Source organism: Devosia sp. MDV22-iso42 (assembly GCF_058629155.1).
Genome location: NZ_JBZVWR010000011.1, coordinates 113,186 through 312,332 on the forward strand (window position 1 = coordinate 113,186; position 199,147 = coordinate 312,332).

Below are 199,147 nucleotides of genomic sequence, written 5' to 3' on the forward strand. Positions count from 1 at the left end.
AAAGCGCGACTGGGCCAGGCGGACCTTGAAATCGGCGTAGGAATCGCAACCCAGACGCCGGCAGAAGCGGGTGACCGTGGGCGGCGACACGTCAGCCTGGGCGGCCAGATCAACAATGGAGAGCTTGAGCGCCGCGTCGACATCGGCCAGCACGATTTCGGTCAGCGCGCGCTCGGAGCGGGTAAACGCGTTCTTTTCAGCCTGCAGCAGCCCAACGATATCCAGCATGTTCCCCGCTTCCCGTGGACGCCCGGACCGCTCAGTAGACGGCCAGGCCGGCAGAATCAAACAGGTGAACCTGATCAAGGGCGAAGCCGACTTCGCTGACCTCGCCTTCGGCGATCGCTGGGGCGCCCTCGAACAGGGCGATGAAGTTTTCCCCGCCCGGCAGGGTCGAATAGGCCACGGTGTGGATGCCCAGATGCTCGACAATATTGGGCGTGATCTTGAGGCTGAAATCGCCTGTGCCGAGCTGGAGATGCTCGGGGCGCACCCCCAGGGTAATGGCCTGCCCTGCGACTGCCGCCGACTCGCGCGGCAGGGCAATGCTGCCCAGGCTGCCCAGATCGACGGTCATGGTGGTGCCATCGGCCTTGGTGACGGTGCCATTGACGAAGTTCATCCGCGGGCTGCCGATAAAGCCGGCCACGAAGAGATTGTCCGGCTTGTGATAGAGTTCGAGCGGCGAGCCGACCTGGGAGATTTCGCCGGCGTCGAGCACGACGATCTTGTCGGCCATGGTCATGGCTTCGACCTGATCATGGGTCACATAGATCATGGTCGAGCCCAGGCGCTTATGCAGCTCCATCAACTCAATGCGCATTTCCGAACGCAGGGCGGCGTCGAGGTTGGACAGCGGCTCATCGAACAGGAAAATCTTGGGCTGGCGCACGATGGCGCGGCCGATAGCGACGCGCTGGCGCTGGCCGCCGGAAAGCTGGCCTGGACGATGCTGCAGCCGCGATTCCAGCTGCAATACCTTGGCGGCGGCGCCGACGCGGGCGTCGACCTCGGCCTGTGGCAGCCGTTCGACGCGCAGCGGGAAGGCGATGTTCTCATAGACCGTCATGTGCGGATAGAGCGCGTAGCTCTGGAACACCATGGCGATGCCGCGCTGGACGGGGGGCAGGTCATTGACGATCTTGCCACTGATGGAGATATCGCCCTGGGTAACGTCTTCCAGGCCGGCGATCATGCGCAGCAGGGTCGACTTGCCGCAGCCGGATGGGCCGACGAACACCACGAACTCGCCCTCGGACACTTCCAGGTCGATGCCCTTGATGATGCGGGCTTCGTTGAAGGACTTTTCGAGGTGCTTGAGGCTCAGCTGCGACATTGGTCGTCTCCGGTCGGCGGGACTTGATACCCGCGGGCAGGCATGGGGGAGCGAAGGGAGCCGCCGCCCCGCAAGGGGCGGCGACCAGGTCAGAAGAGCCTACTTGTACTGCTCGAGTTCGCCGGCAGCCTTGGTGAGGGCAGCAGCCGGTTCGGCGGCGCCGGTCACGACGGACTGGACCATTTCGATCATCACGTTCTGCAGACCGACATAGTCGGTGAACAGGGGCTCTGGGCCACCGAATTCGATGCCATCCAGGAAGGGCTTCCAGTATGGCTTCTCGGCGATCAGCGCGGCCGTCTGAGGCTCGAGCGGACGCAGCGGGGTCAGGCCCTGGGCCATTTCGGCAGCCCACTGGCGTTCGCCATCGGTGATGAACTTGGCGAGACTCACAGCCTGATCTTCCACACCGGTGCCCTTGAAGACAGCCAGCGCATCGGTGATCAGCAGGGTGCCGGGACCCTGGGCATCAGGCCCGAGCGGCAGATCGGCAACGCCCCAGTTCATGCCGGCTTCTTCGGCACGGAGGGCGGCACCGGGGGAGGCTTCGATCATGGCAACGCCGCCGTCCAGCCAGATGGCACGGACTTCGTTCTGCTCATAGGCGGTCGGGCCCTCTTCGGAATAGGGCACGATGTCCTTGAGCGCGGTAAGGGCGGCCAGGACCTGCGGCGAGTCGAGGGTGATGTTGCCCTCGGCGTCGATCACCGAACCATTGTTGGTGTAAACCCAGTGCAGGAACTGGTGCAGGGTGTTGTCGAAGGTCTTGGCGACCAGGCCATAGCCGGCTGCGTCGGTGTTTTCAGTGATCTGCTTGGCGAAAGCGATCTTTTCTTCCCAAGTCTTGGGTGGCACTTCCGGATCGAGACCGGCGGCCTCGAACAGGTCCTTGTTCCAGAACAGGGCCTTGGTCGAGAAGGCGACCGGGACGCCCCACTGGGTGCCGTCGAAGGTGACGGTATCGGGCACGTAGTTGTAATAGGCGGCCTTTTCGTCATCCGTCATCGGCACGGGGATGATCAGGTCGTTGAGCGCGAACTGCTTGAGCGTGCGCGAGCCGACATAGGCCAGGGAAACCGGCGTGCCGGCGGCAGCCAGTGTCGTCACCTTGTCCTGGCACTGACCCCAGCCGACGATCTCGGGGGCGACCTTGAAGCCCGGATTGGCAGCTTCCCATTCGGCGAAATATTCAGCATAGCCAGCGGTCAGTTCGTCACCACAGTTGATGAAGGTGATTTCCTTGACGTCCTGGGCAAAGGTCGCCGGCGCCGCTGCGGCCATGGCCAGCATCGAGACAGCGAGAAGTCCGATCGTTTTTTGCACGTGTAGTCTCCCTTGATTTGCGCCCCGAGAGGCGACTTCCCTCGACCGGTTTCTTGCGATCCCGGTTTCGAATGCCTTGGTAGTCTTACTGCTTCACGGCACCGGCGGTGAGGCCGGCGACGAGGTAGCGCTGCAGGAACACGATGACGATCATGACCGGCAGGATTCCGACGAAACTGGCTGCCATCAACTCGTTCCAGATCACTTCCTGCTTGCCGAAGAAGGCGAAAAGCCCCACCGGCAACGGCATGAATTCGGTCTTGGAATTGAAGGTCAGCGCGAAGATGAACTGCTGCGCATAGGCACCGATGAAGGTCATGATGGCGACCACGACGATGCCCGGCATGGCCAGCGGCAGGATGACCCGGCGCAGGGTATAGAGGCGGGAGGCGCCATCAACCCAGGCTGCCTCGTCGAGCTCCTTGGGGATGCGCATCATGTAGGTGCGCAGCAGCCAGATGGAGGACGGAATGAGAAAGGCAGCCCCGGGCACGATCATGGCCCAATAGGTGTTGAGCAGGCCCAACTGGCGCATCAGGCGGAAGAGCGGGATCAGCAATACCGCGCCCGAGAACATATTGACCGCCAGGAACCCGCCCAGCATCAGGCTGGAGCCGGGGAACTGGAAGCGGGCAAAGGCATAGGCTGCCGGCACGACGATGATCACCACGATCAGGGTCACGACCGAGGAGATGAAGAACGAGTTGAAGATGTGCATGCCCAAAGCCGGCACCGACTGCCACATGCTGAAATAGGCGTCGAACGAACCGTTCTTGGGCCAGAAACTGTAAGGCGTGGAGAACAGCAGGGCGAGCGGCTTGAGCGAGACCAGGAAGCCTTCGATGAAGGGCGCCAGGATGAAGAACAAGAAGACCGCCATGGCCACATACATCAGGGCCACTTCGTACCACTTGTAGCGATCGATCATGGGCTTGGTGGAACGGGCGCGCAGGAGCCTGGCGGGCTTGACCAGCGCCTTGCTGTCGGCGGCGGCAACTTCGGTGGTGCGGGCGACGTCACTCATTTGGCTTCTCCCTGCGACAGTTTCCGCACGGCGCGGAAGTAGACGATGCAGAACAGCGAGACGAAGATGCAGATGACCACCGCGCGGGCGGCGCCCTCGCCATATTTGCGGCTGCCCATGGCGGTCTTGTAGGTGTCGATGATCATGGTGGTGGTGGAGCCCGATGGGCCACCCTGGGTGAGGATCCAGATGATGTCGAAGGAATTGAAGGTGGCGATCAGGCTGAGCAGGCTCATGGTCAGCAGCGCCGGCACCAGCAACGGCAGGGTGATGCGGCGGAAGCGGTAGCCGCGGCCGGCACCATCGGTCCAGGCAGCCTCATAGAGATCCTTGGGGATCGATTGCATGGCAGCGAGCAGATAGATGGTAACCATGGGCACGCCGATCCAGACGTCGGTGACGATGGTGGCCCAGAAGGCGCTGTCGCCATAGGCCAGGATGGGCCAGGGCTTGTCGATGACGCCGAAGTTCTGCAACAAGCCAGAGATCATGCCGAACTGGCCATTGTACATCCAGCCCCACATGAAGATGCCGATGGCCATGGGGACGATCCAGGGCGGCATGATCAGGATGCGGAACATGGCCTGGCCGGGAATGGCGGCATTGAGCAGGGTGGCGCCAAGCGTGCCGATGATCATCTTGGTGGCGACCGAGAAGAAGGTCCAGATGAAGGTGCGGATGATGACTTCGGTGAAATTGCCGGCGCCGAAAATGCGCTCGTAATTGGCCCAGCCGACGAAACCGGAGGTCGGCCGCAGCGATGCGTTGGTGAAGGAAAGCACCACAGTATCGAACAGCGGATAGGCCACGATGATCAGGATGTAGATCAGGGCCGGCGCCAGCAGGGCCAGGGCGAAGAGGGAAGCGCTGCGGTTGCCGGTCATCGTTGCTCTCCTCAGCCCGCTCGCCCGAGGGCGGTGTCGAACTCTTGCCAGACCGTGGTCATGTCGATGACCGATTTTGTGCGCATGGCCCGGTCCATGGTCAGGGCCAGCAGACCAGCCTCGAGCGCGTCGGTGATGGATACCGGAAGCGGATCGCCATCGAGTACATGCTTGAGGATGTCCTCGGCCATCTGCTCGTCGGCGCCATAATGCTGGCTGAGTTCACTCAGCTTGTAGGCGGTGTCGACAAGGCGCTCGGACGTACGGCTGTCGGTGACGCGCAGGAAATTGCGGATGAAGTCGCCTTCGGCCATGCCCTGCGCGCCCATCACGGCAAAGCGGCGGAAATCGTCGGGGACATTGAGATTGGTGTGAAAGGTCAGCGCCGCGCCATTTTCGTACTGCACCATGGCGGTCTGGAAATCGATGATATCCCCGTCGCTGTCGAACACCTTGTCGCTGCCCTGCCAGCCGCTCGGCTTGCGGTGATAGACTTCCATGTCGTTGATGCCGACATTGGCGGGCGCATTGGCCGGAATGAACGTGCGGCGGCCGCCGAAGCTCGACACATATCGCGGCCGGCAGCCCATGACACCGTTGTAGAGGTCGAGGTCATGGCAGCACTTTTCCAGCATGAAGCTGCCCGAATAGCGCTCGTAGCGGCGCCAGTCGCGCATGAAAAAGGCGCCGTGATAGGGGGGGATGTGTTCGGAGGCCTCGATGGAGATGATGTCACCCAACTTACCCTCGGCTTGTGCCCGGCGCAGATCGACATAAAGCGGGGCATAGCGCAGCACGAGACCGACCATCAGGTTGTCTGAGCCGTACTGGGCGATCAGGCGGGCAATCTCCATTGTGTCTTCCACCGAGGTCACTACCGGCTTTTCGGTAAAGATCTTGAGACCGCGCTCCAGGCCAATGCGGATATGCTCAAGATGTAGATGATTGGGCGAGCCCACCATCAACAGGTCGAGCGGCTCGCTGTCGAGCATGGCTTCGAGACTGTCGAACTGGGTGCCCAGCGCCACGCCGTGCTCGGTGGCATAGGGCAGGCCGGCGGGCGCCGGATCAACAAAGCCGGCGATGGAGAAGTCATCCCGGGCGGCGGAAAAGACCCGCGCCAGATAGCCCAAACGATAGCCGAGGCCGATGATGCCTACCCGCATTGTGTTGCCCGTTATCCCTGTTTTTCCCGCCAATCTCTGCTGGATCGGTCGAGCATTCTGTAAACTATTTTCAAGATTAGGATCGTTCTGAAATCAATGTCAACACGAATCCGTCACAATGACAATACCAATATAAGCCACCCTGGCGGTTTGCTTAAACGGGCAGCATTTTGGCGCATTTCTGGGCGTTTAAGGAGTATATTGACTGATAAGCGGTGTGGACAAACCGGTAGAAAATCAGCAGATTGTCCAAATTGGTATTCATCTGGCTTCAGCGCGCTGTTCCGGACCGGAGCAGTTCTTTGAAAATTTAGAACACGGGGTCCGGGGCGTTGTCGCCATTCGGTCACCAGTATGAACGCATGATGTCTGCAGCCTGAACGCCCGCCCCTACACGCCATAACCAAGAGACCGATGATGAGCCGACACAACCCCTTTATCGACGATGCCGACCGCAGCGCCATCTGGACCATGCTGGTGGAGCGCGACATTGCCGCCTTTGTCGCCGCCGACTGGGCGCAGGTGGATGGCGACTTCGTCAAGGAGGGCTTTCTGGGCATCAATGGCGGCAAGTCGGGCAATCCCGACGACTGGCGCATCAGCTTTCCCACGCTCGAAGCCTATCGCGACGACTGGATCCGCCAGGCCCAGGCCAGCCAGAAGCTGGACTATGCCGAGGACGTGCTGGAGGGCATTCATCGCGCCACGCGCCTCACCGAAATCGAGATCAATGGCGACATCGCCATCGCGCACAAGAAGTTCGACGGGACGATCGCGCTCAGTGATGGCGGCCAGGATGTGCTCAACTGGCAGACGCTCTACTTCTGCCGCAAGGTCGATGGGGTGTGGAAGCTGACCGGGTTTGCCGGCTACCTGCCCTATCCGATGGGCTTGGCGGCGTCCCACTAGGGCAAATCGCTCCTGGGAACGATTTGAGCCGACAAGGCCATGAGAGCTGCGCTCGAATGGCGGGCAGCCCCCCTCATCCGCCCTTCGGGGACCTTCTCCCTCAAGGGGGGAAGGGTGACGACTGAAACGTTGAGGACATGATGCTTACCCCCCAGCGCCTGACCATGCTGATCTTCCTGCTGCAGCCGATTGCCTTTGGCTCCTGGCTGCCGCGGATACCGGATGTGCAGCAGGCCCTTGGCCTGGGGCCGCAGGGGCTGGCGATCGCCCTGCTCGGCCTGCCCTGCGGCACGCTGCTGACGCTGCCCTTTGCCGGGCCACTGGTGGGCCGGATCGGGCCGCGCCGGGCAATCGTCATCGGCATGGTGCTCTATTCCGTCGCCACCTGCCTGCCGGCGCTGGCGCTGACCCCGACCCTGCTGTTCGTTGCGCTGATGCTGGCCGGTTCGTCGCTGTCCTTTGTCGAGCTGGGACTGAACGTGCAAGCGGACCTGGTGGAAAAATCCACCGGCGCGGTGATCATGACCACCTCGCATGGCTTCTGGTCGGTCGGCATCATGCTGGGGAGCCTGCTCGGTTCGGGCCTCGCCGCGCTCGGCCTGACGGCAGGCCACGCCATCGCGCTGGTGGCCGTTGTGGTGCTGCCACTGGCGCTGGTGGTGGCAATTGCCCTGCCGGTGATGACCGCTGAACCGCCGAAAAACGGCAGCCAGCGCTCCGTCTGGGCGTTTCCGAGCTGGGCGCTGCTGGGCATCTGCTGCTTTGTCTTCGGCATCACCATGACCGAGGGGGCCATGGCCGACTGGTCGGCGATCTTCCTGCGCGATGCGCTGGGCGCCAATGCCGGCACGGTGGGGCTTGGCTATGCGGTATTTGCCATGATGGTGGCGGCAGGCCGCTTTGGCGGCGACACGCTGAAGCGCCGCTTCGGCGCGGTGAACACGGCGCGCCTCTGCGGCAGCCTGGCGCTTTTTGGCGCAGCGATCCTGTTTGTCGCGCCCAGCACACTGATCGCCCTGCTCGGCTTTGGCATTATCGGGCTGGGCGTCTCGGTGGGGTTCCCGCTGGCGGTGACCGCGGCGGCGAGCCTGACCGATCGCACGGCCTCGGCCAATGTCGCCATTCTGAGCTTTGTCGCCCTGCTGGGTTTCCTCGCGGGGCCGCCGGTGATCGGCTTTGTCGCCGAACATGCCGATATGCGGCTGGCCATTGCCTGCCTCGTGCCGGTGCTGCTGGTCAGCCTGCTGCTGACCGGGCGGCTGGCCACGTCGCCACCTATATCCCCCACCATTCGGGCATAGCCCGCATGGCCTTCTGACGATTTGTCCTACGGAGTGGTTCGACGATGCGTATTGCTGTTGCTGGCCTGCATACCGAATGCAGCACCTATAATCCCGTCCTCGCCCGCGAAGCCGATTTTCGCGTGCTGCGCGGGCCCACCATGCTCAAGGATGCCTATTTCGATTTCCTGACGCATTTCCCGGCCGAGTTCATCACCGTGCTGCATGCCAGGGCGATTGCCGGCGGGCCGGTGGAGGGCGCGCTCTATGCGCACTGGAAGGCGGAGATTCTCGACGGCATCAAGGCCGCGCTGCCGCTGGACGGGGTATACCTGGCCATGCATGGCGCCATGTTCGTCGAGGGGCTGCACGATGCCGAGGGCGACTTCATCTCCTCCGTCCGCGCCCTTGTCGGGCCGGATGTGCTGATCGCGGCCAGCTATGACCTGCATGGCAATGTCAGCCAGAAGATCATCGACAGCCTCGACATCTTTTCCACCTATCGCACGGCGCCGCACATCGACGTGCAGGACACGATGCGCCGGGCCGTGACCATGCTGGTGCGGGCCCTGCGCTCGGGCCAGCGCCCCGTGGTGGCCTGGGCGCCGGTGCCGGTGCTGTTGCCGGGCGAGCGGACCTCGACCCAGGATGAGCCGGCGTGCAGCTTTTACACCCAGTTGCAGGCGGTCGAGGACCCTACCGGGATCTGGGATGCCTCGTTCCAGGTGGGCTATGTCTGGGCCGACGAACCACGCGCCACGGCCTGCGCGGTGGTGACCGGCACCGACCGGCTGGCCATGACAGCGGCAGCCCGCACGCTGGCGCAGGACTATTGGGACATTCGCGAACAATTCGTGTTCGGCACGACCACGGGCAGTATCGAGGACTGCGTCGACTGGGCGCTGGAAGCGACCACCGGACCGGTGGTGCTGGCCGAGTCGGGCGACAATCCGACCGGCGGCGGCGTGGGCGACCGGGCCGAGGTGCTGGCTGAACTGATGGCCAATGACGCGCAGGGCGTGGTGTTTGCCGGCATTGCCGACAAGGCGGCGACCGACGCGGCCTATGCGGCGGGCGTTGGCGCGAACATCAGCGTGACGATCGGGGGGAGCCTCGACCCGTCCAGCGTGGTCGTGCAGACCGAGGCCGAGGTGAGGTTCCTGGTCGAGACCGGTGAGCCGCACCTGCGCGAGGCGGTGCTGCGGATCGGCGGCATCGATCTCGTGGTCACGGCCCGCCGCCGGCCGTTCCACAATATCGCCGACTTCACCCGGCTCGGGCTCGACCCGCGCGCGGCCAGGATCGTCGTGGTCAAGTCGGGCTATCTGTCGCCCGAGTTGGGGCCGATCGCCAATCCGAGCCTGATGGCGCTGTCGCCCGGCGTGGTGGACCAGTTCGTCGAGCGGCTGGAGCGCCAGCACAAGAGCGTGCCGCAATATCCGTTCGACAAGGACTTTGCCTGGGCGCCCACCGTGCTGTGGTCCAGGCTGGCCGAGACGCGCTGAGCGGCGCCACGGCGCAACCCATCGTGGCTGCGGCTCAGCCGCGGTCACGATGGCCTGAACTCAACTGCAATAGATGCCGTAGAGCGTGGTCAGGATCATGCGCACGTCATCGGAGGCGATGGCGTAGAACACCTGCTGCCCCTCGCGCCTTGTGGTGACGAAATTCCAGGCGCGCAGCTTGGACAGGTGCTGGCTGAGCGGGGACTGCGCCAGCCCGACGCGCGCCTCCAGATCGCTGACATTCATCTCGCCATCGAGCAGACAGCAGAGAATTCTCAGGCGCTTGGCATTGGCCATGGCGGTCAGCAGACGCGATGCCTGCTCGGCATTGGCCTCAAGTTTTGCGATTTCCATCTTGACCATATTAGAATGTTCTAATAAACATATATTCACGTTGATTAGCACTCAAACCCCTCACTCGGCAAGGAGCAGTTCATGAAAGCCAATATCGGCAGCGTCGACCGGATCATTCGGGCCCTGCTCGGACTTGTCCTGGTGCTGGCGCCCTTCGTCAGCGGCCTCGCCCTGTTCGCCGAACCGGTCTGGCTATGGGGCAGCGTGGTGGTGGGCGTGGTGCTGATCGCCACAGCCAGCATCAACTTCTGCCCGCTCTATGCGCCATTCGGCCTGTCGACGCGCAAGCCGGACGGCCGCTGAAACGATGCCCTGCCAGACAAACAGATACAGGAAATGACCATGACGTCCCTTCCCTTCACGCCTGAACTTGACGTGCATCCCGAGGTCACCGCCTTCTTTGACGAACCGACCAATACCATCAGCTATGTGGTCAAGGATCCGGCCTCGAACGCCTGTGCCGTCATCGACTCGGTGATGGACATCGACTACGCGGCCGGCCGCATCACCTATGACGGCGCCGACGCGATCATCGCCCATATCGAAAAGCACCAGCTCAAGCTGGAATGGCTGATCGAGACGCATGTGCATGCCGATCACCTGTCGGCGGCGCCCTATATTCAGGGCAAGCTCGGCGGCAAGCTGGGCATCGGCGAAAATATCCGCATCGTGCAGGAAACCTTCGGCAAGGTCTTCAATGAAGGCACCGAATTCCAGCGCGATGGCAGCCAGTTCGACCGGCTGTTCACCGATGGCGACAGCTACCAGATCGGCGGCCTGACCGTGCATGTGATGCATACGCCGGGTCATACCCCGGCCTGCATGACGCATGTAGCGGGTGACGCGGCCTTTGTCGGCGATACGCTGTTCATGCCCGATGGCGGCTCCGCCCGTGCCGATTTCCCCGGTGGCGATGCGCGCACGCTCTATCGGTCAATCCAGCGCGTGCTGGCCCTGCCCGGCCAGACAAGGCTGTTCATGTGCCACGATTATGGCCCCAACGGCCGCGACATCGCGTGGGAAACCACGGTGGCCGACGAGATCGAGCACAATATCCATGTCGGCAAGGGCACCGACGAGGACACCTTCGTCAAGATGCGAGAAGCCCGCGACGCAACGCTGGCCATGCCCAAGCTGATCATCCCGTCGCTGCAGGTCAACATGCGCGCCGGACAATTGCCGCCCAAGGACAAGGACGGCAAGACCTATCTCAAAGTGCCCGTGAACGGATTGTAGCCATGTGGCCCTTCACCTCTTCCAAGCCGAAAGACCGAAAAATGAACCTCAAGAAGATTGCGCCTGACTTTTCGACCACCGGCCAGATCACGCCCGAGCAGATCAGGGACGTGGCGGCAGCCGGTTTCAAATCGATCGTCTGCGCCCGCCCCGACCAGGAAGATGCCAACCAGCCGGCTTTTGCCGAAGTCGCCAAGGCGGCCAAGGCGGCGGGCCTGGAAATCGTGCACATCCCGGTGTCGGGCATGCTCGGCGAAGGCCAGATCATCCGCTTCCACGACGCCTGGCAGTCCATGCCCAAGCCGATGCTGGGCTATTGCCGCTCCGGGATGCGGGCGGGCAGCCTTTACGCCACGCTCTGACCAATGCGGCCGGCCCGATACGGGCCGGCACGCTGCCGCCGCGCCCTGCGGCCGAAAGTAGGCCCATATTTCTCGACCCCTTCCAATATCTGCTGGGCACGCTTTCGGGTGGCCTGGTCGGCTTCACGCTGGGCCTGTTCGGCGGGGGTGGCTCGATCCTCGCCGTGCCGCTGATGGTCTATGTGGTGGGCGTGCCGGTGGCCCATATGGCGATCGGCACCAGCGCTATTGCCGTGGCTGCCAATGCGGCGGCCAATCTGGTGGCCCATGCCCGGCGCGGCAATGTGCTGTGGCGCTGTGCCATCATCTATACGGTGGCCGGCGTGGCCGGCGCCTTTTTCGGTTCGCTGCTGGGCAAGGCCATGGATGGCGAGAAATTGCTGTTCCTGTTCGCCCTGCTGATGCTGGTGGTCGGGGCACTGATGTTCCGCGGCCGCGGCAATCCGGGCACGCCGGGCGTGACCTGCACCCGCGAAAAGGCGCCCAAGGTTGTCGGCTATGGCGGACTGACCGGGCTGCTGTCGGGCTTTTTCGGCATTGGCGGGGGCTTTCTCATCGTGCCGGGCCTCGTCGCCTCGACCGGCATGCCGATGCTCAACGCCATCGGCTCGTCGCTGCTGGCCGTGACCGCGTTCGGGCTGACCACGGCGATCAGCTATGCCTTTTCCGGTTTTGTCGACTGGCCGCTGGCGGCAGTGTTTGTCGGTGGCGGCGTGCTGGGCGGGCTGCTGGGCACCCGCGTGGCGGGACGGCTATCGAGCAGGAAGGGCGCGCTCAACATCGCCTTTGCCGGGCTGATCGTGGTGGTGGCGCTCTATATGGCAGCGCGCACGATCACCGCGTTTTTCTGAGCCGCCTGGCGGCGGCCCGATCAGCCCTGCTGCGCCAGAATCCGCGTCAAGGAAGCGGAGGCCTGCAGGATATGCTGGCGGGTCAGGTCGGCGGCGCGCTCGGCGTCGCGGGCACGGCAGGCGTCGACAATCTGCTGGTGTTCGAGAATGGCGCGCTCGCGGCCATGGGCCAGCGCCAGCTGGGCGCGGATATAGCGCTCGACCCGATCATTGGCCTTTTCGGCGGCGGCGAAGAAATAGGGCAGGCCGGCATCGACATAGAGGGCGGAATGGAACAGGCGATTGAGGTCGCCCCAGCGCCCGGCATCGTCCTCCCGGGCAAAGGCATCGCACAGGCTCTGGGCATGATCGAGCGCCTGGGCGCTCATGCGCGGCACAGAGTGGGCGATCAGCTTGGGCTCGATGGTGGCGCGGAAATCAAAGATCTCCTCGATCTCGGCGCTCGACATGCGGCTGACCACGACGCCCTTGTAGCGCACCGAATTGACCAGGCCGATGGCCTCAAGGCGCTTGAGCGCCTCGCGCACCGGGATGCGGCTGACATTGAACATGCGGGCAATGGCGTCCTGGCGCAGGGTCTGGCCCTCGGCCAGTTCGCCACGGATGATCGCCACGCGCAGGGCATCATGGATGACATCTGACGAGGAGGCGCCCGCCCCCAGATCGGAAGCATGCGCACTGAGCTTTTCGATCAAACCACTTCCTCCACGGGCTGGAATGACCCGGCTTTTACCGGTGCCGGAGACCCGCCACAATCGCCGTGTGCTGCTATCAACATAGCATGTTGTATATTGGATACAATCGTGCAAATCTTTGCGTCTGAGAGCCTGGCGCAGGGGAACAATGCCGGGCTCGACCACAGGGAGACTATCGATGAAAACTGTCGCACTTCTCGCCACCACCGCCATTGCCCTGGCCTTCGCCGCGCCAGCCTATGCGGATATGACCATCGGCATTCTGGTGCCCACCACGGGTTCGGAAGCCACCTATGGCCAGGATATGGCCAATGCCGTGAACCTGGCGATCACCGAAATCAATGCCGCCGGCGGCATCATGGGCGAACAGCTGATCTCGGTGATCGGCGATGACGGCTGCGATCCGCAGGCGGCGGTGAACGCGGCCAGCAAGCTGGCCTCGTCGGACGTGGTGGGTGTGGTGGGCGGCTATTGCTCGGGCGCGACCGTGCCGACGCTCAAGATCTTCGGCGATGCCGGCATTCCCTTCGTCATCGCGGCCGCCAATTCGACCAAGCTGATCCCGGCCAATCCGGGCAATGCCTTCATGATCAACTCCACCGGCAATGACCAGGTGACCAAGGCTGTGGAATATTTCACCGCCCAGGGCGTCAAATCGCTGGCCATCGTCAACCAGGGCGACGCCTATTCGCAGGACCTGGCCGACCTGACCAAGACGGCCTGGGAAGGCGCCGGCAACACCGTTCCCGCCTTCGAGGTCGCCAACAAGGGCGAGCAGGACTATTCGGCCATTGTCACGGCGATCCGCTCGGCCAATCCGGATGCCGTGTTCTGGACCGCCTATTACGCCGATGGCGGCCTGCTGATCCGCCAGCTGCGCCAGGCCGGCTACCAGGGCAAGATCGCCGTGGGTGACGGCTCCAATTCGCCGGAGCTGTTCGCCATTGCCGGCTCGGCCGCCGAAGGCGTGGTGGGCTTTTCCAACCCGACCGCCGAATTCCTGCCCGAGGCCAAGGACTTCATCACCGACTATATCGCCGCCTATGGCTCGGCCCCCGGCCCCTATGCGCCGCTGGCCTATGACGGCATGAACCTGCTGGCCGAGGCGATCAAGGCCGCCGGCAGTGCCGATGCGGCGGCGATCACCGAAGCGCTCAAGGCCAGCGATTATACCGGCATTGCCGGGCAGATCACCTTCACCCCGGAAAACACCCTGGCCCGCTCCAACTTCGTGGTGCTGCAGGGCGCCGGCGGCAAGTGGGCGCTGGCTGACTAGACAGGCTGAACCCCGACCCCGCCGCCCGTTGTGGCGGCGGGGTCGACCACAATGACTGAGGCGCCCGGGGCGGCCGGTGGGGAGCTTGTGAATGTCGGTCTTTGATATCTTTGCGCAGCAGCTGGTGAACGGGCTGGTGCTCGGCTCGTTCTATGCGCTGGTGGCGCTGGGCTACACCATGATCTTCGGCGTGGTGAAACTGCTCAATTTCGCGCATGGCGACATCTATATGGTGGGCGGCTTTATCGGCTTCCTCGTGCTGTCGGTGGTGGCGCCGATCGTCGGGCCGGGCTGGAGCGGGGTGGCCGTCTCCATGGTGGTGGCGATGATCGCGGTGGGTTTTCTCGGCGTCGTCATCCAGCGCATTGCCTATCAGCCGATGCTCAATGCGCCGCGGCTGTCGATCCTGATCACGGCGCTGGCGGTGTCGCTGGTGCTGCAGAACGGGGTGCTGACGCTGACGCATGGGCAGTACCAGCCGATGGGCGCCGATCTCGGTTTTGGCGGGGTCAATCTGGGCCTGCTGTTCATCAGCAATAATCAGATGATCCTGGTCGGCACGGCGGCGGCGCTGATGATCGGGCTCGAGCTCTTCGTCTCGCGCACCCAATATGGACGGGCCATGCGGGCCATTTCCATCGACAAGGACATGTGCCGGCTGATGGGCATCAATGTGACGGCAGTGATCGCCGTGACCTTCTTCATCGGCTCGGCGCTGGCGGCGGCGGCCGGCACCATGGCTGGGGCCTATTATGGCTCGGTCTGGTACTTCATGGGCTTTCTGATCGGCATCAAGGCGTTTACCGCCGCGGTGATCGGCGGCATCGGCTCGATCCCCGGCGCCATGCTGGGCGGGCTGATCCTGGGGCTGCTGGAATCCTTTGGCACGCAGATCCCCGGCATTGGCAGCGAGTGGAAGGACGTGTTCTCGTTCTCGGTGCTGATCCTGGTGCTGGTGCTCAAACCGACGGGCCTGTTGGGCAAGTCCGAGCAGGAGCGCATGTAACATGGCTCAGACCCGCTCGAACCTCTTCAACAATCTGATCGCGCAATTCGATACGCCCTGGAAACGCTATACCGTCTTCGCCGTCATCCTGGCGCTGCTGCTGGTCGCGCCCATATCGCTGGGGCCCTATGCCACGGTGATCCTGACCAATGCGCTGCTCTACGTCGTGCTGGCGCTGGGGCTCAATGTGGTGGTCGGCTATGCCGGCCTGCTCGACCTGGGCTATGCGGCCTTCTTTGCCGTCGGCGCCTATACGGTCGGCATCCTGACCCACACCTTCGGCTTCAATTTCTGGCTGACGCTGCCGGTGGCCGTCGGCGCGGCGGTGGTAGCCGGCGTGGTCATCGGCACGCCAACCCTGCGGCTGCGCTCGGATTACCTCGCCATCGTGACGCTGGGCTTTGGCGAGATCGTGCGCTTTACCGCGCGCAATCTCGACATTACTGGGGGGGCCAGCGGCATTTCGGGCATCCAGCAGCCCTGGCTGTTCGGCTGGCACATCAATACGCCGTTCGAATTCTACTATGTGTTCGTGGTGCTCGCGGTCATCGCGGTGATTGTCAGCGTGCGGCTGCAGCATTCGCGGCTGGGCCGGGCCTGGCTCTATGTGCGGCATGACGAGGACGCGGCCGAGGCGATGGGCATCGACACGGTGCGTGTCAAGCTGGCGGCCTATGTGATCGGCGCCATTTTCGGCTCGATTGCCGGGGCGTTTTTTGCCGTCAATCTGGGCGCCATCTCGCCGGAGAGCTTCTCCTTCCAGCAATCGGTGCTGATCCTGATGGCGGTGATCCTGGGTGGCATGGGCAAGATCCCCGGCGTCATCCTGGGGGCCTTCATCGTGGTGCTGGCGCCCGAACTGCTGCGCGACATGGGCGAATTCCGCCTGCTGCTGTTTGCGGTCGGGCTGCTGCTGGTCATGCTGTTCCGGCCCAGCGGCATCTGGCCGGTGCGGGGGAAATGAGCATGAGCAATCCCCTTCTGGCTTTGCGCGGCGTCAATCTCAGCTTTGCCGGCAATACGGTACTGGACAATGTCGACTTTTCCGTCGGGCGCGGCGTCATTGCCAGCCTGATCGGCCCCAATGGCGCCGGCAAGACCTCGCTGTTCAACTGCATTACCGGCTTTTACAAGCCGCAGTCCGGGTCCATCAAGGTGGATGACCAGGAACTGCTTGGCCTCAAGCCGCATCGGGTAACCCAGGCCGGCATTGCCCGCACCTTCCAGAATGTGCGGCTGTTCCAACAGATGACGGTGCTGGAAAATGTCATGAGCGGCAGCCATTGCCGCTCCAAAGCCGGGGCGATTGCCGCCATTCTGGGCCTGCCCAGCCAAAGGCGGGAGGAGGCCGAGATCCGTGCCCATGCCATCGCGTGCCTGGCTTTTGTCGGCATTGCCGAGGAGATGGATCGCGACGCGACAAACCTGGCCTATGGGCACCAGCGGCGGGTGGAGATCGCCCGGGCACTGGCGACGCGGCCCAAACTGCTGCTGCTGGACGAGCCGGCGGCCGGGCTCAATGCCGGCGAGAAGGCGGACCTGCTTACGCTGATTGGCCGAATCCGTGACGAGCTCGATATTTCGGTGCTGCTGATCGAGCATGACACGGGCATGGTCATGAAGATTTCCGAGACCATCACCGTGCTCGACCATGGCGTGGTGATCGCCGAGGGCAAGCCCAAGGACATCCAGGCCAATCCCAAGGTGATCGAGGCCTATCTGGGCCAGGAAGACGGGGAGGACCTGCTGTGAGCACGGCACCGCAAACCATCCTCGAACTGGAAAATGTTACCGCCGGCTATGGCAAGATCGTGGCGCTGAACGGCATCAGCCTCAAGGTGACGACCGGCTCCATGGTGACCCTGCTGGGCGCCAATGGCGCGGGCAAGACGACGACGCTGAAAACCATTTCCGGGCTGGTGCGCGCCTCGGGGGGCCGCGTGCTGTTCGAGGGTGACGACATTACCCGGGTGCCGGCGCATGAGATCGCCCGGCGCGGCCTCGTCCATGTGCCCGAGGGCCGCCACGTGCTGCGCGGCCTCAGCGTGCGCGAGAACCTCGAGCTGGGCGCCTTTACCGTCAAGGATGCGGCCACCCGCCGCCAGCGGATGGACGAGGTATTTGGCCTCTTCCCCGTGCTGGCCAAGCGCCAGCATGGCGACGGCTCGCTGCTGTCGGGGGGCGAGCAGCAGATGCTGGCGATCGGAAGGGCGCTGATGCATGGGCCGCGGCTCTTGCTGCTGGACGAACCCTCGATGGGGCTGGCCCCCAAGCTGGTGATCGAGACCATGCAGATCATCAAGCGGCTGAGCGAGGCGGGCACGACGATCCTGCTGGTCGAACAGAATGCAAGGCTGGCGCTCAAGCTGGCCCATTACGGCTATGTGCTCGAAAGCGGGCATATCCGCATGCAGGGCGAGGCAGCGGTGCTGCGCGCCGATACCTCCATCGTCCAGGCCTATCTGGGCGACTGACCTTTTTCAAACCTGAGACTGAGAGACTGACATGACTGACAATTGGCAAGGCGTTATCCCGGCTTTGATGACCGAAATGAAGCAGGGCGGCGCGCTGGACATGCCGGCGACGGCCCGCCACGTGGAATCGAGCCTGAAGGCCGGCTGCGAAGGCTTCATCATGCTGGGCACGCTGGGCGAGAACTCCTCGCTGAGCCTGGATGAAAAGGAACTGGTGGTCCGCACCGCCGTGGAAGCCGCCAATGGCCGCGCGCCGGTGATTGCCGGCGTTGCCGAATATACCACCGAGCTGGCCATTACCGCCGCCAAGCGGATGAAGGCTGCGGGCGCCGACGGGCTGATGGCGCTGCCGACCATGGTCTATCAGCAGGATGCGCGCGAAGGCGTCGAGCACTTCAAGACGCTGGCCAAGGCCGTCGACCTGCCGATCATGATCTACAACAACCACGTGGCCTACAAGCTCGACCTGATGCCCGAGGATTTCGCGGCGCTGAGCGACCAGAAGAACATCGTGGCGGTCAAGGAATCCAGCCATGACAGCCGCCGCATCACCGACATGATCAATGTGCTGGGCGACCGCTACGACCTGTTCTGCGGCGTCGACGACCTGATGCTGGAAAACGTGCTGTTTGGCGCAGTGGGCTGGGTGTCGGGCATGACCAACAGCTTCCCCAAGGAAGCGGTGACCATGTTCAAGCTGGCCAAGGCCGGTCGCGTCGCCGAAGCGCTGGCGATCTATCGCTGGTTCATGCCGGTGCTGCATCTCGATACCAAGGTCAAGCTGGTGCAGTATATCAAGCTGGCCAATCAGATGGCCGGCGAAGGCGCCGAATGGGTGCGGGCTCCGCGCCTGACGCTGATCGGCGAGGAACGCAAAATGATCGAAAAGATCGTGCAGACCGCCATCGATACGCGGCCACAGCTGCCCGTCCTGTAGCCCGATCGGCAGACCGCCAAATGGGCAAGGCCGCAACGGCTGATATCGTCATTGTCGGGGCCGGGATCATCGGGCTGTCGGCAGCGTTCCGCCTGCAACAGGCGGGACGCCAGGTGACCCTGATCGACCGCGCCGGCATGGCGCAGGGCGCCAGTTTCGGCAATGCCGCGGCCTTTGCCTTTACCGATGTGCTGCCGATGGCGGCCAAGGGGATGCTCGGCAAGGTGCCCGGCTGGCTGATGGACCCCCTGGGGCCACTGAGCATTCCGCCGGCCTATCTGCCGCAGATCACGCCCTGGCTGGTGCGCTTCTGGCGCGCCGGCTGGCGGGACAAGCGCGATGCCAGCATCGCCGCGCAGGTGGCGCTGATGGACCTGGCGCGCAGCGAGATGGCTGACCTGACCAAAGCGGCCGGCACCGCGCATATGGTGCGCTCGGACGGCTCGCTTGAGCTCTATGAGAGCGAGGCGGAATTCACCGCCAGCCTGCCCGGCTGGGCGGTGCGGCAGGAGCATAACATCGGCTTTGAGCATGTGCGCGGGGCGCGGCTGGAAGAGTTGCAGGCGGGCCTGTCGCCGCGCTTTGTCGCCGGGACCTTCGTGCCGCAATGGCAGACGGTGAGCGAGCCCTATGAGTTTGCCTGTGCGCTGGGCGAGGCGGTGCTGGCGCAGGGGGGCAGCCTGCTGACCAAGGCCGTGCGCAGCGTCGTGCCGGGCAGCGGCGGGGTGGTGGTGACGCTGGAGAGCGGCGCGCAGATCGCCGCCAGGCAGGTGGTGATTGCCTGCGGCGCCTGGTCGAAACCGCTGGCGGCGGCGCTGGGCGACAGGGTGCCGCTCGACACCGAGCGAGGCTATAATACCACCCTGCCCGCCGGTGCCTTCGCGCTGCAGCGGCAGCTGATCTTTGGCGGGCATGGCTTTGTCGTGACGCCGCTAGCCAATGGCATTCGCGTCGGCGGCGCGGTGGAACTAGGCGGGCTCGACCTGAAGCCCAATTATGCCCGCGCCGATGCCATGCTGAAAAAGGCGGCCGGCTTCATGCCCGGTCTCAAGACCGAGGGGGGCAAGCAGTGGATGGGTTTCCGCCCGTCCCTGCCGGACAGCCTGCCGGTGATCAGCTATGCCAGCGCCTCGCCCGACGTGGTCTATGCCTTTGGGCACGGCCATCTGGGGCTGACGCAATCGGCAGCGACGGGGCGGTTGGTGGCCGAGCTCATCTCCCGCACCAAGCCTTCAATCGACATCACGCCCTTTGCGGCGACACGTTTCTAATCCGGACATCAGACCATGGCACGACACAGCTTTTTTTGCGTAGACGGACATACCTGCGGCAACCCGGTGCGGCTGGTGGCCGGCGGCGGACCGCTGCTCAAGGGCGGCAGCATGCTGGAGCGGCGCGCCGATTTCCTCGCCAACCATGACTGGATCCGCACCGCGCTGATGTTCGAGCCGCGCGGCCATGACGTGATGTCGGGCTCGATCCTTTATCCGCCCAATGACCCCGCCAATGACATGGCCATCCTCTTCATCGAGACCTCCGGGTGCCTGGCCATGTGCGGCCACGGCACGATCGGCACGGTGACCATGGCGATCGAGCAGGGGCTGATCGTGCCCAAGGTCGAGGGCGTGGTGCGGCTGGAAGTCCCGGCCGGGCTGGTGATCGCCGAATATACCAAGGTAGGCGACTATGTGGAGGAGGTCAAAATCACCAATGTGCCCTCCTTCCTCTACAAGACCGATCTCGAGGTCGAGTGCCCGGACCTCGGGCTGCTCACGGTCGACGTGGCCTATGGCGGCAATTTCTATGCGATCGTAGATCCGCAGCAGAACTTTTCCGACATGGACCAGTTCTCGGCGGCCGATCTTATCCGCTGGAGCCCGGTGCTGCGGCAGCGGCTGAACGCGGCGCACAGTTTCGTGCATCCCGAAAAGCCCGGCATCAACGGGCTGAGCCATATCATGTGGACCGGCGCGCCCAAGACGCCGGGCGGCACGGCGCGCAATGCGGTGTTCTATGGCGACAAGGCGATCGACCGCTCGCCCTGCGGCACCGGCACCTCGGCGCGCATGGCGCAGTGGTATGGCAAGGGCAAGCTCAAGGCTGGCGACGCCTTCATCCACGAGAGCATTATCGGCTCGATCTTCAAGGGCCGAGTGGAAGAAACGCTGACGGTCGGCGGCCTGCCGGCCATCGTGCCCTCGATTGCCGGCTGGGCGCGGATGACCGGGCTCAACACGATTTTTATCGATGACCGCGACCCGTTCAAGCACGGGTTCCTCGTCAGCTAACCCAAGGACACAGTGCCATGAAGATTACCGCCATCACCGCCTGGCAGGTCGACCTGCCGCTCAAGGAGGGGCGCTACAGCTGGTCGAACGGCAATTTCGTCGAGGTATTCGACACCACGGTGGTGGCAGTGGAAACCGATGCGGGGATTACCGGCTATGCCGAATGCTGCCCGCTGGGCTCGGCGTACTTGCCGGCCTATGCGCTGGGCGTGCGCAGCGGGCTGCAGGAGATCGGCCCCAAACTGCTGGGCATGGACCCCACCAACCTGGGCGCAATCAACCGGCATATGGACGCTGTGCTGCGCGGGCACAATTACGTCAAGGCGCCGATCGACATTGCCTGCTGGGACATATTGGGCAAGCTGACGGGCCTGCCGGTTTATGCGCTGCTGGGCGGGGCGGCGCAGGACAAGGTCGCGCTCTACCGCGCCATATCGCAGCAATCGCCCGAGGAGATGGCGGCCAAGATCGCCGGCTATCGCGCCGAGGGCTATACTAAGTTCCAGCTCAAGGTGGGCGGCAATGCCGACGAGGATATTGCGCGCATCCGCGCCTGCCGGGCGATCCTGAAACCCGGCGATATCCTGGTGGCCGATGCCAATACCGGTTGGACCCGCGCCGAGGCGGCCCGCGTGGTGGCAGCAGTGGCCGATGTCGACGTCTATATCGAGCAACCCTGCATGACCTATGAGGAGTGCCTGTCCATTCGCCGCCGCACCGGCAGGCCGTTCATCCTCGACGAGGTGATCGACAATGTCGGCTCGCTGGTCAAGGGCCTGGCCGAGGACGCCATGGACGTGATCAACCTCAAGATTTCCAAGGTCGGCGGGCTGACCAAGGCGAAACTGATGCGCGACCTCGCGGTGGCCAGCGGCATTCCGATGACCATCGAGGACACCTGGGGCGGCGACATCACCACCGCCGCCATCGCCCATCTGGCGCGCTCGACGCCGGAGGAGTTCTGCTTTTCCGCCACCGACTTCAACAGCTATGGCACGGTGTCGATTGCCGAGGGCGCGCCGGAGCGGGTCATGGGCTTCATGACCGCGTCGGATGCGCCCGGGCTGGGCGTGACGCCGCGGATGGACGTGCTCGGCACGCCGGCGCTGCATATTGCCTGACCGACTTTTCCAAGGACCTGACATGCGCTCCACCCGCTCGATCAACATCGTTTCCTGCCATGCCGAGGGCGAGGTGGGCGATGTCATCGTCGGCGGGGTGGCGCCGCCGCCGGGCGAGACGATCTGGGAGCAGTCGCGCTGGATCGCGCGGGACCAGAGCCTGCGCAATTTCGTGCTGAACGAGCCGCGCGGCGGGGTGTTCCGCCATATCAACCTGCTGGTCCCGGCCAAGGACAAAAGGGCGGTGATGGGCTGGATCATCATGGAGCCCGAGGACACCCCGCCCATGTCGGGATCGAACTCGATCTGCGTGGCGACGGTACTGCTCGATACCGGTATCGTGCCGATGACCGAGCCGGAAACCCGCATGGTGCTGGAGGCGCCGGGCGGGCTGGTCGAGATCGTGGCGCAGTGCCGCGATGGCAAGGCGCAGTCGATTACGGTGCGCAATGTTCCCAGCTTTGTCGACAGGCTCGACGCCACCATCGAGGTCGAGGGGATCGGCACGCTGACCGTCGACACGGCCTATGGCGGGGACAGTTTCGTGATTGCCGATGCGCGGGCTTTGGGCTTTGCCATTGTGGCAGACGAGGCGCGCGAGCTGGCCGAGACCGGCATCCGCATTACCAGGGCGGCCAATGAGCAGCTGGGCTTTACCCACCCGACCAATCCTGACTGGGCGCATATCTCGTTCTGCCAGCTGGCCGGGCCGCTCGAGACGGTGGACGGCATGCTGAGCGGGGCCAATGCGGTGGCGATCCAGCCGGGCAAGATCGACCGTTCGCCCACCGGTACGGGCTGTTCGGCGCGCATGGCGGTGCTGCAGGCGCGCGGGCTGATGGGGGTGGGCGACCAGTATCTGGCCCGCTCGATCATCGGCTCGACCTTTCACTGCCGGCTGGAGGCTCTGACCGACCTCGCGGGCACGCCGGCGATCATTCCCACGATCACCGGCCGCGCCTGGATCACCGGGACGCGGCAGGAAATGCTCGACCCGGCCGACCCCTGGCCGGCCGGCTATCGGCTGTCGGATACCTGGCCGAAGATCAATTAATTAGGCGTGATCGGCGGCGGTGAGGGCGACGGCGGCGGCGAGATCTTCGAGCGCCGTGCCGACCGACTTGAAGGCGGTGATGGCGCTATCGCTTTGCCGCCCCGGATGCTCCCCGCGGCACAGCATGGCCAGATCGGCGAGGAGACCCTCTGGGGTCAGCGTGCCGGCGGCGATCGGGATGGTGATGTCGCCGGTTTCCTTGCTGGCGCCCTCGAACGTATCGACGAAAATGCCCCCTGCCCGCGCCAATACCGCATCATCGGCCTCGCGCATGTCGGTGCGGAAGCTGCCGACGAGATCGACATGGGTGCCGGGGCGCAGCAGCGCGCCGAGCACGATGGGCGTCTTGCTCAGTGTGGCGGTGCTGACGATGTCGGCGTCGCTGACCGCGCTGGCGAAATCGGTTGAGGTGACCACGCTGGGCGCGATGGGGCCGAGTTCATCGGCCAGGGCCTGGGCCTTGTCCAATGAGCGGCTGCACAGGGTCAGCTTGTCGATGGCGAAGATGGCGCAATAGGCCTGGGCCAGGTTCTTCGAGACGCGGCCGGTGCCCATGATCACCAGGTTGCGGCTATTGGTGCGCGCAAGAAAGGTCGCGGCCAGCACCGAGGCGGCGGCGGTGCGGCGGGCGGTGAGTTCGCCGCCATCGATCTGGGCGCGGATGGCGCCAGTCTGGCCGTCGAACAGGGTATAGACGCTGGCCACGGCGGGCAGGCCGCGCTGGTCATTTTCCGGGAATACGGTGACCAGCTTGACGCCGATATGCTTGCCCGGCTGCCAGGCCGGCATGAGCAGCAGGTTGCCATTGATGGCGTCGCCGCCGACATGCAGGTGCTGGCGCAAAGGTGCCTCGACACCCTCGGCAAAGGCGGTCTTGAGGGCGGCAAGCAGGACGGGCCAGTCAAGGCCCTGGCGAACGTCAGTAGCGGAATAGGTTTTCATGGCCGGCACTATAGGGTCGGCGCGCGTCAATGCAACGCGCGCCGACCGGATATGCCAGGCGATCTGCTAGGTGCGCAGCACCCGGTAGATGGCCGGGATCACCAGCACGGTAAGCAGGGTGGACGAGGCCAGGCCGAACAGCAGGGAGATCGCCAGGCCCTGAAAGATCGGATCGGTCAGAATGACTGCGGCGCCGATCATCGCGGCCAGCGCGGTGAGCAGGATAGGCTTGAAGCGGATGGCACCCGCTTCGATCAGCACCTCGGTCAGCGGTCTGTCCGGGCTGGCGGTATTGCGGACAAAATCGACCAACAGGATGGAATTGCGGACGATGATGCCGGCCAGCGCGATGAAGCCGATCATCGAGGTGGCGGTGAAGGGCGCCTGGAACAGCCAGTGGCCGACCAGGATGCCGATGAAGGTCAGCGGGATCGGGGTCAGGATGACCAGCGGCACCTTGAACGAGCCGAACTGGGCCACGACCAGGATATAGATGCCGATGATGGCAACGCCGAAGGCCGCTCCCATGTCGCGGAAGGTGACCCAGGTCACTTCCCACTCGCCATCCCAGAGGAGGGTCGTCTTGGTCTCGTCGGTCGGCTGGCCGTTGAGCGCGATCTCGGGCTTGGTCAGACCCGTCCAGTCCTGGTCATCGAGCGCCGCCTGCACGGCCAGCATGCCATAGAGCGGGGCCTCATAATCACCGGCCAGCTCGGCCGTCACCATTTCGGCGGCGCGGCCATTGTGGCGGAAGACCGGGAAAGACGCGGTTTCGACCTGGGTCTGGATGACATCGCCCAGCTCGACGACGCCGCGATCACCCGGCAGGACATTGGCCGGCAGCGGCGTCGACAAAAAGCGCTCGTCGAGCACCCTGTCGCTCTTGCTCCGTTCGAGGACGATGGGGATCGGGCTGCGCCCGTCGCCGCGATGGGAATAACCCACCGTGCTGCCGCCATTGAGGATGGCCAGCGTATCGAGCACGTCGCCCTCCTCGACATGGAAGAATTCCAGATCGTCGGTCGAGATGGTAGCGCGGATGCGCCTTGTGGGGGTGCCGAAGGAATTGTCGACATCGACCACGAAGGGCACCGAGCGGAAGGCTGCTTCCACCCTGGCCGCCGTGTCGCGGCGGGTCTGGGCATCCGGGCCATAGATCTCGGCCAGCAGGGTGGCCATGACGGGCGGTCCCGGTGGGGGCTCGACCACCTTGATGGAAGTGCCTTGCGGCATGGGCAGCGTGGCCAGCTGCGTGCGCAGATCGAGCGCGATCTGGTGGCTGGAGCGTTGCCGATCATGCTTGGGGGCCAGGTTGAGCTGCACATCGCCCAGTTGCGGCTCGGCGCGCAGATAGGCGTGACGCACCAGGCCATTGAAGTTGAACGGCGCAGCGGTGCCGGCATGGGTCTGGGTTGATAGCACTTCGGGCATGGTCAGGGCCACGGCGGCAATGGTTTGGGCCATGGCGTCGGTCGCCTCCACCGACGCCCCCTCGGGCAGGTCGATCATCACGGCCAGTTCGGACTTGTTGTCGAATGGCAGCAGCTTGACGGTGACGTCGCGGGTGTAGAACAGCGCCAGCGAGCCCAGCGTCAGGATGCCGACGACGATGAGGAAGGACCAGCTGGCGGCTTTTGACGACAGGATGGGCCGCGCCACGGCCGTATAGGCCCGGCCCAGAATGCCGCCCGGCTCATGATGGCTGGCATGGGCATGGACGGGCGCCTTGCCGGCCACCTTGAGCATCAGCCAGGGGGTAACGATGACGGCGACGAAGAAGGAGAAGATCATCGCGGCCGAGGCATTGGCCGGGATCGGGCTCATATAGGGGCCCATCATGCCCGAGACGAACAGCATGGGCAGCAGGGCCACCACCACGGTTAGCGTGGCCACGATGGTGGGATTGCCCACTTCGGCGACCGCCTCGATGGCGGCCTGCTGGCGATCACGGCCATCGCCCATGCCCCAATGGCGGGCGATGTTCTCGATCACCACGATGGCATCATCGACGAGGATGCCGATGGAAAAGATCAGGGCAAAGAGCGAGACGCGGTTGAGCGTATAGCCCATGACCTTGGCGGCAAACAGGGTGAGCAGGATGGTCACCGGGATGACCACCGCCACGACCAGGGCCTCGCGGCGACCGATGGCGACCCAGACCAGGACGATGATGGAGAGTGTGGCCAGGCCGAGATGGAACAGCAGCTCATTGGCTTTTTCATTGGCGGTTTCGCCATAGTCGCGCGTCACCTCCACGGCGATGTCGTGGGGGATCAGCGTGTGCTCGGCCGCTTCGACGCGGTGCAGGATGGCCTCGGCCACGGTGACGGCATTGGCGCCGGCGCGCTTGGCCACCGCCAGGGTGACCGAGGGCACTCGCAGCGTGGTGCCATCGGCAGCGCGCGTCACGGTGGAGACGTAGAGGTCGGCGGTATCGGTGACGAAGGCGACATCGGCGACGTCGCCGACATAGACGGGGCGGCCATCGCGGCTGGTCAGCAGCAGATTGCCGATCTGGGCGGGGGTCTGCAGGGTCTGACCGGCAATCAGTTCAATCTGTTCGCCGCCATCGCGCACCAGACCGGTGGAGAGCGAGCGATTGGCACCGGTGACCTTGGCGGACAATTGCTGCAGGGTAATGCCATAGAGCGCCAGTTTTTCCGGATCGGGCGCGATGCGGATGGCCTCGCCGGTTTCCCCGACCAGGTAGCTGAGCCCGACATTTTCGACCTTGGCGATCTCGGTACGCAGTTCGCGGGCAATGCGCGTCAGGTCATTGGGTGAGATGCGGGTGGCGGCCTCCGGCTTGGGCGACAGGGTCAGTGCGACGATGGCGACATCATCGATACCGCGGCCGACGATCATGGGCTCGGGAATGCCGACGGGAATGCGATCGGCATTGGCGCGCACCTTGTCGTGCAAGCGCAGCACGGCGGCATCGGACGAGGTGCCGACGACAAAGCGTGCGGTCACCATGACGCCCTCGTCCCGGGTCTGGGAATAGACGTGCTCGACGCCGTCAATGCCCTTGACGATGGTCTCGAGCGGCTCGGTCACCAGCTTGACGGCGTCATCGGCCTTGAGGCCGGGCACCTGGACCAGAATGTCCACCATGGGCACGGAAATCTGCGGCTCCTCCTCGCGCGGCAGCGTCATCAGGGCGACGAGGCCGACAGCGAGGGCGGCGAGCAGGAACAGGGGCGTAAGCGCCGAGCGGATAAAGGTCTTGGTCAGGCTGCCGGCAATACCCAGTTTCATGGCGTGATGACCTCGTCGCCGGCGGCAAGCCCGGTCAGGATTTCGACGGTGTCGCCGTTGCGCTCACCGATAACGACCGCGCGTTCGCTGGTGCCGTCGCCGGCCTTGACCGTGACGAAATCGAGGCCCGCCCGGCTGACCAGCGCGACCATGGGCACCATCAGCGCCTGGCGTTTGCCAACCGGCACCCGCACCAGCAGGCGCGCATTGACGAAGGCAGTCGGCAGAGTGTCGACCTCCACATCGGCCACCACACGGCCGTTTTCGATCTGCGGATACAGCTTGACCAACTGCCCGGCCGCGCTGCTGTCGCCGGTTTCGACGTGCAAGGTCGCGCCCTGTTCGAGCAGGCCGGCATAGCGTTCGGGGATGGCCAGGCGCAGGAAGAAGCCGCCGCCACCAATAGTGGCGATCGGCTCGCCCGGCATGATCACGGCGCCCGCCGTCACCGGCACGGTGAGCACCTTGCCATCGGCCGGCGCCAGCACGGCGCCTTCAGACGTCTGCTGCAGCACAACCTGGCGCTGGGCCTCGGTGGCGGCAAGCTGGTTGCGGACTACGTCGACCTGGGTGCGCAGGAGGTCGAGCTGCTGGGCCGTGGCGACGCCGCGATCGAGCAGGGTCTGGCTGCGTGCCAGTTCGGACTGGGCATTGTCGAGCTGGGCGGTCAGGGCGCGCAGCTGGGCATCCAGCGCGGTCACCTGAAAGCCGAGCTTGTCGTCGCGCAAGGTACCAATCACCTGCCCGGCCGTGACCATGTCGCCCTCGGTGACGTCCAGCGAGACCAGTGTGCCGCCGATACGGGCCCGGGCCGGCATGGTGGTGCGCGCCTCAACCTGGCCGTAGACAGCCTTCCAGACCGGCAGGGATTGGGGGGCGAGGGTGAGCGAATCAGCCAAAGCCGGGCTGGCAAGGGTCAACAGCAGGCCGCTGACGGCGAGGAACTTGGTGCGCGCCATCTCAGCGTCCTCCTTCCGGCTTGAGGCCGATGGTGCGGAACAACAGGGCCGCCGGGCAGAAGCCGGTAAAGGCCGATTGCAGCAGGTTGGCGCCGACAAAGACGGTGAGCCAGACAAAATGCGGCGACACGAGAGCGGTCAGCAGGACGGACAGCAGAACCATCGCTCCGGCAAAGGCGGTAACGGCACGGGTAATCGACATCACAACTCCACACATTAGTATATTAGAATGTGTGTATGGATTGGATTCGCGCATAGCGCAAGCCACGAATGACGCGGCGGCGCGACCTGGGGTTGAGCGGGGGGATAGCGGGCGATTGCCCGGCGCGGCCCGGAAGCGGCTGCCGGGGGAACGGCCGGACCGGGACGCGCGCCCGGGCCGGCCTGTCGGCGATGCTAGCGGTTGCGGCGCCGGAGCTGGTCGAAGAAGACGATGACGATGATCAGCACGCCGGTAATGATGCGCTGCCAGAACGAGTTGACGTTGAGCAGGTTGGCGCCATTGGCGATGGTGGCGAGGATGAAGGCGCCGATCAGCGGGCCATGCACCGAGCCGACGGCGCCGAACAGGGAGGTGCCGCCGATCACCGTCGAGGCAATGGCCTGCAGCTCCCAGCCATCACCCTGGGTGGCATTGCCGACGCCGAGGCGCGCCGCCAGCATGACGCCGACAAAGGCGGCAAACATCGAGGAGAGGCCATAGGCGATGAAGATCATCTTGGGCACCGAGACGCCGGACAGGCGCGCCGCCTCGGCATTGGAGCCGACGGCGTAGAGATAGCGGCCCCATTTGGAGAGGTGGAGGAAGATGAAAGACGGGATGGCGACGATGACCACCATCCAGAACAGGTTGGGCACGCCGATGAAGCTCTCGCGGGAGAACTGGGTGAAGGCCTCATTGGTGATGTTGATGGTCGAGCCATTGGTCATCAGCAGGCCAATGCCGCGCAGCGAGGTGAGCGTAGCCAGGGTCATGATGAAGGGCGGCAGGCCCATCTTGACGATGCCGAAGGCATGAAAGCAGCCGATCAGCAGGCCGACGACCAGGGTGATGATGATGGCCGCGGGAATGGGCATGCCCGACTGGATCAGACCGGCCACCACGACGGTGGAAAAGCCCACCACCGCGCCCACGGACAGGTCGATGCCGCCGGTGATGATGACGAAGGTCTGCCCGATGGCCAGGATCGCGATCATCGAGCCCTGGCGCAGCAGGTTCGAAATATTGTTGCCGGTGGCAAAGCTGGGCGTGGCGATCGACAGCGCCACGCAGAGCAGAACCAGCAGGCCCAGCAGCGTCAGCGCGAAGAGAAAACTGTAATTGCGTTTGGTCGCGACGGTCGGGGTCACTTCGGTGGTCATTGTCGTCTTCTCCAGTCTGGGGCGTCAGACGCCGATGGCCTCGGCCAGAATTTCTTCATGCGTGCGCTGGCGATAGGCCTGGCTGCCGACCAGGTGGCCATCGCGGAACACGTGCAGCGTATCGGCCAGCTCATAGACCTCGGGCAGGTAGGACGAGATCAGGATGATGCCGGCGCCATTCTTGAGCAGGCGGGCAAAGAGGCGATAGATTTCCGCCTTGGTGCCGACATCGACGCCAACGGTAGGCTCGTCGAAGATGAACAGCTCGGCGCCGTGGTTGAGCCACTTGCCGATGACGATCTTCTGCTGGTTGCCGCCCGACATGGACGAGGCCAGCGTATGGCGCGACGGCGTCTTGATGCCCAGATCCTTGATCTGCTGGTTGGCCCGCTTTTTCTCCTCGGCGACATTGACGACAATGCCGGAATTGATCCGGTCATAGACCGGCAGGTTGATATTGAGCCCGATGGACAGGTTGAGATTGAGCCCCTGGTCGCGGCGGCTCTCGGGCGCCAAAGCAATGCCCAGATCGATGGCGGTGCGCTCGTTGCGCATATCGACCACCTGGCCCTGCCAGACGATGTCGCCGGCGGTCTTGGGATTGCGGCCAAAGACGCTGAGCGCGAATTCGCTGCGGCCGGCGCCGATCAGCCCATAAAGGCCGACGATCTCGCCGGCGCGCACGCTGATCGAGACATCGTTGAAGCCCTTGCCGGAAAGGTTGCGGGTTTCGAGCAGCAGCTTGCCGAAGGGAATCTGTTCCTTGTGGTAGATTTGGTCCAGCGTGCGATTGATCATCAGCGCGACCAGCTCGGTATCGTTGGTCTCGGCAATGTCGCGCGTGCCCACCATAGTGCCGTCGCGCAGCACCGAGACGCGGTCGGCGAGCTCGAAGACCTCCTCCATGCGGTGGCTGATATAGACGATGGTGACACCTTCATCCTTGAGGCGGCGGATCAGCGCGAAAAGCTGGGCGGCTTCGGAGCGGGTGAGATAGGCCGTGGGCTCGTCAAAAATGATGAATTTGGTGCCGCGCAGCGAGGCGCGGGCAGTGGCGACCAGCTGCTGCTGGCCGATGGTGAGCGAGCCCAGAATGGCATCAGCCGGCAGGTTGAAGCCGATATCGTCGAGGATCTTCTGGGCGGCGCGGGTCATCTCGCGCTTCTGCAGGATGCCGAAGCGGACGGTTTCATCGCCGAGGAAAATATTGGCGGCCACCGACAGATGCCGGCACAGCACCACTTCCTGGTGCACGGCATTGATGCCGTGGGCAATGGCCTCGTTGGGGGTCGAGAGCTCGACCTCCTGGCCGTTCCACAGGATCTTGCCGCCGGTGCGGCGGATGACGCCGGTCAGCAGCTTGATCAGGGTCGACTTGCCGGCGCCGTTCTCGCCGACAATGGCGTGGATTTCGCCGCGCCGGAAGGCCAGGTTGGCGGGTTTGAGCGCCTGGATGAAGCCGTAGCGCTTTTCGAGCGCGCGCAGCTCCAGGATCAGGTCGGCGTCAGCATGGGGCAGCGCGCCGGGACCGACCCCAGGCGTTGATGCTCCCGGTGAGAGCTCTGTCACGATAATTCTCCCGCCACTCCTCTGGTGCGCGACCCTTGTGCCGGGCCGTCATCACCACGCGATTGGAGCCGGGGGAAGCGGCGGAGTCAATCCGCCACATCCCCCGGCCAGCATGGTCAGTCGACCTTGGGATTGAGCAGCGCCTGGCTGCGCTCGTCGTTCATGTTGGCGGTGGTGATCAGGTTGGCGCCGGTATCGACGAAGGCCTCGACCTTTTCGCCCTTGGAGGCAGCCAGGGCGGTCTTGATGCCGTCGTAACCCATGCGGTAGGGGTCCTGCACGACCAGGGCGTCGATGGTGCCGTCGGTCAGGAAACCGACCAGCTTGTCGTCGCTGTCAAAGCCGATCAGCGATACCTTTTCGGCAGCGCCGTTTTCAGCCAAAGCCTGGCCGGCGCCCTGCGCCATGATCAGGTTGGAGGCAAAGATGCCGACCAGGTTGGGATTGGCGGTCAGCAGATCGGTGGTGATGTTGAGGCCGGTAGCGGCCTGACCATCGGCATATTTGTCGGCGACCAGCTTGAGGCCGGGATACTTGGCCAGCTGTTCGATGAAACCCTGCTTGCGCTCTTCGAGAGAGCCGGCATTGGGCACCGAGGTGATCAGCGCGACTTCGCCCTCTTCCTTGCCGGTCGCGGCCTTGATGGCAGCAGCCAGGCCATCGGCAGCAATGCGGCCGCCCTGGACGTTGTCGGTGGTGAGGAAGGAGGTGAAGGCGGTCGAGTCAGCCGAGGAGTCGATGCCAACGATCGGCACGGAATTGGCGGCTTCGGTGATCGGCGCGCCCAGAGCCGACTTTTCAGTCGGCGCGATCACCACGGCGGCCGGGCTGCCGGCAACGGCGTTTTCCAGAATGGAGATCTGGCCGTTGATGTCGGTTTCAGCCTGGGCGCCCAGTTCGGGTACGTTGACGCCGAGATCCTTGCCGGCGGCGCGGGCGCCAGCCAGCACGATCTGCCAGTAGAAGGACGTGGTGTCCTTGACGATGATCGGAATGGTCACGTCCTGCGCGATGGTCGGGGTTGCGCCCAGCATGCCGGCGGCCAGTGCGACAGCGGAGATGGACAGAACCGCGCGGCGGTTCAGCTTGCTCAAGATCATAATTCTACTCTCCCATGATGTGCTCGACACGGACATTCGAGGCCCGGCGGCGCCCGCCTATCTATGCACGTCTGCAGGGGGCTGCAAAATGTTTTTTATGGAGAGTAAACTAAAAAAGAACATACGTTCCGCTTGCGCCTGTGTAAGTTCATTTATTCTAAACCGCACAGGAGCCCCACGCACCCGCCGCCGAGGACAGTTCAGTCGTCCGAAAACGCGGCCATCATGGTGTTCTTGGCCGAGGCCAGGTGCAGGCTGCAGGCGGCGCGGGCCCGCTGCGGATCCTGGCTGTACAGCGCGTCGATATAGGCCAGGTGCTCGCGGATCGCCACTTCGTTGCGCTGGCGCTCGTCGCGCTTGTTCCACTGGTAGTGATAGTGGAAGATCACGGTGATGATGTCGTAGAAGTCGTCGATGAAGCGGTTGGGCGCGGCGGTATTGACCAGCCGGTGAAAGCGGTTGTCGAGGTCGGAGAAATCGTGGAAGCGGCCATCGATATCGCCGAGCAAAGCGTGGTGCTCGCGCTCGAGCTGGCGCAGCGCGGCCCAGACCGGCGCGGTGGGCGGCAAGGCGGCGAGGGCCTGAGCGGAGCGCAGCTCGAACATCTCGCGGATTTCGAACAGTTCCATGGCGAAATCCTGGGTAAAGCCCTTGAACAGCCAGCCGGCATTGGGGCGCTTCTCGATGAGACCGAAGCGACGAAAGCGGTTGAGAAATTCGCGGATGCCGGTGGTGCCAACACCAAAGGCGCGCGCCATTTCGAGCTCGTTGATCTGGGCGCCCGGCTTGGTGTCGCCGCGCAGCATCCATTCCATGAAACTCTTTTCCACCTGCTGGGCGGTTGGTACCGTCTCGACCTGTGGAAAATGCGCATCGCCGGGCACGGTTCCCTGCACCAGGCGGTTGCGGCCGTTGTCGCTGACATAGCCCCGCGCACTGAGCTGGGCGAGCACCTTGCGCACCGTCGTCCGGCTCACCCCCAGGCGGGCGCTGAGGTCATTTTCCGAGGGCAGAACGGCGCCGATCTCTTCCTGGCCGACGATGGTGAGCATGTCATTGAATGCCCGTTTGAAAACTGTGTCGCTCTTCACTGAAGCGGAACCTCGTTTTTTCTATTATCCATAAAAAACACATTGACGCTGCCTTGGACAGCAGATTTTGTCGCCTTGCGGCGACGCGGCGATGCACATGAGGAGTGTAACGCCCGATCCGCCCGCTGCCCTAAACGCTTGTCAGGAAACGATGATGGAAGTCATGGACGCGCTGCTCTGTTCAACCCCCGGCACGCTGGAAGTGGTGCAGCGTCCCCGAACGGCGCGCGCGGCGGGCGAGGTGCTGGTGCGGCCGCGCCGTGTCGGCATTTGCGGCACCGACTATCACATCTACGAGGGCAAGCATCCCTTCCTGGCGTATCCAAGGGTGATGGGGCACGAGCTGGCCGTGGAAGTGGTGGATGGCGGCGAGAGCGATTTCGCGGCCGGCGAGATCGTCGTGGTCAATCCCTATCTGTCATGCGGCACCTGCATTGCCTGCCGCAAGGGCAAGCCCAATTGCTGCACCAGGATCGCCGTGCTGGGTGTGCATCGCGATGGCGGCATGACGGAATGGCTGTCGCTGCCGCCGCAGAATCTGGTGCGCGCCGCGGGCCTTTCGGCCGATGCCTGCGCTACCGTGGAATTTCTCGCCATCGGCGCCCATGCGGTGCGGCAGGCGGCGCTGGAGACAGACGAGCGGGTGCTGGTGATCGGGGCCGGGCCGATCGGCTTTGGCGCGGTGCTGTTCGCGACGCTGTCGGGCGCCAAGGTGACGGTGCTGGATCGCGATGCCGAGCGGCTGGCGGTGGCGGCGGACCTGTTCGACATTGCCGGCACGATCCTGGCCGATGAGGATGTCGATGCCCAGGTCAGCGGCGTCACCGATGGCGAGGGCTTCGACGTGGTGTTCGACGCCACCGGCAACCAGGGCTCGATCGAAAAGGGTTTCGACTTCGTCGCCCATGGCGGGCGCTATGTGCTGGTCAGCGTGGTCAAGGGCGACATTACCTTTGCCGACAGCGACTTTCACCGCAAGGAAATGACCATAATTGGCAGCCGCAACGCCACCGCGGTGGATTTCGAGCGCGTCATCGCCGCCATCAGCGCCGGCCAGGTGCCGGTCGACCGGCTGATCACCCATCGCACTACGCTGGCGGGCGCGGTGACCGACCTGCCCCGCTGGGCCAGCCAAAAAACGGGCCTGATCAAGGCCGTTATCGAGATCGACTAGCGCCCGGCCAGATGCCGTTGCCTCGGTCGCCCTCTAGTTCTCGCTGACGCGCCGGCCGCTGGCCCCGTCAAAGACATAGACCTGCTCGGGCTGGGTGAAGAGGGTCAGGCTGGCGCCGAGATTGACCGTGTCGTCGCCGCTGATGGTGACGACGGTCGGCTGGCCGGCAAGCTGCACGGTGACGAAGGTCTGCCCGCCGGTGGGCTCGACAATGCTGATGGGGCCGGCCATGCCTGGCCCAGCGCCGGCGCGCTGAAAATGTTCCGGGCGGACGCCAATGGTAACGGCCTGACCCTCCTGCAGCTTTTCGCGGGGACGGAAGGGAAAGGCTTCACCCGAGGCTGTCTGCGGCACGCCGGCGACGATGGTGGCGGCAAAGAAGTTCATGGCGGGCGAGCCGATGAAGCCGGCAACGAAGGTATTGGCCGGCTGGCGATAGAGCTCCATGGGAGAGCCGGCCTGCTGGATGATGCCCTTGTCGAGCACCACGACCCGATCGGCCAGGGTCATGGCCTCCACCTGGTCATGGGTGACATAGACCGAGGTGACGCCGACCTTCTTGTGCAGCAGCTTGATCTCGGCGCGCATCTGGACGCGCAGCTTGGCATCGAGGTTGGACAGCGGCTCATCGAAGAGGAAGACTGACGGGTTGCGCACCACGGCCCGGCCCATGGCGACGCGCTGGCGCTGGCCACCCGAGAGCTGGCTGGGCTTGCGCTCGAGCAGCGGCTCGAGCTCGAGCATCTTGGCGGCGACGCGGACGCGCTGGTCGATTTCCGCCTTGGGCCTGCCGGCCAGTTCGAGATTGAAGGCCATGTTGCGATAGACGCTCATATGCGGATAGAGCGCATAGGACTGGAACACCATGGCGATGTTGCGCTCCTTGGGCGTCAGCTCGTTGACCACCTCGCCGCCGATATAGATGTCGCCCTCGGTAATGTCCTCGAGGCCGGCGATCATGCGCAGGATGGTGGACTTGCCGCAGCCGGAGGGGCCCACCAGGGCGACAAACTCGCCGTCGGCGACGTCGAGATTGATGCCCTGGATGACCGGGACGATGCCATAGCTCTTGGCGAGGTTGCGCAGCTCAAGACCGGCCATGCTGTTCTCCGATTATTTGACGGCGCCGGCGGTCAGACCGGCAATGATATGTTTCTGCGCAGCAAAAAAGACGATGATCGTCGGGGCAATTGTCAGGGTGATGAAGGCCAGGATCAGCTGCCAGTCGGTGCTGAACTCGCCGCGATAGACCATGATGCCGAGCGGCCAGGGATATTTGGATTCCGAGTTCAGCATGATCAGCGGCAGGATGTAGCTGTTCCAGCTGCCCACGAAGGTGATGATGCCCACCGTGGCGATGATGGGCCGGCTGAGCGGCAGGGTGATGTGCCAGAAGAATCGGAAATAGCCGGCGCCATCGACAAAGGCGGCGTCGAAAAGTTCGGACGGCATGCCGCGGAAATAGTTGCGGAACAGCAGGATGCTCATGCCCAGGCCAAAGGCAACCTGGGGCAGGACGACGCCCCAATAGGTATCGAGCAGGCCCAGGTCACGAATACGGATGAAGAGCGGCAGGATGGCAGTGGCCGCCGGAAACATCAGGCCGATCAGGAAGTAGTTGAGCAGGTGGTCCGAGCCGAAGAAGCGGACATGGGCGAAGACGAAGGCGGCCATGGCGGCCAGGGTCAGCACGAGAAAGACGGTGAGCCCGGCGATCAGCAGCGAATTGCCCATCTGCAGCCAGTAGCGCTGGCTGAACAGGATATCGGCATAGTTGGAGATCATCCACGTCTGCGGCAGGCCGAAGGCATTGCCGCGCAGGTCGCCCAGCGTCTTGAAGCCGCCCAGGGCGGTGGTGATGAGCGGCACCAGCACGACGGCGGCGACGATGAGCAGCGCGGCATAGAGATAGGTCTTGGTCTTGATGCCGAGGCTGCGACCGCTGCTGGGCGCGATGGCGGCGTCGATGGGAGGGGCGCTGTCAGTCATTTTTCATGAATACCCGCTTGTAGCTGAAGGCCAGCGTGACGCAGATGACGAACAGCACGACACCCACGGCCGAGCCGAAGCCCACCTGCATGCGCATGACGCCGAAGCTGTAGAGGAAGGTCACCAGGGTCTGGGTGGAATTGGACGGGCCCCCGCCGGTCAGCGGCATGATCATGTCGAAGAGCTGCAGCGAACCGACCACGGCAAAGAAGACCGACAGGCGGACCGTGGAGCCCAGCAGCGGCAGGGTGACACGGGTGAATTTCTGCCAGCCGGTGGCGCCGTCGATATCGGCAGCCTCGAGCACGCTCTTGTCGATGGCCTGCAGCCCGGCAATGAACAGCATCATGTGAAAGCCGAAATACTTCCAGACGATCACCGCCAGCACGGCATAGAAGGCCACGTCCTTGTCGGCCAGCCAGAAGGGCGGGTTCTGGCCGAAGAAGCGCGCGACATTGGCGACAAGGCCGAATTCGCCGTCATAGACGAAGCGCCAGATCATGCCCGCGGCCACGTCGGCCAGCACATAGGGCAGAAAGAAGACCAGCCGGAAGACCAGCGCACCCTTGATGTGCTTGGTAACCATGGTGGCCAGCCAGAGGGCCAATGGAATCTGGATGCAGATCGAGACCAGGATGATAAGGCCGTTGTTGATCAGCGCATTGCGGAAGGCGCTCTGCTTGAAGATCAGCTCGTAATTCTTCCAGCCGACCCACTGGTCGGGCAGGCCATAGCCATTCCAGTTGAAGAAGGAATACCAGGCCGCCTCGCCCATGGGGAGGATGACGAAGAGGGTGAACAGCAGCAGAGCGGGCGGCAGGAACAGCACGATGATGGGCCATTTGCCCCGATCACCGACACCGCGGCGGCGCGTGCGCGCTTTGGCGGGCCGGACGTTCAAGGCTGACGAGGCAAGCTGACTCATGGACGGTCCTTCACGCCGGAGGGGGCAGCGGGCGGTTCAGGTGCGAACCGCCCGCCACGCTTACATTTCCATGGAGAAGGCGTCCTGGATCTGCTGCAGCGCCTCTTCAGGCGTTACGCCACCCGAGACCAGCTCGACCGACATGTCATTGACGACGCGGCCGACATTGGGACCAAGATCCTGATCGAGATAGTTCTGGTGCCAGGTGGCCTTGGCCATCTGGGCCGCACTGTCGGCCAGGCTGGGATCCTTGACGCTGGCGTCGGACCCCAGGGCGGTGGGCAGGATATTGTTGCGTTCGGCCAGCAGGCCGGCATTTTCGATGGTCAGGAAGTGGATGAAGTCCTCGGTTTCCGGCGGGGCATTGGTGGTGACGACCCAGCCATTGAGGCCGCCGAAATCGTCGGTGATGACGCCGGCGCCACCCTCGACCACGGGGAAGGCGAAGCGGCCGATATTGTCCGAGGCCAGACCCTTGCCGTCGGTGGCGGCATTGGCCTGGTTGGATGGCGTCGCGGTATTTTCAAAGGCCAGCATCATGGCCGCGCGGCCATCGGCAAAGACGGCCTGGGTGTCAGGCCAGCTGGCGCCGAGATAGCCATCCTGGAAGGGCTCGAGCGCGCCCAGATCGGCCAGCTTCTGGCTGGCGCGCAGGAAGCCCTCGCCCTGGAAGCCCTCGCCACCCTTGGCGGCGGCAAAGCCATCCTGGCCCAGCTCGCGCATGGCCAGATAGCTCCAGAAGAAGTGGATCGGCCACTTGTCGCCACCGCCACCGGCGATCGGGGTAATGCCGGCTTCCTTGAGCGCACTCACGGCAGCCAGGTACTCATCCCAGGTGGTGATGGCTGTAGCGTCAACGCCGGCCTGTTCGAACAGGGCCTTGTTGTAGAAGAACGAGACCAGGCCGGACTGGACCGGCGCAGCCCAGACCTTGCCATCGATGGACAGGCCATCGACCGCGGCCGGGCTGATGGCATTACGCCAGGCGCCGCCATCGGCATCCATGGCGGCAGTGAGGTCGCGAATGGCGCCGGTTTCCGACTGCGCCTTCAGCACGCCGCCACCCCAGGTGTAAAACATGGAGGGCGCTTCGCTGGACTGCAGCAGGGTGGGCAGCTTGGCCTTGAAGGCCTCGTTCTCGAGGAACTGGAATTCGATGGTGACGTCCGGATGGGCCTCTTCATAGGCCGCAGCAATATCCTCCCAGGTCGCCAGGCGATCGGGATTGGCTTCAAGATGCAGCCATTTGATGGTAGTTTGGGCGCTTGCCGGCACGATTGCTGCCAGCATGGCCACTGTCGTGAGGGCAAAAAGCCGCCGCTGCCGCGCAAGGCGGCCAAGAATAACAGACATGTGCATTCTCCTCCCAGGGTCGTTGCCCCGTAGACCAAACGTGCGTCCATGCATGGTTGATGTCAAGTTTAAATCAGATGTAGAGACACAGACTTTTGGCAGCATGGCGAGGCGCTCAGATCAATGCTATCGCAGGGCCAGACGGATCGCTGGATCGCAGGTAGAGGCAGGCTGGGCACGGATCGATGCTGATTGTTGAAAAGCGGATGCTGCAGGCGCCCGTGATGTTTGGCGACGCGCTGCCCAAAGGGGCGGCCAAGCTGGCGGTAGACCTGCTGGGGCGCCGGATTGCCAATGGCAGCTATCTGCCGGGGGAGATCATGCCGACGGAAACCGCCCTGGCGGAGTCGCTGCAGGTCAGCCGCGCCACCATTCGTGATGCCATCAAGGTACTGTCAGGCAAGGGGCTGGTGCGGACGGCGCGGCGCTATGGCACCAGAGTGCGCCCGGTCGAGGAATGGAACCTGCTCGATTCGGACGTCGTGTCCTGGCATGAACCTGGCCATCCGCGCCTGGTGACCATGTTTGCCGAAACCACCGAGCTGCGCATCATCCTGGAGCCGGCAGCCGCTGAACTGGCGGCGCAGCGCGCCACGCCGGCCCAGATCGCAACCATTGTCGAGGCGGCGCAGGCGCTGCATCCCGAACAGGACGATGTGCAGGAAACCTTCGCCGCCGACTGCCGCTTTCACGCCACCATCCTTGACGCCACCGGCAATGGCATGCTGCGCCAGATGCGGCCGCTGATCGTCTCCATGCTGCGGGTATCGTATGAATTTGCGGTGCTGCAATATGCCGTGGTGCCCTCGCGCGACGGCCATATAAGGGTGGCGGAGGCCATTGCGGCGCGCGATGGCGACAGGGCGCGGGCGGAAATGGCGCGCATGCTGGAGCTCAACCGGCGCGACGCCATCAGCATCGGCGCGCGCGGCTAGGCCGGGCGGCGCCGGTTCAGTCGAATACCGTGCCCAGGCGCCAATAGCCCATGAGGTTGAGGGCACGCCGATCGAGGCCGCGCTCCTTGACCAGAAAGGTGCGCAGCGCCATCACCGCTGCGGATTCGGCGGCAATCCAGGCGTAGAAATCGCCATCCAGCGACTGGGCCTGGTCCCAGGGGACGACGCGGTCGATGTCGATATCTTCGAGTTCGAGACCGGCAGTGACGACGCCCTGCGGGAGCGAGGCGGCATGCACGGCGGCGAGCAGCAGATCGCCGGGGCGCACGGCGGTCGACGCCCTGTCGCGCGGCAGCCAGTGCAGCTGCAGACCGGGCCATCGCGGCAGGTCGATCTGGCCCTGGGCGGTGGGAACTTCGATATAGGCCTGTACGTCGGGCTTGTCGGCGCGGTTGGCCAATTGCTCGAGGATGCCGGAGAGAGCGGGCAATGCCGTTTCGTCGGCAGCCAGCAGGATGTGGCGGGCCGAGGCGGGCGGCTTCCACTCGTAGCCGCCGATCTCGCCCTGGGCATGGCGGTTGGGCGCCGACATCTGAACGCGATCGCCGGGGCGGGCATGGAGGGCCCAGCGCGAGGCCGGACCGGTTTCGCCATGCAGCACGAAATCGACATCGATCTCGCCAGCCGGGGCGCGCAGATGGCGGATGGTATAGCTGCGCATCGGCACGCGCTGGTCGGGCGGCAGGGCCTTGTAGTCCTTGTACCAGTCGCCGGTCGAGGACAGCGCGGGGGCCTGGCCGTCGGCGCCGGGGAAGAAGATCTTGATGCGCTGATCGGGCGCCAGCGTCGTCATCTCGGCGATCTCCGGGCCGGAAAAGGTCAGGCGCCGCATATGGACGGAGAGGTCCTCCCTCCGCGCCAGGGCGACGTTGAAGATGCGATAGGGCCGGTTGCTGGTCATGGCTGATCCCCGGTGGTGCCGGCATGGTGACGACCAATGGGCACGATCAGCGGCGTGCCGGATACGGGGTCGGGCACGATGCGGGCAGCGAGGTTGAAGACCTCGGCGACGAGGGCTTCGGTAACCACGGCGGATGGCGCGCCTTCGGCCACCAGGCGCCCGTCTTTCATCGCCACGATATGGTCGGCATAGCGGCAGGCCAGGTTGAGATCGTGCAGCACGACGACCACGGTGCGGCCGGCCTGGCGCACCAGATCGGTCAGCAGGTCGAGCACTTCGACCTGGTGGTGAATGTCGAGAAAGGTCGTGGGTTCATCGAGCAGCAGCAGGTCGGTGCCCTGGGCCAGGGCCATGGCGATCCAGACGCGCTGGCGCTGGCCGCCCGACAGGGCATCGACGGGCTGATCGGCAAAGGCGGCCATATCGGTGGCGGCCAGGGCCGCGGCCACTGCCAGGTCATCGTCATGGCTGGGGCGGCGGAACCAGCCCTGATGCGGATAGCGGCCGCGGGCGACCAGATCGGCGACGACGATGCCTTCGGGCGCGGTGGGCGACTGGGGCAGGACCGCCATAATGGTGGCGACCTGCCGGGTCGAGAGCGCCTGGATGGACTGGCCATCGAGCAGCACCGTGCCGGCGCGGGGCGCCAGCAGGCGCGCCAGCCCACGCAGCAGGGTGGACTTGCCCGAGGCATTGGCGCCGATGATGACCGTCAGCTTACCCGGCGGCACGGCGATATCGAACCCGGTGACGATGTCGCGGTCGTCATAGCCGAGGCGCAGGTCCCGGGCGGCAAGAGTGTGGGCGGTAGTCACGATGGGTCATCCATGGCTAGAGGCGTCCGGCACGGTTGGCGGTGATCAGCAGCCAGATCAGGAACAGGGCGCCCAGCAGGCCGGTGACGACGCCGACCGGCAATTGGGTGGCCGGCAAGGCATGCTGGGCCAGCAGGTCGGCGCCCAGCATGGTGATGGCGCCCACCAGCATGGCGGGCAGCAGGACGGGGCGGCCGGCACCAAGCAACTGGCGCGCGATCGGGCCGGCGACGAAGGCGACGAATGCAACGGGACCCACGGCAGCGGTAGCAAAGGCGGCAAGAGCGACGGCTGCAAGCATGAGCGCCAGCCGGGTCAGCTCGACGCGACTGCCCAAGGCGCGGGCGGCATCGTCACCCAGCTGCAGGGCGGAAAGCCCACGCGACAGCAGGAGGGCGACGGGGACCAATAGGGCAAGCGCCAGGGCCAGGGGGACCAGCTGGCTGGTGCCGGCGGCGTTGAGGCTGCCGACCAGCCAGGTCAGCGCCTGCTGCACCTGGGTCAGGCGGGCGCGGGTGAAGAGCCAGGAAATGCAGGCCGACAGGATTGCCGCCATAGCGATGCCGATAAGCACGATGCGATAGGGGCCGACGCCGTCGCGCCAGGCGAGGGCATAGATGGCCAAGGCTGTCAGCAAGGCACCGGCCAGGGCGCCGAGGGCCAGCGGCGTGCCGCTCCAGCCGAGCACGATGATGCAAAATACCGCCGCGGCGCTGGCGCCCTGGGAAATGCCGATAATGTCCGGACTGGCCAGCGGATTGCGCAGCAGGGTCTGGAAGATACTGCCCGAGAGGCCAAAGGCGGCGCCGGACAGCACGGCAAGCACGGCGCGCGGCAGCCGGACATGGAGGACGATGAAGTCGATGCCGGGATTTCGGGCGCCGGTGAGCGGGGAGAGCAGCGCGCCCAAAAGATCAGGCAGCGGCACGGGATAGTCACCCAGCACCATGGCCAGGGCAAAGGCGATAAGCAGGATGGCGCCAAGGGCCAGGGCGACCCGCAGCCTACGACGCGACAAGCGGTGGCGGAGCTGCCTGATGGCGCCGGCATCGATGAGGGCGGTGACGGCCATCACAGTTCGGCCAGCTTGCGGCGGCGGATGAGGGCGATGAAGAAGGGCGCCCCCAGCAGCGCGGTGACGATGCCGACCTGCACCTCGCCGGGCGGCGCGACGAGGCGGCCGACAATATCGGCGCCGAGCAGCAGAAGCGGGCCCAGCAGCATGGAAAAGGGCAGGATCCAGCGATAGGACGGGCCGGTCAGGCCGCGCGCCAGATGCGGCACGGTGAGGCCGACAAAGGCGATGGGACCGACGCCGGCGGTGGCGGCACCGGCCAGGATAATGGCGGCCAGGCCCGCCACGGCGCGACCAAGGGCGGTGCGCTGGCCGAGACCACGCGCGACCGACTCATCCATGGAGAGCCCGTCCAGGGTGCGGCCTAGCGCCAAGGCCAGAACCACGCCGACGAGCAGGAACGGCGCGACCTGGGTGAGCACCGCCATATCGCGGCCGGCCAGCGCGCCGACCTGCCAGAAGCGGAACTGGTCCAGCGTTGTCGGCCGGGTGAGCAGGATGGCCGAGACCACCGAGGTCAGCGCGGCGGTCACGGCGGCGCCGGCCAGCGCCAGCTTGAGCGGCGTCGGGCCGTCGCGCCCGATCGCGGCCACGGCATAGACGCCGATGGTGGCCAAAGCGGCGCCGGCAAAGGCCAGCCAGATATAGTGCCGCAGGTCGGTGAGGCCGAACAGGGTAATGCCGAGGACGACGCAGAGGCTGGCGCCGGCATGAATACCCAGGATGGACGGATCGGCCAGGGGATTGCGCGTGGCGCCCTGCAGCACGGCGCCGGCCAGCCCCAGGGCGGCCCCCACTCCAAGCCCGAGCAGGGTGCGCGGCAAGCGCAGGTCGATGATGACGGCATGATCGGTGATGCCCGGATCAAAGGCGTTGAGCGCCGTCCAGACAGTCGACAGGGGTACGGGGCGAGCGCCCAGGGTCAGCGAGAGCAGCAGCACCGCCATGAGGGCGAGCACCAACGCGGCGAGCAGCGAAACGCGCCTGTCCAATCCCCTGCCCTGTCGCCGGTAAATCAAGGCGTAGCAGCGTTGCGGGCGGCAGTGGCCAGCACGTCGACATAGGCTGGCAGGCCCCAATGCAGCGACAGCACGCTGGGTGGGGAGACCGCGGCGACCTGCTCGGTGCCGACCAGGGCAGCGATGGCATCGGCCTGATATTGCGGCAGGTTCTGGATGAAGGGTTTGCCCAGGAAGGCGTCGGCACCGGCCTGGTCCTCGGCGTAAGTGACGATGATGTCGCTGGTGATGGAGTCGGCCAGCTCATAGCTGACGGGAAAGTAAAAGGCGCCATCACTGGGCGACATTGTTGTGACGCTGGGCGCCAGGACGAGGCCGAGATCGACCAGGAATTTGACGCGGGAATCGGCCGCCGCATAGACGGCGAGCGCGCCGTCATAGTCGTTGACGCCGGCAAAGCTGGTGCCGGCCAGCTCGGGACGGGCAGCGGCCGTTTCGGCGATGAAGGCGGTGGTGTCGGCGACGAGCTGTTCGGCCTCGGCCGCCTTGCCGATGGCCCGGCCGATGGTACGGGTGATATCCTGCCAGGGCGTGGTCCAGGCGTCGCCACTATAGGCCACGGTGGGGGCAATGGAACTGAGCAGGGCATATTGCTCGGCCGTGATGCCGGAATAGACGGCCAGGATGAGGTCGGGCTGCAGGGCGGCTATCTGCTCGATGGGCGGCTCGCCGGCCATGTCGAGCAGGATAGGTCGAGTCCCGCCCAGAGCGGTCAGCGCCGCATCGACCCAGGGCTGCACGCCATCCTCGCCGCCGCCATAGGCCTGGAACGGCATGGCGACCGGGATGACGCCCAAAGCGATCAAGGCGTCCTCATTGCCCCAGCCCCAGGTGACGATGCGCAGCGGCGCCTTTTCGATCACGGTCTGGCCATGGGCATGGGTCAGCGTTACCGGAAAGGCCGGCTGGGCCAGCGCCGGCAGCGGCAGCATGAGGCCAACAAGGGCGAGCCAGAAAAGGCTGCGGCGGCGGAAGGGCATCGAAGTCTCCTTGATCGGCGGCACGCTAATAAATCGGACACTCATTGTCATGTAATTTCTGGGCACAAGTACTAGCGCAGTGTGAAGCGGATGGAGGCGGTCAGGGTGAGGCTGGCCTGCCCCAAGGTGGCCGGCGGAGCGGGGACCGGGGAAGCGCGGCGGACGGTGTCCAGCGCCGCCTGATCAAGCGCGGCAATGCCCGAGGAGCCGGCCAGGCTGACCGAGAGCACGCGGCCGGCGCCATCGATGGCAAAGGTAATGCGGGCCACGCCTTCCTGGCCGGCGCGCTGCGCCTCGCGCGGATAGAGCTTGCGGCGATCGAGATAGGCCAGCACCTGCTGCTGCCACTGTTCAGGGGACGGCCCGGGCGCGGCAACGGCCGGTGGCGGGACCGCGGCAGGCGTTGCGACGGGCTGGGCGGTCGGCTTTGGCCGTGCGGGCTGACGCTGCGGGCGCGGCGTGGCGGGGGTGTCGAGGCGGCGCTGGCGCAGATCGGCGGACATGGTGGCCGGCACGGGCAAAGCCACGGCGGGCGCCTCGGCTTCGGGCACGGGTTCGGGCACGGGTTCGGGCAGCGCTTCGGGCTCAGGCTCTGGCAAGGGTTCCGGCTCCGGTTCCGGTGGCTGTTCGACAACAGGTTCCGGCAGCGGCAGGGGTGCGGGTTCTTGCACCAGAGGCTCGGGCGGCGGCGGTTCCATCTCTGGCGCCGGCTCGGGCGGGACCGGCTCCATCGCCAGTTCGGGCGCGGGCATGGGGGCGAGTTCGAGCATGATGGCGGGCGGCGCTGCAAGGCTGGCGTCACCGGCCGGTGGCGTCCCCTGGCGCGCCAGCAGCACGAGGCCCAGGCCGCCGGCCCCCACGAGGGTCAGGGCAAAGGCCCAGCGCGCGGCGTCGCCCAGGGTCAGGCCGGCAAAGTGCGCGGTGCCGATGGTTTCGCCGGACTGCATCAGGGGGTAGCGACCGGCGCTGGCGCGGCGGGGGGCACCAGTTCGAGCCCGACCAGCGCGACGCTGAGATAGCCGGCAGCGCGCAGCTGGTTGAGCAGGTCCATCAGATCGCCATAGGGCACGGTCTGATCGGCGCGCAGGAAAATGCGCTGCTGTTTATCGCCAGCGGTGACCGCATCAAGGGCGGTGGCGAGGCCGTCGCGGGTGACGGCATCATTGCCGATATCGAGATTGAGATCGCTGCGCAGGGTGACATAGACCGGCTCGTCGGGACGCGGCTGGGCCGTGGCGGTCGAGCCCGGCAGATCGACATTGATGTCGACCGTGGCCAGGGGCGCGGCGACCATGAAGATGATCAGCAGCACCAGCATGACGTCGATGAAGGGCGTGACATTGATCTCGTGCTGCTCGTCGAGCCCGTCCTCGTCGCCGCCGGTTTCGCGAATGCGGCCGGCCATCAGCGCGGCTCGCTGCGCAGCGCGACGCCGCGATAATCGAGGTCGCGCGAGACCAGGCGCTCGATGGCGGCGCCGGCATCGCCCAGGGTCTGGCGATAGCCGGCAATGGAGCGGGCGAAGACGTTGTAGATGATGACGGCCGGAATGGCGGCGACGAGGCCCATGGCGGTGGCCAGCAGCGCCTCGGCAATGCCGGGGGCGACCACGGCCAGGTTGGTGGTCTGGGATTCGGAAATGCCGATAAAGGCATTCATGATGCCCCAGACGGTGCCGAACAGGCCGACAAAGGGCGCGGTAGAGCCGATGCTGGCGAGAATGCCTGTGCCGCGCGACAGGCGACGGCTGGCGGCGGCCTGGAGGCGCTGCAGGCGCGAGGCGATGCGGTCCTTGAGCCCGTCGCCGCCGGCGCTGTCGAGTGCATCCTGGGAGAGACGCACCTCCTCGTCGGCGGCCAGCAGCAGGGTGACGCCGGCGCCGCGCCGGCTTTGCAGCGCCGCGAGAGCCTCGTCGAGCGTGCGGGAGGCCGTCAGCGCGCGCAGCGTGGCGCGGGCACGGGCCTTGGCGCCGGCGATCTCAAGCAGCTTGGCGACCAGGATGACCCAGGTGAGGAGAGCCGCGAAGGCGAGGCCAACCATGACCGCCTTGACCACCAGATCGGCGGCCATGAACATCGCCCAGGGCGACAGATCATGCGGCAGATCGCCCAGCATGGCCGCTGGCAGATCGGCGCCGGGCACGGTTGACTGGGCCAAGGCCGAGCCGGCGGCAAGCAGCACGGCGATAAAAGTCGCGAGGCCGAGGCGGTGGCGGAGAGAAGGGGTCATGCGGGGTCCGTTCCATCGATTTCATGCAAGCGAGGACGGCCGCCGAAGCGACCGTCCCCTGTTCAGTTCGGCACCCATGCCTGGTCGGGCTGGACTTACCAGCTCTTGTGCAGGCTCAGGCTGGCGGTACGGCCGGCGCCGTAACCGCAGGAGGTCAGGCTCTGGCAACTGGCGACATAGGTGGTGTCGAGGATGTTCGAGACGTTGAGGGAGACACCCCAATCGTCCTTGTCGTAGCGCAGGCTGGCATCGAACAAAGTGGTGGTCGGCAGCTTGGTGGTGTTGGCATTGTCGGCCCAAGATTCGCCCAGTACGCGGACACCGGCGCCCAGGACCAGGCCCTCAAATGCTTCGTTGAAGGCATATTCGACGCCCAGCGAGGCGGTCAGTTTCGGTACCTGCACCGGGGTCTTGCCGATCAGGGCCGAGGAAACGTCGTTGACGACTTCAGCATCCAGATAGGTCAACGCGCCAAGCACGGCGATCTGGTCGAAATTGAGCTGACCCTCGACCTCGAAGCCCCGCATGTTCACTTCGCCAAGAGCGACCGATCCGGTCAGGGGCCAGGCCAGAGACTGCGCAAAATTCTGGCGGCTGATGTTGAATACCGAGGCGGTGATGATGCCATCGACAAAGTCCGGCTGATACTTCATGCCGGCTTCCCACTGGCTGCCCTTTTCGGTCGGCAGCAGTGTGCCGCTGGCGCTGGTAGCAATGGTCGGGTTGAACGAGGTGGCGTAGCTGACATAAGGCGTCAGGCCATTGTCGAACTCGTAGCCGAGGCCAACTCGGCCCGTGAAGGCGCCTTCGTTCGTCGACGTCTGGACGCGCGACACGTTTGTCAGGTCGATCCCCACCGCATCATAACGACCATTGAAGGTGGCGATCACGCCGCCGTAACGCACCTGATCCTGTGCGTAAAGGCCGAGCTGGCGCAGCTTAATGTCGTCATCCAGATAGGGCGTGCCGATGACGGGATTGGCAATGCCATATCGCGGGTTCAGGACATTGATCGCTGGCACGCGGCCAGACGGGTCATAGTCGGACCATTGCGTCCCGTTGTAATTGACTTGCTTGTAATCGATACCGGCCAGCAGATTGTGTTCGAATTCGCCGGTATTGATCGTGCCGGCAATCTGGTTGTCGACTGTCAGCGTGAGGATATCGGTGCTGTGCTGGAAAGCGACACGATTGAGCTCGTTGGTGGCGGTCAAGTCGCCAAAAGTGTAGAGATACTGCTCATCCAGAGCGACGCCAGCCAGGCGGGCATTCTGCCGGATGGTCCAGGTATCGTCCAGATCGTGCTCAAGCTCATAGCCGACCATGGCCTGCCGACGATCATATGAATCGAAGTTGGGATCGCCGTAGTTGAGGTTGCGCGGAATGCGCACGCCGCCGGGGGCATCCATGGCGGTGCCGACGTAAGGCAGGAAGCCGGTAGAGGTGTGATCCAGGGTACCATTCTGGTACTGGCCATAGACGGTCAGTTCGGTCGCGGCATCCGGGGTCCAGGTGACGCTACCCAGCAATGAGCCCTTGAGATCCCACGCATTCTTGGTTTCCCAGCCACCGCCGGAAACCTTGCCGGTCAGGCGGTAGGCGAGGTCGCCGTCCGCATTGGCATCGCCGACATCAAACCCCGCATAGGCGTTGCCCAGGCTGTTGATGCCCGTTTCGGTATAGCGCAGGCGCTCGCCCGTGGGGCGCTTGCTGACATAATTGATAACGCCACCGACATTGGCACCACCATAAAGGGCCGAGGACGGGCCTTTGAGCACGTCGATGCGCTCAAGCAGGAAGGGCTCCACGAGGAAGGAGCCAAAGCCGAACTGATAGAGCGGCAGACTATCCTGGAAGATACCCGTTTGGTCGGCCTGGAAACCGCGGACCCGGATCCAGTCGAAATCGGCATCGGTGCCATAGGTCGAGGGGTTCACACCGGCAGTGTAGCGCAGCGTCTCATCGGCCTTGGCGCCCGGCAGCTTGTCGAGTTGCTTGCGGCTGATCACCGAAACCGATTGCGGTACGCGGGTGACGGCCACGGCCAGCTTGGAGCCGGCGGTGGTGGAAATGGCCGTGCTGGCCGCGCCATCGGCCTCGACGACGATTTCACCCAGGGCGATCGGCTGGGTCTGGGCGAAGGCGGTGCTGCCGCCCAGAGCCAGCAGGCTCGTGGTGGCCAGCAGCAGGGTGGAGATGGCGCGATGGCGCATCATGGTCATGTCGTGGAGCCCCCAAATGGCACCCGCGCCCCGCTATGGACACGGCAATGAATGGTGAATGAATAGGTGAGTGTTTAACTCAGCTATCGGCTGCTGGTTTGTCGGTCCTTTGGGCGGATTGAACGTTTTTGCGGTCTGTTCACAGGTCCGGCGACTGCTGGCGCAGCCAGGCGGCGGGCGTGGCGCCGACAAACTGCTTGAACACCCGCGTCATGTGCGCCTGATCGGCAAAACCGGTGGCATGGGCGACCTGCACCAGGCTGGCGTCCGGCTGCAGCAGCCGATGCTTGACGCGCTCGATGCGGGCCTTCATCTGCCACTGATGCGGGGCAAGGCCGGTGGAGGCCTTGAAGGCGGAACTGAAATAGGATTGCGACAGGCCCACTAGGTCTGCGAGTTCGGCCAGCTTGATGGCGCGCAGGCAATTGTCCTCGATATGGTCGAGCGCCTGACGCAGGCGGCGTGCCGCCAGCTGGCCCGAGCGGCGCTCGCTGTCGCGGCGCACTTGGAACAGTTCGATGAACAAGGCCAGCGCCAGGCTGTCGCCATAGAGATCGTGCAGACCGGGATTGAGGCATTCGGCGGCGAGCAGCCGCGCCAAAGCCAGGATGCGCTCGTCCTCGAACATCAGTCGCGGCACGCCGAGCCGCCCGGCATCGAGTTCGCCGGCAAAGCGCGCCACCAGCGTGGGAATGTCGAAATGCAGGTCGAGATGGCGCAGGCTGGTATCGGCGACAACATGGGAGCGGGTGCGCAGGCCGGCTGGAATGAAGCTGAGCCGCGCCGGCGGGGCCGGCGCCGTGGCCGGCACGCTATCGATGGTGATGGAGCCGGCATGGGCTTCGTCGAGCACGACAAACAGACGCGGATAGAGCGAGAGATATTCGCCGGCCGCGCCGGGTCGCGCCTCGACCTGCCAGATATCGGCCAGCACGCCCTGCCAGGAGCGGCATTTGGGCACGCCGATCACGGCGAATCCCTCGGTAATTGCATCCATGTTCGGATGAAACATCCCGACACCCCGGCAGCGCAGATTTAAGCTGACTATAATAGTCCTATTTAAGAGTCAAATGACTGGCGATCACGATATGCGCCATCCCCGCCAGGTCCGATTGATGCCGCTGACGGCCGAGCAGTCGGTATGGAAAGGGCGACCGATGGTAATGCAAAAATTTTCTCTTTCCCGCGCCTGCAGCGCAAGTTGGGACCTTTCTAATCACGACTGGATTGATAGGGTTTATGGATCAACCACCCTGGGAGGTTCCGATGAAGCGGACAGCCACGATTGTCGCCTACACTGCCCTCGCTGCCGCACTGGCGCTGGGCTTTTCCGTCACGACACAGGCGCAGGACAAGACGCTGGTCAATGTATCCTATGATCCGACGCGCGAACTCTACCGTGAATTCAACGAGGCCTTCATCACCCATTGGCAGGAGACCAAGGGCGAAAGCGTGGCCATTCAGGTGACGCATGGCGGCTCGGGCTCGCAGGCGCGCACCGTCATCGACGGGCTGGAAGCCGATGTCGTCACCCTGGCCCTGGAGAGCGATATCAACGCCATTGCCGACGCCAACCCGGCCCTGATCCCGGCCGACTGGCGCGGCAGGCTGGACAACAACAGTGCCCCCTATACGTCCACCATCGTGTTCCTGGTGCGCAAGGGCAATCCCAAGAACATCGCCGATTGGGGCGACCTGGTCGACGAAGGCGTCGAGGTCATCACCCCCAATCCCAAGACCTCCGGCGGCGCCCGCTGGAATTTCCTGGCCGCCTGGGGCTGGGCCCTGGCGCAGGACGGGGGTACCGACGAAACCGCCCAGGCCTTTGTGACCGCGCTGTTCCGCCACGTCCCCGTGCTCGACAGCGGGGCGCGCGGCTCCACCACCACTTTCGTGCAGCGCGGCATTGGCGATGTGCTGCTGGCCTGGGAGAACGAGGCCTATCTGGCGCTTGAAGAACTTGGCCCCGATGCCTTCGACATCGTCACACCGACGCTGTCGATCCTAGCCGAGCCACCGGTGGCACTGGTGCCCGGCAATGCCGAGCGCAAGGGCAATCTCGAGGTCGCGCAGGGCTATCTCGACTACCTCTATTCCGATGTCGGCCAAGCCATTGCCGCCAAGAACTACTATCGCCCGTTCCGGCCAGAGGCGGCCGCTGCTGAAGACATTGCGCGCTTCGGCGAATTGAACCTGGTGACCATTGCCGATTTCGGCGGCTGGCGCGAAGCGCAGCCGCGCTTCTTCGGCGATGGCGGCGTATTCGACCAGATCTATTCCAGTTCAACCCAGTAGCCCTCACGCGGCCGGCCTGCGGGCCGGCCGCATTCGTCCGCCAAGACAGCCCCTCTGGAGGAGGCGATGGTCCACTTCTTTGGCATATTCGATCTGGGCAGGCTGGCGCGCCACCGATCCCAGGAGGCGCCGGCCAAAGCCAATTTCTTCGGCGGCATGCCCGACGTAGCCTGGGGTGGCGTGCCGCTGAGCCGGGCCGAACAGGAGGCCTGCTATCTCAATGGCAAGGCGCCCGAGCCAGATATCGAGGTCTTGCCTGGTGACCGCCTCGTTCCGCCCCGATGAGTCGCCTCGCGCTGATCGTGCCGGGCCCCCACTATCGGCCAGCGTAGCGGTCGGCGACAACAGCATCCCAAAGACGCTCGGCCAGATTGGCCTTGCTCATCACGGGCAGATCCTGGGCGGCCCCATCGCGACGCAGCAGCGTTCCGCCATTGGTCGACACCGAAAACCCGGTGCTCGACACCTCGCCCTGCCGGGCCACCGCATTGGCGAAGAGGTAGTCCAGCCGCTTGCCCTCCAGCTTCTTCTGACCGTTGGCCAGAATGTCGTCTGTCTCGGCCGCAAAGCCGAAAAACCACTGGCTGCCGGCAGCCTCGCGCAGCGTGCCGAGCACATCGATCGACGGCACCATGTCGAGCGTCACGGCCGCGCTGGCCCGCTTGAGCTTGCCCTGCTGCGGCTTGGCAACCCGGTAATCCATGACCGCGGCCGTCGCCACCACGCCCTGCACCTGCGGCAGCAGATCAAGCGCGGCGGCGGCCATTTCCTCGGCCGTGTGCACCTCGACCACCGAGAGGCGGGCGGCAGTCCCGGCCGGCGCGACCGGCCGTACGACGCCCTTGTCGATGCCCAGCACGACACTGACTTTGGCGCCATGGCGCAAGGCGGCCTCGGCCATGGCCGCGCCCATGCGGCCGGTCGAATGGTTGGTGATGTAGCGGACCGCATCGATCGGCGTCGTGGTCGGTCCCGCCGTGATGAGGACATGGACGCCGGCGAGCCGGTCGGAATTCTGCTCGGCGAGCTGCGCATTGATCGCGGCGACGATGCTGTCGACGCTGGCCAGCTTGCCGACACCGATTTCCCCGCAGGCCAGGACCCCTGCGGCGGGATCGACAAAGCGCGCGCCGCCGTCCGCCAGGCGGCGCAGGTGGCCCTGCACTACCGGCTTGTTCCACATCACCGTATTCATGGCCGGGGCGATCAGCGCGGGAGCTTCGGTTGCCAGGGCCACCGTCGTCAGCAGGTCATCGGCAAGCCCCAAAGCCAGTTTGGCCAGCGTATTGGCGCTGGCCGGCGCCAGCACGAAGAGATCGGCCCAGCGCGCCAGATCGATATGCTCGGTGCCCGAAATGTCGGCGCCGAAGATGGCGGAACGGACCCGATTGCCGCTGAGCGTCTCGAGCACCAGCGGCGTCACGAACTGGGTGGCGTGCTCGGTCAGGATGCATTTGACCTCATGGCCCTGCTTGGTGAGCTGGGAGACCACGTCGGCCATCTTGTAGGCCGCGATGCTGCCGCTGATGCCGATCAGGATATGGCTAGCCATTGAGTTGTCCATAGCGAAATAGTCCCAGAAGTGTCAGGTCAGGCTGAACATCGAAACGTGGCGACAGGGTGATGAGCCGCATGCAGCCGCCGGTGGCAATCAGCCTGGCGTCGTCCAGCCCGGCATCACGCAACAGCCGGTCGGCCAGGCCTTCGATCAATGCCTCATAGCCTTGCAGTACGCCGCTTTGCAGCTGCGTTTCGGTCGTCTTGCCCACGGCGCTGTCGGGGCGGACCAGCTCGACCGAAAACAGCTTGGCCGCACGGCTCTGCAGCGCCCGCCAGCTGGTATCGAGCCCCGGCACGATGGCGCCGCCGATATAGGCGGGGCGGGCATCGATCAGGCAGAAGGTCGTGGCCGTGCCGGCATCGACAACCAGGAAGGGTGGCTCGACCAGGGTCAGGGCCCCGGCCACATTGGCCAGCCGGTCGGCGCCAAGCTGCTCGGGCAAGGGCAGATCGAGCTCGAAATCCCGCGTTAAGCGCGATGATACCGACAGCACGTCGATGCGCCGTCGCGCCCCGATACAGGCGCCGCGGATGACCTTTTCCAGGGCCGGCACCACGGTGGAGATGATGGCCCGGTCGGCAATGTCCCAGATGCTGGCCGACAGGTCCTCGGCAAAAAGCTGGCGCAGTTGGACCCGATATTCGTCGGCAGTGGTCTGCGGATCGGTGCGGAACCGCCGTTCGGCCACGACGCCGCCTTCGCTGCGGAACAGGCCCGCCACGGTATGGGTATTGCCGACATCCAGCAGCAGCCAGTGTTGCGTCATGAAAATGTACCCCTCAGGTCTGGTCGCGCCACCGGCGTGACCAGGTTGGAACCGGATCGGCCGGCGCAGACTCGGCGAGATAGATCGCGCGTGCCATGGCCCGGCTGAGGCAGACCGCGGCGGCATGCCCGATCCGAAGGATGTCCAGAACCGGATCCCCGACCGGCTTGTCGCGCGTCGAGACGGCAAAGACAAGGTCGCCATCGACCTGGCTGTGCGAGGGGCTGGCCCCGCGCGCAATGCCGTCCTGCGCCGCCACGGCCAGGCGCTTGGCCTGCGCCTTGGTGAGAATGGCGTCGGTCGCCACGATGGCGATGGTGGTATTGGCCATCGGGCCGGCGGGATCGCGCTTGGAACGGGCGGTTTGCTCAAAACTCAGCGGGTCCGGCCGCGGGCCCAGGCCGCCGAATTCGCCATTCGCCTCGAATGGCGCAGCCCAGAAATTGGGCGCATCGCCCATGGTGACGCTGCCGGTGGGATTGGCCACCACCAGGGCGCCGACCATATGGCCACTGGGCAGCAGCAGCGATGCCGAGCCCAGGCCACCCTTGAGATTGGCGGTGAGGGCGCCCGTGCCGGCGCCCGCCGTGCCCAGACAAAAGGCTGCGCCTGCTGAAGCCAGGGCGCGCGCGCCGAGGTCAGGATAGGGATTTGGCCCCCAGTCCTTGCTGCCGCCATTGAGCAGATCAAAGATGATCGCCGCCGGCACGATGGGGATGGTCGCCGTGCCGACGCGAAAGCCCCGCCCGGCCGTGCGCAGGCCGTCCACCACGCCCATGGCAGCATCCAGCCCGAAGGCCGAGCCCCCCGACAGCACCAGGGCATCGATATCCTCGACCAGCCTGTCGGGCGCCAGCAGGTCGGTTTCCCGGGTGCCGGGCGAACCACCCATGATGTCCACCGAAACGAGAAAGGGCCGGTCTGCGGTCAGTACCGTCACCCCGGTCTTGATGCGGTGATCCTGCGCATTGCCCACCTTGAGGCCGGCAATGTCGGTGATCAGGTTGCGTGGTCCAGCAATCAAGAAATCCATCCCCTGCCCTGTGCGGCCCCGATATGGCGCAGCATGCGATTGACGAAGGCCCGTCCGGGTCCGAAGTCGACGCATGGCGGGATCGACGCATCTGGCCGCCAGCCCGCAACAGTATTGCCGGCTGGCGCCCATGGCACAAGGCGCCGCCGCGGTGTCCGGGCATTGGCCAGATGGAGTAGTGAAAGTGTGTGGCGCGCCCTAAGAGATTCGAACTCCTGACCCCCAGATTCGTAGTCTGGTGCTCTATCCAGCTGAGCTAAGGGCGCGCACGGCCGTCTCTTTTCGAAACGGCAATTTCAGGAAGCGGCGAGTTCGCCTGTCTGCCTGAAGCGGCGCAACCCATACAGGGGCGTTTCTGGCTTGGCAAGCGCCGATGACGGTTTTTCTACATGCCCTGGTTTTTCACCAGCAAGGCGTTTGGCAGGAGCAGGTCGAAGCGGGTGCCGACCGGCTGATCGACGAGGCTGAGCTGGCCGCCATGGGCGTCGACGATCTCGCGGGCAATGGCCAGGCCCAGGCCGGTGCCCCCGGCCCGGGCCGAGCCCTCGAAGGCGACAAACAGGTTGTCGCGGGCGCGCGGGGGCAGGCCGGGGCCGTTGTCGGCGACCGACACAATGACGCCCTGGGGACCGGCAAGCATCGAGACTGTGACCATCGGCGCCTCGACCTTGCCCCCAGCCGCCTCGAGCGCCTCGCGGGCGTTCTTGAGCAGGTTGAGCAGGACGCGGCCGAGCTGGCCGGCATCGACCCGCAGCACGAGGCTGTCGGGGATGGCATTGGAAAAGCTGATGGCCGGATGACCGGACAGTCGCGCATCGAAGGCCGCCTCCTCGACCAGCGGCTTGATGGCGGTGGGCGCCAGCACCGGCGGCGCCGAGGTCTCGCGGCCATAATCGAGCACGGACTGGGCAAAGCCGATGGCGCGGTCCAGCGTGGTGACGAGGCGCGGCGCCAGGCGCTGCACCTTGGGATCGTCGAGCGTGGCCACCTGGTCGGACAGCAATTGCGCCGAGGTCAGGGTATTGCGCAGGTCGTGGTTGATCTTGGCAACGGCCAGGCCCAGATCGGCGAGATGGCGGCGCTGGCGCAGCAGGGTGAAAATATCGGTTTCCATGGCCGCCAGCTCGCGCTCGGCGATGCCGATCTCGTCGCGCCGGGCCGAGGGGGTGATGATCAGGCTGCCGTTTTCGGGGGCCTGGCGGAAGGCCAGCATGTTTTCGGTCAGGCGGCGGACCGGGTGGATGAACAGGTAGCTGGCCAGCAGATAGAGCGCCAGGGCGGTCAGCATGGCCAGGGCCAGCGAGATGGCGACGACCTGCTTGGAATAGTCGAGCAGTTCCTGGCGCAGCGGCCGTTCGGGCAGCAGGATTTCCACCATGGTCTGGTCGAGATCGCCGGGGCCGATAATGCGCAGGGTGCGGCCGGGGCCGGCCAAAAGGGTATCGAGCGCGCCCATGATCAGGGTGGGCAGGTCGCGCTGGCGCATGTCGGCGGTGACCACGACCTCGGGCGTCACCGGATCGGCCAGCTCGATGAGCTGGCTCTGGCCTTCGCGGCGATAGACGATGGCATAGGCGCCCGCCGAGGTCAGCAGCCGGTCGGTCAGGCTGCGCGGCAGGGCCATGACATCGGGCACGGCGTCGAGCACGCGGGCCCCCACGACGCCGACGCGCAGGCGGTCATCGAGCCAGTTGGCGCGGAAATTGGCCAGCGAGGGCAGATAGACGACGATTTCGACCAGAAGTATCACCGCGCTGATGGTGGCGATGAGCTTGATCGAGAGGCCGGCAAAGCGGCTGGGCAAGGCGCTGCGGAGAGGTGTCATTGCCCAGTACTATAAGCCAACACGGGTACGGCGTAAGCCCCTGCGACACGCATCTCAGGGCAGCAGGCGGCGCAGGGCGGCCCACCGTCGGGCCCAGGCCGAGGGGGGATGGAGGGCCTGGTATTGCCGGCCGAGATCGACCAGCAGCGCCGCCAGGCTGGCCGGGGGCAGCAGCAGATCGGCCAGGTCGGCAGCAGCGATGCCGCGATCGAGCGCCAAAGCCAGCATGGCGGCCAGTTCGGCGGCGCCGTCGCCCAGAATGGTGCCGCCCAGCAGGCGGCCATCGGCGGCCACCAGCAGGCTGGCGCCGCCCATCAGCGTGCCCGTGGCGCGGGCGGCTTGGGTTTCGCTGGCGCTGGCGCGCAGCAGCAGCTGGCCGGGCCGGATCGGCAGCAGCGCCCCTGCCCCGCCCAGCTGGGCCAAAGCGGGGCTGGTATTGACCAGGCGTGGCAGGCGCTGCGGATCGATGCGCCTGGGCGCTCCGCCGCTGGCACGGGCCAGCACATGGGCGGCCTGGCGCAGCGCATGGGGCGCGTCGAACGCGCCGGCGGCGCCGCCAATGGCGGTGAGGCGGGCAGAAGAGGTCTGACCCTCGGGGGTCACCAGCAGATGGTCGGGGCGCTTGGGGTGGCGCTTGAGCCGAAGGGCGGCCAGCAAAGCGTTATCGAGATCGGGCACGCGGCCGGCCGCCACCAGGATATGGGAGACGTCGAGGGTGGCCAGGCGGCCATCGGCATGGGCCAAGGCGATGCCGGTGCCCTGGCTGCGCGGCAGCACGGCGGTGACGCGCGCGCCCTCAAGGAGGTCGATGCCTTCCTCGCGCAGTGCCCGTACCAGCACGGCCACGGGCTCGGGATCAAAGCCTGGCAAGATCGGCCCCTGCGGCACCAGGGTCACCATCACGCCCAGCCGGGCATGGGCCTGGGCCAGTTCAAGCGCTGCCGCATCGCCGCCGATCACCAGCAAATGGCTGAGCTTGCGTAGATTGGCGAGGATGGTGTCGGCAGTAAAGAACGGCACCTGGTCGAGCCCGGGCAGGTCGGGCAGCAGCGGCAGGCTGCCGGTGGCCAGCACGAAGTGATCGGCGCGCAGGCGGGTATCGCCCACAACGAGCGTGCGCGAATCGGCAAAGCTGGCCGATCCGGTCAGCAGGGTGATACCCTGGGCGAGCAGATGGGCCGGCGCAGCGGCCGGGGCGACAGCTGCGGCCAGCGCGGCAGCCCGCTCGCCGATGGCGCGGAAGCCGGGCTTGGGATCGACCTTGGCCAGGCCCAGCGTCGCGGCGGTGGCCATGGCATGGGCGCGGTTGGCACTGGCGAGAAAGGCGGCGCGCTGCACGGCTGCATTGCTCGTCTCACCCGCAGGCCCGGCGGGCCGCTGGATCAGGATGGGGCTGAGGCCGCGGGCCCGCGCGTTGAGGGCCAGCGTCCGACCGAGCGCGCCGGCACCGATAATGCACAGATCGGCTTTGAGGATTTCGGCCATGTCCGCCAAGGCATAAAGTGCTAGTGGCTGGACTTATGCGGCGCGCCGCACGAGAAAACAACGGGGCATAGAGCGTCAGGAAGTCTCGTCTGGCGCGTTGACTTGGGGTTGAGTTTTCCCTATAGACGCCACCAACCCGCACCGTTGGCGCCCCGCGCTTGATGTGTGTCCGATATTCTTGCTCAAGAGCAGCAATCCAGAGGAACCGCGTCCGCGCGGTTTGATGTCATGAAGCGTACTTATCAGCCGTCGCAGCTCGTGCGTGCCCGCCGTCACGGTTTCCGTGCCCGCATGGCCACCAAGGACGGCCGTGCCATCATCAACAAGCGCCGTCGCGACGGTCGCAAGAAGCTCACGGCCTAAGGCCAACTGGCCGGATGACGGCCATGGCGCCCAAGCCCGATGCCCTGCGTCGGCTGACGAAGCGCTCCCAGTTTCAACGGGCTGCCCGGGGCAATCGCGCCGGGCGCTCTGCGTTTGGGCTGCAGGCGATTGCCGCGCCCGAGCCGGAAGCAGGCATTGGCTTTACCGTCACCAAGAAGACGGGAAATTCCCCCGAACGCAACCGAATTAAACGTCGCCTGCGCGCCGCTGTGACAGCATGTGCGCGTGACTTTGTGCCCGCCCACGATTATGTGCTGGTGGGACGGCGCGAAGCGCTGAGCGAACCCTTTGCCAAGCTGGTTGCCGATCTGGGCGCCTTGATCGTGCGTGTGCACGCACCCAGATCGAATGAACAGCGCAACTCTTCCGGCCGCGGCCCACGGAAACCAAAACAATGACCGATAATCGCAATGTGATCCTGGCCATCGTGCTCAGCATGATCGTGCTGTTCGGCTGGCAGTTCTTCATTGCCGGTCCGCAGCTCGAGCGGGCCCAGCAGCAGGCCCAGATTGCCGCCGAGCAGGCCCAGAGCGAGGCCGCGCTGGCGACGCCAGCCGCCACGGCCATTGCCGCCGGCACGCCGGGCACCGTCGCCGCCGACGGCACCGTATTCTATGCCGACCGCGCCGAGGCAATTTCCGCCAGCGACCGCGTCGAGATCGACACCCCCGACCTGCATGGCTCGATCAACCTGACCGGCGCCCGTCTCGACGACCTCGAGCTCAAGCAGTATCGCGAGACGGTTGATCCGGAATCGCCGATCATCACGCTACTGACCCCTGCCGGCGTCCCCAATGCCTATTTCGCCGAGCAGGGCTTCGTGCCGGCCGCCGGCACCACCGTGGCCGTGCCGGACAGCAAGAGCGTCTGGACGGTCGAGGGCGGCGCCAGCACGCTGACCGCCACGACCCCGGTGACGCTGCGCTGGGACAATGGCGCCGGCCTCGTTTTCCGTCGCACCTTTGCCGTTGACGAATTCTACCTGTTCACCGTCACCCAGTCGGTGATCAACAATGGCAGCGGCGATGTCGCGCTGTTCCCCTATGCCCGCGTCGCCCGCCACGGCACGCCCAAGGTCGCCAACTTCTTCATCCAGCATGAAGGCCCGCATGGCGTGCTGGGCTCGAACAACATGGTGTCCAAGAAATACACCGACATGCAGAATGACCAGCAGGTCCGCTTCGACAATACCAGCGGCTGGCTGGGCTTTTCGGACAAGTACTGGGCCACGGCCGTGCTGCCCAAGCCGGCCACGGCGATCAATGCGCTGTTCTCCTGGAAGAATACCGGCAGCTATGACGACTACCAGACCAGCTTTGTGGAAACCACGCCGCTGGTGGTGGCCGCTGGCGCAACGGCGACGCATGAGAGCTACCTGTTTGCCGGCGCCAAGGAAGAATCGGTCATCAACAGCTACCAGCAGACCTATGGCTTTGACCGGATCGACCTGCTGATCGACTGGGGCTGGTTCGGCTTCCTGACCAAGCCGATGTACTATCTGCTGACCTTCCTCAACGGCATTATCGGCAATTTCGGCGTCGCCGTGCTGGCGGTGACCGTCATCGTCAAGGCCATCTTCTTCCCGCTGGCCAGCCGCTCCTATGCCTCAATGGCCGCCATGCGCCGCGTACAGCCGGAAATGAAGGCCATCCAGGAACGCTTCAAGGATGATCGCCCGGCCCAGCAGCAGGCGATGATGGAGCTGTACAAGACCGAAAAGATCAATCCGCTCAGCGGCTGCTGGCCGGTGCTGATCCAGATCCCGGTCTTCTTTGCGCTCTATACCGTCATCTTCATCAGCCTGGACATGCGCCATGCGCCGTTCTTCGGCTGGATCCAGGATCTGGCGGCGCCAGATCCCACCAATATCTTCACCCTGTTCGGCCTGATCCCCTGGGAACCCACGGCCTTGCCGCTGATCGGCAGCTTCCTGCACCTGGGCATCTGGCCGGTGATCATGGGCATCACCATGTGGGTGCAGATGAAGCTCAACCCGCCGCCACCGGATCCGACCCAGGCGATGATCTTCAACTGGATGCCGGTGATCTTCACCTTCATGCTGGGCACCTTCCCGGCGGGTCTGGTGATCTACTGGGCCTGGAACAATACGCTGTCGGTGACGCAGCAGTGGTTCATCATGAAGCGCCATGGCGTGGAAGTGAACCTGATCGGCAATATCCTGGACGCCTTCCGGCGCAAGCCCAAGGCGGACGAAGCGACCAAGTCCTGATCGCCACGTCCTGATCGCCATCACCGATCAACCATGCTACATGCCCGCCGGGACCCTCCGGCGGGTACCTTGTTTTTGAAGGCCAAGCACGATGACCACTATCGATTACGCCCCTGACATGATCGAACGCGGTCGCCTGCTGTTTGCGCGCCCTTTCCTGTTCGTCAAAGGCTGCGTCAGCATTGCCGACCTGCCCGAGATGGATCGGGTGGAAATCTCCTTTGCCGGGCGCTCCAATGTGGGCAAATCCAGCCTGATCAATGCGCTGGTCGGCATGTCGGGGCTGGCCCGGACGTCCAATACGCCGGGCCGGACGCAGGAGCTCAACATCTTCGAGAGCCAGAGCGAAAACCTGCGCATCGTCGACATGCCCGGCTATGGTTATGCCCGCGCGCCCGAGGACAAGGTGCGGCAGTGGACCAAGCTGATCCACCGCTATCTGGTGGGCCGCGCCACGCTGCGCCGCGTCTATGTGCTGGTTGACGGGCGGCACGGCCCCAAGGACACCGACCTGACGGTGATGAACGAGCTCGACCATGCCGCCGTCAGCTACCAGGTGGTGCTGACCAAGGCCGACAAGCCCAGCAAGGAAGAGCTCGACAAGGTCATCATCGCCACCAAGGCGGCGATCGCCAAGCGGCCGGCGGCCCATCCCCATGTCATCCTGACCTCATCGGTCAAGGGCGACGGCCTGCGCGAGCTGCGCACCGAAATCGCGATGCTGCTCGAGAGCTAGGCGGCTCGAGAGCTGCCTGGCCGGGCGGTGGCGTCGGCGAGGGTGAAGACGTCGACAATGCGGTCGAGTTCGGCGGCCTGAGCCTCGGTCTGCTCGATGGCGGCATTTGTCTCTTCCACCAACGCCGCATTGTGCTGGGTGATCTCATCCATCTGCCGCACCGCGACGGCCACTTCCTCGATGGCCAGGGCCTGGCTCTGGCTGGCGTCGGCAATCTCCCCGATCAGCGTGGCGCTCTGGGTCACCGAGCCATTGAGCGCGACGATGCGCTGGGCAATGTCCATGACCAGTTGCGTGCCGCCGGCCACCTCGCCGGCCGAGACATCGATGAGCTGCTTGATCTCGGCAGAGGCACTGGCAGCGGACTGGGCCAGGCGGCGGACTTCCACCGCCACCACGGCAAAGCCCTTGCCGGCATCGCCCGCCCGGGCGGCTTCCACCGACGCGTTCAGCGCGAGAAGATTGGTCTGGAAGGCGATATCGTCAATCAGGCCGATAATGCTGGAAATCCTCGCCGAGGAGGTGGTGATGGCCGACATGGCGGCAGTGGCCGATTCCATGGCCTTGCCGCTTTCCACCGCGATGGCCGAGGCCGCCGAGACGGCCTGGTTGGCCTCGCGGGCGCGGCTGGCATTGGCGCCGACAGTGCGCGACAGCTGCTCGATGGTGGCCGAGGTTTCTTCCACGGTCGCCGCCTGGCGGGTGGTGCGGTCGGACAGGTCGTTGGCGCCGGCCAGGATTTCCCCGGTGGCGGTCTTGAGGGCGCGCGAGGTGACGCGCAGGTCAGTCACCACGCTGGACAGCTTTTCGGCCACGGCATTGGTATTGTCGCGCAGCTCGGCAAAGGCACCGGTAAAGGCGCCATTGACGCGCGCCGTCAGGTCCGCCCGGGCCAAGGCGGACAGCACCAGGCCGGTGCTGGTCAGGCCCTTGTCGACGGCCTCGAGCAGCGCATTGACCTCGGTGGCCAGCTGGCGGAGCTCGGCCTGCTCATAGGCGACATCGACGCGCCGGCCAAGATCACCTTCCATCACGGCGCGCAGCGTCCCCTGCAGGTCATCGGTCAGCCGGTCGGCCGCCCGCCGGCGCAGGCCGGCTTCGGTCTCGCGCTGGCGTTCGCTCTGCTGCAGGGCCGCCTGTTCCACCAGCGCGGCGCGGAAGGCGCCCAGCGCGTCAAACATGACGGTGAGTTCGTCGCTGACCTTCTGGGGCGGAATGGCCAGATCGGTGCGGCCCGCGGCCAGTTCGCCCGTCAGGGCCACCAGGGTACGGAGCCGGCTTGAGACCACGCGCTGGAACAGGACGAATACCGCCAGGCACCCCGAGGCCGCCGCGGCCCCAGCCAAGACCAGAGGTATAAGGACCGCCATATTGTTCTGCGCCAGCAAGGGGGTGATGGCCATGCCACCAAAGACGACAACCAGAGCCCCGAAACCGAGAAAGGCGGCGACCAGCTTTTGGGTGATGGAGAGCTTATCGAGATTGAACACGCGAGATTCCTGGCGCTATGGGCAGACGAATTCAGAATTGCATCGAATGGGTGGGCCGCCGTTGACCTAGATCAAGGCGGAGCGCCAAGTTTGCGGCATGGCCACCGGCCGGGCCAGGCTCAGCGTTCCTTGAAGAAGCGTCCGATATAGCCGGCAACGTCGGCGCTATGCGATGGCGTGGCCACCGAGGAAATGGCCGAATCAACCAGTTCGTCGGGCGCCTTGCCGCGGCGCAGCTCGGCCAGGGCAATGGTGTAGTCATCGGCAAATTCGGGATGGGGCTGGAAGCTCAGCGCGGCGCCATTGCGATAGGCCAAGCCGGCATGGGGCGTGAAACCGGAGGCCAGGATGACCTCGGCATCGCGCGGCGGGACGAGCACCTGATCCTGATGCGAACAGGCGATAGCCAGCGCGGACGGCGCCTGCGGCATGAAGCCGGGCCGGGCCGTGACTTCATAGGTATGGCGCCCCAGGCCCCAGCCCTTGGGCGACTTGCGCACGTCCCCGCCCAGGGCGTCGGCCATGATCTGGTGGCCAAAGCAGATGCCCAGCAGCGGCGTGCGCTGCTGATAGCCCTGGCGGATGAAATCGCGCAGCGGCTCAAGCCAGGGCAGATCGTCATAGACGCCGGCGGCCGAGCCGGTGATCACCACGCCTTCCAGGCGCGCCGGCTCGGGAAGGGGCTCGCCCTCGGCGACGTTGATCGTCTCGTAGCTGAAGCCCTGCCCGGTCTGGTCGAACATGGCTTCGAACATCTTGCGATAGGGCACGAAGCGGCTGCGCAGCGGCAGCGGCACTTCGCCGGTCTGGAGAATGGTGAGTTTCATGCTGCCCGATATACGCGCGGCGACCGGCGCGCGGAAGCCGGGCGCGCCGATTTTTCTCGCCTTGCCCCTCCCTTGGCGAGGGGAGGGCGCCACCGTGTCAGGCGGCGATGAAGTTCAGCGATACGCCATTGATGCAGTAGCGCAGGCCGGTGGGCTCGGGACCATCATCAAACACATGGCCCTGGTGGCCGCCGCAATTGGAGCAGTGCACTTCGGTGCGGGTCATGAACAGCGACGTGTCCTCGGTGGTGCCCAGGGCGCCATCGATGAAAGTATAAAAGCTCGGCCAGCCGGTGCCGCTGTCGAACTTGGTGTCAGAGGCGAACAGGGGCTGGGCGCAGCCGGCGCAGACAAAGGTGCCGGCGCGGTGCTCGTCATTGAGCGGGGAGCTATAGGGCCGCTCGGTGCCCTCGTGGCGCAGCACGTCATAGGCGGCGGGCTCGAGCCTGGCCTGCCATTCGGCGTCGGTCAGCTTGAAGGGGAAATCGCCCTCGGCCGCCTGGGTGGTGCCCATGGGGCGCAGGCCGACAAAGGCGGCGACAGCGGCGAGGGCCGAGCCACCCAGCAGCAGATTGCGACGATCGATAGCCATGGTCCTTCTCCTTGAGCAGATTGCCCCGCGCCCGGGACCGCAGGAGGGAATGCGGGCGGCGGCGCGGGGCTTGGTTGACGGCCAGTATAGGGTCCCGGGCAGGGGCATGGCACGTCAAGTTGTGGTGAGAGGCGGCAAACAAGTCGCCTCTCTTAGGTGGCCATTCGCAATGGCCGCCCTTGTGGTTACATGGCCGACTTTGGCGTCAGCACGGCGTCGATCACGTGGATCACGCCATTGGACTGGATCACGTCGGCAATGGTGACATTGGCAACGGTGCCGTTCTCGTCGGTCACGGTGACCTTGCCATCGGCAGCCTTGAGGGTCAGCTTGCAGCCGCCCACGGTGTCGACAACATGCTCGCCGCCATCGGCTTCAACCATGCCGACGATGTCGGTGGAGAGGGCCTTGGCCGGGATGACGTGGCAGGCCAGGATGGTGGCCAGCGTGTCCTTGTTTTCTGGCAGCAGCAGCGTGTCGACGGTGCCGGCTGGCAGGGCGTCAAAAGCGGCATTGACGGGGGCCAGAACGGTGAACGGACCTTCGCCCGACAGCGTCTCGACCAGGCCGGCAGCCTGAACGGCGGCAACCAGGGTGGTGTGGTCGGCCGAGTTCACGGCGTTTTCGACAATGTTCTTGTCAGCGAACATGGCGGCGCCGCCAACCATTGGATTGTCCTGGGCCATCGCGCCGCCGATCGAGGCGGCGGAGATCATGGCAGCGACGGTGAGTGCACGGAGAGAGAAGTTCATGGGGTCGTTCCTTCCTGTATCTTGTTCCCGTTGTTCGGCTGGGACATGTGAAGGAACGGGGGCGTTTCAGCTTAAGTTTCAGATTGTTTCGCCGTCGCGAAAAATAGTGCGAAGATTTTTGCGGGGCGTGAAATTGGTTGTTTCACAACGACTTACGAAAACTGTCGCCACCCGTTTCAGGGTGGCGACAGTGTTTTGGCCAGGCTTTTTATATTTGCGATTGCGGTGATCCGGAACGGCTAGATCTTCGTAACGGCACCCTTGGCGACGATCGGGCCATGCGGATTGCCATCGGGCGAGCCGCCCTTTTGCTCAAGGGTAATGGCGAGCACCGAACCTTCGCCCCAGCCTTCCATGACCTCGGGGGCAATGGACACGGCGCTGCGTTCATTGACCGGGATGACGCCCATGGAGATCGGGTTATTGCCGCCCTGGATGGCCCAGAGTTCGAAATCCTTGTCCGGTACGGCTTCACCCGACAGGGCGGTGAGCCGGACATTGCCGCTGCCATCATAGAGGGCGACGAACTTGACCGGACTGCCCTCTTCCTCGAGCGCGGCCACCAGCTGGGTGGTGAGGCTGGAGACATCGGCGGCGGGCTGCAGCAGGTTGAAACCGACCGCCGCCACGGCGACTGCCAGGGCCCCGGCGGCAATGCCGCGCCAGACCATCAGGCTGTCCCAGAAGCTTGCCATCGGCCGTGACCGCACGACATCGCCAAAGGCGCGGGCCTCGATGGCGGCATAGATATGGCCGGGCACGGGGGTTTCTTCATATTCCTGGTTGAGCGCGGCAAAGCGCGAGACCCAGAAGTCCCGTTCCGCCCGCAGGTTCTGGTCATCCTCAATCAGGCGGCCGATACGCTCATGGTCGCTGGCCGAGAGCAGACCCAGGACATACTCGGCCACCAAGGCGTTGCGGCCCTCAAAGTCTTCGCCGAAATCATCACTGGTGCTCATGCGCTCAGGCAATCTTTCAGTTTGATGAGACTCCGGCGCAGCCAGGTCCGCATCGTGTTCAAAGGCACGGTATAGCGCGTCGCCAGCTCCTCGTAGCTATAGCCATCGAGATAGGCACCGCGCACCGCGTCGGCACGTTCGGGATCGAGCGTGCCCAGGCAGGTCTCGATCTGGCGTCGCTCCTGACTCTCCTGGGTCGCCCGCTCCGGAGAGGGGCCGGCGTCAGGAATTTCAAGCGCCACATCGATATCGTCGGACGGTGGACGACGGGCTCTCAGAATGTCGAGTGAATGATTGCGTGCGACGGCAACCAGCCAGCTTATCGGGCTGGTCGTACCGGCGACGTAACGGTCGGCACGCTGCCAAACCTTCACGAAAACTTCCTGGAGAGCCTCCTCGGCCTCCGAACGGTCTTTCAAGATACGCAGGGTAACGCCAAAGAGTTTCGCGCTGGTGCGTTCGTAGAGAACACGGAAAGCGGCGCGATCCCGCAGGGCGCAGCGGGCAATCAGGTCGGCGATGTCCTGGGACGGTGTGTCAATCATGGGCATAGGTTTAGCCTGCCTCCCCGGTTATGCCTATCCCGCCCGGGCCGGGTTACAGGATTAGCGGTACGATAACGCGCTGAGGGCACAAACGGATCAGTGCCAAAAGCGCAGAAGCGGCTTTTCCTTTGCGCCCCGATGCTCTATTCCCGGTGCGGACATTTTCACGCCGTTTGACCAATTGATTGGGTCTGCCTATGTCCGATAAAGCCGCCGAGACCGACCGGTTCAGCCACGATGCCGGTATTCTCGCCCAGGCCCTGCCCTATATGCAGCGCTATGAGGGCAAGACCGTCGTCGTCAAGTACGGCGGCCATGCCATGGGCGACGCCAAGCTCGGCCAGGCCTTTGCCCGCGACATCGCCCTGCTCAAGCAATCCAAGGTCAATCCGATCGTGGTGCATGGTGGCGGGCCGCAGATCGCGCTGATGCTGAAGAATCTGGGCATCGAATCCAAGTTCGAGGGCGGGTTGCGGGTCACCGACAAGCGGACCATGGAAGTGGTCGAGATGGTGCTGGCCGGCTCGATAAACAAGGAAATCGTGGCGCTGATCAATGCCGAAGGCGAATGGGCCATTGGCCTGTGCGGCAAGGACGGCAACATGGTCTTTGCCAAGCGGGCGGAAAAGACCGTCAAGGATCCCGGCTCCAATATCGAGCGGGTGCTGGACCTGGGCTTTGTCGGCGAGCCGGTGGAAGTCGACCGTACGCTGCTTGACCTGCTGGCCCGCTCCGAGCTGATTCCGGTGATTGCGCCGGTGGCGCCGGGCCGCGACGGCAATACCTACAATATCAATGCCGATACCTTTGCCGGTGCCATTGCCGGCTCGCTGGGCGCCAAGCGCCTGCTGTTCCTGACCGACGTGCCCGGCGTACTCGACAAGTCCGGCACGCTGATCCCAGAGCTCAGCGTGCGCGAGGCCAAGGAGCTGATTGCCGACGGCACGATTTCGGGTGGCATGATCCCCAAGGTGGAAACCTGCTTTGCCGCGCTCGAAGACGGCGTCGAGGGCGTGGTTATCCTCAATGGCAAGCAGCCGCATGTGGTGCTGGTGGAACTGTTCACCGAATTCGGTGCCGGCACGCTGATCGTCCGCTAGGCTTGATCCCACCGCAAACGAAAAGGCCGCCATTGCTGGCGGCCTTTTGCTTTGGCGAAACGGCGCGGCTAGTGCTCGAGCACGACAGCCGGGGCAGCCGGGCGCTGGCCGTGGCCGGGATTGCGCCGGAAGAACGGCGACAGCAGCAGCACCACGGCAAAGCTGCCCATGACATAGTAGAGCGCCGTGGCGGCGGCGTCGGCAAAGGCGGCGTGCGGCAGGACGCCGGTGCCCAGGTTGGCGCCCAGCCTGCCGAAGAACAGCTCGCCGATAATGGCGACGCCGAGGGCGCCGCCGACCTGCTGGAAGGCCTGCAGCGAGCCCGAGCCGGCGCCGGCATCGCGCGGCGGCACATTGGCCAGCACCAGCTGGAACAGCGAGGAAAAACCCAGGCCCAGGCCGATACCGGCCATCAGCAGCGGGGCCAGGAAGGCCCAGGGATCGATGCTGTCGGCAACGCCGGCAATATAGAAGTGCAGCGCGCCGATACCCAGGGCCAGCAGGGCACCCGAGGTGGCCAGGCGAGCCCGCAGGAAGTGGCTGCCAACGCGGCCGGCAATGGCGGAGGCCAGCAGCACGCCCACCGAGAAGGGCGTATTGGCCAGGCCCGATTCGAGCGGGGTGAAGGCAAAGCCGCCCTGCAGCAGCAGCGAGATCACCATGAACATGCCCGGAATGCCCGAGGAAAAGACGGTGGTGACGAAGGCGCCGAACATGAACTGGCGGTTGGTAATCAGGTCGAAATTGAGCAGTTGCGACCGGCCGGCGGCGGCGCGGCCGCGGGTCCAGAACACAAAGGCCACCAGCAGGCCGAAGCCGGCAATGATCATGGCAAAGGCCCAGAGCGGCCAGCCATAGGCGCGGCCCTCGATGATGGGAAAGACCACGGCGAGGATGCCCAGGCCAAACAGGACTATGCCGACATAGTCGTTGCGCAGGCTGGCATGGCCGGGCAGACGCGGAATGAGGAACCAGCCGGCAATGATGGTGGCGATGCCGATGGGGATATTGACCAGGAAGATGGGCTGCCAGTCCATGCCGAACAGATTGGCCGAGACCAGCACGCCGCCCAGGATGGGGCCGCAGACGGCGGCGAGACCCGCCGAGAGACCGAACAGCGAAAAGGCCTGGCCGCGCTCATGCGGCGGGAAGGTCACGGTGGCAATGGCCAGCACCTGCGGCGTCATCATGGCGCCGGCCAGGCCCTGGATGATGCGGGCGACGATGAGGAACTCGATATTGGGCGCCAGACCACAGAGGGCCGAGGCGGCGGTGAAGCCGGCCACGCCCCAGAGGAACAGGGTGGTGCGGCCCAGGATGTCGCCCAGCCGGCCAAAGGGCAAAAGGCCGAGGGCAAAGGCCAGGATATAGGCGGCGACGACCCACTCGATCTGGTTGTCGGTGGCATTGAGGCCATCACGCATCGAGGGCAGCGCGACATTGACGATGGTGACGTCGATCAGGTTCATGAAATTGGCGATGAGCAGCACGAAGAGCGCCAGCCAGCGGCGCGGATCGGGCGCGGCCGGGGCGCCGGCAGGGGAAGTTGGGTGGGCGGACATCAGAGGCTTCCTGAGTATGAAGAGGGATAGGGGGCAAAGGCGCGTTCCAGCTCGGCAAGCATCTGTTCGAGCCGGGGCGTGCCGGTATTGGGACGGCGCCAGCAATCGGAGAGGGCGCCGGTAATGATCAGGGCAGCCGCTTCGGCATCGGTATCGGCCCGAAAAGAGCCGTCGGCGATGCCGAGACGGAAAATGTCGACAAACTGATTGCGCCAGAACTCGTAGATCGGGGTCATGATTCCGGCGATGACGGGATCACGCCGCGAGCGCGCGACAAGTTCTGTCAGCACGATCACCAGATCGGGCATGTCGCGCATGGTTTCGCGAAAATCGTCGAATTCGAGATGCAGCTGCTCGAGCGCCGTCTTGCCCTCGCGCGAATGGCGCTGCGCCTGAGCCCGAAAATCGAAGCGGATACTCTCGGCCACCAAGGCCACCAGCGCCTCCTTGGAGGGGACGTGATAGTGCAGCGTGGCAATGTTGATGCCGACACGATCGGCAATGTCGCGGGTGCGCAGGCCTTCGAGACCCTTTTCCACGATGATGGCGCGCGCCGCAGCGGCAATCGCCAGCCGGCGGTCGTCACCACTTTCGCGTTTATGGGGGGCAGGACAGTCCATTATCACCTCGTAACGGCAGGGCTTATATACTGGCGAAATTGCCTATCAATCATTTGATTGAGATGACCAGCCATGCAGTTTTGTCTGGCGGGGCGCTACTGGATCTTGCCGGCCAGCGCCCGCTATTGCCTGTGACCACCTGCTCGCAGCTGTTGGCGTGGCCGGCGTGACGCATTGGGCAGGAGCAATGGTCGAGGCGACCTATACCGCTAATCCCCCCTCCCAAAATCTGTGGCACGCTCTTCCCATCACCCATGCGGCGGCCTGCAGGCGAACAGTGGTGGGGTGAGCCGGGTGGGGGTTTTGCCTCTCCCACAGGTTCCACGCTTCGGTTGCGACAGGGCGAGCGACCCCTAGGACCGAACAGTTCCAAAAACCGGCGCCCTTCGAACCGTGCCGAAGGTAAAATCGCTCCGGTGGAGCGATTTTAGGCGAGAAGGCCATAAGAGCTACGCTCGAATGGCCCATGGGGCGGTTTCCGTCTCACTACTTTAACTTACCAGAGGCGAAACCCGTCTCGGGGTCCGCTCTCCCGTGACAACCGCATTCAGGCGGCGCCTTGGCATGGACGGGTGTTGACAAATCTGTCGGCGCGGCGTGTCTCGCGGTCACCACTGGAGTGCCCGCCATGCAGGACTATGTCCGCCGCATTCTGACCTCGTCGGTCTATGAAGTCGCCGAGGAAACCCCGCTCGACAGCATGCCAATGCTGTCGGCCCGGCTGGGCGTCGATGTGCTGCTCAAGCGCGAGGACATGCAGCCGGTATTCTCCTTCAAGATCCGCGGCGCGCATAACCGCATTGCCCAGCTCAGCCCCGAAGAGCGTGCCCGTGGCGTGATCTGCGCCTCGGCCGGCAACCATGCCCAGGGCGTGGCGCTATCGGCCAATCGACTGGGCATCCGCGCCATTGTGGTGATGCCGACCACGACCCCGGCGATCAAGATCAATGCGGTGCGCAAGCGCGGCGGCGAGGTGGTGCTGTTCGGCGACGGGTTCGACGCCGCCCGTGGCCATGCTGCCAGTCTGGCGGAAAAGCACGGCTATGTGGTGGTGCATCCGTTCGACGATCCGGACGTGATCGCCGGACAGGGCACGATCGGCATGGAACTGCTGCGCCAGCATCCGGGGCCGATCGGGGCGATCTATGTGCCGATCGGCGGGGGAGGCCTGGCCGCCGGGATTGCCGCCTTCGTCAAGTTCCTGCGCCCCGAGATCCGCATCATCGGCGTCGAGCCCGAAGAGGCCGCCAGCATGCAGGCGGCCATTGCCGCGGGTCATCCGGTGGCGCTCGACCAGGTGGGCCTGTTTGCCGACGGCGTCGCCGTGCGCCAGGTGGGCGAGGAAACCTTCCGCATCTGCCGCGAGCTGCTCGACGACATCGTCACGGTCACGGCCGACGAGATCTGCGCGGCGATCAAGGACATTTTCGATGACCACCGCGCCATTGCCGAACCGGCCGGGGCCCTGGCTCTCGCCGGATTGCGCCGGCAGGTCGAGCAGGGCGTGGCGCCGGAAGGGGCGCTGATCGCCATCAATTCGGGCGCCAATGTCAATTTCGACCGGCTGCGCTATGTGGCCGAACGGGCCGAGATCGGCGAGCGCGCCGAGGCGCTGCTGGCGGTGGAAATCCCCGAGCGTCCGGGTAGCTACCGCGCCTTCATGCGCCTGCTGGGGCCCCGCTCGATCACCGAGTTCAACTACCGCTTCGCCCATGGCGCCAGCGCCACCATCTTTGTCGGCATCAAGCTGACCGGCGGCGAGGCGGAAAAGCATGCCGTCATCGCGCTGCTGGCCGGTAACGGCCTCAAGGTCACCGACATGACCGACAATGAAGTGGCCAAGCTGCATGTCCGCTACATGGTGGGCGGCAGGGTCAACGACCTGCATGATGAGGTGGTCTACCGCTTCCAGTTTCCCGAACGGCCGGGCGCGCTGCTGAAATTTCTTGAAGGGCTCAATGACGCGTGGAATATTTCGCTCTTCCACTACCGCAACCATGGGGCCGACTATGGTCGCGTGCTGGTGGGGGTGCAGGTGCCGGAACCTACCCGCGCCGACTTCATTGCCCATATCGATGCGGTCGGCTTTCCCTATTGGGAGGAGACCGACAATCCGGCCTATCGGCAGTTCCTGTGACGGCCCGACGCTGTCTTCGGGATGAAATACAGCGACACTAGTTTGCTGCTCCCGGTGCGCGCCGTCCCATTTGCGACCAGTTTCTATTGCAATTGCAAGGACGAGACGCCACCTGCCTGAGACTGCCAAGCGCCTGCCCATCTCGCCTGCCCGACACAATCAAACCAAAAAACAGCCGGAGACGACCATGAGGACCACCAAGACAATCACCCTGATGCTGCTGAGCGGCGTCGCCAGCGTCGCGCTGATCGGACAAGCCAGTGCGCTTGAAGCCCAGGCCTTCGTCGATCGCTTTGCCACCGTCTATGGCAGCCTCGGCTATGACATCGAATTCGGCGCCGCGACGCTGGATGGCGATACTATTACCGTCGAGGGCGCCACCGTGAGTCTGACGGGCCCGGATGGTCCGACCGAGCCGATGACGTTCGATACCGAGCTGACCTTTTCGGGCGTCAGCGAACTGCCCGATGGCGGCTATCGCGCCGACAGCCTGACCATTCCCGACATCGATACCGAATTTGCCGCCGAGCCGATCGGCAATCTCAGCCTGGCCGATATCGAGATCAGCGACCTCTATCTGCCCGGCGGCGACACCGTGCCAGCGATCGCCAGCCTGCAGCTGATCGGCGCGATCAGCACCGGCCCGCTGTCGGTGCTGCGCGATGGCGCCGAAGTCATCTCCTATGCGAGCTTCGAGGCTGCCTCCACCTTCAATCCCGCACAGGGCCCCGATCTGGTGGATCTGTCGTCGACCCTGGCCATCAATGGCATCGTGGCCGACCTGTCCAGCGTGGGCGAAGAAGATCCCGAAGCGGGCGCGGTCATCGAGGCCCTGGGCCTCACCAATATTGCGGGCGATATCAGCCAGGACATGACCTGGTCGATGGCCGATGGCCATCTCAACATCACCGAATTCCTGTTCGACTTTGCCGAGCAGGGCGCGCTCAACGTCACCGCCGACGTGACGGGCGTGACCCCCGAAGTGCTCGAGCAGTTCAACACCATGCAGGCCAATATGGCGGCCGGTGGCGAGATGACCGAGGAAATGGCGCAGGCCCAGATGATGCAGGGCATGGCCATCATGCAGGGCGTGTCGATCGTGGGCGCTTCGGTGCGCTATGACGATGCGGGCCTCGTCGGCAAGCTGCTGGACTATTACGCCGCGGAGTCGGGTGCTGACCGCGCCAGCTTTGTGGAAGGCCTCAAGTCGGCGCTGCCGGCCATGGTCGCCCAGTCCGGCATTCCGGCCCTGACCGATGTCGTGGTACCACCGGTCAGCGCCTTCCTCGACAATCCGGAAAGCCTCGAAATCAAGGTGGCGCCGCCCTCGCCGACCTCGGCGCTGGTGCTGATGGCGGCTGCCGCCAACCCGGCCGGGCTGATCACGGCGCTGGGCCTGGTCATCGAAGCCAATATGCCGGCTGAATAGGCCAGTGGGGAGCGGCGTTCGCGCCGCTCCCGCAATCGTTTGACGCAAAATTCAACAATCTCTGGCATAGTCGCCGCATGAACTCCCTGACCCCGACCATTCGCAGCCTCGATCACGTCACCGACTGGGTGTTCGATCTCGACAACACGCTCTATCCGCGCAGCTGCAACCTGTTCGCGCAGATCGACATCAAGATCACCCATTATGTGATGGCGCTGACGCAGCTCGAATTCGACGCGGCGCGGGCGCTGCAGAAGGGCTATTACCGCGATTTCGGCACCACGCTGAACGGGCTGATGCACCAGCACAAGGTCGATCCCGACCATTTCCTCGATACCGTGCATGCCATCGATTATGCGCCGGTCGACGCGCATCCGGACCTGGTGGCAGCGATCGAGGCCCTGCCCGGCCGCAAGTTTATCCTGACCAATGGCGATACCGGCCATGCCCGCGCCGTGCTGGCCAGGCTGGGCGCCGCCCACCTGTTCGAGCATGTGCACGATATCCGCGCCATGGATTACCAGCCCAAGCCGCTCAAGCAGGCCTATGACGGTTTCTTTGCCCTGCATGACATCGACCCCACCAAGGCGGTGATGTTCGACGACCTGGAAAAGAACCTGATGGTGCCCCATGACGTCGGCATGGCCACGGTGCAGGTCGTTGCCGGACCCGACTTCATCCATGAGCAGGTGGAAGCCTGGGAACTCGGCCGCGCCGTCGGCCCGCATGTGCATCACATCACCGACGACCTGGCGAGCTTCCTGCGCGAGCGGCCCTGACTACATATTGTTCAGATGCAGCAGGTTGCCGTCCGGGTCCTTGAACCAGGCGGCCTTGAAGGCGCCGGCGATGTGGATATCCCCGTCCCGCTCCATCATGTCATAATGCTCGAACAATACGCCCTTTGCCTGCAGATCGGCGATGATGGGGTCGAACTGGTGGCCGACGCCCCAGACCACGGCATTGGCCTGGTTGGTGCCGGCATATTCTGAGACGTAGATCATCAGCCGTGTCGTGCCGGTGCGATAGACCAGCACATTGCCGTCGTCCGAGTGCAGGTCGAGGCCAAGGATATTGCCGTAGAAGTGCCGGGCCCGATCGAGCGTGGTGACGGCAAGGATGGCGGCGGAATCGATATCCTTGAGCATGGCAGCGCTCCGGCGGGACAGGACGATGTCGTAGTCTAGACCTCTGGAACCAGAGCGTCCATCCGCGGCTTTACAGGCTGGTGGCCCGGGCGTATGACCGGGAAATCCATCGGCAATTACCGATGGAGGGAGGGCGGCCCGGCGCCGCGCAACAGCAGGACATTCTCATGGAATATCGTCGTCTCGGCAAATCGGGCCTCAAGGTCAGCGAACTCTCGCTGGGGAGCTGGGTCACCTTCTCCAAGCAGGTCGACCATAGCGAAGCCATGGCGCTGATGAGCCTGGCCTATGATGAGGGCGTCAATTTTTTCGACAATGCCGAAGGCTACGAAGCCGGCGAGTCGGAAACCCTGATGGGCGCCGCGCTCAAGGATCTCGGCTGGAGCCGCGACAGCTTTGCCGTTTCCTCGAAGGTGTTCTGGGGCGGCAGCAAGCCGACGCAGAAGGGCCTCAGCCGCAAGCATGTCACCGAGGCCTGCCATGCGGCGCTGAAGCGCCTGCAGGTGGATTATCTCGACCTCTATTTCTGCCACCGCCCCGATATCGAGACGCCCATCGAAGAGACCGTCTGGGCGATGCACAATCTGGTTACCCAGGGCAAGATTCTCTATTGGGGCACATCGGAGTGGAACGCCCAGCAGCTGACCGAGGCTTGGGCCGTGGCGCGCGATTTCAAGATCACCGCACCGGTGATGGAGCAGCCGCAATATAACCTGTTCACCCGTGAAAAGGTCGAGCACGACTATCTGCCGCTCTATGAGCGGATGGGCCTGGGCACGACGATCTGGTCGCCGCTCGCCTCGGGCGCGCTGACCGGCAAATACAATGACGGCATACCCGAGGACAGCCGCTTCAACCTGCCCGGCTATGAATGGCTCAAGAAGGCGTGGACCAGCCCCGAGGGTCAGGCCAAGCTCGAAAAGGTCAAACAGCTGGCCGGCCTGGCCAAGGATATCGGCCTGCCGATCCACCACCTGGCACTGCTGTGGTGCCTGCATAATCCGCATGTGTCGACGGTGATCCTGGGTGCCTCCAAGAAGAGCCAGCTGGCCGACAACCTGTCGGCGCTAGGCTCCAAGGCCAAGCTGACGCCGGACGTGATCGAGAAGATCGAAGCCATCATGGGCAACAAGCCCAAGCCCTTCGAAACCTACTAAGCTCCTGCCTTCCCCTCGCCCGGTTCGGGTGAGGGGAAGGCCCGCAAATTACGTGCCTGTCTATTCCCCGCCCCGACGGACCCGGCTATCATCACAACATGACCGACCTTCCCGGGCGCCGTCCGCCGCCCATTTCCGAAACCACTCCCAGTTTCCGCGAGCGCATCGACAATCTGCGCCATCTCGGGCGCCTGGTTGCGCAGATCTGGCGCACCAGCAAGGTTCTCACCGCCGCCAGCATCGGGTTGCGGCTGGTGGCCTCGCTGCAGCCGATCGCCATGCTTTATGTCGGCAAGCTGCTGATCGACGCGGTGGTGGCGCTGACCACAGTGCCGGCGCCGGGCCCGGCTTTTGTCGACTGGTGGGCCAGCGGGCTGCTGACACCGGTGGCCGTGCTGCTGGCGGTTGAGCTCGGGCTGGTGCTGGTCTCGGACCTGCTGAGCCGAATTACCGGACTGGTCGACGCGGTGCTCTCCGAGCTGCACTCCAACACCGTCAGCGTCGAGCTGATGGCGCATGCCGCGCGGCTGGACCTGGTGCATTTTGAATCGGCGGAATACCAGGACAAGCTGGAGCGCGCGCGCCGGCAGGCGGCGGGGCGCAATGCCCTGCTCAGCCAGATGTTCGGCCAGGCGCAGGACATCATCACCGTGGCGACGTTGGCGGCGGGGCTGTTCGTCTATGCGCCCTGGCTGATCCTGCTGCTGCCGATCAGCTTTGCGCCGGCGGTCTGGGGCGAGGCACGGTTCAATACGCTGGCCTATATGCTCAGCCGCTGGCGCACGCCGGAGCGGCGCGAGCTTGAATATATCCGCCATGTCGGGGCCAGCGCCGAAACGGCCAAGGAGATCAAGCTGTTCGGGCTGGGCGGCTTCCTGATCGAGCGGTTCAAGACGCTGGCGCAGGGCATTTTCCTCGACAACCGCCGCATCGCCATGCAGCGCGCCTTTTGGGGCGCGCTGTTCTCGGCGATCTCGACGCTGACCTATTACGGCGCCTACGGCTTTATCGTCTGGCGCACCATCATTGGCGATTTTTCGATCGGCGACCTGGCCTTTCTCTCGGGCTCGTTCCTGCGGCTCAACGGGCTGTTCCAGAAGCTGCTGCTGGGCTTTACCCAGATTGCCGGGCAGTCGATGTATCTGGACGATCTGTTCTCGTTCTTCGAGATAGAACCGAGCATCGTGTCGCCGGCGGCGCCCCAGCCGTTTCCGGAGCCGATCCGCAGCGGCATTGTCTTCGAGGATGTCGGCTTCCGCTATCCCGATACCGAGACCTGGGCGCTGCGCCATCTGAGCTTCACCTTGAGGGCCGGGGAGACGCTGGCGCTGGTGGGCGAGAATGGCGCCGGCAAGACCACGATCGTCAAGCTGCTGACCCGGCTCTATGACCCCGACGAGGGCCGGATCACCGTGGATGGCATTGATCTCAAGGACTTTACCGTGAGCGACATCCACGCCCATATCGGGGTGATCTTCCAGGATTTCATTCGCTACAGCTTTTCGGCGCGCGACAATATCGGGGTGGGCCGCATCGAAGCACAGCAGGACATGGCGCGCATTGAGGATGCCGCCGAGCGGAGCCTGGCCGATGCGGTGATTGCCAAGCTGCCGCTGGGCTATGACCAGCAGCTCGGGCGCCTGTTCAAGAAGGGGCGCGACCTCAGCGGCGGGGAATGGCAGAAAGTGGCCATTGCCCGGGCCTATATGCGCGATGCCGGGCTGATCATTCTCGACGAACCCACCGCAGCGCTCGACGCCAAGGCGGAAGCGGAAGTATTCTCCCGCTTCAAGAGCCTGGCCGCCGGCAAGACCGCCGTGATCATTTCGCATCGCTTTTCCACGGTGCGCATGGCCGACCGCATCCTGGTGATGGAAAACGGCGCGATCCTCGAAGCCGGCACCCATGAAGAACTGCTGGCGCTGGCCGGCCGCTATGCCGAGCTGTTCGACCTGCAGGCGGCAGGCTATCGCTAGGGCGGAGACCCTAACGCGGGCGCACGATCACCCTGCCCCTGATCTCGCCGGCCAGGATCTGTTTGGCCGCTTGCGGCAGGTCATCGAGCCCAATCTCACGCACCATGGCGCCATAGGCGGTCCGGTCGAGGGTCTGGGCGAGGCGCTGCCAGGCGGCAACACGGGCCGGGTAAGGCTGCAGCACGCTGTCGATGCCGAGCAGGCTCACGCCGCGCAGGATGAAGGGCAGCACATTGGTCTGCAGGTCGATGCCGCCGGCATTGCCGATGCTGGCGACGGCGCCGCCATAGCGGATCTGCCTGAGCAGCTTGCCCAGCACCGGACCGCCCACATTGTCGATGGCGGCGGCCCAGCGCGCAGATTCCAGCGGTTTGTCCGGCTCGGCAAGGAAGGCATGGCGATCAACAATGCTGGTGGCCCCCAGCGCGGTCAGGGCCTCGGCATGCTGCGGCCGCCCCGATAGCGCGGCAACCTCATAGCCAAGACTGGCCAGCAGGGCCGTGGCGATCGAGCCGACACCGCCGGCCGCACCGGTGACCAATACCGGGCCGGCATCGGGCGCCAGGCCCGCCGCCTCGAGCCGGCTGATCGCCAGCATGGCGGTGAGACCTGCCGTGCCCACCACCATGGCGTCCCGCGTCGTCAGGCCATGGGTCAGCGGCACCAGCCAGTCGGCGCTGACGCGGGCGCGCTCGGCAAAGCCGCCCCATTGCGTCTCGCCGACACGCCAGCCAGTCAAGACCACGGCGTCGCCAGCCGCGTAACGGTCATCGGCACTGTCGCGCACGGTGCCGGCAAAATCCACGCCGGCGACGTGGGGATAGGTCCGCACCAGCCCGCCGCCGCCGGTCAGGCAGAGGCCATCCTTGAAGTTGAGCCCAGCCCAGTCGATGTCGACCGTCACATTGCCCGCGGGCAGGCGGCTGTCGTCGATTTCGGTCACGGCCGAGCTGACCTTGCCGTCGGCGTCCCGGTCGGTGAGCAATGCGCGAAACGTCATGGCGGCCTCCATCCCTGTAGCGGCGGGCAGTCTGCCCTGTCGGGGTGGATTTTCCAATCCGCCGCGGCCAGATGCCCCCCGACAAGGCCGTCCGTTAACGCCGCCAACGGGTCCAACTTGCATAATTGCGCATTCTCGCCTATATAAGCGTCATACGTTTTTGCGCATCAAAGCTGCCGACTACCGGCTTTCCTGATTTTTGCGAGCGTGTTGTACCGATCGGCATGGTGCCGGGCGGTCGCGACGTATTGGCAGCATGACAAGCGCCAGCGTCGCGTTCTTCGAGCATGGCCAGCCTGATGGGCGGCCCCACAATAAGACTGGTCACGGCGAATGCCGGACCGAATGAGAGACAATGATACAGTTTGATTTCCAGGCGCCTGCCGCGCTTTTTCTTGGCAGCGACTGGCACGTAGCGGAGGCCCAGGGGTCCCGCAGATTTCGTACCGCAGCCCAGGCCCTCCGCTTCGCCATAGAAGAGGCGGCCCCGGTCAGTCTCAAAGGCGCAAGCCTTGAACTGGACGGCCAGCGCCACAGCAACGACCAGATGATCTGGCTCTACCGGAGCCCCGATTATCCGCTGCCGCGCAAGAAGCTGCACAAGCCAAGCCGGGCCCGTTCGCGGGCTGTCGCCATCAAGGAGCCGACATGACGTTCAACTACAATGCCGCTGCCGAGCTGTTCCCGAGCCGTCGTGTTGCCAAGTCGCAGCAGACCCAGTATCGCCGGTTCGCCAAGGCTGCCGAAGCCATCCGCTTCTGCATGGAAGAACTGCCCGAAGCAGGCCTGGGTGGCACCATCCTCGAAGTCCGCGGCGGACGTTTTGACGGCATGGCCATCAAGGCGCTTTACGAAGCCGAAGACTATCCGCTGCCGCGCCAGGAAGTTGCGGCTTAAGCCCAACCTGCCGCTACGCGCGGACTGAACCCGAGAATTCAAGAGGCGGGCGCCCCCAAGGGCGCCCGCCTCTTGCTGTCTGGCGCGTTAAGCCGCCTTGACGATTTCGACCAGCTCGACGTCGAATACCAGATCCTTGCCGGCCAGCGGATGGTTGGCATCGACCTTGATGGTGGCGTCGTCAACCGCAACCACACGGATGGGCAGCAGGCTGCCATCGGTGGTCCGAGCCTGCAGCTGGGTGCCGACCTCGACGTCGAGACCGGCAGGGACCTTGTCGCGATCAACGGTCTGGATGGCCTCGGCGCGATGGGGGCCATAGGCCTGGTCGCAGGGAATGGTGACAGTGGACTTGGCGCCCGGTGCCATGCCGATCAGATGGGCCTCGAGGCCCGGAATCACCTGGCCCTCGCCGAGCTTGACCTCGAGGGGTTGGCGCCCGGCCGAGCTGTCAAAGCTGGTGCCATCGGTGAGCCGTCCGTCGTAGTTGATGCGGACAATGTCGCCGGTCTTTGCTTCGATATTGGCTTCGGTCATGGCTGCTCTCCTAAAAAAGATGCGGGCCCAACAGGGCCCTTACTGGATCAGCCGCGCGCCCGATTACGCACGACGCATGTCCCAATATAGGGCAAAGGCGGTCGATTTAAACCTTTTGGTGCCCGAAACTGCGGTTCAGGGGATCACAAGATGGCGGCGTCGAGCTGTGACAGGGGGTGGCCGCGCGCTGTATGGGCGGCAAATAACGGTGGCTAAACCACCGCCCCAAGCCAGCAGCACAATTATTAGGCTTGCACTGGCCTCGCTGCAAAAATAGGCTAGGGGTCTTGGGAAAATTATTGATCATATTGTCGCCGGCCAGAGCTGGGGGCGACGCTTGAAGGATGCCGGAATGAACAAATTCTTCGCCGTAACCGCCGCGGTCTCCGCCGTGGCGTTGCTTTCCGTGGCCCCCACCATGGCCCAGGGCAAGACGCTGACAATCTCGTGGTGGGGCTTTAACGGGGAAAAGCTCGAGTCGATCATCCTGGCGCCGTTCCGCGCGCAATGCGGCTGCGAGATCGTGTTTGAAACCGGCAATAATGGCGAGCGCCTGAACAAGATCCAGATCCGCAATGGCGGCGGCGTGGACGTTGCCTATTTCTCCGACAGCTATAGCCAGCTGGGTATCGAAGCAGGCCTGTTCCAGAAGATCGACCCGGCCAAGCTGCCCAACCTGGCCGGCTCCTATGACCTGGCGAAGGATCCGCAGGGCGGCTACGGCCCGGCCTATTCGATCGGTCGTGTCGGCATTGTCTATGATTCGAGCAAGGTCACCACGCCGATCACCTCGTGGAACGATCTGTGGCGCGAAGACCTGGCCGGTTCGCTGACCCTGCCGGGCATTACCACGACGGCCGGCCCGATGGTGGTGCTCAAGGCCGGCGACCATGCCGAGGTCGATGCCTTCGAGGACGCCGATACGGCGTTTGCCAGCGTCGAAGCGCTCAAGCCCAATGTAGTCAAGAACTACAATACCGGCTCGGAGATGATCAACCTGTTCTCGACCGGGGAAGTCAGCGCCGCCGTGGCGCAGGACTTCACCCTGGCGCAGATCCAGGCCGCCGTCCCGACCGCCGTGTGGGCCGAACTCGAAGAAGGCGCCATTGCCACGCTGAACACGGTCAATATCCCGACCGGCGCGGCCGAGCCGGAGCTCGCCTATGAGTTCATCAACTTCATCCTCAGCCCCGAGATCCAGCAGCAGCTGGCCGAACAGGGTGTCGATGCGCCGGTGAACACTTCGGTGACGCTGACGCCGGAACAGGCAGCGCTGTGGACCTATGGCGCCGACGTGATTGCCGGCCTGCAGCGGGTCGATTACGTCAAGCTCAACGCAGCCAAGACCGGTTGGATCGAGCGCTGGAATGAAGTGTTCGGCATGTAGTATTTGTGGGTGCGGCCCTGGCCGCGCCCGTTCGCTCTGAACGATAGACACAAGCGGTGTCATCCCGGCGCAGGCCGGGATCCATCCTGAAATGCAGGCAACTGCACGATCTCAGGATGGGCCCCGGCCTGCGCCGGGGTGACATCGTGGTTGTGGCGCCAGCAAGCGTCACGAAAGGCCAAATCAATGAAACGCTATGCAGGCTGGACACTGGCCCTTCCCGCGACCTTGCTGGTCGTGGTGTTCCTGGTGGTCCCGGTGCTGGCAACCATCTGGACCACCTTCACCACGCCGGCTGGTCCCTTTGCCACCTATACCGCGTTTTTCGGCAGCGGCTTCCGCCGCACCGTGCTGATGCGCACCATCCAGATTTCGCTGGCGACCACGGCCATTGCGGTGGTGATCGGTTTCCTCACCGCCTATGTCGTGTCGCGGTCGCCGGGGTGGCTCAAATCCATCCTGATCGTCGCGGCGGTGTTTCCGCTGCTGACCGGGGTGGTGGTGCGCTCCTTTGCCTGGCTGATCATCCTGGGCAAGAACGGGATCCTGAACTCCACCCTGCTCAATCTGGGGCTGATCGGCGAGCCAATGGCCATGCTCTACACGCCCGGCGCGGTGATCGTCGCCATGGTCTATCTCTTCGTGCCGCTGATGATCCTGACCCTGGTGGGCGTGCTGGAATCGATCCCCGACGACCTGATCCAGGCTTCCGCCTCGCTGGGCGCCAAGCCGGTGGCGACCTTCATCCAGGTCACCCTGCCGCTAGCCGTGCCGGGCCTTATCGTCGGCGCGGTGCTGGTCTTTACCGGCAGCTTTACCTCCTATGCCACGCCGCAATTGCTGGGCGGCGAACAGGTCATGATGATGGGCACGCTGATGTATCAGCAGGCCATGGTCACCTTTGACTGGGTCGCGGCCTCCACCATTGCGGCGATCATGGTGGTGATCACCATTGCCATCGTCCTGGTGATGACCCGGCTGGCGCGCCGCCTCAACCCGATGGCTGTCTGATGACCCGATCCATTCATCCCCTGCTGATTGCCGGCACCGTGCTGGTCTTCATTTTCCTCGTCGGACCGCTGATCATCGTGGTCGGCTCGGCGCTGAGCGATACCAGCTACCTCACCTTCCCGCCGCAGGGCCTGTCGCTGCGCTGGTTCGAGAACATCTTTGCCATCGATGCCTTCCGGCGCACGATTGTCACCAGCCTGCAGACAGCGGTGCTGGCGACGGTGATCGCGCTGATCCTGGGCATCCCCGCCGCCTATGCGCTCAACCGCCACCGCATTGCCCTCCCGGGCTGGCTGTCGACGCTGTTCGTGCTGCCGGTGCTGGTGCCCGAACTGGTGCTGGGCTTTTCGCTGCTCAAGAACCTAGCCGTCCAGCTCGAGGCGCCGATCTATCTGGCGCTGCTGTTCGGCCATGCTTTGCTGGTGCTGCCCTATGTGGTGCGGGTGGTCAGCGCCTCACTGGCCTCGTTCGATTTCTCCATCGAGGAAGCCGCGATCAGCCTGGGCTCACCACCACTCAAGACCTTCTTCACCATCCTGCTGCCCAATGTGCGCTCGGGCGTCATCGCCGCCTTCATCCTGGCCTTCATCACCTCGATCAATGACGTCTCGATCTCGATCTTTCTGACCGGGCCGGGCCTGTCGACCCTGCCCATCCAGCTGCTGGCCCATATGGAGCAGTTCTTCGATCCCACGGTTGCCTCGGTCTCGGTGCTGCTGATGGGGCTGACCGTTGCCGTGATGGCCATCGTCGAGCGCACGCTCGGCCTCACCTTCCTAGCCAAGTAGACATCATGACCCAGGCCCTTTCCCTCCAGTCGATCTCCGCCCATTACGGCACTACCCAGGTGCTGGAGAACCTCTCGCTCGACGTCGCCGAGGGCGAGCTGGTCTCGCTGCTGGGTGCCAGCGGCTGCGGCAAGACCACGACGCTGCGGCTGATCGCCGGCTTTCTGCAGCCGACATCGGGCCGCATCACCCTGGGCGGGCGCGACCTGACCGAATTGCCGCCGCATCAGCGCGACATCGGCCTGGTATTCCAGAACTATGCCTTGTTCCCGCACCTGTCGGTGGCCGACAATGTCGGCTTCGGGCTCAAGCAGCGCGGCATTGCCGGGGCGGCGCGGGCCAAGCGGGTCGACGCCATGCTGGAGCGCGTCGGCATGGCGCATCTGGCGGCGCGGCTGCCGGGCGCCCTGTCGGGCGGGCAGAAGCAGCGCGTGGCGCTGGCGCGCGCGCTCGTGATCGAGCCACCGCTGCTGATGTTTGATGAGCCGCTGAGCAATCTCGACGCCAAGCTGCGCGTCGACATGCGGGTGGAGATCCGCAAGCTGCAGCGCGCCAATGGCACGACCTCGGTCTATGTCACGCATGACCAGGAAGAGGCCTTCTCGATCTCCGACCGCGTCGCCATCATGCATGCCGGGCGCATCATGCAGCTCGATACGCCCGAGCGTCTCTATCAGCGCCCGGCCAATGCCTTTGTCGCGCGCTTTGTCGGCTTCGAGAACCTGATCGCGATGCGCGTGACAGCGCGCGACGGCGCCAAGATCACCGCCGAGGCCGGTGGCGGCGTGCGGCTGACGCTGTCACTGGAGCAATTCGGCCAGATTCCCGACAGTTTCGTGCTGGCCTGCCGGGCCGACGGCCTGATGGTGACCGATGACCGCGCGATGGAAGGCATTCCGGCCACTTTGGGCCTGCGCACCTATCTGGGACGCGCCTATCAGTATCAGTGCGACACCGCCGCCGGCCCCCTGCTCGCCAATGGCGCGCTGACAAGGCCGCTGGAACCGGGTGCCACGGCCAGGCTGGTGCCGGTGCCCGAGCAATGCACCATCCTGGCGCCGGAATAGAAGGCCGCCAGGCATGACCATCATCCTGACCAATGCCTGGGTGCTGACGCTCGACGCGGGTTTCACCGAGCATAATCCGGGCTGGGTGCAGATCGATGGCACGACCATCACGGCGCTGGGCGCCGGCGCGCCGCCGGTGATCGCGGACGCTGACATCGTGGACTGTGGCGGCGGCATCGTCATGCCGGGCATGGTCAATACCCACTGCCATATGGGCATGTCGGTGTTTCGCGGTCTGGCCGAAGATGTCGATGACCGGCTCTATCGCTATATCCTGCCGCTGGAGCGCAAATTCGTCACGCCGGACATGGTGCGGATCGGCTCGGCGCTATCGGCGCTCGAAATGATCGAGGGCGGCGTCACCAGTGTCGCCGACATGTATTATTTCGAAACCGAGGTCGGCGCCGTCGTCGCCGAGGCCGGACTGCGGGCGATAGTCGGACAGACCCTGGCCGACTTCAACGCGCCGGACCACCATGATTTCGACCAGGGCTTTGCGCTGGTGGAAGAGCTGGTCGATCGCTTTGCCGGCCACGCCCTCATCACCCCCTCGATTGCGCCGCATGCGCCCTATTCGACGGGCCCTGCCGTCATGGAACGCATTGCGCACTGGGCGGATGCCCATGAGCATGTGCCGGTGCAGATCCATCTGGCGGAAAGCCAGCTCGAGGTCGATTGGGCGCTGAAAGAACACCAGAGCTCCAGCGTCGCGGTGGTGCAGCAGTCCGGCCTGCTGCGACCCGGCCTGATCGCCGCCCATTGCCTGCATCTGAGCGATGCCGATATCGCGCTGATGGTGGCGGCGCGCGTGGGCGTGGTCACCAATCCGCGCTCCAATGGCAAGGCGGGGCGCGGCATTGCCCGGGTCGAGGCCATGCGCGCGGTCGGCCTGCCGGTGGGCCTGGGCAGCGACGGGCCGATGAGCGGCAATACGCTCGATCTCTTTGCCCAGTTCGCGCCTGTCTCGATGTTTGCCAAGCTGCTGGCCGGCTCGCGCAAGCCGCTGCCCGCCCGCGACGTCATCGCCATGGCGACCATCGAGGGTGCGCGCGTGCTGGGCCTTGATAGCCAGACTGGCTCGCTCGAAACGGGCAAGCAGGCGGACTTGATCCGCATCAACATCGACGCCCCGCGCTTGCAACCGATCTACGATCCCTATTCAATGCTGGTCTTTGCAGCCGGCCCGAGTGACGTGAGCGATGTCATGGTAGCGGGACGCTGGTTGAAGCGGGCTGGCGCCGTCACGACGCTGGAGCCCAGGAAGATCCTGCGGGACGCGATGCAAATCGCCAGCGCCTTCAAGGCGGAGATGATCCGCATCGACGGAGAGCAGACGTGAACGCAGCGGACACACGACAGGCCCCGACAGGCGCATGACGAGAAGGGTCATCATCGACACCGATCCGGGCCTCGATGACGCCGTGGCTATTCTGTTTGCGCTGAGCAGCGGGCAGTTCGAGGTGATTGGCCTCACCACTGTGGCCGGCAATATCGGGTTGGAGCGGACGACCACCAATGCGGGTGGCCTGCTGGCGGCCATGGGCCGCAGCGATATCCCGGTATTCTCAGGCGCCGCGAGCGCCATGGCGCGCGACAGTATCGATGCCATCGTCATTCACGGCGATGACGGCATGCGCGGCGTGACGCTGCCGGCGCCTATAGTGCCAGCCCAGGCGGGGGCGGTGGAGTGGCTGGCCAAGACGCTGCTGGCGGCGCCGAGCGGCTCGATCGACGTCCTTGCGCTGGGGCCGCTGACCAATATCGCCCAGCTGATCAACCACCATCCGGCCGCTGCCGGGCGGATCGGGCAACTGGTGGCGATGGGCGGCACGATTGCCGAGCCGGGCAATGCCGGGCCGGGTTCGGAGTTCAACTTCGCCTCCGACCCCGAAGCCGTGGCGGTGGTGCTGCATTCGGACATCCGCACCACGATCGTGCCGCTCGACGTCACCCGGCGCCTGCGGGCAGACCAGGCCTATATCCAGGCGCTGCGCAGCAGCCCGGCCGGCGCCCTGGCCGCCGACATGCTGGCCGCCTATCTGCAGGATGAGCGGCAAAGCCGGCCGCTGCATGACCCTTGCGTGATGCTGCTGGCGCTGCAGCCGGCCCTGTTCGCGCTTGAAGTGCACCGCCTCACCGTCAATCTGGGCGACGATGCCGATGCCGGCGCGCTGACCGAGAGCCCCAATGGCTCGCCCGTCGTGGTGGCCATGGCCGTCGACGTGCCCGGCGCGCTGGCGCTGCTGGCCAGCGGCTTCGACTAGAGCAGTTCCTGCTCGACCAGAGTGGTCCAGTAGCGCGCGCCGGTGAGGATGGCGTCGTCGTTGAAATCATAGCGCGAATTGTGATGCAGGGCGCCGTCCACCGCCGGGCCATTGCCCAGCCAGACATAGCAGCCGGGAACGCGTGCGCCGAACTCGGCAAAATCGTCGCCGGCGGTGGAGGGCGGAAAATCGGTCACCACCGGGCGGCCGGTGACCCGCTGCGCTGCCGACAATGCCGTGGCGGTGACTGTCGCATCATTGATCACCGGGGCGATGCGGCGGGTGAAGCTGTAGCTGGCGGTGATGCCAAAGCTGGTGGCCACGCCCTGGGCCAGCTGGCCGATTTCCGCCTCGAGCTGGTCGCGCACGCCGGCCGCATAGGCGCGCGCCGTGCCGCCGATGCGCACATCGTCGGGAATGACATTGAGGGCGCGGAAATCGCCGCCCGTGATGGCGCAGGCGCTGACCACGGCGGGCTGCAGCGGGTCGACGCGGCGGGCAACGATGGTATGCAGGGCGGTGAGGAAATGGGCGCCCGCGGTCATGGCGTCGCGCCCCAGATGCGGCTTGGCCCCATGGGTGCCGACGCCGTGGAAGGTTACCTCCCAGCTGTCCGAGGAGGCCAGCTGCGGACCTGCAACTACCGCCATCTCGTCGGTAGCGAGGCCCGGCATATTGTGCAGCCCATAGACGGCCTGGATCGGGAAGCGCTCGAGAAATCCGTCATTCAGCATGGCGCGGGCGCCGCCCCTGCCCTCTTCGGCGGGCTGGAAGATGAAATACACCGTGCCGGAGAAATTGCGGCTGCGGGCCAAATGCCGGGCGGCGGCCAGCAGCATGACAGTGTGGCCGTCATGGCCGCAGGCATGCATGGTATTGGACGTGGTCGAGCCATAGGGCAGATCGCCCAGTTCGGGCATGGCCAGCGCATCCATATCGGCGCGCAGCGCGATGGCGCGGCTGCCGTTGCCGACCTGCAGCGTGCCGACGACACCGGTCTTGCCCAGGCCGCGATGCACGGCGATACCGGCTTCCTCCAGCCACTGGGCGACGATGGCGCTGGTGCGGACTTCCTCAAAGCCCAGTTCGGGATGGCGATGCAGGTCCTGGCGCAGGGCAATCATCGCTTCGAGTTCGAACGGATCATTGTCGCCGAGGGTCATGACTTGCTAAACTCTTGAAAATCAACACGGTCGCAGCATCCACCATTTGGTGCGCGCCAGCAAGGAAACCCCTATTGTCGCTCGCTCCGCACCAGTTCTGGCAGACCCTCGACGCGCCCGGCACCCATAAGGATGACGCGCAGGCCGGCTGGCTGGACAGCTTTCCCGCCGCGCTGCCCGATGGGCGCCAGTTGCTGCTGCCCATTCGCGTGCTTCCCGGCGATGGCAGCGCGGCCGTGGCCTCGCTGATCATCAACCAGGCCAGTTTCGCGGTCGAGGATGCACTGTCAGCGGCCATGGCCGAGATGCTGGACGCGGTGGGGGTCGATGTCGTGGTCGGGGTGCCGACGCTGGGCCTGCCCTTGGCCAATAACGTCGCCCGGCGCCTCGGCCACACCCGCATGGTCGCTTTGGGGACCTCGCGCAAATTCTGGTACCGCGACGACTATTCGGCGCCGATGTCCTCGATCACCAGTCCGAACCAGCAGAAGACCATTTTCCTCGATCCGCGTAGCCTGCCGCTGCTGGCGGGCAAGCGCGTTGGCGTGGTGGACGATGTGATCAGTTCGGGCACGTCGATGGCTGCGGTGCTGACGCTGCTGGAGCGGGCCGGCGTCGCACCAGTCGCCGTGGCGGCGGCCATGCTGCAGGGCACGCGCTGGCAGGCGCCGCTGGCGGCCTGGCGCAACCGCATCATGGCGCCGCTGGCTTCGCCGCGGCTGGCGCTCTCGGCAGCCGGCCGCTGGCTGCCGAGCGATTAGACGCGATCAGCCTGCCGGCGGCACGAAGGCGATGGAGGCGGCGTAAAGCGCGATCAGCCGATCGAGCCTGGCGTCCTCGATCAGCGTGACCATGGGCGTGCCCAGGCGCCCCGAGGGATCGATGATGGTCATGCCGCGGGCGAGGCCCGGCGCCAGTGCGATATCGACGGAGGCGCGGATCGAGCGGGTGATGATGCCCGGCTCGATCACGGCCGCGGCGGCCAGGGGATCGACGAAGCGGAAATTGTCGCCGCCGCCATAGCCGGCAATGGTCTGGCGTGCATGCCGGGCCAGCGCCATCGAAAACGCCTTTTCCGGGCCGTCGGGCACGGCGTCAAACAGCGCGTCGACCTCGGCGCCGGTCATGTTGTGGGTAACACAGGGCTCCCAAGGCGCCACGAGGATGTCGATATCGGCGCCGAAGACAATCGCAGCCGCTTCGGGATCGGCATAGATGTTGAACTCGGCGGCGGGCGTCGTATTGCCGCGACCATAGATGGTGCCGCCCATGATGGTGAGCTGGCCGATGCCATTGATGATGGTCGGGTCGAGCCGCAAGGCCAGCGCCAGATTGGTCAGCGGGCCGATCATCAGCAGGTCGATCTTGTGGCCGCTAGCGCCGGCGGCGCGGAAGCTGTCGATCAGAAAGCCCACAGCATTGCTGCCGGCCAGCGCTGCGGTCTGCAACGGTCGTGGCGCGCCGCCAAGACCATCCTCGCCATGGATATAGCGGGCATCGATCACCGCCTGAGTCAGCGGACGACCCGAACCGGCATGCACCGGCACATCGGCTTTGGCGACAGCCAGGGTGGCCAGGATATTCCGGGTGGCGGCGTCGAGGCCGACATTGCCGAACACAGTGGTGATGGCGCTGGGCGGGCGGCCATTGGCGATCAGCATCAGCAGCGCCTGGGCGTCGTCAACGCCGCCATCGGTGTCCAGGATCAGCGCATTGGGCTTATGGGGCAATTGAGGACCACTTTCTGCTGCGGGCGGCGTGCGGCGTGCGGCCGAAAGAGCCCGTGCGGTTGCCGAGGCCTTGTCAAACCATGTCGCGGCGTTCATGCCTAGCGCCAAAGCGGCTGTCAACGCCGCACCAGCAGGGCCGACGCAACAGCCCGGCCGAACGCTGCGCTCCAAGGACTTCTGACTGATGCCCCTGCCCGATGACCTGCTGATCCATGCCGCCGACGAAATCGCCATCCGGCAGAACCTGGCGCTGGTGGCGCTGGGCAAGCGCCCGGCCGACAGGTCGGTGCGGGTGGGGCGGCTGCTCGATGTCTATGGCCGCAACTGGCATGAGGATCAGGAAATCGTCATGGCCGGCCGCCGCATTGCCTGGATCGGCCCTGCCGGCGCCTATCCCGGCACCGTGGCCGAGCGGGTCGATGCGCGCCATCTCAGCGCCGTGCCCGGCTTTGGCGAGGTGCACAAGCATATCGAATCGAGCCACCTGACCCCCGAATACGAGGCCGCTTTGGTGCTGCCGCATGGCAATACCTGGACCTGTGAGGCGAGCCACGAATTCTCCAATGTCGATGGACCGCACAATCTCGAATTCTGGCTGACGGCGCGGCTGGCCGGCTCGCCGATGAAAATCTTCCCGCTGCCCGGCTCGGCCGTGCCGCCCACGGCTTATGAATGGGGCGGCGGGCATTTCGGCTATGACGAGCAGCAGAGCTTTCTCAAGCAACAGCTGATGGTGGCCGGGCTCGACGAGGTGATGGACTGGCCGGCGGTGTGGAACCCGGACAACCCGTCCTATGAGCGGCTCTGGGGCATGATCCGGGCGACCTTCGAGCAGCGTGGCGTGGTCGAGGGCCATGCCGCGGGCATGCGCGGGATCAATGATATCAACGCCTTTGCCGCGGCGGGCATGGCCTCGGACCATGAGGCCTGGACCACCGAGGAGGTGCAGGACAAGCTGCGGCGCGGCCTCTTCATCGAGCTGCGCCCGCATTCGCTGCCCGAGATGATCAAGGGCCTCCTGGCGGCGGGCCAGACCGACTGGTCCAACTTTGCCCTCTGCACCGATGACCGCTCCTGCTCGGATACGCTCAAGATCGGCGCCACCGACCACAATGTGCGGCTGGCCATCGCGGCGGGCCTTTCGCCCGAAATCGCCATTCAGCTGGTGACGATCAATCCGGCCCGCCACATGCGGCTGACGCCCTGGGTCGGCGCCATCGCCCCCGGGCGCTTTGCCGATCTGGTGCTGCTCGACGACGTCGCGAGTCTGTCGATTGCCCAGGTCTGGGCCGATGGCGAACAGGTCTCGGCCGGCAAGGATTTCTTGAAACCCATCCCGGCAATTGCCTGGCCGGAATGGGCCACCAAGACCGTCAAGATCGACCGCGAGATGGTGGCGGCAGATTTCGTCATCGCCGCCGAACCGGGGCGCGAGAGCATGCAGGCGGCAGTGCTGCGTCCCTTCCACTGGGACGACACATTCATCACGATGGAGCTGCCCGTGGCCGATGGCGCGGTGCAGCGCGACAGCAGCCGTAATGTCACCAAGTTCGCCATCGTTGACCGCTTTTCCGGCGAGGGCAGGACGTCGAAAATGTTCTGGCTGGGCACCGGCCCCAGCACGCCCGACGTGGCGCTGGCCTGCTCGATGGGCCACGACAAGCACAATATCTGGGTGGTCGGCTCGTCTGACGCGGCCATGGCAATGGCAGTCAACGCGCTGCGGCAGAGTCAGGGCGGCTGGGCGCTGGTGCGCGACAACAAGGTGGTCGCCACGGTGCGCTACGAGGTCGGCGGGCTGATGACGCAGCGGCCACCGGAAGAACTCGACGCCGAGATGCAGGAGCTCTACCGGCAGGGCGAAACGATCGACTGGATGTATGAGCCGACCTTTTCGCCGCGCTGGTGGCCCGGCTTTCCCGAGCGTCTGGCCTTTGCGACGCTGACCTGCGCGCCCTGGCGCTGGGTGCTGTTGGCGCCCTCGCCGCTGGCGCCCGAGGGCTTCGTCAATGTCGCTACGGGCGAGACTCACCCCATCGTCTGGTGAGCCGGCGCCTGCCGCCGCCGCACTGTACCCACCAGGGCATCGAGCGAGAGGCGGCCGCCGCCAAAGGCCATCAGGCCCAGCGCCATGGCGGCCCAGGGCAGGTGGAAATTGATCAGTCCATCGGGGATGGTCAGTTGGATGATCAGCGTCATTGCCAGGATGCCCAAAGCGGCCAGCCGCGTCCCCAGCCCCAGTACCAGTAGTACGGGCAATAGCAGTTCCCCGATGCCCGCGAGGAAGGCGGCGGTCAGCGGGAAAGGATAGGCCAAAGCCTGCCCGAAAATGTGCAGCTTGAACTCTTGCTCGAACAGGTAGCGCGCGCCGCTGGAAAGGCTGAACCAGCCATCCCATTTGGTGAGCCCGGAGCGCCAGAACGGGATGGCCAGCGCCAGCCGCAGCGCCAAGAGACCGAGGGAGGGCGGGATGGCGGCGATCAGGCGATCAAGGTGTTGATAGAGCTGAACCAGTCTGTGCAGCATGCGTGCTTCCTATGGCTTGAGAAGGGGTTGGGCAAAGGCGCCCAGATTGCACAGCCCCACCAGAGCGCGACCGACATCGAACGCCTCCGGCAGATCGCTGGCGGCCGCCGCGGCCAGGCCGAGCGCGGCACCCTCGAACAGGTGGTACAGGAACAGGGCATCGGCTTGCGGGATGACGGTCACCATCACCTCCAGCGCCGGCCGGCTGACCAGCACCGCCTCGGCGCCCGGATGCACCACCACGCCGTCAGCCTGATGCGCCGACCAGATCGAGCCTACCGGGTGGGCCGAAGCGATGAGGCTTGCCGCCGGGTGGGCCGCGAGGCGCAGCTCTGGCAGCCTGGCCTGGTCAATCGATGCCAGGGCAGTGATGGACATTGGCACCATGTCGGCGGCGTTGTAGGCAATTGACCAGGCCTCTTCCATCCGCGCCATGTCGGCCAGATAAGGCACGGCGCGAGCCGGGTCAAAACGCTCGATGAAGGCGGCAAAGTCGGCGCCATAAAGCTGCATGATCGGCGAGGCGGGCTTATGGTCGGCCACGTAGAGCCGCGCCATGGCGGTGAAGAAGTCAGTGCCGACGAGGCGCGCACAGACCGGGTACTTGGCCGTCAGCACGCCGACCAGGCCTACATGGACATTGTTGCGATAGACGGCAAAGCGTTTGGCGTCGCTGTCGCCACGATGGGACACAATGCCGGGCGGCACCGGCAGCGCCGGATCGACCAGCGCCGCGGCGAATGCCGCTTGCGCCTCCAGGGGGACGCTCACGCGACGCGCTCGCGGCGATGCTGCTGCAGCGCGCTCATCGCCAGCGCCGCATCGACAATGCCCGCCTCCTCGGCCAGCACGGCAAAGGCGGGCACGTCATTGTCCCATTCGACCAGGGTCGGCAGCGGGCCGGTACGGGCCAAAGTATGGGTAAAGAGCGCAAAGACATCGGGGCTGACGCGCGAGGCATGCGCGTCAATCAGCAGCCTTTCGCCGGCGGCATCGGTGGTTTCGTCATAGCCGGCCAGATGGATTTCGCCGACCTGGTGCAGCGGGAAGCGGTCCACATAGGCGACGGGATCGAGCCGATGGTTGACGGCCGAGACCATGACATTGTTGACGTCGAGCAGCAGGCCGCAGCCGGTGCGCTCGGCAATGGCGGCGAGGAAATCGACCTCATGGATGCTGCTTTCGGCAAACAGCACATAGGTGGAGGGGTTTTCCAGCAGCATGCGGCAGCCCAGCGCCTGCTGTACCTGGTCGACATGGGAGACCACATTGTCCAGCGTCGCCGGCGTATAGGGCAGCGGCAGCAGATCATTGAGGCTTGCCTGCTCGTGGCTCGACCAGGCCAGGTGCTCGGAAAACGATTGCGGCCGGTAGCGTTCGGTCAGCGCGCGCAGGCGGCGCAAATGGTCGCGATCAAGCGGGCCGGCGCCGCCGATGGAAAGACCCACGCCGTGCAGCGACAGCGGATAGTGCGCGACGATGTCGGCGAGGTAGCGATGCGGCGGACCGCCATCGCCCATATAGTTTTCGGCATGCACTTCGAAAAAGCCGATTTCGGGCCGGGTGGCCAGGATTTCGGCATAGTGCTGGGGCTTGAGCCCGAGGCCGGCGCGCGCCGGCAGCTTGGCTGACTGCATGATGATCACCCTTAAGCAAAGGCCGGAGATCCGGGCAGCCGGACCTCCGGGGCAATGGCGGCCGAATCAGGCCTTGGGCAGGTCGCGATCGAGCTCTTCGAGCGACCCCATGCGGTCGCCTTCGAAGGACATGGTCAGGCAGGTGCCGGCCGGCACGGCCTTCCAGGCATTGCCCTGGTAGTCGATCACCGAGGTGCCGGCGCAGGTGGTGCCGGGGCCGGCGGCGCAGTCATTCTGACCGGCCAGGGCGACGCCATAGCATTTTTCGGTGGCATCCTGAGCGGTGGCGGCGGGCACTGACACGGCCGAAATGGCGGCAAGCAGAGAGGCGGCGAGCAAGAGTGAATTGCTGGACTTCATGGTGTGGTTCCTTCCTTGCGGCGAAGCCCTGACTGGCTTCGTGCAGGTTAGTTCGCGCCACGGCGCCGGCCGTTACCGGCCTTCAGATCACGAATTCGTGTTCGAACTTGAAGCGAGGGGAAATCGCCCCCCCCGGGCTAGAGGGCCGCCATGGTCGAATAGGTGCCCACCGGGCAGGCGGCATTGGGATCAAGCGGGGCGGTGCGCGGGTCGTTCTGGTTGAAGACGTAGCGCTGCTCGCAGACGTCCCAGGTCGGCGGCTGGCCGGCCAGGTCGAAAGCATCGGTGCCGAGCTTGAGATTGCGCCAGAAGGCGGTGTGCGGGCTGGCGACGTGACGCGCCAGGTTCTCCTCGGTCATGGGGAAGGGCAGCAGCTGCAGCTGGAAGGCGCTATTGCCGCCGCGGAAGGTCTCGCGGGCAAGGGCATAGATCTCCTTGATGCCGTCATCGGTCATGGCGTAGCAGCCGACCGACAGGCAGTCGCCATGGATCATCAGATAGGTACCGGTGCGGTCCAGCGCCTGATCGAACTTGTTGGGGAAGCCGGTATTGAAGGACAGGTGATAGGAGGACTTGGGGTTGAGCAGCGCCGGGGTGACGTCGTAGAAACCCTCGGGCGACTGGTAGTCGCCCTGCTTGACCTTGGGGCCGAGCGTACCCGACCATTTGCAGATCGGGTAGGTCTTGAGCAGGGCATAGCGGCCCGACCTGGTGCGCTTCCAGACTTCGAGCTCGGAGCTTTCCTTGTAGACCCGGATCATCATCGGCTCGGCCGGCGAGGAGCCGATGGCCGCCAGGCGCTCGACCAGCGGCTTGGGCAGCGGCACATTGCCGCGATTGTCCCCGGCGAACTGGCACCCGGCCAGGACCGTAACGGCCAGCAGCAGGACAAAAGTGCGAAGAACGTTGGTGAGCATGGGCCATCCCGTCAGGTTTTGCCGCAAGATGGGACCGAGCGGTTACCGGAAGATGAACTTTACGAATCTGTGACCGGACGGGTCCGGCCTTGCGGCAGGGCGCTGCGGGCCACATATTGGGGCATGGTGCAAAAAGACCCGGTGAAGCGACAAACCTCTGGATTGCCCGACAAGGGCAAGGTCAGCGGCAATATTGCGGCTTTCGTGCAGAAAGTCGGCACCATGGCCCGGCCGAACGCGGCCCAGGACGGGCGGCTGCTGTTCGCGCTGGACGCGACGATGAGCCGCCAGCCGACCTGGGACTTGGCCTGTTCGCTGCAGGCGGAGATGTTTGCCGCCATTCCCAAGCCAAGCGCGCTGCAGGTACAGCTGCTGTATTTCCGCGGCTTCGGCGAATGCCGGGCCAGCAAATGGGTGCTCGACGGCGACGCTCTGGCCAGGCTGATGAGCGGCATCGACTGTCGCGGCGGCCATACCCAGATTGCCAAGGTTTTTGCCCACGCCCGTGCCGAGCACAAGCGGCGGCGGATCAATGCGGTGATCTATGTCGGCGACGCGATGGAAGAAAATGTCGACGACCTGGCCGAAAAGGCCGGGCAGCTGGGCCTGCTGGGTCTGCCGCTGTTCATCTTCCAGGAGGGTCGCGACGCCCAGGTGGAAGCCGCCTTCCGCGACTTTTCCCGGCTGAGCAAGGGCGCTTACGCTCGCTTCGACGCCAATGCGCCGCAGGAGCTGGCCGCCCTGCTCAAGGCGGTGGCCGCCTATGCCAGCGGCGGGCGCGACCTGCTGAAGCTGCAGGCCAGCGGCCAGGCAAAGGCGCTGCTGGCGCAATTGCCATCATGACCTATTTCTTTGTCGGCGGGCTGGCGCTGCTGGCGGTTCTTGCTGCCGTCAATTATGCGCGCGGGCTGGACCAACGCGTGCTGTGGCGGGTTCTGCGCTATCTGGTCGGCGGGCTGGGCGGGTTAGCCGCCATCGGCCTGCTGCTGGCGCGGCGGATCGATATCGCGCTGTTTGTCGGCGCGGCTGCCATAGCCGTGCTGCGGACCGGGCGGCTGGGGCCGATCTCGTTTGACGGGCCGGCCATGGATGCAGGCAATATCTCCAAGGTGCAGAGCTACAGCTTTGCCATGGAGCTCGACCACGATACCGGCGCGGTCTCGGGCCGAGTGCTCAATGGCCAGTTCGCCGGGATGGACCTGCTCGATCTGGGCGAGAACGAGACCCGGGCGCTGCTGGCCGAAGTCGGCAGCGATGCCGACAGCCTCAGCCTGCTGGAAAGCTGGCTCGATGCCAATCGCGCCGGCTGGCGCGAATATTTTGCCGAACAGGATGCCGGTGGCGGCGCTACCGCCCCGAGCGGCGGCGATCCGATTACCGAGGCCTATGAGGTATTGGGCCTCAAACCCGATGCCAGCGAGGATGACATCCGCACCGCCCATCGCGAGCTGATGAAGGCCGTGCATCCCGATCACGGCGGTTCGAGCTATCTCGCGGTCAAGATCAACCAGGCGCGCGATCTGCTGCTCAAGCAGCGGCAATAGAGCGCGTCGGCCGGCCCGTCATCAAGGAGCTTGTCTTGCCTCAGATCGATCCGTCCGTGCTGCCGCCGCATGTCGAACCGCATCGCGAGCCGCTGTCGCTGCTGCAGTCGCTGCGGGCGGCGCGCCAGAACGTGCTCGAGATCATCCCGGCCATCGCCTATCGGCAGCCCATGGTGTCGGGCCGCATGGGCGCGCGCTGGCACATGGTGCAGGACCCGGCCGCGCTGCGGCGCATCTTTCTCGACAATGCGGCGAACTATCCCAAATCCGAAGTGATGCTGCGCATGCTGCGGCCAGCGATCGGCAACAGCCTGTTCACGGCCGAAGGCGCCGATTGGCGCTGGCAGCGACGGGCCGTCGCTCCGGTCTTTGCCCAGCGCAATGTCACCGCCCTGGCGCCGGTGATGACGGCCACGGCCGAACGGGCAGCACAGCGGCTGGGCGCTGCCGGACCGCAAGCCGAAATGGTGGGGGAAATGCTGACGGCCACGTTCGACGTGATCTGCGAAGTAGCGCTGTCGGGCCGCGAGCACTTTGATGCCGGGGTCTATGGCGCCGCCATCATCCGCTATTTCGAGACCGCCGGAAAAGCCTCGCTGCTGGACTTCCTGCGCGTCCCGAGCTGGTTTCCACGGCCCGGCGAAGTGCTGGGCATGGGCGCCGTGCGCACCATGCACGACATGGTGGAAAAAGCCATTGCGGCGCGCCGAAAACAGGCAACGGGTACGGCGGATGACCTGCTCGATTTCATGCTCAAGGCGCAGGATCCGGAAACCGGGCGGACCATGTCGCCGCAGGACGTGCTGCACAATATGCAGTTCTTTATCGTTGCCGGGCACGAGACCACGGCGCTGGCGCTGAGCTGGGCGCTGCAGCTGCTGGCCCTGACCCCCGCCATCCAGGAGCAAGCCCATGCTGAGGCGCGCGCCGCACTGGGCGAGCAGCCGGCCGGGCTCGAGCATCTCGACGCCATGCCGCTGGGCCGCCGCATCCTCGAGGAAGCCATGCGGCTTTATCCGCCGGTGGGCATGCTGGCGCGGGAGGTGCGGGCCAGCGACGAACTGGGCGGCCGGCAGATTGCCCCCCATGACGTGATCTTCCTGCCGCTCTATGCGCTGCACCGCCACGAATTGCTGTGGGACGACCCCAACAGCTTCAATCCTGATCGGTTCCTCCCGGAGGCGGCCAAGGCCCGCGACCGCTATGCCTATCTGCCCTTCGGTGCCGGTCCGCGCGTCTGCGTCGGCGCCAACTTTGCCATGATGCAGGCCCAGATTATCCTCGCGACCCTGCTGGCGCGGTTCCGCTTCGCGCCGGGCCCCGAGCCCCTGCCCCGGCCGACCATGCTGATGACGGTACGTCCCGATACCGGGATCAACCTGCGCGTAACGCCGCGATAGTAGATTCAACCCTCAGCCCGGCTTGACCGGGTTGAGGCGGCGCCAGGCCTGGTATTCGTCATTGGCGTCGGGATGGAGCGGGTAATAGCGCTGCAGCGGCGCGCCCTCCATCAGCTTGATGCGGGAGAATTCTTCCCACTCGGCATGCTTTTGACCGTCGGCGATCACCTGCTCGGCCATCGATACCGGCACGACGACCGCGCCGTCGTCATCGGCCACGATGATGTCGCCGGGCACCACGGTGACGCCGCCACAGGCGATGGTCACGTTGACCGCATAAGGATAGATGTCGGTCTGCACGTGGTAGTTGGGCGACCAGCCCTTGAGCCACAGGGCCAGGTCTAGCTTTTCCACATTGGGCCGATCGCGCATCACGCCATCGATGATGATGCCGGCGCCGCCGCGGCCCTTGAAATAGGTGCTCATCATGTCGCCGAAAATGCCCGAGCGCATGTCGCCGCGCGCATCCACGACCACCACGTCGCCATCCTGCACGTGATAGAGCACATGGCGGTGCAGTTGCGTCTCGGGATCGGCATATTCGCCTTCGCTGAACAGGTCCGGCCGTTGCGGCAGGCATTGCAGCGTCAGAGCGGGTCCGCAGATCACCTTGCCCTTTGTCTGGGGCAGGATGCCGGTCATGTGCGGGTTCTTGAAGCCCATATGGCCGAGCGTGCCGGCAATGGTGGCGGCGCCCAGACCTCTGAGCCCCTCGATCAGGTGCCTGGGCGGCCGCGTGATATCGGCGGACGTGGTCATGCTTCTTCTCCCTGCAGTGCTGACGCTACCAATTGGTCACCGAGCCATCGCGCCGCCGCAGATGCGGCGCTTCCCAGAAGGCAAAGCTCTGCTTGGCCAAAAGTTCTTCATTGACCTCCACGCCCAGGCCCGGCGCGTCGCTGACCGGATAGACAGCGCCCTGCAGCTTCGGCTGTACCGGGAAAAACGCGTCATTGTCGAAGCCCAGGCCCCGCTCGGGTGCCCGGGTTTCGAGCCAGGCGAAGTTGGGTACCGCGGCGGCAAAGTGAATGGTGGCAGCGGTGCAGACAGGACCGAGCGGGTTGTGCGGCATCAGGTCGACATAATGCGCCTCGCTCCAGCCGGCGACCTTCATCGCCTCGGTCAGGCCACCGACATTGCAGACGTCCAGCCGATTGAACTGGTGAATGCCGCGCTCGATATAGGGCAGGAACTGCCACTTGCTGGAAAATTCCTCGCCGATGGCGAAGGGAATGTCGGTCATGGTGCGCAGCGATTCATAGGCCTCCGGCGTCTCGTCGCGGATCGGCTCCTCGAGGAAATCGAGCACACCGCGGTCGAGCTTGCTGCAGAAGCTGGCCGCCTCGGCGACCGAGAGACGGTGATGATAGTCGATGCCCAGCACCACTTCGCTGCCCAGTTCCTCGCGCGCCTTGTTGAGGATGCGCGCGGTGGCGGCAATGGACTGGCGCGGCTCGAAGATGTCGGGGCTGTCCTGGCCGATGGGGAAGAAGCGGATGGCGTCAAAGCCCATTTCCCTGAGTTCATGCGCCCGTTCGATGGCGCCCTCGCCGGCGCTGTCGCCAGTCGAGGCAAAGGCGGGGACTGCATGGCGTTGCTTGCCCCCGAGCAGGTCATAGACCGGCACGCCGAGCGCCTTGCCCTTGATGTCGTGCAGCGCAATATCGATGGCCGAAATCGCCGCCTGCAGCACGCGGCCGCCCTCGAAATACTGGCTGCGATAGAGTTCCTGCCAGATGCGGCCGATCTGCATGGCGTCCCGACCGATGAGGAATTCGCGGTAGTGCTCGATCGCGCCGGCCACCGCCTTTTCGCGCCCCGTCAGCCCGCTTTCGCCCCAGCCGAAAATGCCCTGATCGGTCTCGATCTTGACCAGGAACTGGTTCCGGATACCCACCCGGACCGGATAGGGCTTGATGGCGGTGATCTTGAGCTTGAGGGGCATGGATAGTCTCGGAAAAGCGGGTTAACCGGCGTGCAGGGCCATTTCGGTCTGGCCGTCGAACAGATGAATGCGATCCTGGTCGAATTCGAGCCAGACCATTTCATCGGGTTCGACCCTGGCGGTCGATGGCAGGCTTATATTGACCACGGCGCCAGACAGGAAGGCCTGGACGAAGGTGATGTCCCCGGTCGGCTCGACGGTATAGACGCGGGCCGGTACGGCGCCCGCCACGGCTGACTTGTGCAGCTTGATGGTGGAGTGACGCGCCCCCAGCACCACCTTGGATGAGCTGGCGGCGGCAACCTTGCGGGCATTGGCGTCCGACAGCGGCAGCAGCCAGCCCTCGGCGCTGCTGAGCGCCGTGCGCCCCTCGCTCGTGGTGGCCTCGAGCGGCACCAGGCTCATGGCCGGGCTGCCGATGAAGCTGGCCACGAACATGTTGACCGGATTGGCAAAGACCTGGGCCGGCGTATCATATTGCTGCAGCAGACCGGCATTCATCACCGCCATCTTGTCGGCCATGGTGACGGCCTCGAGCTGGTCATGCGTCACATAGATAATGGTGGCATGCAGATCCTGGTGGAAGCGCTTGAGCTCGCTGCGCATCTGCACGCGCAGCTTGGCGTCGAGATTGGAGAGCGGCTCGTCCATCAGGAAGACCGCCGGATCGCGCACCAGAGCCCGGCCGAGCGCCACACGCTGCTGCTGGCCGCCGGACAGTTCGCGCGGCTTGCGCTCGAGCAGATGGGTGATGTCGAGCACCTTGGCGGCTTCCCTGACCTTGCGGTCGATCTCCTCTTTGGGCAGCCGGCGCATCTGCAGCGGAAAGGCCAGGTTTTTGTAGACGGTCTTGTTGGGGTAGAGCGCGTAGTTCTGGAACACCATGGCGATGTCGCGATCCTTGGGATCGAGATCGTTGACCACGCGGTCGCCGATGATGATGTCGCCCGAGGTGATCGGGATCAGCCCGGCAACCAGGTTGAGCGTGGTGGTCTTGCCGCAGCCGGACGGGCCGACGAGCGCGACAAACTCGCCATCGTTGACGGTCAGCGAGACGTCCTTTGCGGCAAAGATCGAGCCGTAGGTCTTGACGAGATCCCTGAGAACCACCTGGGCCATGAATGCAACCTTCTAGTGTTTGACGGCGCCTTCGGTGAGCGCACGCACGAAATATTTCTGCAGCACGAGAAACAGCACGACGACCGGCACGCTCATCATGAAGCTGGCCGCCATCAGGCCGGGGAAATCCGTGGTGTTCTCGGAAAAGAAGCGCTGGATGCCCACGGGCAGCGTCAGCTGCTCGTTCTTGGTGAGGAAGGTGGCGGCATAGATGTATTCGTTCCAGGCGCCGATGAAGGAGTAGATCGCCGTGGCGATGATGCCGGGCACCGAGAGCGGGGTGACGATGAGCAGGAAGGCCTGGAAGCGGGTGGCACCATCGATCCGGGCGGCCTGTTCGAGCTGGATCGGGATATTGTCGTAGAAACCCTTGAGCAGCCAGATGGCCAGCGGCAGGCCGAAGGTGAGATAGGTCAGGATCAGCGAGCCATGCGTGTTCACCAGGCCCAGCCAGCGCATCAGGATGAACAGCGGCACGAGGAAGATCACCGCCGGGAACATGTTGCGCAGCAGCACCGCGAAGAACAGGAAGCGGCGGCCGGGGAAGTGGAAGCGGGAAAAGGCATAGGCGGCCGGCACGGCGACGAGCACGGCCAGAATTGTCGTGACCGTCGAGACGAAGAGGCTGTTCCAGAAGAACCGCAGGAAGTCCTGCCCGACGCTGTTCTGCGGATCGAGCAGCTTGTGATAACTCGCCAGCGTCGGCTCGGACGGCCACCACTGCGGCGGAAACTGCATGGCGGCAAAGCCTGACTTGATTGAGGTCAGCAGCATCCACACCATGGGAATGGCAGTGTAGAGCAGCATGAGCGCGAGGAAGACGCGGCCGGTCCAGCGCCAGCCGTCGATCCCCTTGCGGCTGCGTGGCGTCGTGATGGTGGCTGGGGTGGTCACGCGCCCTGCTCCCTCTTCTCATTGCCGCTCAGGGCCCGGACATAGAAGTAGCCCAGCGCCATCAGGATGAGGAACAGCAGCACCGAATAGGCCGCCGCCACACCCCAGCGCTGCCGCCCGAAGGCCAGCTCATAGATATGGGTGATCCAGATATGGGAGGCGTTGGACGGGCCGCCGCCGGTCATGATCCAGGGGATGATGAAGGAATTGAAGTTGGCCACCGCCAGCAACAGGATGGTCACCGTCGAAACGCTGGCCAGATGCGGGAAGGTCACGTGCCAGAAGCGCTGCCAGGCAGAGGCGCCATCCACCTTGGCGGCGCGCAGCAGCTGTTCAGGTACTGTCTGCAGCCCGGCCATGATCATGATCATGGCGAAGGGAAATTCGCGCCAGATATTGACCACGATCAGCGAGGGCAGCACGGTGTGGACATTGTCGATGAAATTGGGCTGGCGGTCGACGAGGCCGAACTGCACCATCACCGCGCCGATAATGCCGAAATCGGAATGGTACATCCATTTCCAGATATAGGACGCAGCCACCGCGCTGATCACCCAGGGGATGATCAGGATGGCGCGCAGCACGGCGCGGCCGGCAAAATCGCGATGCAAAGCCAGCGCGGCGCCGAAGCCCAGGACGAAGGCAATGAGCGTCGAGGCCAGGGTCCAGATGACGGTGTTGAGGGTGACGCGCCAGAACACGTCGCTGGAGAGAATGGCGGCGTAGTTGTCGGCACCGACGAAGATCTTGTCGCGCAGCTGCAGCCCCGGCGGGGTGCGGAAAAAGGACAGGTCGAAGGTGTAATAGATGGGATAGGCGATGACGATGAGCATCACCACGATGGCGGGCATCACGTAAAGATAGTCGGCGCGGCTGTTCCACATCTGCTGGCGCAGACTGGGCCGGGTCGGCAGGGCCCGCTGGGGAGCGACATGGCCGGCAGGTATGGTCATAGTGCTGCTCCTGGGGACTGAACGCGGGCGAGAAAGCCGACCGGCAGCACTTGGGGCCGCCGGTCGTGGTCGCAGGGAGGGCGCCTAGAGGCCGCCGCCCTCGGTAACCTCCCGGACCTTCTGTGCGGCATCCTCGGCCGCCTCATCCACCGTCATGGCGCCGGTCAGGGCGTTCTGCAGCATGTCGGGGATGATGATGTTCATGATCTCGGGCGTTTCCGGCAGGGTCGGGAACGGCACGCCATAGGGCAGCATCGAGGTCGTGACATCGAGGAACTTGATGGAGTCGAGACGCTCCTTCATCCACTTGGTCTTGAAGCCGTTGAGATTGCCGGGGTTGGAGCCGGCATAGGCCATTTTCAGCGACCATTCCGGACTGGTCCAGAAGCAGATGATCGCCTTGGCCGCCGCCTCGTCCACCACGCCACCCTCGACATATTCAGGGTTGAGTATGTGGATGTTGGAGCCACCGAACACCACGGCCCGCTTGCCGTCCGGACCGGTCGGGATCAAGCCGTAGCGCATATTGTCGATGACGGTCTGGGCCTTTTCCTTGTCGGTACCGGTGGCCTTGGCCTGCAGATCGAGCATCACGTTGTAGTCGGACGGATGGGAGATCATCATGGCCAGTTGCCCGGCCAGGAAGAGCGGCTGATTATCCGCCTGCTGGTTGGTCAGGGCCGAGACCGGGACCGACTGGTCGCGGACATACATGTCATAGGAGGCCTGCAGGGCCTGCTTGCTGGCATCGCTGTCGAGGCGAATCTCGCCATAGTTCGGATTGGGATCGGCCTCGTCGAACACGCCGCCACCATAGCCCCAGAGCTGGGGCATGAAGCGATAGGGCGTGTTGCCGGCATTCTTGCGGGCTACCAGGCCATAACCGGCAATGCCGAGCTTGTCGTGGATTTGCTTGGAATAGGCCACCACGTCATCCCAGGTGGCGGGTGGCGCCTCGGGATCCAGCCCGGCCTGCTTGAAGATGTCGGCGTTCCAGATCAGCGCCATGGTCTCGTTATTGGTCGGGATGCCGTAGGCCTTGCCCTCCCACATCACCGACTTCATCGCGCCCGGCCAGAAATCCTCGCTTTTCCAGCCGACATCTTCGGGGCTCAATTCCTGCAGATAGCCCTTGGAGGCGAATTCGACGCCACCCAGGATCTGCAGGCGCACCACCATCGGCCCGGCATTGCCCAGCAGGGCCGTGCGGAACTTGTCGAGCAGGTCGTTATAGGTAAGCGCCTGCTCCTCAAGCTCGATATTGGGATAGGTGGTGCGGAAAGCCTCGAAAAAATCCCTGTAGTACTGGCGCAGCAGATCGGGATCGCCCTCGAACACGCCCTGGTACCAGAACGTCAGCTTGCCCTGGTAGTCGAGCGGCGTGACTGCGCCGCAGGCCTCGGCGGTATCGAATTCCTCGGTGCCGGCAATCGAGCGCACATATTCCGGCGACCACTGGCTGATATCGACGCTTTGACCGAGCACAGAGGTGCTCAGCATCGACACGGCAAGCGCAGACACTACTGCGCCATGCGCAAGCGCACGGCCCAATCGGTAGTTGCTCATAAAATCCTCCTGTCGCCCTGCCAGCATCCCTCCGCCGCAGGTCCCTTTGCGGCGCCGTGCATCGGGCTTTGCCTCTTATGCACATCTCGCCATGGCACTAGGTATGCAGAAGCCATATTGCGTGTCAACTGAATTGGATCGTACATTGTTTGATACCGACTATGTATGATATCAAGAAGGCAAGTTGTCGTTTCGGGGGCATGATTTGGCGAGCACCAGTGAATTCAAGATTTCTCCGCCAGTTGGGCTGGAAGAAATCGACGTCTCCAGCCAGCGCGCGGTCTCGCTCTATGAGGCCATTCGCGAGGACATTCTGTCCGGGCGGCTGCAGCCCAATGAGCGCCTGGTGGTTGCTGATCTGGCTGAACGACTGGGCACCTCGACCAATCCGGTGCGCGAGGCGCTGCAGATGCTGCGCGGCGAGGGCTATGTGATGTTCTCGCCTAATCGCGGCGCCCGTGTGCGGCCGATCGACCACGACTTCGTGCGCAATATCTACGAGATCAGCACGCTGATCGAGCCGGCCCTGACGCACTGGTTTGTCGGCATGGCGACCGATGTCGACATTGCCGAGCTCGAGCGCATCCAGCGGCTCATCGAAGAGAACAATTTCGTCGATGCCGTGCTGCACAGCGGTCTAGACGTGCAGTTTCACACCGTGGTCTACCAGCGCCACTACAACCGTCACGCCGCCGAGATCTGGTGGAAACACCGCCAGGTGCTGCGGGCGGTGACGCAGCGCTTCGCCTATACCCTGGCCCGGCGCAGCCAGGTCATCCGCGAGCATCGCGAACTCATCGAACTGGTCAAGGCAGGCGAGGCCGACAAGGCCGCCGCCTGCGTGGCCCGCCATGTTGAAAGCTCGGGCCGGCATATCCTCGAGCAGATGCGCGCCCACCATGCGGCACAGGCAGGATAGGCCGCCGCCCCCGATACGACTGTGCCGCTAGCGGAGCTCACTGAAAGGCAGCAGAAATGAGAATTACCGGCGTCAAGCCATGGCTGATCAAGTCCAGCGCCTCCTATTGGGGCGAGTTCCTTTTCGTGGAGGTGACCACGGATGCGGGCGTCACCGGCTGGGGGGAAATCACCAGCACGACCTATGTGGCTAACCGGGCCCTCTGCGTCATGCTCCGCCAGATCAGCACCATCATCGAAGGCGATGATCCGGCCCATATCGAGCGGATCTGGCACAAGATCTTCCGCAACTTTACCTATATGGGCAGCCGCGGCGCCGCGGTGGAATGCGTCAGCGCCATCGACATCGCGCTGTGGGACATTCGCGGCAAGGTGCTGGGCCAGCCGATCTATGAACTGCTCGGCGGGCCGGTGCGCGACGACATCCTGCTCTACACCCATCCCGACCAGCGCAAGTTCACCAGCGACGCCGCCGTGGTGCAGGAGATCGAGGACATCATCGCCTCGGGCCATACGGCGCTCAAGTTCGACCCCTTCCCGCAGCAGGGCCCCAAGGGGCGGGACGGCATCGCCCGCGAACAGTCCGAGGGGTATCTGGACGGTTCGATGAACCGCAAGGACGAGCGTGCGGCGGCCGAGCTGACCGCCCTGATCCGCCAGACAGCGGGGCCCGACATCGACATTCTGATCGATGCGCATGGCCGGTTCGACGTCCCCACGGCCATAAGGCTGTGCCGCACGCTCGAGGAGGCCGGCGACATCGACTGGTTCGAGGAGCCGGTGCCGCCCGAAAGTCTGAATGCGCTCAAGCAGGTGCGCGACAAGGTCAGCGCGGCGATTTCCTGGGGCGAGCGCGGCCATACCAAATGGGATTTCGTGCCGGTGCTGGAAGGCCAGCTGGCCGATTTCATCATGCCCGACGTCACCTGGACCGGCGGCATTACCGAGCTGAAGAAGATTTCGGCCTTGTGCGAGGCCTATTACATCCCGGTCTCGCCGCATGACGCGGCCGGGCCGATCAATGTGGTGGCCGGCGCGCAGGTGATGATGACGGTGCCCAATTTCTACCGGCTGGAAACCTCGGAATGGAACCTGAGCAAATACGACCACCTGATCGACAAGCCGCTCGACAATTCCCATGGCAGTCTCAAGCTCAACAAGGCGCCGGGCCTGGGCATTGAGATGAACCGGGATTATCTGACCGACAACCTGATCGAGATTGACTGAGGCGACAGCAAGCCAAAGCCGGGGGGACCGCATGGATGCCAATGGAGCTGCCGAAACGATCGAGAGCAATGTCCGCACGGCGTCGCGGCCGAGCGATTTGCGTATTACCGATATCCGCGTCGCCGAGATCGTCGGGGCGCCGTTCACCTCGGCACTGATCAAGGTTTATACCAATCAGGGCCTGGTCGGCCTGGGCGAGGTGCGCGACGGCGCCAGCGCCAGCTATGCGCTGATGCTCAAGAGCCGGCTGCTAGGCGAAAATCCCTGCGACATCGACCGCCTGTTCCGCCGCATCAAGCAGTTCGGCGGCCATGGCAGGCAGGGCGGCGGCGTATCGGGCCTCGAAATCGCGCTCTGGGACCTGGCCGGCAAGGCCTATGGCGTGCCCATCTACCAGATGCTGGGCGGCAAGTTCCGCGACAAGGTGCGCATCTATTGCGATACCGATGCGGAAAAGCCGAGCGGCACCGAAACCGGCAAGCGCCTCAAGGCGCGCATGGATATGGGTTTCACCTTTCTCAAGATGGATCTCGGCCTGATGCAGATCGCCGACATTCCCGGCGCCGTGGTCGCCCCGGCCGGTTCGCTCGAAGGTTATCGCGTGCATCCTGGCCGCGGCTCGGTCAAATCCATGGAAGACCGCCGCGCCCGCAATGCCGTCTATGACACGCATAATGTGCGGCACCCGTTTACGGGCCTGCATTTCAGCGACAAGGGTCTCGACCTGCTCGAGCAGTATATCGCCGAGGTGCGCGACGTCATCGGCTACGAAATCCCCCTGGCCATCGACCATGTCGGCCATATCTCGCTGCAGAACGGCATACGCCTGGCCCGGCGCATCGAGAAATACGTGCCGGCCTGGCTCGAGGACGTCATCCCCTGGCAATATACCGAGCAGTACCGCCAGCTGCAGGACGCCACCACGGTGCCGATCTGCACGGGCGAGGATATCTATCTCAAGGAGGCCTTCGAGCCGCTGCTCAGAAGCGGCGGCGTCTCGGTCATCCATCCGGACCTGCTGACCTCGGGCGGGATCCTCGAAACCAAGAAGATCGGCGACATGGCGCAGGACCATGGCGTGGCCATGGCCATCCACATGGCCGAAAGCCCGATCGCGGCGATGGCGGCCGCGCATGTGGCGGTGGCCACGGAGAATTTCATGGCGCTCGAATATCATAGCGCCGACGTGGACTGGTGGGACGACATCGTCACCGGCCTGCCCAGGCCGCTGGTGCAGGACGGCTTCATCACCGTGCCCGACAAGCCGGGCCTGGGCATCGACGACATCGTCGACGACGTCATCCGCCAGCACCTACAGCCTGGCGTCACCGGCATCTGGCAGCCGACCGAAAGCTGGGACGACGACTATTCCTGGGACCGCACCTGGAGCTGACCGGCGCGGGACCGAATGACAATCAACCGACTTCAGGGAAGAGCGATGATCTACGAAATGCGCGTCTATGACTGCCTGCCCGGCCGCCTGCCGGCGCTGCTGGCACGCTTCAACGACCACACCCTGGCGCTGTGGGACAGGCACGGCATCAGGCAGGCGGGGTTCTTCACCACCGTCATTGGCGAGAACAACAACCGGCTGACCTATTTCCTGGCCTGGCAATCGCTGGCCGAGCGCGAGAGCAAATGGGCCGCGTTCATCAAGGATCCCGACTGGCTCAAGGCCCGCGACGAGTCCGAAGCCGACGGTCAGATCCTCGCCAATGTCAGCAGCCAGATCCTGGCGCCGACCACCTTCTCGTCCGTGCAATAGGAGGGGCATCATGAAGATCACCGACCTGCGCTGCGCCGTCATTGGCCGCCATCCCATCGTGCGCATCGTCACCGATGAGGGGCTCTACGGGCTGGGCGAGGTGGAGTTCACCAAGAGTTATCTCAAACCCTTCGTGCTGCATTTTCGCGAGGCACTGATCGGCCAGGACCCCACCGATGTCGAGCGCTGCATGCTCAAGATCCGCCAGCGCGGATCGTTCAAGCCCTATGGCGCCGCGGTCTCGGCCATCGAGCACGCGCTGTGGGACATTGCCGGCAAGGCGGCCAATGTGCCCGCCTACAAGCTGCTGGGCGGCAAGGTGCGCGACCAGGTGCGCGTCTATAATGGCTCCATCCGCCAGAAACGCAGCGGCGACCGGCCGGAGGACTATGCCGCCGACGTCAAATGGATGATGGAGCAGCCCCAGAACTTCTTCATGGTCAAGCAGGGCATCAGCTTTCACTCCAACATGAAGGACACCATCCCCGACTTCCACTATGGCCTGCGGCAGGACAATGCCGGCTATCATGGCGCCATGGACCAGGGGCAGATCTCCGAACGCGGCTTCAACCACATGCTCGATTGCGTGGCGGCGATGAAGGAAGTGCTGGGCGACAAGGTTTCCCTGGCGCTCGATTGCGGCCCCGGCTGGTTCCTCAACGACGCTATCCGCTTTGCCCGCGCCGTCGAGAAATATGACCTGATGTGGCTCGAGGACATGCTGACCGGCGACTATGTGCCCTGGGTCAATCCGCAGGCCTATCGCGAGCTGACCACATCGACCTCCACGCCGATCCATACCGGTGAGCAGATCTATCTGCGGCACAATTTCAAGGAACTGATCGAAACCCAGGCCGTGCGCGTCATCGGTCCCGACCCGGCCGATGTCGGCGGCATTGCCGAGCTGAAATGGATCACCGAGCACGCCTATATGCATTCGATCATGATGGCCCCGCATGGCACGGCCAATGGCCTGCTCGGCCTGGGCGCGCTGATCAATGTCTGCGCCACCCTGCCGGCCAACTTCATCGCCTTCGAATATCCCAGCGCCTCCGATCCGTGGTGGCACGATATCGTCACCGGCCTGCCCGAGACCATCGTCACCAATTCGATGATCGACCTGCTGCCCGGCCCCGGCTTGGGACTCGACATCAATCCGGAGGGCGCCAGAAAGTATCTGCGGGAAGAGGATGCGGGCTTTTTCGACGCCTAGGGTGACGGCACGGCACCGTCGCGCAGCGGCGCGCGGTGTCGCGCCCCCCGAACCCTAGGCCTGCAGCCGCATGCTGCCGTTCATGAAATAGCGCTCGAACAGCGGGCTGGTCGCGGCGCCGATGGCGCGGGCATTGCCCCCGACCATGCCGGCCTCGACCTGCGGCGCGATCAGGCCGCGCATGTCCTGGTGGCTGAGATAGCGCCGCGTGCGCTCGACCAAAGCGTGCTTGACCGGATTGGGAAAGGCGCCATCGATGATGATGGCCTCGAAATCGATGACGGCGCAGGCGGAGAGACTGGCCTTGGCCAGCTCCTGGGCAGTCTGGCCGATCCAGGGATCGACGAACCGGGCCATTGTGCTCCAGTCTTGCGGCTGATCCCAGAGCGCCTGCGGATCAAGGCCGAACTCGACCAGGCGCGCTTCGAGCAGGTGGATGGATGCGGTGTCGATCAACTGCTGGCTTTCGCCATGCGGTCCGACGCTGCGCAGCGAGCCGAGCGCCCCGGCATTGCCCTGGTGGCCCTGATAGACCGAGTGATTGAGCACCACGCCGCCGCCGATAAAGGCGCCGACGAAGAAATAGGCATAGTCGCGGAATTCCTTGCCGCGACCATAGATATGCTCGGCCTGGCAACCGGCGGTGGCGTCGTTGACGATGCTCACCGGCAGGTCGGTGAAATCGGCCAGCGCGCCAACGAAATCGACATCCTGCCAGGAAGAGAACTCCGCGGCCGGAGCGCCGACCAGCGCATTCCACTTCCAAAGTTCGAACGGCAGGCCGATGCCGATGCCGCAGATGCGGGACTGTTCGGCCGGCGTGCAGCGAGAAAGGATGTCGGTGATGCCGGCCCGGAGAAAGTCAAGGATGGCCTCGGGCATGGGGTATTTGTAGGTGAGCTGCATTTCATGGCGGACGGTGCCGCGGAAATCGGCCAGCAACAGCACGGCGCTACGCCTACCGACCTTGCAGCCAAAGGACAGCACACCGCCTTCGGCCAGGCCCATTGGCACGGACGGCTTGCCGACCTTGCCCTTTACCGGCGTGCCGCGGCTGAGCAGTCCCTCCGCCTCCATCTCGCGCAGAATGATGGAAACGGTCTGCGGCGACAGGTTGGCCATGCGCGCGAGATCGCTGCCGGCCGTCGGGCCGTTGCGTTGCAACAGGGTCAGCAGCAGGCGCTCGTTGTAGTCGCGCACGCCACTTTGGTTGACGCCGTTGCTGAGGGTTCTAATGATTGCAGGTCTCATGGCGCCGCACCTTAGAGACTGCCGGTGTAGGCGGAAAGATGCCAGGCCGCGAATAAATAAATAAAGTAGATTTATATATTGACGGAGCAGCTGGAACTGGCCACCATAAGCGCGTCATCGAACGACAGACGGACTTGGGAGGAGCCCGATCCGCTGCGGACAAGGGAGAGAATCTTGAACAAGCTGCTTTTGAGCACAGCACTGTGCCTTGCTGTCATGTCGGCACCGACCATCGCGCAGGACGCGGTTTCGGCCTGCCTGATCACCAAGACCGACACCAATCCATTTTTCGTGAAAATGCGTGAAGGCGCCGAGGCCAAGGCCGCGGAACTGGGCATCACGCTCAAGTCCTATGCCGGCAAGATTGACGGCGATCACGAAACCCAGGTCGCGGCCATCGAGACCTGCATTGCCGACGGCGCCAAGGGCATTCTGATCACCGCCTCGGACACCTCGGCCATTGCCCAATCGGTGAAGCAGGCGCGCGATGCGGGCCTGCTGGTTATTGCCCTTGATACCCCGCTCACCCCGGCCGATGCCGCCGACGCCACCTTTGCCACCGACAATTTCCTCGCCGGTGAACTGATCGGCAAGTGGGCCGCCGGCAAGCTTGGCGCGGAAGCCGCCAATGCCAAGATCGCCATGCTCGACCTGGCCATCAGCCAGCCCACCGTCGACGTGTTGCGCGACCAGGGTTTCCTGCAGGGCTTCGGCATCGAGCTGGGCGACCCGGACAAGTGGGGCGACGAAACCGATCCGCGCATCGTCGGCCATGACGTGACCGCCGGCAATGAGGAAGGCGGCCGCAAGGCCATGGAAAACCTCCTCGCCAAGGATCCATCGATCAACGTCGTCTACACCATCAACGAGCCGGCCGCTGCCGGCGCCTATGAAGCGCTCAAGTCGATCGGTCGCGAAGGCGACGTGCTGATCGTCTCGGTCGATGGCGGCTGCCCCGGCGTCGCCAATGTCAAGGACGGCGTCATCGGCGCGACCTCGCAGCAGTATCCGCTGCAGATGGCGGCCCTGGGTGTCGAGGCCATCAAGGCCTGGGCCGACACCGGCGCTAAGCCGGCCCCGACCGAAGGCAAGGCCTTCTTCGACACCGGCGTGGCGCTGGTGACCGACACAGCCGTGGATGGCGTCGAGTCCATTGACAGCACCAAGGGCGCCGAGCTCTGCTGGGGCTGAACCGGCCTGACTGACACGACGAGGGGCGGGCCACCGGTTCGCCCCTCATCCAATCAATCTGGGGAGGAGAACCCATGAGCGAGCCTGAAGTGGACGCGACCATTGTCGCGCGCGATGCTGTCGCCGTATTCGACCATCAACCGCGCGGATTGCTATCCCGGGTGCAGCATGTGCTGCACAGCACGCCCGCCTTGGTGCCGCTGATCGTGCTGGTGCTGTCGATCGCCGTCTTCGGCACCCTGCTGGGGTCGAAGTTCTTCTCGTCCTTCGCGCTGACGCTGATCCTGCAGCAGGTGGCCATTGTCGGCATTGTCGGAGCGGCGCAGTCGCTGGTGATCCTGACGGCGGGCATCGACCTGTCGGTGGGCGCCATCATGGTGCTGAGCTCGGTGATCATGGGCCAGTTCACCTTCCGCTATGGCCTGCCGCCGGCTGTCGCCATCAGCATCGGGCTGATGGTGGGTACCTTTGTCGGCTTCATCAATGGCTGGCTGATCGCGCGCATCAAGCTGCCGCCCTTCATCGTGACGCTGGGCGTGTGGCAGATCGCGCTGGCCTCCAACTTCCTCTATTCGGGCAACGAGACCATCCGCGCCCAGGAAATCGAAACCCAGGCGCCGCTGCTGCAGTTCTTCGGCCAGTCGATCAATATCGGCGGCGCGGTCTTTACCTATGGCGTGATCTTCTTCGTGCTGCTGGTGCTGCTGCTGGCCTATGTGCTGCGCCATACCGCCTGGGGCCGCCATGTCTATGCCGTGGGCGACGATCCGGACGCGGCGGAGCTGTCGGGCGTCAATACCAAGCGCATCCTGATCTCGGTCTATATGCTGTCGGGGCTGATCTGCGCCTTTGCCGGCTGGGCCCTGATCGGGCGCATCGGGTCGGTGTCGCCGACCTCGGGCCAGTCGGCCAATATCGAAAGCATCACGGCCGTGGTGATCGGGGGCATCTCGCTGTTCGGCGGCCGCGGCTCGATCCTGGGCATGCTGTTCGGCGCGCTGATCGTGGGCGTCTTCTCGCTTGGCCTGCGCCTGCTCGGCGCAGATGCGCAATGGACCTATCTGCTGATCGGCGCGCTCATCATCGCCGCCGTGGCCGTAGACCAGTGGATCAGGAAGGTATCAGTCTGATGGAACCCATTCTCAAGGCGCGCAACCTGTCCAAGCGCTATGGCCGCGTCACCGCGCTCGACAATTGCGACTTCGACCTGATGAAGGGGGAAATCCTCGCGGTCATCGGCGACAATGGCGCGGGCAAGTCCTCGCTGATCAAGGCCATGTCGGGCGCCATAGCGCCCGATAGCGGCGAGATCTTCCTCGATGGCCAGCTGGTGAATTTCGGCTCGCCCATTGCCGCGCGGCATGCGGGAGTGGAAACGGTCTATCAGACCCTGGCCATGTCACCGGCCCTGTCGATCGCCGACAACATGTTCATGGGGCGCGAACTGCGCAAGCCGGGCATTGCGGGGAGCCTGTTCCGCCAGCTCGACCGGCCCAGAATGGAGCGCATTGCGCGGGAGAAACTCAGCGACCTGGGCCTGAGCACGATCCAGAACATCAACCAGACGGTGGAAACACTGTCCGGCGGGCAGCGCCAGGGCGTGGCCGTGGCGCGGGCTGCCGCCTTTGGCAGCAAGGTGATCATCCTTGATGAGCCGACAGCGGCGTTGGGCGTCAAGGAATCGCGGCGCGTGCTGGACCTGATCCAGGACGTGCGCGCCAGAGGCATCTCCATCGTCCTGATCAGCCACAATATGCCGCATGTCTTTGAAGTGGCCGATCGCGTGCATGTTCACCGGCTCGGGCGGCGGCTCTGCGTGATCGACCCCAAGGACTATACCATGTCGGATGCCGTCGCCTTCATGACCGGCGCCAAGGAGGCACCAGTTCTGACGGCGGCCTGACGTGGGGGGCGGTCGCGGGCCGATCGCCCCGGCGCTAGCTGCCGGCTGCAGGAGCCGGCCGATGGCCCTGCTCGTCAAAGACGTGACAGGCCTCGGGGGCGAAGCCGAGCTGGATCGGCGACCCCTTAACGAGATGGCTCTGGCCGGGCAGTGCGGCGGTGACCTCGGTGCCGTCGGTCAGCGCAACGCGAACGACGGTTTCATTGCCCAGTGACTCAACGAGTTGGACCATGCCGCGCAGCGGGCCTTGCGGATCGGCCAGCAGGCCGTGGGGCCGGAGGCCGATGGTGATGGCCTGCCCGACCGACAGCCCGGTCGCGGGGACGCTCAGGACCATGCTGGCATCCCGGGTCGTCACCTGGGCCGTATCGGCAGTGATCGCCTGCACGGTCCCGGTGATGAAGTTCATCTTGGGCGAGCCGATGAAGCCGGCGACGAAGAGATTGGCGGGGTTGTTGTAGAGATCGAGCGGGGAGCCGACCTGCTGCAAGATGCCGCCATTGAGCACCACGATCTTGTCGGCCAGGGTCATCGCCTCTACCTGATCATGCGTCACATAGATCATCGTCGCGCCCAGCTCGTGATGCAGGCGGGCCAGCTCCATGCGCATGTCGACGCGCAGCGCCGCATCGAGGTTGCTCAGCGGCTCGTCGAACAGGAACACGTCGGGCTCGCGCACGATGGCCCGGCCGATGGCGACGCGCTGGCGCTGGCCGCCCGAGAGCTGGGCCGGCTTGCGATCGAGCAGATGCTCCATCTGCAGCACCTTGGCCACGTCGCGGATCTTGCGGTCGCGCACGTCCTTGGGGGTGCCGGCCAGCTTGAGGCCAAAACCGACATTGTCGTAGACGCTCATATGCGGGTAGAGGGCGTAGCTCTGAAACACCATGGCGACGCCGCGATCGCGCGGCTCGACGTCATTGACGACGCGATCGCCAATGGTGACCTCGCCGCTCGAAATGTCCTCGAGGCCGGCAATCATGCGCAGCAGGGTGGATTTGCCGCAGCCGGAGGGGCCGACAAAGACGACAAATTCGCCGTGGGCGATGTCGAGGTCGATGCCCTTGATGACCTCGACTTCGCCATAGTGCTTGTGAACCGCGCGCAGGGTGAGTTGTGACATGAAATGTCTCCGGATTAGCCCTTCACCGCGCCCTGCATCAGGGCGGCGACGAATTGGCGCTGGAACAGCAGGAAGATCACCACGGTGGGTGTCAGAATGAGCAGTGAGCCGGCGCAGAGCAGCGGGATATCGGTGCCCCACTGGCCCTGGAATGCGCCCAGCGCGCCGGCCATGGTGCGCTGCATGGGATCCTGCACCAGCACGACGGGCAGCAGGAACTGGTTCCAGGTCCATAGGAACAGCAGGATGGCCAGCGACATGATCGCCGGGCGGGCCAGCGGCACCTGCACCAGCAGGAATTCCTTCCAGCGCGTGGCGCCATCGAGCTGGGCGGCCTCGCTCAGATCATTGGGCACGTTGAGGAAATGCGCGCGCATCCAGTAGACGCCAAAGGGCATGTAGAGGCCGATCAGCGGGAGAATGATGGCAAATCGCGTGTTGAGCAGGCCCATGGCCCGCACTTCGTAATAGAGCGGGGTGATCACGGCCTCAAAGGGCAGTGTCAGGCCGAAGACAAAGACCAGATAGAGCCATTTGTAGCGATCGGTGGTCAGCTTGGCCAGGCCATAGCCGGCCATGGTGGCGATCAGCACCGAGAGCGGCACCACGCCGAGCACGATCAGCGAACTTGAGAGCAGCAGCTGATCCATCCGGGCCACTTCGAAGGCCTTGACGAAATTGCCCCATTGCGGATCGACCGGCCATTGCAGGCCGTTGGGATAGGTGCCCGACGGCGCCAGCGCTGCTGAGAGCATGCTCAGAAACGGCAGCACGGTGAGCAGCATCAGGACGACGATCAGCAAGCGCGCCAGGAGCGTCTTGGACGAGAGCATCTTCATTTCTTGTCTCGCGTAAGCCACTGCACAGGGGCGATCGACACCAGGACCAGCACCATCAGGACAATGGCCAGCGCGGAGGCCAGCCCAACCTCGCGGTGGGCAAAGGCCAGGCGATAGATTTCCAGCCCCGGCACCGTGGTGGTAATGCCCGGCCCGCCCTGGGTGGCGATATAGACGATGTCGAAACTGGCCAGCGCCGCAATGATGGTCAGGGTGACGCAGACGCCGATTTCCTGGCGCAGGCCCGGCAGGGTGACATGGCGGAATTCGTGCCAGGGACGAGCGCCGTCAAGGCGGGCCGCCTCGTAAAGGCTGGGGTCGATCTTGGCGATGCCGGTCACCAGCAGCATGATGCAGAGACCCAGCAGCACCCAGGCGCCGATGACGCCCACCGCCGGCAGGGCCCAGACGAAATCGCCGAGCCAGCCGCGCGTCCAGCTCGACAGGCCAATGGCCTTGAGCCCCTGGTTGACGACGCCGGTGGAGGCAAACATCCAGCTCCAGGCGATGCCGGCCGCGACCAGCGGAATGACCTGGGGCAGGAAGAAAATGGTGCGGGTAACGGTGCCGAAGGTGCCGGCCATCTGGCCGCGAATGGCCGAGGCAATGGCCAGGCCCAGCCCCACCGGGATCAGGGTGAAATAGGCCACCAGCTGGAAGGCATTGCCGATGATCTGCAGCAGGTCGGCATCGGTCAGCACGGTGATGTAGTTGGTCAGGCCGTGGAACGTGGCCTTGCCGATGCCGTCCCAGCGCAGGAAGGAATAGTAAAAGCTCATGCCCAGCGGCACCAGCACGAAGGTGGCATAGGCAATGAAGGCGGGCGCGATGAACAGCCAGGCGGTCAGTTTGCCATTGCGGCTCCCCCGGTTACGGGGAAGCCGCTGAATGTGCCGCGTTGCGGCCGGAACGGTAGTCTGGGGTTCGGTCATGGTTCATTCCGGTCGGAGCGCAGTGGTCTCGGCTTAGCGCGACAGCTGGCTTTCGTATTCCTGCTGTACGGCTTCGAGCAAGCCTTCGGGGGTCTGCTGACCACCCACCATCTTCTGCAGTTCCGGCGTCCAGCCGGCAGAGAAGATGGCGCCGGTGGCGTTGGCGATGAAATCCATGGCGCCATTGTCCTGGGCCAGCATATTGCCAGCGGCCAGCGAAGACTCGGTCACCGAGCCGGGCTCGACGGCGGGAATGGCCAGATCGGTCGGACCGCCGGGATTGGAGCCACCCACGGCGACGTTGATCTTGCGGGCTTCCTCGTTGCGGGCGACCCAATCGAGGAAGAAGGCGGCGCAGTCGGCATTGGCCGCCTTGGCACTGATGCCGAAGGTCAGCGGCGAGGACATGGTGGCGTGGCGGCCACCGGCCTCCTCCGTCGGCATGATGAAGAAGCCGAACTGGCCGGCAGCATTCTTGTCGAGATTGCCCGATTCCCAGTCGCCGTTGAACATGAACAGGCCTTCGCCGCCGATGAAGCGGCTCATCATCTGGAAGTACTCGATGGCATTGGCGTCGGTGGGGAAGTAGCCTTCCTTGATCCAGCCTTCGAGGTGCTGGGCAGCCTCGAGGTTTTCCGGCGTATTGATGCTGGCGCCGTCCTTCTGGAAGATCCAGTCATTGATCGGTTCGGGCGCGCCATAGGCGCCCATCAGGTTCTGCAGCGGGAAGGCAAAGCCGCCGGTGCCCTTGTTCCACTGCATGATGGGCAGGATGCCGGCTTCCTTTGCCTTGGCCAGCAGCGCATCGAGTTCGGCGACGGTCTTGGGCGCTTCGGTCATGCCGATCTGTTCGGCCAGGGCCTTGTTGTAGAAGACGCCGGTCATGGAATAGTTCAGGCCCATGGCATAGAGCGAGCCGGTGCCGCGCGGGCGCCCGCCTGGCTCGACGCGCAGCTGCACCAGCTGGCCGGCGGGGAACTGATCCCAGCCCAGGTCGGCATAGTACGTATCAAGATTGAGCAGCAGGTCGTTGGCCACCAGATCGGTCAGCGACGGCAGCCGCAGCAGGTCGGGCGCATTGTCCTCGGACAGGATACGCGGCGAGTTTTCCATCATGTTGGCGAACTGGTCTTCCCGGATATCAAACGTGACATTGGGAAACTGCCGGGTGAACTCTGCCGACAGCTCGGTGGGCAGCGGGAAGCCGGTTTCAAAATAGGCATTGAGAACAACCGGATCGGTGCCGCAACTGGGGGCGGCGATGGCGGCACCGGCCGTGGCGGCAACCGACAGGGTCAGGGCGATGCGAAGCGCGTGGCGCGAATGGGATTTCAAGATTACCTCCTCCGGGGCGGGGTGTGCAGTGGATCTTTCCGTCTGCTAAATGGATTTAGCACATGGACGCTGGTGGCTGTCAATATGCGGCGGTCGCCGGTTCACGCTAGACCAAGGGCCGCAGGGCGTCGAGGATGCGGGTGGCGCGCAGGTCTTCGGGTCCCATCATCCAGTTGGTGACATAGCCGAAGCCGACGCGACGGACCGGATCGGCAAAACCGACCTGGCCGCCAGCCCCGTCGTGGCCGAAGCAATCGTCGGACAGATAACGGCGCGCCTCGGAATCGAGCTGAAAGCCGCAGCCCCAGCGCGAAAAAGGCGGCTCGCCGCCAAAGACCGACATGCCGGCGCTGCGGGTGCGGGTCGCTGCTGCTATGACCTCGGGGCCGAGCAGATGCACGCCGCGCGTCGGCACCACCGTGGCCGACCACATGGTGGCCAGGGCCTCGGCACTGGCCAGGCCACCGGCGCCGGGGATCTCGGCGGCGCGAATGCGCTGCTTGTTGAAGCCGCCATCGGCGGTGACCAGATCGGCCGGGAGGGCATGGCCCAGCGTCATGGCCTTGTAGGGCCAGTTGGGGCCAGGCTTGCCAGCCTCGTCGGCCCAGAGGGCCGACAGGAGCGGGCTGACCTGGAGATGGGCGGCGCGATCGGCCTCTGCATCCGGCAGACCGATCCAGGCGTCAACGCCCAGGGGCCCGGTTATCAGCTCTGCAAAATAGCGACCAACCGACAAGCCAGTGACCCGGCGGATGATCTCGCCGGCCACCCAGCCATGGGTCAGTGCGTGATAGGCGTAGCCGCTGCCTGGTTCCCACAGCGGCTCCTGGGCGGCCAGCAGGCTGACCATGCGGTCCCAGTCGACGATGTCGTCTTCGTTCAAATCCTCGCGCGGCGCGCTCAGGCCCGCCTGGTGGGCCAGGGCCTGGCCGACCGTGACCGTGTCTTTGCCGGCGGCGGCAAATTCGGGCCAGTAGTGGCTGACCGGGGCGTCATAATCGAGCCGACCCTCCTGCACAAGGCGCGCGGCCAGGATCGATACCAGTCCCTTGGTGCAGGAAAAGATCACCGATGGCGTATCGGCTGCCCAGACGCGGCCGGTACGCTGGTCGGCAATGCCCGCCCACAGATTGACCACGCTCTGACCGTCAACGACGACATGCAGTGCAGCGCCCCTAGCGGGCCGATCCTCGAAACCGGCCTCGAATGCGGCGGCCACGGCCTCAAAACCGGGCTCGGCCGAGCCCATCAGCTGGACGCTCACTCGCGCTCCTCCACGGCCAGATAGCCGTCCTGGTCGACAGTGACGGCAATTGGATCGCTGATCCCGCCAATGAAGGCGCCGTCAGCGCCGGTATTGTTGAAGGCCAGCAGCCAGGGCGCGCCCGCACGATCGATGGCGATGCGCCCCGCATAGAAGCGCTCTTCGACCAGCAGCCGGGCCTGATGGAAATCCACCGGTCCGGGCATGTCGCCAACGGGCAGGCTCCAGACGCCCCCAACCTGCCCTGCCCGCGGCCCGACCAGCTTGGCGGTATCGCAGCAGAAGACCAGATGATTGCGGCCACCCAGTTTGACCACCTGGAAGACTTCGAGATGGGCGAAGCCGGCGCCAGCCTGGCTCAGCGGCGCGCGGACGGTCCAGGTCGCCAGGTCCGGCGAGGTGGCGTGCGCCATGACGCCGCGATCGGGCTCGGTCCCGGTCTTGCCGCGCGCGGTGATCAGCATATGCCAGAGCTGGTCGTCCTGCCGCCAGAACACCCAGGGATCGCGCCAGGCCTCTTCCGGCCAGCTTGAGGTCCCCAGCGTTTCGTAAAGGCTTGGATCGGCCACGCAAAGCGGCCCGGCCTGCTTGGTCCAGGTGAACAGGTCCGGCGAGGTGGCGACGCCGACCGTCTCGATATTGGCCGCGCTATCGGGAGAGAGAAAGCGCGAACCCGTATAGAACATCCGCCACAACCCGTCGGGCCCGCGCACGACGCTACCGGTCCAGGTGGCGCTGCCGTCAAAGCTGCCCGGCGCACCGGCATCGAAAACCTGGCCGTGATTGGTCCACTGCCGCAGATCGGCCGATGTCGCGTGCCCGATACGGGCATTGCGATGGCGCAGATCGGGATCGCCCAGCGATTTGGGGGCGTGCAGGTAGAACAGGTGATACCGGGCGCCGTCATCGGCCAGCCAGAAATCCCAAACCCAGTGATCGTTCAGGTTGAAACCCATTGATATCCCCTGCTAAAACCATTTAGCGAATGCAACGGCTTTGCTCTGTTGTCAAGTTGCTGCGGTGTGACTATCCAAGACCAAGCGCAGGCGCGCCGCGTCCGAAGCGAGGAAAACCGGCATTGCGAAAAAAACGCGTAACCCTGGCGGACGTTGCCAGACTGGCAGGCCTGTCCACCTCAGCCGCCTCCATGATCATGACCGGGCGGCCGGATACGCGCCTCTCGGCAGACGCCCATGCCAAGGTGCATGCCGCCGCTGCCAGCCTGGGCTATCGGCCCAATGTCGCCGCCCGGGCCCTGCGTACCGACAAGTCGCGCTCGATCGCGCTGATCTCGGACTATGTTGCCACCACGCGCTTTGCCAGCGGGCTGATCCGTGGCGCGCTGGCGGCGGCCGAAGAGGCCAAGCATGTCATGATGGTGCTCGAGACCGGCGGCGAACCGGCGCGCGAGATCGAGGCGGTCGAAGCCGCCCTCGACCGGCAGGTGGACGGCCTGATCTTTGCCGCCATGCGGGCCCGCGAGGTCTTCGTGCCCGACATCTCGGTCAATGTTCCCATCGTCATGCTGAACGGCACCAGTGCCCGCTTTCCCACGGCTGTACTGCCCGACGAGTATGAGGGGGGCCGCACCGCGGTCCGCCTGCTGCTCGGCACCGGCATTGTCGAGGACATCGTGCTGTTGGGCCACAACAGCAATGAGGAACAGGGGCTGTTTCGCTCGGAAGCCATTTCGCGCCGCATTGCCGGCGTCCGGGACGCCATGAGCGCGGCGGGACTGGCCTTCGATGCCGAGCTCAGCTGCTGGAACTGGGAGCCGGCGCCGGGCTATGATCTGGTCGCGGCACTGCTGAAGAAACGCCGCCCCAAGGCCATCCTCTGCCTGAATGACCGGCTAGCCTTCGGCGCCTATCAGGCGCTGGGCGAGGCGGGCCTCGGCATTCCCGACGACGTGTCGCTGGTGTCCTTCGACAATGACGAACTGGCCTCCTATCTGCGGCCGGGACTGACCACGATCGCCCTGCCGCATGAAGCCATGGGACGGCGGGCCGTGGAGATGCTGCTCGATCGCCAGACCAGCGGCGAAGCGCTGATCCCCATGCCTGCGGTGATCCGCGGATCGCTGCGACAGCGCTGAGCGGGTCAGGCAGCGTTAATATCCTCGACCCTATAGTGCGGCAGCTTCGGAAGGAGGCATGCCATGTCACAGCAGAAGGTTGTCGCGTTGTCGGAAGTTCTCGGCGCGCTCAGTTATGCGCTGGACATCACCGAAGGTCAGCCTGTCGGGCATAGCCTGCGCTGCTGCTGGATCGGCATGCATATTGGCAAGCGCATCGGGCTGGATGACGCGGCCCTGTCCGACCTCTATTATACCTTGCTGCTCAAGGACATCGGCTGCAGTTCGAACGCCGCCCGCATCTGCCAGCTCTATCTGGCGGACGATCTCAGCTTCAAGCATGCCTACAAGGCGGTCGATACCAAGCTGCCCGAGATATTGCGCTTTCTGCTTGCCAATACGGCCAAGAAGTCCGGCTTGGTCGAGCGGCTGCAGGCACTGGTCAACATTGCCCGCAATGGCGGCGAGATCTCGCGCGAACTGATCGAGACGCGCTGCCAGCGCGGCGCCGAGATTGCGCGCAGCATGCGCTTTTCCCAGGCCGTCGCCGACGGCATCCTCGACCTTGACGAACACTGGGACGGCACCGGCCAGCCGCTAAACCGCGCCGGCGACGACATTTCGCTCTTCGCCCGCATCGCCCTGCTCGCCCAGGTCAGCGACGTGTTCTTCATGCGCACCGGTGTCGCCGGTGTCATGCGCGAGGTCACCGAGCGCAGCGGACGCTGGTTTGACCCAAGGCTGGTCGACGTCCTCGTTGAAGTCGCCGAGGACCAGCAATTCTGGTCGACGCTGCTGGCCAATGATCTCGACCAGCGCGTCGCCCGGCTTGAACCCATCGCCATGGTCCGCCGGGTTGATGACGATTATCTCGACGACATTGCCGTCGGATTTGCCCAGGTGGTCGATGCCAAGAGCCCCTTTACCGCCGGCCACAGCGATCGGGTCGCCCTGTTCGCCGATCTGATCGCCGAAGAGCTTGGCTATGCGCCTGAACGCCGGCGCTGGCTCAAGCGTGCCGCCCTGCTGCACGACATCGGCAAGCTTGGCGTCTCCAACACCATTCTCGACAAGAACGGCAAGCCGGACGAGGAGGAATGGGCCGAAATCCGCCGCCATCCGGAGCTGGGGCGCCAGATCCTGTCCAAGATATCGGCTTTCAGCGACATGGCCAGCATTGCCGGCGACCACCATGAGCGCATGGACGGCAGTGGCTATCCCAATGGCCTGAGGGAGGCCGCGATCGATCTCGACACCCGGATCATCACCGCCGCCGACATCTTCGACGCCTTGACCGCGGACCGGCCCTACCGGAAGGCCATGCCCATGCACATGGCCTTCGAGATCATGCAGGGCGATCTGGACAAGGCGATCGACCCCAAGGTCTTTGCCGCCCTGCAACGCGGCTTCATCCGCCTCGAACACGTTGCCGAGCCGGCCGATGAAAAGGCGGCCTGAAGCGGCCGGACAGCGCGTTCAGAAGATCAGGTCGCTGAACATCTTGAGCGCAGTGACGATGAGGAAGCCGCCAAAGGCATAGCCGAGGGCGCGGGGCGGAATGGTATGGGCCAGCCGGGCGCCGACGGGGGCAAACAGGGCGGTCAGCGGCACCAGCGCGATGAAGGCCAGCAGGTTGAGATAGCCCAGCGAACCGGGCGGCAGGCCCTCAGCGCCCCAGCCAGCGATGACATAGCCGATGGTGCCGGGAATGGCGATCAGAAAGCCGATGGCCGAGGCGGTGCCCACGGCCTTGCGGATGTCGTAGCCCACGGCGGTCAGGATCGGCACACTCAGCGTGCCCCCGCCAATGCCCATCATCGAGGAGATGAGACCGACCACGCCTCCGGCGACGAATTTGACGGGACGATTGGGAAAATCGGGCCAGATCTGGGTGCCCTTGCCGCGGACCAGCATGTTGATGGCCACCAGCAGGGCGACGCTGGCAAAGATCAGCGTCAGCACCCAACCCTTGGCAAAGCTGGCCAATACCGTACCGATGATGACGCCGATGACCACCGGCGGCGCCCAGGCCCGCAACAGGCCATAGTCCACGGCGCCGCGGCTGGCATGGCTGCGCGCCGAGGACAGCGAGGTGACGACGATGGTGGCCAGCGAGGTTGCCACCGCTATCTTCATCTTGAGGTCTTCCGGCGTGTCCAGCGCCCCCAGCACGAAATACAGCACGGGCACGATGACGATGCCGCCGCCGACCCCGAGCAGGCCGGCGATCAGGCCGCCAAAAATACCCGCCCCCGCCATGGCCAGAATGAAGACGCCATAGTCGGCCAGAAAATGCGGGAGATCCATGGGAAGCTTTCCGGAGAGAAATATTCAGACGACGAGGCTCTGCTCGGCGTCATCGCGTACCAGATGGCCCGGCGAGACTTCAAGATAGCGCCGCTCGGGAACGACATAGTCAATGGGGCGCACCGGGCTGACAATGTCGCCGGCGGCCATGTTGCGGCTGCGGCGCACCGCGGGGTCGGGCACCGGCACGGCGGCGATCAGCTTGCGCGTATAGGCATGCTGGGGATTGTCGAACACCGCGGCACGGGGACCGATTTCCACGATTTCGCCGAGATACATCACCGCGACGCGGTGGCTGACGCGCTCGACCACCGCCATGTCGTGGGAAATGAACAGGAAGGCGATGCCCAGCCGGTCCTGCAGGTCGAGGAGCAGATTGACGACCTGGGCCTTGACCGACACATCCAGCGCCGAAACGCTCTCGTCGGCAATGATGAGCTTGGGCTCGAGCCCGAGCACCCGGGCGATGCAGATGCGCTGGCGCTGGCCGCCGGAAAATTCGTGCGGGTAGCGTTCGGCCATGTCCGGGTCGAGCCCGACGCTGCGCAGCAGTTCGGCAACGCGGTCACGCACGTCACGGCGGCTGGCAATGCCGTGAAACAGCAGTGGCTCGGCAATGGCGCCGCCTACGCTCATGCGCGGATTAAGACTGGAAAATGGATCCTGAAAGATCATCTGCACCTTGCGCCGGGCTTCCAGGATGCTGCGCTTGGTCATCTTGAGAATGTCGAAACCATCGAGCAGGATATCGCCATCGGTCGGCTCGACCAGGCGGGCGATCGAGCGGCCGGTGGTCGACTTGCCGCAGCCGCTTTCGCCCACCAAAGCGAGGGTCTCGCCGGCATTGATCGTGAAGGACACGTTTTCCACGGCATGGACGCGCGCCTTGGGGCCGCCAAGCCAGCCCCCGCCCACATCAAAGCGCGTGGTCAGGTTGTGCACCTCAAGCAGCGGCTGGCGCGATTGCACCACCGTGTCGCCCATTTCGACCGGCACCGAGGCGATGCCCGTCGCCGGATCGATGATGGGAAAGCGCTTGGGCCGGTCGGTACGGCTCATCGAGCCCAACCGGGGCACGGCGCTGAGCAGTGCCTTGGTATAGGGGTGCTGCGGGTTGGGGAACAGTTCGGCCGTGCGACCGGTCTCGACGCTCTGGCCGCGGAACATCACCAGGGTGCGGTCCGCCACGTCGGCGACCACGCCCATATCGTGGGTGATGAACAGCACCGCCATGCCCTCCTCGTCCTGCAGCACCTTGATGAGGTCGAGGATCTGGCCCTGGATGGTGACGTCGAGCGCCGTGGTGGGTTCATCGGCAATCAGCAGCTTGGGCTTGCTGGCCAGGGCCATGGCGATCATCACGCGCTGGCGCATGCCGCCGGAGAACTGGTGCGGATAGTCGTCGAAGCGCGATCTGGCCGCCGGCATACGCACCTTTTCGAGCAGCCTGATGGTCTCGGCGCGGGCGTCGGCGCCCGAAATCTTCTGGTGGCAATAGAGCGCCTCGCTGATCTGGTCGCCAATGGTGAAGACCGGATTGAGGCTGGTCATGGGCTCCTGGAAGATCATGGCTGCTGCCGGGCCGCGCAAGTTGCGCATCTCGGGCTCGGGCAGACTGAGCGTGTACCGCCCATCCAGGATGATGCGGCCGCCCACCTTGCTGGCATTTTTGGGCAGCAGCCGCATGATGGCCAGCGAGGTCACGCTCTTGCCCGAGCCCGATTCCCCGACAATGGCCAGGGTCTCGCGCGGGGCGATGTCGAAGGAGACGTCGCGCACCACCTGCCGCCAGGTGCCATCGACCTGGAACGACACGTCCAGATTGCGCACCGACAGAACCGGTTCGGCGATGGCCTCGTTCGCGGTCCTTGCAGCAGCGATGGCAGCGGACATGAGGTCCTCCTTTGGTCAGGATTGGGGAGTGGCGAAAGAGACGGAATGGGAGGCCGAGCCAAGGCCCCTGGCGGCCCGGTCGGCATCGAGGGCGGCGATGCGGTCGTCGATCTCCCGTCGGTCGATCATGCCCTGGGGGTTGGCGCGCGTGGCCATGGTCTCGACGACCAAGAGGTAGCGCTCCTGGGCCACGGCATAGAGGCGACGCAGTTCGGCCAGCGGATCGGCGTGGTCGTCGGCCCTTATATCGAGGTAGGGATAGTCCTGGTCGCGATAGACCACGAGGGCGGCCGACTGCTTGCCGCGCTTGTCGCCGCCGGCGTCCTCACCCGCCTGCATGGCCTCGAGCAGCCGCTCGATCATCGGCTTGCCCATGCTGGCCTGATAGGCCGCCAGGGTCTGCGCCACCACTTCTGGCCCGGCCAGCATATTGCCGGCTACCGACACATTGTCGGCGACCAGGTGCCCGGCCCAGTCGATGCAGGCCGCGCCGGTATGGGCAAAATTGCGGCCCTGGGCATCGATCAGGTGGAACTGACGCTGGTCGCGGCCGCCGTCACGCGCCAGCAATGTCGCCGCCGCCTCGGCGGGGGACTGGCCGGCCTCCATGAGGCACAGGCCGTCACTGCCATAGAGCGGATTGACGAAAGCCTGGGTGGCCACGGCACCAAGGCCCGCCTTGATATGGGGGACGATACTGCCGACGGCAAAGAAGCGGCTGGCCACGGCAATGCCGAAAAAGCCGGTCTGCGGGTCACGGGCGACGATAGAATAGGTCATCGCTATCGCCCCGCCGCATAGGCTTGCATCAGTCGTGGCGTTGCTGCCGCGCGCAGCAGGCCATCGGCATCGCGACGCGCCGCGGTCAACCGCCCCACCGTCCAGGGCCGCGCCAGTTCGAGCTTGTGCCCCCTCGCCGCCAAGGCATCGAGGGTCGCCGCCGGCGCGCTGGATTCGATCATCACATTGCCCGGCTGGCGCAGGCGCGGGTAGAAGGAGGACGGGAAATGGGCGGTATGGAACAGCGGCAGATCGATGGCCTCCTGCAGGTTGAGCCCGTGATGGACATGGCGCAGGAAGAAGGAGAGCTGCCACTGGTCCTGCTGGTCGCCGCCCGGCGTGCCAAAGGCCAGGGCCGCGCCGTCGCGATGGCGGGCAATGGATGGGGTCAGGGTCGTCCTTGGCCGTTTGCCCGGCGCCAGCGAACTGGGCAGGTCGGGGGTTAGCCAGAACATCTGGGCCCGCGAATTGAGGCAGAAGCCGAGCTTGGGGATGATCGGGGATGACTGCAGCCAGCCGCCGGAGGGGGTGACCGAGACCATATTGCCCCAGCGGTCGATGACATCGATATGGACGGTATCGCCGCGCTCTTCGGCCAGGTGCCCCATGGTGGGCTCAAAGACCACGCCATGCCTGCCATCCATGCCGGCGATCAATCCCCTGGTGCGGTCCACCAGACCTTCAAAGCCCGGAATGGTGCCGGGGCGCATCTCCATGGAGGCGCGCGCCCCGATCAGCCCGCGGCGCGCGTCATTATAGGCGGGCGACAGCAGGGTCTCGAGCGGGATCTGGGAAAATTCGGGGTCACCGTAATAGACCTCGCGGTCGGCATAGGCCAGCTTCATCGCCTCTACGACTACATGGACGAAGTCGGGACCGGTGGGATCCATGGCCGCGATATCGATGCCGGCCAGCAAAGCCAGCGATTGCAGCAGCACCGGACCCTGCCCCCAGGCATCGGTCTTGTAGATGGTCCAGTCGTGATAATCATGGCTGGCCGGACGCTCCACGGTGGCCGACCAGCTGGCCATGTCATCGGCGGTGAGCACGCCCTTGTGCCGGCTGCTGCTGGCATCCATCACCTCGGCGTCGCGCAGGAAGCTGTCGATCTCCTCGGCGACGAAGCCGCGATAGAAGGCGTTGCGCGCCGCCTCGATCTGCGCCTCGCGGCCGGAGCGGCTTTCCGCCTCCGCCAGCAGCCGCGTCCAGGTGGCGGCCAAAGTGGGGTTGGTGAAATTGCTGGTGCCGGCGGGCGCCTGCCCGTCGGGCAGCCACAGGGCGTATGAACTGGGCCATTCGGTGCGGAAGAATTCGCTCATCTCGGCAATGGTCTGGCTGACGCGGGGCAGCATGGGGTGGCCCTGGCTGGCATAGTAGATGGCCGGCTCGAGCACCTGGCGCAGCGATAGCGAGCCATAGTCGCGCAGCATCAGCATCCAGCCGTCGAAGGCGCCGGGCACCACCGTGGCCAACAGGCCATCGCCGGGAATAATATCGAGCCCCTCGGCACGATAATGCTCAATGCTGGCGCCCGCCGGCGCAGGTCCCTGGCCGCAGATCACCTCGACCTTGCCGGTGGCGGCCGAATAGACCAAAGCCGGCATGTCGCCGCCCGGGCCGTTGAGATGGGGTTCTATGACCTGCAGGACAAAGCCGGTGGCGACGGCGGCGTCGAAGGCATTGCCGCCCTTTTCAAGCATGCTCATGCCGACGGCGGTGGCAATCCAGTGGGTGGAGGTGACGACGCCGAAGCGACCCAGCAGCTCGGGACGCGTGGTAAAGGTGGACATGTTCAGGTTCCCCGGTTTCAGGAATCGCGCGGATCGAGCGCGTCGCGCAGACCGTCGCCCATCAGGTTGAAGCCGATGACGACAAGAAAGATCGCCGCTCCCGGCCACAGCGCCATCCAGGGCGCCTGGGTCATGAAGTTCTTGGCGACGTTGAGGGCCGAACCCCAGCTGGGTGCGGGGGGCTGCTGGCCGAGGCCCAGAAAGGACAGGCTTGCCTCGGCGATGATGGCAAAGGCAATGGTCAGCGTGGCCTGGATGACGATGGGCGCCATGACATTGGGCAGGATATAGTTGGCGATGATGCGGAAGTGGCTGAGCCCGATGGCGCGGGCGCCCTCGACATAGTCCTCGGTCTTGACGGCCAGCACCTGGCCGCGCGTCAGGCGGATGAAGACCGGCATGCCCGACAGGCCGATGGCGATCATGGCATTGGTCAGGCTGGGGCCCAGGAAGGCGGCCAGCGCGATGGCCAGGACGAGGAAGGGCATGGCGAGGAAAGCCTCGGTGACGCGCGAGACGACCAGGTCCAGCCAGCCGCCGAAATAGCCCGAGACCAGGCCGATCGGCACGCCAACGACAACGGCAATGACCACAGAGACGACGCCGGCCAGCAAGGAGGCCTGGGCGCCGAAAATGACGCGCGACAGCACGTCGCGCCCGAGATCGTCAGTGCCGAACCAGTGCGCGGCCGAGGGCGCCTTGCGCACGGCGGCCCAGTCCTGGGCCGACGGATCGGCAATGGGCAGGATGGGCGCCAGCACGGCCAGGGCCACAAAGAAGCTGACCAGGGCCAGCCCGACCAGCGCGCCCTTGCCGGATTTGAACTTCTTCCAGGCGCGGCTGCCCGGTCGGGTCGTTGCCGGCTTGCCAGCGATCAACAAGGCATCGGTCATAGCGAAGCCCTCATGCGGGGGTTGAGCAGGACATAGAGCACGTCGGCGAACAGGTTCATGATGATGAAGCCGGCGGCCGTGCACAGCACCACGCCCTGCACCACCGCATAATCCCGGTTGAACACGGCATCGACTGTCAGCTTGCCGAAGCCGGGAATGGTGAAGATCTGCTCGGTCAGCACCGCGCCGGCGAGCAGTTCGCCAAACAGCAGTGCAGTCAGCGTCACCACCGGCAGCAGCGCATTGCGCCAACCATGCTTGAGAATGACATTGCGCTCGGTGACGCCCTTGGCGCGGGCCGTGCGCACATAGTCGGACTGCAGCACGCCCAGCATGGCCGCGCGGGTGTGGCGCATCAGGATGGCGGCCAGGCTCGACCCCAGCACGAAGGCGGGCATGATGGTGGTGCGCAAGGATCGGGACGGGTCGTTGAACAGGGATTCGTAGCCCGAGGCCGGCAGCCAGCCCAGCCAGACCGAGACCAGCAGGATCATCATGATGCCGAGCCAGAAATTGGGCACCGAAAGGCCGGAAAGGGCGATGATATTGGCAGCATGGTCGAGAAAGGTGTTCTTCCTGACCGCGGCGAGGATGCCCAGCGGCACGCCGATGATATAGGCGAAGCCCATGGCCATGACCGCCAGCTGGATGGTCACCGGCAGCTTTTCGCCGATCAGCTGCAGCACCGGCTGGCGGGTGCGCAGCGAAATGCCGAGATCGCCCTGCAGCACCTGCCAGAGCCAGTTGAGATATTGCTGATAGAGCGGCAGGTTGAAGCCGTATTTCAGCCGCAGCGCATCGATCACCGCCGGATCGCGCTCCTCGCCGGCCATGGCAAGGATGGGATCGCCCGGCAGCAGCTTTTGCAGCAGGAAGACAAAGACCGACACGATCAGCAGCGTGGGTATGGCAGCCAGAATGCGGTTGAGAATATAGCGCGTCATGGTGACCTCCTGGCCAGGCGGTGGACGGCGGGAGCGCGGGGCCCCCGCCGCTTGGGCGCTAGGGGGCGAGGTTGACGCCAGTCAAGCGGATCATGCCGTCCGGATAGGTGACAAAGCCGGTGACATCCTTGTCGAGCGCATAGAGCCAGGCAGTGTGGTAGAGGTAGATCAGCGGCAGATCGTTCTGCAGGATGGCCGTTGCCGCGTCGTATTTTTCCTTGCGGGCAGCGGCGTCACTCAGGCCACGTGCCTGGTTGAGCAGGGTGTCGACCTCGGGATTGCAATAGTCGCCATCATTGATGCCGCCCTCGCAGGTGACGAACTGATGGATATTGCCGTCCGGATCGACACGGCCGGACCAACCGGTCTGCCCCATCATGAAATTGCCGGCCGACTGGGTATCGAGCTGGGTGGCAAATTCGAGCGTGTTGAGCGTCAGATCGAAGCCGGCCTCGGCCACCATGGACTGGATCAGCTGGCCGATCTGCTGGGTCACCGGGCTGGTGCTCACCAGCAGCTCGACCGGCAGCCGGTCCACGCCGGCCTCGGCCAGCAGGGCCTTTGCCCCCTCGACGTCGCGGGCCTTTACCGGAAAATCGGCATTGTACCAGGGACTGGATGGCTCCCAGGACTGGTTGCCCGGGGTGACCGTGCCTTCAAACACCACCTGGTTAATGGCGTCCCGGTCGATGGCCAGCGAGAAGGCCTGGCGCACCTTGGCCTCGTTGCCAAACGGGGTGTCGCTGGCCTCGCCATTGTCGATATTGACGGTAATGGCCTGATAGCCCAGCCCCGTCACCTCAAGGAAGCTGAGGTTGCTGTCACCCCTGACCGTGGCGACGTCGGTGGCATTGAGGCGCTCTACCAGGTCCAGATCACCGGACTGCAGATTGGCCAGGCGCACCGTACCATCGGGAATGGGCAGGAAGGTCAGATTGTCGAAGTGGATATTGTCGGCGTTCCAGTATTCGGCGAATTTTTCCAGCACGATGCGGTCCTGCTGGACGCGGCTGGCGAACTTGAACGGCCCGGCACAGACCGGCGCCATGGCAAAATCGGCGCCAGCCGCGGCGGCGGCGGTCGGCGAGACCATCATGCCCGAGCGATCGGACAGCTGGGCCAGCAGGGTCACATCGGGCGAGGCCAGATGGAACGCCACCTGCAGCGGGCTGACGGCCTCGACCGTCTCGACCGAGGCCAGTTCGCTCTTGCGGACCGATTCCTCCATAGTCTTGTAGCGCTCGATATTGGCCACCACCGCCGCGGCATCGAAGGCGGTGCCGTCATGGAAGGTGACGCCTTCGCGCAGGTCCATGGTCAGGGTCAGACCGTCATCGGACCAGTTCCAGGCCGTGGCCAGCTGCGGGGTGAATTCGAGCGCAGGGGTGATGTCTACAAGCTTGTCGCATAGCGAGGCAAAGACAATGCGGCCGACCAGGGTGCGGGACTGGGCCGGATCGAGGGCATCGGGATCTTCGGCCAGGCCGATGCGCAGATCGGCGGCGAATGCAGAGGGCGCCATGACCAGGCCGGCAAGCAGGACGGCGAGTGTTCGGTTCAGTTGCATCATTCCGTTCTCACTTCTTCAAAAGAGGATGGACGACTTCAGCGAAGGCCAAGGTTATGGCGCCTGCTGTGGTGAAACTGGCTGGTCCGGCGGCGCATTCAGCGCGTCACCGGCAGGATGACCGCGGTCATCGTGGTGTGGCGGACCAGGTTGTCCTGGATCGACAGCAGGTGAGCCAGCATCGCCTCGCCGGCCGCGGCGACATCGCGCGCGGCGATGGCGTCGATGATGGCGGTATGCTGGGCAAAGGACACCGACATATTGGCGTCGCTGCGGGTGGTCTCGCGGACGCTCTGCCAGACCGGGCTCTGGCGCACGCGATTGAGTACGTCGAAAATCGTCAGGAAGAACGCATTGCCGGCGCTCTGGGCGATCAGGCGGTGCAGCGCGCCATCCCACAATTCGCGGGCATCGGCATCGGCGTCGGCACTCTGGCGGATCCTCTCGGCCAGTTCGCGCATGCGCCTGATGTCGCGCGGCTGCGCCCGGATGGCTGCCAGCTGCGCCAGGGATGGCTCGATGCGCAGCCGCACCTCAATGATCTCCATGATGTCGGTGCCATCGGGCAGCGTGGCGTCGATGCCCGGCAAGGGGCCGCTGCCGATGAAGGTCCCCGAGCCCTGGCGACGCCAGACCGCGCCTTCCGCCTCAAGCACTTCGAGCGCCCGGCGGACGGCCCGCCGGCTGACGCCCAGCCGCAAGGCCAGGTCGCGCTCGGTGGGCAGTTTGTCATTGCCCACCAGGTGCGCCGACACCATCAGCGACCGCAGCTGCTCCAGCGCATAGTTGGAATTGTCGCCGGCGGTTTCCAACGTCACTTTGTCCTCTGATTGGTCCGAACCAATAACGCTTTGGTTCAGCAAAGCCCCTTTACTGGCCAAGATCAAGGCCAAAGATCAGGCAGATTGCAGCCCCGCAGGAAGTCAATTTTAGTGTTGTCTGGCAATATGCTAGATATGTGTATCAGCACGCAGCCACGGGATTGGGCACGGTCTGCACAAGATGTTCGCAGCCTTCAGGCGGATGAACCATTGCCGCGGCGCCGGCGTCAAACCGCCGGACCCGGGATGCAGGACTTCCCCGGCTGTGGCACGGCGCCGGGCGAAAACCCGGCGCCATGCCGGGCGCTCAGCCCTTGGTGACGCCTTCCAGGCGCAGCAGGCCATCGGGATAGGGCACGAAGCCGGCCACTTCCTTGCCCATGCCCCAGATCCAGGTCGAGTGGTAGAGATAGATCAGCGGCAGGTCGCGATCGAGAATGACCCGGGCAGCGTCATAGTTCTGCTTGCGCAGGACGGGGTCGGTCGAGGCCCGGGCCGTCGCCAGCAACGCGTCAAGTTCGGGATTGCAGTACTTGCTGTCATTGATGCCACCGGCGCAGGTGACGAACTGATTGAGATTGGCGTCGGGATCGACATAGCCCGACCAGCCCACCAGGTCGGCCTGATAATCGCCGGCGGTCTGGGCCGCCAGCAGGGTGGCAAATTCGGTGGCCTGAATGGTCAGGTTGAAGCCGGCCTCGGCCACCATGGACTGGATCACCTGGGCGATCTGCATCGATTCAGGGTTGTTGGGGACCGTCAGCTGCACATCGACGCTGGGAAAACCTGCCTCCGCCAGCAGGGCCTTGGCCTTGTCGGCGTCGCGCGCGGGAACCGGAATGTCGGCGTCATACCAGGGACTGGTGGGCGAGAAGGGCTGGTTGCCCGGGGTAAAGGCGCCATCGAACACCACCTGGTTGAGGGCGGCCCGGTCGATGGCCAGCGAGAAGGCCTGGCGCACCAGGTTGCTCTGGGCCAGCGGCGTATCGGCCCCTGCCCCATTGGCCACGTTCACGGTGATGCCGGAATAGCCGATGCCCTTGGCCTCGGCATAGGTCAGATCGGCATCGGCCTTCACACCGGCCGCATCGACGGCCGGGATGCGCTCGATCATGTCGAGGTCGCCCGAGCGCAGGTTGGCCAGGCGCACCGTGCTGTCGGGAATAGGCAGATAGGTGATGGTGTCGAAGTGATAGGCGTCGGCATTGTAATAGGTGGCATCCTTTTCCAGCACGATGCGGTCCTGGGCAATGCGCTCCTTGAACTTGTATGGCCCGACGCAGACCGGGTTGTTGCCGAATTCGAGGCCGGCGGCGATGAAAGCCTCCGGCGACATCATGGCGCCGGAGCGGGCGGCAAAGCGGGCCAGCAGCGTGGCGTCCGGCGCGTTCAGGGTGAACACCACGCGATGATCGCCATCGGCCGTCACCTCGGCGATCGAGGTCAGCTCGCTCTTGCGCCGCGATTCATCAAGGGTCATGGAGCGATCGATATTGGCGACGACCGAGGCGGCGTTGAACGGGGTGCCATCCTGGAAGGTGACGCCTTCGCGCAGGTCCATGGTCAGCGTCAGGCCGTCCGCGGACCAGGTCCAGGCGGTGGCGAGCTGGGGAATGATCTCCAGTGCCGGGGTAATGCCGACCAGCTTGTCGCACATATTGGCAAAGACCACCTCGCCGACAAAGGTGCGCGACTGGTCGGGATCGAGAATGTCGGCGTCCTCGCCGATGCCGATGCACAGATCAACGGCCAGGGCCGGCGCTGCGGCCGCAATGGCGGCGGTGATGGCAAGGGCAGAGACGAGATGCTTGAGTTTCAGTCGCATGGGCCATGGTCCTTCCTGGCGTTGATAGGGGCAGAGCGGCGGCGCCGGCATGGCCGTGAACACCGCTGAGGGAGACGGGCGACGCCGGCGGCGCGCCCGGCAATTGATCAGTCGGGCCGGCCGCGCGGCGCCGGGGCGCCGTTGTGCAGCAGGGCCTTGTCGAGGCGGCCATGCACCCCCTTTTCGCCATTGACCGACTGGGTGATGGCGAAATCGGCCGCCAGCGAACACAGCTGGTAGGCCTGGGTCTGGGTGATATCGACGCGCTCGCGGATCATGGCGATCATCTCGCGCACGGCGATGCGCAGGGCCTCGTCGAGGTCGGGCGCGAAGCCCATCGAGATCAGGCTCGTCGGGGTCTCGGCCCGCGGATAGGACAAGGTGCGGTCAGCCTGCTTGTGCAGGATGAAGGTGAAGGTGCCCGTCAGAGCCGTTTCGAGCGCAGTGATGCAGACCTCCCCATCGCCCTGGCAGCCATGGCCGTCACCGCAGGAGAACAGCGCCCCCTCCGCCCAGACCGGCAGATAGAGCGTGGAGCCGGCTGTCAGCAGCCGATTGTCGATATTGCCGCCATGCACGCGCGGCTCGCGAGAGGTGATTTCGCCATAATGGGCCGGAGGCGCCACACCCATGACGCCGAAGAACGGCGTGAGCGGCAGTACGGCGCCCCAGGGCAACCGGGCCGTGCGCGCCTGCTGGTCGATGGGAATATGGGTCAAGGTCTGGGTGGAGACCGGAAACTCGCCGGGCAAGGTGCCGACGAAGGGGCCCACGGCATTGAAGCCCCAGTCGGCGCCCAAAGCGACGTCGTCAATGCGCACTTCCAGGACATCCCCGGGAACGGCCCCGGCAATATGCACCGGCCCGGTCAGCAGATGGCCGAAGACGACGGGCAGCCCGGCAGCATTGATGGCCCGCAGCGCTGGCGCAACGGTCATGCCCGAGTCTGGCGGGGGAAAGACCGATGCATTGCCGCTCAGGGTCTCGATGACCACGGTGTCGCCGGACCGGACCTCAAGAACGGCGGGCTGGGCGGCCGAGAAGCGGCCCCAGCTGACGGTCTCCGGCGACGCGGAAAGCTTGTGAAGAGACATGGCGGCTCCGAACAATAGGCATGGGTCCGGGACGACGGGACTATCCCGTACAGATCCGGACAGGCTTCTGCCCAACATTTAGGCGCGTCGCCATTCTGCCTAAACGGTAGCGCCATAGCGTGGCTTCTGCAACCATTTTAATATTGGTTCATTTATTGGTTCGTTTCAGCCGCCGGAGTTTGCTGGCCGGGGCGGGACCGGGCTTGCAGGAATGCTTTTGCGGGGTGAAAGACGGACCTGCCGGTGGTACCAATCAAGCCCAGCCATCGACGAGATTCGGATGCCGACACGCATGAACGAGGTATCAGCCCCCCAGGCGGCGCTTATGGAATTGCGCCGGCAATTGAGCGCGGGCCTCTATGACGACAAGCGTTTGCCGCCGGAACGGGAACTGGCCGCGACGCTGGGCATCAGCCGGCGCGCGCTGCGGCTGGCGCTCGACACGCTGGAAGAAGAAAAGCTGATCTGGCGACGGCAGGGCCATGGCACCTTTGCCAGTGCGCAGTCCATGGTCAGCGACACCGAAATCGCGCGGCTGGCGCATCGGGTCAATCCGCTTGAAATGATCGAGGCACGCCTGGCCATCGAGCCGCTATTGGTTCGGCGCGCCGCCATCCGCGCCTCGCGTGCCGAAATCGCGGCCATCACCAAGCTGGCCGAATCGGGTCGCGATGCCCGGGATGCGCGCAGCTATGAAGCCTATGACATCGCCTTTCACCGCAAGATCGCCGAATGCGCGGGCAATGCCATGCTGCTGGCCATGTTCGAAATGGTGGGCAATGTGCGGCAGCGGGCCGACTGGCGACAGGTGCGGGAGTACAATTTCGACCATGAGGGCGCCGCGCAGACCTATGCAGAGCATCGCCGGATCATCGTGGGGCTGGAAGCGCAGGACGCCGCGGCGGCCGAACAGGCCATGCGCGAGCATCTGCAGCATGTCGCGCGCAATGCCCTGGGCCTGGCCGATCTACCGCCCGGCCTGATCGCCTGAGACCGGCAATTCCGGTGCCGGGCGCCAAGGCAGCTTGAGCCATAAAGCCCCGCCAATCCCCATGGGCGGGCGCGGCATCGCCTGCGACAACAATGGGAGAATGTCGGGCGCGCTCTCGTCTATTAAGGCTTTGGCGGCGGCCCGATGATCGTCCAGATCGATCACCAGGAGCGCGCCGGGGGATCGTTCCCGCTCGGCCTCAAGAATGGCTGCAGGCGTGTAGTGCACAGTTGGGGTCGCTAGGCTTCAGTCGGGTTCAAACCACTAGTGAGGCAAAGCAGACATCCCTGTCCGTCAGAAGCGCCCCGTCCCTTGCCGGGACGCCAGTTTGCAGGTCAATAGTCGCATACAAATTCGCGTCGCCATCGCCATCTCTATGCCTGCTGGGCGATCTTCCCCGTGAGCCATCGCTAGAACCGTTGCTGGTATCCGAGCATCGCCCCAGCCCCACTCTGTCCAGAAACATGCCCTGCGCTTACGGCATGCTTTAGGCCGATATTGATTGAAGCGCTGTTGGCCAGACTTGCCTGATAGGCCAGACCGAGATCGAACTGCCTGCCTGAGGAATTGAGATCGGCGCTAGAGGACTCGTTGACAATACTCCCGTCGGCAAGCCTGGCAACGGGACGGTTCAGCTCCAATGTTCCCGTCTCGATTCGCAGGGGCTGGGACACAGACAGCGTCAAACGGTCGCCTGCTGCCATCGTATCAGCGAGGCTGGCACCGATTTCCATGCCCGAGAAGGTCAGGTCCGAAAGATTTGCCACCAAGCCACCCGCACCGCCCTGACGAGCAGCGGCGCCATATTCGAGGCGGCCGAACAAGGACAGACCTGACGCCAATTGCTGTTCAAGGCCCAGATTGACCGCCCCGATTGTGCTACCCGCGCCGAAGTCGAACGCGGTCCCACCATCAAGGCCCATCACGCCGCCCTGCTCGCTGGCGAGGGTCGCCCCGATAAGAACCGTGCCGCTGCCAGCTGGCAGGGACAGGGTGATGCCTCCACCTGCCAAATTGCCGTTATCCACGGCACCATGCTTGGCCGCAAATCCATAGGCGGTAAACTCGGCCACCGACCCCACTGGAGCAGTCGAAGCAATGAGCAGGCTCTCGCCCGCCATCGAGAGCACTGAGGCCCTGCTGCCATTTCCAGAAAAACCTCCAACAGCACCCGCGAGGTCGCCGGTGTGCAAAAGGTTCAATCCTTCCCCGCCCTGGTCGAGACTGGCCCGGCCCGGCAGGCGCGGCAGCATGCCTGCCGGCGCCCTCGCAACGGTGGAAACTGCTGAGACTTGGTAGGCACGATTGAGGGAGTCGAACACCGCCATCTGCTGGGGTGCCAGCGCGAGGTTTAGCGAGTCCCCAAAGCTGGAGGGTGCAACTATGGCGCTTTCGGCAAGACTGTGCCTCTCGGCGCTGACGACGTTGGCGCCGCTGAGCACCGATACCGAGCCGATGGGGCTGAGTGCAGCCTTAATGTCCATGACCCCGTGCCCCCATTCGGTCGAGTAGGCATGGGTGACGCCATTGCCATAGTCCATCGTACCGGCAATCGGAACGCCGCGACCGGCAAACCAGCTATTGTCGGCACTGGCGAGCAGGCGCTGCGCCCATTCGGAGGGGGTCATGTCAGGAAAGGCTTCGGCCAGCAAGGCCACGGCGCCCGAGACCTGAGGCGCAACGAACGAGGTGCCAAACCCACTAGCATAGCTGGTATCGCTGGTGTCCCAGGCGCCAGCCGCGATGCCGTCGCCAGCGATGCAGAACTGGGCTGCCAGCCCGCAGGCGGCCGATAGCCGGACCGCGCGCGTGATGTCGCCGCTGCCATTGACCTCAAAATAGCCGTTTGCCGCCGCGATCCAGGCTTCAGAAAGCCGAGTTTCGAAATGGGGCAGCGCGGCCATGACGTCGCCCGAGCTCAGGCTGGAGTCATTGGACAATGCCCAGACTACGACCCCCGTGTTCTGGAAGCTGTCGAGCGCGTTGAAATAGTTTTGCCAGCTACCTGAGCCGTAACCGATCACCGCATTCATGCCCTGGGCTACCGAAGCGCCAGGGTTGGCAGCGAGGAATGTCTTCAGGTCTTGCGCCGAGACGTTGAAACCCCAGGAGTTGTTCTGGACCACTGCGTCGAGAGCGGCAGCATCCAAAGTACCGGCTGTGACATTGGCGATGCTGACACCGGACCCCGTTGGTTGGAAAGAGGTCAGGTGCAGATCGGCGCCGGGCGCTACGCCGTGCATGCCCAAGCCATCTTTGTTGGCCGCTGCAAGCGATGCAACGAAGGTTCCATGGCCCGCGACCGGCAGCGTCCCAGTCTGGCTGATGGTCTTGCCGGCGAACTCGCGATGGGTCAGCCGAAAACCATCGTCGACAATTGCCACCACGGTTCCCACCCCTGTCAGGCCGGCGGAATGAGCCCAGTGAACGTTGTGTAGTTGGAAGGGACTGGACTGTGTGCCAGTCGAGTTAATGCCACAGCGTACCGTAGCGCAACTGGCATCCACAGCGCGGAATTCACTTGAGGAAGAAATGACAGCAGCCTGCGTGGAATTAAGACCTACAGACGCACCCGCCCATCCGGCACTTGGTGCGGGGGAGAAGACGATATTCGGCGGCGCCGACGTCTGCTCTGCACCGGCCGCTGGAGGAATAGATGTGTTACCGGAACACGCGGCCAGAAGCACTGGAAGCGCCATTGCCAGGATCTTGGCCAAGTCATTGATTTTCACGCGTGTACGCCCGTGAACAAGTTGCGGTGGGCCAAATGATAAATCTGACCGCGAGACTTATGCCGCATTTTAGCGAGTCCGGGCATCCTTTCTCGCATTCAGCTGATCACGATTTCGATTAGCCCCCCATTAGCCAAGACAGGGTCGTCTTCACCTTGCGGGCGTCTATGACAACAACGCGGAAGCCTCAGGCCCGCAGCCCTGCCGTCAGCCATGGTATGTGGTTTCCGGTCTCCCGCCCCACGCCGACGACAGGCGCGGCAAATCCTCTTATCGCAGTGGCAATCTCGTCGATCTCTGAGGCAACTGTGCGCTCAAGGCAACGTCCCTGGTCTCGTCCAAGACGTCGAGGAATGGAGCAAGGCCGAAACCCTGCGCCTGCAGGATCTGGTTCTACAGGTGGCGAAATCGGAGCCGGAGGTGCGCTGTGCGAGCCGGCAGGTTCCATTGGGATCTTTATCGGAACGAGCGGTGACAGAGGCGCGGTACTATGACCTCACACTGCTCCCGTGGTCAGCCGGTACTGGTGGCGTGCAGGACTTGGCGCAGGCCATCGTGTTTGGCTCTGGCCGCCCGATTGTCTTGATCCCGCAATCAACTCAACGTGCCGCTTCCCTAACGCACATCGCCATCGCCTGGGACGCAAGCCGGATGGCAGCAAGGGCGCTGGGTGACGCTTTGCCCCTCTTGGCCGAAGGTGGCCGCATCTCGGTGTTGACGGTTCAAGACGAAAAGCCTTTGGGTGGCCCCGATGTTGCTGCACAGCTCGCAAAAGCCTTGGGATCGCGAGGGATTGCCGCAACGCCCGTGGACATCCAACTGGGCAGAATGAGCATCTCCGAGGCGCTGCAGGAAACAGCCCTGTCACGTGGTGCACAACTCCTCGCCATGGGTGGGTACGGCCATTCCCGGATTCGCGACTTCATCTTGGGCGGCGCCACAAAGGGGGTCCTGACGCGACTGCAACTCCCAGTGCTGCTTTCAGCGACGGCGGCAAACGACCTGCACCAGCCAGGTCGTTTGCAGTCCGGGCCGTCTGGGCCCTCAAGACAAAAATCGCGCCAACGTTGTGAAGATTGGAATGCCCACGAGCACGTTGAACGGGAAGGTTATGGCCAGCGACATGGCCAGAGGCAGGCCAATATCGGCTTCCGGCAGCGCCAGCCGTATGGCCGCTGGCGCCGCGATATAGCTGGCGCTGCCGGCCAGTATCCCTAACGCTGCCGCGGAACCTGCGTCGAGCCCGATCAGCGACCCGGCCAGCACGCCCACCGTTCCATTGACCACCGCCAGGGCTACAGCCAGTCCCGCGATGGCAGGCGTTACGCTGCGACTCCGAATAAGGTGACGGGCGGCCACCAAGCCCATATCAAGCAAGAACAGACACAAGACGCCACTAAAGGCGTGTGCAAAGACGGGCTGGATCGGCTCGAAGCCTTGTTCGCCGACCACCAAGCCAATAGCAAAACTCCCCAGAAGCAGCAGCACCGATCCGTCCCGCATGGCGTGGGAGAGATGCCCGCTCAAGGCGTGTACCTCGGGACCGCCGGATCGCCGCGCCAGCCAGAGGCCGGTGACGATGGCAGGTGCCTCCATCAGGGCCAAGACGGCGACCATATAGCCGGCGACTGGCATGCCACCCGCTTCAAGAATGGCAATGCCGGTCACGAAGGTGACCACCGACACGGACCCATAGTGAGCCGCCACGGCGCCGGCATTGGTCGCGTTGAGCTTTGCCACGTGGCGCATCGCCCAGAATGTGGGAACCGGCAGCAAGAAGCTGAGGCCGATGCCTGTCAGTCCCGCCACCACCAGCTCGCCCGTAACGCCGGACGCCGAGACCTGAACTCCGCCCTTCAGTCCGATGGCCGTCATCAGGTAGATCGCCATCGCCTTGCCGATCACCTCGGGGATCTCGAGGCTGCTGCGGATGGAGGCTGCGAGAATGCCGAGCGCGAAGAACAAGATTGCGGGTGAAAGCAGGATTTCCATCAGATCGCCGGTTTGGAAAGGAACAATGCCGACGTAGCGCGAACAGCACTTTCACAAAAATTCATTGATCAGATCAAATCGTTCTATATATGAGAACGATGAAGGCTCTTAACTTTCGGCATTTGTGGTACTTCAGGCAGGTGGCCCGCGAGGGCAACCTCACGCGCGCCGCTCGTGTATTAGCGGTCTCGCAGTCGGCCCTTTCAACCCAGATTCAAACGCTTGAGGAGAGACTGGGGCATCCCCTCTTCGAACGGGTTGGACGACGGCTGGTTCTGACCGAGGCCGGCAAGGTGGCGCTGGACCACGCCGATGCCATCTTTGACATGGGTGAGGATCTCCTGACGACACTTCGTGTCGGTTCCGGACGACGCCAGGTATTGCGTGTCGGGGCATTGGCCACCTTGTCGCGCAATTTTCAGATTGATTTCCTAAGGCCGTGCCTCGGACGGGCGAACCTTGAGATTGTGCTGATATCGGGCAGTCTGATCGAGTTGACCGGGATGCTGCGGCGGCTCGAAATCGATGTCGTGCTGTGCAACGCGGCGCCTGGAACCGGCCATGCGGACGGCTTGGTTGCGCATCGGCTGGCCCGTCAGCCTATTGGCTTGTTCGGCGCCGCAGCGTTGCAGTCGCTGGCGAGAACCCCCAGGGAAGCACTTGGCGAACACGGCGTGATCCTGCCCACGGGCGCAAGCAGCATCCGGGTTGAGTTCGATGCGCTTTGCGCACGCCTCGACATCGTGCCGTCGGTGTTGGCGGAAGTGGACGATATGGCCATGCTTCGCCTCATGGCCCGGGAAGGGATCGGTCTCGCCCCACTGCCTGCTATCGTTGTCCGCGATGAGCTCGAAGCCGGAACGTTGCGAGAGGTGGTTCGCCTGCCGGGCATCGAAGAAGCGTTCTATGCCCTAACCTTCAGTAGGCAATTCCAGAGTCCGATCGCTGAGGAATTGATTGCCGCTGCCTCGAACTGGCCGCTCTGACGATTTTTTGGCTCACCCTCTTGCATCATTGATCTCGCCCGCCAATCTGTTCTGGCGTGACCGGGCCCCTCTGGCGTCGGCGGCATCTGCCGTCACGCGATGTCGGATCACCTTGGCAGGGCCCGAGGGCATCTGCGTTGGTGCCCGCTTCCGTCATGGTCTCCAAACGCACTCCCTCAGCCCGTCGAGCGGCACCTTGAGAGGAGTTATTCATGACCAAAGACAACCCACCCCAGGACGATCTGTTTCTGCGCGGCGCGCGCCTGCGTGCCCGCCACAAAGCCGATGGGCGAGACCTGCATGCCGAAGCCAGCCGCGCTGGTGCGGAGGATTTCTTCCAGGCGCTGGTGGCTGCCGTGGCTGTCATCGCCCATGCCGATGGCCAGCTGGACCTGGCTGAAAGACGCAAGCTGGTGGAAGCCTTTCTGACCAGCCCCGCCATGGCGGGCTTTTCCGTCGCCGACCTGGCCGAAGAGCTGGCACACCATGCCCGCGCCTATGGCTATGCCCCCGAGCTGGCCGAACGGCAGGCGCTGGCCACGCTGAGCATCAGCGCGCTCGGCACGGCGGACCGGCTGTCCATCCGCAATGCCTGCCACCAGGTGATCACCGCCGATGGCCTTGTCCATCCCGTCGAACTGGGCGCCCTGCACCGTGTCGAGCGCGCCCTCGGGCTGGAGGAGGCGACAGGTGAGTAGTGTCCTGCTGCGCACAAGCCTCGGGGAGCGTGCCAGATGGACATGCTGACCGGCCTTTTCCTAGGCCAGCCACTCTGGATGTGGCTGGGTTTTCTGGGTCTCGTGGCCCTGCTGCTGGCCTTTGATCTGGGCGTGCTGCACCGCGACGGCCATGCGATCGAGGTGCGCGAAAGCCTGCTGCTGTCGGGGTTCTACGTCACCCTTGGCCTGGCCTTCGGCGCCTTTGTCTGGTGGCAGTTGGGGGCCCAGTCGGGCATCGAGTACCTCACGGGCTTCGTCGTCGAAAAGAGCCTGGCCATGGACAATGTCTTCGTCATTGCCATGATCTTCGGCTACCTGGCCATCCCGCGGCACCTGCAGCACCGTGTGCTGTTCTGGGGCATACTGGGCGTTATCGTGCTGCGCGCGATCATGATCGGCTTTGGCGCCGCCCTCGTGTCCGAATATGGCTGGCTGCTTTACGTATTTGCGGCCTTCCTCATCGCCACCGGCATCCGCATGATGATGCCCGGACACGGCGAAACCGATCTTGGCCGCAATCCGGTGCTGGTGTTCATCAAGCGACGCTTCCGCGTCACCGAACAGCTGCATGGCGACAGGTTCTTCGTGCGCCAGACCGATCCCAAGACGGGGCGTCTCGAACGCTACATGACGCCGCTCTTTCTGGCCCTCGTCATGATCGAGATCGCCGACGTGATCTTTGCCGTGGATTCGGTGCCGGCCATCTTCGCCATCACCACCGATCCCTACATCGTCTACACGTCCAACATCTTCGCCATCCTCGGCCTGCGGGCGCTCTACTTTGCCCTCGCCGCCATCCTGCACCGCTTCGCCTATCTCAAGCAGGCTTTGGCGGTGCTGCTGGTCTTCATCGGCTCCAAGATCTTTGTCGCTGATCTCCTGGGGTGGGAGAAGTTCCCAGCCGAATGGTCTCTCGGCATCACATTCACCATCTTGGCCAGTGGCATCGGTTATTCTCTGTGGCGCACTTCAAAGGGCCACTAGCAATATTGGGGAGAAGGCGTAGTGCCTTCTCCCTTCACTATATTAAACTGTGACGATCATCACGATGACGGCGGTCAGGGCCGAGACACTGAAGTCTTACAAGCAAGACTGAGGCAGGTTGCACATCTCCCCACCACGTGTTGCAGCGCGACCTCCATCAATCATTCGCCGGCGATCTTTCCGCCAAAGCCCGCGGTGCGCAGCAGCTGCAGCAGGGTGCTGCGCGCGTCTTCATGGCTCAGGCCCATGGCCTGCCGGGGCACGGTCAACACGATCCAGGCGGCATGGTGCAGCGGCAGGTCGCGCACAAATTCAGGATCGGTGGCATCGCTGAATTGTGCCTCGAGGCCCAGGTCCTGCCAGCGCCGGACGGCAAGCGGGTTGAAATCGAGACCCAGAACCTTGACCCCGCGATCCTTGAGGCGCAGGCCGATGGCAGTGCCCTGACCACTATGGGCGCAAGCATCAAGCTTGCGCCCATAGTGGTCCGTTGCGGAGCGGGTCCCAGACCTGTGGTCAGATATTGTCGGTGATCGCAAAGCTCAATTGGCGGCATGCCGGATAGTGAAATCAAGCAGGCCGCTCCTCTACATTCCCGCACCGCCGGTCACCGAGAGGATCTCGCCCGTGATGAACCGCGCGGAGTCGGAAGCCAGGAAAACCGCAGGAAGAGCGATATCCTCGGGCATCCCGGCACGCCCAAGGGGGGTCATGGCGATGGCCTGTTCTTCCATGGGAGACCCTGGCATGCCCGCGGCCCTGACGCCTTCGGTCAGAACATAACCTGGACTGATCGCGTTGACGCGGATGTTGCGGGGCGCCAGTTCCTTGGCCAGGGCCTTGGTGATGGTGTTGATCGCGCCTTTGGTTGCGGCGTAGAGCGCCATATTGGCGGGCGCCACGGTGCCGACAAACGAGGTCAGATTGATCACGGCGCCACCCAGCGGGGAAAACAGCGGCGAGGCAGCCTTGGTCACCAGCAGCAGGCCGCGAACATTGGTGTCAAACACCCGATTGAACTCGTCTGCGGTGATCGCTTCGAAGGGGCCGGCCGCAAAGGTACCGGCATTGTTGACCAGGATGTCGACCTGTCCGTATCGCTGCTGCACCGTGTCGAACAGCGCCGCGACCTCGGCATCGCGCGAAATATTGGCGCCCACTGCAATGGCCGTGCCGCCCTTGCTGGTTATGGTCTCGACCACCCGGTCCGCGCCGGCCTGGTCGGTCGAATAATTGACGACCACGGTGGCCCCTTCTGCGGCCAGATGCATGGCGATGCTGGCGCCAATCCCCTTGGACGCCCCCGTTACGACGGCAATCTTGCCGATAAGTTTATGCATTTGTCATTCTCCGGGCTGCTGGTTTTCTCGCCGCAGGGCGCTCAGGCGACCTTTGGGACGCAAGAGCCGTCCGTGCGGCGTTCCCTGAAGATGATGCGGGGTGCCGAGATACAGAACTGGCGAAATCCGTGTCGCGGCTACACGAAAATGTATAACTGAGCTGCGGCTGGCTGGGCGCGGCGCCTTAGCGATCCTAGCTTTTCACATAGGCAGCCATGCCGTCCGCGATCGCGTCAAACGTCACACGGCAACGCGGTGTGGTTCTGAGGTTTTCGTGCATGGCCACGAATGTCGTCAGGGTCATCGCCAGGTCGTCCTCGAGAACGCGCACAAGGTCGGGATCCCGGCGGGCAAGTCCCACCTGGAAAAATCCAATGCCGCAACCGGACCGGATAAGCGCCATCTGGGCAATATTGCTGTCCACCTTGAGGGCAGCTTGCGTATGCTCAAGCACCGGATACCGTTTGCGCATGCTGCGCACGAAGGCGCTTTCCGAGTGATAGCCGATGACGCGGTGCGCGCTGATGTCATCCAGCGTTGTCGGCACCCCATGCTGCTCGAGGTAGCGGCGATGGGCATAGAGGCCGACATCAATATTGCCGATCCGGCGGACAACCAGGGCCTCCTGCGTCGGCGCGGCCATTCTGATGGCTATGTCGGCCTCTTGCCGCAGCAGGTCCTCGATGGTGTCGGACACCGACAGCTCGATGATCAGCGCCGGATAGCGGTTAGCCAAGGCCTCCAGAATGTCCGGCAGCACCTCTACGGCGATGGTGTCGCTCGCGCTGATGCGGACGGTACCGGCTACGGAGCCTGTTATGCCGGATCGGTGTGTGCTCACCGATCGCAGCAGGGCCGTGGCCTGAAGGGCGAGCTGCTCGGCCTGGGGCCTGAGATCGATGGCGGCCTCGGTCGGCAACAGACCTTGTGGCGTCCGCAGGAACAGCTGGATGCCGATTGCCGTCTCGAGGGCCTCGATGTGGCGCCCCACCGTGGGTTGGGCCAGCCCAAGACCACGGGCGGCCGCTGACAGGGATCCTTCTCGCATGACAGCGAGAAACGTCCGGTAGTGATCCCAACTCGGCTCAAGGTCGCTCATGCATTAATGTATGGCGCCGGCCCGTTACCCGTCAATTGGCAACGGAACGCATTGCGGGCTGCGATCAGTCTTGGTCCCACCATCAAGTACGAGCAGTAGTCGACCGCATTCCGGCCGTTCGTGCCTGTACGGCCAGTTGCCGGAGGCTGCTGCCGCGTGCGACTGAGATGGTGGCGGGCGTTACGGGCCTACCTAGGCGATTGACTGCAAAGTGTCCGCGTCGCGGCGCGGCGGCGCGCCAAACAGTCTCTTGTACTCCCGCGAAAACTGCGACGCGCTTTCGTATCCAACCGCATAGCCCACGGTGGCGGCCTCGGCGTGCTCGGTGACCAGCCGGCGGCGCGCTTCGTGCAGCCGGATTTGCTTTTGATCCTGCAAGGGGCTGACCTCGGTCAGCGCCTTGAACCGGCGATGAAACACCGACACGCTCATGCCGGCAACCGCAGCCATGGCGTCAACGCTGAGGCGCTCGGCATAGTGCTGGCGAATCCATGCCATGGCGCGGCGAATATGCGCCAGGCGGGAATCTGCCCGGGCGATCTGGCGCAGCGACGCGCCGTGCGGGCTCATCAGCAGCCGAAACATGAGTTCATGCTCGAGGTGCGGCGCCAGGACCGCGATTTCATCCAGACACAGAAACACTTTTGTATCCGGCAGTCGACGGTAAGTTCGCTCTATCGACTTGTCCGGCGCGCTGTTCGGATCGGGGTGCCCAAAGGTTGGCGTGGAGGCGCGTTGGAGGGCGTGGGGCGGCGTCGGCCCTCACCCCATGCGCTCATGAATGAACGATCCTCCCGTCAACGGACCAGACGATGCACCTGGAGGTCAGTCACTCTCATAAAGATGAAGGGCCGCCGCGCTGTCAAATCCCAGGTCAATGTAGAACGGGGTTCCGCGGTGACCCGTCGCTATCGCCCTATCGCGCGCAATCCCCTCACTAGAGGGGCTTTTTGAGCCACTTGGCAAGAACGCCCGCGATGCCTTCGCGGAACAGCAGCACGCTGACCACGAAAATAACGCCCTGCAAGACCGTCACCCAGGCCCCAAAGCCGGCAAAATAGTTCTGCATGGTGACGATCACCGCGGCGCCGATGATGGGCCCGAAAACCGTGCCCATGCCACCCAGCAGGGTCATCAGCACCACCTCGCCGGACATCGACCAGTAGACGTCGGTCAGCGAGGCGAGCTGGAAGACGATGGCCTTGGTGGCGCCGGCCAGGCCCGCCAGTGCGGCCGACATCACGAAGACGGCGAGCTTGTAGCGGTTGACCTTGTAGCCCAGCGAGATGGAGCGCGGCTCATTGTCACGAATGGCCTTGAGCACCTGTCCGAAGGGCGAATGGATGATGCGGTAGATCAGCAGCAGCGCCCCGAAGACGATGGCCAGCACGACGAAATACAGCGTGTAGTCCGAAGTGAGGTCGATCAGGCCGAACAGCTTGCCACGCGGTACGGCCTGGATGCCGTCTTCACCGCCGGTGAAGGGCGCCTGCACCGCTATGAAGTAGACCATCTGTGCGAAGGCCAGCGTCACCATGGCGAAATAAATGCCCTGCCGGCGAATGGCGAGCACACCGATGCCCAGGCCAAGCACGGTGGCGGCCAGCACGCCCAGCAGGATGGCAAATTCGGGGTTGAGCCCCCAGGCCTTGGCGGCATAGGCCGCAACATAGCTGGACGACCCAAAGAAGGCCGCATGGCCGAATGACAGCAGGCCACCAAAGCCGAGCAGCAGGTTGAGCGCACTGGCGAACAGCGCGAAGCACAGCACCTTCATCAGAAAGACGGGATAGAGCACGCTGGGCGCAATCAGCAGCAGAACGAGCAGGACGGCAAAAATCACCACATGATGGCGTGGTGTGCCGATCGGCAGGGCCACGGCAGCGGATCGATAGCCGGTTTCCGAGGGAGTGGTCATCACTGGGTCCTTCCAAACAGCCCTGCAGGCTTGACGAGCAGCACGATGGCCATGATCACGAAGATCACCACGGACGAGCCTTCCGGATAGATGACACGGGTCAGCCCCTCGACGATGCCGAGGCCGAAGCCGGTCAGTATGGCCCCCAGGATGGAGCCCATGCCGCCGATGACAACGACGGCAAACACCACGATGATGAGGTCGGCACCCATATTGGGATTGACCGAATAGATGGGCGCGGCCAGCACGCCGGCCAACGCTGCCAGGGCCACGCCGAAGCCATAGGTCAGGGTGATCATGCGCGGCACATTGATGCCGAAGGCGCCCACCAGTGTTGGGTTCTCCGTGGCGGCGCGCAGATAGGCACCCAGCCGGGTTTTCTCGATGGCGAACCAGGTCGTAAAGCATACCACGACCGAGGCGAACACCACCCAGCCGCGATAGTTGGGCAGGAACATGAAGCCCAGATTGGTGCCGCCGGACAGTTCGGCAGGAATGGAATAGGGCAGGCCGGATACCCCATACTGGTTGCGGAACAGGCCCTGGATGATCAGCGCCAGGCCGAAGGTCAGCAGCAGGCCATAGAGGTGGTCGAGATGGTAGAGCCGGCTGATCATCAGGCGTTCGATCACCACCCCGCTTGCGCCCACCACGATGGGGACGATCAGCAGCGCCCACCAGTAGTTGATCCCGGTATAGGTCAGCAGCATCCAGGCGACGAAGGCACCCATCATGTACTGCGCGCCATGGCTGAAATTGATGATGTTGAGCAGGCCGAAAATGACTGCCAACCCCAGGCTGAGCAGGGCATAGAACGAGCCGTTGATCAGCCCCAGCAGCAACTGGCCGAAAAGTGCCTGTGGCGGTATGCCCAAGAGCTCGAACATGACAAATGGTTCCAGTGGTAACGAGGATGGGCGCCCCGGCGGGGCCGGAGCGCCCGGCAGAGACTAGTTGGTGACGAAGGCGCAGCCGCCCTCGGCCATCGGCCGGAAGGCTTCGGCTGCCGGAATGGTCGCCAGCAGGCTGTAATAGTCCCATGGGCCGGTGGATTCGGCAGGTGACTTGACCTGGAACAGGTACATGTCGTGCACCTTGCGGCCGTCCTCGCGGATCGTGCCTTCGCCGAACAGCGGATCGCTGGTGGGCGTTGCCTTCATCGCCGCCATCACGGCGTCGGTTTCCTTGCCACCGGTCGATTCCACGGCCTTGAGGTAATGCAGTACGCTGGCATAGACGCCGGCATGCACCATGGTCGGCTTCTTGCCAGCATTTTCGGCGGCGAACCGCTCAGACCAGGCGCGGGTCTCATCATTGAGGTCCCAATAGAAGCTTTCGGTCAGCACCAGCCCCTGTGCGGTTTCAAGGCCAAGGGCATGGATGTCAGTGATGAAGATGAGCAGCCCGGCAAGCGCCTGACCGGCCTGGGTGATGCCGAATTCGGCGGCCTGCTTGATGGTGTTGACGGTATCGCCGCCGGCATTGGCCAGGCCGATCACCTGGGCGCCCGATGCCTGCGCCTGCAGCAGGTAGGATGAGAAGTCCGTGCCTGGGAAGGGATGGCGGACCGTGCCGAGCACCTCGCCGCCCGCGGCTTCGACAACGGCGGCAGTATCCTTCTCCAGGGCCTGGCCAAAGGCATAGTCAGCGGTGATGAAGAACCACTTGGTATTGCCCTCGGCCACCATGGCCGAGCCCGTGCCATGCGCCAGGGCCCAGGTGTCATAGGTCCAGTGAACGGTATTGGGCGAACACTGCGCGCCGGTCAGGTCGGCCGAGCCGGCGCCCGAGTTCATGAAGATCTTGTTCTTCTCGCGGGTGATTTCGTTGACCGCGAAGGCGGCCGATGAGGTGGGCACGTCCACGATCAGGTCGACCCCGTCCTGGTCGTACCACTGGCGGGCAATGGTGGAGGCCACGTCGGGCTTGTTCTGGTGGTCGGCCGAAACGATCTCGACGGTAATGCCCTTGCCGGCAGCGTCGAAGTCCTCGACGGCCATGCGGGCCGCGATGACCGAGCCTTCGCCGGACAGGTCGGCATAGACGCCGGAGCGATCATTAAGCACGCCGATCTTGACGGCGGTCTGGGCTAGGGCCGTGCCCGCCAGCAACAGGCTGGTGGCCGAGGCCAGGATGAGTGTCTTGAAGTTCATGGTTGCGTCTCCTCCGAGTGGTGCCGATTTCCGGCTTGGTGCTAGACGCCCAGATAGGCGTGCAGCTTGTTCATGTTGGCGGCGAGGTCGGCATTGGGGATGGTGTCGATCACCCGCCCCTGCTCGACCACGTAGTGCCGGTCCGCGACCGAGGCCGCAAAGCGGAAGTTCTGTTCGACCAGCACGATGGTGAAGCCCTGCTGCTTGAGCTGGCTCAGCGTCCTGCCGATCTGCTGCACGATTACGGGCGCCAGGCCTTCGGTCGGTTCGTCCAGCAGCAGGAATTTGGCACCGGTGCGCAGGATGCGGCCAATGGCGAGCATCTGCTGTTCGCCGCCCGACAGCTTGGTGCCCTGGCTGGAGAGACGTTCGCGCAGATTTGGGAACATCTCGAGCACGGCCTCGCGGCTTAGCCCGCCCGGTTTGACCTGCGGCGGCAGCATGAGGTTTTCCTCAACCGACAGGCTGGCAAAGATGCCGCGTTCCTCAGGGCAGAAGGCAATGCCGGCATGGGCGATGTGGCGCGGCTCCAGCCCGACCAGTTCGCGGCCCTCGAACCGTACCGATCCCTGCCGCTTGCCCAAAATGCCCATGATGGCGCGTAGCGTTGTCGTCTTGCCGGCGCCGTTGCGGCCCAGCAGCGTAACCACCTCGCCGGGCTTCACGTCGAAATTGATGCCGTGCAGCACATGACTTTCGTCATACCAGCCATTGAGATCGCGTACCGCCAGCAGACTCTCGGCAGGGGCATCGCTCGTCGTCATCGCGTCATTCATGGCCCGCTCCGATATAGGCATCGATAACCCGCGGGTCCTTGGAGACCAGGTCATAGGGTCCCTCGGCCAGTACCTGGCCGCGGGCCAGCACGGTAATCTGGTCGGAGAGATCGGCGACCACCGACAGATTGTGCTCCACCATCAGAATGGTGCGGTTGGCCGAAATCTTGCGGATCAGCGCCGAGATGCGCGCCACGTCCTCCTGCGCCATGCCGGCCATCGGCTCGTCGAGCAGCAGCATTTCCGGTTCAAGCGCCAGCGTTGTGGCAATCTCGAGCGCCCGCTTGCGGCCATAGCTCAATTCGCCCGCCGTCTCGTGGGTAAAGCTCGACAGCCCCACCTCGTCGACCCGGGCCATGGCTTCCTCGTCAAGTTGGTGCAGCACCTTTTGCGAGCGCCAGAAATCAAAGCTGTCGCCGCGGCGGCGCTGCAGCGCAATACGCACGTTTTCGAGGACGGAAAGCTTGGGGAATACCGCCGAAATCTGGAACGAGCGCACGAGGCCCAGCCGGGCGATATCAGCGGCCGGCAGGCGCGTAATGTCGTTGCCATTGAGCGTGATGCTGCCGGCACTGGGCTGCAGGAATTTGGTCAGGAGATTGAAACAGGTGGTCTTGCCGGCGCCATTGGGCCCGATCAACGCGTGGATCGTGCCGCGCCTCACATCGAGATCGACGCCGTTCACCGCCACGAAGCCGGCAAAGCGCTTGGTCAGTCCACGGGCGGAGAGGATGACGTCCTGCGCCGGAGGGATCTGTGCGGTCATGGCTGCGCTCATTTTGCGGTCCACCCGCCGTCAATGGAGATCGCCGCGCCGGTGATCGAGCGGGCCAGGTCGCCGCAGAGATAGGCGGCCAGTTCGGCGATTTCCTCGGGCTGCACGAATTGCCGGGTCGGCTGCGGCGCCAGCATCACCTCGCGCACGACCTGCTCCTCGCTCATGGCATGCAGGCGGGCCTGATCGGCAATCTGGGCGGCAACCAGTGGCGTCAAGACGTAACCGGGACAGATGGCGTTGACGGTAATGCCCTTTTCGGCCGTTTCCAGCGCTACCGCCTTGGTCAGACCGACGACGCCGTGCTTGGTGGCAACATAGGCTGACTTGAACGGGGAGGCGCGCAGGCCATGTGCGGAAGCAATATTGATGATGCGGCCCCAGCCACGCTCGGCCATGCCCGGCACGGCGGCGCGGATGGTATGGAATGCAGAGTCAAGGCTGACCGCGACAATGCGATCCCAGTCGGCTGGGGGGAAATCCTCGATGGGGGCCACCTTCTGTACGCCGGCATTGTTGACCAGCACATCGAGCTGGCCAAAGGCCGCAACAACCGCGCCGACCAGATCATAGCCACCGCCATTCGCCGACAGATCGGACTGGAAATAGCGCACATCGGCGCCCGTGCCGGATACCGAATGCAGCACCTCCGCGACCGTGCTTTCGGCCTCGAAGCTGTTGATGGCCACGGCATATCCCATGGCGGCAAACCTGTTGGCAATCGACAGACCAATACCGCTCGTCGAGCCGGTGACCAGTGCCACGCGCTTTGTTGTCATGCTCCACCCTGTAGCGGACCTTCAAGGGCCCGATGTTTTGCCCTCTACCTATCAAGTTCCGTGCCATGTGGTAAAAGCCGGCATTTGCTGGCGATTTTCATCCGCGTGTCCGGCCATGTGTGTGGCACACAGGACAGTGTCCGGATTTCCGGACAGTTCAGGCGACGATATTGTGCCGCTTGAGCTTCTCGTAGAATTGCGATCGCGAGACGCCCAGCCGCAGCGCCGCGGCCGATTTCTGCCCGCCTGTGGCCTGCAGCGCATCGAGAATGGCCTGCCGCTCCGTATCCGCCACCGCGGTGGCCAGTCCCTGCGTGGAGGTGCCGATCCGCACCACGCCCGGCGGCAGCGCACGACCGATCACACCGGCATCCATAACCGCGCTGGGCGCCAGCGCGGCCGCGCGCTCCAACACGTTGCGCAATTCTCGCACATTGCCCGGCCAGGCATGGGCCTGCAGCAGCTTGATCGCCTCTGGCGTGATAACCCAGCCGCTCTGGTCGTCCGCGCGCAGCGTCTGCTCGAGCAGCGCCTCGCATAGCAGCGCCATATCCTCGCGCCGCTCGCGCAACGGGGGGACATGCACGGTCAGCACGGCGACGCGATAATAGAGATCGGCGCGGAAGCTGCGATCGGCGATCTTGGCTTCGAGATCCTGCGAGGTGGCGGCGATGATGCGGACATCGATCTTCTTGACGGTGTTGGACCCCAGGGCCTCGATCTCGCCCTCCTGCAGCACGCGCAGGAACTTGGCCTGCACGGCCAGCGGCATGTCGCCGATTTCGTCGAGAAACAGCGTGCCGCCATGGGCCAGCTCGAACTTGCCCTGCCGGGCCTTCTTGTCGGCGCCGGTATAGGCGCCGGGCGCGACGCCAAAGAATTCGGCCTCCAGCAATGCTTCGGGAACGGCCGCCATATTGACCGCCACGAAGGGCCCGTCGGCGCGGTCCGATTGCTGGTGGATGGCGTGAGCGAGCAATTCTTTGCCGGTGCCGGTCTCCCCCAGGATCAGTGCCGCCCCGTCACGCAGCGCAAAGCGGCGCACCATCGCCTTGAGATCCTTGACCGCCTCGCTCTGGCCGACAAAGCTTGACAGCGAATATTTGGTGCGGCGCTCCCGCGTCAGGGCCGCCTGGGCCCGCGTCAGCTGCTTCTGCAACGCCTCAAACTTGTCGAGCATGGGCGCGAGATAATCCACATTGTCATAAAAGACGAAGCCGATGGCTCCTTCCACCGCCCCGGTCTCATCCTTGAGCGGGATGCGGCAGACCACGAACTGGCGGTCGTTGAAATTCATGATGTCGAGCAGGATGGGCCGGCCGGTCTCGACCACGCGCCGGAGCAGGGAGTGTGGAATGACCTCCTCGACCGGCATGCCGATCGGGTCGAATTCGGGCGCCAGCTGCAGCAGGTCACGATAGCGGGTGTCCATCCAGGTGATGCGCGTCTGCGCATCGACAATGATGGCGCCCTCGAAGAAATCGCGCAGCAGGCTGAAGGCGCCCACCGCTTCCTCGATGCTGGCCAGTCCATTGGCAGCCGGCCAGCGTTCAGTTGTCGGTAGGGGTACCATGGCCGGCCTCGCTCGATTGTTGGCCGGCAAGCCTAGTGCCCGCTTACCGCCGGGGCAACGGCATCACGCGCCCTCGACGCAGAGCGTCACGCCCATGCCGCCGCTGATGCACAGCTTTGCCAGGCCCTTGCCGTGATCGCTGCGCGCCGGTTGGTGCAGCAGAATGGCGAGAATACGGGCGCCCGATGCGCTGATGGCAATAGCGGCGCCATTGACGTTTACCCGTGCAGGGTCCCAGCCCATAGCCGGATTGACCGCGCAGGTCCGGGCTGTTTCTGCCTGGTTTAGGCAGAGAGAGGACCGTTGAGAAGGGCCGTCCAGGCCGCGCGGTGGCCGGTCTGCAGTTGCGCGCCGGCCAGGGCGGCGTCGCCCGCGGCCCGGCTCACGGCCCGACCCGGCAGGCTTGCCTCGATTTCCGCGAAGATGACCGGATGCAGGTCGAGAACGCCGCCGATAAACCGGATCGGGTGATCACCGGCGCGGGCCAGCAGGGCGGAGCCCAGATGCGCCAGCTCGGCGCCAGCCTCGCGCAGGATGGCCAGTGCCGTCCCGTCGCCGGCCTCGGCCGCCTGGGCGACCGCCACGGCCAGAGTTCCGATCCGGCCACGGTCGCCGCCATAGACGAATTGCCGGACGTCGTGCCACTGGCTGCCGCGAATCTTGGCGAACAGGCTGTCGGCCAAGGTCTGGACCGGGGCAAAGCTGCCCTGCCGATCAAAAGCGCGATAGAGGCGGTCCAGCGCCCTTAGCGCAATCCAGCTGCCGGCGCCGCCATCATCGATCAGGATGCCGCGGCCACCGACGCGGATGGTCTGGCCCGTGGCGGTGACATGCACGCCGATCGATCCAGTGCCGGCCGAGACCAGATGCCCCGCCCCCGGCTCGAACTGGGCGATATAGGCCAGGACGATATCGTCGAGCAGCACGATCGCATCGGGTGGAACGGCGAAGCGCTCACCGACCAGCGCCTTGACGGCCTCGGTTGCTTCAGCGCCATAGCCGGTGATGCCGCCAGTGACGCTGCTGGCAGTCAGTCCAGCATCGCCAACGGCCTGGGCAATGGTCGACAGGGCCAGGCTCAGTCGATCTTTCTCGCTCGGATTGAAGACATGGCCGGTGGCGCCGCTGGCCGCGCCACGCCCGAGCACACTGCCATCGGGCGCACAGGCGACCCAGCGGCTGGCAGTGCCGCCCACGTCGAGGCCTAGATGGACGGTCTGGCTCATGCCGGCACGCCGGCTTTGACGAACATCCGCGTGATCTCGCGCGGATTGGTGATCATGGTGCCGACGACCACGGCATGGGCGCCGGCATCGAAGGCCTGCCGCACCAGATCGGGCGTATTGTAGCGTCCCTCGGCCACCACCGGCACGGACAGCCGCGATGCCAGGGTTTCGAGCAGCAGCAAATCGGGTTCCTCCGGCTTCGGCTGGGTCGCCTCAGTATAACCCGATAGGGTGGTGGCGACATAGCTGGCGCCCCAGTCAGCCGCAGCCAGGCCTTCGTCCAGGGTGGAAATATCGGCAAACACCGCGGCGCCCAGCTCCTCGCGGATGCGCCGCACCAGCAGCTCGACCGGCTCGCCATCGCGCGGACGCGCGGTGCAGTCGAGCGCCACGATCTGGGCGCCGGCGGCAATAATGGCCTGGGCAGCGGCAAAGTCGGGCGTGATATAGACCGGGAACCGGTCGGAGAAGACCTTGTTTATGCCGATGACCGGCAGGCCGGCGGCCCGGACCGCCGCGATGTCGTCAGGCCCATTGGCGCGGATGGCCACCGCCCCGCCGTCGCGGGCCGCCAGCGCCATGGCGCCCATGAAAAGGGGACCATGCAGAGGATTGTCCGCCCGGGCCTGACAGGACACGACCAGTCCACGCGGCAGGGCAGCGCTCACTTGACGGCGCCCGAGGTCATGCCGGCGATGAACTGCTTGGAGAGCACGATATAGATGATGATGATGGGCGCCGCCGACAGGGTCAGGCCAGAGAACAGCACGCCCCAGTCGGTAGTATATTCGCCCATGAAGCTTGTCAGGCCCTGCGGCAGGGTCTTGAGGTCGTCATTCTGGATGAAGACCAGGGGAAAGAAGAAATCGTTCCAGATCGGCACCACGTTCTGGATGCCGGCGATCACCATGGCCGGGCGCACCAAAGGCAGCATGATCGACCACATGATGCGCGCCTCGCTGGCGCCGTCCATGCGGGCGGCATCCTCGAGTTCATTGGGCAGGCTGCGGATGAAGCCGGTCATGATGAAGACCGTCGTGGGCAGGCCCATGGCGGTGTAGACGAAGATCAGCGAGAGCTGGTTGTTGAGGATGGAGAGGTCCCGCATCAGCATGAAGAGCGGAATGATGGCCAGCTTGAGCGGCAGGGTCAGCCCGGCCAGGAAGAACATCAGGATGAAGTTCGAGCCGGTAAAGGCATAGCGACCGATGGCATAGGCCGCCATGGTCCCCAGCGTCAGGATCAGCACCATGGAGGCGCCGGTGACGACGAAGGAATTCAGCAGGTAGCGCAGGAAATTGGTCTCGGTCCAGATGCGCAGGAAATTGCCGACCTGGGTGAAGTCGGGGATGGCAAAGGGCGACTGGAAGATCTGCGGCGTGGTCTTGAAGGCCGAGAACACCATGATGATGATGGGGGCCAGCATCAGCACGGTATTGGCGATCAGCACGATCTGCAGCAGGCCGTCGCGCCCGAGCGTGCCGAGGATGCCACGGCGATCGTAATAGCTGGTGCTGGCGGCGGTCATACCTGGATCTCCCTGGCCCGCAAGCGCAGCGTCATGAAGGTGGCAAAGGCGGCGATGAAGATGAAGATCAGCACGGCCAGCGCGCTGCCCAGGCCGAAATCCTGCTGGCCGGCCGACACATTGCCGAAGGCGGTGCGGTAGAAATAAAGCCCCAGCACATCGGTGGAGCCGTAGGGCGAACCATCGAGGCCGGCCATGATATAGGGCAGTTCAAACCAGTTGAACGCACCCACGAAGAGCAGGGTGAAGACGATGGTGGCGCTGGGCGCCACGAGCGGCCAGACGATCTTGGTGATCTTGACCCATTCGCTCTCGGTTTCCATGCGCGCCGCGTCGAGGATTTCCCCCGGAATGCGCTGCATGCCGGCCAGGAAGACCAGGGTGGGAAAGCCCACCATGTGCCAAGCCTGCGCCCCGATCAGCGCCCAGAGCGCGGTGCCACCCTGCCCCAACCAGGGCTGGGCCAGCCAGTCCAGCCCGATGCCGCGCAGGCTGATATTGACCACCCCGAACAGGGGATGCAGGAACAGCTTGAACAGGTAGGCCACGATGATGGTAGAGAGCACCACCGGCAGGAACACAGCGATGCGGTGAAAGCGGGCGCCGGGCAGTTCGCGCCATAGCGCATAGGCGAGCAGGAAGCCCAGTCCGTTCTGCAGCACCATCAGGGCAAAGAAGACGATGAGGTTGTGAGAAAAGGCATTGATCGTCCAGCTGCGATAGGGCTCGACGAAGAGCACGGTATGAAAATTTTCCAGCCCGACAAAGGCGCCCCGGCGCAGGCCCTGCCAGTCAAAGAAGGCATAGGCGAAGGCCGAGATGATCGGATAGACGATAAACAGCGCCACAAAGGCCAGTGGCGGTACGATCAGCACCGTGATCCAGAGGCCTCGGCCGGTCATCCTGAGTTGGGGCATGGTCGGGCTCGCCTGGCTAGGTCAGAAGGAGTGCTCCTCCCCGCGGACGGGAAGGAGCGGGGCATAAGTCGGGAGACTTAGTCCTGGAAGGGCTCGTACCAGGCGGCAAGGCCGGTGGTCAGCGCTTCGCCAATGGCTCCGGGCGTGGTTTCGCCGGCAAACAGCTTCTGCATTTCGCCCTGGATCAGCACCGAGCCGGAGGGCTCGCCAAAGCGGAAATGCACCAGCATCAGATAGGGGATCGAGCTGGCATTGAGCTCGTTGACCTCGGCCAGCAGCGGATTGTCGAAGGTGACGCCCGGAATTGTCGAGATATTGTTCAGCGTATTGGCGAAGGTCTGGCCAAATTCCTGGCTGGCCAGATAGTTGAGGAACTTGATCGAGGCTTCCTTGTTGGCGCCCGCCGCATTGGCGGCGTAGCCGCCATCGAAATAGAGGCCGACCAGCTTGTCATCCGCGGCCGACCTGCCGGGCGCGGCGAAGACGCCCAGCTCGATATCGGGGTTCTGCGCCTTGAAGGTCGCCAGTTCATAGGAACCGCCGATGAACATGCCGGCCATGCCTGACGAGAACAGCTGCTGGGCCGAGGGATAGTCGAGGCCGATAAAGCCGTCGGGGAAATAGTCCGCCGCCAGCGAAGCGACTGAGGCCAGCGCGCCGGTAAAGGCGGGATCGGTGAAGTCGGTCGTGCCGGCCATCAGCCCGTCATAGAAGGCCTTGCCCATCAGCGAGGAGCCGAGCCCAAAGGTCACGGTTTCGTTCTGCCAGGCGGTGGCTGTGCCATTGGCAAAGGGAATGGTGCCGGCATCCTTGAGCGTCTGGCTGGCGGCCAGCAGTTCGTCCCAGGTCTGCGGTTCGGCCAGGCCATTGGCGTCGAAAATCGCCTTGTTGTAGATGACCAGCTGGGTCTGGCTGGCAAAGGGCACAGCATAGGCAATGCCATCGGCGCGCACGCTTTCAGCAGCGATGGCGGCCGGAACAAAATCGGCCAGCGCCGGCACGTTTTCTGCCGATAGCGGCTCGAGATATCCGGCCGCGGCGACATTCTCGAGCCCGCCATAGGCGCGCACCATCATGACGTCCGGACCGGTGCCGCCAGCCAGGGCGGTCGAGAGGATGGTGTTGTAATTGGCGGCCTCGAAGGTTTCGAAGTTCACCGTGATGCCGGGATTGGCCGCTTCAAAGGTCTCGATGAAGCCCTCATAGGCGGCGCGGTCTTCCTGGCGCCAGCTCCAGAATGTCAGGTCCTGCGCCAAAGCCGGCGCCGCGACAAGCAGGGCGCTCAATGCGGCGCCGATGCGGATCAGTTTGGTTCTCATGGTGTTCCCTCTCCTTGTGAATTCATGCGTATGGACTGTGCCGGCGCCTCTAGGGCTCCAGCCGCCGGCCATCCTCGGCGGAAAAGTAATGCGCGGCGCCGGGCTCGACCGTCACGGTCACCAGCTCGTCGGGCGCAAACAGGTCATTGGGCGTGGTGCGGGCCGACAGCAGCGTGTCGTCGGCCAGGCGGGCATAGACATAGGCATTGTCGCCCAGATATTCGGTATAAACCACGGTAGCCGAGAGCCCCTCGCCCCCTGTACCGCGCTGCAGGCGGACGGCGTCGGGACGCAGTCCGAGCCTGAAGGCCGACCCTGCCGGCAAAGCGCCGGTGGCGACCGAGCCGCCATTGGCAATGCCGACGCGATCGCCGTCGCGAGTGACATTGATCAGCGTCATGCGCGGCGAGCCGATAAAAGTCGCCACGAAAGTATTGGCCGGCGTTTCATAGAGCTGGCGCGGCGAACCGACCTGTTCGATGCGGCCGGCATTCATCACCACGATCTTGTCGGCCAGGGTCATGGCCTCGACCTGGTCATGCGTCACATAGATCATGGTGCCGCCGATATCGCGGTGAAGCTTGGCGATTTCCAGCCGCACATCCGAGCGGAGCGCGGCATCGAGATTGGACAGCGGCTCGTCGAGCAGGAAGACGTCGGGCTTGCGCACCAGAGCGCGGCCGATGGCGACGCGCTGGCGCTGGCCGCCCGAGAGTTCGCGCGGCTTGCGCTGCATCAGCGGCTCGAGCCGCAACATGCGCGCCGTCTCGGCAATGCGGCTCTCGACCTCGGCCTTGTCCAGCCCCATGAGACGGGCGCCGAAAGCCATGTTTTCATAGACGTCCATATGCGGATAGAGCGCATAGGACTGGAAGACCATGGCAATGCCGCGGCGCGAGGGCGCCACATCGTTCATGCGATGGCCATTGAGAAAGAACTCGCCCTCGCTGATCGGATCAAGCCCGGCGATCAGGCGCAGCAGGGTCGACTTGCCGCAACCGGACGGACCGACAAAGACCACGAATTCGCGGTCGCCGATCTCCAGATCGATGCCGTGCAGCACGTCGGTGGTGCGAAAGCGCTTCTTGATGCCGCGCAGCGATAGCTGAGCCACTGTAACCCTCCGATTGCCCTGCAGGCGTGCAGGCCCCTACGCCGGCACCCTCCCTCAAGAACGCCAATATTGGAATACTAAATTCCTATTTTCAATAGTGTCAAGAATATTATATTTTGTATATCGCTGGGGAAATCGGCATTTCCAAGCCTGACCGGTCAGGGCGCCTTGAGCACGGCGACAGCGGTCTCGCTGTTGTGGATGAAGTCCGGCGCATCGTCCTGCCGGCGCAGCAGCAGGATGAACATCATGTCCATCAGCATCAGCTGGGCATCGCGGGAGGTGATGGCCGAGGAGCGCACCCGCTCCTCGTCGGCGACCGTGAACAGATGAATGTCGGCCAGATCGAGCAGGGGATTGGGCTGCAGGCCGGTCACCGAAATAACCGTCGCCCCCCGCTGCTTGGCCACCTCGGCGATGCGCAACGTTTCCAGACTCCGGCCCGAATGCGACAGGGCCAGCAGGGTATCGGCCGGCCCCAGGCCAGAGGCATTGGCGACCTGGATATGGGTATCGCTGTCGATCAGCACGGTGCGGCCGATCTTGAGCAGCTTGTAGGAGAAATCCCGCGCCACCAGGGAGGAGGCGCCCACGCCGGCCAATTGGATCTTGCGGGCACCAGCCAAGGCCTCGAGGGAACGGTCGATGGTCTGCTCGCTATTGGCGGCGGTGGTTTCACGCATGGACAGCAGCTTGCTGCCGATCAGCTTCTGCAGGATCGTCATATAGCTGTCGCTGCTGTCGATCGAGCCGTGGATGATGCCGCCGGGCGCCTGCCATTCCAGCGCCTTGGCCTTGTTCACCGCCAGCTTGAGCTGCTGATAGCCGCCATAGCCCAGCTTCTGGCTGAACTTGACCACGCTGGACTGGCTGCGACCGGTGACGTCGGCCAGGCCCTGCGAGGACAGGGTCAGCATCTGCTCGGGATGATCGATGATGAAGCGGGCAATCTGCTGGTCCGCCGGGGTCATCGACTCCAGCTTGGCGCCAAGTACCTTCAATATGGACATGTTTCCCCCTATCAGCATTCCGTCATCAGCGTTCTGCCGCTACAACCGGGCCAGGACGACTAGGGCCGAAGGCGCAGGCGTGGCAATGGCTGCGCGCCGCCCATGACCCGCCGATCCCTGGCGGCATTGTGCCGCGCCATCTGCCAATTTGGAATACAATATTCCAAACTTAATTGACATCTGGAATATTGCCTCCTAGCATCCAGCCGGATTGAGCGAGGGCACAATGGCAAGAAGCATCTTGATGGCAGAGCTCGACCAGCTCGTCTCGGAGGCCCGAAACCCCGACACGATGCAGATCGACCTGATGCCGACCCCCGATATTCTCGCGGCGATGAACCGCGAGGACAGCAAGGTCGCCGACGCCGTCCGGCGCGAACTGCCACAGATCGCGCTGGCCGTGGACCGGGTGGTGGAAGCTTTCAGGGCCGGCGCACGGCTGATCTATCTGGGTGCCGGCACCAGCGGTCGCCTTGGCGTGCTGGACGCCTCGGAATGTCCGCCCACCTTCGGCGTGGCCGAGGGCATGGTCATCGGCCTGATTGCCGGCGGCGATCGGGCCTTGCGCCACCCCATCGAAGGCGCCGAGGATGATCGCGGCGAAGGCCAGCGCGACCTCGAGAAGCTGGCGCTGACGCCGCGCGACGTGGTGGTGGGGATCGCGGTCAGCGGTCGCACCCCCTATGTCATCGGCGCGCTGGACTATGCCAAGAGCGTGGGCGCGACCACTGTGGCGCTGTCCTGCAATCCGGATTCGACGATTGCCCGGCTCGCCGACATCGCCATTTCGCCGGTTGTCGGCCCCGAGGCGCTGACCGGTTCGACGCGGCTCAAATCGGGCACGGCGCAAAAGCTGGTGCTCAACATGCTCAGCACGGCCAGCATGATCCGCATCGGCAAGACCTATCAGAACCTGATGGTGGACGTGAATGCCAGCAATGAAAAACTGCTGGCCCGCGCCGTCCGCATCGTCATGCAGGCCACCGAATGCACACCGCAGCAGGCCGAGGCCGCCCTGGAGCTGACCGGCAATGACGTCAAGCTGGCCATTCTCGTCCGCCTGACCGGTCTGGAGGTCACCGCGGCCCGCGCCACCCTGGCATTGGCGGGCGGCTTTTTGCGCCGGGCCATCGAAAGCAAGCCAGCACAACCAAGCGAAATGTCTGCCGCAAAAATCTGACCACATGCCATCAATTCTGGAGGGAACAAGATGATCTGGACCAATTCACGCAAATTTGCCGCCGGGCTCGCTGTCGCGACCGCCCTGTCGACCACCGCCATCGCCCTGCCGACCCAGGCCGCCACCCTGCGCATGGCCTGGTCGCAGGATGCCACCGGGCTTGATCCGCACACACAGACAGCGTTCTCGTCGCTGCGCCTGCTCGAGCTGATCTATGAGCCGCTGGTGCGCCTCGACAGTGAACTCAACATCGTGCCGGCCATTGCCAGCAGCTGGGAATTTGCCGACGACGCCAGGACGCTGACCTTCACGCTCGACCCCGCGGCCAGCTTCAGCGACGGCACCAAGGTGACCTCGACGGACGTCAAGGCGTCGTTCGAGCGCGTGCTCGACGAAGCCACTTCGGCTGCGGCCCGGTCCAATTTCCTTTCCATTGCCAGCATCGATACGCCCGATGATGCGACGGTCGTGTTCAACCTCAGCACGGCCGACGTGCCGATCCTGGCCGCCATGGCCAATATCAATGCGGCCATCGTGCCGGCCAGCGCCATCGCGGCCGGCAGTATCGGCACGACGGCCCTGGGCTCGGGCCCGTTCACGCTCGACAGCTGGGAGCCCAATGCCCGCGAAGTGCTCAGCGCCAATGCGGAATGGGCAGGCAGCGACCTGGCCATCGATGGCATCAATGTAACGGTACTGCCCGATGAAAGCGCGATCCTGGCCTCGCTGCGCGCCGGCCAGATCGATTTTGCCCTGATCAACGACCCGCTGATCGCCACCCTTGTGCCCAACGAGCCCAATCTGCAGCTCAACCGCGTCGGCGGCCTCGCCTATAATGTGCTGCAGCTCAATCCGTCGCGTCCGCCAATGGACAATCTGCTGGTCCGCCAGGCCATGTCCTGTGCCATCAATCGCCAGGAAATCATCGACGCCGCCCTGGTCGGCGAAGGCGTCGTCACCGGACCGATGACGGTGCCGGCCTTCGCTCAGGATCCGAGCACCTTGTTCTGCTACGAGCAGGACATCGACCGCGCCCGTGCCCTGATGGAAGAAGCAGGGATGACCGAGGGCTTTACCGCCACGGTGATCGCCGCGACGGGCGAACCGCCGGTGGCCGCTTCCGAGGCGCAGGTGCTGCAGGCTCAGCTGGCCGAGATCGGCGTCACGCTCGAGATCGAGATGATGGAGCTCAATGTCTATGTCGACACCTGGCTGAAGGGTGATTTCGACATGGCGGTGGCGCAGAATGGCGGCCGGCCCGATCCCTATCCGATGTATAACCGCTACTTCACCAAGGAAGGCAACCTGCTGGGCGTATCGAACTTTGTCGACGACACTCTCGACAGCCTGATGAAGCAGGGCCAGGCCGAGACCGACCCGGCCAAGCGCGTCGAGATCTTCCACCAGTTCGAGAGCCACCTGGCCGAACAGGCGCCCTGGCTGTGGCTGTCGACCTCGTACACCTATACGGCCCAGCTCAAGACCGTGACCGGCTTTGAGCCCTCGCCGACCGGCACGCTCTTCGGCCTTACCAAGGTCGCCATCCAGTAGCTTCCGACGGGGCTGGCCCGCTGCCAGCCCCCTATCTCAAAGGTCCAGCATCAATGCACTATCTGGCACGGCGCCTGCTGACCTTTCCGCTGATCCTGCTGGGCGTCTCGCTGCTGGTCTTCGTCTCGATCCGGCTCATCCCCGGCGACGCCATCACGGCCATGCTGGGGACCGAGGCGGGCATGCTGACACCCGACCAGCGGGCCGCTTTGGCCCGCTATTTCGGCATCGACCAGCCGGTCTGGTCGCAATATCTGCGCTGGCTGAGCGGGATGTTGCAGGGCGACCTGGGCGTCTCCACCATCTATGCGCGGCCGGTTTTCAGCATCATCCTCGAGCGCTTTCCGCTGACGCTGGAGCTGGCGCTGCTGGCCATGCTGATCGCATTGAGCGTGGGCATCCCGCTCGGCGTGCTGGCGGCCACCCGCAATGGCCGGCCCAGCGATCTGGGCGTGCGCCTGCTGGCCATGCTGGGGCAGTCCACCCCCAGCTTCGTGCTGGGCATCCTGATCATCTTCGTGCTCTCGGTGTTTTTCGGCGTGGTGCCGGCCATGGGCATGTTCACCCCGCTCTGGCAGGATCCGCTGGCCAATCTCAGCCAACTGATCTTTCCGGCCATCACGCTGGGCTTTGCCTTTGCCGCCTCGGTCACCCGGATTTCCCGCTCGGCCATGCTCGACGTGCTGAGCGAGGACTATGTGCGCACCGCCCGTTCCAAGGGTGTGCCGGCGCTGAGCGTCGTCTGGCACCATGCCTTGCCCAATGCGCTGATCCCGGTGGTGACCCTGTCGGGCGTCGAATTCGGCTATCTGCTGGGCGGCGCCGTCATCGTCGAGCAGATCTTTGCCCTGCCCGGCCTGGGCCGACTGGTGCTGGATGCCATCAGCCAGCGCGACTATGCGCTGGTGCAGGGCACGGTGCTGTTCATCGCCTTCAATTTCCTGGTGGTCAATCTGCTGGTCGATCTGGCCTATGCCGCACTTGATCCGCGCATCCGGCTGGGAGGCAAGTGATGGCCATGCTGCGCGCCCTCATTGGCCACCCGTCCGGACGCATCGGGGTCGTCATCATCGGGCTTTATCTGCTCGCGGCGCTGTGTGCCGCCATTGGCCTGACGCCGCATGACGCGCTGCAGATGTTCACGCTCAACCGGCTCAAGCCGCCCAGTGCCGAGTTCTGGATGGGCACGGACCTGCTTGGTCGCGACACGCTGAGCCGGCTGATGCTGGGCATCGGCCAGTCGCTCAACATCGCCTTTGCCGCCGTGGCGTGCGCCACCCTGGGCGGTACCGTCATCGGCCTGCTCGCGGCCTGGTGGGGCGGGCTGTGGGATGGCGTGCTGATGCGGCTGATGGATGTGCTGCTGGCCTTTCCGGCCATCCTCCTGGCGCTGCTGATCATCGCCATAGTCGGCCCGGGCACCTTTACCAGCGTCACCGCCATTGCCATCGTCTATACGCCGATCTTTGCCCGCGTCGTGCGCGGCCCGGCGCTGTCGCTCAAGCAGCGCGATTTCGTCGATGCGGCCCGCACCTTCGGCAGTTCGCAATTCTACGTGCTGACCCGGCACCTGCTGCTCAACCTCGTGGCGCCGCTGGCCGTGCAGGTCACCCTGGCTTTGGCCTGGGCGCTGCTGACCGAAGCAGGTCTTTCCTTTCTGGGCCTTGGGACACAGCCGCCGGCGCCCTCGCTGGGGGTGATGCTCTCTGAGAGCAAGAACCTGATGCAGCAGGCGCCCTGGCTGATGCTGTTTCCGGCGCTGACCATCATGCTGGGCATATTGGGCTTCAACCTCACCGGCGACGCGCTGCGCGACATTCTCGATCCGCGCACCCAGGGGAGGACCGCATGAGTCCGCTGCTTTCCGTCCGCGACCTGCATGTCGGCTTTGGTGCCGATCCAAGGGCCGATGCAGTGGTGCGCGGCGTCAGCTTTGACCTCGCCGCCGGCCAGACGCTGGGCATTGTTGGCGAAAGCGGCTCGGGCAAGTCGGTCACGGCCCTCTCAATCAACCGGCTGGTGGATTTCGGCGGCGGCCGTATCACCGGCGGCGCCATCGCGCTGCAGCGCGCCGATGGCAGCCTGCTCGACATCACCACCGCCCCGGAACAGGTGCTGCGCCAGGTGCGCGGCAGCGATATCGGCATGATCTTTCAGGAGCCGATGACCTCGCTCAACCCTGTCCACACGGTGGGCGCCCAGATCGAAGAGGCGCTGCGGCTCAACCGGGGCCTGCGCGGCCAGGCCGCGCGCCAGGGGGCGCTGGACATGCTCGACCGCGTCCGCATTCCCGATGCGAAATCGCGCCTCAACTATTATCCGCACCAGCTGTCGGGCGGCATGCGGCAGCGCGTGATGATCGCCATGGTGCTGGCCAGCAGCCCGCGGCTGCTGATTGCCGATGAGCCAACCACCGCGCTCGATGTCACGGTGCAGGCCCAGATCATGGCGCTGCTGGCCGAACTGCGCGCCGAGACCGGCATGGCGATGATCTTCATCACCCATGACATCGGCCTGGTGGCCGGCATTGCCGACCGCATCATGGTCATGCAGAACGGCCTTGCCGTCGAGCAGGACGATACCAATGCCGTGCTCGACCGGCCGCAGCACGCCTATACCAGACACCTGCTGAGTGCGGTGCCGCATTTCACCGCTGGCAAGGCGGCGCGAGACGATGGGCCGCGCCGCATAACCAGCACGCCGATCATCAAGGTCGACGACCTGGTCGTGCGGTTCCCGGTGGGGCGCGGTCTGTTTCGCCGCCCCGCGGCGGTGCATGCCGTCGATGGCGTGGATTTCGATCTACTGGCCGGCGAGACGCTGGGCATTGTGGGCGAAAGCGGCTCGGGTAAATCGACCACCGCGCGCGCTCTGCTGTCGCTGGTCGGCAAGCAGCGCGGCAGCATCACGATAGCGGCCGGCCGCTCGCGCCGGCCGGTACAGATGGTATTCCAGGATCCCTTTGCATCGCTCAATCCGCGGCTTGATGTAGCGGCCCTGCTGGCCGAGCCGGCCATCGCCAATGGCCAGCGCCAGGACGCGGCGCTGCGCGACCGCATGGTCTTCCTGCTCGAGCGGGTGGGTCTCTCGGCCGACGTGCTGACGCGCTATCCGCACCAGTTCTCGGGCGGCCAGCGGCAGCGCCTCTGCATTGCCCGAGCCCTGATGCTCAATCCGGAAATCGTCGTCCTCGACGAGGCGGTCTCGGCGCTCGACGTCTCGGTGCAGGCCACGGTGCTCGACCTGCTGATCGACCTGCAGCGCGAATTTGGCCTGGCCTATCTCTTCATCTCCCATGACATGGCCGTGGTCGAACGCATTGCCCATCGCGTGGCGGTGATGTTTGCCGGCCAGATCGTCGAGATCGGCGCGGCCCATGCCGTGCTCTCGGCGCCCCAGCACAGCTATACGCAACGCCTGATCGCGGCGGTGCCGGCAATCGAGCGGCGCAACCAGCACTTTGCCCTCGACGCCAGCCAGGTGCCCTCTCTGGTACGGGTGGCAGGCTATGAACCCCCGGCCGCGCAATGGCGTGAGGCCGGGACCGATCACCATGTGCGCCTGGAGACCGCGTCATGACCGCGACCGCGCTGCTGGAGCGCGCCTTTGCGCCGCTCGCTGCCGCCATCGACGCCGGCCGCATTCCCGGCGGGGTGCTGGGCGTGATCGATGCAAAGGGCAACCGGGCGGTGCGCGCCAAGGGGGCGGCCCAGATGGTGCCGGAGCGGCGCCCCATGACCGAGGACACCTGGTTCGACCTGGCGTCCCTCAGCAAGGTGCTGTTCACCACCCCGCGCATCCTGGCGCTGGCGGCAACCGGAAGCATCGATCTCGACGCCCCGCTCACCAGCGTGCTGCCGGACTTCCGGCACTATAATCTCGACAATTGGGAGCGCCGCGTCACCTTCCGGCAGTGCCTGGGGCATCAGACGCCGTTCCCCGCGGTGTTTCCGCTCTATACCTATGGCCGTGACCCCGACCTGCTGCGTACCTTCCTGCTGCAGCACGCCTGGGAGGCCGGGCCGTCGGTCTATTCCGACATCAATTTCATCCTGCTCGGCCTGGCGCTGGAGCGGGTCGAGGGGCGCACCATCCGCAACATGGATCCCGGCCCCGGCTTTGCCTGGTCGGCCGATCCGGCAGAGGCGGCGGCAACCGAGGACTGCTACTGGCGGCATCGCGTGCTGGTGGGCGAAGTGCATGACGACAATTGTTCGGCCCTTGCGGGCGCTGGACATGCCGGGCTCTTCGGTACGGCCGCTTCCGTGCTCGACTTTGCCTACGCGCGCCTTACTGACGCCGGCGCCGATGCCCTGATCCGCACGCCGCTCTCGGCCCGCCGCACGCATGGCTGGGAGCGCCCCCATGAAGGCTGGTCGGGCGGCGAGCATTGCTCGGCAGCCACAATCGGCCATACCGGCTTTACCGGCACTGGCCTGTGGATCGATTTTGCCCGCGGACAGGCCTGGACATTGCTGACCAATCGCGTGCATCCCACCCGCCATTTCGACAGTGGCATCGTGGCGCTGCGCCGCGCCGTCGGCGACCTGATCAACATCAAATAGGAGAAGCGCCATGCAGCCGATCTGGGCCGTGGGACTGATGACGGGAACCGTGCTCGACGGCTATATCGACGTGGCGCTGGTGCAGACCGATGGCGAGAACATTGCCGCCTTTGGCGACTATACCCTCGCCCCCTATCCGCCATCGATCCGCAGCCTGCTCGAGGAAACCCTCAGCCAGGCACTGGCCTGGCAGTTCGAGGGCCCCGAGCCCGCCATCTTTGCGGAGGCCGAGGAGGCCATTACCCGGGCCCAGGCCGCCGCGGTAGCCGACCTCATCCGGGCGGCCGGGCTGACAACGACCGATATCGGCATTGTCGGCTTTCACGGCCAGTCGGTGCTGCACCGTGCGCCGCAGCCGGGCCGCATCGGCGCCACGCGGCAATTGGGCAATGGCCAGCTGATGGCGGACCTGCTGGGCATACGCGTCGCCTATGACTTCCGCTCCGCCGATGTGCGGGCCGGCGGCCAGGGCGCGCCATTGGCCGCGCTCTATCATCAGGCTTTACTTCGACGCCTCGGCTATACCGATGGCAGCACGGCGGTGCTCAATCTGGGCGGGGTGGCCAATATCACCTGGTGGGACGGCGCCGACCAGCTGATCGCCTTCGATGTCGGCCCGGCCAATGCGCCGATCAATGATTTCATCCGCGGTCTCGGCCTGGGCGACATGGATCGCGACGGGCAGCTGGCGCTGCGCGGCACGGTGGACGAAGCGCGCCTGGCGCAATTGCTGACCCATCCCTATCTCGCTGCGCCCTATCCCAAATCGCTTGACCGCTTCGACTTCTCCGCCCGCATGGCCGATGGCCTGGGCCCGGCAGACGGGGCGGCAACGCTGACCGCCTTTACCACCGGCGCCGTCGGCAAGGCGCTCGACCTGCTGCCCCGGCGGCCCGACCGGCTGGTGGTCTGTGGCGGCGGCCGGCACAACCCGGCCATCATGGCCATGCTGGAAAGCCGGGCCGGGGTCGAGGCCGTGGCCGCCGACACGCTGGGCCTGCGCGGCGATGCCATCGAGGCAGAGTGCTTTGCCTTTCTGGCGGTGCGCGTGCTGCGCGGCCTACCGATCAGCTTTCCCACCACCACCGGCGCGCCCCATCCCATGACCGGCGGAAAACTCAGCCATGGCTGAGCTGGCGCTGACGGTAACCGACCAGCCAGACGCGGCAGTGCTCGCCGAACTCGGCGACAATCTGGCCGCCTTCAATGAAGGCGATGTCGGCCCGTCCGGCCGCACGGCCCTCGCCGTACTGGTGCATGAGGCCGATGCCCTCGTCGCCGGGCTGTCCGGCTATACCGCCTGGGGCTGGCTCTATGTGCAGTGGCTCTGGGTGGCCGAAAGCCAGCGCGGTCAAGGCCTGGCCGGACGGATGCTGGCGGCAGCGGAGACCGAGGCGCGGGGCCGCGGCTGTCACTGCGCCTATATCGACACTTTCAACCCATACGCCCTGCAGGTCTACCAAAAGGCCGGCTATGCCATATTCGGCACCCTGCCCGATTTCCCGCCGGGCCGCAGCCGCAGCTTCCTGTCCAAAGCGTTGATCTGAGGACAGGCCCCATCTGGAGACTAGCCAGGCCTGTCGTTACGACCGCCATTCCGGCTGCGGTTCGGCGAGGGTCTGCAGCGTGGCCGGGTCGGCGCCGTCGATGCGTTGCAGCAGCAGGCGCGTCAGCTCGGTGCCGGCGGCGAACACATCCTCGCGGATGCTGTCGAGCGCCGGGAACAGCGCCGGCAATATGCCAGAGGTCTGCTTGTAGACCAGGTGCAGGTCCTGCCCCAGTACCAGGCCAGCCTCCTGCAGCCCACCCAGCAGCGCAATGGTGCGCATCTCGCTGTCGCAGATCATGCCGTCCGGCCGGTCCGCCCGCCTGGCCAGATCGAGCCCGACCTGGCGCATCTCCGCCGGCGTGATGCCGCGGGTATTTTCCAGCACCTCACCCTCCATGCCGGCCCGGGCCGCGGCGCGCCTGAAGCTGGTGACGATATTGTGGTAATTGGTGGTGCTGTCATCGCCGATCACCAGCATGAGCCTGCGGCAACCCTTGCTGGCCAGCCGTTCGACCGCCATGGCGGCAAAGGCTTCGGCATGGAAATCGTGAAAGGCGTGCGGGGTGTAGAACTCGGTGCGTCCATGGCTGACGAAGGGGAAGTCCGCATCGATCATCATCTGCACCCGCCGGTCGCGCGGCCCGGTATGGGTGATGATGACCCCGTCGGCAGTCCGGTTGTCGAGAATGTAGCGAATGGTGTCGGCGCTCAGATGGCGCTCGAATTCGGGGACCACTGTCAGGTGATAGCGGGTGCCCTGGATGGCCTGGCCGATGCCCTGGATCATCTGGCGGGCAAAATCGATAGAATCCTCGGCGCCATCGAGCACCAGGGCGATGACATTGGTCTTGCCGGTGCGTAGGCGGACCCCGGCCCGATCGGGCACATAGCCCAGCCGCTGCGCCGCCTCGGCGACCCGGTCGCGGGTTTCCTGCTTGAGCGCAGCGCCGCCGCGCAGCGACAGCGATACGGTCGACAGGCTCAGCCCCGTCGCCGCGGCAATGGTGCGCAGGGTCACGCGCGGTCGGGCGCCGTCCCCTTCCCTGCTGCCTGTTCTGGTCTTCTGGCTCATGCTGCCCCGTCCCCCTATCGTCTTATATCGGTCGCACGGGAAACCAGGCCAGTTCAATTTTTTGCAACGATGTAGCTGCAGTCGCCCAGGATCTGAAACGATTTCATGATTGCAACATACTGTCAGTTCAGTGATTTACAACGAAAGCGTCACCGGTTCTGACCTAAGGCGATTTATAATTGCAACGTTGCACTTCGTGTGCTTTGTTTGACCACGCGCTGGGAGGAACATTCGGCGCGACAGGCCGCCCCCTAGAGGCGGTGGGAGCAGCAGAGGAGGAGTTGATGCTCAAACGAGGTTTTCTGTCCACGGTGGCCGCAGTGTCGCTGATGGCTGCCGCGGCGCTGCCGGCGCGGGCGGAAGTGTCGATCATGTATATGGAAGCCTTCGCTGCCCTGATCGAACCGGGCATCGAGGCCTTCGAGGCCGAGACGGGCGAAACCGTCAATGCCATCAAGCTCCCCGGCCAGGGCTATGACCAGCGCATTGCGCTCGATCTCAGCGCCGGCACCGCCGCCGACGTCAATTTGATCGACAGTTTCATGGTCAGCGAACTGGCCGCCGCCGGCTATCTGGAGCCACTCGGACCGATGGCAGAGGGCTGGGACCAGTTCCAGCATTATCTGCCCGGCCTGCTCGAAGTCGCTTCCTATCAGGGCGAGATCTATGCCCTGCCCACCGATACCGACGTGCGCATGCTCTGGTATGACCTGTCCAATTTCGAGAAGGCCGGCATTCCCACCCCATGGGCACCCAAGAACTGGGCCGACATTCTCGACGCCGCAACCAAGCTCAAGGAAGCGGGCGTGCAATATCCCTTCCAGCTGCCGGCCGGCACCAAGCAGGCAGAAGCCGCGACCATGCAGGGCGTCTACATGGCCCTGCTCGGGGCCGACGTTCCCGAAGGCGACCGCAATCGCCTACTCAACCGGGAGACCGGCCAATGGATCGGCGACAGCCCCGGTCTGCGCCGCGTCTTCGACTTCTATCATCAGGTCTATACCGCCCAGGAACTGAACCCGGCCGACCTCAATTACGCGACCGATATCAGCGCGGCCGTGCGCCAGGCCCTGGCCGATGACCAATTGGGCATTCTGGCCTCCGGCTCCTGGGAAGATGCCTGCCTGTGGGACTGCAACAATCCACCCAGCCGCGAGGAGCGCGATGCCCAGGTCGCCTGGACGCCATGGCCTGGCTCGGGGGAACCCGGCACCAAGGAGACGACCAATATTTCGGGCGGCTGGGCCCTGGGCATCAATGCCAAGGCCGCCGACAAGGCCGTGGCCTTCGATCTGGTGACCGCGATCTTCGATGAGGCCAATTTCAAGACCTGGACCCTGGCCAATCATCGCATGGCGGTGCGCACCGATATTTCGGAAAGCCCGGAATACACGGCCGATCCGTTCCTGGCGGAGGCCACCAAACTGGCCGCCGACACGACGGGCCGCGACACCATTCCCGGCTACCAGACGGTATCCGCACTGATCCAGCAGGCGACATCCGACCTGCTCGACGGCGCCGAAGTCGACGAGGTCATGCAGAACTATCATGACGCCCTGGTCGACGAGTTCGGCGAAGAGAAGGTCATAACCTACGAGTGAGACACCTCCCGGCGTGGCGGCATCAGGTGTCCTCCGGGTGCCGCCGGGCTGGGGAGTTTGATCTGGGCAGACCCTATGGTGCGCGTGTCGAACCATAGGGTCTGCCCCAGCATCGCCCCGACCGCGTCCGCCGACATGGGCAGGATGAGGTTCACCGAAGCCCCGGCGTCGACGAGGCCAGAACCATGAAAAACCAGGCCAATCCCTGGCTCACCAGCAATCTTCTTGTGCTCAGCCTCGGCATGCTGCCGGCGGCGCTGCTGATCGGCGCGCTGCTTTACTTCACCGTGTGGGCCTTCGCCTTCAGCTTCACCGACCTGACCCTGGTAGGCCGGAAATCGGTGGAATGGAGCTGGGTTGGGCTGCAGAATTTCGAGCGCCTGTTCACTCGCCGCGGCTTTCTGGAATCGCTGTGGACCACGGTAATCTTCGTGTTCTTTTCGGCCATTGTCGGCCAGTCGGTGCTGGGTTTCCTGCTGGCCGCGGCCCTGCGCGGCACGCAATCCACGCTGCGCAGCGTGGTGGAAGTATCCATCATGCTGGGCTGGCTGCTGCCCGATATCGTCGCGGCCTTTCTGTGGTCGGCGACCACCAACCAGACCGGGCTGATCAACGCCATCTTCGTGACGCCCTTCGGCTTTCCGCCGATCAATTTCATCAATGACTATGCCCTGCCCATCGTCACCATTGCCAATATCTGGAAGGGCACGGCCTGGTCCTATCTGCTGTTTTCGGCCGCGCTGGATTCGGTGTCGCGCGAAGTGGTCGAGGCTGCCAAGGTCGATGGCGCCACCGCCTTGCAGCGCATCTGGCTGGTGCAGTTGCCGATCATCCGGCCGCATATCGCCACCAATATGCTGTTCATCACCATCTGGACCTTCACCTATTTCCCGCTGATCTACGCCATGACCGGTGGCGGTCCCGGAAGACAGACCGAGACCCTGGCGGTCTTTCTCTACAATCAGAGCTTTTCGCGCGGCAATCTGGGCTTTGGCAGCGCCATCTCCGTCGCCATGCTGGTCATTGTCGGCCTGCTGTCCCTGGTCTATCTGCGCCTGCTGCGGGAGCCAAAATAATGGAATCCAACCCCGTCACCTCGCGCATGACCGCCATTGCGCTGAGCTTCATGGCCGTCATCTGGGTGAGCCCGTTTTCCTGGCTGATCCTGAATGCCTTCAATCCGCTCTCGACCGGGCAGCTGGAGATCCCGCGCAGCATCGGGCTCGACAATTTCGCCCTGGCGGTGAGCGGCAATGCCGGGCGGCAGTTCCTCAATTCCATGCTGATCGCCGGCGGCACCGCCACGCTCAGCGTCGTGGTGGGCATTTCGGCCGCCTATCCGCTGTCGCGGCTGCGCATTCCCGGCCGCAATGCCTTTTTGTGGACCCTGGTGCTGCTGCGCATGCTGCCCTCGGCCGGCGTGCTGGTGCCGCTCTATTTCGCGGCGCAGCGGGGCGGGCTGCTCAACCAGTTCGGCGTTATCATCGCGCTGACCATACTCAACCTCCCCTTCACCCTGCTGCTGCTCAAGAACTTCTTCGACACCGTGCCGATCGAGCTTGAGGAGGCGGCCTATGTGGAGGGGGCCAACCTGTTCCAGATCGTCACCCGCATCGTGCTGCCCATGAGCCGGGCCGGCATTGCCGTGGTCTGGTTCTTCAGCTTCACCGGCGCCTGGAACGAGTTCCTGCTGCCGCTGATCTTTGCGCGGGTGCAGGATGCCTTTCCCATGTCGGTGGGGCTCTATGCGGCCTTCGGCCAGCAGGGCGCCATCAATTACGGCTTCCTCACCGCCTTTTCCATCATCTACGCCGCCCCGGCGATCGGCGTCTATTTCCTGTTGCGGCGAAACATGAATACCGGTTTCGCCGGTGTCGGAGTCAAAGGATGACCTATTCCAATCCCCTGTCGACCAAGCTCGGTTTGCTCGACGACGACCTCAAGCTGGAGGGCAAGCTGCTGCGGCTCTGTGCCGATCTGCAGCAGAAGATCCTGACGCCGATCCCCGACGCGCCCTTTGCCTGGCACGTGCAGCGGGCCGATATCGACGCGGCCACGGCGCTGGCGGCGGACTGGCGGCAATGGGAAGCATTCGGCCCGCATTCGGTCTGGGCCAGGCATCAGGGCCATACCTGGTTTGCCGCGGAGGTCGTGGTGCCCGAAGCGGCCACCGGGCAGACGCTGGTGCTCGGCTTTACCAGCCAGTGGCAGAACCGGCCCGGCTCCACCGATCCGCAATGCCTGGCCTATCTCGATGGCCACATCGCCCAGGCACTCGATGGCAATCACACCGAACTGGTGATCGAATGCCAGGCCGTTCCCGGCAACAAGCATACTTTGCTGGTCAATGCCTTCACCTTCTTTGACCGGCCGCTGGTCGGCTTCACCGTCGACTTCTTCATCCGCAATGAACGCGCCGAAAAGCTCTATTATGACCTAATGACGCCGCTCGAGGTGGCCATTCGCCTGCCGCAGCAGGATGCGCGGCGCCATGCCGTCCTGGCCATTGTCGAGCGCGCGCTGCGGGCGCTGGATCGGCGCGACGGGCATACCGACGGCTTTGTCGCTTCGCTGGGCGCCGCGGAGGCGATTGCCGCCGAAATCTACGCTCTGGTCGATAGCGAGAACCAGCCGCAGATCACCGCCGTGGGCTCGACCCATCTCGATGTCGGCTGGCTCTGGCGCGTCATGCATACGCGCGACAAGACGGCGCGCTCCTTCGCCACCGTGCTCAACCTGATGGAAGAATATCCCGATTTCATCTTCATGTATAACCAGTCGGTGCTGTTCGACTTCCTGCGCCAGGATTATCCCGAGCTGTGGACGCAGCTGCTCGAGCGGGTCAAGACCGGGCAGTTCGAGATCGAGGGCGCCATGTGGGTGGAGCCCGACGTCAACATCGTCTCGGGGGAATCCCTCGTCCGTCAGATCATGCGCGGACGGCGCTTTCACCGCGAACATTTTGGCGTCGATCCCAAGACAGTCTGGCTGCCCGACACCTTCGGCTATTCGGCCAACCTGCCGCAGATCATGGACAAGTCGGGGCTGAAATACTTCGTCACCTCCAAGCTGAGCTGGAACGACACCGACCGCTTCCCCTATGACAGCTTTCACTGGCGCGGCATTGACGGCACCGTGACCAAGGCGCAGCTGATTACCGCCCAGCGCTATGAGAGCGAGCAGATCTTCACCACCTATAATGGCGACCTGTCGGTGTCCGAGACCATGGGCGCCTGGAAGCGCTATGAGCCCAAGGCGGCCCATGACGAGGTGGTCATGAGCTATGGCTATGGCGACGGTGGCGGCGGGCCGACCCGCGCCATGATCGAGCGCGGCATCCGGCTGCAGCGCGGCATTCCCGGCGCGCCCAAGGTCAGATTGGAAGGCATCGTGCCTTTCCTCGATCGTCTCGGCACGGCCATGGACGCGCCGGAGCAGAAATTCCCCACCTGGAATGGCGAGCTCTACCTGCAATATCATCGCGGCACACTGACCTCGGTGGCCAAGAACAAGGCCAATAACCGCAGGGCCGAGCGACTGCTGCACGAGCTCGAATTTTTGGGCGCCATGGCGCTGAGCCAGGCCGGCGCGGCCTATCCGAGCGAAATCCTGGCCAATTTCTGGGAGCTGGTGCTGATCAACCAGTTCCACGACATCCTGCCGGGCACCTCGATCCCCGAGGTCTATGCCGACAGCGATGCCGAGTACGACCAGATTTTCTCCACGCTCGGCTCGCGCAATGGCCCCTGGCACAGTGCCGCCCAGGCTTTCGCGGCGCCGCAAGCCGATCAATTGCGGCTGGTCAACTTTACCGGCCAGCTGCGGTCATCATTGGTTCATACTGGTGACGAAATGGCGGCAGAGGGGCTGTTCCTGGCCACCCAGGATGAGGTGCAACCGCTACAAAAACTGGTCGCGGCCGACGGCTCGGTCCGCTATGGCGCGCGGATATCCACGCTTTATCCCCTGGGCTGGACCGCCGCCCAGCTGCTCAGCGCGGGCGTCGCCAGCACCAGTTCTTCGCTCTCGGTGTCGGCCAGCCATCTCGAAAACGACCAGCTGCTGGTGCGCTTTGATGACAAGGGCGAAATCACCTCGGTCTTGGACAAGAGCCGCCAGCGCGAGACCCTGGCCGCCGGCGCGCGCGCCAATCGCCTCATCGCCTATGAAGACAAGCCCATGGAATGGGACGCTTGGGATATCGATCGCTATTTCGAGGAGCAGTTCTGGCCACTGGCCGATGGCCCCTGCCAGGTCAGCGTGGTCGAGACCGGCCCGCATCGCGCCGCCATCCGCGTCGAGCGGCGCTACCAGGCCTCCACCGTGGTGCAGGTCATTTCCCTTGGTGCCGGGGCGCGTCAGGTCGAGTTCGACACCTTTATCGACTGGCAGGAGCGCCATACCGTGCTGAAGGCCCAGTTCCCCTTCGATCTCAACACCTCCGAGATCCGCGCGGAAATCCAGTTCGGCCATGTCACCCGCTCGACCCATCGCAATACCAGCTGGGACAAGGCGCGTTTCGAGGCCTCGATGCACCGCTGGGTCGACCTCAGCGAGCCCGATTTCGGTGTCGCCCTGCTCAATGACTGCAAATATGCCTATGACTGCCTGGAGCAGTCGGTGCGGCTAACCCTCGTCCGGGGCTCGACTTTCCCCGATCCACAGGCCGATCTGGGCGAGCATCGCCTGCGCTATGCCCTGTTCGTGCATGACGGCATTGCCGACCTGGCCGAGGTGCAGCGCGCCGCCGAGGCCTTCAACAATCCCATCGCGGTGATCGGGGCGCGCGAGCCCGCCCGGACCAGGGCCGAGGCGCTGGAGCATTTCAGCTTTGCCAGTGTTGATCAGGCCAATGTGACGCTGGAAACGCTCAAGAAGGCTGAGACGTCTGACGCCCTGGTGCTGCGCGTCTTCGAGCATGCCAACCGCCGGGCAACGGCCACCATCGCCTTCGGCGTCGCCGTCAAAGCGGTGCGCAGCGTCAACCTGATGGAGGAGGGCGAGGCCCTGCCCCTGACGGTTACCGACAATACAGTCACCCTGTCGCTGCGACCCTTCGAGATCGCAACGCTGCTGATCGATATCTGAGGAGAGTCCCATGGCCGATGTTTCCCTGCGCGGCGTGCGCAAGTCCTACGGCAATCTCGAAGTGGTGCATGGCGTCGATCTCGACATCAAGTCGGGCGAGTTCGTGGTCTTTGTCGGCCCGTCCGGCTGCGGCAAGTCCACATTGCTGCGCATGATTGCCGGGCTCGAGCCCATTAGCGGCGGCGATATTTCCATCGACGGCCGGCTGGTCAATGATGTCCCCTCGCCCCAGCGCGGCATCGCCATGGTGTTCCAGTCCTATGCGCTTTATCCGCATATGAGCGTGTTCGAGAACATGGCTTTTGGCCTCAAACTGGCCAAGACACCAAAAGACGAAGTTGATCAGCGCGTCAGGGAAGCGGCGCGGATCCTGCAGATCGAGGATTACCTCGATCGCATGCCCAAGGCGCTGTCGGGCGGGCAGCGCCAGCGCGTCGCCATCGGCCGCGCCATCGTGCGCAATCCCAAGGTTTTCCTGTTCGACGAGCCGCTGAGCAATCTGGATGCCTCGCTGCGCGCCCAGACCCGCATCGAGATCGCCAAGCTGCACGACACGCTCGACGCCACCATGATCTATGTGACGCATGACCAGGTCGAGGCCATGACCCTGGCCGACCGGATCGTGGTGCTCAATGCGGGCCGGATCGAGCAGGTCGGCAGCCCGCTCGAACTTTATGCCCATCCGGTCAACACTTTCGTCGCCGGTTTCATCGCCAGCCAGCGCATGAATTTCCTTGCCGTCACACCGCAGGGCGACCAGCTGCTGCTGCCCGGCGGACAGCTGCTACGCTCAAGCCATGCCAAGCGCGCACAGGCGCACAGCATCGGCGTCCGCCCGGAGCACCTGCAACTGGCCAGCGCCGAGAGCGCCGATCTCAGCGGCACCCTGTCCGTGCTCGAACAGTTCGGCGAATATGCCCTGGCCTATGTCGAGCTACCCAGCGGCGACCTTATCACCGTCAAACTCGACGGCGCCCCCGACCTGACACTGCACGACACCGTGCATATCGGCCTGCCAGCCGAAGGCGTGCACCTGTTCGACGAAGCAGGCCGCGCGCTGCGTTAGGCAAGGGCAATCCGCTGACCGGTAGCGGCGTCGAAGATGTGCGCCTGCGCCGGATCGACCTGCAGCCAGATCGTGTCGCCGACACTGGCGCGCAGGCGCTGGCGCAGCAGCACACCGACCTGCTGGTCGCCCACCATGGCGGCAATGTAGGTTTCAGAGCCGGTAGGCTCGAACAGGCGAATGGTCGCCTCGATGCCCTGCCCCGGTTCGGCCAGGCCGAAATGCTCGGGGCGGATGCCATAGATCACCGACTTACCCTCGGCCGCAGTTGCCGTAGCCGCGGTGACCGTGAAAGAAGCGCCGCCCGCGGTGCGGAATGACTGGCCCTCGATGCTGCCCTGCAGCAGGTTCATGGCCGGCGAGCCGATGAAGCCGGCGACAAAGACATTGTCGGGACGATCATAAAGGGCGAGCGGATCGCCGATCTGTTCGACCACACCGTCGCGCATCACCACGATGATATCGGCCATGGTCATGGCCTCGACCTGGTCGTGGGTGACATAGACCATGGTGGTCTTGAGCCGGTCGTGCAGTTCCATCAGTTCGGCGCGCATCTGCACGCGCAGTTTGGCGTCGAGATTGGACAGTGGCTCGTCAAACAGGAAGACCTGCGGATCGCGCACGATGGCGCGGCCCATGGCGACGCGCTGACGCTGGCCGCCCGAGAGCTGCTTGGGATAGCGCTCGAGGTAATCGGTCAGGCCCAGGATGCGGGCGGCATTGGCAATCCGTTCGGCGATTTCGGCGCGAGGATGGCGCGCCAGGCGCAGCGAAAAGCCCATATTCTCCGCCACCGTCATATGCGGATAGAGCGCATAGTTCTGGAACACCATGGCAATGTCGCGGTGCTTGGGCTCGACCTCGTTGATCACCCGGTCGCCAATGCTGATCGTTCCCCCCGAGATATCCTCGAGGCCGGCGATCATGCGCAGCAGGGTGGACTTGCCGCAGCCCGACGGCCCCACGAGCACGACGAAGGCGCCGTCCGGCACGCTGAGCGAGACATCGCGAATGATCTTGGTCGAACCAAAGGCCTTGTGAACATTCTGGATTTCTAGCGATGCCATCAGTCTGCTCCGGCTGCAAAAGTATTGGGAAGGCGCGCGACGACCTCGATGGCGGCCAGCAGGCTGAGGCCTGTGTGGTAGCCGGGATCGAGGTCGGGTGTGGCCGGAACATAGTCGATTGGCCCGGCATCGGTGAGGCACTGATAGGCAATGGACGCCTCGGGGCGCCAATAGCGCGCGAAGAACGCCTTGTCGGCCGCCTGCCACACCGCCAGCACTTCGGCGTCGCCGCTGCGTTCGTAGCACAGGGCGGCGCTGCGGATGGTTTCGGGCAGCGACCACCAGGGGCAATAAGGGCTGACCGGGGCGCCGGTCTCGGCGGAGACGACCAGGTGAATGCCCGGACCGGCAAAGCCTCTCGAGAAAGAGGATACCAGAATGGTCTGAAGCGTCTTGAGCAGGCCTGGATCGGCGTCGGCGCCGAGATGGTCGAGCGCAAAGCCGACAAATTCGATGCCGTGGCCGACATTGCAGGCATCCTGGCCGGGCACATTGCGCAGCAGGCCGGTAGCCGGGTCAAAATGGTGGTCGATGATATGGGAGATAAAGCGGTCGGCAAAGCCGGTGCGCTCACGCATGCCCACGCGGGCCAGCAGCCCGCCGGCGCTCAGCATGATCATGCGTGGCCCGAAATCGGCAGGTTCGCTGGCGAGGGACGCCGCGCCGAGCGGCAGCTTCTCGTCCATCTGGAAGCGGCCGTCCTCGATGGCGGCAATGACGGTTTCGAGCTGGGCAACATGACGCGCCAGCTGGTCCGGCGCATGTGCAGCGGCGGCGGCCACCAGACCCTTGGCGACGAAGATGTCAGAATAGGTGAAGATGTCGGCCGGGCGCTTCTGGGGGAGCGCGGTGCCGTCGACAAAGCGAATGGGCTGCATCTGCGCATCGTAGCAGAAATAAGCGTGGCCATCCTCAGCCCGCAGGCCGTCGAGTGCGCCATAGAGATCGGCTGCAGCATTGTGCAAGCGGGAAGCCAGCGCAGAATCCTGCCGGGCAAAGGCCCGAGCGTGGGTGGCCAGGGCTTCGAGCCCCCGCCCCTGGATCCAGCCATAGATATGGTCGGGACCGCGCCATCCATCGGCAGCGCTGTAGTCAGCCAGAGTCAGCGGGTTCAGCTTGGTGTTGAGAAACGACCCGCGCAGACGCGGCCGATCCAGCATCCAGGCCAGGGTCTGGGCGTTGGACGCGGCGTAGCGCTGGCTGGCCTCGGTGAAAAAGGGGACCCTCATTCCTTGAGCCCCGAGCTGGCGACGCCCTCGACGAAATTGCGGCGCAGCAGGACAAACAGCAGCACCGAGGGCACCAGCACGATGGCCGAGGCGGCACTGAGGCGACCCAGATCGACAGTGAACCCGGTCTGGAACAGCGCCAGTCCCACTTCGATGGTATAGCTGGGCTGGGTGGTGGCCACGATCAGCGGCCAGGCGAAGGCCGTCCAGGCCTGGAAGAAGGCCAGTACGAACAGGGCTCCCAGGGCACCGCGCAATAACGGCAGCACGATGCGCACGAAAATCCAGATCTCGCCGGCACCATCGATGCGCGCGGCTTCGAGCAGCTCGTCGGGGATGGAATGGACCACGTTCTGGCGGATGAGGAAGATACCGAAGCTCATCACCAGATAGCCCAGCAACAGGCCCCACAGACTGTTGAGAATACCCAGGCTTTGCGCCTGAAAATAGAGCGGGATCATGTAGACTTCAAAGGGCACGATGGCCGTCGCCAGGATGACAATGAACAGCGCATTCATGATGCGCGAGGGGAACTTGGCCAGCAGGTAGCCGGCGATGGCGGAGGTGATCGAGATTGCCACGGCCGAGAGCACGGCAAAGGCAAAGCTGTTGAAGATCCACAGCATCAGTGGGGTGTCGGAGAGCACCGCCTTGATATTGTCGAGGGTTGGATCGGCCGGAATGATGCTGGGCGGCCAGCTCAGCATTTCGGCGGGGGTCTTGAAGGCATTGGCGACCAGAAGGATCAGCGGCAGGATCATCAGCAGGCCAAAGACCAGCAGGACGGCGTCGACGACAAAATCGAGGGTCCTTCGCTTGCGGCGCAACTGGCCCGAGCTGGGCAGCGGTTTGGCATGCGCGTTCATTTGCGGGCCCCTTTCTCGCGGAGCAGGGAGAACTGAATCAGGGTCAGGATCAGCACGATGACCAGCAGCACCACCGCCTCTGACGCGGCATAGCCGACGCGATAATTGCGGAAGGTGTTTTCCAGCATGTCGAGCACCAGCACCCGTACCTGGCGGCCGGGCGCGCCTTGGGCATCGGAGGCCAGCACATAGACCTGGGCATAGACATTGAACGCGGATACCAGCGTGGCCACGCCGACATAGAGCGAGATGGGCTTGAGCAGCGGAATGGACAGGTGCCAGAAGGACTGGAAACCCGAGGCCCCGTCAAGCTTGGCCGCCTCATAGAGCGATTTGGGCAGGTTTTTGAAGCCGACCAGATAAATCAGTACGGCGTAACCCAGGGCCTGCCAGGAACAGAGGATGATGACGCTGATCAGCGAGAGCGTGGGGTCGAACAGCCAGGCCTGCGGCTCGATGCCGAATACCGACAGCAGCGCATTGAGCGGGCCCAGGCGGGCGTCGAAAATCCACTTCCAGGCCATGGCAGCGGGCACGAGAGAAACGACATGGGGGATGAAGATGGTGGTTTCGTAGAAGCCAGCAAAGCGCGAGCGGGTGCGATAAAAGATTAGCGCGGCCAGCACCATGGCCAGCGGTACGGTGATGACCAGTACGCCAAAGGCAATGATCGAGGTGTTGATCAAGGCTTCATGGAACAGGCGATCGCCGAACAGTTCCTGAAAATTGGCGAGCCCGATGAAGGGCTTGTTCTTGGAGAGAATGTCCCATTTGTGCAGGCTGAGGCGCAGGATTTCGCCGATGGGAAACAGCCGCACATAGGCGAAGATGGCGATGACCGGCGCTATGGCAAGCAGCGAGAATATCAGACGGCGACGCTTTAGCATGGGTCATCCTTGGCTGAAGCGTCCGGAGCATGAAGCCCCGAACGCTGCACTATGTACCTGGCAGAACTATTCGCCCAGCAGGCCTTCACGCGACAGCAGCGCGTTGATCTCGCTGTCGAGACCCTCGAGATAGCTGCGGATGGCGGCTTCATCGCCGGCGAGGGCAGCATTGCCAAACGCTGCCTGCAGGCCGGCGGCGGTACGGGTCATGATCTCGTCGATCGGACCGATCGCTGGGACGGAGAAGAACTCGTAGCTGTCGGGATAGCTGACAAAGGCCGCCAGGGCCGGCGTCGTCGCCAGGATGTCCGAATAATCCAGACCGGCGCGATTGGGCAGCCAGCCGACATTGTCGAGCAGCCAGAGCAGATTTTCCGGCTTCTGGGTTTCCATCGCGAAGGCCCAGGCGGCATCGGCCTGCTCGCCTTCACCGGCAACATAGAGCTGGACGGGGCTCACGATGGAACCGCGCGGCAGCGTTGTGCTGGCATAGGTCAGGTCGGGCGCCTTGGCCTCAATGTCGCCGATCACCCAGGATTCGCGGATGAACATGGCGGTCTGCTCCCGCTCGAAGGCTTCCGCATCCGCTGGCAGTTCCACCGTCACCGTCTTGGTGGTGTGAAGATTGTGCAGGTACTGGCTGAGGGTGGCCACGCCGGCATCGGATGCCAGATCGGCCTTCCACAGGCCATCACCGGCCGGCACCAGGATCTGGCCGCCATGCTGGAACATGTTGATCCAGAATTTTTCGGTGATGCCGGCGCCGCCACCGGACAGGCGCAGGCTCCAGCCCGAGACGGTCGGGTTGCCGCTGCCGTCGCGCTGGGTCAGCGCCTCGGCATAGGTGTCGTACTCTTCCATGGTGGCGGGCGGAGCGTCGAAACCGGCCGCTTCAAGCATGGCGGTGTTGTAATAGAGCGCGCTCTGGCCGCGGAACAGCGGCACGCCGAAGACATTGCCGGCATAGCTGGCCGCGTTGACGAAGAAGGTGTCAAAATTGGCCGGATCGGCGACGAAGGCGGCGACGTCTGCGGGCGGGGTGGCGAGCAGGTCGTTTTCCAGGTAGCGGGCGGCAATGGAGCTGGCGAGCTCAAGCACGTCGGCGGATTCCCCAGAGGTAATGCCCAGTGCCACGCGGCGCTCATGCTCGCGCAGGGCGATGGCTTCAACGGTCACCGAGATGTCGGGGAACTCGGCCTTCATGCCCTCGGCAACATGTTCGTAGAACGGCGCCAGCTCAGGATAGCCGCTCCAGACGCGGATCGACTGGGCATTGGCGCCCAGTGTGGCAGCCAGAAATCCTGCACCCATGACGGATGTCAGCAACGCAGCCCGCCCGGCAGCGGAAAAGGTGATAGGCGCATTCCCTGTAATCAGTCTTTTCATGGTCTCATTCCCTCGTTCTACGCACTCGTGCACGTCGTCAAAGTGTTTACTGCAACCGGTTGCATGTCAAGTGGACGACATGAACCAATCGGCCTTTCTGGCCTATTTTTCAGGCGCTGCCCGCAGATTAAGCATATCGGTCAAGGCTTTAGCACCATCGACCAGGCGCTCGGCCGAACCCGCTGCGAAAGCGCCGGGCATGCCGATAAAGCGATGCGCCTCATCGACCTCATAGCCACCATGGGCATATTCTGAACGCGGCGGGATATAGCCCGGCGTCCCTTCGGCATAGGAAAGCACAAATCCGGCCTGCCCCATGCTCGCCGCGCGAATGGACAAGGCGGATTCGGCAAAGATTTCGCCCGGCAAGGCCAGGACGGCAATACCGCCCCAATCCAGGCATGTTACCCGGCCCAGCCAGGAACCGGGCGGTGTCATGCGGAAACGCCCAGCCCAGGCGATCCAGTGGTCGAGGAGGACCTGCCGCGTTGGATCGACCGAAGCGTATTCCGCCTGCCAGGCGGAACGGGCAACATCGAGGTCGCCCTCACGACGCTCGAGATCGAGCTCCACCAGCCGCTCAGCCGCCTTGACGGTCTCACCCACGACAGTTTCAGGCGCCGCCAGGGCGGCCTCGGCAATGCGCTCGCCAAGGCGCCGGGCATTGTCAAAGGTACGGGCGGCATTGGCGGTCGTGCTCCAGGACGCCTGGGCGCTGTGGCCGATATTGACGTCGCCCGTACAACCATTGAGGTAGATGGCGATGACCCCGGGATGGGCAGCCTCGATGGCTTGGCGCAGATAATGCGGGAAGTCGGCGGTTATCTCGATATTGTCGGCGCCCAGCACGGTGGGGTGGCAGGCATAGGAGACGATGACAGCAAGCAGCGCCCCGGCCGCGTCGCGCAGGCGCAGCACCGGCAGGCTGCGATCGAGCGGGCCGTCACCATGGCGGCGATTGCGCGCAATGTCGGGATCGCTGCCATTGCCAAAGCCCAGCGTGCCGGCCTGAGCATTGGCCAACGCGGTATCGATGGCCAGCACGCAGCCGTCTTCCAGCAGCTGGAGAAATTTGGGATCGGCCCCGGCCCCCAGTCGATCCTGCATCGACACCGGCGCGCCATGCGTGTGGGTGGCGCAGACGATGACATTGGCTGCCGGCAGCGCGCAGCGCGTGCGGATGCGCAGGGCCATGTCCTCATGCAGGCCGATGACGTCGGCAACGACGATGGCGGTGTCATTGACAACGACGGCGCGGGCGGAGAGGCGGTCATGAATGCCGGTGGACGGCAGGCTGCGCGCGGCGAAACCGGCGAGCAGCAGGCCCGGTTCGGGCGTGATATCGACGCTGGCGGCGCCAAGCATCAGGCCTGCCATGCCAGTTCTCCCCCCACATAAGTTTCGACGACCTTGAGTTCGGTGGCACCCTGCTGCCAGGCAAAACGGATAAGATCGGCACGCGCGCCAACCGCGAGCACGCCGCGCCCGTTGAGGAAGCGCCCTGGATTGCGCGTGGCCATCGCCAGTGTGTTCGCAAGCGACAGGCCGGTCGCCGCGGCAGCGCGGGCCACGCAGGCCGAGAGTGGCAGGGCGGCGCCGGCGAGATAGGGCGTGCCGGGCGTGCCCAGCCGGCCATCGGCCCAGAGCTGCACGCGCCCGCCAATGGGCTGGTCATAGATGCCCGGCTCAAGCCCGCCTGGAGCCGCCAGATCGGAGACCAGCACGGCGCGATCGAGCCCCTTGGCCCGGAGCATGACAATCAGCGTATCGGCCGGCAGGTGATGGCCATCGGCGATGAAGCTGGCGCTGAGCCGGTCGTCGGCCAGTTGTGCCCAGAGGAAGTTGGGGTGCCGGGGCAGATTGGCAGCGGCGCCATTGCCCAGATGGGTGGAAAGGCTGGCGCCGGCCGCCGCAGCGGCGTGAATTTGCTCGGGGGTCGCATCGGTGTGGCCGATGGCGATGTGGACCGACTGCGCCACGGCGGCGGCAATAAAGTCTGGCGCCTCGGCGTAGTGCGGCGACAACGTTACCATGGTGACGAGGCCCTCGGCCGCCGCCTGCCAACGCGCCAGTTCGGCCAGATCCGGCGCCCGCACCTGGTTGGCGGGGTGGGCGCCGCGCGGCCCATCATGGGGGGAAATGAAAGGCCCCTCGATATGGATGCCGGCAATCGCTTCTGCCGTCTGCCGATCCGCCTGTCGCGCCACCACGATGGCCCGGATGGCAGCAATGATCGAGGTTTCGGCAGCCGTTATCAGCGTCGGCTGATAGCTGGTCACCCCCACTGCAAACAGCTTGCGCGTCAGGGCGATGACGCGATCGGGCGTGACGGCGTGGTCGTTGAGATCGAGGCCGAAATAGCCGTTGACCTGCAGGTCGACCAGGCCGGCGGACAGATAGAGCTCGCCGTCATAGTCGGCCGCAGCCATGGCAGCAATCCGGCCGTCCGCCATATCGACCGCCAGACCTTGCCCGGTGGCTGGATCGCGCCCGACCAGCCGGGTCACAGCTTGCGCACGCGATCGTTGAAGCGGGCAATGAAGCGGGCATTGGCCTCGTCACCGCCCGGCGCATTGCCGCTGCGCCACACGGGCGGCTCGATGCCGCGCTCGACCAGCTTGGCCACCGTGCGGATGACAAGATTGTTGAGCGTGAAGGCATTGGCAAAGGTGGATACTGCGGCAATGGCATCGCCCATGCCGGGGACCGAGACTACCGCATCGCCGACCGGAACCTTGCAGTCGATGGCGATGTCGACGAGGTCATGCAGGTTCTGTCTGGTTGGGTGGCGCGCCGGGTGCGTGGCGGCAGTATTTTCCGCATGGGCGCGGGAGCTGACGCCGATGAGGAAGGCGCCGCGGCTTCTGGCTTCCAGCGCCGCATCGATCAGGGCAGCGTTGATGCCATAGGCGTTGACCAGGATCAGCACGTCATTGGCGCCAAGCCGTTGATCGGCAATGACGATCTTGCCATAGCCAGGCGTGCGCTCAATGGCCATGGAACGCAGGGCACCGTTCGAGAGCAAGGTGCCCTCGTCGAGAATGGCCGAGACATGCATCAGCCCGCCGGCGCGAAAGAAGATCTCCTGCGTCGCCAGATTGGAATGGCCGCCCGGGCCGAACACATGCACCAGCCGATCAGCGGCGATCTGGTCGGCGAGCCTGCTGGCCGCGCGATCCAGCGGATCGCGCTCCTCGGTCAGCACCGCACGCATCAGCGCGGTGATATCGTCGAGATAGTGCTGGCAGAGGGCATCGGCATCGATGGCGATATCACTGGGCATGAGGGTCAGAGTCCCGGTCAAGATAAAGGGTGCAGGCAGGGTGCTGGCGCAGGATCGAGGCCGGGCACTGTGTGGTTATCGGGCCATCGAGGGCCGCCTTGACGGCTGCGCGCTTGTTGGCGCCCGGCACCATGCAGAACAGCCGCTCACCCGCCATCAGCTGCGGCACGGTGAGGGTAATGGCGTGGGCGGGCACATCCTCGAAGCGCTCGAAACAATCGTCGTCAACCTGTTGCTGGCGACAGACGGCATCGAGTTCGACCATCTTGACGGCTTCAGGATCATCGAAGCGGGCAACCGGCGGATCATTGAAGGCAATATGGCCGTTCACGCCAATACCGAGCTGGATCACGTCGATCGGCGCGGCAGCGAGCATCTGGGCATAGTCACGCGCCGTCGCCACCGGATCACTGCCCGGCATGATGCGATGCACCTGGTAGAGCGGGACGAGATCAAAGAAATGCCGCCCAAGCCAGTTGCCGAAGCGCTGGGGCGCATCCTCGGCAAGCCCGACATATTCGTCCATGTGGAAGGCCTCGACGCGACTCCAGTCCACGCCCTCGGCGCTGGCCAGCGCCGCGAGCACGTCACTCTGGCTTGGGGCCGCGGCAAAGACCATCCGCACCCTGTCCTGCCGGCCGAGCCGCAGCCGCAATTCCTGGGCAATTTCGGCGGCCGCGACGGCTCCCATCGCGCTGCGCGTGGCAAAACTCTTGATAAGCAGGCTGTCGACCCGGCGCTCGCTGCCCTCCAGCGGTGTCACGGCACTCATGTTCATGCAAAATCACTCCGACGCAGTTGGATCAATGCCACCAAACAGGTCTGACGGCGAGTTGTCCGACTATCTTATGCAACCGGTTGCACGTCAAGGGTGAGGCGGTTATCATTGGGCAATAGCTTGGCTTTGGCCGGAAACCTGCCATTTTCCTCGCCATTTCGAGTGTGGCCTTGGTAAGACAGAAGGCCCAAACCCCGAGTCGATGAGCGCATGGCGGACAAGAACAATGACCGATCGGCGCCGACCATGGCCGATGTTGCCAAGGCGGCAGGGGTGTCAAAGTCAACCGTATCGCGTGCCTTCACCCAGCCCAACATGCTCGGCGTCGAGACGGTAGAGCGCATTCTTGAGATCGCCAACCGCGTCGGCTACGTGCCCAACCATACCGCGCGTGCGCTCAGCACCGGGCGGCATGGCAATGTGGCGCTGGTGGTGCCGGACGTCGCCAATCCGTTTTTTCCGCCGTTGATCCGGGCGGCGCAGATGGAGGCCGACCGTTCCGACTTCTGCGTCTTTCTGGGCAATTCAGACGAGAACTGGCGCCAGGAGGACAAGCTGGTGGACCGCTTTGTCAGCCAGGTGGAGGGTCTGGCTCTGGCCGCCTCACGGCTCAGCGAAGACCGCATACGGCACCACGCACTCAAACGCCCGCTGGTGCTGATCAACCGCGACATCCGCGGCATTCCCCGCGTGCTGATCGACAGCAGCACCGGGGTCATCGATGCCATCGCCCATCTGGCGGCACTCGGACACGAGCATCTGGTCTATGTCAGCGGCCCGGCATCGTCCTGGGCCAACCAGCAAAGGCGCGCGGCGGTGCGCGCCGGCGCCAAGGCCCACCACATGGAAGTCACCATCGTGGCGGCCAAGGTGCCGAGTTATGAAAGCGGCCGCGCCGTGGTGCCCGATATCCTGGCCAGCAAGGCCACCGCGGTGGTGGCCTTTGACGATCTGACGGCGCAGGGGATCATGACCGGCATGGCCGACCGTGGCGTGTCGGTGCCCGAACAGATCTCGATCGTGGGTTGTGACGACGTGCTGGGCGCGGCGACCTACCCGTCGCTGACGACGGTCTCCAACCGGTCCGACGAGGCCGGGCGTGCCGGCATGTCCCTGCTGCTCGATATGCTGAACTCACGCGTCGTGGGCGATGCCAGGCTGGTGCTGGGCACCCATCTTGTGGTGCGCAACACCACGGCACCGCCTGTCGGGAAAAGGCCAGGGCCCGACCGAAAACCCCCACGGTAAGAGCCTATATGCCGTGGACGCCGCGGCAGCCTGCCCGCTTGTGGTGCATCCGAAAAAAGCCGGGCGGGTCAGCGTGATCGGTTGCCCAAGAGGGAGGCCATGCCAAGTTCGGGCGACCCCCGCATGGTGCCGAGGGCGCGGCTGTCAGACGCGCAACTCGCCCTTCTGCCCGCCGGGCAGGCGCATGAGGACGAATAAGGAGAGCATGGTGAGAACCAGCAACAGGGTCGACAGCGCCGCCGCCGTGCCCAGTTGTCCGCGGATGACCTGCGCGTAGATGCCCAATGACAGGGTCTGAGTGGACGTATTGTAAAGGAACAGCGTCGTGCTCAGTTCGGTGATGATCGTCACCCAGCTCAACACGGCCCCGGACAGGATGCCGGGGGCCAGGGAGGGTATGATGACCCGCATCAACGTCCTGAACTTGGAGGCACCCAGGCTGATTGCGGCCTCTTCCACGCTCGGGCTGAGCTGATGCATCAGCGCCGCCGTGGAGCGTACGGAATAGGGCAGGCGCCGGATGGTCAGCGCCAAGACCATGATGGCAAAGGTGCCGGTCAGCACGACTGGCCCCGTGCTGAAGGCCGTGACCAGCGCAATACCGATCACCAGTCCGGGCACCACATAAGGGATCATGGTCATGGTATCGAGGGCATTGCTGAGTGGCCCCTTGCGGCGCACCGTGAGATAGGCCACCAGCACGGCGATGATCACCAGTATCGCCAGCGCCGTCAGCCCGATACCAAAGGTGTTGCCGACGTAGCGGAAGATATCTCGCTGGGAATCGACATAATTGTCCAGGGTGAAACCGGCAACGAACTGGCCGTAGAGCGTCTTGCGGAACGAGCTGACAACAACGACGGCGAGAGGCGCCAGGGCCAGCACCAGGAAGCCATAGACATAGGCATGCACCAGCGCCCCCCGCCAGCCCAACAGGGGCGTGGCTTCGATGGTGCGCAATGCAGTCATAGAGAAGGTCTGCCGCTCAACAAGATATTTCTGCACGAGGAAGACGGCCAGCGTCACCACGATGACAATGACAGCCACGGCGGCGGCAAAGCCCCTATCGATGCTGACCTCGCCGACGAAGGAGCTGTAGATGAGCACGGGAACCGTACGGAACCCCTGCCCGATCAGCATCGGCGTACCGAAATCGGCAAAGGCCCGCACGAAGACCAAGAGGCTCCCCGCCAGGACCGTTGGCCACAGCAGCGGGGTAATAACCTGCATCGCCCGCCGCCAGCCGGTCACGCCCATGCTTTCGGAGGCCTCTAGCAGCGACACATCCACGGTACGCCAGGCGCCCATCAGATAGGTGAAGATCAACGGCACCAGTTGCAGGGTGAGCACCAGCACGATGCCGGGAAACCCATAGATGCTGGGTGGCTTGACGCCGATCGCGCTCTCGACCCAGCGGGTGATCATGCCGTTATTGCCGAGCAGCAAAATCCAGGAATAGGCACCGATGAAGGGTGGCGACATCATCGACGCCAGGATCAGCATCTGGATGGCACGATTGCCGCGGATGCGGAACATGGTCATGAAATAGGCCAGCGGGAAGGCAATGAAAAGCGCCAGAGCCGTCACGCAGATCGTGACCATGACACTGTTGATCAACGTGCCGTAATAGAGGCGGGATGAGAAAAACGTCGCGAAGCCGGCAAATGATATGCCGCCGTCGCTGCTGACGCTGTTGAGCAGCACGATGAAGAGCGGCCAGATCACCATCACCAGATAGCCGCCGGTCAGCGCAATAGCGACGGTGGTCCAGCCGTCGAACCGCTCTCCCGGCAACTTCACTTGACCTCTCCCCGCATGATCGACACACCGGTCGCGGCATCGAAATAGGTCAGCATCTCGGTGTCGAGCTGCAGCGACACCACCTCACCGCGCTGCCACTTGGCGGGCCGTCGCGTGAATTCGAGAAATTCGACAATCTCGCCGGTGGCAAGCCGGGCGCGAACCTGGGCATGCGAACCGAGGAATGTCTCGTCGACCACTTCGGCCCTTAGGCCACCAGAAGCGGCCTTCACCGCTTCTGGACGCACCGAAACCTGCACGATTCCAGTTGCCGCCGGATCTATGGCAGCAGTGACATCGATCGACAACTCGTCACCCAGATCGATGGTTGCCACGCCATCCTGCCGCCGGATCTCGCGCTCCAGCAGGTTGGTCTTGCCGATGAATTCGGCGACAAAGCGGTTGGCCGGGTTGCGATAGATCTCCGCAGGCGAGCCCACCTGCTGCACCACGCCCAGATTCATCACGGCAATGCGGTCGGAAACCGCCATGGCCTCTTCCTGATCATGGGTCACGTAGACCGTGGTGATCCCCGCCGCACGCTGCGCCTCGCGGATAGTGTCGCGCATTTCGACGCGCAGCTTGGCGTCGAGATTGGACAGCGGCTCGTCCATCAGCAATACAGCCGGCTTGATGACCAGCGCACGGGCAAGAGCGACGCGCTGTTGCTGCCCGCCCGACATCGCGCCCGGCATCCGGTCCTTGAGGTGGGCCATATGCACCGATTCCAGGGCGATGCCGACATTCCGATCAACCTCGGAGCGCTCCTGCTTGCGCGTCTGCAAGCCGAACGCGACGTTCTTGGCTGCCGTCATCTGCGGGAACAGCGCATAGTTCTGGAATACCATGCCGATATTGCGGTCGGCCGGCGAGCGGTCGTTGATGACGACGTCATCAAAGACGATGGTGCCGGCTTCGATGCTGTTGAAGCCGGCGATCATGCGCAGCAGCGTGGTCTTGCCGCAGCCGGACGGTCCGAGCAGGGTGAAGAACTCCCCGTCGCGAATGTCCAGGTCGAGATCTGGGATCGCGACCTGGCCGTTATATTCCTTGCGCAGGGAACGCAGCGCGATACTGGTCACCGCGCTAGACCCATCTCGGACAACTCAGACATCAGAACTGTGCCTCGAGGATCGACCGGTATTTCGCGACGATGTCATCGCGATGGGCGGCGACATAGGCGCCATCTTCCTGCAGCGTGGGGATGTCGGCCAGGGCCGGCAGGCCCGGCTTGACGACACCATCACGCAGCGGCCGGCCAGCGGTTTTTTCGGAGACGATGGTCTGGCCTTCCTCGGAAATGACGAAGTCGATAAAGGCCTTGGCGGCGTCCGGGTTTGGCCCGCCCTTGATCAGCTGGATCGTCGCTGGCAGGAAGGCGGCGCCTTCGGCCGGATAGACGATCTCGACTGGCGCGCCACTCTGCACGAAGTTGAATGACAGCGGCTCGTAGGTCAGGCCGACAATATACTCGCCATTGGCCACGTCCTGCGCCACCTGACTGGACGAGCCAATGGTGATGCCATCGAGCTGCTCGACCAGCGCGGTGACATAATCCCATGCCGCATCCGACTCGTAGTCGCCGCCGACACCCTTGAGCATGTTGGTCAGCTGCGCGAAGGCAGAGGACGATGCCGTCGGATCGCCAAAGGCGATCTTTCCCTTGAGCTCAGGCGCCAGCAGGTCGGCATAGCTGGTGATGGAGACGTCGGCCGCCGCGGCCGCTTCAGTGTTGACCAGCAGGTTGGAACCATCGGCCTGATAGGGCGTGTAGAAGCCGGTTGTGTTCTTGCCCGCCTCAACCATGTCGGCATCGCCGGGCGAGACATACTCGCTCCACAGCGCGATATTGGCATTGGCCTGGGCCGCGCCGCCGCCGAACATCACGTCGCCCTGCGGGTTGGATGCTTCACTCTGGATGCGCTGGTAAAGCTCGCCGGTACCGGCGGTGATCAGCTGGACCTCGACACCGGATGCCGCTTCGAAAACGGGAATCAAGCTATCGAGCATGCCCTCTTCATTGGGCGTGTAGAGCACGAGGGTGGAGCCCGCAATCTCCTGGGCCTGGGCGTGGGTCAGCGGCGAGAGTGCGAGTGCGACAACGGCAAGTACCGTCACGCTGGTCATGGATCTGCGGCTCATCGAATGCTCCTGTTTGACGTAAGGACGGAATAGAATTTAACGCGATGGGCCATCACAGCAGCGCCTGCTCGTTGCGGCCCATGAAGCGGAAGGCGATGTAGACGGCGCAGCTGCTCAGCACGAGCAGCACGGTCGAGAGCGCCGCAGCCGTGCCGAAATCGCCATCGAGAATGAGCAGGTAGATGCGCACCGGCATGGTCATGGTGCTGCCGACATAGAGCACCAGCGACGAGGAGAGTTCGTTGATGGCGGTGACAAAGCTCAGCATGCCGCCGGCAATGATGCCGGGCACGATCAGCGGCACGGTGATGCGCAGAAAGGCCTGGAACGGGCTATAGCCCAGCGAGATCGCCGCCTCTTCCATGCTGGGCGATATCTGGCGCAGCGACGATGCCGTCGTCCGCACGGTATAGGGCAGGCGGCGAATGAAGATCGACAGCACGATAATGGTCGCGGTGCCGGTGAGGATGATCGGCCCGGTATTGAAGGCGGCGATGAAGGCGATGCCGATGACAATGCCGGGCATGACATAGGGCACCATGAAGGCGCCATCGAGCAAGGCGGTGTTGAAATTGGTGCGGCGGGCAACCAGGACCCCCACGACAGTGCCCACCACAACGATCAGGGCCACCGCCGACAGCGAGAAGGTCAGGGAATTGCGGACCACATCGCCCAGGTTGAACAGGATGCGCTGGTAGCTCTGCAGGGCAAAGCCGTCCTGAAACACGGGGCCGCTGGTCTTGCGGAAGGAGTAGATGACCGAGACGATGACCGGCATCGCGCCGCAAAGGCCAATGAAATAGACCGCGAAATGCGCCAGCACATTGCGCCAGCCCTTGAGCTGCACGCGGATCGGCTTGTTGATCATGTTGCCGTGGTAGATATTGCGGCGCGACATGTAGCGCTGCAGCATGACGAAGATCATCGAGACTGCGATCAGCACCACGCTGATGGTGGTGGCCATGGACATGTTGGAGCCCACTTCGGCCGCATAGAGCGTGAAGGCCTCCGTCGCCAGCACGTTATAGCCACGCCCGAGCAGTCGCGGTGTGCCGAAATCGGCGATGGCATGGATCAGTGCCAGCAGGCCGCCGGCGGTGAGGGCGGGAAAGACCATCGGGAACGAGATCTTGAAGGTGCGCTGCCAGGGCGTCAGGCCCAGGCCTTCGGCCGCCTCTTCGAGCGAGCGGTTGACGTTGCTCAGCGCGCCCGAAACCATGAGATAGACGTAAGGATAGAACTTGAGGGAGAAGACGATGAGGATGCCGCCGACGCCATAGATGGGCGGCATGTTGATGCCCTGGTCGCGCAGGAAGCCGCGCACCACGCCGCCGGCGCCAAACAGCACGATCCAGGAATAGGCGCCGATAAAGGGCGGCGAGACCAGCGCCAGGATGGCCAACAGCGAGACGAACTTGCCGCCGGCAATGACAAAGCGCGACACGCAGAAAGCCATGATCGAGCCGAGCAGCAGCGCGCCGAACAGGCCGCCGAAACCGACCACCAGCGTATTGACGAAGGCCTGGTGGAAGCGCGGCTCGCCGAGGAATTTGAGGTAATTGGCAAAGGTGAAATTGCCACTCTGGTCGTAGAGGCTCGAAACCAGCACCGAGCCGACGGGGATGAACAGCAGCACGAAGAGCAGCATCCAGGTGAGGATCATCACCACGGTCCAGAAATTGAAACGAGGCATGGCGCTCATCCTCCGATGCGGGCGCCGTCGGCGCTGAAAGCCATGATGACGTCACGCGGCACGAGCACCGCGACGGGCTCACCTGCCGCGCGTGTGGCAGCCATGCCCGGATTGGCCAATTGCACCACCACGGTGCCGGCCGGTGTCTGCACCTGCACATGGGCCTCGCGGCCGAGATAGGTATATTTCGTAACCGTGCCCTGCAGCACCGCGGCGCCACTGGCCTGGCTGCCCGCGGCGGCGAGATCGAGGCGTTCGGGGCGCACCGCCCAGGTGGTGCCGGCAGGTGCCGACAGATCCAGTTGAGCCAGCAGGGCGTCGAGCGCCGCGCCAGGGGCGAAAATGTTGAGCGTGCCGACGAACTCGGCGACGAATCGCGTCTGCGGGTTGCCGTAGATCTCCTGCGGCGTGCCGATCTGTTCGATCCGGCCGGCATTCATCACGCAGATGCGGTCGGAGATGGCCAGCGCCTCTTCCTGGTCGTGCGTCACATAGATGGTGGCGATATCGACCTGCTTCTGGATATCGCGAATCTCCTCGCGCAGCTCGATACGCAGCTTGGCATCAAGATTGGACAGAGGCTCATCCATCAGCAGCAGGCGCGGATTGATGACCATGGCACGAGCCAGGCCAATGCGCTGCTGCTGGCCGCCGGACATGGCGGCGGGCAGGCGCTCCGCCATGGCGCCCAGGCGGACGGCCTCGAGCGCCTGGGTCACGCGGCTCTTGACTTCGGGCGCCGGCACCTTGCGCGGCTTGAGGCCGAAGGCGACGTTGTCGAAGACGCTGAGATGGGGAAACACGGCATAGTCCTGGAACACCATGCCGATGTCGCGCTGGTGCGGCGGCACGATGCGCAGGTTGGAACCGTCAAGGGTGATCTCGCCCGAGGTCAGGTCGTTGAAGCCGGCAATGGAGCGCAGCAATGTCGTCTTGCCGCAGCCACTGGGGCCGAGCAGCGTAAAGAACTCGCCGCGCTCGACAGAGACTGAGACGCCATTGAGCGCCATGAAGCTCGCACCGAACTGTTTGGTGGCGTCCCTGACCTCGAGATAGCTCATATTTATTCCTCCCCCGAGGTTGCTGTTCCCCATATGACACCGACAAAGTTTCGTATTGCAACAATTTTCCGCGTGGTTCAGGATGAAATCGATCGAAGAATGATCACAAACGAACCGGAGGATTCGCATGAACATTCGCAAACGTACATTTCTGGCGTTGTCGACGGCAGCGCTGATTGCGTCCACCAGCCTGACCTCACTGGCCTTTGCCCAGGACGGCTCGGTGGTCATCTACACCGCGCACAAGTCATCGATTGTCGACACCTTGCTGCCGATCTTTGAGCAGGAGACGGGTCTGAAGGCCGAGGTGGTCAAGCTTGGCTCCGGCGACATCGCCAAGCGCGTGCAGGCCGAGTCCGGTGCGCCGGCGGCCGACGTCATCTGGTCCATTTCGGGGAGCCAGCTCACCGAACTTAAGGATCTGCTCGAGCCCTATACGCCGCCCGAATTCGACCAGGTCGATCCGCAGTTCATCAAGGATGATGCCTGGACGCCCTATACCGCTGTCGTCTACGTGCTGGCGGTCAATACCGACCTGCAGCCGATCGACGGCGCGCCCAAGACCTGGGCTGAGCTTGCCGATCCGAAATGGGCCGGCCAGATTGCCACGGCCCGCGCCGATGGCTCGGGCTCGGCCATGCAGCAGCTGCAGACCGTCCTGACCGTGTTCGGCGATGAGGGCTGGGCCAAATATGCCGAGATCGCCAAGAACTTCGTCTTCGCCGACAGCTCGGGCGCCGTGCCGCGCTTCGTGGCCGATGGCGAAACCGCGATGGGCCTGACGCTGGAGGACAATGCGCTGGAATATGTCCAGGGCGGCGCACCGATCTCGATCGTGCACCTGTCGGACGGCACGGCGGCAACGCCTGATGGCGTGGCGCTGGTCAAGGGCAGCCCGAATCCGGAAGGCGGCAAGGCCTTTATCGACTGGGCCATGTCCAAGTCGACGCAGGAAAAGCTCGCCATGGATATCGGCCGGCGTTCGGTCCGCCTTGACGTGGCCGGCCCAGCAGGCACGCCGAACCTGGCTGACCTGACCCTGGTCGACGTCAAGCCACTGAGCGACTTCGGCGGCGCCGAGGCGGTGCTGGCCGAATGGCGGACCGCCATCGGCGAATAGGCGACGACGGCAATCAACAGCACCAGAGCAGGACTAAATGAGGCAGCTTGAAGCTTTTACGCTAGGCAAGAAGTTCGGTCATCCCGAGACCAACGAAGACAGCCTCGTCGTCATGCCCAATCTGGGTTACGCCGTCATCGACGGCGTGACCGACCGCAATGGCACCCGCTATGGCGGCATGCTGTCGGGGCAATTCGCCTCGCGCACCGTCAAGCGGGCCATTGAGCTCTTTCTTTTGGCGCAGGGGCAGGTCGACCAGCCCGAACTGCAATTTCAGGGCGGCGAGCATTTCGTCGCCTATCTCGGCGCCGCCATTCATGCCGGCTATGTCGCGCATGGTGCATTGGCGGCCGTCGAGGCCGACTGGAAGCTGCGCGGCGGTTGCACCGTCATGGCGGCCATCGTGGTGGGCGACCGGCTCGAGGTGGTGGCGGTTGGCGACAGCGGTATCCGCCTCAATGGCAATGACACGCTGCAGGTGCTCAAGCCGCTCGACGATGTCACCGCCATCCTGCGCCGCGAGACCTGGCACCATTACGAGGCGCTCGGCGCCTCGACCGCGGAATGCGACCGCCACGCCGCGTCCATGACCTGGCAGGGCACCCGCAACCAGCCCGAGGGCAGCGACACGGCACAAGCCGATGTGGTGGCCGCGATCGAACAGCGGACCCTTGCAGCCTGCCATCAACACCTGCCCGACGCACCCGAGCAGGAATTGCTGCTGCTCATCCAGCACGGCATTTCCCATGGCCAGGGCCATTTCCAGAATGTCACCGACCCAGTGCTCGGCTATGGCGGTATTGACGGCTTTGCCGTGCCCAGCCGCTTTGTGGAGACGCGCAGCTACGGGCTGGCCGATATCGACACAATCGAGCTATTCTCCGACGGTTACTTCAAGCCGGGCACCGGATTCGGCGTCGCTTCCTGGGAGGCGGCATTTGCGGAAGTCGAGGCCGAGGACCTGCACAAGATCGGCCGCTATATGAGCACCAAGGGTACTACCGCGACCCAACTCACCGACGACCGCAGCTATCTGGGCGTCCGCCTGAAATGAGCGGCGAAACCACGCCTCGCCTGCATGGTGCCTCAGAAGGTCCGCCCGCCGAAAGCGGCCGGGCCGGCGAGCGGCGCCAAGCCATTCTAAAGGCAGTGCAGGCCAATGGCGCCGCATCGGTAGCTGAATTGGCGGCGCGTTTTGACGTGACCTACCAGACCATCAGGCGCGATCTGCGGACGCTGGAAACGCAGGGGCTGCTGCAAAAGGGATTTGGCGGCGCCTTTGCCTCGCCCGGCGTCGCCCACCACACCCATGATGAACGCCACACCATCCAGGTCGCGGTGAAGCGGCGGCTCATGCTGGCGCTGGAAGAGTTCTTGCTGCCGGGGGCCACGATATTTGTCGGCCTGGGCACCACCTTTGACTCGCTGCACGAAGTGCTGGCGCGGCATGCCGGGGTACTGATCGCGACGCCGAACCTGGAAGTGGCTCATTCCTGCGCCCTCAAGACCGACGCGACGGTCTATGTCTATGGCGGGTATGTGCGCAACAAGGATTCCTCGGTACTGACGCTGGCCGATGAGAGCCGGCAGCGGTTCAAGTTCGACGTGGCGGTGATCGGCGCCAGCGCCATCGATCGCGAGGGAACCGTGCAGGAATTCGACCCGATGGAGGTCGACCTGGTACGCTCCATCCTGCCGCATTCCCGGCAGGTGATCCTGGT

The 199,147-nt window shown here is 64.5% G+C and carries 185 protein-coding genes, 1 tRNA gene and 3 pseudogenes (1 of these 189 only partly in view); 75 read left to right on the plus strand and 114 right to left on the minus strand.

Translation table 11 applies throughout. The annotated features are described in order from the left end of the window. The 6 genes from AC4NN3_RS13965 to AC4NN3_RS13990 all read right to left on the minus strand — a co-directional run. Positions 1-228 carry the beginning of a MurR/RpiR family transcriptional regulator gene (locus tag AC4NN3_RS13965; protein WP_193337082.1) on the minus strand. 639 nt of this gene lie to the left of the window's left edge, so only the first 228 of its 867 coding nucleotides appear in the window; it begins with the start codon at positions 226-228; its stop codon lies off the left edge, out of view. 31 nt (positions 229-259) lie between these two features. Next, positions 260-1,336: an ABC transporter ATP-binding protein gene (locus AC4NN3_RS13970; RefSeq protein WP_491927698.1), complete on the minus strand. Its 1,077-nt coding sequence runs from the start codon at positions 1,334-1,336 to the stop codon at positions 260-262. 99 nt (positions 1,337-1,435) lie between these two features. Further along, positions 1,436-2,626 carry an extracellular solute-binding protein gene (locus AC4NN3_RS13975; RefSeq protein ID WP_491927870.1) on the minus strand — a complete coding sequence of 397 codons (1,191 nt, stop codon included), beginning with the start codon at positions 2,624-2,626 and terminating at the stop codon, positions 1,436-1,438. 118 nt (positions 2,627-2,744) lie between these two features. Beyond that, a complete protein-coding gene (locus AC4NN3_RS13980; RefSeq protein WP_491927871.1) occupies positions 2,745-3,587 on the minus strand; it encodes a carbohydrate ABC transporter permease in 843 nt (280 codons plus the stop codon). Between the two features lie 92 nt (positions 3,588-3,679). Beyond that, entirely contained in the window at positions 3,680-4,567 is an 888-nt protein-coding gene (locus tag AC4NN3_RS13985; protein WP_491927699.1) for a carbohydrate ABC transporter permease, read from the minus strand. 11 nt (positions 4,568-4,578) lie between these two features. Beyond that, complete coding sequence (locus tag AC4NN3_RS13990) at positions 4,579-5,733, minus strand: Gfo/Idh/MocA family protein (protein ID WP_491927700.1); 1,155 nt, start codon at positions 5,731-5,733, stop codon at positions 4,579-4,581. Between the two features lie 417 nt (positions 5,734-6,150). Here AC4NN3_RS13990 and AC4NN3_RS13995 point away from each other — a divergent pair, with 417 nt between their 5' ends. From AC4NN3_RS13995 to AC4NN3_RS14005, 3 genes are all read left to right on the plus strand, one after another. Next, positions 6,151-6,642, plus strand: coding sequence for a hypothetical protein (locus AC4NN3_RS13995; protein WP_491927701.1), 492 nt, complete (start codon positions 6,151-6,153; stop codon positions 6,640-6,642). Between the two features lie 137 nt (positions 6,643-6,779). Continuing rightward, positions 6,780-7,943, plus strand: coding sequence for an MFS transporter (locus AC4NN3_RS14000; RefSeq protein WP_491927702.1), 1,164 nt, complete (start codon positions 6,780-6,782; stop codon positions 7,941-7,943). A 44-nt stretch (positions 7,944-7,987) separates the two neighbouring features. Next, positions 7,988-9,427 carry a M81 family metallopeptidase gene (locus tag AC4NN3_RS14005; RefSeq protein ID WP_491927703.1) on the plus strand — a complete coding sequence of 480 codons (1,440 nt, stop codon included), beginning with the start codon at positions 7,988-7,990 and terminating at the stop codon, positions 9,425-9,427. Between the two features lie 60 nt (positions 9,428-9,487). Here the strand turns inward: AC4NN3_RS14005 and AC4NN3_RS14010 are convergent, their stop codons facing one another. Further along, entirely contained in the window at positions 9,488-9,790 is a 303-nt protein-coding gene (locus AC4NN3_RS14010; protein WP_491927704.1) for an ArsR/SmtB family transcription factor, read from the minus strand. A gap of 72 nt (positions 9,791-9,862) precedes the next feature. Here AC4NN3_RS14010 and AC4NN3_RS14015 point away from each other — a divergent pair, with 72 nt between their 5' ends. The 4 genes from AC4NN3_RS14015 to AC4NN3_RS14030 all read left to right on the plus strand — a co-directional run bounded on the left by AC4NN3_RS14015 (position 9,863) and on the right by AC4NN3_RS14030 (position 12,230). Continuing rightward, a complete protein-coding gene (locus AC4NN3_RS14015) occupies positions 9,863-10,084 on the plus strand; it encodes a YgaP family membrane protein (RefSeq protein WP_491927705.1) in 222 nt (73 codons plus the stop codon). A 39-nt stretch (positions 10,085-10,123) separates the two neighbouring features. Continuing rightward, complete coding sequence (locus tag AC4NN3_RS14020; protein ID WP_491927706.1) at positions 10,124-11,017, plus strand: MBL fold metallo-hydrolase; 894 nt, start codon at positions 10,124-10,126, stop codon at positions 11,015-11,017. A 41-nt stretch (positions 11,018-11,058) separates the two neighbouring features. Next, entirely contained in the window at positions 11,059-11,379 is a 321-nt protein-coding gene (locus AC4NN3_RS14025; RefSeq protein ID WP_491927707.1) for a protein tyrosine phosphatase family protein, read from the plus strand. Between the two features lie 65 nt (positions 11,380-11,444). Next, positions 11,445-12,230, plus strand: a complete 786-nt coding sequence (locus AC4NN3_RS14030; protein ID WP_491927872.1) for a sulfite exporter TauE/SafE family protein — start codon at positions 11,445-11,447, stop codon at positions 12,228-12,230. A 20-nt stretch (positions 12,231-12,250) separates the two neighbouring features. Here the strand turns inward: AC4NN3_RS14030 and AC4NN3_RS14035 are convergent, their stop codons facing one another. Beyond that, entirely contained in the window at positions 12,251-12,925 is a 675-nt protein-coding gene (locus AC4NN3_RS14035) for a GntR family transcriptional regulator (protein WP_491927708.1), read from the minus strand. Between the two features lie 178 nt (positions 12,926-13,103). On the opposite strand from AC4NN3_RS14035, the gene AC4NN3_RS14040 reads away from it, so the two are divergent. From AC4NN3_RS14040 to AC4NN3_RS14085, 10 genes are all read left to right on the plus strand, one after another. Then, positions 13,104-14,201 carry a branched-chain amino acid ABC transporter substrate-binding protein gene (locus AC4NN3_RS14040; protein WP_491927709.1) on the plus strand — a complete coding sequence of 366 codons (1,098 nt, stop codon included), beginning with the start codon at positions 13,104-13,106 and terminating at the stop codon, positions 14,199-14,201. Between the two features lie 91 nt (positions 14,202-14,292). After that, a complete protein-coding gene (locus tag AC4NN3_RS14045) occupies positions 14,293-15,207 on the plus strand; it encodes a branched-chain amino acid ABC transporter permease (RefSeq protein ID WP_491927710.1) in 915 nt (304 codons plus the stop codon). Position 15,208: 1 nt separating this feature from the next. Next, positions 15,209-16,171 carry a branched-chain amino acid ABC transporter permease gene (locus AC4NN3_RS14050; protein WP_491927711.1) on the plus strand — a complete coding sequence of 321 codons (963 nt, stop codon included), beginning with the start codon at positions 15,209-15,211 and terminating at the stop codon, positions 16,169-16,171. A gap of 2 nt (positions 16,172-16,173) precedes the next feature. Next, on the plus strand, positions 16,174-16,959 hold the full coding sequence (locus tag AC4NN3_RS14055) for an ABC transporter ATP-binding protein (protein ID WP_491927712.1): 786 nt from the start codon (positions 16,174-16,176) through the stop codon (positions 16,957-16,959). Then, positions 16,956-17,681 (plus strand): ABC transporter ATP-binding protein, encoded by a 726-nt coding sequence (locus AC4NN3_RS14060; RefSeq protein WP_491927713.1) that lies wholly within the window; start codon positions 16,956-16,958, stop codon positions 17,679-17,681. Before AC4NN3_RS14055 ends, AC4NN3_RS14060 begins: the two co-directional genes overlap by 4 nt. 31 nt (positions 17,682-17,712) lie before the next feature. Further along, entirely contained in the window at positions 17,713-18,618 is a 906-nt protein-coding gene (locus AC4NN3_RS14065) for a dihydrodipicolinate synthase family protein (protein ID WP_491927714.1), read from the plus strand. 20 nt (positions 18,619-18,638) lie between these two features. Next, the gene (locus tag AC4NN3_RS14070; protein ID WP_491927715.1) at positions 18,639-19,889 is read left to right on the plus strand and encodes an NAD(P)/FAD-dependent oxidoreductase; all 1,251 of its coding nucleotides are present in this window, start codon (positions 18,639-18,641) and stop codon (positions 19,887-19,889) included. 15 nt (positions 19,890-19,904) lie between these two features. Then, positions 19,905-20,906 carry a 4-hydroxyproline epimerase gene (locus tag AC4NN3_RS14075; RefSeq protein WP_491927716.1) on the plus strand — a complete coding sequence of 334 codons (1,002 nt, stop codon included), beginning with the start codon at positions 19,905-19,907 and terminating at the stop codon, positions 20,904-20,906. A gap of 17 nt (positions 20,907-20,923) precedes the next feature. Beyond that, positions 20,924-22,027, plus strand: a complete 1,104-nt coding sequence (locus AC4NN3_RS14080) for a cis-3-hydroxy-L-proline dehydratase (protein ID WP_491927717.1) — start codon at positions 20,924-20,926, stop codon at positions 22,025-22,027. A gap of 22 nt (positions 22,028-22,049) precedes the next feature. Further along, positions 22,050-23,081, plus strand: coding sequence for a trans-3-hydroxy-L-proline dehydratase (locus AC4NN3_RS14085; RefSeq protein WP_491927718.1), 1,032 nt, complete (start codon positions 22,050-22,052; stop codon positions 23,079-23,081). On the opposite strand, the gene lhpI is transcribed toward AC4NN3_RS14085, so the two are convergent. From lhpI to AC4NN3_RS14125, 8 genes are all read right to left on the minus strand, one after another. Then, on the minus strand, positions 23,082-24,023 hold the full coding sequence (gene lhpI, locus AC4NN3_RS14090; RefSeq protein ID WP_491927719.1) for a bifunctional Delta(1)-pyrroline-2-carboxylate/Delta(1)-piperideine-2-carboxylate reductase: 942 nt from the start codon (positions 24,021-24,023) through the stop codon (positions 23,082-23,084). Between the two features lie 66 nt (positions 24,024-24,089). Then, entirely contained in the window at positions 24,090-27,281 is a 3,192-nt protein-coding gene (locus AC4NN3_RS14095) for an efflux RND transporter permease subunit (protein WP_491927720.1), read from the minus strand. Next, complete coding sequence (locus tag AC4NN3_RS14100; protein WP_491927721.1) at positions 27,278-28,240, minus strand: efflux RND transporter periplasmic adaptor subunit; 963 nt, start codon at positions 28,238-28,240, stop codon at positions 27,278-27,280. The genes AC4NN3_RS14095 and AC4NN3_RS14100 overlap by 4 nt, the downstream gene beginning before the upstream one ends. A gap of 1 nt (position 28,241) precedes the next feature. Continuing rightward, the gene (locus AC4NN3_RS14105) at positions 28,242-28,442 is read right to left on the minus strand and encodes a YgaP family membrane protein (RefSeq protein WP_491927722.1); all 201 of its coding nucleotides are present in this window, start codon (positions 28,440-28,442) and stop codon (positions 28,242-28,244) included. A gap of 194 nt (positions 28,443-28,636) precedes the next feature. Beyond that, positions 28,637-29,602: an ABC transporter permease gene (locus AC4NN3_RS14110; protein WP_491927723.1), complete on the minus strand. Its 966-nt coding sequence runs from the start codon at positions 29,600-29,602 to the stop codon at positions 28,637-28,639. A gap of 24 nt (positions 29,603-29,626) precedes the next feature. After that, positions 29,627-31,120: a sugar ABC transporter ATP-binding protein gene (locus AC4NN3_RS14115; protein ID WP_491927873.1), complete on the minus strand. Its 1,494-nt coding sequence runs from the start codon at positions 31,118-31,120 to the stop codon at positions 29,627-29,629. A gap of 167 nt (positions 31,121-31,287) precedes the next feature. Continuing rightward, the gene (locus tag AC4NN3_RS14120; protein WP_491927724.1) at positions 31,288-32,271 is read right to left on the minus strand and encodes an ABC transporter substrate-binding protein; all 984 of its coding nucleotides are present in this window, start codon (positions 32,269-32,271) and stop codon (positions 31,288-31,290) included. A 200-nt stretch (positions 32,272-32,471) separates the two neighbouring features. After that, the gene (locus AC4NN3_RS14125; protein ID WP_491927725.1) at positions 32,472-33,362 is read right to left on the minus strand and encodes a GntR family transcriptional regulator; all 891 of its coding nucleotides are present in this window, start codon (positions 33,360-33,362) and stop codon (positions 32,472-32,474) included. A gap of 163 nt (positions 33,363-33,525) precedes the next feature. Between AC4NN3_RS14125 and AC4NN3_RS14130 the strand changes: the two genes are divergently transcribed. After that, positions 33,526-34,536: a zinc-binding alcohol dehydrogenase family protein gene (locus tag AC4NN3_RS14130; RefSeq protein WP_491927874.1), complete on the plus strand. Its 1,011-nt coding sequence runs from the start codon at positions 33,526-33,528 to the stop codon at positions 34,534-34,536. Between the two features lie 33 nt (positions 34,537-34,569). On the opposite strand, the gene AC4NN3_RS14135 is transcribed toward AC4NN3_RS14130, so the two are convergent. From AC4NN3_RS14135 to AC4NN3_RS14150, 4 genes are read right to left on the minus strand one after another with little or no spacing between them, the layout of a single operon-like run. Continuing rightward, positions 34,570-35,637, minus strand: a complete 1,068-nt coding sequence (locus tag AC4NN3_RS14135; protein ID WP_491927726.1) for an ABC transporter ATP-binding protein — start codon at positions 35,635-35,637, stop codon at positions 34,570-34,572. 12 nt (positions 35,638-35,649) lie between these two features. Continuing rightward, on the minus strand, positions 35,650-36,525 hold the full coding sequence (locus AC4NN3_RS14140; RefSeq protein WP_491927727.1) for a carbohydrate ABC transporter permease: 876 nt from the start codon (positions 36,523-36,525) through the stop codon (positions 35,650-35,652). Next, positions 36,518-37,450 carry a carbohydrate ABC transporter permease gene (locus AC4NN3_RS14145; protein WP_491927728.1) on the minus strand — a complete coding sequence of 311 codons (933 nt, stop codon included), beginning with the start codon at positions 37,448-37,450 and terminating at the stop codon, positions 36,518-36,520. The genes AC4NN3_RS14140 and AC4NN3_RS14145 overlap by 8 nt, the downstream gene beginning before the upstream one ends. Positions 37,451-37,510: 60 nt before the next feature. Further along, positions 37,511-38,803, minus strand: coding sequence for an extracellular solute-binding protein (locus tag AC4NN3_RS14150; RefSeq protein WP_491927729.1), 1,293 nt, complete (start codon positions 38,801-38,803; stop codon positions 37,511-37,513). Between the two features lie 185 nt (positions 38,804-38,988). Between AC4NN3_RS14150 and AC4NN3_RS14155 the strand changes: the two genes are divergently transcribed. Next, positions 38,989-39,738 carry a FadR/GntR family transcriptional regulator gene (locus AC4NN3_RS14155; protein ID WP_491927730.1) on the plus strand — a complete coding sequence of 250 codons (750 nt, stop codon included), beginning with the start codon at positions 38,989-38,991 and terminating at the stop codon, positions 39,736-39,738. A gap of 16 nt (positions 39,739-39,754) precedes the next feature. Here the strand turns inward: AC4NN3_RS14155 and AC4NN3_RS14160 are convergent, their stop codons facing one another. From AC4NN3_RS14160 to AC4NN3_RS14205, 10 genes are all read right to left on the minus strand, one after another. Then, a complete protein-coding gene (locus AC4NN3_RS14160) occupies positions 39,755-40,660 on the minus strand; it encodes a siderophore-interacting protein (RefSeq protein ID WP_491927731.1) in 906 nt (301 codons plus the stop codon). After that, positions 40,657-41,475: an ABC transporter ATP-binding protein gene (locus tag AC4NN3_RS14165; protein WP_491927732.1), complete on the minus strand. Its 819-nt coding sequence runs from the start codon at positions 41,473-41,475 to the stop codon at positions 40,657-40,659. The genes AC4NN3_RS14160 and AC4NN3_RS14165 overlap by 4 nt, the downstream gene beginning before the upstream one ends. Before the next feature lie 16 nt (positions 41,476-41,491). Then, a complete protein-coding gene (locus AC4NN3_RS14170; RefSeq protein WP_491927733.1) occupies positions 41,492-42,547 on the minus strand; it encodes a FecCD family ABC transporter permease in 1,056 nt (351 codons plus the stop codon). Beyond that, complete coding sequence (locus tag AC4NN3_RS14175; protein WP_491927734.1) at positions 42,547-43,542, minus strand: FecCD family ABC transporter permease; 996 nt, start codon at positions 43,540-43,542, stop codon at positions 42,547-42,549. The genes AC4NN3_RS14170 and AC4NN3_RS14175 overlap by 1 nt, the downstream gene beginning before the upstream one ends. A gap of 23 nt (positions 43,543-43,565) precedes the next feature. After that, entirely contained in the window at positions 43,566-44,549 is a 984-nt protein-coding gene (locus tag AC4NN3_RS14180; RefSeq protein ID WP_491927735.1) for an iron-siderophore ABC transporter substrate-binding protein, read from the minus strand. 71 nt (positions 44,550-44,620) lie between these two features. After that, positions 44,621-45,496 carry an energy transducer TonB family protein gene (locus tag AC4NN3_RS14185; protein ID WP_491927736.1) on the minus strand — a complete coding sequence of 292 codons (876 nt, stop codon included), beginning with the start codon at positions 45,494-45,496 and terminating at the stop codon, positions 44,621-44,623. After that, positions 45,496-45,954, minus strand: a complete 459-nt coding sequence (exbD, locus tag AC4NN3_RS14190; RefSeq protein WP_491927737.1) for a TonB system transport protein ExbD — start codon at positions 45,952-45,954, stop codon at positions 45,496-45,498. Before exbD ends, AC4NN3_RS14185 begins: the two co-directional genes overlap by 1 nt. Then, a complete protein-coding gene (exbB, locus tag AC4NN3_RS14195) occupies positions 45,954-46,778 on the minus strand; it encodes a tonB-system energizer ExbB (RefSeq protein WP_491927738.1) in 825 nt (274 codons plus the stop codon). The genes exbD and exbB overlap by 1 nt, the downstream gene beginning before the upstream one ends. 95 nt (positions 46,779-46,873) lie before the next feature. Then, on the minus strand, positions 46,874-49,000 hold the full coding sequence (locus AC4NN3_RS14200) for a TonB-dependent siderophore receptor (protein WP_491927739.1): 2,127 nt from the start codon (positions 48,998-49,000) through the stop codon (positions 46,874-46,876). A 139-nt stretch (positions 49,001-49,139) separates the two neighbouring features. Next, on the minus strand, positions 49,140-49,997 hold the full coding sequence (locus AC4NN3_RS14205; RefSeq protein ID WP_491927740.1) for a helix-turn-helix domain-containing protein: 858 nt from the start codon (positions 49,995-49,997) through the stop codon (positions 49,140-49,142). A gap of 269 nt (positions 49,998-50,266) precedes the next feature. Between AC4NN3_RS14205 and AC4NN3_RS14210 the strand changes: the two genes are divergently transcribed. Both AC4NN3_RS14210 and AC4NN3_RS14215 read left to right on the plus strand, forming a co-directional pair. Beyond that, positions 50,267-51,295 carry a sulfate ABC transporter substrate-binding protein gene (locus AC4NN3_RS14210; RefSeq protein WP_491927741.1) on the plus strand — a complete coding sequence of 343 codons (1,029 nt, stop codon included), beginning with the start codon at positions 50,267-50,269 and terminating at the stop codon, positions 51,293-51,295. Positions 51,296-51,361: 66 nt separating this feature from the next. Then, positions 51,362-51,580: a hypothetical protein gene (locus AC4NN3_RS14215; protein WP_491927742.1), complete on the plus strand. Its 219-nt coding sequence runs from the start codon at positions 51,362-51,364 to the stop codon at positions 51,578-51,580. Between the two features lie 31 nt (positions 51,581-51,611). On the opposite strand, the gene coaBC is transcribed toward AC4NN3_RS14215, so the two are convergent. From coaBC to AC4NN3_RS14245, 6 genes are all read right to left on the minus strand, one after another. Further along, a complete protein-coding gene (gene coaBC / locus AC4NN3_RS14220) occupies positions 51,612-52,847 on the minus strand; it encodes a bifunctional phosphopantothenoylcysteine decarboxylase/phosphopantothenate--cysteine ligase CoaBC (protein WP_491927743.1) in 1,236 nt (411 codons plus the stop codon). Then, entirely contained in the window at positions 52,840-53,622 is a 783-nt protein-coding gene (locus AC4NN3_RS14225) for a type III pantothenate kinase (RefSeq protein WP_491927744.1), read from the minus strand. The genes coaBC and AC4NN3_RS14225 overlap by 8 nt, the downstream gene beginning before the upstream one ends. Positions 53,623-53,635: 13 nt before the next feature. Beyond that, positions 53,636-54,655, minus strand: a complete 1,020-nt coding sequence (locus AC4NN3_RS14230; protein ID WP_491927745.1) for a P1 family peptidase — start codon at positions 54,653-54,655, stop codon at positions 53,636-53,638. A 189-nt stretch (positions 54,656-54,844) separates the two neighbouring features. Next, positions 54,845-54,921 (minus strand) — tRNA-Arg (locus AC4NN3_RS14235). Between the two features lie 119 nt (positions 54,922-55,040). Next, positions 55,041-56,480: an ATP-binding protein gene (locus AC4NN3_RS14240; protein ID WP_491927746.1), complete on the minus strand. Its 1,440-nt coding sequence runs from the start codon at positions 56,478-56,480 to the stop codon at positions 55,041-55,043. Positions 56,481-56,534: 54 nt separating this feature from the next. Next, positions 56,535-57,965 carry an FAD-dependent oxidoreductase gene (locus AC4NN3_RS14245; RefSeq protein WP_491927875.1) on the minus strand — a complete coding sequence of 477 codons (1,431 nt, stop codon included), beginning with the start codon at positions 57,963-57,965 and terminating at the stop codon, positions 56,535-56,537. A 228-nt stretch (positions 57,966-58,193) separates the two neighbouring features. Here AC4NN3_RS14245 and rpmH point away from each other — a divergent pair, with 228 nt between their 5' ends. The 4 genes from rpmH (at position 58,194) to yihA (ending at position 61,315) form a co-directional block, all read left to right on the plus strand. Beyond that, on the plus strand, positions 58,194-58,328 hold the full coding sequence (gene rpmH, locus AC4NN3_RS14250) for a 50S ribosomal protein L34 (protein ID WP_046136922.1): 135 nt from the start codon (positions 58,194-58,196) through the stop codon (positions 58,326-58,328). Positions 58,329-58,351: 23 nt separating this feature from the next. After that, positions 58,352-58,747 (plus strand): ribonuclease P protein component, encoded by a 396-nt coding sequence (gene rnpA / locus AC4NN3_RS14255; RefSeq protein WP_491927747.1) that lies wholly within the window; start codon positions 58,352-58,354, stop codon positions 58,745-58,747. Next, positions 58,744-60,579, plus strand: a complete 1,836-nt coding sequence (gene yidC / locus AC4NN3_RS14260) for a membrane protein insertase YidC (protein WP_491927748.1) — start codon at positions 58,744-58,746, stop codon at positions 60,577-60,579. The genes rnpA and yidC overlap by 4 nt, the downstream gene beginning before the upstream one ends. A 91-nt stretch (positions 60,580-60,670) precedes the next feature. Beyond that, the gene (gene yihA, locus AC4NN3_RS14265) at positions 60,671-61,315 is read left to right on the plus strand and encodes a ribosome biogenesis GTP-binding protein YihA/YsxC (protein WP_193337187.1); all 645 of its coding nucleotides are present in this window, start codon (positions 60,671-60,673) and stop codon (positions 61,313-61,315) included. Here the strand turns inward: yihA and AC4NN3_RS14270 are convergent. From AC4NN3_RS14270 to AC4NN3_RS14295, 6 genes are all read right to left on the minus strand, one after another. Then, complete coding sequence (locus AC4NN3_RS14270) at positions 61,312-62,805, minus strand: methyl-accepting chemotaxis protein (protein ID WP_491927749.1); 1,494 nt, start codon at positions 62,803-62,805, stop codon at positions 61,312-61,314. The two genes, yihA and AC4NN3_RS14270, sit on opposite strands and share 4 nt — an antisense overlap. A 119-nt stretch (positions 62,806-62,924) precedes the next feature. After that, complete coding sequence (locus tag AC4NN3_RS14275) at positions 62,925-63,632, minus strand: glutamine amidotransferase-related protein (protein WP_491927750.1); 708 nt, start codon at positions 63,630-63,632, stop codon at positions 62,925-62,927. 97 nt (positions 63,633-63,729) lie between these two features. Beyond that, positions 63,730-64,224, minus strand: coding sequence for a peptide-methionine (R)-S-oxide reductase MsrB (gene msrB / locus AC4NN3_RS14280; protein WP_491927751.1), 495 nt, complete (start codon positions 64,222-64,224; stop codon positions 63,730-63,732). Between the two features lie 185 nt (positions 64,225-64,409). Then, on the minus strand, positions 64,410-64,940 hold the full coding sequence (locus AC4NN3_RS14285) for a fasciclin domain-containing protein (protein ID WP_491927876.1): 531 nt from the start codon (positions 64,938-64,940) through the stop codon (positions 64,410-64,412). A gap of 275 nt (positions 64,941-65,215) precedes the next feature. After that, a complete protein-coding gene (locus AC4NN3_RS14290) occupies positions 65,216-65,935 on the minus strand; it encodes an anti-sigma factor (RefSeq protein WP_491927752.1) in 720 nt (239 codons plus the stop codon). Next, a complete protein-coding gene (locus AC4NN3_RS14295) occupies positions 65,932-66,480 on the minus strand; it encodes a sigma-70 family RNA polymerase sigma factor (protein ID WP_491927877.1) in 549 nt (182 codons plus the stop codon). Before AC4NN3_RS14295 ends, AC4NN3_RS14290 begins: the two co-directional genes overlap by 4 nt. Before the next feature lie 197 nt (positions 66,481-66,677). Here AC4NN3_RS14295 and argB point away from each other — a divergent pair, with 197 nt between their 5' ends. Further along, the gene (gene argB / locus AC4NN3_RS14300; RefSeq protein WP_193337194.1) at positions 66,678-67,580 is read left to right on the plus strand and encodes an acetylglutamate kinase; all 903 of its coding nucleotides are present in this window, start codon (positions 66,678-66,680) and stop codon (positions 67,578-67,580) included. A 68-nt stretch (positions 67,581-67,648) separates the two neighbouring features. Here the strand turns inward: argB and AC4NN3_RS14305 are convergent, their stop codons facing one another. Together AC4NN3_RS14305 and AC4NN3_RS14310 are read right to left on the minus strand one after the other, a co-directional pair. Then, positions 67,649-69,142: a DHA2 family efflux MFS transporter permease subunit gene (locus AC4NN3_RS14305; protein WP_491927753.1), complete on the minus strand. Its 1,494-nt coding sequence runs from the start codon at positions 69,140-69,142 to the stop codon at positions 67,649-67,651. Next, entirely contained in the window at positions 69,142-69,762 is a 621-nt protein-coding gene (locus AC4NN3_RS14310) for a TetR/AcrR family transcriptional regulator (protein WP_491927754.1), read from the minus strand. Before AC4NN3_RS14310 ends, AC4NN3_RS14305 begins: the two co-directional genes overlap by 1 nt. 628 nt (positions 69,763-70,390) lie before the next feature. On the opposite strand from AC4NN3_RS14310, the gene ilvA reads away from it, so the two are divergent. The 3 genes from ilvA (at position 70,391) to AC4NN3_RS14325 (ending at position 74,107) form a co-directional block, all read left to right on the plus strand. After that, positions 70,391-71,899, plus strand: a complete 1,509-nt coding sequence (gene ilvA, locus AC4NN3_RS14315) for a threonine ammonia-lyase, biosynthetic (RefSeq protein WP_491927755.1) — start codon at positions 70,391-70,393, stop codon at positions 71,897-71,899. Between the two features lie 187 nt (positions 71,900-72,086). After that, a complete protein-coding gene (locus AC4NN3_RS14320) occupies positions 72,087-73,328 on the plus strand; it encodes an aq_1923 C-terminal domain (RefSeq protein ID WP_491927756.1) in 1,242 nt (413 codons plus the stop codon). 77 nt (positions 73,329-73,405) lie between these two features. Then, complete coding sequence (locus AC4NN3_RS14325; protein ID WP_491927757.1) at positions 73,406-74,107, plus strand: pyrimidine 5'-nucleotidase; 702 nt, start codon at positions 73,406-73,408, stop codon at positions 74,105-74,107. Here AC4NN3_RS14325 and AC4NN3_RS14330 read toward each other — a convergent pair whose 3' ends face one another. Continuing rightward, positions 74,108-74,476 (minus strand): VOC family protein, encoded by a 369-nt coding sequence (locus AC4NN3_RS14330; protein ID WP_491927758.1) that lies wholly within the window; start codon positions 74,474-74,476, stop codon positions 74,108-74,110. Between the two features lie 167 nt (positions 74,477-74,643). Here AC4NN3_RS14330 and AC4NN3_RS14335 point away from each other — a divergent pair, with 167 nt between their 5' ends. Further along, positions 74,644-75,633: a potassium channel beta subunit family protein gene (locus AC4NN3_RS14335; RefSeq protein WP_491927759.1), complete on the plus strand. Its 990-nt coding sequence runs from the start codon at positions 74,644-74,646 to the stop codon at positions 75,631-75,633. Between the two features lie 98 nt (positions 75,634-75,731). After that, complete coding sequence (locus AC4NN3_RS14340) at positions 75,732-77,609, plus strand: ABC transporter ATP-binding protein (protein WP_491927760.1); 1,878 nt, start codon at positions 75,732-75,734, stop codon at positions 77,607-77,609. Between the two features lie 10 nt (positions 77,610-77,619). Here AC4NN3_RS14340 and AC4NN3_RS14345 read toward each other — a convergent pair whose 3' ends face one another. Together AC4NN3_RS14345 and AC4NN3_RS14350 are read right to left on the minus strand one after the other, a co-directional pair. After that, positions 77,620-78,609: an MDR family oxidoreductase gene (locus AC4NN3_RS14345; protein ID WP_491927761.1), complete on the minus strand. Its 990-nt coding sequence runs from the start codon at positions 78,607-78,609 to the stop codon at positions 77,620-77,622. 139 nt (positions 78,610-78,748) lie between these two features. Further along, positions 78,749-79,144 (minus strand): hypothetical protein, encoded by a 396-nt coding sequence (locus tag AC4NN3_RS14350; RefSeq protein ID WP_491927762.1) that lies wholly within the window; start codon positions 79,142-79,144, stop codon positions 78,749-78,751. A gap of 113 nt (positions 79,145-79,257) precedes the next feature. Between AC4NN3_RS14350 and AC4NN3_RS14355 the strand changes: the two genes are divergently transcribed. After that, positions 79,258-79,506, plus strand: a complete 249-nt coding sequence (locus tag AC4NN3_RS14355; protein ID WP_193337205.1) for a hypothetical protein — start codon at positions 79,258-79,260, stop codon at positions 79,504-79,506. Between the two features lie 87 nt (positions 79,507-79,593). On the opposite strand, the gene AC4NN3_RS14360 is transcribed toward AC4NN3_RS14355, so the two are convergent. Beyond that, a complete protein-coding gene (locus AC4NN3_RS14360) occupies positions 79,594-80,043 on the minus strand; it encodes an FKBP-type peptidyl-prolyl cis-trans isomerase (RefSeq protein WP_491927763.1) in 450 nt (149 codons plus the stop codon). Positions 80,044-80,395: 352 nt separating this feature from the next. On the opposite strand from AC4NN3_RS14360, the gene AC4NN3_RS14365 reads away from it, so the two are divergent. The 6 genes from AC4NN3_RS14365 to AC4NN3_RS14390 all read left to right on the plus strand — a co-directional run bounded on the left by AC4NN3_RS14365 (position 80,396) and on the right by AC4NN3_RS14390 (position 86,560). Further along, on the plus strand, positions 80,396-81,430 hold the full coding sequence (locus AC4NN3_RS14365; RefSeq protein ID WP_491927764.1) for an ABC transporter substrate-binding protein: 1,035 nt from the start codon (positions 80,396-80,398) through the stop codon (positions 81,428-81,430). Between the two features lie 186 nt (positions 81,431-81,616). Further along, positions 81,617-82,441, plus strand: a complete 825-nt coding sequence (locus tag AC4NN3_RS14370) for an ABC transporter permease (RefSeq protein WP_491927765.1) — start codon at positions 81,617-81,619, stop codon at positions 82,439-82,441. Continuing rightward, positions 82,438-83,229 (plus strand): ABC transporter permease, encoded by a 792-nt coding sequence (locus AC4NN3_RS14375; RefSeq protein ID WP_491927878.1) that lies wholly within the window; start codon positions 82,438-82,440, stop codon positions 83,227-83,229. The genes AC4NN3_RS14370 and AC4NN3_RS14375 overlap by 4 nt, the downstream gene beginning before the upstream one ends. A 5-nt stretch (positions 83,230-83,234) precedes the next feature. Then, the gene (locus AC4NN3_RS14380; RefSeq protein WP_491927766.1) at positions 83,235-84,296 is read left to right on the plus strand and encodes an ABC transporter ATP-binding protein; all 1,062 of its coding nucleotides are present in this window, start codon (positions 83,235-83,237) and stop codon (positions 84,294-84,296) included. Between the two features lie 13 nt (positions 84,297-84,309). Beyond that, a complete protein-coding gene (locus AC4NN3_RS14385; RefSeq protein WP_491927767.1) occupies positions 84,310-85,635 on the plus strand; it encodes an amidohydrolase family protein in 1,326 nt (441 codons plus the stop codon). 34 nt (positions 85,636-85,669) lie between these two features. Continuing rightward, entirely contained in the window at positions 85,670-86,560 is an 891-nt protein-coding gene (locus AC4NN3_RS14390) for a nucleoside hydrolase (RefSeq protein ID WP_491927768.1), read from the plus strand. Here the strand turns inward: AC4NN3_RS14390 and AC4NN3_RS14395 are convergent. After that, the gene (locus tag AC4NN3_RS14395; RefSeq protein ID WP_491927769.1) at positions 86,557-87,723 is read right to left on the minus strand and encodes a M20 aminoacylase family protein; all 1,167 of its coding nucleotides are present in this window, start codon (positions 87,721-87,723) and stop codon (positions 86,557-86,559) included. The two genes, AC4NN3_RS14390 and AC4NN3_RS14395, sit on opposite strands and share 4 nt — an antisense overlap. Positions 87,724-87,797: 74 nt before the next feature. Here AC4NN3_RS14395 and AC4NN3_RS14400 point away from each other — a divergent pair, with 74 nt between their 5' ends. Further along, entirely contained in the window at positions 87,798-88,484 is a 687-nt protein-coding gene (locus tag AC4NN3_RS14400; protein WP_491927770.1) for a phosphoribosyltransferase, read from the plus strand. Positions 88,485-88,490: 6 nt separating this feature from the next. On the opposite strand, the gene AC4NN3_RS14405 is transcribed toward AC4NN3_RS14400, so the two are convergent. Beyond that, a complete protein-coding gene (locus AC4NN3_RS14405; protein WP_491927771.1) occupies positions 88,491-89,453 on the minus strand; it encodes a nucleoside hydrolase in 963 nt (320 codons plus the stop codon). Between the two features lie 184 nt (positions 89,454-89,637). Here AC4NN3_RS14405 and AC4NN3_RS14410 point away from each other — a divergent pair, with 184 nt between their 5' ends. Continuing rightward, on the plus strand, positions 89,638-91,500 hold the full coding sequence (locus AC4NN3_RS14410) for an adenine deaminase (RefSeq protein ID WP_491927772.1): 1,863 nt from the start codon (positions 89,638-89,640) through the stop codon (positions 91,498-91,500). Here AC4NN3_RS14410 and AC4NN3_RS14415 read toward each other — a convergent pair. From AC4NN3_RS14415 to AC4NN3_RS14435, 5 genes are all read right to left on the minus strand, one after another. Next, a complete protein-coding gene (locus AC4NN3_RS14415) occupies positions 91,482-91,979 on the minus strand; it encodes a DoxX family protein (RefSeq protein ID WP_491927773.1) in 498 nt (165 codons plus the stop codon). The two genes, AC4NN3_RS14410 and AC4NN3_RS14415, sit on opposite strands and share 19 nt — an antisense overlap. 9 nt (positions 91,980-91,988) lie before the next feature. After that, positions 91,989-92,750 (minus strand): HvfC/BufC family peptide modification chaperone, encoded by a 762-nt coding sequence (locus AC4NN3_RS14420; protein ID WP_491927774.1) that lies wholly within the window; start codon positions 92,748-92,750, stop codon positions 91,989-91,991. After that, positions 92,747-93,616 (minus strand): MNIO family bufferin maturase, encoded by an 870-nt coding sequence (gene bufB, locus AC4NN3_RS14425; RefSeq protein WP_491927775.1) that lies wholly within the window; start codon positions 93,614-93,616, stop codon positions 92,747-92,749. Before bufB ends, AC4NN3_RS14420 begins: the two co-directional genes overlap by 4 nt. 66 nt (positions 93,617-93,682) lie before the next feature. Then, complete coding sequence (locus AC4NN3_RS14430) at positions 93,683-93,976, minus strand: BufA1 family periplasmic bufferin-type metallophore (protein WP_491927776.1); 294 nt, start codon at positions 93,974-93,976, stop codon at positions 93,683-93,685. A 137-nt stretch (positions 93,977-94,113) separates the two neighbouring features. Continuing rightward, entirely contained in the window at positions 94,114-94,893 is a 780-nt protein-coding gene (locus tag AC4NN3_RS14435) for a hypothetical protein (protein ID WP_491927777.1), read from the minus strand. Positions 94,894-95,034: 141 nt separating this feature from the next. Between AC4NN3_RS14435 and AC4NN3_RS14440 the strand changes: the two genes are divergently transcribed. Genes AC4NN3_RS14440 through AC4NN3_RS14450 form a run of 3 tightly spaced genes read left to right on the plus strand, consistent with a single transcriptional unit; the run spans position 95,035 to position 97,837 of the window. Next, entirely contained in the window at positions 95,035-95,736 is a 702-nt protein-coding gene (locus AC4NN3_RS14440; RefSeq protein ID WP_491927778.1) for a VWA domain-containing protein, read from the plus strand. Further along, positions 95,733-96,437 (plus strand): DnaJ domain-containing protein, encoded by a 705-nt coding sequence (locus AC4NN3_RS14445; protein WP_491927779.1) that lies wholly within the window; start codon positions 95,733-95,735, stop codon positions 96,435-96,437. The genes AC4NN3_RS14440 and AC4NN3_RS14445 overlap by 4 nt, the downstream gene beginning before the upstream one ends. A gap of 35 nt (positions 96,438-96,472) precedes the next feature. After that, entirely contained in the window at positions 96,473-97,837 is a 1,365-nt protein-coding gene (locus tag AC4NN3_RS14450) for a cytochrome P450 (protein ID WP_491927780.1), read from the plus strand. Positions 97,838-97,849: 12 nt separating this feature from the next. Here the strand turns inward: AC4NN3_RS14450 and AC4NN3_RS14455 are convergent, their stop codons facing one another. The 6 genes from AC4NN3_RS14455 to AC4NN3_RS14480 all read right to left on the minus strand — a co-directional run bounded on the left by AC4NN3_RS14455 (position 97,850) and on the right by AC4NN3_RS14480 (position 104,314). Then, positions 97,850-98,596: a ribonuclease activity regulator RraA gene (locus tag AC4NN3_RS14455; protein WP_491927781.1), complete on the minus strand. Its 747-nt coding sequence runs from the start codon at positions 98,594-98,596 to the stop codon at positions 97,850-97,852. A 25-nt stretch (positions 98,597-98,621) separates the two neighbouring features. Beyond that, positions 98,622-99,782: a mandelate racemase/muconate lactonizing enzyme family protein gene (locus AC4NN3_RS14460; RefSeq protein ID WP_491927782.1), complete on the minus strand. Its 1,161-nt coding sequence runs from the start codon at positions 99,780-99,782 to the stop codon at positions 98,622-98,624. 21 nt (positions 99,783-99,803) lie between these two features. After that, entirely contained in the window at positions 99,804-100,901 is a 1,098-nt protein-coding gene (locus AC4NN3_RS14465; protein WP_491927783.1) for an ABC transporter ATP-binding protein, read from the minus strand. 12 nt (positions 100,902-100,913) lie between these two features. Beyond that, a complete protein-coding gene (locus AC4NN3_RS14470) occupies positions 100,914-101,708 on the minus strand; it encodes a carbohydrate ABC transporter permease (RefSeq protein WP_491927879.1) in 795 nt (264 codons plus the stop codon). An 83-nt stretch (positions 101,709-101,791) separates the two neighbouring features. Then, positions 101,792-102,748, minus strand: coding sequence for a carbohydrate ABC transporter permease (locus AC4NN3_RS14475; protein WP_491927784.1), 957 nt, complete (start codon positions 102,746-102,748; stop codon positions 101,792-101,794). Between the two features lie 84 nt (positions 102,749-102,832). Further along, positions 102,833-104,314, minus strand: a complete 1,482-nt coding sequence (locus tag AC4NN3_RS14480) for an ABC transporter substrate-binding protein (protein WP_491927785.1) — start codon at positions 104,312-104,314, stop codon at positions 102,833-102,835. 205 nt (positions 104,315-104,519) lie between these two features. Here AC4NN3_RS14480 and AC4NN3_RS14485 point away from each other — a divergent pair, with 205 nt between their 5' ends. Genes AC4NN3_RS14485 through AC4NN3_RS14505 form a run of 5 tightly spaced genes read left to right on the plus strand, consistent with a single transcriptional unit; the run spans position 104,520 to position 109,437 of the window. Then, positions 104,520-105,233: a GntR family transcriptional regulator gene (locus AC4NN3_RS14485; protein WP_491927786.1), complete on the plus strand. Its 714-nt coding sequence runs from the start codon at positions 104,520-104,522 to the stop codon at positions 105,231-105,233. A 56-nt stretch (positions 105,234-105,289) separates the two neighbouring features. Next, positions 105,290-106,459 (plus strand): mandelate racemase/muconate lactonizing enzyme family protein, encoded by a 1,170-nt coding sequence (locus AC4NN3_RS14490; protein ID WP_491927787.1) that lies wholly within the window; start codon positions 105,290-105,292, stop codon positions 106,457-106,459. Positions 106,460-106,490: 31 nt separating this feature from the next. Then, a complete protein-coding gene (locus AC4NN3_RS14495; protein ID WP_491927788.1) occupies positions 106,491-107,852 on the plus strand; it encodes a mandelate racemase/muconate lactonizing enzyme family protein in 1,362 nt (453 codons plus the stop codon). A gap of 45 nt (positions 107,853-107,897) precedes the next feature. Further along, positions 107,898-108,224, plus strand: a complete 327-nt coding sequence (locus AC4NN3_RS14500; protein WP_491927789.1) for an NIPSNAP family protein — start codon at positions 107,898-107,900, stop codon at positions 108,222-108,224. Positions 108,225-108,234: 10 nt separating this feature from the next. Next, positions 108,235-109,437 carry a mandelate racemase/muconate lactonizing enzyme family protein gene (locus AC4NN3_RS14505; protein ID WP_491927790.1) on the plus strand — a complete coding sequence of 401 codons (1,203 nt, stop codon included), beginning with the start codon at positions 108,235-108,237 and terminating at the stop codon, positions 109,435-109,437. Between the two features lie 54 nt (positions 109,438-109,491). Here AC4NN3_RS14505 and AC4NN3_RS14510 read toward each other — a convergent pair whose 3' ends face one another. Continuing rightward, complete coding sequence (locus AC4NN3_RS14510; RefSeq protein ID WP_491927791.1) at positions 109,492-110,688, minus strand: ROK family transcriptional regulator; 1,197 nt, start codon at positions 110,686-110,688, stop codon at positions 109,492-109,494. Between the two features lie 174 nt (positions 110,689-110,862). Between AC4NN3_RS14510 and AC4NN3_RS14515 the strand changes: the two genes are divergently transcribed. The 3 genes from AC4NN3_RS14515 to AC4NN3_RS14525 all read left to right on the plus strand — a co-directional run bounded on the left by AC4NN3_RS14515 (position 110,863) and on the right by AC4NN3_RS14525 (position 113,782). Beyond that, on the plus strand, positions 110,863-111,879 hold the full coding sequence (locus tag AC4NN3_RS14515; RefSeq protein ID WP_491927792.1) for a sugar ABC transporter substrate-binding protein: 1,017 nt from the start codon (positions 110,863-110,865) through the stop codon (positions 111,877-111,879). A gap of 74 nt (positions 111,880-111,953) precedes the next feature. Further along, positions 111,954-113,009: an ABC transporter permease gene (locus tag AC4NN3_RS14520; protein WP_491927793.1), complete on the plus strand. Its 1,056-nt coding sequence runs from the start codon at positions 111,954-111,956 to the stop codon at positions 113,007-113,009. Further along, complete coding sequence (locus tag AC4NN3_RS14525; protein ID WP_491927794.1) at positions 113,009-113,782, plus strand: ATP-binding cassette domain-containing protein; 774 nt, start codon at positions 113,009-113,011, stop codon at positions 113,780-113,782. Before AC4NN3_RS14520 ends, AC4NN3_RS14525 begins: the two co-directional genes overlap by 1 nt. Before the next feature lie 34 nt (positions 113,783-113,816). On the opposite strand, the gene AC4NN3_RS14530 is transcribed toward AC4NN3_RS14525, so the two are convergent. The 6 genes from AC4NN3_RS14530 to AC4NN3_RS14555 all read right to left on the minus strand — a co-directional run bounded on the left by AC4NN3_RS14530 (position 113,817) and on the right by AC4NN3_RS14555 (position 120,231). Continuing rightward, positions 113,817-114,905: an ABC transporter ATP-binding protein gene (locus tag AC4NN3_RS14530; protein WP_491927795.1), complete on the minus strand. Its 1,089-nt coding sequence runs from the start codon at positions 114,903-114,905 to the stop codon at positions 113,817-113,819. Between the two features lie 14 nt (positions 114,906-114,919). Further along, positions 114,920-115,744, minus strand: a complete 825-nt coding sequence (locus AC4NN3_RS14535) for a carbohydrate ABC transporter permease (protein WP_491927796.1) — start codon at positions 115,742-115,744, stop codon at positions 114,920-114,922. Continuing rightward, positions 115,741-116,676, minus strand: a complete 936-nt coding sequence (locus AC4NN3_RS14540; protein WP_491927797.1) for a carbohydrate ABC transporter permease — start codon at positions 116,674-116,676, stop codon at positions 115,741-115,743. The genes AC4NN3_RS14535 and AC4NN3_RS14540 overlap by 4 nt, the downstream gene beginning before the upstream one ends. A gap of 33 nt (positions 116,677-116,709) precedes the next feature. Further along, positions 116,710-118,011 (minus strand): ABC transporter substrate-binding protein, encoded by a 1,302-nt coding sequence (locus tag AC4NN3_RS14545; protein WP_491927798.1) that lies wholly within the window; start codon positions 118,009-118,011, stop codon positions 116,710-116,712. 106 nt (positions 118,012-118,117) lie between these two features. After that, on the minus strand, positions 118,118-119,275 hold the full coding sequence (locus tag AC4NN3_RS14550; protein ID WP_491927799.1) for a serine hydrolase domain-containing protein: 1,158 nt from the start codon (positions 119,273-119,275) through the stop codon (positions 118,118-118,120). After that, positions 119,272-120,231, minus strand: a complete 960-nt coding sequence (locus tag AC4NN3_RS14555) for a hypothetical protein (RefSeq protein WP_491927800.1) — start codon at positions 120,229-120,231, stop codon at positions 119,272-119,274. Before AC4NN3_RS14555 ends, AC4NN3_RS14550 begins: the two co-directional genes overlap by 4 nt. A gap of 122 nt (positions 120,232-120,353) precedes the next feature. Between AC4NN3_RS14555 and AC4NN3_RS14560 the strand changes: the two genes are divergently transcribed. Both AC4NN3_RS14560 and AC4NN3_RS14565 read left to right on the plus strand, forming a co-directional pair. Further along, positions 120,354-121,370 carry a LacI family DNA-binding transcriptional regulator gene (locus tag AC4NN3_RS14560; RefSeq protein ID WP_491927801.1) on the plus strand — a complete coding sequence of 339 codons (1,017 nt, stop codon included), beginning with the start codon at positions 120,354-120,356 and terminating at the stop codon, positions 121,368-121,370. Positions 121,371-121,433: 63 nt separating this feature from the next. Continuing rightward, on the plus strand, positions 121,434-122,807 hold the full coding sequence (locus AC4NN3_RS14565) for an HD-GYP domain-containing protein (RefSeq protein WP_491927802.1): 1,374 nt from the start codon (positions 121,434-121,436) through the stop codon (positions 122,805-122,807). A gap of 18 nt (positions 122,808-122,825) precedes the next feature. Here AC4NN3_RS14565 and AC4NN3_RS14570 read toward each other — a convergent pair whose 3' ends face one another. The 10 genes from AC4NN3_RS14570 to AC4NN3_RS14615 form a co-directional block, all read right to left on the minus strand. Beyond that, complete coding sequence (locus AC4NN3_RS14570) at positions 122,826-123,656, minus strand: sulfite exporter TauE/SafE family protein (RefSeq protein ID WP_491927803.1); 831 nt, start codon at positions 123,654-123,656, stop codon at positions 122,826-122,828. 24 nt (positions 123,657-123,680) lie between these two features. Next, positions 123,681-125,549: an ABC transporter ATP-binding protein gene (locus tag AC4NN3_RS14575; protein WP_491927804.1), complete on the minus strand. Its 1,869-nt coding sequence runs from the start codon at positions 125,547-125,549 to the stop codon at positions 123,681-123,683. A gap of 15 nt (positions 125,550-125,564) precedes the next feature. After that, positions 125,565-126,329 (minus strand): DUF1028 domain-containing protein, encoded by a 765-nt coding sequence (locus AC4NN3_RS14580; RefSeq protein WP_491927805.1) that lies wholly within the window; start codon positions 126,327-126,329, stop codon positions 125,565-125,567. A gap of 2 nt (positions 126,330-126,331) precedes the next feature. Next, the gene (locus AC4NN3_RS14585) at positions 126,332-128,119 is read right to left on the minus strand and encodes a gamma-glutamyltransferase family protein (protein WP_491927806.1); all 1,788 of its coding nucleotides are present in this window, start codon (positions 128,117-128,119) and stop codon (positions 126,332-126,334) included. A 17-nt stretch (positions 128,120-128,136) separates the two neighbouring features. Beyond that, positions 128,137-129,012 carry an ABC transporter permease gene (locus AC4NN3_RS14590; RefSeq protein WP_491927807.1) on the minus strand — a complete coding sequence of 292 codons (876 nt, stop codon included), beginning with the start codon at positions 129,010-129,012 and terminating at the stop codon, positions 128,137-128,139. Then, the gene (locus tag AC4NN3_RS14595) at positions 129,009-129,956 is read right to left on the minus strand and encodes an ABC transporter permease (protein WP_491927808.1); all 948 of its coding nucleotides are present in this window, start codon (positions 129,954-129,956) and stop codon (positions 129,009-129,011) included. The genes AC4NN3_RS14590 and AC4NN3_RS14595 overlap by 4 nt, the downstream gene beginning before the upstream one ends. A 58-nt stretch (positions 129,957-130,014) precedes the next feature. Next, positions 130,015-131,523 (minus strand): ABC transporter substrate-binding protein, encoded by a 1,509-nt coding sequence (locus tag AC4NN3_RS14600; RefSeq protein WP_491927880.1) that lies wholly within the window; start codon positions 131,521-131,523, stop codon positions 130,015-130,017. Between the two features lie 98 nt (positions 131,524-131,621). After that, on the minus strand, positions 131,622-132,341 hold the full coding sequence (locus AC4NN3_RS14605; protein ID WP_491927809.1) for a FadR/GntR family transcriptional regulator: 720 nt from the start codon (positions 132,339-132,341) through the stop codon (positions 131,622-131,624). Positions 132,342-132,651: 310 nt separating this feature from the next. Beyond that, positions 132,652-134,169, minus strand: a complete 1,518-nt coding sequence (locus AC4NN3_RS14610; protein WP_491927810.1) for an ABC transporter substrate-binding protein — start codon at positions 134,167-134,169, stop codon at positions 132,652-132,654. Positions 134,170-134,276: 107 nt separating this feature from the next. Next, positions 134,277-135,263 carry an acetamidase/formamidase family protein gene (locus AC4NN3_RS14615; RefSeq protein ID WP_491927811.1) on the minus strand — a complete coding sequence of 329 codons (987 nt, stop codon included), beginning with the start codon at positions 135,261-135,263 and terminating at the stop codon, positions 134,277-134,279. 292 nt (positions 135,264-135,555) lie between these two features. Between AC4NN3_RS14615 and AC4NN3_RS14620 the strand changes: the two genes are divergently transcribed. Further along, entirely contained in the window at positions 135,556-136,254 is a 699-nt protein-coding gene (locus AC4NN3_RS14620) for a FadR/GntR family transcriptional regulator (protein WP_491927812.1), read from the plus strand. Between the two features lie 410 nt (positions 136,255-136,664). Here AC4NN3_RS14620 and AC4NN3_RS14625 read toward each other — a convergent pair whose 3' ends face one another. After that, the gene (locus tag AC4NN3_RS14625) at positions 136,665-138,638 is read right to left on the minus strand and encodes a S8 family peptidase (protein ID WP_491927813.1); all 1,974 of its coding nucleotides are present in this window, start codon (positions 138,636-138,638) and stop codon (positions 136,665-136,667) included. 561 nt (positions 138,639-139,199) lie between these two features. Here AC4NN3_RS14625 and AC4NN3_RS14630 point away from each other — a divergent pair. Beyond that, a pseudogene (locus AC4NN3_RS14630) lies at positions 139,200-139,955 on the plus strand (universal stress protein); the annotation flags it as partial. Between the two features lie 75 nt (positions 139,956-140,030). On the opposite strand, the gene AC4NN3_RS14635 reads toward AC4NN3_RS14630, so the two are convergent. Next, the gene (locus tag AC4NN3_RS14635) at positions 140,031-140,978 is read right to left on the minus strand and encodes a sodium-dependent bicarbonate transport family permease (RefSeq protein WP_491927814.1); all 948 of its coding nucleotides are present in this window, start codon (positions 140,976-140,978) and stop codon (positions 140,031-140,033) included. A 98-nt stretch (positions 140,979-141,076) separates the two neighbouring features. Here AC4NN3_RS14635 and AC4NN3_RS14640 point away from each other — a divergent pair, with 98 nt between their 5' ends. The 3 genes from AC4NN3_RS14640 (at position 141,077) to AC4NN3_RS14650 (ending at position 143,667) form a co-directional block, all read left to right on the plus strand. Continuing rightward, positions 141,077-141,964 (plus strand): LysR family transcriptional regulator, encoded by an 888-nt coding sequence (locus tag AC4NN3_RS14640; protein ID WP_491927815.1) that lies wholly within the window; start codon positions 141,077-141,079, stop codon positions 141,962-141,964. Positions 141,965-142,176: 212 nt separating this feature from the next. Beyond that, a complete protein-coding gene (locus tag AC4NN3_RS14645) occupies positions 142,177-142,662 on the plus strand; it encodes a TerB family tellurite resistance protein (protein WP_491927816.1) in 486 nt (161 codons plus the stop codon). Positions 142,663-142,698: 36 nt separating this feature from the next. Further along, entirely contained in the window at positions 142,699-143,667 is a 969-nt protein-coding gene (locus tag AC4NN3_RS14650) for a TerC family protein (protein ID WP_491927817.1), read from the plus strand. A gap of 161 nt (positions 143,668-143,828) precedes the next feature. On the opposite strand, the gene AC4NN3_RS14655 is transcribed toward AC4NN3_RS14650, so the two are convergent. From AC4NN3_RS14655 to AC4NN3_RS14745, 19 genes and pseudogenes are all read right to left on the minus strand, one after another. Then, on the minus strand, positions 143,829-144,206 hold the full coding sequence (locus AC4NN3_RS14655; protein WP_491927818.1) for an NAD-binding protein: 378 nt from the start codon (positions 144,204-144,206) through the stop codon (positions 143,829-143,831). A 48-nt stretch (positions 144,207-144,254) separates the two neighbouring features. After that, positions 144,255-145,007: an SDR family NAD(P)-dependent oxidoreductase gene (locus tag AC4NN3_RS14660; protein WP_491927819.1), complete on the minus strand. Its 753-nt coding sequence runs from the start codon at positions 145,005-145,007 to the stop codon at positions 144,255-144,257. A gap of 193 nt (positions 145,008-145,200) precedes the next feature. Further along, on the minus strand, positions 145,201-146,106 hold the full coding sequence (locus tag AC4NN3_RS14665; protein WP_491927820.1) for a LysR family transcriptional regulator: 906 nt from the start codon (positions 146,104-146,106) through the stop codon (positions 145,201-145,203). A gap of 192 nt (positions 146,107-146,298) precedes the next feature. Next, positions 146,299-146,730: pseudogene (locus AC4NN3_RS14670) on the minus strand (helix-turn-helix domain-containing protein); the annotation flags it as partial. A gap of 313 nt (positions 146,731-147,043) precedes the next feature. Next, entirely contained in the window at positions 147,044-148,024 is a 981-nt protein-coding gene (locus AC4NN3_RS14675) for a branched-chain amino acid ABC transporter permease (protein ID WP_491927821.1), read from the minus strand. Next, positions 148,024-148,911, minus strand: coding sequence for a branched-chain amino acid ABC transporter permease (locus AC4NN3_RS14680; protein ID WP_491927822.1), 888 nt, complete (start codon positions 148,909-148,911; stop codon positions 148,024-148,026). The genes AC4NN3_RS14675 and AC4NN3_RS14680 overlap by 1 nt, the downstream gene beginning before the upstream one ends. Positions 148,912-148,974: 63 nt before the next feature. Continuing rightward, positions 148,975-150,177 (minus strand): ABC transporter substrate-binding protein, encoded by a 1,203-nt coding sequence (locus tag AC4NN3_RS14685; protein WP_491927823.1) that lies wholly within the window; start codon positions 150,175-150,177, stop codon positions 148,975-148,977. A 41-nt stretch (positions 150,178-150,218) separates the two neighbouring features. Beyond that, complete coding sequence (locus AC4NN3_RS14690; protein WP_491927824.1) at positions 150,219-150,953, minus strand: ABC transporter ATP-binding protein; 735 nt, start codon at positions 150,951-150,953, stop codon at positions 150,219-150,221. Beyond that, on the minus strand, positions 150,946-151,719 hold the full coding sequence (locus AC4NN3_RS14695; protein ID WP_491927825.1) for an ABC transporter ATP-binding protein: 774 nt from the start codon (positions 151,717-151,719) through the stop codon (positions 150,946-150,948). The genes AC4NN3_RS14690 and AC4NN3_RS14695 overlap by 8 nt, the downstream gene beginning before the upstream one ends. Positions 151,720-151,727: 8 nt before the next feature. Next, on the minus strand, positions 151,728-152,507 hold the full coding sequence (locus AC4NN3_RS14700) for a 3-hydroxybutyrate dehydrogenase (protein ID WP_491927826.1): 780 nt from the start codon (positions 152,505-152,507) through the stop codon (positions 151,728-151,730). Between the two features lie 157 nt (positions 152,508-152,664). Then, complete coding sequence (locus tag AC4NN3_RS14705; protein ID WP_491927827.1) at positions 152,665-154,080, minus strand: sigma-54 interaction domain-containing protein; 1,416 nt, start codon at positions 154,078-154,080, stop codon at positions 152,665-152,667. Between the two features lie 63 nt (positions 154,081-154,143). Next, positions 154,144-154,365, minus strand: a pseudogene (locus tag AC4NN3_RS14710) (acetyl-CoA C-acetyltransferase); the annotation flags it as partial. Next, positions 154,365-155,306, minus strand: a complete 942-nt coding sequence (locus AC4NN3_RS14715; RefSeq protein WP_491927828.1) for an N-acetylglucosamine kinase — start codon at positions 155,304-155,306, stop codon at positions 154,365-154,367. The gene AC4NN3_RS14715 and the pseudogene AC4NN3_RS14710, both read right to left, overlap by 1 nt. Continuing rightward, entirely contained in the window at positions 155,303-155,974 is a 672-nt protein-coding gene (locus AC4NN3_RS14720; RefSeq protein ID WP_491927829.1) for an N-acetylmannosamine-6-phosphate 2-epimerase, read from the minus strand. The genes AC4NN3_RS14715 and AC4NN3_RS14720 overlap by 4 nt, the downstream gene beginning before the upstream one ends. Beyond that, the gene (locus AC4NN3_RS14725) at positions 155,971-156,834 is read right to left on the minus strand and encodes a carbohydrate ABC transporter permease (protein ID WP_491927830.1); all 864 of its coding nucleotides are present in this window, start codon (positions 156,832-156,834) and stop codon (positions 155,971-155,973) included. Before AC4NN3_RS14725 ends, AC4NN3_RS14720 begins: the two co-directional genes overlap by 4 nt. After that, a complete protein-coding gene (locus AC4NN3_RS14730) occupies positions 156,831-157,751 on the minus strand; it encodes a carbohydrate ABC transporter permease (RefSeq protein ID WP_491927831.1) in 921 nt (306 codons plus the stop codon). The genes AC4NN3_RS14725 and AC4NN3_RS14730 overlap by 4 nt, the downstream gene beginning before the upstream one ends. A gap of 77 nt (positions 157,752-157,828) precedes the next feature. Then, complete coding sequence (locus tag AC4NN3_RS14735; protein ID WP_491927832.1) at positions 157,829-159,070, minus strand: extracellular solute-binding protein; 1,242 nt, start codon at positions 159,068-159,070, stop codon at positions 157,829-157,831. A 49-nt stretch (positions 159,071-159,119) separates the two neighbouring features. Then, positions 159,120-160,184, minus strand: coding sequence for an ABC transporter ATP-binding protein (locus AC4NN3_RS14740; protein ID WP_491927833.1), 1,065 nt, complete (start codon positions 160,182-160,184; stop codon positions 159,120-159,122). Between the two features lie 158 nt (positions 160,185-160,342). Beyond that, positions 160,343-161,194: a MurR/RpiR family transcriptional regulator gene (locus AC4NN3_RS14745; protein ID WP_491927834.1), complete on the minus strand. Its 852-nt coding sequence runs from the start codon at positions 161,192-161,194 to the stop codon at positions 160,343-160,345. 226 nt (positions 161,195-161,420) lie between these two features. Here AC4NN3_RS14745 and murQ point away from each other — a divergent pair, with 226 nt between their 5' ends. The 8 genes from murQ to AC4NN3_RS14785 are packed head-to-tail and all read left to right on the plus strand — an operon-like array spanning position 161,421 to position 170,037. Beyond that, entirely contained in the window at positions 161,421-162,374 is a 954-nt protein-coding gene (gene murQ, locus AC4NN3_RS14750; protein WP_491927835.1) for an N-acetylmuramic acid 6-phosphate etherase, read from the plus strand. A gap of 30 nt (positions 162,375-162,404) precedes the next feature. Next, positions 162,405-163,925 (plus strand): ABC transporter substrate-binding protein, encoded by a 1,521-nt coding sequence (locus AC4NN3_RS14755; protein WP_491927836.1) that lies wholly within the window; start codon positions 162,405-162,407, stop codon positions 163,923-163,925. A 53-nt stretch (positions 163,926-163,978) separates the two neighbouring features. After that, positions 163,979-164,938, plus strand: a complete 960-nt coding sequence (locus AC4NN3_RS14760; RefSeq protein WP_491927837.1) for an ABC transporter permease — start codon at positions 163,979-163,981, stop codon at positions 164,936-164,938. After that, positions 164,938-165,777, plus strand: coding sequence for an ABC transporter permease (locus AC4NN3_RS14765; protein WP_491927838.1), 840 nt, complete (start codon positions 164,938-164,940; stop codon positions 165,775-165,777). Before AC4NN3_RS14760 ends, AC4NN3_RS14765 begins: the two co-directional genes overlap by 1 nt. Beyond that, on the plus strand, positions 165,774-167,504 hold the full coding sequence (locus tag AC4NN3_RS14770; protein WP_491927839.1) for an ABC transporter ATP-binding protein: 1,731 nt from the start codon (positions 165,774-165,776) through the stop codon (positions 167,502-167,504). Before AC4NN3_RS14765 ends, AC4NN3_RS14770 begins: the two co-directional genes overlap by 4 nt. Further along, positions 167,501-168,490, plus strand: coding sequence for a serine hydrolase domain-containing protein (locus AC4NN3_RS14775; RefSeq protein WP_491927840.1), 990 nt, complete (start codon positions 167,501-167,503; stop codon positions 168,488-168,490). Before AC4NN3_RS14770 ends, AC4NN3_RS14775 begins: the two co-directional genes overlap by 4 nt. A gap of 10 nt (positions 168,491-168,500) precedes the next feature. After that, positions 168,501-169,622: an anhydro-N-acetylmuramic acid kinase gene (locus AC4NN3_RS14780; RefSeq protein WP_491927841.1), complete on the plus strand. Its 1,122-nt coding sequence runs from the start codon at positions 168,501-168,503 to the stop codon at positions 169,620-169,622. Further along, positions 169,615-170,037 carry a GNAT family N-acetyltransferase gene (locus AC4NN3_RS14785; RefSeq protein WP_491927842.1) on the plus strand — a complete coding sequence of 141 codons (423 nt, stop codon included), beginning with the start codon at positions 169,615-169,617 and terminating at the stop codon, positions 170,035-170,037. Before AC4NN3_RS14780 ends, AC4NN3_RS14785 begins: the two co-directional genes overlap by 8 nt. 36 nt (positions 170,038-170,073) lie before the next feature. Here the strand turns inward: AC4NN3_RS14785 and AC4NN3_RS14790 are convergent, their stop codons facing one another. Then, positions 170,074-171,111, minus strand: a complete 1,038-nt coding sequence (locus AC4NN3_RS14790) for a LacI family transcriptional regulator (protein ID WP_491927843.1) — start codon at positions 171,109-171,111, stop codon at positions 170,074-170,076. Between the two features lie 284 nt (positions 171,112-171,395). On the opposite strand from AC4NN3_RS14790, the gene AC4NN3_RS14795 reads away from it, so the two are divergent. The 5 genes from AC4NN3_RS14795 (at position 171,396) to AC4NN3_RS14815 (ending at position 178,866) form a co-directional block, all read left to right on the plus strand. Further along, the gene (locus AC4NN3_RS14795; RefSeq protein ID WP_491927844.1) at positions 171,396-172,712 is read left to right on the plus strand and encodes an extracellular solute-binding protein; all 1,317 of its coding nucleotides are present in this window, start codon (positions 171,396-171,398) and stop codon (positions 172,710-172,712) included. A gap of 185 nt (positions 172,713-172,897) precedes the next feature. Then, positions 172,898-173,788 (plus strand): carbohydrate ABC transporter permease, encoded by an 891-nt coding sequence (locus AC4NN3_RS14800; RefSeq protein WP_491927845.1) that lies wholly within the window; start codon positions 172,898-172,900, stop codon positions 173,786-173,788. Next, entirely contained in the window at positions 173,788-174,603 is an 816-nt protein-coding gene (locus AC4NN3_RS14805; protein WP_491927846.1) for a carbohydrate ABC transporter permease, read from the plus strand. Before AC4NN3_RS14800 ends, AC4NN3_RS14805 begins: the two co-directional genes overlap by 1 nt. Next, positions 174,600-177,800 carry an alpha-mannosidase gene (locus AC4NN3_RS14810; RefSeq protein ID WP_491927847.1) on the plus strand — a complete coding sequence of 1,067 codons (3,201 nt, stop codon included), beginning with the start codon at positions 174,600-174,602 and terminating at the stop codon, positions 177,798-177,800. Before AC4NN3_RS14805 ends, AC4NN3_RS14810 begins: the two co-directional genes overlap by 4 nt. A 10-nt stretch (positions 177,801-177,810) precedes the next feature. Then, positions 177,811-178,866: an ABC transporter ATP-binding protein gene (locus AC4NN3_RS14815; protein ID WP_491927848.1), complete on the plus strand. Its 1,056-nt coding sequence runs from the start codon at positions 177,811-177,813 to the stop codon at positions 178,864-178,866. On the opposite strand, the gene AC4NN3_RS14820 is transcribed toward AC4NN3_RS14815, so the two are convergent. The 9 genes from AC4NN3_RS14820 to AC4NN3_RS14860 form a co-directional block, all read right to left on the minus strand. Continuing rightward, positions 178,863-179,933: an ABC transporter ATP-binding protein gene (locus AC4NN3_RS14820; protein WP_491927849.1), complete on the minus strand. Its 1,071-nt coding sequence runs from the start codon at positions 179,931-179,933 to the stop codon at positions 178,863-178,865. The two genes, AC4NN3_RS14815 and AC4NN3_RS14820, sit on opposite strands and share 4 nt — an antisense overlap. After that, entirely contained in the window at positions 179,933-181,162 is a 1,230-nt protein-coding gene (locus AC4NN3_RS14825; RefSeq protein ID WP_491927850.1) for an AGE family epimerase/isomerase, read from the minus strand. Before AC4NN3_RS14825 ends, AC4NN3_RS14820 begins: the two co-directional genes overlap by 1 nt. Continuing rightward, positions 181,159-182,028, minus strand: a complete 870-nt coding sequence (locus AC4NN3_RS14830) for a carbohydrate ABC transporter permease (RefSeq protein WP_491927851.1) — start codon at positions 182,026-182,028, stop codon at positions 181,159-181,161. The genes AC4NN3_RS14825 and AC4NN3_RS14830 overlap by 4 nt, the downstream gene beginning before the upstream one ends. Then, a complete protein-coding gene (locus tag AC4NN3_RS14835; protein WP_491927852.1) occupies positions 182,025-182,915 on the minus strand; it encodes a carbohydrate ABC transporter permease in 891 nt (296 codons plus the stop codon). Before AC4NN3_RS14835 ends, AC4NN3_RS14830 begins: the two co-directional genes overlap by 4 nt. A 66-nt stretch (positions 182,916-182,981) precedes the next feature. Next, positions 182,982-184,301, minus strand: a complete 1,320-nt coding sequence (locus AC4NN3_RS14840) for an ABC transporter substrate-binding protein (protein ID WP_491927853.1) — start codon at positions 184,299-184,301, stop codon at positions 182,982-182,984. 102 nt (positions 184,302-184,403) lie between these two features. Beyond that, positions 184,404-185,678 (minus strand): neutral/alkaline non-lysosomal ceramidase N-terminal domain-containing protein, encoded by a 1,275-nt coding sequence (locus AC4NN3_RS14845; RefSeq protein ID WP_491927854.1) that lies wholly within the window; start codon positions 185,676-185,678, stop codon positions 184,404-184,406. Then, positions 185,666-186,730 carry an N-acetylglucosamine-6-phosphate deacetylase gene (locus tag AC4NN3_RS14850; protein ID WP_491927855.1) on the minus strand — a complete coding sequence of 355 codons (1,065 nt, stop codon included), beginning with the start codon at positions 186,728-186,730 and terminating at the stop codon, positions 185,666-185,668. Before AC4NN3_RS14850 ends, AC4NN3_RS14845 begins: the two co-directional genes overlap by 13 nt. Positions 186,731-186,804: 74 nt before the next feature. Further along, a complete protein-coding gene (locus tag AC4NN3_RS14855; protein WP_491927856.1) occupies positions 186,805-187,584 on the minus strand; it encodes a sugar isomerase domain-containing protein in 780 nt (259 codons plus the stop codon). Next, positions 187,574-188,362, minus strand: coding sequence for a glucosamine-6-phosphate deaminase (locus tag AC4NN3_RS14860; RefSeq protein WP_491927857.1), 789 nt, complete (start codon positions 188,360-188,362; stop codon positions 187,574-187,576). Before AC4NN3_RS14860 ends, AC4NN3_RS14855 begins: the two co-directional genes overlap by 11 nt. A gap of 210 nt (positions 188,363-188,572) precedes the next feature. On the opposite strand from AC4NN3_RS14860, the gene AC4NN3_RS14865 reads away from it, so the two are divergent. Continuing rightward, the gene (locus tag AC4NN3_RS14865; protein WP_491927858.1) at positions 188,573-189,610 is read left to right on the plus strand and encodes a LacI family DNA-binding transcriptional regulator; all 1,038 of its coding nucleotides are present in this window, start codon (positions 188,573-188,575) and stop codon (positions 189,608-189,610) included. 144 nt (positions 189,611-189,754) lie between these two features. Here the strand turns inward: AC4NN3_RS14865 and AC4NN3_RS14870 are convergent, their stop codons facing one another. Genes AC4NN3_RS14870 through AC4NN3_RS14890 form a run of 5 tightly spaced genes read right to left on the minus strand, consistent with a single transcriptional unit; the run spans position 189,755 to position 196,306 of the window. Further along, positions 189,755-191,410 carry an ABC transporter permease gene (locus AC4NN3_RS14870; protein WP_491927859.1) on the minus strand — a complete coding sequence of 552 codons (1,656 nt, stop codon included), beginning with the start codon at positions 191,408-191,410 and terminating at the stop codon, positions 189,755-189,757. Further along, a complete protein-coding gene (locus AC4NN3_RS14875; RefSeq protein WP_491927860.1) occupies positions 191,407-192,492 on the minus strand; it encodes an ABC transporter ATP-binding protein in 1,086 nt (361 codons plus the stop codon). Before AC4NN3_RS14875 ends, AC4NN3_RS14870 begins: the two co-directional genes overlap by 4 nt. A 31-nt stretch (positions 192,493-192,523) precedes the next feature. Continuing rightward, positions 192,524-193,552 carry an extracellular solute-binding protein gene (locus AC4NN3_RS14880; RefSeq protein WP_491927861.1) on the minus strand — a complete coding sequence of 343 codons (1,029 nt, stop codon included), beginning with the start codon at positions 193,550-193,552 and terminating at the stop codon, positions 192,524-192,526. Positions 193,553-193,604: 52 nt separating this feature from the next. Further along, positions 193,605-195,245, minus strand: a complete 1,641-nt coding sequence (locus AC4NN3_RS14885) for an ABC transporter permease (RefSeq protein WP_491927862.1) — start codon at positions 195,243-195,245, stop codon at positions 193,605-193,607. 5 nt (positions 195,246-195,250) lie between these two features. After that, a complete protein-coding gene (locus AC4NN3_RS14890) occupies positions 195,251-196,306 on the minus strand; it encodes an ABC transporter ATP-binding protein (RefSeq protein WP_491927863.1) in 1,056 nt (351 codons plus the stop codon). Between the two features lie 127 nt (positions 196,307-196,433). Between AC4NN3_RS14890 and AC4NN3_RS14895 the strand changes: the two genes are divergently transcribed. The 3 genes from AC4NN3_RS14895 to AC4NN3_RS14905 form a co-directional block, all read left to right on the plus strand. Then, a complete protein-coding gene (locus AC4NN3_RS14895; RefSeq protein ID WP_491927864.1) occupies positions 196,434-197,426 on the plus strand; it encodes an extracellular solute-binding protein in 993 nt (330 codons plus the stop codon). A gap of 37 nt (positions 197,427-197,463) precedes the next feature. Beyond that, on the plus strand, positions 197,464-198,480 hold the full coding sequence (locus AC4NN3_RS14900; RefSeq protein ID WP_491927865.1) for a hypothetical protein: 1,017 nt from the start codon (positions 197,464-197,466) through the stop codon (positions 198,478-198,480). Beyond that, the coding region (locus tag AC4NN3_RS14905) for a DeoR/GlpR family DNA-binding transcription regulator (protein WP_491927866.1) at positions 198,477-199,147 on the plus strand (671 nt) is incomplete at its 3' end. The genes AC4NN3_RS14900 and AC4NN3_RS14905, both read left to right, overlap by 4 nt.

Coding starts and splice junctions, on each gene's coding strand:
- AC4NN3_RS13970 (WP_491927698.1), bottom strand. CDS start 1,336: ATGTCGCAGCTGAGCCTCAAGCACCTCGAAAAGTCCTTCAACGAAGCC.
- AC4NN3_RS13975 (WP_491927870.1), bottom strand. CDS start 2,626: ATGCTGGCCATGGCCGCAGCGGCGCCGGCGACCTTTGCCCAGGACGTC.
- AC4NN3_RS13980 (WP_491927871.1), bottom strand. CDS start 3,587: ATGATCGATCGCTACAAGTGGTACGAAGTGGCCCTGATGTATGTGGCC.
- AC4NN3_RS13985 (WP_491927699.1), bottom strand. CDS start 4,567: ATGACCGGCAACCGCAGCGCTTCCCTCTTCGCCCTGGCCCTGCTGGCG.
- AC4NN3_RS13990 (WP_491927700.1), bottom strand. CDS start 5,733: ATGCGGGTAGGCATCATCGGCCTCGGCTATCGTTTGGGCTATCTGGCG.
- AC4NN3_RS13995 (WP_491927701.1), top strand. CDS start 6,151: ATGAGCCGACACAACCCCTTTATCGACGATGCCGACCGCAGCGCCATC.
- AC4NN3_RS14000 (WP_491927702.1), top strand. CDS start 6,780: ATGATGCTTACCCCCCAGCGCCTGACCATGCTGATCTTCCTGCTGCAG.
- AC4NN3_RS14005 (WP_491927703.1), top strand. CDS start 7,988: ATGCGTATTGCTGTTGCTGGCCTGCATACCGAATGCAGCACCTATAAT.
- AC4NN3_RS14010 (WP_491927704.1), bottom strand. CDS start 9,790: ATGGTCAAGATGGAAATCGCAAAACTTGAGGCCAATGCCGAGCAGGCA.
- AC4NN3_RS14015 (WP_491927705.1), top strand. CDS start 9,863: ATGAAAGCCAATATCGGCAGCGTCGACCGGATCATTCGGGCCCTGCTC.
- AC4NN3_RS14020 (WP_491927706.1), top strand. CDS start 10,124: ATGACGTCCCTTCCCTTCACGCCTGAACTTGACGTGCATCCCGAGGTC.
- AC4NN3_RS14025 (WP_491927707.1), top strand. CDS start 11,059: ATGAACCTCAAGAAGATTGCGCCTGACTTTTCGACCACCGGCCAGATC.
- AC4NN3_RS14040 (WP_491927709.1), top strand. CDS start 13,104: ATGAAAACTGTCGCACTTCTCGCCACCACCGCCATTGCCCTGGCCTTC.
- AC4NN3_RS14045 (WP_491927710.1), top strand. CDS start 14,293: ATGTCGGTCTTTGATATCTTTGCGCAGCAGCTGGTGAACGGGCTGGTG.
- AC4NN3_RS14050 (WP_491927711.1), top strand. CDS start 15,209: ATGGCTCAGACCCGCTCGAACCTCTTCAACAATCTGATCGCGCAATTC.
- AC4NN3_RS14055 (WP_491927712.1), top strand. CDS start 16,174: ATGAGCAATCCCCTTCTGGCTTTGCGCGGCGTCAATCTCAGCTTTGCC.
- AC4NN3_RS14065 (WP_491927714.1), top strand. CDS start 17,713: ATGACTGACAATTGGCAAGGCGTTATCCCGGCTTTGATGACCGAAATG.
- AC4NN3_RS14070 (WP_491927715.1), top strand. CDS start 18,639: ATGGGCAAGGCCGCAACGGCTGATATCGTCATTGTCGGGGCCGGGATC.
- AC4NN3_RS14075 (WP_491927716.1), top strand. CDS start 19,905: ATGGCACGACACAGCTTTTTTTGCGTAGACGGACATACCTGCGGCAAC.
- AC4NN3_RS14080 (WP_491927717.1), top strand. CDS start 20,924: ATGAAGATTACCGCCATCACCGCCTGGCAGGTCGACCTGCCGCTCAAG.
- AC4NN3_RS14085 (WP_491927718.1), top strand. CDS start 22,050: ATGCGCTCCACCCGCTCGATCAACATCGTTTCCTGCCATGCCGAGGGC.
- lhpI (WP_491927719.1), bottom strand. CDS start 24,023: ATGAAAACCTATTCCGCTACTGACGTTCGCCAGGGCCTTGACTGGCCC.
- AC4NN3_RS14095 (WP_491927720.1), bottom strand. CDS start 27,281: ATGAAACTGGGTATTGCCGGCAGCCTGACCAAGACCTTTATCCGCTCG.
- AC4NN3_RS14100 (WP_491927721.1), bottom strand. CDS start 28,240: ATGGCGCGCACCAAGTTCCTCGCCGTCAGCGGCCTGCTGTTGACCCTT.
- AC4NN3_RS14105 (WP_491927722.1), bottom strand. CDS start 28,442: ATGTCGATTACCCGTGCCGTTACCGCCTTTGCCGGAGCGATGGTTCTG.
- AC4NN3_RS14110 (WP_491927723.1), bottom strand. CDS start 29,602: ATGACCACCGAAGTGACCCCGACCGTCGCGACCAAACGCAATTACAGT.
- AC4NN3_RS14120 (WP_491927724.1), bottom strand. CDS start 32,271: ATGATCTTGAGCAAGCTGAACCGCCGCGCGGTTCTGTCCATCTCCGCT.
- AC4NN3_RS14130 (WP_491927874.1), top strand. CDS start 33,526: ATGGACGCGCTGCTCTGTTCAACCCCCGGCACGCTGGAAGTGGTGCAG.
- AC4NN3_RS14135 (WP_491927726.1), bottom strand. CDS start 35,637: ATGGCCGGTCTTGAGCTGCGCAACCTCGCCAAGAGCTATGGCATCGTC.
- AC4NN3_RS14140 (WP_491927727.1), bottom strand. CDS start 36,525: ATGACTGACAGCGCCCCTCCCATCGACGCCGCCATCGCGCCCAGCAGC.
- AC4NN3_RS14145 (WP_491927728.1), bottom strand. CDS start 37,450: ATGAGTCAGCTTGCCTCGTCAGCCTTGAACGTCCGGCCCGCCAAAGCG.
- AC4NN3_RS14150 (WP_491927729.1), bottom strand. CDS start 38,803: ATGTCTGTTATTCTTGGCCGCCTTGCGCGGCAGCGGCGGCTTTTTGCC.
- AC4NN3_RS14155 (WP_491927730.1), top strand. CDS start 38,989: ATGCTGATTGTTGAAAAGCGGATGCTGCAGGCGCCCGTGATGTTTGGC.
- AC4NN3_RS14160 (WP_491927731.1), bottom strand. CDS start 40,660: ATGACCAGCAACCGGCCCTATCGCATCTTCAACGTCGCCCTGGCGCGG.
- AC4NN3_RS14170 (WP_491927733.1), bottom strand. CDS start 42,547: ATGGCCGTCACCGCCCTCATCGATGCCGGCGCCATCAGGCAGCTCCGC.
- AC4NN3_RS14180 (WP_491927735.1), bottom strand. CDS start 44,549: ATGCCCTTCCGCCGCCGCAGCCTTTTCTGGCTCGCCCTTGTTGGCCTC.
- AC4NN3_RS14185 (WP_491927736.1), bottom strand. CDS start 45,496: ATGCAGTCCGGCGAAACCATCGGCACCGCGCACTTTGCCGGCCTGACC.
- exbD (WP_491927737.1), bottom strand. CDS start 45,954: ATGGCCGGCCGCATTCGCGAAACCGGCGGCGACGAGGACGGGCTCGAC.
- exbB (WP_491927738.1), bottom strand. CDS start 46,778: ATGACCCCTTCTCTCCGCCACCGCCTCGGCCTCGCGACTTTTATCGCC.
- AC4NN3_RS14200 (WP_491927739.1), bottom strand. CDS start 49,000: ATGACCATGATGCGCCATCGCGCCATCTCCACCCTGCTGCTGGCCACC.
- AC4NN3_RS14205 (WP_491927740.1), bottom strand. CDS start 49,997: ATGGATGCAATTACCGAGGGATTCGCCGTGATCGGCGTGCCCAAATGC.
- AC4NN3_RS14210 (WP_491927741.1), top strand. CDS start 50,267: ATGAAGCGGACAGCCACGATTGTCGCCTACACTGCCCTCGCTGCCGCA.
- AC4NN3_RS14215 (WP_491927742.1), top strand. CDS start 51,362: ATGGTCCACTTCTTTGGCATATTCGATCTGGGCAGGCTGGCGCGCCAC.
- coaBC (WP_491927743.1), bottom strand. CDS start 52,847: ATGGCTAGCCATATCCTGATCGGCATCAGCGGCAGCATCGCGGCCTAC.
- AC4NN3_RS14225 (WP_491927744.1), bottom strand. CDS start 53,622: ATGACGCAACACTGGCTGCTGCTGGATGTCGGCAATACCCATACCGTG.
- AC4NN3_RS14230 (WP_491927745.1), bottom strand. CDS start 54,655: ATGGATTTCTTGATTGCTGGACCACGCAACCTGATCACCGACATTGCC.
- AC4NN3_RS14240 (WP_491927746.1), bottom strand. CDS start 56,480: ATGACACCTCTCCGCAGCGCCTTGCCCAGCCGCTTTGCCGGCCTCTCG.
- AC4NN3_RS14245 (WP_491927875.1), bottom strand. CDS start 57,965: ATGGCCGAAATCCTCAAAGCCGATCTGTGCATTATCGGTGCCGGCGCG.
- rpmH (WP_046136922.1), top strand. CDS start 58,194: ATGAAGCGTACTTATCAGCCGTCGCAGCTCGTGCGTGCCCGCCGTCAC.
- rnpA (WP_491927747.1), top strand. CDS start 58,352: ATGGCGCCCAAGCCCGATGCCCTGCGTCGGCTGACGAAGCGCTCCCAG.
- yidC (WP_491927748.1), top strand. CDS start 58,744: ATGACCGATAATCGCAATGTGATCCTGGCCATCGTGCTCAGCATGATC.
- yihA (WP_193337187.1), top strand. CDS start 60,671: ATGACCACTATCGATTACGCCCCTGACATGATCGAACGCGGTCGCCTG.
- AC4NN3_RS14275 (WP_491927750.1), bottom strand. CDS start 63,632: ATGAAACTCACCATTCTCCAGACCGGCGAAGTGCCGCTGCCGCTGCGC.
- msrB (WP_491927751.1), bottom strand. CDS start 64,224: ATGGCTATCGATCGTCGCAATCTGCTGCTGGGTGGCTCGGCCCTCGCC.
- AC4NN3_RS14285 (WP_491927876.1), bottom strand. CDS start 64,940: ATGATCTCCGCCGCCTCGATCGGCGGCGCGATGGCCCAGGACAATCCA.
- AC4NN3_RS14290 (WP_491927752.1), bottom strand. CDS start 65,935: ATGAGCACCAGTGATGATTTCGGCGAAGACTTTGAGGGCCGCAACGCC.
- AC4NN3_RS14295 (WP_491927877.1), bottom strand. CDS start 66,480: ATGATTGACACACCGTCCCAGGACATCGCCGACCTGATTGCCCGCTGC.
- argB (WP_193337194.1), top strand. CDS start 66,678: ATGTCCGATAAAGCCGCCGAGACCGACCGGTTCAGCCACGATGCCGGT.
- AC4NN3_RS14305 (WP_491927753.1), bottom strand. CDS start 69,142: ATGTCCGCCCACCCAACTTCCCCTGCCGGCGCCCCGGCCGCGCCCGAT.
- AC4NN3_RS14310 (WP_491927754.1), bottom strand. CDS start 69,762: ATGGACTGTCCTGCCCCCCATAAACGCGAAAGTGGTGACGACCGCCGG.
- ilvA (WP_491927755.1), top strand. CDS start 70,391: ATGCAGGACTATGTCCGCCGCATTCTGACCTCGTCGGTCTATGAAGTC.
- AC4NN3_RS14320 (WP_491927756.1), top strand. CDS start 72,087: ATGAGGACCACCAAGACAATCACCCTGATGCTGCTGAGCGGCGTCGCC.
- AC4NN3_RS14325 (WP_491927757.1), top strand. CDS start 73,406: ATGAACTCCCTGACCCCGACCATTCGCAGCCTCGATCACGTCACCGAC.
- AC4NN3_RS14330 (WP_491927758.1), bottom strand. CDS start 74,476: ATGCTCAAGGATATCGATTCCGCCGCCATCCTTGCCGTCACCACGCTC.
- AC4NN3_RS14335 (WP_491927759.1), top strand. CDS start 74,644: ATGGAATATCGTCGTCTCGGCAAATCGGGCCTCAAGGTCAGCGAACTC.
- AC4NN3_RS14340 (WP_491927760.1), top strand. CDS start 75,732: ATGACCGACCTTCCCGGGCGCCGTCCGCCGCCCATTTCCGAAACCACT.
- AC4NN3_RS14345 (WP_491927761.1), bottom strand. CDS start 78,609: ATGACGTTTCGCGCATTGCTCACCGACCGGGACGCCGACGGCAAGGTC.
- AC4NN3_RS14355 (WP_193337205.1), top strand. CDS start 79,258: ATGACGTTCAACTACAATGCCGCTGCCGAGCTGTTCCCGAGCCGTCGT.
- AC4NN3_RS14360 (WP_491927763.1), bottom strand. CDS start 80,043: ATGACCGAAGCCAATATCGAAGCAAAGACCGGCGACATTGTCCGCATC.
- AC4NN3_RS14365 (WP_491927764.1), top strand. CDS start 80,396: ATGAACAAATTCTTCGCCGTAACCGCCGCGGTCTCCGCCGTGGCGTTG.
- AC4NN3_RS14370 (WP_491927765.1), top strand. CDS start 81,617: ATGAAACGCTATGCAGGCTGGACACTGGCCCTTCCCGCGACCTTGCTG.
- AC4NN3_RS14380 (WP_491927766.1), top strand. CDS start 83,235: ATGACCCAGGCCCTTTCCCTCCAGTCGATCTCCGCCCATTACGGCACT.
- AC4NN3_RS14385 (WP_491927767.1), top strand. CDS start 84,310: ATGACCATCATCCTGACCAATGCCTGGGTGCTGACGCTCGACGCGGGT.
- AC4NN3_RS14390 (WP_491927768.1), top strand. CDS start 85,670: ATGACGAGAAGGGTCATCATCGACACCGATCCGGGCCTCGATGACGCC.
- AC4NN3_RS14395 (WP_491927769.1), bottom strand. CDS start 87,723: ATGACCCTCGGCGACAATGATCCGTTCGAACTCGAAGCGATGATTGCC.
- AC4NN3_RS14410 (WP_491927772.1), top strand. CDS start 89,638: ATGCCCCTGCCCGATGACCTGCTGATCCATGCCGCCGACGAAATCGCC.
- AC4NN3_RS14415 (WP_491927773.1), bottom strand. CDS start 91,979: ATGCTGCACAGACTGGTTCAGCTCTATCAACACCTTGATCGCCTGATC.
- bufB (WP_491927775.1), bottom strand. CDS start 93,616: ATGCAGTCAGCCAAGCTGCCGGCGCGCGCCGGCCTCGGGCTCAAGCCC.
- AC4NN3_RS14430 (WP_491927776.1), bottom strand. CDS start 93,976: ATGAAGTCCAGCAATTCACTCTTGCTCGCCGCCTCTCTGCTTGCCGCC.
- AC4NN3_RS14435 (WP_491927777.1), bottom strand. CDS start 94,893: ATGCTCACCAACGTTCTTCGCACTTTTGTCCTGCTGCTGGCCGTTACG.
- AC4NN3_RS14445 (WP_491927779.1), top strand. CDS start 95,733: ATGACCTATTTCTTTGTCGGCGGGCTGGCGCTGCTGGCGGTTCTTGCT.
- AC4NN3_RS14455 (WP_491927781.1), bottom strand. CDS start 98,596: ATGACCACGTCCGCCGATATCACGCGGCCGCCCAGGCACCTGATCGAG.
- AC4NN3_RS14460 (WP_491927782.1), bottom strand. CDS start 99,782: ATGCCCCTCAAGCTCAAGATCACCGCCATCAAGCCCTATCCGGTCCGG.
- AC4NN3_RS14465 (WP_491927783.1), bottom strand. CDS start 100,901: ATGGCCCAGGTGGTTCTCAGGGATCTCGTCAAGACCTACGGCTCGATC.
- AC4NN3_RS14470 (WP_491927879.1), bottom strand. CDS start 101,708: ATGCTGCTCTACACTGCCATTCCCATGGTGTGGATGCTGCTGACCTCA.
- AC4NN3_RS14475 (WP_491927784.1), bottom strand. CDS start 102,748: ATGACCATACCTGCCGGCCATGTCGCTCCCCAGCGGGCCCTGCCGACC.
- AC4NN3_RS14480 (WP_491927785.1), bottom strand. CDS start 104,314: ATGAGCAACTACCGATTGGGCCGTGCGCTTGCGCATGGCGCAGTAGTG.
- AC4NN3_RS14490 (WP_491927787.1), top strand. CDS start 105,290: ATGAGAATTACCGGCGTCAAGCCATGGCTGATCAAGTCCAGCGCCTCC.
- AC4NN3_RS14495 (WP_491927788.1), top strand. CDS start 106,491: ATGGATGCCAATGGAGCTGCCGAAACGATCGAGAGCAATGTCCGCACG.
- AC4NN3_RS14500 (WP_491927789.1), top strand. CDS start 107,898: ATGATCTACGAAATGCGCGTCTATGACTGCCTGCCCGGCCGCCTGCCG.
- AC4NN3_RS14505 (WP_491927790.1), top strand. CDS start 108,235: ATGAAGATCACCGACCTGCGCTGCGCCGTCATTGGCCGCCATCCCATC.
- AC4NN3_RS14510 (WP_491927791.1), bottom strand. CDS start 110,688: ATGAGACCTGCAATCATTAGAACCCTCAGCAACGGCGTCAACCAAAGT.
- AC4NN3_RS14520 (WP_491927793.1), top strand. CDS start 111,954: ATGAGCGAGCCTGAAGTGGACGCGACCATTGTCGCGCGCGATGCTGTC.
- AC4NN3_RS14525 (WP_491927794.1), top strand. CDS start 113,009: ATGGAACCCATTCTCAAGGCGCGCAACCTGTCCAAGCGCTATGGCCGC.
- AC4NN3_RS14530 (WP_491927795.1), bottom strand. CDS start 114,905: ATGTCACAACTCACCCTGCGCGCGGTTCACAAGCACTATGGCGAAGTC.
- AC4NN3_RS14535 (WP_491927796.1), bottom strand. CDS start 115,744: ATGAAGATGCTCTCGTCCAAGACGCTCCTGGCGCGCTTGCTGATCGTC.
- AC4NN3_RS14540 (WP_491927797.1), bottom strand. CDS start 116,676: ATGACCGAACCCCAGACTACCGTTCCGGCCGCAACGCGGCACATTCAG.
- AC4NN3_RS14555 (WP_491927800.1), bottom strand. CDS start 120,231: ATGGGTTTCAACCTGAACGATCACTGGGTTTGGGATTTCTGGCTGGCC.
- AC4NN3_RS14565 (WP_491927802.1), top strand. CDS start 121,434: ATGTCACAGCAGAAGGTTGTCGCGTTGTCGGAAGTTCTCGGCGCGCTC.
- AC4NN3_RS14570 (WP_491927803.1), bottom strand. CDS start 123,656: ATGGATCTCCCGCATTTTCTGGCCGACTATGGCGTCTTCATTCTGGCC.
- AC4NN3_RS14575 (WP_491927804.1), bottom strand. CDS start 125,549: ATGTCCGCTGCCATCGCTGCTGCAAGGACCGCGAACGAGGCCATCGCC.
- AC4NN3_RS14580 (WP_491927805.1), bottom strand. CDS start 126,329: ATGACCTATTCTATCGTCGCCCGTGACCCGCAGACCGGCTTTTTCGGC.
- AC4NN3_RS14585 (WP_491927806.1), bottom strand. CDS start 128,119: ATGTCCACCTTTACCACGCGTCCCGAGCTGCTGGGTCGCTTCGGCGTC.
- AC4NN3_RS14590 (WP_491927807.1), bottom strand. CDS start 129,012: ATGACCGATGCCTTGTTGATCGCTGGCAAGCCGGCAACGACCCGACCG.
- AC4NN3_RS14595 (WP_491927808.1), bottom strand. CDS start 129,956: ATGACGCGCTATATTCTCAACCGCATTCTGGCTGCCATACCCACGCTG.
- AC4NN3_RS14600 (WP_491927880.1), bottom strand. CDS start 131,523: ATGCAACTGAACCGAACACTCGCCGTCCTGCTTGCCGGCCTGGTCATG.
- AC4NN3_RS14610 (WP_491927810.1), bottom strand. CDS start 134,169: ATGCGACTGAAACTCAAGCATCTCGTCTCTGCCCTTGCCATCACCGCC.
- AC4NN3_RS14615 (WP_491927811.1), bottom strand. CDS start 135,263: ATGTCTCTTCACAAGCTTTCCGCGTCGCCGGAGACCGTCAGCTGGGGC.
- AC4NN3_RS14620 (WP_491927812.1), top strand. CDS start 135,556: ATGAACGAGGTATCAGCCCCCCAGGCGGCGCTTATGGAATTGCGCCGG.
- AC4NN3_RS14635 (WP_491927814.1), bottom strand. CDS start 140,978: ATGGAAATCCTGCTTTCACCCGCAATCTTGTTCTTCGCGCTCGGCATT.
- AC4NN3_RS14640 (WP_491927815.1), top strand. CDS start 141,077: ATGAAGGCTCTTAACTTTCGGCATTTGTGGTACTTCAGGCAGGTGGCC.
- AC4NN3_RS14645 (WP_491927816.1), top strand. CDS start 142,177: ATGACCAAAGACAACCCACCCCAGGACGATCTGTTTCTGCGCGGCGCG.
- AC4NN3_RS14650 (WP_491927817.1), top strand. CDS start 142,699: ATGGACATGCTGACCGGCCTTTTCCTAGGCCAGCCACTCTGGATGTGG.
- AC4NN3_RS14660 (WP_491927819.1), bottom strand. CDS start 145,007: ATGCATAAACTTATCGGCAAGATTGCCGTCGTAACGGGGGCGTCCAAG.
- AC4NN3_RS14665 (WP_491927820.1), bottom strand. CDS start 146,106: ATGAGCGACCTTGAGCCGAGTTGGGATCACTACCGGACGTTTCTCGCT.
- AC4NN3_RS14675 (WP_491927821.1), bottom strand. CDS start 148,024: ATGACCACTCCCTCGGAAACCGGCTATCGATCCGCTGCCGTGGCCCTG.
- AC4NN3_RS14680 (WP_491927822.1), bottom strand. CDS start 148,911: ATGTTCGAGCTCTTGGGCATACCGCCACAGGCACTTTTCGGCCAGTTG.
- AC4NN3_RS14685 (WP_491927823.1), bottom strand. CDS start 150,177: ATGAACTTCAAGACACTCATCCTGGCCTCGGCCACCAGCCTGTTGCTG.
- AC4NN3_RS14690 (WP_491927824.1), bottom strand. CDS start 150,953: ATGAATGACGCGATGACGACGAGCGATGCCCCTGCCGAGAGTCTGCTG.
- AC4NN3_RS14695 (WP_491927825.1), bottom strand. CDS start 151,719: ATGACCGCACAGATCCCTCCGGCGCAGGACGTCATCCTCTCCGCCCGT.
- AC4NN3_RS14700 (WP_491927826.1), bottom strand. CDS start 152,507: ATGACAACAAAGCGCGTGGCACTGGTCACCGGCTCGACGAGCGGTATT.
- AC4NN3_RS14705 (WP_491927827.1), bottom strand. CDS start 154,080: ATGGTACCCCTACCGACAACTGAACGCTGGCCGGCTGCCAATGGACTG.
- AC4NN3_RS14715 (WP_491927828.1), bottom strand. CDS start 155,306: ATGAGCCAGACCGTCCATCTAGGCCTCGACGTGGGCGGCACTGCCAGC.
- AC4NN3_RS14725 (WP_491927830.1), bottom strand. CDS start 156,834: ATGACCGCCGCCAGCACCAGCTATTACGATCGCCGTGGCATCCTCGGC.
- AC4NN3_RS14730 (WP_491927831.1), bottom strand. CDS start 157,751: ATGCCCCAACTCAGGATGACCGGCCGAGGCCTCTGGATCACGGTGCTG.
- AC4NN3_RS14735 (WP_491927832.1), bottom strand. CDS start 159,070: ATGAGAACCAAACTGATCCGCATCGGCGCCGCATTGAGCGCCCTGCTT.
- AC4NN3_RS14745 (WP_491927834.1), bottom strand. CDS start 161,194: ATGTCCATATTGAAGGTACTTGGCGCCAAGCTGGAGTCGATGACCCCG.
- murQ (WP_491927835.1), top strand. CDS start 161,421: ATGGCAAGAAGCATCTTGATGGCAGAGCTCGACCAGCTCGTCTCGGAG.
- AC4NN3_RS14755 (WP_491927836.1), top strand. CDS start 162,405: ATGATCTGGACCAATTCACGCAAATTTGCCGCCGGGCTCGCTGTCGCG.
- AC4NN3_RS14760 (WP_491927837.1), top strand. CDS start 163,979: ATGCACTATCTGGCACGGCGCCTGCTGACCTTTCCGCTGATCCTGCTG.
- AC4NN3_RS14765 (WP_491927838.1), top strand. CDS start 164,938: ATGGCCATGCTGCGCGCCCTCATTGGCCACCCGTCCGGACGCATCGGG.
- AC4NN3_RS14770 (WP_491927839.1), top strand. CDS start 165,774: ATGAGTCCGCTGCTTTCCGTCCGCGACCTGCATGTCGGCTTTGGTGCC.
- AC4NN3_RS14775 (WP_491927840.1), top strand. CDS start 167,501: ATGACCGCGACCGCGCTGCTGGAGCGCGCCTTTGCGCCGCTCGCTGCC.
- AC4NN3_RS14780 (WP_491927841.1), top strand. CDS start 168,501: ATGCAGCCGATCTGGGCCGTGGGACTGATGACGGGAACCGTGCTCGAC.
- AC4NN3_RS14785 (WP_491927842.1), top strand. CDS start 169,615: ATGGCTGAGCTGGCGCTGACGGTAACCGACCAGCCAGACGCGGCAGTG.
- AC4NN3_RS14790 (WP_491927843.1), bottom strand. CDS start 171,111: ATGAGCCAGAAGACCAGAACAGGCAGCAGGGAAGGGGACGGCGCCCGA.
- AC4NN3_RS14795 (WP_491927844.1), top strand. CDS start 171,396: ATGCTCAAACGAGGTTTTCTGTCCACGGTGGCCGCAGTGTCGCTGATG.
- AC4NN3_RS14800 (WP_491927845.1), top strand. CDS start 172,898: ATGAAAAACCAGGCCAATCCCTGGCTCACCAGCAATCTTCTTGTGCTC.
- AC4NN3_RS14805 (WP_491927846.1), top strand. CDS start 173,788: ATGGAATCCAACCCCGTCACCTCGCGCATGACCGCCATTGCGCTGAGC.
- AC4NN3_RS14810 (WP_491927847.1), top strand. CDS start 174,600: ATGACCTATTCCAATCCCCTGTCGACCAAGCTCGGTTTGCTCGACGAC.
- AC4NN3_RS14815 (WP_491927848.1), top strand. CDS start 177,811: ATGGCCGATGTTTCCCTGCGCGGCGTGCGCAAGTCCTACGGCAATCTC.
- AC4NN3_RS14820 (WP_491927849.1), bottom strand. CDS start 179,933: ATGGCATCGCTAGAAATCCAGAATGTTCACAAGGCCTTTGGTTCGACC.
- AC4NN3_RS14825 (WP_491927850.1), bottom strand. CDS start 181,162: ATGAGGGTCCCCTTTTTCACCGAGGCCAGCCAGCGCTACGCCGCGTCC.
- AC4NN3_RS14830 (WP_491927851.1), bottom strand. CDS start 182,028: ATGAACGCGCATGCCAAACCGCTGCCCAGCTCGGGCCAGTTGCGCCGC.
- AC4NN3_RS14835 (WP_491927852.1), bottom strand. CDS start 182,915: ATGCTAAAGCGTCGCCGTCTGATATTCTCGCTGCTTGCCATAGCGCCG.
- AC4NN3_RS14840 (WP_491927853.1), bottom strand. CDS start 184,301: ATGAAAAGACTGATTACAGGGAATGCGCCTATCACCTTTTCCGCTGCC.
- AC4NN3_RS14845 (WP_491927854.1), bottom strand. CDS start 185,678: ATGGCAGGCCTGATGCTTGGCGCCGCCAGCGTCGATATCACGCCCGAA.
- AC4NN3_RS14850 (WP_491927855.1), bottom strand. CDS start 186,730: ATGGCTGCGGCCGACTATGACGGCGAGCTCTATCTGTCCGCCGGCCTG.
- AC4NN3_RS14855 (WP_491927856.1), bottom strand. CDS start 187,584: ATGCCCAGTGATATCGCCATCGATGCCGATGCCCTCTGCCAGCACTAT.
- AC4NN3_RS14860 (WP_491927857.1), bottom strand. CDS start 188,362: ATGAACATGAGTGCCGTGACACCGCTGGAGGGCAGCGAGCGCCGGGTC.
- AC4NN3_RS14865 (WP_491927858.1), top strand. CDS start 188,573: ATGGCGGACAAGAACAATGACCGATCGGCGCCGACCATGGCCGATGTT.
- AC4NN3_RS14880 (WP_491927861.1), bottom strand. CDS start 193,552: ATGAGCCGCAGATCCATGACCAGCGTGACGGTACTTGCCGTTGTCGCA.
- AC4NN3_RS14885 (WP_491927862.1), bottom strand. CDS start 195,245: ATGCCTCGTTTCAATTTCTGGACCGTGGTGATGATCCTCACCTGGATG.
- AC4NN3_RS14890 (WP_491927863.1), bottom strand. CDS start 196,306: ATGAGCTATCTCGAGGTCAGGGACGCCACCAAACAGTTCGGTGCGAGC.
- AC4NN3_RS14895 (WP_491927864.1), top strand. CDS start 196,434: ATGAACATTCGCAAACGTACATTTCTGGCGTTGTCGACGGCAGCGCTG.
- AC4NN3_RS14900 (WP_491927865.1), top strand. CDS start 197,464: ATGAGGCAGCTTGAAGCTTTTACGCTAGGCAAGAAGTTCGGTCATCCC.